Below are 218,220 nucleotides of genomic sequence, written 5' to 3'. Positions count from 1 at the left end.
GTTCTCACCCACGAACGCGATCACCTCGCCCTGCTTGATCTCGACCGAGACACCACTGAGCGCCGGGGACTCGGCTCCCGGGTAGGTGAAGGTGACGTCCTCGGCCGTGATGCGCTCGAAGGAGTCGGGGACGGGCAACGGCCTGGGGCCCGTCAACCGTCTCTCGGCGTCGGCGCAGAAGTCGAGGAAGTCGGTGAAGTAGAGGCCCTGCTCGTAGAGGCGGTTGGTGGCGTACATGAGGCTGAGCAGCGACGACTGGCCCGAGCGGATGGCGAGTACGGCGGTGCCTGCCACGGCCAGCGGGATCGCCCCGACGGTCAGCAGCACGCCGAGCGCGACGTAGACCAGGCCCGTGCCTAGACCGCCGAGCGCCTCGCCCACCAGCCTGGCCGTCATCTGCCGCCGGGCCAGGCGCAGCATGACCTCCTGCTCCGCGCGGGCGACGGTGTCGTAGACGCGCAGCAGGAAGCCGCGCATCGTGAACGCGCGCACCTCGGCCGCGTTTTCGCGCTCGGCGAGCAGGCCCGCGAGGATCCACTTGCGGCGGCGGGCGGGGATCAGGGAGTACATCGTCGAGTAACGCATCCGCGCGCTGCGCACGGCGGCCCAGGCGTCGGGCAGCACGGCCAGCAGCAGGAGCGGCAGCAGCACCGGGTGCAGCACGCCCAGCACACCGGCCGCCGCCGCGATGCCGACGCCCGCGGTGACCACGCCGACGGCCGAGCCCACCACCGGGTCGGCCACGGACACGCCACGGCTGCCCGCGCGTTCGAGCGCGTCGTGGAAGTCGGGGTCGTCGTAGGCGACCAGCTCCACCTGGCTGGTCAGGCCGTAGAGGCGCTCCTCGGTGTGGCGGGTGATCTGCGGGGTGAGGCGGGACTGCGCCCAGCCCGCGCCCGCCTGCGTCGCCGTGCGCAGCACCGCCGCTCCCGCCACCAGCGCCAGGCTGGGCAGCGCGGCCACGACGCGGTCGGGGGTCGGGCCCTCGCTGAACAGCGCCGTCAGCACCCCCGTGGTGGCCAGCAGGCCGAACGCGGTGAACACGCCGCCGAGCAGGTTGAGCGCGACCGTGGCCAGCGTGTCGCGCGGGCTCGCGGCCCAGGCCATCCGCAGCGCCTGGCCGACGAGCGAAGGGAGCCTGCCCGCGATGGTCAGGAAGCCGACCTCGGCCATCTTGTCGGTGTGGGCGTTCCAGCCGGTGAGAGCGATCTCGCCGAACTCGAGCGGCTCGGGCTCCTCGTTCTGCATGCATCGAGTCTGCACGCGGCCACTGACAGTTCCGCAAGCCACGGTGTCGCCAGTGCGCCATATCACCGTGATAGGGGCAATCTGACAGCTCTTCGGGAGGACGGAGCGCGCATACCGTTCACAGCACCCCCCACTCCCCCAGGAGGATCCGTGTCACGACCGCTCCGCCTCATGCTCAGCGCCCTGCTGTCCCTGGCGTTCCTGCTGGTCACCGCGCCCGCGCAGGCCACCGCGCTGGTCACGGTGCTCAGGTACGACGCCGGCCGGGCCGCCGAGTTCAGCGCCACCGTGGACCAGGCCGCGCAGGTGTGGAACTCCAGTGTCGCCAACGTCCGGCTGGTCAGAGGCACGCCCGCGCACTTCGTCGTGCTCGCCGACAACGGCTGGCCCAGGGCCCTGCCCACCAGCCTGGGACGCGGCACGATCTGGATGGGCCGGCAGGCCGTCGACCAGGGCTACTACCCGCTGCGGATCGCCACCCACGAGATCGGCCACATCCTGGGCCTGCCCGACCGGCGGACCGGGCGCTGCACCGACCTGATGTCGGGCTCCAGCGCGCCCGTGAGCTGCACCAACGCCAACCCCAGCGCCGCCGAGCGGGCCGAGGTCGACGGCAACTTCGCCGGTGGGACGCCGCTGGTCGAGTTCGGCAGGATCCACACCGACCGGTGACCTACGTGAGCCCGTGCCCCTGCGCGAACAGCGGCGCCTTGCCGTCCCCCGCGTTGATCGGCTGCTGGGACGAGGCGCGCATCCACGTCATCGGCAGCCGCCCGGTCGGCGGGACGAGCCCGAAGAGCACGTCGGCCACGCCCTGCCCCTCGGTGCCCGGCAGCCAGGCGGCCACGGCGGCGTTCCAGCCGGGCAGCTCGGCGGCGATGTCGAGGGGGCGGCCGGAGACGAGCACCACGACGACGGGCACGCCCGAGGCGCGCAGGGTGGCGATGGTGTTCAGGTCGGCGGCGTCCAGGCCGAGCCCGCCGGGCCGGTCACCCTTGGTCTCGGCGTACGGGGTCTCGCCGACGACGGCGACGGCCACCCGGTAGGAGCCGTCGATGCCGCTGCCGTCCCTGCTGTAGGTGACGGTGGCGGCGGACCCGACGGTGTTCCTGATGCCTTGCAGGATCGTGGTGCCGGGGGTGATGGCGCCGGACGACCCCTGCCAGGTGATCGTCCAGCCGCCGCTCTGGTTGCCGATGTCGTCCGCGTTCTTGCCCGCCACGAAGATCTTGCCGCCGGTCCTGGCGAGGGGCAGCACGCCGCCGGCGTTCTTCAGCACGACCTGCGACCTGGCCACGGCCTCGCGGGCCAGGGCCCGGTGCGCGGCGCTGCCCACGCTCGCCGTGTACGAGCGGTCGGTGAGAGGCTTTTCGAACAGGCCGAGCTCGAACTTCTTGGTCAGCACGCGCCGTACCGCGTCGTCCACCCGTTCCGTGGTGACACGTCCGGCCTGCACCTCGGCGCGCAGCAGGTCGATGAACCTGCGCCATTCGACCGGCACCATCACCATGTCGATGCCGGCGTTGACGGCGGTGCGCACGTCGAGCGCGGAGGTGCCGGGGACGCCGTCGATCTGGTCGATGCCGTTCCAGTCGGAGACCACGAACCCGCCGAAGCCCAGCTCCTCCTTGAGCACCGTGGTGATCAGGTAGCGGTGTCCGTGCAGCTTGACGCCGTTCCATCGGCTGAACGAGATCATCACCGAGCCGACCCCGCGCCGTACGGCGGCGGCGAACGGCGGCAGGTGCACGGCCCGCAGGTCGGCCTCGGACAGCCGGGTGTCGCCCTGGTCGGCGCCGCCGGTGGTGCCGCCGTCGCCGACGTAGTGCTTGGCGGTGGCCATGACGGAGGCGGGCCCGTCCAGCCTCTCGCCCTGCAGTCCGGTCACGATGGAGGCCATCGACGCGGGCAGGTCGGGGGTCTCGCCGAACGACTCGTACGTACGCCCCCACCGGTCGTCGCGAGCCACGCACGGGCAGGGCGCGAAGTTCCAGTCGATCCCGGTGCCGGACACCTCCTCGGCCACCGCCCGCCCGATCCGCTCGGCCAGGCCGGGGTCACGGGTGGCGCCGAGGCCGATGTTGTGCGGGAAGATCGTGGCCCCGGCCACGTTGTTGTGACCGTGCACGGCGTCCACGCCGTAGACGAGCGGGATGCCGAGCGGCGTCGCCAAGGCGGCGTTCTGGTAGCTGTCGTACATGTCCGCCCAGCCGGCCGCCGTGTTGACCGCCGGCGCGGAGCCGCCGCCCGACAACACCGAGCCCAGCCGGTACGCGGTGACGTCGGCGGCACCGGCCGAACCGCGCTCGGCCTGGGTCATCTGGCCGAGCTTGTCGTCCAACGACATCCGGGACATGAGGTCGGCCACCCGGGCGGGCACCGAGAGGGCGGGGTCCTGGTAGGGGAAGGCCGCCCTGGCCGTCGCCGGTGACGGGGAGACCGCCCCGGCCGGTGACGGGGAGATCGCCCTGGCCGATGGTGGGAAGGCGGCCGTAGCCGTCGCCGGCGGCATGACCAGGCCGGCCGCGACGAGCGTGAGCACCGCCGCCACCCTCGTCCATCTGCTGCTCGGTTTGCTCATCGCAGGCTGCTCCAACCGGCTCGAAGGGGCGGTCCCAGGGGCACTGTAAGCTCCCCTGCCCGAGTTTCCCGGCCCGGCCCGCCGCACCGCCCGGCGCGGTGACCGGCACCGGCGGAAACGGGCCGGGAGCCGGTGAAACTTTCACCGCCCCTTGACCCGGCCGCGCGCCCCTTCCGCGGCGAGCTGTTGCACGGGCCTTTAAGCGGCCATGGGGTTACCGGAACCCGCCCCCGGCTAGGTCCGCAGCGTCAGCTCGATCAGCGCGAAGGTCAGCGCGGAGATCAGCGCGGAGATCAGCGCGGAGATCAGCGCGGAGAAGGAGTGGCGCATGGCGTACGGATCTCTGGCCGGCTTCGGCGGCGGCGTGGCCGTGGCCGCGCTCGCGGGCGGGCACCCCTGGCTGGTCGCCGTCTGCCTGTCACTCGTGCTGGCCGGGGCCTTCCTGGTACGCGCCGGCTTCCGGCGCGGCCGGGGCCCGATGTCCCGCTGACGAAACGGGCAGGACCAACGAAAGGGCCAGGACATGGTCGCACCCAGGAAGCTCACCGCCCGCTACGCCGGATCGGGAAGGCTCCTCGTCCTCGGCGCGCTCGCGGTCGCGGCCTGCTCGGCCTGGGCCGTCACCCAGCTGGCCACCCTGACAGGAGCGGCCGGCCACCTGCCCATCGTCTGGCTCACCGCGTTCCTGCTGTTGTGGTGGCTGCCGCTGTCCTGGCTGGAGCGGCCGGTCAAGGTCCCGCCCGGCGCGCGGGAGCGGATCGACGCCCTGCGGGTGACCGTGCAGATCCCCGTCTACAACGAGGACCCGGAGGCGCTGCGCGCGTGCCTGCGCTCGGTGCTGACACAGAGCCGACCGGTGAACCGGGTGCGGGTGGTGGACGACGGGTCGGCGCTCGCCGGCGAACCCGTCCGCTACGACGACGTACGCCGCGACTTCGAGTGCGAGGCCATGCTCCGCGGCATCGAGACGACCTGGGACCGTACCGGCAACCGGGGCAAGCGCTTCGCCCAGATGCACGTGCTGGCCGAGGACGACGGCGACGTCTTCCTCACCCTCGACAGCGACTCCGTGCTCGACCGGCACGCCGTCAGGGAGGGCCTGGCCCCGTTCGCCGATCCGCGGGTGCGCTCGGTGGCCGGGCACGTGCTGGTGCTGAACCGCACCGCCGGCCTGCTCACCCGGCTGACCGGCGTGCTGTACCTGCCCTTCACCAGCGGCCTGCGCAGCGCCCAGTCGGTGCTGCGCCGGGTGACGATGAACTCGGGCGCGCTGGCCTTCTACCGGGCGGACGTCGTCCGCGCCTGCGCCGGCGCGTACGAGAACGAGAGCTTCCGCGGGCGGCCGATGCAGATGAACGACGACTCCCTGCTCACCTTCTACGCCTCGCTGTCCGGGCACACGGTGCACCAGCCGTCGTCGATGGTGTTCACGCTGGCGCCCGAGCGGTTCGGCCACTACGCCAAGCAGCAGCTGCGCTGGATGCGCGGCACCGCCGTGCGGCACCTGTGGTGGCTGCGGTACCAGCCGCTGACCGGGACGGTCTTCTGGACCACGGTCGCGGAGTACCTGCACCTGCTGCTCGCCCTGGCCGTCCCGGTCGTGCTGGTCGCCGACCCGGCGTACCGGGGGCGGCTGGGAGAGCTGGCCCTGGCGGCGGCGCAGGTCGGGGTGGCGATGAACTACCTGATGGCGCTGCGGCTGTTCACCGTGCGCCGCTCGGACGAGAGCGCGGGCGCGCGGCTGCTGGCGTTCGCGCTGGCCCCGCTGGCCTCCGTCTGGCGGTCGCTGGTGCTGCGCCCGATGTACGTCTACGCGCTGCTGACCTGCCGGCGGGTCAACCGCTGGGGCACGCGCGGCTCGGTCGAGGTGTCGCTCGGCGCGGCGGCGTAAGTCAACCCCTTTCCTGACAAGATCGCGCGTTGTATGTTCGAGCCGAAAGAAAGTTTCGGCCATGGAGGAACTGTGGGCAAGAAGTTTCAGATTCTGGCGTTACCGCTGGCTGTCGCGGCCATGACAACGGCCGTGACAGTGGCGCTGACTGGGCCGGCCCAGGCCGCCGACGGGTACGACCGATGCCAGGAGGGCTACTACTGCATGTTCTCCGGCCTCGACGGCACCGGGGACATCATCCAGATCCAGGGCAACACGCCCGACCTGGCCGCGCTCGGCATGGCCGACCGGGGCAAGTCCGACTGGAACCGTACGGGCTCCTGGATCCACCTCTACTCCGAGGCCGCCTACGGCGGCTGCACGGCGGTGACCAGCCCGCGCGGCAAGGGCAACTTCTACATCGACTTCCGCGACTTCTGGGACTCCGTCCGCTTCGACGGCCCGAACGGACCTTCCTGCGGGATCACCCTCAAGGGCTCGGTGCCCGACTCCCACGGCTGACCGGCATCACCCGGGGCGGCCGGGCCCTGACAGCGGCTCGGCCGCCCTCCCGGTTTCTCGCTCATTTATTCGGATTCTCATTGACTCGGTGGGAAATTTCCGAACATAGTGACGTAAAACCGAGGAGTTGTAGCCATGTCATCACCGCACATCGCCGTCTACGGCGCCACCGGCCACACCGGGCGCCTTGTGGCGGCCGACCTGCGCGCCCGAGGCCGGGACGTCATCCTGGCCGGCCGCGACAGCGGCGCGCTCAAGGCCCTGTCCGACGAGCTCGGCGGGGCGCCCGTGCACCAGGCCGCGCTCGACGACCCCGCCGCCTTACGCGAGCTGGCCGGCCGGGCGGCGGTGCTGATCCACTGCGCGGGCCCGTTCACGCACACCGGCAAGCCAGTCGCCACGGCCGCCGCCGAGGCCGGCTGCCACTACGTGGACCACGCCCTGGAGCAGCACCACACGAAGTGGATGTTCGACACCATGACGGAGCCGGCGCGGGCGGCGGGCGTCACCATGGTCACGGCGATGAGCTTCTACGGCGGGCTGGGCGACCTGCTGGCCGGGGCCGTGGCCGCAGGGACGGCCGGGATCGAGCGGGTGGTGACCGCGTACGCGGTGAGCGGCTGGCGGCTGACCAGGGGCGCCAAGGCGACCGCCGAGCTGCTGTTCGCCGACACGCAGCGGATCACGTTCGCCGACGGGGTCCAGCGGGTCGGGTACGTCGAGCCGCGCAACGCCGTCTTCCCGTTCCCGCCGCCGCTGGGGCCACGCACGATGATCGCCCCCGTACCGTTCTCCGAGGTCGTCACCGTGCCCAGGCACGTACGGACGGCACGGGTGGAGGCGCAGCTCACGGCGGCGACGTTCGAGGAGGAGCAGGCGTTCACCAGCGAAGACGCCGACGCGGCCACCCGGGCGGGCTCCGAGTTCACGGTCGCCGTGCAGGTGATCACCAAGGGCGGCGGCCGGGCCGGGCAGGCGCGCGGGCGGGACCTGTGGCGCATGAGCGCCCTGACCTCGGTCGAGGCCGCCGTCCGGCTGGCCGACGGCCTGGGCCCCGGCGAGCCGGGTGTGTACGCCCCGGCCGAGGCGTTCCCCGCCGAGCCGTTCCTGCGCGACCTGGAACGCCTCGGCCTGCTCACCCTGACCCTTGGGGAGCGGCGATGATCCTGGTCACGGGAGCGGCCGGCGGGCCGCAGGGTTCGACCGGGCGGCACGTCGTGGACCTGCTGCTGCGCCGCGGCGAGGCCGTGCGCGCCTTCGTGCGCACCGACGATCACCGGGCACGGGAGCTGCGCGAGCTCGGCGCCGAGGTGGTGGTCGGCGATCTGTGCGAGATCTCGTCGGTACGCCCTGCCATGCGCGGGATCAGGCGGGCGTTCTTCACCTACCCGGTGACGGCGGGCCTGCTGGAGGCCACCGGCGCGTTCGCGGCGGCGGCCAGGGAGGAGGGGGTCGAGCGCGTCGTCGAGGTTTCCCAGCTCGACGCCTCCCCCCAGGCGGGCACGCCCAGGATGCGCCGCCACTGGGTGTCGGAGCAGGTCTTCGACTGGGCCGGGGTGGGCGCGGTGCACCTGAGGGCGGCGGTGTTCTTCGAGAACCTCGCCGTCGTGGCCGCCGCGGCGGGCCGGCTGGCGCTCCCCCTCGGCCCTGCGGACACGTGGATCCCGCTGGTCGCGGCCGAGGACGTGGCCAGGGTCGGCGCGGGGCTGCTGCTCGATCAGGCCCCCGCCGACCCGGTGTGCCTGGTGACGGGACAGCTGGCGACGGCCGGTGAGGCGGCGGACGCGCTCGGGGTGACGTACGAGAACGTTCCGCCCGAGGAGTGGGAGGCGTGGGCGGCGGACGTGTACGGCGACGCGGTCACCGTCGAGCACCTGACCCACCTGTGGGCGCTCTTCCGCTTCATCGGCGCCGGCGACCACCCGCTCTACCGCGTCACAGAAAGCATCGAACGGCACGGCGGCCGGCCGCCGATGACGATCCAGGAGTTCGCGAAATAGACGAAAGACCCCCGGCCGGAGCGGCCGGGGGTCCCTGGTGTCACTGCCGGGTGGAACGTCAGCCGGTGAAGCCGACGGCCGTCCAGTCGTAGTACTTGTAACCGCGGGCGCCCCAGTTCGCCACCGTCTTCTTCGTCGCGAAGATCTCAGGCCGCTGGTACAGCGGGATGGTGTGCACCCGGTCCCAGATCAGCTTGTCGGCCTCGTTGGCCTTCGTGATCGCCGCGGCCGGGTCCATCTCGTCCACGGCCGCCTGGATGGCGGCGTCGACCTCGGGGTCGCTCATCTTGGGGAAGTTGCTCTCCGAGCCGGTCTTGTAGATCTGCGGCAGCGAGCCCAGCGGCAGCGGCGTGCCGATCCAGGAGAACGGCACCAGATCGAAGTCGCCCTTGATGATGAAGTCGTTGAAGAACTTGTCCACGGGGACCGGGCGGATCGTGACCTTGATCCCGGCCTCCTTGAGCATGGCCTGGGTGAGCTCACCCTCCGTCTGCGAGACGGGCGTCGCCGTCGGGATGACGAAGGTGAGCGCGAGCTCCTTGCCGTCCTTCTTGCGGTACTCGCCCTCCTGCTTCCAGCCGGCCGTGTCGAGCAACTGCTTGGCCTTGTCCAGGTTGTACTTGCCAAGGTCGCCGGAGTTGTCGACGTAGCCCTTGTGGTTGTTCATGAAGACGTGGTTGCCGAGCGTCTGCAGCGGCCACTCCATGTCCTTCAGGTCCGACTGCGTGATCACGTCACGGTTGATCGCGTACTGAACAGCCTGGCGAACTTCCTTCTCCTTCAGGAACTCGCTCTGGTTGTTCACCGTGATGTGGCGCCAGTTCGGGCTGAGAGCCTTGCGGATCTCGGCGCCCGGCACCTCCTTGGCCCGCTTCAGGTCGGCCGGGGCGCCGGCGGCGATCTCCGCGGCGTCAAGCTCGCCGTTGGCGAAGGCGTTCACCTCGGCGGCCGGGTCGGGGATGGCCCGGTAGATCAGCTTGTCGAGCTTGGCCTTCTGGCCCCACCAGTTCTCGTCGCGCACCAGGGTGAGCGTCTTGGTGCCCTCGTCGAGGGACTCCACCTTGAACGGACCGGCCGTGACCGGGAGCTTCTGCAGGTAGTCCTTCTCGTACTTCTCCGGCGTGTCGATGTGCTCGGCCGGGAAGAGGTGCGAGGTGCCGCGGTTGAACAGGCCCTGCCACTCCGAGTACGGCTTCTTGAAGGTGATGACCGCGACCTTGTCCGTGTCACCCTTGGCGACGGACTCGATCTTGTCCCACCCGTCGGTGGAGGCCGGCTTGAACTTCTTGTTCTCGCCGTTGTTCGCCTTCCACGCCGCCTCAAGGTCCTTCCAGGTGATCGGCGTGCCGTCCGACCACTTGGCCTTGTCGTTGATCGTGTAGGTGATGACCTGCTTGCCCGAGGACATGTCGTTCTTGACGTCGGTGACGTAGTCCTTGTTCGGGGTGAACGTGGCGTTCTCGTCCGCCATCATCAGCTGCGGCATGATCGGGTCCAGCATCGTCGCCGTGTCGGCCTGGTTGCCGTCGACGTGGTTGCCGTTCCACTGCGTGGGCCACTGCCCGATCGCCAGGGTGAGCGTGCCGCCGTCCTTGACCTGCGCGTACGGGACGGAGTTGATGCTGATGATCGGGGTCTCCGTCATCTGCTGCTGAGCCTGCTTGGACTGCTCGGCGTTCGGCTGCTTGTTCTCGGTGCCGCCGCCACCGCCACAGGCCGCGACGGCCATGGCCAGGACCGCCAGCCCAGCGGCCGCACGGTAATGAACCTTCACTCTTCCTCCTGATTTTCCGAGGCCGTGATGACCTCGATCTCCTCCGCGTAATGGCAGGCGGCACCGTGGTCCACGGCACTCGTCAGCCGGGCAACCGAGGGCTCTTCGTCCACACACCGCTGCTGCTCGGCCTCGCTCAGCCGGGCGAACTTGGGGCATCTGGTGCGGAACCTGCATCCCGACGGCGGATCCGCCGGGCTGGGCAGGTCACCTTCGAGCAGGATCCGCTTGCGGGTGCGTTCCATCTCGGGGTCGGGCAGCGGGATCGCCGACAGTAGCGCCTGCGTGTAGGGGTGCGCCGGACGGTCGTAGACGTTCTTGACCGCCCCGATCTCGGCGATCCGGCCCAGGTACATGACCGCCACGCGGTCGGCGAGATGCCGTACCACCGCCAGGTCGTGCGCCACGAACAGGTAGGACAGGCCCAGCCTGTTCTTCAGCTCCTCCAGCAGGTTGATCACGCCTGCCTGGATGGACACGTCGAGTGCCGAGACCGGCTCGTCCAGCACCAGCAGCTTCGGCTCCAGCGCGAGCGCGCGGGCGATGCCGATGCGCTGGCGCTGGCCGCCGGAGAACTGCTGCGGATAACGTTCCGCGTGCTCAGGCGCCAGCCCGACGAGCCGCAGCAGCTCGGCGACCTTGCCCGCCACGTCCTCCTTGACGCCGTGCGCGCGCAGCGGCTCGGCGATGATGTCGCCGATCGGCATGCGCGGGTCGAGCGCGGCCATCGGGTCCTGGAAGACGATCTGCAGGTCGCCGCGGAGCGCCTTGCGCGCCGCCTTGTCCAGTTCGGCGCTGTTCTTGCCGAGCACGACCACCCGGCCGCCCTGCGGCGGCTGGAGCTGCATGATCTGCTGCAGCGTGGTGGTCTTGCCGCAGCCGGACTCCCCGACCAGGGCCAGCGTCTCGCCCTGGGCGATGTCGAGGCTGATGCCGTCGACGGCGTACACCGTGCCGACGCGGCGCTTGAAGACCGCGCCCTTCATCAGCGGGTAGTGCCTGATCAGCTGATCGAGCTCCAGCACGGTCGGCCGCTCGGCGCGCGGCACGCGGACCACGTCGCTCGGCGGGATGACCGGCACCGGGAACACGTCGGCTCCGGTCAGGTTCTTGTGCTCGATCTCGTGCGCGCGGATGCAGGCCACGTGCCGCCCGCCGCCGAAGGCCGTCAGCGGCGGCTCCTCGTCGTCGCACATGTCCACCTTCATCGGGCAGCGCGGCGCGAACGGGCAGCCGGGCGGCAGCGCCGCCGGCGACGGCGGATTGCCGTCGATGGGCACCAGCGGCCCCTCCTCGCCGTCGACCCTGGGGATCGAGGCGAGCAACCCCATCGTGTACGGCATCCGCGGCCGGTAGTAGATGTCCTCGACGGGCCCCTGCTCGACCGGGCGCCCCGCGTACATGACGAGCACCCGGTCGGCCATGCCGGCGATGACGCCCAGGTCGTGGGTGATCATCACGATGCCCGCGCCCGTCTCCTGCTGCGCGGTCTTGAGCACCTCCAGCACCTGGGCCTGGATGGTGACGTCGAGCGCGGTGGTCGGCTCGTCGCAGATCAGCAGGTCGGGGTCGTTGGCGATGGCCATGGCGATCATCGCGCGCTGCCGCATGCCACCGGAGAACTCGTGCGGGAACGCCTTGGCCCGCAGGCTCGGGTTGGGGATGCCGACCAGGTCGAGCAGTTCGACGGCCCGCTTGGCGGCCTTGTCCTTGCCCATCTTCTGGTGGATGCGGACGGCCTCGGCGATCTGGTCGCCGATGGTGAAGACGGGCGTGAAGGCCGACAGCGGATCCTGGAAGATCATGCTGATCGCCTTGCCGCGCACCTTGACCAGGTCGTCTTCCTTCATGCCGAGCAGTTCCTGCCCGTGCAGGGTGACCGAGCCGTCCACCACGGCGTTCTTCGGCAGCAGGCCCATCACGGCCAGCGAGGTCACCGACTTGCCCGAACCGGACTCGCCGACGATGCCGAGCACCTCGCCGCGCTCGACCTCGTAGCTGACGCCGCGCACGGCTTCGATGCCGCCGGGGAAGGTGACGGTGAGGTCCTTGACCTCCAGAATGCTCACGTGTTGCTCCCCGGGTCGAGTGCGTCGCGCAGGCCGTCGCCGATCAGGTTCACGCTGAGCACCAGGGCGACCAGCAGGCCGGCGGGGAAGGCGAACAGCCACGGATAGCCGGTGGCGTTGCCGGAGCCGGTCGCGATCAGCGTGCCCAGCGAGACGTCGGGCGGCTGGATGCCGAACCCGAAGAAGGACAGCGCGGCCTCACCGATGATCGCGCCGCTGACGTTGAGCGTCGCGTCGATGATGAGCAGAGAGGACAGGTTGGGCACGATGTGCCGGAAGATGATCTTCCAGCGGGGGATGCCCATGTAGACGGCGGCCAGGACGTACTCCCGCTCGCGGAGCGAGAGCGTCATGCTGCGCACGACCCTGGAGGTGATCATCCAGGAGAACGCGGCGAGCAGCGCCACGAACCAGAGCCAGGTGCCCTCGCGCAGTCTCGGCGAGATGATCGCGATGACCAGGAAGCTCGGCAGGACCAGCAGCAGGTCCACACCCCACATGAGCACCCGGTCCACCCATCCGCCGAAATATCCGGCGAACGCGCCGACGATGGCCGCCAGGCCGGTCGAGATCAGCGCCACCAGCAGGCCGATGATGATGGACTTCTGCATGCCGCGCAGCGTGACCGCGTACATGTCCTGGCCGATCGAGGTGGTGCCCCACCAGTGGTCACCGCCCGGTGGCGACAGGAAGGACATGAAGTCCTTCTCGGTCCACTCGTACGCGCCGAAGTACGGCCCGACGTAGGCCAGCCCGACCAGCAGGACCAGGGCGACGAACCCGTACCGGGCCTGGTTGTTGCGCAGCAGGCGCCTGAGGACGACTTTCGAACGCATGTCAGCTCACCCGGACCCGAGGATCGAGCGCCGCGACCAGCAGGTCCGACAGGAAGGAGGCGAACAGGATGCAGACCGCGGCGAAGAAGGTGACCGCGGCGACGGAGTTGACGTCGTTCTGGTTGATCGAGTCGACCAGCCAGGCGCCCATGCCGTGCCAGGCGAAGATCTTCTCGGTGAACGTGGCTCCCGTGAACATCGTCCCGAACGCGAAGGCGAAGTAGGTGGCCGACGGGATCAGCGCGGTGCGCAGCGCGTGCTTCGTCAGCGCCGTCCGCCGCCGCAGCCCCTTGGCCATGGCCGTGCGGACGAAGTCCTGGCCCAGCACGTCCAGCATCATGTTGCGCTGGATCCGGCTGTAGAAGGCGATCGAGCCGAGGCTGAGCGAGATCGTCGGGAGGATCAGGTGGTTGAGCCGGTTGACGAACTGGTCCCAGCCGGACAGCCGCGGGTTGTACTCGCCGGTGTACTCGATCAGCGTGAACCCCAGCCCTCTGTTCAGGTTGTACGTGGCGATCGCCAGCAGGGTCGCCAGCACGAACACCGGGATGGCCATGATCACGAAAGAGCTGACCCCGATTAACCGGTCGCTGAACTTGTACTGCTTCACCGCGGAGACCGCCCCCAGCACCACCCCCAGGGCGAACCCCAGGACCGTGCCGATCAGCAGGAGGCGCAGGCTGACCATGATGCGCCGGCCCATCTCGCCGTTGACCGAGCCGCCGTTCCAGGTCTTGCCGAAGTCCCCGGTGACGACCCCCTTGGCCCAGGTGCCGTAGCGCACGAGCACGGGGGTCTTGTCGTTCAGGTTGTAGGCGTCAAGTGTGGCGTCGATGACCGCCTCGGGCACCGGCGGCTGCCGGCCCTCGTACGCGGCTCGCGGGTTCATGGTCGTCGCCGCGAGCATGTACGCGAGGCTTGCCGCGATGGCTACCAAGATCACATTTATTGCCAACCTGCGGAGCAGGTACTTGCCCATTACTCTCCGTTCGCGCTGATCGAGGGCGCGAACTCACAGGCGGAGCAGCGCCCCCTCAACGTAAACCCGTCCCACGTCGTGAAATTCACATGTCAGCGGGATGGCGATCAACGCGAACAATATAAGAAAAGGGATAACAGGCAGAAACGGAGCCATATAACGGTCAGGTCACTCACAAAAGATCGACGAGCCCTGTCAGACGAGTTCACTTCCTGGCCTCGACCTGCGGAAATATCGCCTACCAGATCCCCTTTCGGACGTCTCGCAGATGCCCTGTGTCACAGGATCCGTACACGAATGAGGACGAACCGGCGTGATCCACACCATATTCGCTGAGGGGTGAGTGCGCGCCGTCAAACGCCGCCCCGGCTCTCCCGCCCGCAGGCGGTGTCCTGTCCGTCATGGCATCCACTTGCCGCCGGCCACGTCGATCGTCAGGCCGGTCAGCCAGGAGGAGGCGTCCGAGGCGAGGAAGGCCGTCACGTTGGCCACGTCCAGCGGCCGGCCGAGCCGTCCGAGCGGGTGCTCGGCCAGCATGCGCTCGGCGAACTCCGGCGGCATCCGCCCCTCCAGGCGCTCCGTCATGATCGTCGAGGGCGCGACGTTGTTGACCCGCACACCGGCCGGGCCCAGCTCGTACGCCAGCTGCCTGGTCAGCGCGATCACCCCGGCCTTGGCCGCCGTGTACGCCACCGAGGCGGGGGTGGGGGTGCGGGCGGCCAGGGACGACATGGTGATGATCGAGCCCTGTCCACGCTCTCTCATGCTCGGCAGGAAGGTCCTGATGACGAGGAACGTGGAGGTGAGGTTGGCGTCCACGGTGGCGTGCCAGTCCGCCGCGCTCGTCTCGTCGATCGGCCGCGGCCGGCCTGTGCCGCCGCCCGCGAAGACCGCCAGCACGTCCACCGGGCCCAGACGCCGCTCGACCTGCTCGCGCATCGACTCGACCGCGGCCTGGTCGGTGGTGTCGGCCGGCACCCCGATGGCCCGGCCGTCCGGGACCTCGTTCACGGTGGCCTCGATGGCGGCGGGGTCACGGCCGTTGACGGCGACACGCATGCCCTGAGCGGCCAGCACCCGTACGGTCTCGCGCCCGATGCCACCCGAACCACCGGTGACCAGCGCTACCTTGCCCTGCAAATCCGGAAACATCATGCCTTCACGCTGCCGGTCGGGGCCGCCCCGGACATCCCACCCGAGGCGTGTCCCTGCCTGCGTCTCCCGTGGTGCACGCCCCTCCCCGGCCATACCGCCCCGGGTGTACGGTCCCCGCCCCGGCTACAAGCGAACCGCCGCCAGGGGCAGGGGTGGGCAGGTCACGTCGCAGGCAGGGGAGACGTCGCGGGCCGGGGAGACGTCACGACCGGCGGCCGGTGGCACGTCGCGGCTCGCAGGAAGTAGTCGTCGTCCCCCACCTGGCCGCCCTTGAGCGCCACCTCCAGCCCGTCGAACGCCGGATCATCGGCGGCCAGCACGCACACCGGACCTCCGACCGTGAGCGCGCCGATGACGTCGAGGGCTCGCGCCCCGAGCGCCGCGACGACCTGACCAGAAGTGTCGCCACCGGCCACCACCAGCCGCCGCACCACCCCGGCCCGCACCGACGCGGCGGCCACCCGGCCGAGCAGCTCACCGATCCCGGCCGGATCGCGCGCCGGGCTCCTGGTGGATTGCACGATCGTGTGACACCCGGCACGCAGGCTCTCCTCGGCTTGGACGATCGCGTCCTGGCCTGCGGAGACGTCCACCACCGTCCAACCGGCCCGCTCCGCCGCGCCGATCTGCCGGACGGTGACCGGCGACCGGCTCCCGGACACGACCAGCACCGCCCCCGCCTTCGCCGTCGCTCCCGCCTTCGCTGTTGGCCTCGCCACCGGCCCCTCTGTTGGGCTTGCCATCGCCTCCGGCCCCGGCCCGGCCTCCAACCCCGCCATCACCACTGACCCCGGCTCGGCCTCTGCCTCCGGCATGGCCTTCGACCCCGGCCCGGCTTCTGGCGGTGCCGGTGGGTGGGCCGGTGGGTGGGCCGGTGACTGGGCCGGTGACTGGGTGGGGTGGGGGGTTAGAGCTGAGGCGAGGGCGTAGCTCAGTCCTCCTGAGCCGGCGCAGAACAGCACGTCCCCCGGTGCGGTGTCGGCGAGGAGCAGGCGGCCGAGGGCGCGGAGGTGCTGCTCGGTCGAGGCGTCCGCGATGAAGGCGGCGTCCCGGCTCCGCGCCCGGTACGCCTCCTCCGACGCCCCCGCCGGCAGCAGGCCGGTGCGCCCCGCGCCCTGCTCCTCCAGACGTACCCGCAGGTCGGCCTCGGTCGCGGGGGTGACGGGGTGGTCGCGGGCGGGCGGATGCCGGTCGAGGCGGACGACCTCGTCCCCGGCCTGGACGAAGTGGTTGCCGTACACCGTGTAGCGCCCGAACTCCGGCTGCGCCGCCAGCACCGGCACCGCGCGCCGGGCCAGCCCTTCCCGGTGCAGGGCCGCGATGACCGCGCCGATGCTCCCGTGCGCGGGCGAGGAGTCGAACGTGGAGCAGATCTTGTACTGGACGGCCAGCGGCCCGAGCGCCGCCACCGCCCTGAGCGCCGGGAGCGCGACCGCGACCGGGTCGGCCGACGCGCGGGCGGTGGTGGCGACGCCGATGACGTCGTCCCGATCGTGCAGGTGAGCCACGTCCGTGACCAGCGACCCGCTCAGCCCGAACCGCCTGAATTGCCACAACGCGTCGGTCGCCCCGGTGAAGTCGTCAGCCACGAAAGCGATCAACGTCATGACACCGGTTTCATCTCGTCACCACGCCGCCGAAGTGTTCGAGGGCTCTGGACAGTTCCGGCGAGTCGACCTCCGTCAGCGGCACCCCCGCGGCGATGGCGGTCCAGGCCTTGCGGATGCTGGTGATGCCGGCCGCAGGTCCGTCCGGGTGGCCGAGCACTCCCCCGCCCGCCAGCACCAGCAGGTCGTCGGTCCCCGTACGTTCCCGTGTGACCGGCGCCGTTCCCGCCCACTGCGCCGACGACAGCACCGGCAGGCACGGGAAGCCGCCGAGCAGCGGCGCGCGCACCGCCCCGACCATGGCCGCCACCTCGTCGTCGCTCACGTAGAACTTGCTGTGGAACCCGCCGCAGTGCAGGTGGTCGACGCCGGTCAGGCGGGCCAGCTTCTGGTACGCCGCCGGCCCGATCCCGAGCCCCGGATGCCGGGCCAGCGCCCCGATGCCGGTGACGTGGGCGTGGATCGGCACCCTGGCGTGCCGCCGCAGCATGGCCACGGCCGGGAAGCCGACCACGTTGAGGTTGACCATGACGCAGGTTCCGCCGGCGGCCACCACCATGTCGTGGTGGCGCAGCATCCGGTCGGGTTCGTCGCTGATGTTGAAGGCGTACATCGGCCGCCGCCCCGTACGCCGCTCCACCTCGTCCAGCGCCCCCGTCACGGCCCTGACGCGCTGGGCGAGCGGGGCGGGCGGGCAGTCGGCGTTGACCTCGTCGTCCTTGATGAAGTCGGCCCCGGCCAGGCCCAGCTCCAGCACCAGGTCCACGTAGTCGGACGGGCGCAGGCCGACGTTGGGCTTGACGATGGTGCCGATGAGCACGCCCTCCGGCCGCCCGGTCAGCCGTCGGGTGCCTTCGACGGCGTACGCGGCCGGCAGGTACGCCCGCCCGAACGCCTCCGGCAGCTCCAGGTCGACCAGCTTGAGCCCGGCCAGCTCGCGCAGTTCGTACAGGTTGCCCGCGACCACCGGGAACAGGTTCGTCAGCGACGGCCCGGTGTTGTCCAGCGGGAAGCCGATCCGGACGAGGGCGGCGTGCAGCGGCCCCGACCCACGCGTGCCGGGCAGGGCCTCCCCGATCGGCGCGGGGATCTCCGTCATGCCGAGCACCACGGCGCTGTGGCGGGCGCGCAGCTCGTCGGTCTCGCCCGCGACGCTGACGAACGTGCCGGTGCTCTGCTCGCCCGCGATGGCGCTGACCGCCTGCTCCAGCGGCAGGCGGGTGACCACTCGGTACGTGGCCACCGTCATCTCACGCATGCAGCTCCTTCGCCAGGTGTTCCATGGCCAGCGGAGGGCTGGCCAGGATGGGCACCGGTGACTCGACGGCCCCGGCGACCCGCGCCATCGACGCCTGGGCCAGCACGATCACGTCCACCTGCCCGCTCAGCTCGGCCAGCGCGGCGCCCACGCGGGCGTCGTGGGTGGCGGCGTCACCGCTCATGAGGGCCTCGAAGGCGCCCTCGCACAGCCTGGCGGTCAGCTCGATCTCGGCGCCGGCCGCCGCGGCGCGCCTGCGTACCAGATCGGCGGTGGGGTCGAGGGTGGTGGGGAGAGTGGCGCACACGCCGATGCGGCGGCCGAGCGCCACGGCCCTGTCGGCCATCGGGCGGTCCACCCGGGTCACCGGCACGCCGGTCAGCGGCTCGGACGCCTCCACGGCCGCGCCGATGGAGGAGCAGGTGACCAGGATGTGATCGGCCCCGGCTTCCTCGGCCGAGCCGATGTGGCCGGCGACCCGGCGCGCGGTGCTCGGCGTGAGGTGGCCGGCGGCCACGGTGTTCTTGATCAGGCTGTCGTCGACGATGTTGAACGTCTCGACGCCCGGCAGGTGTTTCGCGCACAACTCGGCGAACACCGGCACGAGCGTGGCCGAGGTGTGGATGAGTCCCAGGGTTGTCGTCATGGTCTGTCTCCGTGAGGGGTGTGTCCTGGTGGCGTCCTCAAGGGCCGCGCCTCCGTCAAGGGTGTGTCCCGGCCGCGTCGTCCGCCCCTGTCGTCCGGCCCCGTCGTCCGGCCCTGTCGTCCGGCCCCGTCTGGCGCGGGCCCGTCGTCATGGCCGTTGCATCTCGGGTTGGGTGAACAGGTCGTGCCAGACCTGGAAGTGGTCGTCGCTGGCCTGCCCGGCGGCGTCCTCGTCGCCGGCCAGCAGCGCCTCGTACAGGGGCCGGTGGGCGGCCAGCGAGAGCTCCTTGTCGCGCGGGTGGGTCTTGAGCCGGTCGCGGCGCTGGCGTACGGCGCGGAACAGCACGCCGGTCATCGCGTCGGCGAAGAAGGTCAGGGCGGCGTTGCCGGTGGCGTGCAGCAGCGCCTGGTGGAAGGCGAAGTCGGCCCGGTCGATGTCCTCGGCGGTGGCGGCGGCCTCCATGTCGGCCAGGGCCTTGCCGACGTGGCCGATCGCGACCGGGTCTCCCTTGCGCGCGGCCTCCCTGGCGGCCTGGCGTTCCAGCGCCACCCGTACGGAGTGGAGGGACTCGATGCTGAGGTGGCTGGCCGACAGGGCCAGGTCGAGGGCGAATTCGAGCCCTTGCGGGGCCAGCCGGCGCACGTAGGTGCCGGAGCCCTGGCGCCGGCTCAGCACGCCGAAGCCCTCCAGGAGTCGCAGGCGGTCGCGCAGCGCGCCGCGGCTGACGCCCAGCCGCTCGGCCAGCTCCCGTTCCGGCGGCAGTCTGGCGCCTTCCCCGAGGTCGCGGATCAGGTCGGACAGGGCGTCGGAGAGCGCATCCGACAGGGAGCCGGAGGCGAAATCGGCGGCGGCGACGTCGGAACCGGCGCCGGCTCCAGACGGGGAGCCAGGGCCGGTGGCGGGGTCGGTGGTCATGGTGGGTACCTCGGCGCGATTGGTCGTACCACTTGCCGGAAAGGTACTACCAATATCCCGAAAAGTCACTTCATCTGATGAAGTACCAATTTCATCAGATGAAAGCCTAGGAATTCCAGCCCGCTCGGGATAGCGTGCGGTGCCGTGGCAAACGATCCCCAGAGGGACTCGGCCCGGCACGTCCAGGTCGTCCAGGCCCTCGGCGCCCGCATCGTCGGCGGCACGCTGCCCCCGGGCACGTCCATCCCCATCGAGGAGGAGCTGGTCGGCGAGCTCGGCGTGGGCCGCTCCGCCGTGCGGGAGGGCGTGAAGGTGCTGGCCGGCAAGGGCCTGCTGGAGACCAGGAGGAGCGCGGGCACGATCGTGCGCCCGCGCGAGTCCTGGAGCCTGCTCGACGCCGACGTGCTGAGCTGGCGCTTCGAGCCCGAGCCCACACCGCGCGACATCCGGGTGCTGGCCGACCTGCGGGTCGCGCTGGAGCCGGGCGCGGCGCGGGTGGCCTCCGAGCGGGCCGACGCCGCGGCCGTGCGCCGCATCGACGCGGCCATGGAGGCGCTGTACGCCACCGCCGACGACCCCGAGCCGTTCATCGAGGCCGACCTGGCCTTCCACAAGGCGGTCTTCGCCGCGGCCGACAACGATCTGCTGCTCTACATCTACGACATGATCAGCATCGCCCTGCGGTCCGTGCGCCAGGTGCACACCCGCTCGGTGGCGCACAACAAGGAGACGCTGCCCGGTCACGAACGCGTGGCCCAGGCCATCGGGCGACGCCACCACAGCGAGGCCGAGGAGGCCATGCGCACGGTGGTCGAGGTCGCCCGCGCCGACGCCGAGCAGCACGTACGCCTCTGCTGCTGAACGCCCGGCCGGAAGCCGCTGGAACAACCCGCGGGAACCGGCCGCAAGCCGCTGGAACTACCCGCAAGAAAGGGCTCCCTTGGACGTCCTCCTCGACGTCGACGGCCCGGTGGCCGTCGTCACCCTCAACCGACCCGCGAAACTCAACGCCGTCACCCCGGACATGGCCGCCGCGCTGCGCGCCTGCCTGTCGCGGATCGACGCCGACCCCGGCCTGCGCGTAGCGGTGCTCACCGGAGCGGGCGAGCGCTCGTTCTGCGTGGGCAGCGACATCCGCGAGCTCGACGACTACGCCACCGCCTGGGAGTTCCGCAACCGCGGCGACTACGGCGACGCCGTCCGCGCCCTGCGCAAGCCCATCGTCGCAGCCGTCAACGGCTACGCCTACGGCGGCGGCCTGGAGCTGGCCATGGCCTGCGACATCAGGCTGGCCGCGGAGACGGCCACGTTCGCCGCACCGGAGATCAAGCTGGGCTGGATCGGCGGCAGCGGCCAGTCGGCGCTGCTGGCGCACGCGGTCGGGCCGAGCAACGCGGCCACCATGCTGCTCACCGGCGACCCCATCGACGCCGCCAAAGCCCGCGCATGGGGGCTGGTCACCGACGTGCATCCGCGCGAGGAGCTGCTGAAGGCGGCCAAGGAGCTGGCGGCCACCATCGCCAGGCGCGCGCCGATCGCCGCCCAGACGGCCAAGGCCAACCTCAAGGCCGCCTACTCGATGCCGCTCGACCAGGCCATCCAGTACGAGCGCGACCTGCAGACCGTCTGCTTCGCCACCGCCGACGCCGCCGAGGGCAGGGCCGCCTTCGCCGCGCGCCGCGAGCCCGCGTTCGAGGGCCGCTGACATGGGCGTGCTCGACGGATACCGCGTGGTGGACCTGTCCATCGCGATGGCGGGCCCGCTGGCCGCGATGCGCCTGGGCGACCTGGGCGCGGACGTGGTCAAGGTGGAGCCGGTCGGCGGCGAGTGGCAGCGGCACGCCCCCGCCGGCGGCGCCACCGGCAGGCGGGTGAACGCTTCGTTCCTGTCGCTCAACCGCAACAAGCGCAGCCTGGCCGTCAACCTCAAGGCCGACGCGGGCCGCGAGATCGTGCACCGGCTGGCCGCCACGGCGGACGTGTTCCTGCAGAACTACCGGCCCGGCGTGGCCGAGCGGCTCGGCATGGACCACGAGACGATCAGCGGGCTCAATCCGCGGATCGTGTACGTCTCGATGTCCGGCTACGGCGAGAGCGGCCCCTACACCTCGCGCCCCGGCCAGGACCTGCTGCTGCAGGCCATGAGCGGCGCCATGCTCAACACCGGCCGCGAGGGCGACCCGCCGGCGCCCGCCGGCTCCTACGCCATCGACGCCATCACCGCCTACAGCGCGTTCGAGGGCGCGCTGGCCGCGCTGCTGCACCGCGAGCGCACCGGCGAGGGCCAGCGGGTGAGCGTCAACATGCTGGACGCGGCCGTCGCCGTGCAGATGCAGGAGCTGTCGATCTACACGGTCGGCGGGGTGCCGCAGCGGCGCGGGCGCGAGCCGCACGGCCACACCTACATCCGCGCCCCGTACGGCGTCTTCGCCACCAAGGACGGCTACATCGCGCTCGGCATGCCCAGGCTGGACGGGCTGGCCGTGGCGCTGGACCTGCCGGAGCTGGCCGCGATGGACGGCGACGCCGACGGCCACACCAGGCGCGACGAGATCACCGCGCTGGTGGCGGGGCGCCTGCCCGCGCGCACGACGGCGGAGTGGCTGGAGATCTGCGCCCGCCACGACCTGTGGGCGGGCCCGGTCTACGGCTACGCCGACCTGGTCGAGGACCCGCAGGTCAAGCACAACGGCTCGTTCGTCACCTACGAGCACCGCACCGAGGGCACGGTCACCACCCCCGGCTTCCCCTACGGCTTCAGCGCCACCCCGCCCGAGGTCCGCAGGGGCGCGCCGCTCGTCGGCGAGCACACCAGGGAGCTGCTCGGCGAGCTCGGCTACTCCGCCCGGCGGACGGAGGAGCTGGTGGCGGAGGGCGTGCTGGCATGCGAGGACTGACCTGGGACCATCCGCGCGGGTACGCCCCGCTGGACGAGCTGACCCGGCTCGACCACGCGGGCGCGAACCCATACGGGGCCGTCCCCGAGCCGATCGAGTGGGACCGGCAGCCCTTGGAGGGGTTCGAGTCCGAGCCGATCGCGCGGCTGTGCGAGACGTACGACGTGCTGGTGATCGACCATCCCGGACTGGGCGCGGCACTGGACGCGCTGGTGCCGATGGAGGAGCTGTTCGAACCGGCCGAGCTGGCCGGGCTGGCGTTCGCGGGCCGGTCGTACGAGAGCTACCGGCTGGACGGCCGCCAGTGGGCGCTGCCCCTGGACGCCGCCACCCAGGTGGCCGCCGCCAGGCCCGGCGTGCGGCTGCCGCGCACGTGGCCGGAGGTGGCCGAGCTGTCCGCCGGCACGCGGACGGCGCTGTGCCTGGGCGGGCCGCACGCGTTCCTGATGTTCTGCGCGCTGTGCGGCCCCACTCGTACGGGGGACTTCCTCGACGAGCGGGCCGGTGAGCGGGCGCTGGAGCTGATGGCCGAGCTGCTGGCGCTGTCGGACCCCGAGGTGTCGCTGCTCAACCCGATCGGCGTGCTGGACGCGATGACGGCCGGCCGGGTGGCCTTCTGCCCGCTTCTGTATGGCTACGTCACCTATCCCCTGGCCTTCGGCGACGCGCCCGCCTGGCCCGGCCACCCGCCGGGCAGCGTGCTCGGCGGCACCGGGCTCGTGGTCTCGCGGCAGCGCCTCAGTGCCAATCTCAGTGCCAATCTCAGTGCGAATTCCGGGGCCGGCTCCGGGGCGAACCGCGACGCGATCCGCGCGCACCTGCTGCGCCTGGTGTCGGAGCCGGTGCAGGCGGAGCTGTTCCCGTCGGCCGGGGGGCATCCGGCCGCCCGCTCGGTCTGGACCGAAGGCGGCACCGGCTTCTACCGCGACACGCTCGCCACCATGGAGGCCGCCTGGATCAGGCCGCGCTTCCCCGGCTACATCGCGGCGCAGGAGCGCTCGTCGGCGCTGATCCGCGACGGGCTGCTCGCCCGCACCCCCGCCCGCGACCTGCTGAAGACCCTGCACGAGGAATGGAGGACCCCTTGACATCCTCCCCCTCCCAAAGAAGGGGGATTCCCACGGTCGCCCGTGAGGCTTCCTGCTTCACTGCCGGTCGCCCGCCCGAGAAAGGAAATTCTCGTTGAGGTCTTACACCAGCTCCACAGGCGTTTTGCCTCTCCGCCAGCCCGGCGGCGAGGGTGTTCCTGATCGTTCGTCCGGCGGCTTGGTTGTCGCCACCGCCGAACAGATTAACGGATCGTGCCGTGTCGCGCGGCGTTTTGACGCCGGTTCGCCTGACGGCGAATCGGCTGCCTCTGTCCTGCTCCGCAGGGGTCCAATTCCTCCCCCGCCTGAAGGCGGGGGTTTCCTCGGAGGTATCTGATGACCACGGCGCTCGTCACCGGCGCCGCCGGGGCGCTGGGCCGCGCGATCGTGCGCCGCCTGGCCGCCGACGGCCACCAGGTGGCCGCACTCGACGTCGACGCGGACGGCCTCGACGGCGCACTCAACCTGAAGACCGATCTGCGCGACCCGGCGGCGATCGAGGCCGCCTTCACCGAGACCGCGGCCAGGCTCGGCCCGGTCGGCATTCTCGTCAACAACGCCGCCGTCTATCCGGCCCGGCCGTTCCTGGAGGTGGCGCCGGAGGAGTACGACGAGGTCGTCGCGGTCAACCAGCGCGCCTACTGGCTGTGCGCCCAGCACGCGGCCAGGCAGATGCTCGGCCAGGGCGGCGGGGCGATCGTCAACGTCGCCTCGATCACCATGCACGGCGGCTGGCCCGACCTGGCCGCGTACGTCTCCACCAAGGGCGCGGCGGCCGCCTTCACCAGGGCGCTGGCCCGCGAGCTCGGACCGAGGGAGATCCGGGTCAACTGCGTCTCCCCCGGCGCGTTCCCGACCGCGGCCGAGGAGATCCACGAGGACCTGGAGGCGTACAACCGGATGGTCCTGGAACGGCAGGCGCTGCGGCGGCGCGGCACTCCCGAGGAGCTGGCGGCCGTGGTGTCGTTCCTGACCGGGCCTGACGCCTCGTTCGTCACCGGCCAGTGCCTCGAAGTCAACGGAGGGTGGGTGATGGCATGACGCGGGACCGCAGGCGGCTGGCCGAGCTGACGGGCGATCTGAGCGCGGCCGGCGGGGTCCGGCTGGTGACGCTGGCCGACGGCGTGGAGCGCGGGGTCAGGGCGCTGGAGTTCCGCACCGGGTCGGGGCTGGCGTTCGACGTGCTGGTGGACCGGTGCATGGACATCGGGCCCGCCGAGCACGCGGGGCGCTCGTTCGGCTGGCGCTCCCCCACCGGCTTCCGTCATCCGGGGCTGCACGAGAACAACGACGAGGACGGGCTGTCGTGGCTGCGCTCGTTCTCGGGACTGATCGTCACGGCCGGGCTGGACCACACGCTGTTCGGCGGCGACGTGCCGGCCGACGGCTACCGGTATCCGCCGCGCGAGTCCGTACGGCACGGGCTGCACGGCCGGGCCGGCAACCTGCCCGCCCGCCTGAGCGGCTACGGCGAGCGGTGGGACGGCGAGCGGTGCGTGCTGTGGGCCGAGGGCGAGGTGCGCCAGGCGGCGGTCTTCGCGGAGAACCTGCGCCTGGTGCGCCGGATCGAGGCCGATTTGGGCGGGAACGAGATCCGCCTGATCGACACGGTGACCAACGCCGGGTTCGAGCCGGCGCCGCACATGTACCTGTATCACATCAATCTGGGCTGGCCGCTGCTCGACGAGGGCGCCAGGCTGGAGGCCGACATCCGCGAGACGCTCTGGCAGAGCGACAGCGTGGCCGAGCAGAAGGCCGATCACCTGACGTTCCCCGGGCCCGTGCCGGGGTTCGTGGAGCAGGTGTACGAGCACGCGCTCGTCCCCCGCCCCGACGGCCTGCACCGCGTGGCCGTGGTCAATGAGCGGCTGGGCATGCGGGTGGCCGTGGAGTGGCGGGCGGAGGAGTTCCCGTACTTCTTCGAGTGGCTGAACCTGCGCTCGGGCAACTACGCGGTCGGGCTGGAGCCGTCCACGCACCACGTGTCGGGTGACGCGGCGGCCAGGCGGGACGGCAGCATGATCTGGCTCGGCGCGCAGGAGTCGCGGACGTACCACACGACCTTCCGGGTGGAGGCCGCATGAGATGACGGCCCCCGCCGGGGTCTACCCCTCCAGCCGGTACGCCCTGCGCGCCGTCCCGGCGAACACCTCGGCCCGCTCCGCGTCCGACAGGCCGGCGCAGAGCTCGTCGGCGGTCGCGGCCACCTGACCGTACTCCGCCGCGAGCAGGCAGACCGGCCAGTCGGAGCCGAACATCACCCGTTCAGGCCCGAACGCCTCCAGCACGGCCTCCGCGTACGGCCGCAGGTCGGCCACCTGCCAGCCGGTCCAGTCGGCCTCGGTGACCAGGCCGGACAGCTTGCAGTAGACGTTGGACCGGGCGGCCAGTTGTTCGATCCGGCCGCGCCACGGCTCCAGCTCGCCGGCGGCGATCGGCGGCTTGGACAGGTGGTCGAGCACGAACGTCAGCTCGGGCAGCGCGGTCACGGTGTCGATGGCGGCGGGCAACTGGTGCGGCAGCGTGAGCAGGTCGTAGGCGAGCCCGGCCGCGGCCACGGCGGCCAGCCCGCGGCGAACGTCGGGCCGGTTGAGCCAGGCCGGGTCGGGCTCGGACTGCACGCCGTGGCGCACGCCGACCAGCCCGCCTGGCAGCGCGGTCAGCTCGGCGAGCGCGTCGGCGGCGTCGGGCGCGGTGAGGTCGGTCCAGCCGACGACCCCCGCGACCAGCGGCGACCCGGCGGCCAGGGCCAGGAACTCCCTGGTCTCGGCGGCGTCGGCCACCACCTGCACCAGCACGGTGCGGCTCACGCCGGCCGCCGCCGCGGGCCCGGCGAGGTCGTCGAGGGTGAACGTGCGCCGCACGGGCGCCATCTTGCGCTGCTCCAGCCAGGCGTGCGGGCGGGCGGACAGATCCCAGACGTGGTGGTGGGCGTCGATACGACTCATCCCAAGACCTCCAATGTTTCCCAGAAATTACGCGAACTCTGGACAGAAAACCAGGACAAGCGTAAGAGATACATCCGACGTATGGCGACCCCCGATCTCGGGCGAGTGCGCCAGAACCCCCCATCGGAACAGGAGCGACCGTGACCGATCACGGGACCATCAGGACCCTCAGGACCGGCGACACCGACGACGGCTACACACGACGAGGCGTACTCGCGACCGGGCTGGGCGCCGCGGCCGGATCCCTGCTCGTGAACGGCGTCGCCGCCGGGCCCGCGCGGGCGGGCACGCGGGGCAACCCGCTCACCCTCTGGTACACCCGCCCGGCCGCCCAGTGGCTGGAGGCGCTGCCGGTCGGCTGCGGCCGGCTCGGCGCCATGGTCTTCGGCGGTGTCGAGACCGAGCGGCTGCAGCTCAACGAGGACGGCATCTGGGCCGGCGGGCCGCACGACTACGACAATCCCGAGGCGCTGGCCGCCCTTCCGCAGATCAGGCAGTGGGTCTGGGAGGACAAGTGGCAGGCCGCGCAGAACCTGGCCGACCAGAAGTTCCTCGGCCGGCCCAGCGAGCAGGCGCCGTACCAGGTGCTGGGCGACCTCACGCTGACCTTCCCGGGCCCCGCCGAGTTCACGGACTACCGGCGCGAGCTCGACCTCACCAGGGCCGTCACCACGGTCACCTACGTCCGTGACGGCGTGCGGCACACCCGCGAGGTCTTCGCCAGCAACCCCGACCAGGTCGTCGTGGTCCGGCACACGGCCGACAAGCCCGGCTCCGTGACGTTCACGGCCGCCTTCTCCAGCCCGCAGGCCACGACCACGTCCGCGGCCGGCCGCGCCACGATCGCGATCGACGGCGTCAGCGGCGACACCCAGGGCATGAAGGGCGAGGTCCGCTTCCGTGCCCTGGCCGAGGCGAAGGCGAAGGGCGGCACGGTCGGCACGGACGGGGGCACGCTGTCCGTCGAGGGCGCGGACGAGGTCACGCTGCTGATCTCCATGGGCTCCAGCTACCGCAGCTTCAAGGACGTGGGCGGCGATCCCGCCGAGGTCGCCGGCCGGCATCTGACGAAGGCGAGCGGGCGGCCGTACGAGGTGCTGCGACGCCGGCACCTGCGCGACTACCAGGAGCTGTTCGGCCGGGTCGAGATCGACCTGGGCACCTCGGAGGCCGTCGCGCTGCCGACCGACGAGCGCATCGCCCGCCAGAAGCTCGACACCGACCCGCAGCTGGCCGCGCTGTACTTCCAGTACGGCCGCTACCTGCTCATCTCCAGCTCCCGCGCCCCCGGCCACGCCGCCAACCTGCAGGGCGTCTGGAACGACTCGCTCGCGCCCGCCTGGGAGTCGAAGTACACGATCAACATCAACTGCGAGATGAACTACTGGCCGGCCGCGCCGGGCAACCTCATCGAGTGCATGGACCCGCTGTTCGACCTGATCAAGGACCTGGCCGAGACGGGCGCGCGAACCGCGAAGACGCACTACGGGGCCGCCGGCTGGGTGGCACACCACAACACCGACGGCTGGCGCGGCACGGCACCCGTGGACTTCGCCTTCTACGGCGTGTGGCCGACCGGCGGCGCGTGGCTGTGCCTGACGTTGTGGGAGCACTATCTCTACACCGGTGACGAGCGGCGGCTGCGCGAGCACTTCCCGCTGATCAAGGGCTCGGTGGAGTTCTTCCTCGACACGCTGCAGACCGATCCCAGGACCGGCTACCTGGTGACGAACCCGTCGCACTCGCCCGAGGTCGGCCACCACGAGGACGGCGGCGAGAACGTCAGCATCTGCGCGGGCCCGACCATGGACATGCAGATCCTGCGCGACCTGTTCGGGGCCTTCGAGCAGGCTTCCGAGGTCCTCGGCACGGAGGCCGGCCTGCGGGCGCGGGTCAAGGAGGCGCGGGCGCGGTTCGTGCCGAACCAGGTGGGCCACCTCGGGCAGATCCAGGAGTGGCAGGAGGACTACCGGGGCGACGCCGCGCTGTCGCGCAGCCGGCACATCTCGCACCTGTGGGGGCTGTTCCCCGGCCACCAGATCGACCCGCGCCTGTCGCCCGAGCTGGCCGCGGCCGCGCGGCGGACCCTGGAGCTGCGCGGCGAGGCGGGGGCCGGCTGGTCGCTGGCCTGGAAGATCAATTTCTGGGCGCGGCTGCTGGACGCGGCGGAGGCGTACAAGCGGCTGTCGAACCTGCTGATCCCGGCCCGTACGGCGCCCAACATGTTCGACCTGCATCCGCCGTTCCAGATCGACGGCAACTTCGGCGGCACCTCCGGGATCACGGAGATGCTGCTGCAGAGCCACGCCGACCAGGTGCACCTGCTGCCCGCGCTGCCGGCCGCCTGGCCCGCCGGGTCGCTGCGCGGGCTGCGGGCGCGCGGCGGGTTCGAGGTGGACCTGGAGTGGGCGGGCGGCGCGCTGCGCCGTGGCCGCATCCGCTCCGATCTGGGCCGCGAGCTGACGCTGCGCACCGCGGGAGCGGTGACGGTGATCGAACGCGGGCGGCCGGTCAAGGTCGAACGCCCTGAGGCGGGCGTCGTCGTCTTCGGCACCCGGCGCGGGGCGACGTACGAGGTGGTGCCGTCGGCCTGAGCCGCCCCTACGGCTGGGCGGAGGGCCGGACCCTGGGACGGGTGCGGGAGGCCTCGCCACGGGCGTGGGCGGCGAACAGGCGGGCGGCCTCCTCGGGGTCGCCCGCGGCCAGCGTGGCCACCAGGTCGTCGTGGTGGCCCGCCATCGCCGTCCAGTCGCCGTCGTAGAGGGGGTTGCCCACCACGTGCAGGCTCCAGAGGTTGGACTCGATCGTCCGCCACAGCCGCAGCAGGAAGGAGTTGCCGCAGGCCGCGCAGACCCGGCGGTGGAAGGCGAGGTCCGCGTCGCGGAAACCGCCGATGTCGCCGTCCTTGGCGGCCTTGCGCATGGCCATCACATCGGCCGCGAGCTGCCGCAACGTGTCGGGCTGGATGCGGGCGGCGGCGCCGCGTGCGGCATACTCCTCCAGCAACACCCTGATGTCGCGGACCTCCCTGGCCTGCTCGTCGGAGATCTCCGCGACGTAACTTCCCCGGTTGGGATAGGAGATGACCAGCCCCTCGTGCGCCAACCGCTTGATCGCCTCCCTGGCCGGGGCCTGGCTGGTGCCGACCCGCCGGGCTATCTCCGCCTCCACCAGCCGCTGTCCGGCGAGCAGCTCGCCGGAGACGATCCAGCCGCGCAGGAGCGCGTAGACGCGGTCGGACAGCAGCTCTCTGGGCAGCAGCCGGGCCGCGGGCGGGGCGATCTGCTGCTCCTGCCAGATGCGCGCCACCGTGGACTGCGACAGCCCGAGCTGGGCGGCCATGGTCCTGGTGGAGGGCACGGCGGCGCCTTCGGCCGCGGCGGCGATCACCCGTTCGGCCTCGGCCCGCTCCGCGCTGCGCGGGCGGCCGGGTCTGGGCGCGTCGGCGAGCCCGTCGAGGCCGCGCTCCACGAAGCGGGCCCGCCATTTCGCCACCGTCGCCGGGCTCACCGCCAGGCTCGCGGCGATCTCCTTGCGGGACAAGCCTTCGGCGCAGGCCAGCACGATGCGGCTGCGCAGCGCCAGCCCTCCCTCCGGCGTGCGTCCCGCCCACTCCCGAAGCGTCGCCAGCTCCTCCGCGCCCAATGTCAGCCGGTTGTCGGCTTCACGTCCTGCCACGGGTCGATCTTAACGTACTTATGACTCAGCAAGGCACCGTACACATATTTGTAGCGTCACGTTTCCCCTTGACGGGCCCATGTGACCAACGTATTAAATAATCGCTAATCGAGTAACGACCCATTAAAAGGCGTCGCAGATCTCGCCCCCTTGGAGGTGCGATGCGTTCCCCCCGTCCATCCCTCGTCCTACCGGTTCTCGGCTGCGTGCTCCTGCTCACCGGCTGCGGCGGGGGCGGCTTCGCCGGCGACTCCCAGGCCCAGCAGAGCGAGGGCGGCCAGGTCACCCTCCGGATGCTGGTCAACATCAGCCCCAACCTCACCCAGGCGTACTGGGACGGGCTGGTCAAGCCGTTCGAGCAGGCCAACCCCGGCATCGACGTCAAGATCGAGGCGCCGACCGGCAAGGGCGTGGCCGACACGCTGCCGCAGCAGCTCGCCGCCGGCAACGCGCCCGACGTGGTGGAGACGCTGATGGCGGACGAGACGCTGGCCAAGCAGATGCTCGACCTGACCGATCAGCCGTGGGCGAAGGACACCCCGCTGGCCGAGCAGGCCAAGCTGGGCGGCAAGATCTACTCGGTCGGCGTCGGCGTGCAGGCCCAGTCGCTGGTCTTCTACAACAAGGCCGCCTTCGCCAAGGCCGGGATCGAGCAGCCGCCGACCACGTTCGACGAGTTCGACGCGGCCATGGCCAAGCTGAAGAAGTCCGGCTACCTGCCGCTGCAGACGGGCGGCGACTTCCTCACCGGGCTGCAGGTGCTGCAGCTGTCCAACCCCAGCCGGGCCCAGACCCATCCGGCCTGGCAACAGGACGTCAAGGCGGGCAAGATCAAGGCGGGCGAGTCGCTGCTGCCCTACCTGGAGCGCTACCGCACCTGGATCGACAAGGGCTACGTCGACAAGAACGCGCTCGGCATGAAGTACGCCGACGCCGAGACCCAGTTCCTGTCCGGCAAATCCGGCATGTACGTCATGGGGAGCTGGTTCACCGCCACCGAGGCCAAGGCCCAGAAGGACTTCGAGATCGGCGTCTTCCCCGCCCCCGTCGACAAGGGCCAGACCTACCCGGGCCCGCAGGGCGCGACGCTGGCGGCGCCGTACATGATCCTCAAGTCCACGCCCCAGAAGGACGCGGCGCTCAAGCTCGTCCAGTGGCTGGTCACCGATCCGGCGGCGGTCAAGAGCCAGCTCGCCCAGGACGGCAACTTCCGCACCGGTGTCGAGCGCGAGTTCACCCCGCTGGAGAAGCAGGTGCAGAAGATCCTCGACCAGGCCCCGCAGGGCGTCCCCCAGGGCGAGGGCTACGGCGACGCCACCCTGCCCAAGGGCTTCAACTCCGCCTGGAACACCGAGGTTCAGGGCCTGTACGTGGGCAAGTCGCCCAAGGACGTGGCCGAGGGCGTCGACCGCTGGCTGGCCGGACGCGCATGACCCGGCTCGCCGACGAACGCAGCACCCCGGCCATGAGGCCGGCGGAGGAGTTCTCATGACCCTCACCAGGCAAGCGCCCCCGGTCACCGGGGCCGCGGCCCCGGAGCGGCGCAGACGTCACGACGGATGGGCCAACGCCCTCATGGTGGCGCCCGCCACCGTCCTCTACGTCGTGATGCTGATCATCCCGGTCGGCCTGGCCCTCTACCTGAGCCTGACCGACTGGGACGGCTTCAGCGCCGACCCCGCCTTCGTCGGCGCCGCCAACTACGTCAAGCTCCTCGACGACCCCGAGCTCCAGCGCGCCTCCCTGGTGACGCTGCTGGTCGCGGCGGCCGGCACGGCCGGGCTCAACCTGCTCGGCCTCGGCTTCGCCCTCCTGGTCAACGGGGCATCGAAGGCCAACACGTTCTTCCGGATCGTGCTGTTCTACCCGCACGTGCTCAGTGCCCTGGTGGTCGGCTTCCTCTGGTCGGCCATCCTGGGCACCACCGGCGCGGTCAACAACCTGGTGACGACGTGGGGCGGGCAGGTCATCCCCTTCCTGTCCGACCCCGTCTGGGCCACGGTCACCATGATCGCGGTGCTGGTCTGGGCCGGGTTCGGCGTCAACGTGGTGCTGTACCTGGCCGGGCTGCAGGCGGTGCCGCACTCGCTGATCGAGGCGGCGCGGATCGACGGCGCCACCCGCGCGCAGGTGTTCAGGAACGTGACACTGCCCGCGCTGGGGCCGTCCGTGACGGTGAACATCGTGCTGTCGCTGGTGACGCTGCTGAAGACGTACGACCTGGTGGTCTCGCTCACGGCGGGCGGGCCGGCCGGTCAGACGCAGACCGTCGCCTACCTCATCCTCTGGAACTCCTTCCACGACGCCCGCCTCGGCTTCGGCTCGGCACAGTCGGTGATCCTCATGCTGGTCACGGCGGTGCTGGCGTTCGTGGTGACGAAGCTGCGCAGGCGCGGCGAACTGGCGGTGCACCAGTGAGAAAGACCTTCCTGTGGGCGAGCGCCGCCTTCATGCTCATCCCCCTGTACGTGCTCACCGCGAACGCGTTCAAGGGCCAGCAGGACATCCTGGCCAACCCGTTCGGCCTCGGCGGCCTGACCCTCGAACCGCTCGGCAGGGCGCTGACCAACCCGCAGTTCAACGTGGTCAAGGGGTACGCGATCACACTGCTGTTCGTGGTGGCGGTCAACGTGCTGTCGGTGGGGCTGGCCGCCCCGGCCGCGTACGTGATCGCGCGCAGCCCGAAACGCAGGTTCCGCGTGCTCATGCTGTTCTTCCTGGCCGGCACGTTCATCCCGGGCCAGGTGCTGGTCATCCCCGTCGTGTACGTGCTCAAGACCCTCGGCCTGATGGGCACCATCCGCGGCTTCGTGCTGTTCGAGACCACGCTCACGATCCCGTTCTCGATCTTCCTGTACGCCGGCTACATCGCCACCATCCCCGCCGTCCTCGACCAGGCGGCGGCCGTGGACGGGGCGGGCAGGCTGCGCACGTTCTGGCAGATCGTCTTCCCGCTCATGCGGCCCGCGGTCGCCACGATGGTCATCCTCAACACGTTCTCCGTGTGGAACGACTTCGTGAACCCGCAGATCATCCTCGGTCCCGGCAGCGGCCTCTACACCGTCACCACCGGCGTCTACGCGGCGGTCAGCCAGTACTCCACCGACTACACGGTGGTCTTCCCGACGCTGCTGCTGGCCATCGCCCCGCTGCTGATCTTCTTCGTCTTCATGCAACGGCACATCATCAGCGGCCTCACGGCAGGAGCTACGAAAGGGTGAACATGCGCGAGATCAAGGCGACCGTGCCCCTCGGCGTGCCGCCGGCCTGGGCGGTCCTGGAGCGCCGGCTGTTCGACGCACTCGACGAGGCGTGGCGGGCCTTCTCCGCCCGCTACTGCGGGCCGGACGGACGGCTGATCTACCACGGCCCGGCCGCGGACCGCGACGGCGCCGACGACTTCTACGAGGCGTTCTTCAACTGGCCCGCGCTCTACCAGCTCGGCGGCGCCGACGACCTGCTCGACGCGGCCAAGCACCACTGGGAGGGCGTCACCACACAGCTCACCGAGCTGGGCTACCTGGTGGAGGAGTACGAGCGCGGCTACGACTGGTTCCACCAGGGCGAGTCGATGCTGCTCTTCTACGGCATCTGCGCCGCCGACCCGCGCGACGAGCGCTTCCGCGAGCGCGCCCGCCGCTTCGCCGACCTGTACCTGCCCGGCTCGGCCAACTACGACGCCGAGCACGACATCATCCGCGCCCCGCACAACGGCGCCGGCGGCCCCCGCTACGGCCTGCAGTGGGAGTGGGCCTCCTACCACACCGACCTGACCAGCATGCGGCCGTTCGGGCTGCCGCTGCGCGACCTGCCGGGCATCTCGTCCTGGGAGGACCTGGGCGACCCCAGCAACGCCGCCCGCATGGGCGCGGCGATGAGCGAGCGCATCGGCCGCGGTGACGTGGCCGTCAACCTGGCCGCGACCAGCCTGGCCGTCAACGCCTGGCTGTACGACGGCGACGAGCGCTACCGCGACTGGGCGCTGCGCTACATCGGCGCCTGGCAGCGCAGGGCCGAGGCCAACGGCGGCGTCATCCCCGACAACGTGGGCCCGTCCGGCGTCGTCGGCGAGCTGCACGACGGCCGCTGGTACGGCGGCAACTACGGCTGGCAGTGGCCGCACGGCCTCTACAGCGTCGGAGCCGCCGCCGCCGTCGCCGCGGTCAACGCCCACCTGCTGACCGGCGACGACGCCACCCTCGCCATCGGCCGCGACCCGCTGGAGGCCGTGTACGAGCGCGCGATCCAGGCGGGCGTCACCGAGACCGAGATGAGCATCAGCGACCGCTGGCTGGCGGAGCTGGGCGACGAGGCCGGCAAGCCGACCATGCTGGTGCCCAACCGGCACGACGACGACGGCTGGTTCGACTTCCAGCCGCCGCAGCTCGGCCTGCCCGTCTGGCTCTGGCACATGAGCCTGGCCGGGGGCGACGCCGACCGGCTCGACCGGGTGCGCAGGGGCTCCGGCTACGACTGGACGGCCGTGCGGCCGTTCCGCAACAAGGAGGAGGCCGGGCACGAGGCCCCGTGGCTGGAGTACCTGCGCGGCGCCAACCCCGGCTTCCCCGAGCGCATGCTCACCACCGCGCTCGGCCAGGTGCAGCGCCGCATGGCGCTCATCGACGCCGACCAGGCCGACCTGGCCACCATCCACGTGCACCACTGGCAGCGGCTCAACCCCGTGGTCACCGAGGCGCTGCTGCAGCTCGTCACCGGCACCCCGCAGGTGCTCTACAACGGCGGCCTGCTGCCGGCCCGGCTGGCCTACTTCGACGCCGACCGCCACCGTCCCGGGCTGCCCCAGGACGTGGCCGCGCTGGTCGGCTCCGTCCGCCCCGGCGGCGTCGAGGTCGAGCTGGTCAACCTCAGCCTGACCCGCACCCGCAGGGTCGTGCTGCAGGCGGGCGCGTTCGGCGAGCACCGCATCGACCGCGCGACCGTCACCCGGGCCGGCGACGGCTATCCGGGCGACCCGCGCGGCTACACCCCGCCTCCCATCGCCGAGACCGAGCACGACGTGCCCGTCGAGGGGCCGCGCCTGCTCGTGGAGCTGCCGCCCGGCCGCCGCATCCGGCTCGACCTGCACACGACCGCGCGCGTCCGCACGCCGTCGCACCAGCACTACTGAGGAGTTACATGGACGACGCCATCTGGGATCTCCCCGTTCGGGGGTCGCTGCCCGCCGCACCCGATCCCGCTCTCGTGGCGGGGCTGTCCCGGATCAGCTCGGCCACCGCCTGCGCCAAGCTGCACGCCCAGGGCATCAGGCGCACCTTCATCGAGGGGCCGCGCCCCATCGCGCCGGGCCAGAAGCTGGCCGGACGGGTCCGCACGCTGCAGTTCATGCCGCAGCGCGAGGACATCGCCTCCGGGCTCGGTCAGGAGTACGTCGAACGGCACACGGCCCTGTGGCACGTGCTGGAGGACATCCGGCCCGGCGACGTGCTCGTGGTGCAGGCGTACGGCAGCGCCTACACCGGCTGCTTCGGCGACATGCTGGTCCGCTACTTCAAGCGCAGGGGCGGCGCCGGCATCGTCGTGGACGGCCGGATCAGGGACCTGCCGCGCGTCAGCGGCCTCGGCGTGCCCATCTGGTGCACGGGCGCCACCCCGCACTACGCCTCGCAGGCGGAGCTGTTCCCGTGGGCGTACGACGTGCCCGTGGCCGTCGGCGGCTCGCTCGCGCTGCCCGGCGACCTGTGCGTGGCCGACGACGACGGCGCCGTGGTGGTGCCGCTGCGGCGGGCCGCGTCGGTGCTGGAGGCCGCGGCCGACCACGAGCAGTGGGAGCTCTTCAGCCGCGGCCGCATCGAGGAGGGCGCGACCCTTTCCGACTACTACCCCCTCACCCCCGAGACCCGCGCCGAGTTCGAACGGTGGCGGGATGTTAAGGAGAGCCAGTGATCCTCAGGTCCATAGGCGCGGTGGTCTTACTGCTGGGCGGCTTGACGGCTCCTACGCCGGCCACGGCCGCCGCCAAGACCTGCGACTTCTACGTGTCCCCGTCCGGCGGCGAACGCGCCGACGGCAGCGAGAAAAGGCCGTGGAAGTCCATCGAGCAGGCCCGTGACCAGCTCAGGACGAAGAAGAACCTGACGAACTGCGACGTCGTCGTCAACGTCAAGGCCGGCGACTACGTGGTCGACAAGACCATCGAGTTCACCGAGGCCGACTCGGGCCGCGACGGCCACAAGATCACCTATCGCAGCGCCGACGGGCCGGGCAAGGCCCGCCTGCTCGGTGCCAGGCCGCTGACGGGCTGGCAGAAGTACAAGGACAACATCTACAAGACCAAGGTCGACCGTACCTTCTACACCCTGTTCGAGGACGGCGCCCGCGCCACCACCGCCCGCCACCCCAACCGCACCGCCGACGACCTGTGGTCGCCCTACCTGTTCTCGGTGACGCCGGAGGCGGAGTACCAGGCCCAGCACACCTGGCTGTTCTTCGACCCCAAGGACATCCCGCAGGAGTGGGACCCCGACTTCGACAAGAACTCCCAGATCGTGGTCTGGTCGGGCGGCTCGTGGAGCTGGTTCAGCGACACCATCCCGCTGGGCGGCGCCGACTTCCGCAAGAACTTCTTCACCTTCAACTACTCCTCCCGGTTCGCGCTGGTCAACAGCCGCAGCGGCTCGCGTTACTTCCTGCAGAACACGCTGCGCTTCCTCGACCAGCCGGGTGAGTACTACTTCGACTTCGCCAACAGCGAGGTCTACTACTGGCCGAAGACCTCGATCGACAAGGTCATGGCGCCCACCGTCAAGACCCTCGTCTCGCTCAAGGGCTCCTCGCCGGACCAGCGGGTGCGCAACCTCGCCTTCGACGGGCTCGCCCTGCAGTACTCCGACTTCGTCGACTGGTACCGGTACGGGTGGAACGACGCGGGCGACTCCGGCGTCGTGCACAAGTACCCCGTCTACGACCGGCAGATCGAGCTGCCTCGCAACCGGTTCGGCATGATCACGCTGGAGAACACCCGCGACATCGACCTGAGCAGGCTGAGCATCTCCGACAGCGGCTACACGGGCGTCTTCATGCTCTTCGCCAACGAACGGGTCAAGGTGAGCGACAGCCTGCTGGCCAATCTCGGCGGCGACGGCATCAAGGTGGAGGGCGGCTATCCCGGCGAAGGGGACATCTCCGGCCACCACACGATCACGAACACATACATCGACCACGTCGGCGAGCTGGTGCCCGGCGACGCGTCCGGCATCGAGCTGATGAGCACCGGCCACAACACGGTCAGCAACGTCGTGGTCAAGCACAGCGCCCGCTACGGCATCAGCCTGGAGGTCCGCCCCGAGATCGCCAACGCCGACAACTACGCCCGCGGCAACCGCTTCTCCTACATCCGCCTGGAGGAGACCGGCCTGGACAGCGGTGACATGGGCGCCTTCTACACCTACGGCGTGCACAACGTCGAGCCGCACCCGATCGACAACTACGTGGACCAGATGGTGATCGGGGACGTGATCAACGACCCCGCCGGGCAGATGCCCGACTCCGGGACGCGCGGCGTGCACATGGACGCCGGCGGCTGCGGGTTCGCCATCAGCAACGTGCAGGTGGGCAAGGTCAGCGACCAGAAGTACCAGGCCTACCAGTGCAACGAGGTGAGCAACTCGGACTGGCAGGACGGGTTCGACAGCTCGAAAATGGAGTACGACAAGATCGGCGTCACGAGCGCGTTCCCGTACCCGATCCCGGCCTGATTCGTGGGGGCGCCGGGCCGGCCCGGCGCCCCCGTCCCACCGGCGACCCCCCTGTCAGGAACGGCTTCCTGGAGCGCCCGTGAACGACCCGACCCGGCACGATATCCCTCCGTCTGAGCCGCCCCATACTTTTCCGCTGACGCGCCGTGGTTTTCTCTCGCTCGGTGTCCTCGCCCCCGCCTTCCTGGGTGCTGTCCCGGGCCCGGCCTCTCCCGCCGTCTCGGCCGGCCGGTTCGCCCGGCCGCCGGTGGGTGTGCGGCCGATGGTGCGGTGGTGGTGGCCGGACGGGCACGTCGGTCCGGCCGAGATCCGGCGTGAGGTGGACCAGCTCGCCGACGCCGGCTTCGGCGGCGCGGAGATCGCGGCCGTGCACCACAGCATCCGCGACAAGTCCCTGCTCGACCCGGCCGGACACGGCTGGGGCACCCCCGCGTGGAACGCCGGCGTCGAGGCCGCGCTGGACCAGGCGGCCAGGCGCGGGCTGTCGATCGACCTGACCATCGGCCCCTCCTGGCCCGCCGCCGTGCCCACGATCACCCCCGGCCACCCGGCGGCGGCCAAGGAGCTGGCCCACGGATCCGTCGCGGTGGCCGCCGGCGCCACGTACGCGGGGCCGGTCCCGCCGCCCGCCATCGATGGCGAGCCCGTCCGTGAGCTGCTGCTGGTCCAGGCGGCCAGGATCGAACCGGCCCATTCCACCCGCGACGAGACCGGCCTCGACCCCTCCTCCGTCACCACCGTCCCGGTGAACGGGGACAACGTCACGTGGACCGCGCCCGCCGAGGGCGAGTGGCTGCTGATCTCCTACTGGCAGCGCGGCACCGGCCAGCGCCCCGAGTCCGGCCCGCACACCGCGCCCGAGTCCTACGTCGTGGACCACTTCAGCCGGGCCGGCACCCAGGTGGTGATCGACTTCTGGACGTCCGAGCTGCTCACCCCCGCCGTGCGCGGCCTGCTGCGGCGTTCGGGCGGGGCGCTGTTCGAGGACTCCATCGAGATCGAGAGCGACGCGCTGCCGTGGACGCCGGACCTGCCCGCCGAGTTCGAGCGGCGGCGCGGGTACGCGCTGGCGCCCTATTTGCCGGTGGTCATGCTGGCGGACGAGGACCCGGTCTTCGCCTACGATCCCGTCCTGACCCGGCACGCCCGCAAGGACTTCTGGGACACGGTCTCCGAACTGCTCAACGAGCACCACTTCATCCGGCTGCGCGACTGGGCGCACTCGCTGGGGCTGCGGCTGCGGGCGCAGCCGTACGGGCTGCGGACCGACGCCATCGAGGCGGCGGCCATCCTCGACGTGCCGGAAGGCGAGTCGCTGGGCTTCAAGAACCTCGACGACTACCGCTGCCTGGCCGGAGGCCGGGATCTGGCGGGCGGTGAGGTGCTGTCCTGCGAGGCGGGGGCGTACCAGGGCGGGGCCTACACGACGACCTGGCATAAGCTGCTGCTGACGATGGGCGGGGCGTACGCGGCCGGGCTCAACCAGACGGTGCTGCACGGCTTCTCGTACGCGAGCGCGCCGGGGGCGGCGTGGCCGGGGTTCGCGGCGTTCACGCCGTACGACGGCAAGGCGGGGTACGCGGAGTCGTGGGGGCCGCGCCAGCCGACCTGGACCCACATCCACGACATTTCCCGATATTTCGCGCGAATTCATTTGATCATGCGACAGGGAGTGCCGCGCGTGGACGTGGCCGTGCTGCGGCAGACCGGCTACACCAAGACCGGGATCGGCGCCTCCTGGTTCACCGCGAGCGGCGTGCCCACCGGGTGGACCCACCAGTTCGTCAGTGGCCCCCTGCTCGACCTCCCCACGGCCCGGGTCAGGGACGGGCGGCTGGGCGGGCCCGCGTACAAGGCGCTGTTCGTCGAGGGCGACCGCTTCTACGCCGGCGAGTGCACGATGACGCTCGCGACGGCCCGGCGGCTGCTGGAGCTGGCTCGCGCGGGCCTGCCCGTCGTCCTGCTCGGCGACTGGTCGGCGGCCTCGGTGCCCGGCGTGCCGCGCGACGGCGACGAACGGCTCCGCGCCCTCGTCGCGTCGCTGACCGCCGAGCCCACGGTGCGGACGATCGCGGCCCAGACGGACGTGCCCGCCGCGCTCGCCTCGCTCGGCGTGCGTCCCGACGTCCGGTACGCGACGCCGTCCACGCTGCTCACCCTGCGCCGGGTGGACGGGGAGGTGGACTACTACTACCTGTGCAACGGCAGGCACCAGGAGAACGTGAAGCCTCCCGTCGCCCCGATCGACCACGAGGTCACGCTGGCCCGCACCGATCGTGACGGGGTGCCGTACCTGCTGGATCCGTGGACGGGACGGGTCACGCGGGTCGCGCTGTACGCGGACGACGGGGACGAGGGGGTGCGCCTGCGGGTCGCCCTGCGCCCCGGCCAGGCCCGGATCATCGCCATCGCCCGCCCCGGCCTGTTCGGCACGCACCCCTCGCCCGGATCGCCCGGATCGTCGGCTTCGTTCAACACGTCGGGCTCGTCCGGCTCCGGCCCTTCCGACTCGCCCGACTCGTCCGACTCGCCCGCCGACAGGACGATGGGTGCCCGTACGCACGCCACCAGCACCGACGCCGACCAGGTGACCTTCTCCCCCGCCGGACGCCTGCTCGTCCGCGCCGCCCGGCCCGGCACCTACACCACCACCCTGTCCGACGGCCGCACCGTCACCACCGTCATCGGCCCCGTCGCCGCCCCCGTCGAGCTCACCTCGTGGCGGCTGCGGGTCGAGTCCTGGGGCCCCGGACCAGCGGGAACGGCGAAGACGGTGCACACGGTGCGCCTCGACCGCCTGGTCCCCTGGCCGGAGATCCCCGAGCTGGCCGACGCCTCGGGGGTGGGGACGTACACGGCGCGGCTGGACTGGGACGGCTCGCCGGCGTACCTGGAGCTGGGCGAGGTCACCGACACCTGCCGGGTCACCGTCAACGGCCGCCGGCTCGACCCGGTGGACCAGCTCCACCCGGTGATCGATCTCGGCTCCCGTCTCCGGCGCGGCTCCAACACCGTCGAGGTGGAGGTGGCGACCCCGCTCGGCAACCGGCTCAGGGTCGCCGATCCGGAGGTCTACGGCGGGCTGACCCGCCAGCCGTACGGTCTGCTCGGCCCGGTCAGGCTGGTGCCGTACGGGGAGGCCGCCGCCGGCTGAACGGACCGCCGGATCAACCTTTCGTGCTCCGAACGGGGCCGGCCGGATCGACGCTTCGTAATCGTGACGGCCGAATCGCGTGACGTTTCCCGGTCCGGCCGCACGGTAATGTTGACGTTTCGCGGCCGGACGCGCGCATTCGGTAACCCATGGCGCGTGCTTTCTTCCCCGAACCGACCGTATCGAGCCCTCCGCGTGGAATAGCCGCGAAAGACGGAATGGCCGGCCGAAAACCGGCCATTGCCGTCTCCATACGGGTTGCGGGCGGTCTGCTCACCCCCTAATGTTTCTGACACATCTTCACGTGCTCGGAAAATCCGGTGGTTAAGAGCCGGCACAGGTAAGGGCCCGGCGCAGAGTCCGCATCATGGGGGCATGAATGGCACTCGGACCAGACGCGGTCGTCGCCGCGACGGCGAGGTCATGAGCGTACGGGCCTGGCCCGGAACCCGCGTACGCCTCAAGGTCGAGGCTTCCGCCGAGGAGGGTACCCAGGCACCCGACTGAGGAGAGTCCAGTCGGAAGGGATTTCGGCGACACCACAGAACCGGCGAATTAACCGCGCGTTGATACGCAGGAAAATGTCGTTTCATTCAGGAGGTTTGCAGTTCTCATGGCTTCGTACTACGAGCAGGTCGGCGCTTCGACCATTCGCGACGTGGTCGACCGCTTCTATGTGGTCGTGCTTGACGACGCCGAGCTCAAGCCGTATTTCGACGGCGTCGACATGGTCCGGCTCAAGCGGCACATGGTCATGCTGCTGTGTTCCGTCCTCGGTGGCCCGGAAGTTTACGAAGGCCACGACCTGGGCGACGCCCACCGCGGAATGGGCGTCACCGGCGAGCACTACGAGCGGGTCGGCCGGATCCTGGTCACCGTGCTGCGCGAGGACTTCGGCGCCGACGACGGCCTCATCGAGCATGTCGCCACCGTGCTGGGCCAGGTGCGCGGCTCCATCGTGGAAAAGCCCGTAGGGGCAGCGGGATAAGTGGACACGCAAGCCCTGAAGGGCAGCTGGCAGCTGGTCGCCCAGTCGGGTGACCAGGTGCCGCTGTTCTTCTACTCCGCCTTATTCCTCATGTACCCGGAGACCCGCGCCCTGTTCCCGGTGTCCATGGCCACCCAGCGCGACCGGCTCGTCAACGCGCTGGGGCACGTCGTCAGCAACGTCGACCGGGTGAACGAGGTGGTGCCGTTCCTCCAGCAGCTCGGCCGCGACCACCGCAAGTTCGCCGTGGTCGCCCAGCACTATCCGGCCGTCGGGCAGGCGCTGCTCGCGACGCTGGAGCACTTCCTCGGCGACCGCTGGACGCCGGCCCTGGCGCGTGACTGGACGGCGGCGTACGGGCTGGTCGCGAAGGTGATGACCGAGGCGGCCGAGGAGTCCTCAGCCGTCACGCCTCCCTGGTGGGAGGGCGAGATCATCCTGCACGAGGAGCGCGCGCCCGGCATCGCGGTCATCCGCGCCCGCCTGAACTACCAGTACGCCTTCCGCGCCGGCCAGTCCGCCTCCATCTCGGTCGCGCTGCGGCCGAAGCTGTGGCGCTTCTACTCCTTCGCCAACGCCCCGCGCCGCGACAACACGATCGACCTGCACGTACGCGTGGTCGACGGCGGCGTGGTCAGCACCGCCCTGGTCCACGGGGCGCAGCGCGGTGACATCCTCAAGGTCGGCGCCCCGGTGGGCGACCGGCTGACGCTCGGCCAGAACCAGTCCAAAGAGCTCCTGCTCATCGCGGGCGGCACCGGTCTGGCGCCGCTCAAGGCGCTGGTCGAGCAGGTGGCGTACGAGGGCCCGCCCCGGGGCGTCCGCCTCTTCGTCGGCGCCAGGACCTCCCGCGAGCTGTACGACCTCGAGGCCCTGTCCAAGATGGAGGCCGAGAACCCCTGGCTGAGCGTGGTGCCCGTCGTGTCCCGCGACGCCTTCTACAGCGGTGAGCACGGCCACGCCGTGGACGTCGCGCTGAAGGCGTGGCGCGGCCAGGACGTCTTCGTCTGCGGCTCCGAGGAGATGGTGCAGAACTCCGTCGCCCGGCTCCTCGACGCCGGCGTGCCGCCCGAGCTGATCCGCTTCGACGAGTTCACCACAGCTGGAGGTAGGGAGCCGTGACGGCAGAGACGCCATGGGGAGAGCGCCCGTCGAACGACCAGCGGCGCCTCACCCCTGATCGCGTGCGGAACAAGGACTTCTCCCGCACCAAGCTCGGGCACCGCGGATACAGCGAGGACGAGGTACGGGCCTTCCTGTATCGCGTGGCCGACGACATCGCCACCGGCGACATGGAGAAGGCCGACCTGCGCGCCGAGGTCGAACGGCTGAAGAACTGGTACAAGGAACGCGGCACCGACGTCGACAACTCCGGCGCCAAGAAGCTGAACGTCGACGCGGTCAACCTGCTGTCGCGCGCCCAGCAGACCGCCGACGCCCAGATCGCCGAGGCCGAGGACTACGCCCGCCGCCTGGTGGGCCAGGCGCGCCACCAGTACGAGCAGATCCTGCACGAGGCGCAGCAGCGGGCGGAGGAGGCCGGCAACCAGGCGGTCAACGTCTACCGGTCGAGCGGCGCGCAGCAGTCGGCCGACGCCGAGGAACTCGAACGGCGGATCGCCTACCTGCGCACGTTCGCGGAGGTCACGCAGGTACAGTTGCGGGCGGTGCTGGAAGGGCTGACGAACGAGGTGAACAAACTCGGCAAACTCCCGGACACGGGCCGGCCCGCCGCGTACTCCTCATCGGGCCAGGACTGAGCCGGCACAGCCTCACGCGGCCTGGACGGCCCGGCTTCACCTCGCGCGGCCCTGAAGGGACCGGTGGACCGTAAGCTGTGCTCGTGAGAGCCGGGGTGGGACGAGCATGGTGACGCGCAACGACGTGGCGCGCCTGGCGGGCACCTCCCCCGCCGTGGTCAGCTATGTGATCAACAACGGGCCCAAGCCCGTCTCCGAGGCGGCCAGGCGACGGGTGCTGGCGGCGGTGGCGGAGCTCGGCTACCGGCCCAACGCGGTGGCCAGGTCGCTGCGTGCCCGCCGTACGTGGACCATCGGCGTGATCGCCTCCGGCAACACCGGCGGCACCAGCCCGTTCTTCAGCCAGTTCACCCGGGCCTGCGAGGAGGTGGCCTGGCAGCGGGGCTACTCGGTGCTGCTGGGCAACTCCGCCGAGGACCCGATGCGGGCGGAGGGCTACGTCAGGCGCTTCATGGAGCACCAGGTGGACGGGCTGGTGCTGATGCGCGTACCCATCACGCCTGAGCGGGCCGAGGAGATGCGGGGCCGCGTCCCGGTCGTCACCATCGACCATACGGCGCCGCCCCACTTCTCCCGGCTGGCGGTGGACGACGAGGAGGGCGGCTACCAGGCCACCCGCCACCTCGTCCAGCACGGCCATCGGCGGATCGGCTACATCGGCGGCCCTCTCGACATCACCCCCGTCCGCCTCAGAGCCATCGGCCGGCGACGAGCCCTGCGCGAGTCCGCCCTCCTCCCGCCCGGACCGGCGACGAGCCCGCTCACCCCGGCCGAACCGACGGCGGCCGACCTGAGGGCGGACGACCTGATCGCGGAGGGGGAGTTCAGCCTGGAGGGCGGCTATGACGCGGCGCTGCGCCTGCTCTCCTCGGCCGAGCGCCCCACGGCCCTGTTCGCCTCCATAGACACCCAGGCCATCGGCGCCATGCGCGCCGCCGCCGACCTCGGGCTCCGGGTGCCGCAGGACGTGGCGGTGGTGGGGTTCGACGGGGCGAGGGAGGCGGCGTACACGGTGCCCGGCCTGACCACGATCAGCCAGCCGATAGCCGAGATGGCCCGCCGCGCCACGGAAACCCTGGTGGCGGCGATCGAGAAGGAGAACGAGGAGCCCCTGACGGAGATCTTCTCCGCCACCCTGGTCACCCGAGGCTCCTGCGGCTGCCCGGAACCCCGCCTCCACCGCTGAACCCCACGTCCATGCCGCCCCGATCCCGGCCGAAGACTGCTCAGTGAGAGGCGATCCGGCCCCGCGGAGCGACGAGCCGCCTTCGCGGGAAAACGTCGGTCGATCGAGGTAATCTGCCTGTCGTAGTGATGCGGCCCGACGGGCTTCCGCGGATCGGCTGATCTCCGGACACGCCCCCATACCGCACGAGTCTCTCGTGCTGCCTGGGGGTAGGTCCGTGACGGCGTTTCGGCACTCCGCCGAAAGCCTGGTCAAGCTCGTGACCAGTGCTTCGATCCCCGAGCGGCGGCTCAGCGAGGCCATCGCGGAGCACCTCGGGAGGACCGCGCACATCAGCCCCTCCCCCGCGGAGTCGCGATCCTGGGACCGCAGCCTTCCCGTGCTCGCACGTGACCTGCTCGACGCCGGGCTGGGCGCGGTCGAGATGCTCATCGAATACCAGCTTCCGCTGACCAGCAAGCGCGCCGACGTCGTGCTCGCGGGCGTGAACCCGCACACCGGGCGCGACGCCTACATGGTGGTGGAGCTCAAGCAGTGGAGCCAGGCTGAGCTGTACGAGGACGATCCCGAGCTCGTGCTGGTGGAGGGATGGCCGGGCGCTCCCCGGCTGCATCCGGCGCTCCAGGTGCAGGGCTACTGCGATTACCTCGCCGACTTCACCGAGGTGCTCGATGGGCGCGACGACGCCCTCACCGGTGTGGCGTACCTGCACAACGCGGCCGACCCGGACGTACGGGATCTGTACCCGGCGGCGGGCGATGGGCGGGCCCGGATGTTCTCCAGAAGCCGGCGCGCGGACTTCCTCCGGTTCCTGCGTGACCAGTTCGCGCCGCGACCCGGCACCGACGCCGCCGACCGCTTACTCGAAAGTACGATCCGTCCGTCGAAGCGGTTGCTCGCGCTCGCGGCCCAGGAGATCAAGGAACGGGAGCAGTTCGTCCTCCTCGCCGAGCAGCGTCTGGCCTACGAACTCGTCCAGCACGCCGTCGAGCGGGCACGGCGGGCGGGTGCCAAGGAGGTCGTCATCGTCACCGGCGGGCCGGGCAGCGGCAAGAGCGTCATCGCCCTATCCCTGCTGGGCGAGTTGTCGCGGCAGGGGCGAGCCGTCCTGCACGCCACCGGGTCCCGTTCGTTCACCGAGACGCTGCGACGGGTGCCTGGCAGGGGATCGTCGAAGGTGAAGAGCCTGTTCAAATACTTCAACGGCTTCACGAAGGCCCGTCCCGACGACCTCGACGTGCTGATCTGCGACGAGGCCCATCGGATCCGGGAGACCTCGCAGACCCGCTACACCGCCGCCCATCTGCGCGGCGACCGCCGCCAGATCGACGAGCTCATCGACGCGGCGCGGGTGCCGGTCTTCCTGCTCGACGAGCATCAGGTCGTACGGCCTGGGGAGATGGGCACCGTCGCCGAGATCAGGGCGCACGCGCGGGCTCGCGGGGTGCGCGTCCAGGAGATCTCCCTCGACGAGCAGTTCCGCTGCGGCGGCAACCGCGCCTACGAGAACTGGGTGCTGCGCCTGCTCGGGCTGGGACCCGGCCTCCCCGAAGTGTGGACGGGGGACGATCACTTCACGGTCGCCGCGGTCGATTCGCCCCGGAGACTCGAAGACCTGCTCCGCTCGAAGCTGGACGCGGGCTACTCCGCTCGGATGACGGCCGGTTTCTGCTGGCCGTGGAGCGAGCCGCGCAAGGACGACACGCTCGTCCACGACGTCAGGATCGGCGACTGGACCCGCCCCTGGAACGTCAAGGGCGACCGAGCTGTGGGCCAGGCTCCCGCGAGCGCGCTGTGGGCGACCATGGACGGCGGTTTCGAGCAGGTCGGCTGCGTCTACACGGCTCAGGGCTTCGAGTACGACTACAACGGCGTGATCATCGGGCCCGATCTGGTCGCGCGGAACGGCCGGCTGATCACGGTCAGAGCGTCGAGCAGGGACCCGGCTCTCACTCGCGGCACCGATGACGAGGAGGCCGACCGCTTGATCAGGAACACCTACAAGGTCCTGCTGACCCGCGGAATGCTCGGCACTCTCCTCTACTCGGCCGACGCCGAGACCCAGACGTTCCTGAGGCGGCTGCTGCCCGCCGCATAGCTCAGCACCACTGTCAGAAGCGGCCCGACGGGCTTCCGGTGATCCGGACACGCCCCCACACCGCACGAATCACTCGTGCCTTGGGGGTATCGCATGGCCAAGCCACCCGCACCCGCCTACGTGGGGTCGGTGGACCAGCTCTTCGCCGCGTTGACGGCGCCCACCTCGGAGATGGAGAAGGCGTTCACCGCCTCGCTCGCCGAGGCGACGAAGCGTCAGACGGGGCGACCGGCGACCAAGAGCCAGCTGCGGGCGTGGACCAACAGCGTGTCCGCGCTGGTCCGGGACCTGCGCGACGCCGGGCTCGGCCGGATCGAGGTGATGCTCGAATATCCGATGCCCCACAACAGGCGCAGTTCGGCGGACGCCGTGCTCGCCGGCACCGATCGGCGCACGGGCAAGGATCTGTTCGTGGTCGTCGAGCTCAAGCAGTGGAGCGAGGCCGAGCTGTACGAGGAGGACGAGAAGCTGGTGGTCGTGCCGGGCAGCCGGAACGAGTACGACACCCATCCCGTCATCCAGGTGTCCGGCTACCGCCGCCGGCTCGTGGAGAACTGCAGCGCGCTGGACGGGGATCCGCAAGCCGTGGAAGGCGTCGTCTACCTGCACAACGCGACCCGGCACAGCGTGCGCGACCTGTTCAAGCTGGCCCTGGACGAGAACGTGCGGCTTTACACGAAGACGGAGCGCAGCGCGTTCATCGACTACCTCAGCGGCCGCTTCGGTGACGGCGAAGGACGGCAGGCGGCGGAGCGACTGCTCAACGGACGGGTCCAGCCGAATCAGCCGCTGCTCAAGAAAGCCGCGGAGGTGCTCAAGGGCCGGGACGCCTTCATCCTCCTCGACCAGCAGCAGACGGCGTTCGACATCGTTCGCCACGCGGTCGAGAGCGCCTTCGCCGCGAACACCAAACGCGTCGTGACCATCACCGGCGGTCCCGGCAGCGGCAAGACCGCGGTGGCCATGGAGCTCCTGCGCCACATGACCCAGGACAAGCGCAAGACGTGGTACGCCACCGGGTCCAGGGCCTTCACCGAGACGATGCGCCGCTTCGTCACGGGCGGCGACAAAGAGCTGCGGAACCTCTTCAGGTACTTCAACGACTTCGCGCAGGCGCGCCCCAACGAGGCCGAGATCCTGATCGCCGACGAGGCTCATCGCGCCCGGCTGAAGTCCTTCGACCGTTTCCGCAGGGAGAAGTGCAGTGACAACCCGCAGATCGAGGACCTGATCAACGCCGCCCGGGTGCCTGTCTTCTTCCTCGACGAACATCAGGTGGTCAAGCCCGGTGAGGTGGGCACCCTGGCCGCCATCAAGGCTCACGCCCAGCGGCTGAACGTGCGCCACCACCACATCTCGCTCGAAGGTCAGTGGCGGTGCGGCGGCAGTGTCGCCTACGACCTGTGGGTCCGGCGGCTGCTCGGTCTCGGTGGCGAGGACGCGGAGTGGGACGGCGACGCCCTGCCCGAGCCGTGGGAAGGGGACGAGAATTTCGAGGTGATCGTGGCCGAGTCGCCGGCCCACATGGAGTCCGTGCTCGGGGCCAAGCTCGCCGACGGCTGGACCGCGCGGATGACCGCCGGCTACTGCTGGCCGTGGAGCAAACCGAACGCGGACAAGAGCCTGGTCCCCGACGTGAAAATCGACGGCTGGGAACGTCCCTGGAACGCCAACAGCACCTCCAGGGTCGGGCAGGCGCCGCCGAGTCACATCTGGGCGACCTCCCCGGGCGGCTTCGGCCAGGTCGGCTGCGTCTACACCGCCCAAGGGCTGGAGTTCGACTGGGCCGGCGTGATCATCGGGCCCGATCTCCTCGCTCGCGGCGGGCGGATGGTCCCCGACCGCGCGGGCAGCCACGACAAGGATCTGACGAAGTCGACCGTGACCCACGAGCAGTTCGACCGGCTCGTCCGCAACACCTACAAGGTGCTCCTGACCCGAGGGCTCGCGGGGGTGGTGCTCTACGCGGTCGATTCCGAGACCCAGGAGTTCCTACACAAGCTCGTGGACGGGCCGCCGGCCTGACCGGCTGACCGGAAAGGGCCGGCGACGTCGGTCAGGCCGGGGTGGTGGCGGAGATGATGCGGTGGACGATCTCCTGGGCCACTCGTTCCGCCGGCGCGGCCGTGGTGATGCGGGTGCGGCCGCCTCCTGCTGCGAAGCTGCTGGTCCCGTCCGGCTCCACCGTCACCCGGCCTTCCGGGCTGAACGTGAACAGGTCCGGTGCGAGCAGGGTCAGCACCGTGATCGGGTCGTGCGGGCAGTTCCACTCCTCGTTCCAGAACCGCCACCACTGCTCGATCTCCGCCTTCAGCGCCTCCCCCAGCGGTCCGGCCGCGGCGATGGCGGCGACGTCGGTGGCGTCCAGCCGGACGGTGGTGGTGATCTCCAGGCCGGTCACCGTGATCGGCGCGCCGGAGCCGAAGACGACGGCCGCCGCCTCCGGGTCGCACTTGAGGTTGTGCTCGGGCTCGGCGACGTCGAAGCGGCCGCCCATGATCCACAGCTGCCGTACGTCGCGGGCGAAGGTGGGAGCGGAGGTGATCGCCTTGGCGATGTTGGTGAGGGGGCCGACCGCGACCACGTCCACCTCGCCGGGCGCGGCGGTGACCCGGTCGACGAGGTACGCCACCGCGTCCCCCGGGTCGGCGGTCTCCGTGTCCAGGTCGCTGAACAGCCGGCCCTCGTGCCCCGCCCACCAGACGGGCCTGCCGGTCAGGGTCTCGGCGGCGCCGGGGACGACGGTCAGGGAGCGGCCGGCCAGGCTGGCCAGGCGCTTGGTCAGGCGGGCCCTGAGCAGCGTGTCTCCGTACACGGTGGTGGCACCGAGCAGGTCCGCCTCCGGCGAGCCGAGCAGGACGGCGAGTGCCAGCGCGTCGTCCACGTCGGAGCCGATGTCGGTGTCGAAGACGACGTGGGTGGGGGTCCGGGCAGTCATGGAGACCTTTCGTGGAATGAGTATGGGTGGTCGAGTCAGCGTTGCCGTCCCCGCCGGGACGCTACTTGAGGCCGGTGGTGGCGATGGACTGGGTGAAGTGGCGCTGGAAGCGGAGGATGATCAGCAGCGGGATGACCGTCAGCACGATCGAGCCGGCGAAGAGCTGACCGTAGTCGATGGTGAACTGGCCGCGCATGTTCGCCAGCGCGATCGGCCCGAGCTGGTGGTCGGTGCCGGTGCCGATGAGCAGCGGCCAGACGTACGACTGCCACTGGAAGATGAACAGCGTCAGGCCGGCGCTCACCAGGGCGGGCCGGGAGAGCGGCAGGTAGATCCGGGCGAACACCCCGAACCAGCCCAGGCCGTCGATGCGGGCGGCCTCCACCAGGTCGCCGGGGATGGCGAGGAAGAACTGGCGCAGCAGGAAGATGGCCAGGCCGTGGCCGAGGCCGGGCAGGATCAGGCCGGCGTAGGTGTTGGTGAGGTCCCAGTCGCGGAAGAGGGTCGCCAGCGGGATCGCGATGGCGTCGAACGGGATGAGGAAGCTGAGCACGACGATCGCGAACAGCGCCCCCTGTCCCTTGAAGCGCAGCGCCGACAGGCCGAACGCCGCCGCGGCCGAGATGAGCAGGCCGGCCGCCACCGTGACCAGGGCGACGAAGAGGGAGTTGAGGATGGCGCGGCCGAAGGTGCCGGTGGCCAGGGCGCCGTAGTTGGCGAGCGTGGGCGAGGCCGGTACGAGCGTCTCCCACGACAGCCGCGAGATGTGCTGGAAGATCTCCGACCCGCCGCGCAGCGAGCTGGACAGCGCCCACAGCAGCGGCAGCGCGAAGGCGAGCCCGATGGCCGTGGCGAGCAGGGTGTAGAGGCGTCTGGACACGGGGGCTCAGTCCTTCCCGCGCAGGAGCCGGAACTGGACGACGACCACGGCGAGGACGAGCAGCACCAGCAGCATCACCTCGGCCTGGGCCAGGCTCAGGTCTCCCACGGTGTAGGCGCGGGTGAAGATGTCGTACATGGTCACGTTCGTGGAGCCCTCCGGGCCGCCGTTGGTCAGCATCTGTACGGGAGCGAAGACGAGGAAGTTCGCCACGGTGTCGGCCACCAGCACGAACGCCAGCGGCCGGCGCAGCAGCGGCAGGGTGACGTGCCAGAAGCGGCGCCAGGCGGAGGCGCCGTCGATGGCGGCGGCCTCGTACAGGGAGATCGGGATGTCCTGGAGACCGGCGATGAGGAACATCATCCAGTAGCCGACACCGATCCACGACAGCAGCACGATCAGCGACCACAGGGCCTGGCCGGGTGAGGTGAGGAAGGGCTGCGGCGGGAGGCCGAGCACGGTGAGCAGGGAGTTGAGCAGGCCGTCGGGGCGGTAGGCGACGCTCCAGACGGCCGCGGAGACGGCGGGCGGGACGGCGATCGGCAGGATGACCAGCACGCGCAGGAACCGCACGCCGGCGAAGCGCCGGGTGAACAGGACGGCGAGGGCGAGGGCGGCGGCGATCTGCAGCGGGTTGACGATCACGCTGAACAGCAGGGTGACGCGGACGCTCTGCAGGAACGTGGGGTCGGAGAAGAGCGTGGCGTAGTTGCGCAGGCCGACGAAGTAGGTCTCGCCGGTGAGCAGGCTGGTGTGGTTGAGGCTGCTGACGAACGCGATCCCGGCCGGGAGGAGGCGCAGGACGAGCAGGGCGACGAGGGCGGGGGCGAGGAAGGCCAGCGCGACCGCCGCCGGGCGGTCGGCGAGCCGGGGCCTCCTCGGGGCGTCGGGTCGCCCCGGGATGGAGGACTGCGGGGTGGGGGGTGGGGTGGTCATCGGAGCTGGGCCCAGGCGGTGGTGGCCTCCCGCGCGGCCTGCTCCAGCCGCGGCTTGGGATCGGCGCCGTTGCGGATGTCGGCGAATGTCTTGGTCATGATGTCCTCGAACTGGATGTAGCCGACCGAACGGGGCCGCGCCACGGCCGTGTGATCGGCGTCGTAGGTCAGGATCGCGCCCGCGCCTCTGCTCTTCTCGCCGGCGAGGGCGTCGAGGGTGGGGACGTACTTCTCGAAGGCCGCCCGGTTCGCCGGGATGATCGGGCTGGCCTTGGTGGTCAGCAGGTTTCCCTCGGGGTCGAGGGCGGCGTACTCCAGGAACTCGCGGGCCAGCCGCTGCTTCTTGGAGGCCGGGTTGATGCCCCAGGACCACGAGCCGGTCGGCGTGACCTGCTTGCCGCCCTCGAAGTAGGGGTACGGCGCCACCCCCCAGTCCAGGTTTTCGGCCGCCCCGAACGTGCCGACGTCCCACGGCCCGCCGGCGAAGAAGGCGACCTTGCCCTCGGTGAACAGCGGCGAGGTCTGGAACGAGCCGACCCCGCGCGGGGCGAGCCCGCCCGCGAACAGGTCCCGGTACCAGGTCATCGCCTTGAGCCAGCCGTCGGTGGTCAGGGCGGGGGTGAGCATGTCGGCGCCGGTGATGCCGGATCCGCCGCCGAGCGACTCGGGCAGGCTCTGGAGCTGGTAGTACTGCTCGATCTGCTCGGGGATGAGCGCCCACTGGGCTCCGCCCCTGGCCTGCGCCTGCTTGCCCGCCTCGACCGTACGCTCCCAGGTCCAGCGCTCGGCGGGGTCGCTGGACGGCGGGGTGACGCCGGCCCGCTTCAGCAGGGTCTTGTTGTAGAAGAGAAACTGGTCGGAGGTCCAGATGGGGACGGACCAGAGCTTGCCCCTGAACTCGTTGACGTCGTACTGGGCGGGCAGCGCCGCCTGCTTGACGCGCTCCTTCCAGTCGCTGAGGTCCACGAGGAAGCCGCGGGCGGCGAGGGCGGAGACGCGCGGCTGGTCGACGGTGTAGACGTCGATGGTCTCGTCCTCGGCCGCCAGCCGCTGCTGGAGCGTGCTGTTGAGCTGGTCGAACGGGATCTGCGTGTACGCGATCCGGGCCCCGGGATGCTTGGCCTCGAAGCCGTCGATCACCGGCTGGAACGTCTTGGGATCTTCCGGGCCGAGGAAGCTGAGCGTGTTCGCGCCGGCGTCTCCCGATCCGCATCCGGCCGCCGCGAGCACGGCCAGGAGGCTCATGAGGGCCAGGCTCTTCTTCATGGCTGCTCCTTCTGGCCGCTGACCAGGTCGTTCCCGGAGTCTACACGTGTCACTTCAGGCGTGGCCGACAGCATGCCACGAAGGTGCGGGCACAGACAAGGCTCATCACCCTTGACCGATCTTGTCAGCAGGTCTACATATATATTCAAAGCCAACTATCCATTCGCGCATAGAGAGGCCGAATGTGAAGGCAAAGATCCCGGTTCTCGTGACGGCGGCGGTGACCGCGCTCGCCTTAGGGACGCCGCCCGGCACGGCGTCCGCGTCCTCCTCCGCACCCCAGCGACCTGCGACATCACCGTCCTCCCCCACCTCCCAGACGACGGCTGCCTCCGGCGGCGGCCCCCGGTTCTCGGTCCCCGGGCGAGGCGGCGGGACGTGCGTGGACGCGCCGCTGACGATCACCTTCCCCGGCACCTTCCCCGGCGGCGCGCCCGCGCTCGGCGCCTCGGGGGCGATCGAGATCCGCCGCGCGGACGGCACCCTCGCCGACCGCGTCGAGGCGGCCACGGCGAAGACCGACAGGAAGAACATCGGCGCCGCCGTCTCGGACACGGGGCTGCCGCACGACTTCTCGTACGAGTCGATCATGATCGACGGCACGCGGGCCTCCGTCCACCCGCACCACCCGCTGGAGTACGGCGAGGAGTACTACGTCACCGTCGATCCCGGCGTCTTCCCCGGATGGGACGGCGTGCGCGACCCGGGCGACTGGCGGTTCAGGACCAGGAAGCGCCCGCCGCACGGCGACCCCCGCCGCCTCAAGGTCTCGGCCGCGGGCGACGGTGACTTCTGCACCGTGCAGGGCGCGATCGACGCCGTGCCGACCGGGAACCGGCGGCCGGTGACCATCGACGTCAAGCCCGGCGTCTACACCGAGATCGTGTACGTCCGCGAGGACCGGCCGCACCTCACGGTGAAGGGCGCGGGCGCGGGACGCACCGTGATCGCGTACCCGAACAACGACCTGCGCAACGGCGACAAGGCGCTGGCCGACGGCGGCCCGGCGGACGTGTGCCCGCGCCGCGTGCTGGAGACCTCGGACCTGCACAACTGCTGGCGGCAGACGTTCGGCGTGGACGCGGCCGACTTCCGGCTCGCCGACCTCACCGTGCACAACACGACGCCGGACGGCGGGTCGCAGGCGGAGGCGTTCCGCGGGAACAACGAGCGCATCGTCCTGGAACGGGTGGATCTGCGCAGCAATCAGGACACGCTGCGGCTCCAGGGCAAGGGGTTCGTCACCGACAGCCGCATCAGCGGTGACACGGACTTCATCTGGGGCACCGGGACGGTGTTCATCCAGGACTCGGTGCTGGAGTCGACCGACTCCGGCTACATCACGCAGAGCCGCAACGACGAGACGCGGCCGGGGATCGTGCTGGTGCGCACGCGGCTGACGCAGGCGCCCGGCGTGCCGGTGGGGTCGGTGATGCTCAGCCGGGCCGCGGTGTGGCGGTTCACCCACAGCCAGGCGGTGTTCATCGACACGAAGATGGACACCCACATCGCGCCGGTGGGCTGGCAGATCGACCCGAACGACTGCGCCCAGGCCCAGTCGGCCTCGTTCTGGGAGTACCGCAGCACCGGCCTGGACGGCGAGCCGGTCGACCTCTCGCAGCGGCTGCCCTGCTCCCGGCAACTCACCGACGCCGAGGCGGCTCAGTGGAGCGACCCGGCGTACGTGCTGGGCGGCTGGAACCCCGAATCGGCGGACGGAGCGGCGAAGTGACGAACGGACAGAACACCCCGGAGACGGGCATAAGTGCGGGCGCGAGCGCCGGTGCGGGCGGGGACGCGGGCGTGAGTGCGAGCAGGCGCAGGGTGCTGGGGGGCGTGCTGGGCGGGATCGGCGCCGCTCTGGTCACCACCGCCGCGCCGGCCGCGGCGGCGCAGGCCATCGAGACCGGAGCCGGCAGAACGGGCACCGGCGGCAAGCCGGCCCCCCGCCCGGTGGCCCCGGTGAACCAGGAGGCGGCGGCCAGGTTCGGCCCCGAGTACAAGACCCTGCCCCCGGCCGTCGCCGGCGTCGACATCGAGCCGCTGATCGGCATCGCGTCGGCCGGCGACATCGAGGCCAGGCGCGCGGCCATGGCCGGCTACATCTGGAAGGGCGCCGGCCCGCCCAGGACCCTGCCCCGGGTCGAGACGGGCGTGGCCGCCCCGGCGGAGCTGAAGGACCTCACCGGCGTGCGCCGGATCGACCTGCTGACGGTCCCGCTCAGGTATCAGGTCACCGCCAAGGTGTACGACCTGCTCCCCCGCAAGGGCTGGAACCGCCGCCTGGCGCTGTACCACAACGGCCACGGCGAGCCGCCCGAGACGATGATCCGCACCACGCAGGCCCTGCTCGACCGGGGTTACCGCGTCATGGTGTACGCGATGCCGTTCCACCACTGGAACGCGCAGGGCATCGAGGACCCGAACGATCCGGGCACCATGCTGCCACCGCCCTCGCACCGCGAGCTCGTCCCGTGGGAGACGGCGGAGTTCTCCACGCTGACCTTCTTCCTGGAGCCGCTCACGGTCACGCTCAACCACACGGAGCGGACGTACCGGCCGGAGTCGGTCGAGATGATCGGGCTGTCCGGCGGCGGCTGGACGACGACCGTCTACGCGGCGCTCGACCCCCGGATCACCCGCAGCTACCCGGTGGCGGGCTCGCTGCCGTTCTTCCTGCGGCCGGCCTCGCCGAAGCCGAGCCCCACGATCGGCGATTTCGAGCAGACGAAGGCCGCGTTCCCCGGCTTCTACGCCGCGAGCTCCGACGACTTCCTCGACATGTACGTGATGGCCTCGATCGGCGCGAACCGGGGCCAGGTGCAGATACTCAACCGGTTCGACGAGTGCTGCTTCAACGGCGTGAGCCACCGGGTCTATCAGGCCCCGGTGCGCGACCGGGTGCGGCTGCTGGCCGGCGGGCGGCCCGAGCGGGGGCGGTGGGACCTGCTGGAGGACGCCACGCACGACGACCACACGATCTCGCCGCACGCCCTTTCCTTCATCCTCTGGGATCTTGACACGGCAAATGTCACAACCTAATATCGGAATATAGATACAGTATTGAATAGTTATTCACGCTCGGGAGGGCCCATGGCGGGCAGGACGTTTTCCCACCGGCGCAGAGTGATCGTCGACACCGATGCCAAAAACGAGGCTGACGACCAATTCGCCATCGTGCACGCGCTGCTCTCCCCGAGCCTGGATATTCGCGGGCTGGTGCCCGCGCATTTCGGCAACCGGCGCACCAGGCGGAGCCTGGAGGAAAGCCGCGAGGAAATCGAGCTGCTGCTGCGGCTGATGAAGCTCGACGGCCGGGTGCCGGTGGCGGACGGGGTGCCGTACGCGCTGCCCGACGCCGACACCCCGGTCCGCTCCCCCGGCGTGGACCTGATCATCGAGGAGGCCCTGCGCGACGTGGCCGAGCCGCTCTACGTCGCCTTCCTCGGCCCTCTGACCGACATGGCCGCGGCCCTGCTGCTCGAACCGCGCATCGCCGAGCGGGACGTCACCGTGATCTGGATCGGCGGCGGCGGATACGACGGACGGGGCCCGCAGGACGGCAGGCCCGAGTTCAACCTGTCCAACGACATCGTAGCGGCCAACATCGTCTTCTCCTCGGCGGTCAAGGTCTGGCAGATCCCGGCGCCGACGTACCGGATGATGGCCGTCGGCTACGCCGAGCTGGACGAGAAGGTCGCCCCGTGCGGCGAGATCGGCGAGTACCTCGTCCGTCAGCTGGTCGAGTGGAACGAGCGGCAGCACGGCGGGTCGATCGAGTTCCGCGTGCTCGGCGACTCCCCCGCGATCGGGCTGATGCTGCACCCCGACTGCGGGACCTGGGTCGAGCGGCCCGCGCCGAACTTCCGCTTCGACGGCGGCCTCGACTTCTCCGCCGCCAACCGCCCGATCCGCACGTACGACTCGATCGACGCCCGGTTCATCCACGAGGACTTCTTCGCGAAGCTGCGCGCCTTCGCCGGGCGCCAGGCACATCACACAACAGGAGGCGATGCACCATGAGTGCGCTGACGTTCGGCGCGGGGATATGGGCGTTCGGGCAGATCGTCGACAGGTACGCCACCGACGGCTACGGCCCCGCCAGGACCATGACGGAGATGCTGGACCTGGCGGCGTCCGTGGACGGGCTGGAATGCCTGGACATCAACGTGCCCTTCGCCGACGGGATCTCCAAGGCGTCGGAGCTGGCCGGGGCGCTGGCCGAGCGCGGGCTGCGGGCCAGGGCGATCACCCCGCACCTCTACACCCGGGAGTTCGTGAAGGGAGCGTTCACCAACCCCGATCCGGCGGTGCGCCGGCGCGCCGCCGAGCGCGTGCACGAGGCCGTCGCGGTGGCGCGGGAGCTGGGCGCCGACTACGTGAAGTTCTGGCCCGGTCAGGACGGGTTCGACCTGCCCGGCCAGGCCGACTACGCGCGGCTGTGGGAGCTGACCGTGGACGCGCTGCGCGAGCTCGCCTCCGCCCATCCCGACGTGCGGTTCGCCATCGAGTACAAGGCGAAGGAGCCGCGGGTGCGCATCACGCTCGCCGACGCGGCCCGTACGCTGCTGGCCATCGACGAGTCGGGCCAGCCCAACGTGGGCATCGTCATGGACTTCGGCCACTCCCTGCTGGCCGGGGAGACGCCGGCCGAGGCGGTGCAGCTCGTGCACCGGCGCGGCAAGCTCGTCTCGGTCGAGCTGAACGACAACTGGCGCGGCTGGGACGACGACCTGCCGGTCGCCTCGGTGCACCTGTTCGAGACCATCGAATACCTGCTCGCGGTGCGGCGGATCGGGTGGAGCGAGCCGGTGCTGCTCGACCAGTTCCCGTTCAGGGAGGATCCGGTACGCGCGCTCTCGCAGAGCATCAGGACCATCCGCGCGCTGGAGGAGGTGTGCGACCGGATCGACCTGGACGCGCTCAAGGACGCCCAGGAACGGCAGGACGCCCTCGCGGCGCAGGCGCTCCTCTGGTCGGCGATCGGGATGGCACGTGCGACCTAGCGACACGACGATCACGACACCCGCCGACCCGGCCTCCGGCGGAACGGCGGCCACGGGAGCGCGGACGGGAAGCGGCGGGTTGCGGCCCGATCAGGACGCCATCGGCGAGTGGCGCCGGCTGCGCGAGCGGCTGGCGCACTCCGACCGGGCCGCCTCCGCCGCCGCCCTGGCGGCGCTGGCGGCCGGGATCCGGCGTACCGTCATCGGCACCATCAGCGGCGCGGGCCTCGGCCACGCCGGCGGCGACCTGTCGGTGACGGACATCCTGGCCACCCTGTACGGCGCCGTGCTGCGCGTCGATCCTGCCGACCCGGACTGGCCCGAGCGCGACCGGTTCATCCTGAGCAAGGGACACTGCTCGGTGGCCCTCTACACCACGCTCACGACCTGCGGTTTCTTCCCCGCCGAGCGGCTGCGGACGTTCGCGGCCCCGCTGTCGCCGCTCAGCGGCCACCCGAGCCGCAGGGCGGTGCCCGGCGTCGAGACCAGCACGGGCCCGCTCGGCCACGGGCTGCCCGTCGGCGTGGGCGTCGCGGTGGGCCTGCGGCTGCGCGGCTCGGCGGCCAGGACGGTCGTGGTGCTGGGCGACGGCGAGCTGCAGGAGGGCAGCAACTGGGAGGCCGCCATGACGGCCGGGCACAGGAAGCTGGCCTCGCTGACCGCCGTGGTGGACCGCAACGGGCTGCAGCAGGGCGCGCGCACCAGCGCGACGAACGGCCTGGAGCCGCTGGCCGACAAGTGGCGGGCGTTCGGGTGGGAGGCGGTCGAGGTGGACGGTCACGACCATCTGGCGCTGCTGGACGCCGTCACCGCGCCACGCGCCGGCCGGCCGCGCTGCGTGATCGCCAGGACCGTGAAGGGACGAGGGGTGTCGTTCATGGAGGATCGGGTGGAGTGGCATCACCGGGTGCCGGACCCCGAGCAGACCCGCCTCGCGCTAGAGGAACTGCGTTGATCGTCGAGGAGCGGCACGACTGCAGGGACGCCTTCGCCGAGGAGCTCGTCCGGCTGGCCCGCGCCGACAGCCGGATCGTGGCCGTGTGCAACGACTCGGTGGGGTCGAGCAAGCTGGGCGGCTTCGCCGCGGAGTTCCCGGACCGGCTGGTCAACGTGGGCATCGCGGAGCAGGACATGGTCGGCATCGGCGCCGGACTGGCCAACGCGGGGCTGGTGCCGTTCGTGTGCGGGGCGGCGACGTTCCTGACCGCGCGGGCGCTGGAGCAGATCAAGGCCGACGTGGCCTACAGCGTGGCGAACGTCAAGTTGTGCGGGATGAGCCCCGGGCTCTCGTACGGGGCGCTGGGGCCCACCCACCACTCGACCGAGGACCTGTCGTGGCTGCGTGCCATCGCGGACCTGCCCGTGATCGTGCCCGCCGACCCGGCCCAGACGCGGGCGGCGATCCGGTGGGCGGCGCGGACGCCGGGGCCGGTGTTCCTGCGGATCGGCAGGTTCCCGGTGCCGGACGTGTCGCCGCCGCAGGGCCCCGCCTTCACCTACGGCCGGGCGGTGCGCCTGCGCGAGGGCGTGGACGCCACGATCGTGGCGACCGGCACGCTGGTGAGCCGGGCGCTGGAGGCGGCCACGCTGCTGGCCGAGCACGGGGTGCAGGTCAGGGTGGTGAACGTGTCCACCATCTCCCCGCTCGACCGGGAGGAGATCATGGCCGCGGCGCGGCAGACCGGGGCGGTCGTGACGGCCGAGGAGGCGGTGCCCACCGGCGGGCTCGGGGCTGCGGTGGCGGAGGTCGTGCTGGAGACGCGGCCGGTGCCGATGCGGCTGCTCGGTCCCCGTACGTTCGCGCCGACCGGGGAGACGGAGTTCCTGCTGGAGTACTACGGGCTCACCGCGGCCGGGATCGCCAGGTCGGCCTTGGAGGTGCTGGGCCTTGACCAGCACATCTGACGGGGCCGCCGATCGAACCGACGGCGGGATCGCCGGTCAGGGCGCTGATCCGGGCGCCGGCCGAGCCGCCCGTGGCGGGGCCTTCGTGCTGGGGGTCGACCAGGGCACGAGCGCGACCAAGGCGATCCTCGTCGACACCTCGGGCGAGCCGGTGTCCGTGGCCTCGGCCCCGCTCTCGCGGCGGGATCCGGGCCCAGGACGGGTCGAGCAGGACGGCGAGGAGCTGTGGCGCGGTGTCCTCGACGCGGTGGCGAAGTGCCTGGCCGGGCTCCCGCCGGGCGGCCGGGTCGCGGCGGTCGGGCTGAGCGTGCAGCGCGAGTCGGTGCTGCTCTGGGACCGCGCCACGGGCGAGCCGCTGGGACCCCTGGTGAGCTGGCAGGACCGCAGGGGCGCCGAGCTGTGTGCCCGGCTGGCCGCCGAGGGCGCCGCCCGGCGGGTCCGCCGGATCAGCGGCCTGCCCCTGGACCCGATGTTCTCGGCGGCGAAGGCGGCCTGGCTGCTCGACCGGCACGACCCAGGCCGGGGCCGCGCGGCGCGGGGTGAGCTGTGCCTGGGCACGGTGGACTCGTGGCTGCTGCACCGGCTGGGCGGCGGGCACGTCGCCGAGGTGGGCTGCGCGTCCCGTACCCAGTTGCTCGACGTGCGGCGGCGGGCGTGGAGCCCCGAGCTGCTCGCCCTGTTCGGCGTGCCGGTGGAAACGCTGCCCCGCGTGGTCGCCTCCACCGGGGAGCACGCCGGCGCGGGCGGGCTGCATCCGTCGCTGGCCGGGATCCCGGTCTCGGCGGTGCTCGGCGACTCGCACGCCGCGCTGTTCGCGCACGCGGCGGGGCGGCGGGGCCGGGTCAAGGTCACGTACGGCACCGGCTCGTCCGTCATGGGCCTCGCGGAACCCGAGGCGGCGGCCGGCGAGGAGTTGTGCCTGACGATCGGATGGGACGACGGCGAGCCGGCGTACGCCCTGGAGGGCAACGTCCTGTCCACCGGCGCCACGATCACCTGGCTGGCCGGGGTGCTCGGCACGGAGCCAGGCGAGCTGGCGCGGCTCGCGGCCCGTGGCCGCCGGGGTAGGCTGCACATCGTGCCGGCGTTCGGTGGCCTCGGCGCACCGTGGTGGGACGACCGTGCGCAGGCGGTCATGACGGGCTTCGGCCTCGACACCCGCAGGGAGGACATGGCGAGGGCGGCGATCGACTCGATCGGCCTTCAGGTCGGCGACGTCGTGTCGGCCATGGAGCGCGCGGCCGGTCCGGTCGAGGAGCTGCTGGCCGACGGCGGGCCCACCGCCAACGCCGACCTGATGCAGTGGCAGGCCGACGTGAGCGGGCACGCGGTGCGGGTCGCGCGGCGGCCGGAGCTGTCGGCGCTCGGCGCCGCGCATCTGGCCGGGGCGGCATCCGGTGTATGGTCCCGCCGGGAGCTGTCCGGGCTGCCCCGCCACGGCCGGCGCTACACACCCGTTCTCGCGGTGTGCGAGCGGCGCCAAGCCCTAGCACAATGGCACTCGGCAGTGGCCCGGGCTCGCCACCGGACCAGCAAGAGCGGCGGAGCCGAAGCGGAGGCCAGCGATCGTGGGAGCTGAAGGTCAGTTCGAGAAGGGCCGTGCCGTCGGCGAGCCCGTGAGATACAGCGGCCGCCGGCTCAGCCAGGAGTCCGAGCGCATGCGGCTGCTGGTGCGCGTCGCCCGGCTCTATCACGAGCACGGCGTGCGGCAGCCGCAGATCGCCGCGCAGCTGCGCATCTCGCAGCCGCGGGTGTCGCGGCTGCTCAAGGAGGCCGCGGAGATCGGCATCGTGCGCACGGTGGTCGTGGTGCCCAGCGGCGTGCACGCGCTGCTGGAGGAGGACCTCGAACGCAAGTACGGCGTGGAGCAGATCATCGTCGTGGACGCGGCGGGCGAGAACCACGACGTGGTGGCCGCGCTCGGCTCGGCCGGGGCGACCCATCTCGACGCCACGTTGATCGGCGGCGAGCACCTCGGCATCTCGTCGTGGAGCGCGAGCCTGCTGGCCACCGTGGAGGCCATGCAGCGCCGTCCTGTGCGGGTGGCCGAGGAGGTCGTGCAGCTCATCGGCGGTGTGGGCAAGGGCTCAGCGCAGGTGCAGGCGACCAGGCTGGCCGCCCACCTCGCGGATCTGACCGGCGCCGAGCCGGTCTTCCTGCCCGCGCCCGGACTGGTCGGCTCGGCGGTGGCGCGGCAGGCGCTGTCGGACGACCACGTGGTACGTCAGGTGGTCGACGCGTGGTCGCGGCTGACGACCGTGCTGGTGGGGATCGGCAGCCTCAACCCGTCGCCGCTGCTGCAGGAGAGCGGCAACGCGATCTCCGAGGACGAGCTGGAGACGCTGCGCGGGCTCGGCGCGGTGGGCGACGTCTGCCTGCGCTTCTTCGACGCCGAGGGGCGGCTGATCGACTCGCCGCTGGAGGAGCGCATTCTCGGCATTCCCGCCGCCGACCTGCTGCGGGTGCCGCGGCGCATCGCCATCGCCGGGGGCCGGCGCAAGACGGCCGCGATCAGGGCCGCGCTCAAGGGCGGCTGGGTCAACACGCTCATCACGGACGTGGGCGTGGCCGAGGAGCTGCTCAAAGACTGACCCTGTCTCATCCGGCGCCCGTCCTGGGCGTCCCCCAGGACCGGGTGCCTATCCATCGAGGCCGTCGTGCGCCGCGCACGGCGGCCTTCTTCGTGCCATGAGACGGCTCGGTTGTTTACTGGCGCGTCATCTGCCGGGAAACCGCTCTTGACACTGACATGCGTGTCGTTCACGATGTGATGAATCCACTCCATTCATGGCTGAATAAAAATTCTCACCTAGCGACAGCGTGGGTCCGGAGTGTGCCGAAAGACGGCACAGCCCTGCCTTTTTCCGGGGCGGAAAGCGAGCGTTTCGATGACCGAGGCCCTTGGCTTCGATCCCCAGCAATCAGCATTCAGCCGGCGCACTTTCGTGCGTTCGGCCGCATTGGCCACGCCCGGAGTCGCGTTGGCCGGAATTCCGGGCACGGCCGGCGCGGAGCCGGCGCCGAGCTCCACCCCCACCCCCGCGCCGAGCGCCCAGGCGGCGAAGAAGATCCCCGCCTTCCCCGGGGCCGAGGGCGCGGGCATGTTCACCACCGGCGGCCGGGGCGGCGCCGTCTACGAGGTGACCAACCTCGACGACGACGGCCCCGGCTCGCTGCGCGCGGCCTGCGCCGAGTCGGACGGCACGATCGTCTTCCGGGTGGCCGGCACCATCAAGCTCAAGGGCGGGCTCGACGTCACCGGGTCGAACCTCACGATCGCCGGCCAGACCGCCCCCGGGCACGGCGTCACCGTCACCGGCAACGAGACGCAGATCAAGGGCAACAACATCATCCTGCGTCACCTGCGCTTCCGCGGCGGCGACGAGCTGGGCACCCCGATCGACACGTTCGGCGCCCGGGGCGTGCGTGACCTGATCATCGACCACTGCTCGTTCAGCTGGGGCGTGGACGAGTGCTTCTCCGTCTACGGCAACACCAACGTGACCGTCCAGTGGTGCGTCATCTCCGAGGGCCTGACGAACTCGGTGCACGACAAGGGCCGGCACGGCATGGGCGGCCTGTGGGGCGGCGACACGATCACGTACCACCACAACCTGCTCATCCACCAGAACGCGCGCAACCCGCGCTTCAGCTTCGAAGAGGGCATGGCCCTGCTGGTGGACCACCGCAACAACGTGATCTACAACCCCGGCATCACCTCCTGCTACGGCGGTGAGTGGTCCAACGGCATCAACCTGGTGGGCAACTACTACAAGCCGGGCCCCAACACGCTGCCGAAGATCGCCAGGGAGATCGTCGCCCCGGGCCGGTTCGGCCAGTGGCACGTCAGTGGCAACGAGATCGCCGGCCACGCCGACGTCACGGCCGACAACACGCTCGGCATCACCTACCCGATCGGCGGCATCACGCTGCTGCCGCAGCCGGTGGAGTTCCAGAACGGGATCACCGAGCAGAGCCCGCAGCAGGCGTACGCGGCCGTGCTCGACCAGGCGGGCGCCACCCTGCCGCGCCGGGACGCCATCGACGCCCGGCTGGTCAACGAGGCGCGCACCGGCACAGGACGGCACATCAACTCGCAGAAGGACGTGGGCGGCTTCCTGCCCTTACCGTCCGAGGTGGCCGCGCCGGCCGACACCGACAAGGACGGCATCCCGGACGAGTGGGAGACCGCCCAGGGCCTCGACCCGGACGACGCCGCGGACGCCCAGGCGCTCGGCGGCGACGGGTACACGAACCTGGAGCGCTACCTGAACTCGATCCAGCGGGCCGGGGCGCCCAACCCCGAGGTGGCGATCACCTCACCCACGATCGACCAGGTGTTCGCAGCGAACAAGGACAAGCAGCAGGTCACGGTCACGGCCGAGGCCACGGCCGCCGGGGGCGCGAGCATCGCCAGGGTCGAGTTCTTCCACGGCGACGAGAAGATCGGCGAGGCGACGGCGGCGCCGTACCAGGCGACCTGGCAGGGCGTCACCGACGGCACCTACTTCCTGACCGCCAGGGCCACCGACAGCACCGGCTCGGCCACCACCTCCTCGCTGGTGCCGATCCACGTCAACCGCACCAGGACGCACTCCGGGTGGCAGGTCAAGGACATCGGCGAGGTGCCGATCCCGGGTAACACGGCGCTCAAGGACGGCGTGTTCACCATCAAGGGATCCGGCAAGATCGCCGGCTGGAAGGACTCCTTCCACTTCGCCTACAAGGCGGTCGGCTTCAGCAAGCGCGGCGAGGTGCTGGAGATCACCGCCCGGGTGGACGACGTGAGCAAGAACCACGTGGACGCCGTGGCCGGGATCATGATCCGGCAGGACCTGGAGCCCGACTCGCCGTTCATGATGGCCGGCATCGGCTACGCGGCCAGCAACGAGGACGGCTCGCGCAGGCGCGCCAAGGCGATCAGGGTCGCCTCCCACGGCACGACGCCGAGCGTCGGCGTGTTCCCGCCGGCCGGCGACGATCCGCTGGACGACAAGCCGTACTGGCTGCGGCTGGTCTGCCGGAGCCTGCCGACCGGCGGCGACATCGAGTTCGAAGCCTTCCTCTCGGACAACTCGCTCAACTGGGACCGCATCGGCTACGAGCGCATCGTCATGCGGACCGGCCGGTTCTACGTCGGGCTCGCCGTGGACGGCAACCAGGAGGCGAACGGCGTCCACGTCTACACCACGGCGACCTTCCGCCAGGTCAAGGTCAATCGTTAGACCCGAACGGAGCACCACCCATGACAGAGCACGTGTTCACGAGGAGGAGCCTGCTCCGCGGCGGCGGCCTGCTGATGCTGGCCACAGCCTCCGGCTGCAGCTTCTTCGACACCAGCCCGGACTCGGGCTCCGCCGGCGCCGCGCGGGCGGCCGACCTGTCCGCCAAGGAGGCGCCGGCGCTGGCCGAGCTGGTCAAGGCCGGCAAGCTGCCGCCGCTGGAGCAGCGCCTGCCGAAGAACCCCCTGGTCGTCAAGCCGCTGCGGGAGCCCGGAGCCTACGGTGGCACGTGGAGCTCGGCGATGGTCGGCGAGGACGACATCGACTGGCTGTACTACACGCTCGCCTACGAGCCCGTCGTCCGCCTCAGGCCGGGCACCAACGGGCAGAAGGGCCCGGACGACATCATCGCGAACGTGGCGGAGTTCGAGGTGAAGGACGGCGGCCGCGAGTACGTCTTCCGCCTGCGCGAGGGCCTGAAGTGGTCCGACGGCGAGCCCTGCACGGCCGACGACCTGCTGTTCGCCTTCGAGGACGTGGCCGTCTACAAGGACCTGCACACGACCGGCGTCTACGACCTCTACCTGGAGAACGGCAGCACGGACGAGCTGGTCAAGGTGGAGAAGCTGGACGAGCGGACCGTCCGCTACGCCTACAAGGAGCCGAAGGCCGGCCTGCTGTTCCAGCTCGCGGTCTCGACGCTGGAGCGGGGCGGGGCGTCCGGGTTCCTGCTGCCCAAGCACTACCTCAAGCAGTTCCACAAGAAGTACAACCCGGACGCCGACAAGCTCGCCAAGGAGCAGCAGCTGGAGGACTGGACGCAGCTGTTCATGAACAAGAACGACGTCCCGCACAACGCCGACATGCCCACGCTGCACCCGTGGAAGATCTCCAACGCGCTCGGCCGGGGCACGGCGGTGGTGGCCGAGCGGAACCCGTACTACTGGAAGGTCGACGAGCAGGGGCGCCAGCTCCCCTACATCGACCGGTTCAGGGCGGAGGTCCTCGGCGACGTCGAGGTGGAGCTGCTGAAGATCATGAACGGCGAGATCACGATGCAGACCCGCAACTTCAACACGCCGGAGAACAAGCCGCTGATCGCGCAGAACGCGGCCAAGGGCAAGTACCGGATCTTCGACGTGCCGAGCCGGCTCAGCAACACGATGATCATCCAGTTCAACCAGACGATCGGCGACGACGACCTGCGCGAGCTGTTCAGGAACAAGGACTTCCGCGTCGGGCTGTCGTACGCGATCAACCGCAAGGAGATCATCGACGGCGTGTACGCGGGTCAGGGCGAGCCCTGGCAGGCCGCGCCGTCGAAGACCAACGCGCTCTACGACGCGGACTTCGCCAAGCAGCACACCGAGTACGACGTGGCCAAGGCCGGCGAGCACCTGGACAAGGCGGGGCTGAAGAAGGACGCGAGCGGCAGGCGGCTCGGCCCCGACGGTAAGCCGCTGACCGTCACCATCATGTCCAACACGGACTTCCCGCACCACGTGCAGGCGCTGGAGTTCGTCAAGAAGCACTGGGAGGCGGTCGGGGTCGGGCTGCGGGTCGATCCGGTCGCCGACACGCTCTTCACCGAGCGCTCGATGGGCAACGAGCCGCAGGCGTCCACGTACACGTGCAGCGACTTCGACCTGATCACCGGCACCGGCGGCGACCACTACTACGTGCCGAGCAACTCCGGCAGCGCCCGCTACGCCATCCGCTGGGCCCTGTGGTACGGCAGCAAGGGCAAGAGCGGCGAGGAGCCGCCCCAGGTGGTGCGCGAGCAGCTCGACGCGTTCACCGCGATGCGCAACGAGCCGGACTTCACCAAGGCGCTCGCCCACGCCAAGGAGGTCGTGCGCATCGCCAAGGAGCAGTTCTACAGCATCGGGATCAGCTCCTACCCCGCCGAGTACGGCATCGTCTCAGAAGCGGTCAAGAACGTGCCCGACACCATGGCGAGCGCGCAGGTGACCCCCGGGCCGACCATGCCCGAGCAGTACTCGTTCTGAGGGGCCGACGTGCTGGGTTACTTCGGCCGCCGGCTGATCTACGTGGTGGTGACGTTGTGGGCGATCTCGATCGTCACGTTCGTCATCATCAACCTGCCGCCGGGCGACTACGTCTCGACGGTGATCGCGAACGCGCAGGCGGGCGGGCAGAGCCTCACCCCGGCGGAGATCACCAACCTCAGGCTGCGCTACGGCCTGGACGATCCGCTCATCGTCCAGTACTGGCGCTGGTTCTCGGCGATCATCTTCCACGGTGACTTCGGTCAATCGTTTGCCTGGAACCAGCCGGTCTCGACGCTCATCGGCGAGCGGGTGCTGCTCTCGGCGATCCTGTCGGTCAGCTCGCTGCTCATGGTCTGGGCGATCGCGTTCCCCATCGGGATCTACAGCGCGGTCAAGCAGTACTCGTGGGGTGACTACGGCTTCTCCTTCCTCGGCTTCATCGGGATGGCGATCCCCGAGTTCATGCTGGCGCTGATCCTCATGTACATCGGGTTCCGCTACTTCGGGGCGAGCGTGGGCGGGCTGTTCTCGCCCGAGTTCCAGGACGCGGCCTGGAACCTGGGCAAGGTCCTCGACCTGCTCGGCCACCTGTGGGTGCCGATCGTGGTCATCGGGGTCTCCGGCACCGCCGGCATGATCCGGGTGACCCGCGCGAACCTGCTCGACGAGCTCTACCGGCCGTACGTGCACACGGCCAGGGCCAAGGGCCTGCCGGAGTGGAAGCTGCTGCTGAAGTACCCGGTACGGATGTCGCTCAGCCCGTTCTTCAGCACGGTGGGCTGGCTGCTGCCCGGCCTGATCGGCGGGGAGACCATCGTGTCGGTCGTCATGAGCCTGCCGACCGGCGGCCCGCTGCTGCTCAGCGGCGTCATGAACCAGGACATGTATCTGGTCGGCAGCTTCGTGCTGATCCTCAGCGTGCTGACCGTGGTCGGCACCGTGGTGAGCGATCTGGCGCTGGCGTGGTGGGACCCGCGAATCCGCAAACGGTACAAGAGAGAGTAGCGCCCCATGTTTCTCAGGCGACCCACGACGAAGGAAGCGGGGACGCTGCCGCAGTGGCGGCTGATGTGGCGGCAGTTCCGCAGGCACCGGCTCGCGATGGCCGGCGCGGCGATCCTCATCCCGGTCTACTTCGTGGCGATCTTCGCGGAGTTCTTCGCGCCGATGTCCAGCTCGACGGCGAACACGTCGATGACATACGCGCCGCCGCAGGTGCTGCGCCTGTCGGGTGAGCACGGCCTGCACGTGTACGGGTACACGACCGAGCGCGACCCGAAGACGTACGAGCAGACCTACACCGAGGATCCGTCCCAGGTGGTCGAGGCCGGGCTGTTCGTGCGTGGGGACGCGTACAAGCTGCTCGGGCTGATCCCGTCCGACATCCACCTGATCGGGCCCGTGCAGAAGGGCGCGCCGTTCTTCCTGCTGGGCTCCGACCAGAACGGGCGTGACCTGCTGTCCAGGCTGATCCACGGCGCCCGCGTGTCGCTGTCGATCGGGCTGGTCGGCGTGGCGGCCAGCTTCTTACTCGGCATGCTGATAGGCGGCATATCAGGGTATTTCGGGGGCGCTGTCGACAACATCGTGCAGCGGGTCATCGAGTTCCTGATGGCGATCCCGACCCTGCCGCTGTGGATGGCGCTGTCGGCCGCGCTCCCCACCGACTGGGGGCCGCTGACCCGGTACTTCGCCATCACCGTGCTCCTGTCGCTGATCGGGTGGACCGGGCTGGCCAGGGACGTGCGCGGGCGGTTCCTGTCGCTGCGCGAAGAGGACTTCGTCACCGCCGCCCGGCTGGACGGCGTGGGCCGGCTGTCGATCATCTTCCGGCACATGATCCCCTCGTTCGCCAGCCACATCATCGCCTCGCTGTCGCTGGCCATTCCGAGCATGATCCTGGGCGAGACCAGCCTGAGCTTCCTCGGCCTGGGGCTGCAGGCGCCGGCGGTGAGCTGGGGCGTGCTGCTGGAGGGCGCGCAGAACGTGCGCGTGGTCGCCAACGCGCCGTGGCTGCTGGCGCCGGGCGTCGCGGTGGTGGTCGTCGTGGTCGCAATGAACTTCTTCGGGGACGGGCTGCGTGACGCCGCGGACCCGTACGGATCGGCGGGCCGGCCCCGCGCCAGGACGCCCTTCTGGCGCAGGCGCCCGCGGCGACCGGCCCCCGTGAGCACCGGTACGGCCACCAACGCGGCGACCGGAGCAGCAGGCGACACCCCGGGCGACACCCCGATCGACACGGCAATCGACACGGCAAGGGGGCGGTGAGGCGTGGGCGCGGACGACGTGCTGCTGGAGATCGAGAACCTGCGCACGCACTTCCTCATGGACGACGGCGTGATCGCCGCCGTGGACGGCGTGGACCTACGCGTGCGCAGGGGCGAGACGCTGGCCATCGTCGGCGAGTCGGGGTGCGGGAAGAGCGTCATGGCCCGCTCGATCCTGCGCCTGGTCGACCGGCCGGGCCGGATCGAGGGCGGAAAGATCACCCTGCACCGCGACGGCGGCCCCGTCGAGCTGGTCGGCGCGCCCGCCCGGCTGCTGCGGGAGATCAGGTGGCGGGACATCGCGATGGTGTTCCAGGAGCCGATGGCCTCGCTGAGCCTGGTGCACACGATCGGCAGCCAGATCGTCGAGGCGGTCCGGCTGCACGAGAACGTGGGCAAGGCCGCCGCCCGCAGGCGGGCGATCGAGATGCTCGACCGGGTCGGCATCCCGATGCCGCAGCGGCGGGTGGACTCCTATCCGTTCGAGCTGAGCGGCGGCATGCGGCAGCGGGCGATGATCGCCATGGCGCTGTCGTGCCGGCCGAGCCTGCTCATCGCCGACGAGCCGACGACCGCCCTGGACGTGACCACGCAGGCGCAGATCCTGGAGCTGCTGCGTGACCTCCAGGACGAGTTCGGCATGGCGATCATGCTGATCACGCACGACCTCGGCGTGGCGGCGCAGGTGGCCGACACGATGGCGGTGATGTACCTGGGCCGGGTCGTCGAGTACGGCACCGCCGAGCAGGTGCTGGGCGAGCCCCGCCATCCGTACGCGCAGGCGCTGCTGCGCTCGATGCCGCGGCTGGGGCGCGCCTCACGCACCCGGCTGACGGCGATCAAGGGCATGGTCCCGCCCCCGTACGCGCGGCCCGCCGGCTGCTCCTTCCACCCGCGCTGCGACCGGGTCGTGGCCGGTCGGTGCGACGTGGCGGAGCCGCGCCTGATCCCGGTGAGCGAGCCCGCGGGCGACCGCGAGGTGTCCTGCCTGCTCTACGAGGAGGACAAGTGAGCACGGAACCCCTGCTGCGGATCGAGGGGCTGACCAAGCACTTCCCCGTCCGCAGCGGCCTGCTGGGCCGGCAGGTCGGCGCGGTGAAGGCGGTCGACGAGGTCGACCTGGACCTCGTCGCGGGCCGCACGCTCGGCCTGGTCGGCGAGTCCGGCTGCGGCAAGACCACGCTGGGCCGGTGCATCGTGCGGGCGCACGACCCCACCGGCGGGCGCATGCTCTACCGGCGGCCGGACGGCTCGGTGATCGACGTGGCGGGGCTGAAGGAGAAGGAGCTCACGTCGTACCGGGCGGAAGTGCGGATGATCTTCCAGGACCCGCACTCGTCGCTCAACCCGCGCAAGACGCTGCGCGAGATCATCGGCGAGCCGATGCGGGTGCACAGAACCGGCACCAAGGAGGAGATCGAGGCGCGGGTCGGCGAGCTGCTCGAGCGCGTCGGCCTGCGGCCCGAGTACGCCGACCGCTACCCGCACGCCTTCAGCGGCGGGCAGCGGCAGCGGGTCGGCATCGCGCGGGCGCTGGCGCTCTCGCCCCGGCTGGTCGTCGCCGACGAGGCGGTGAGCGCGCTGGACGTGTCGGTCCGGGCCCAGATCCTCAACCTGCTGACGGACCTGCGGGAGGAGGAGGGGCTCGGGTTCCTGTTCGTCAGCCACGACCTGGGCATCATCGAGCACGTCGCGGACGACGTCGCGGTGATGTACCTGGGCCGGGTGGTCGAGCAGGGCCCGACCGAGCGGCTCTACCAGCGGCCCATGCACCCCTACACCGAGGCGCTGCTGTCGGCGGTGCCCGATCCCGATCCGGCGGCCAGGAAGCAGCGCGAGCGGATCAAGCTGCTCGGCGACATCGCCGACCCGGCGCACGTGCCGCCGGGCTGTCCGTTCCATCCCCGCTGCGTGTACGCGCGGGACGAGTGCCGTACAGAACGGCCGCCGCTGCGCGAGGTCGAGGGGCGGCGGGTGGCCTGCCACTTCGCCGGGGAGCTCGACCTGCGCGGCGTCCCCGACCCCGACGTCCGAGAGGTGAGCGCGTGAACGAGGCGCAGTCGAAGGATGCCGTACGCGAGCGTGATCCGCGTTTCGACGGTGTCGTCCGCCCTACCGGCGGCCCTTCCGGCGGGCTGCCGGGCGCCCGTGAGGCGCTGCTGCCGGCGCCGCACGGGCCCGACAACCACGCCGCCAACCTGCTCCGCACCGGCGGCGGCGAGCTGCTGTGCACCTGGTTCAGCGGCCCCCAGGAAGGCGACCCCGGCACGAACGTGGTGCTCTCGCGGCTGACCGGCGACCGCTGGGAGCAACCGCTGCTCGTGGCGGCCGACCCGCTGCGCAGCGAGCAGAACCCGGTGCTGTTCGAGGACGGCGGCGGGCGGGTGTGGCTGCTGCACACCTCCAGCGAGCCGCACGACCAGACGACCGCGCACGTCGTGGCCCGCGAGTCGGCGGACGCGGGCCGCACGTGGAGCGAGCCGCGCGTGCTGTTCTCCCGGCCGGGCGTCTTCGTCCGGCACCCGCCGGTGGTCCTGGACGACGGCACGTGGGTGCTGCCCGCCTACCACTGCACGGCCGGCGGTGACCACAGCGTGGTGGAGGTCAGCGCGGACGGCGGGCGTACGTGGAGCGAGCACGAGGTGCCTGCGAGCGCGGACCTGGTGCAGATGACGATCGCGCGGCGGCCGGACGGCCGGCTGCTGGCGATGTTCCGCGACCGGCGGGCGGGGCGGATCCACGCCGCCACCTCCTCCGACGGCCGCGCCTGGTCCGCCCCTGAGCGGACCGGCCTGCCGAACAACGACTCCTCCGTCCAGCTCACAAGGCTCGGCGACGGACGGCTCGCGCTCGTCTACAACGACGCGAGCCTGGAGCGCGGCCAGTTCAGATGGGTGACCAAGCACGGCGAGCGGCGCAAAAAGGCACTGCGCACCCCGCTGGCCGTCGCCGTCTCCGAGGACGGCGGCGCGACCTGGCCGCACCGGCGCATTCTGCAGGACGCCGACGCCGAATATCGGCGAAGCGAGCTCGGCTATTCCTATCCGAGCGTCACCGAGGGCCGGGAAGGACGGCTCGACGTCGCCTTCTCGTATTTGCGGAAGACCATCAAGTATCTGGAGATCGACGCTTCATGAAAATCCGGCAGAACCTTTTATACGGCGCCTTGGCGGTCGCCGTCGGCGTGCCCTCCTACCTGGCGGGCGGGCCCGCCGGCGGGGCTGACGGCGGCGACGTGCGGGTGGATCCTCCCACCGGCGCGTACGCCTGCCGCCAGGACGTGGCGGCCCCCGACCCGGCCGTGCCCAAGGTGCACGCCGCCGCCGTCACGCAGGCCCCGACGGGAGACCTGCTGACCGTCTACTACGGCGGCACCTCGGAGGGCGCCGCCGACCAGGCGCTGTACCTGTCACGCCTGGAGCCGGGCAAGAAGACCTGGTCGAAACCCGAGGTCGTGTTCGACGAGGCGGGCAAGGCCGACGGCAACCCCGTGCTGTGGTCGGACGGCGAGCGGGTCTACCTGTTCTTCGTCGTCATCGAGGGCCACGGCTGGGAGCAGTCCTCGATCCGGCTCATCACCTCAGGCGACGGGGGCCGCACCTGGAGCGAGCCCGCCACCATCCGCTCCGAGTGGGGCTGGATGGTCGGCACCAACCCGATCCGCATGTCGAACGGCGAGGTGCTGCTGCCCATCTACGACGAGGAGAGGTCCACCTCCGGCTTCTACGTCTTCAGCCAGGACATGAGCACGTGGAAGTCCTATCCGGAGGACACCGGGGCCTGGATCCGCACGCCGAACGGCTCGATCCAGCCGACCGTGGCGGAGGTGGAGCCGGGCCGGCTGGTGGCGTACCTGCGGACCGGTGACCAGGCCGTCTACAAGAGCGAGTCCACCGACTTCGGCCGCACCTGGAGCGCTCCGGTGGCCGAGCCGATCGGCAACCCGAACTCGCGGGTCGCCGCGCTGAAGCTGGCCGACGGCAAGCTCGTGCTGGCCTACAACCCGTGGGTGGAGCACCGCTCCCCCATGCGGCTCTCGCTCTCGCCCGACAAGGGGCGCACGTGGGAGAACTCGGTGGACGTCGAGGCGCAGTCGGGCCCGCAGTTCACCTATCCGGTGCTCACGCAGAGCTCGGACGGATTCATTCACCTGGTCTATTCCTACAACCGCAACAACATCCGGCACGTCGTCTTCAACGAGGAATTCCTCCGTAATTCGGTGGGGCTGCTGTCGAACTGGCCCGAGCACACGATCACCGAGTTCAGGAAGGGCGTCCGGCGAAATGTCGTGCGCCAGTGCGGCTACACCCCCTCCAAATAGCCCGGCTGAAGGAGATCCCCTGTGAACAAGGTGCGTGCTGTCGCGCTGCTCGCCCTCGCTCTGTCCGTCCCCGCCATCCCCGCCGTCCCCGCCAACGCCGCCTCCGCCGCGGCCTGCAAGGACGTGCCGAACAAGTACAACCTTCCGTTCAGCGTCTGCGACGACGAGCTGTTCATCTTCGCGGCCAACTACAAGCCGTTCGAGTCGACCGTCCAGGATGAGCAGGGGGCCGCGACCAGGGTCTTCGACGAGCTCATCGGGAACAAGCTGCGCGCGGCGTTCCCCGACGTCAAGATCAAGTACGCGACGTGGGACTACCCCGTCCGTTACGAGGACCTGAAGAAGGCCGGGGTCACCCCGGACATCGTCATCGAGGACCCGAAGAACCGCATCGACCGCGACCTCGAACCGCTCGGCTGGGTCGGCGACCTCACGGCCGACCTGGAGCGGGCCGGCATCGACCTCAGCACGCTGAACCAGGCGGCGGTGGAGCTGACCAGATCGCGCTCCGACGGCGGCATCTACGGCGTGCCGCTGTTCATCGACGAGCATGTGTTGCTCTACAACAAGAAGATCTTCGACAAGTTCCGGGTGAAGTATCCCGAGCCCGGCATGACGTACGACGAGGCGTACAAGAAGGCCAAGCAGCTGACCAGGGACGACGGCCTGGATCACTACAAGGGCTACATGCAGCACCCCGACCAGTACCTCGACTTCAACCAGGCCGGGCTCTACCCGTTCCTGCCGACGTCGAGCGAGGAGCCCGCGCCCGAGGACGTCAAGGTCGACATCAGCGGGGACGCCTGGAAGACGTACGTCGACAACCTGTACCGCTTCCTGGAGATCCCGCGCAACGACTTCACCACCGTCACCGACTTCTTCAAGGGCGACATGAGCCAGCCGGGCCACCTGGCCATGGCGGTCGACACGCTCTCGCGGCTCAGCATGTACGCCGGCAGCGAGCTGTTCATCGAGGACGGCGACGAGGCCGCCTTCGCCGAGCAGGCCAAGAGCGTCGACATCGGCGTCAGCGCGATCCCGGTGCTGAAGAAGGGCGCCACCACGACCTACCAGCCGAACACGCGGGCCGCTTTCGTTCCGCCGTCCTCGCCCAAGAAGGAGCAGGCGCTGGCGATCGTGAAGTGGCTGGTCTCCGAGGAGGGCCAGACGGAGCTGTCCAGCCACGGCGTCAAGGCGGTGCTGGAGACCGACCAGGTCGTGGCGAGCTTCGGCAAGGCCGTCCCCGAGCTGGCCAAGATCGACACCTCGGCCGTCTACTGGGGCGAGAACGCCGCGATCTCCAATTACGCGAACACCGAGTACTGGGACCTGCCGCTGTGGTCGGTCTACCGCCAGCACATCCTGCGTGACGGCGGGACGCCCGAGCAGGCGCTGACCCTCTCCCAGCAGCAGGACATCCCCAACTACATCAAGGCTCAGTCCGAGTCAGGGAAGGATTGGTAACACTGTCCCCCACCGTGGAACGCTGGGGCGTCCACGAGATCGAACTGGCCGGGCCCTCCGGCGGCAACCCCTTCGCGGAGGTTCGCCTGTCGGCCCGGTACCGGTTCCGCAATCGCGTCGTCGAGGCCGAGGGCTTCTACGACGGCGACGGCGTCTACCGCGTCCGGTTCATGCCGGACGCGGTGGGTCCGTGGAGCTACACCACCGTCAGCAACGTGACCGAGCTGGACGGGCACACGGGCGGCTTCGAGGCGGAGCCGCCCGCTCCCGGGAACCACGGCCCCGTGCGGGCCACCGGCACCGACTTCGAGTACGCCGACGGCACCCCGTACCTGCCGTTCGGCACGACCGCCTACCACTGGACGCACGACATGGACGCGGAGCGCGAGCGCAGGACGCTGGCCACGCTCGCCGCCTCCCCGTTCAACAAGCTGCGCATGTGCGTGCTGCCGACCGGGCCGATGCGGCCGCCCGAGGTGCCGTTCGCCGGCGAGGACCCCGGCGGGCTGGACAGGACCCGGTACAACCCGGTCTTCTTCCGCCATCTCGAAGCCAGGATCAGGGATCTGCTGGAGCTGGGTATCGAGGCCGACGTCATCCTCTTCCACCCGTACGACGGAGGGGTGCGGGGAGTCGAGGACATGGGGCGCGAGGCCGATCACGCCTACCTGCGGCACGTCGTCGCCCGCCTGTCCGCCTACCGCAACGTGTGGTGGTCGGCCGCCAACGAGTACGACTTCAACCGGGCCAAGACCGTCGCGGACTGGGACGACATCCTGCGCACGATCCAGCGGCTGGACCCGTACGAGCATCTGCGCTCGATCCACAACGGCACCCGCATGTACGAGGTCGCGACCCTGTACGACAACACCAAGCCGTGGATCACCCACCACAGCGTCCAGCACTGGGACGTCACGCCGGCCTCCGAGTGGCTGCGCGCCTGCCCGAAGCCGGTGGTGCTGGACGAGATCTCCTACGAGGGGAACATCGGCAAGCGCTGGGGTAACGTCACCGGCCCCGAGCTGGTGGACCGCTGCTGGGAGGCCATGGCGCGCGGCGCGTACGCGGGGCACGGCGAATCGCTGGCCGGGCACGAGGAGCGGGCCTGGATCGGCAACGGCGGCGGCTTGTACGGGGAGAGCCCGGCCAGGATCGCGTTCCTGCGCGAGGTCATGGAGGGGCTGCGCCGCGACGGCGGCGCCCTGCGCTACCTGGGCCGGCGGCGACCGGCCCGCGTCACGGTGGAGCCTCCCTCGGACGGCGGCGCCCGCGAAGGCGTCCGCGAAGCCAGCCACGAGGGCGGCCACGACGACGGCGGCTACACCGTGGAGATCATCGACGCCTGGAACATGACGCGCACGCCGGTGGCGGGCGTGCACCGGGGACGGGCCGAGATCGTGCTGCCGCGCCGCCCGTACCTGGCGCTGCGGATGACGGAAGTGGAGGACCGATGAGGATCGGGCCGATGGCGACCACCGCGCTCGGCTGGCACCTGCACGGCGAGAAGCGGCGCGCGCGGACGCTCGCCGCCCTGGCATCCTCGCCGTTCGACCGGGTGCGGATGGCGGCGGCCGCGACCCGGTGCACGCTGGACGAGCTGGAGGAGCGGATCTCGGAGCTGGCGGCGATCGGCGTGACCGCCGAGATCGTGCTGCTGCGCGCCGAGGACGGCATCGACGACGCCGGCGCCGCCGCCCGCTACGTGACGGAGGTGGTCCCGCGGCTGGCCGCGCACGGGAACGTGTGGTGGTCGCTGTCGGACGACCCCGCCGCGCTGCCGGGCCTGTCCGAGCACGACTGGGTGGCGCTGGCGCGGCTGGTCGCCGAGGAGGACCCCGGCCACCACCCGCTGTCGATCACGACAGGCCCGGACGACCCGCTGGTGTGGCGGCACGGCTTCACCCACGGCAGCGTGATCGCGCCCCGCCCGCGCGACGCCTGGGTGCGGACGCGCGACCACCACCGGCCGGTGCTCATGGACATGTGCGGGTACGAGGGCGACGCGGACGACCCCTGGCGCAGCCTGCCCCCCGAGGAGGTGGTCACCAGCGCGTGGGACGGCGCGATCCGGCGGCGGTACGTGACGCACGGCGAGGCGTACGCCGACGACGAGGGCCTGACCTGGTCACGGGACGGTGGGACGCTCACCGGCGAGGCCGTGCCCCGGCTCGCGCTGCTGCGGCACGTCTTCGCCGGCACGCCGGACGAGGCGACCTACCGCGACCGCGACGCGCCCATGCTGGAGCTGCCCGGCGAGTTCTACCTGGAGTTCTGCGGCGAGCACCGCTTCCCGCAGCGGGAGTACGAGGTGCCGGAGGGCCGGTACGAGGTCGAGGTGATCGACACGTGGGAGATGACGGTCACGCCGGGCGGCGTGCGGGAGGGCCCGACGGTGACGGTCGACCTGCCGGGCACGGTCGGCCAGGCCGTCCGGCTGAGGCGGTGCCCGTGACCGTCTCCGCGCGGACCGCCGGCAGCCCCGGCATCACTGGCAGTCCCGGCAGCCCCGGCAGTCCCGGCATCGCTGGCAGCGCCGCCATCGCCGCCATCGCCGAGCCGGGCGGGAAGTACGTCGAGGTGGTGGCGGGCCGGGACGGGCCGGAGATGCTGCTCGGCCGCCGCGACGCCGGCGCCCCGCACCTGCGCGTCCCGCTGCGCGGCCTGCTCACCGCCTCGGCGGGCCGGCCGTGGCGGGTCGAGCCCGCGCGGCCCGGCGGCGTGACGGTGACGGACGGCGGGACCCTGGTGGTGACGGCCCTGGCCGAGGCGCTGAGCGCGCGCCTGGAGCTGGCCTTCACCGCCGACGGCCGGCTCACGCTCACCACCACGTGGCGCAACGACTCGGCCGAGGAGGTCGCCGACGTGGCGGCCGGCCTGCTGATCCCGCTGCCCACCGAGGACGCCCACGTGACCCTGCCCGGCGTGCTCTACAACGACAACCCCTCGTCCGACCCGGCCCGTACCGTCCCGCACATCGCGGGCGGGCTCGTGGTCGAGGAGCACCGGCTGCCCGTCCCCGCGGTCAACGCCGCGTGGGACGGCCGTTACGTCAGCCTCTTCGCCCACCCCGAGCCCGACCGGTCGCCCGAGGACGGCACCGTCGCCTACGGCTCGCTCGGCCTCCTGCGCTCGCCGAAGCTCGCGGAACAGGGGCTGATGGTGACGGCCATGTCCGGCGTGATCATGTTCGACGGGCGTCCCGACGTCTGTTACGTCAGCAAGGCCGAGGTCGCGGACCGGCCGGTCGGCTACCGTGACCTCGCCCCCGCGGCGACCCTCACCACCCGGCACACGCTGGACTGGGGGCCGGTCGAGCCGCGCGGGCTCGGCTTCACCACGCTCGTGCGCACCGGCCTCTACCAGGACGAGGGCGCCAGGCCCCTGTCCGCGGACGAGCTGGTCCGGCTCAAGGCCAACGCCATGGACGCCCGCTGGAACGGCGACGGCTACCTCGCCTACGACGGCGTACGGCACGGCCGGCCCCGGTCGTACCTGTACGGCTGGACCGGGCAGTGCATGAAGCTGGCCCGCTGCGACGCCCTGCTCGGCCTCCAGGAGGGCCGGCCGGAGCGGATCGAGCGGGCCCGGCGGGCCGCGGACTTCTACGTCGCGGGCAGCGCGACGCAGGTGCGCGGCCTGCGGGCCGCCCGCTATCTCGTCGACGACGGCGCGTGGGAGCTGTTCCGCAGGGACGGCGCGGACTTCGTCTCCAGCCGTGCCCACGGCGAGACCATCGCCGATCTGGCCGGCCTGGCCGCCGACTTCAGGGACGCGGGTCTCGACGTGCCGCAGGAGTGGGAGGAGGCGGTGGCGCAGGCCGCCACGCTCTTCTGGCACTCGCGGCTGCCCGAGGGCGTCGTCCCGCTCGGCTGGACCTCGACGGGCGCCTCGGTCAGCACCATGGTCACCGCGGCGGGAATCGCGTGCGTGCAGGCGATGCTGGGGGCCTACCGGCTCGGCGGCGAGCGCGTGTGGCTGCTGCGCGCCGAGGAGGTGCTCGGCCAGTACCACCGGCTGCACGCGGCCACGTTCGAGCGGCCGTTCGCGCACGCCACGCTCGACGCCTCAGGGGAGGACAAGGAGGCCGGGATGTACTACTTCCTGGCCGCCTTCGAGCTGTACCGGCTCACCGGCAAGGAGCTGTACGCGGGGTGGGCGCGGACGGCGGCCGACTGGCTGCTCACGTTCGTCTACGTGTGGTCGCCCGAGTACGACATGGGCACCACGTTCGAGCGGCGCGGCTTCAAGGCGTGCGGCTGGCCGTCGGTGAGCGTGCAGAACCACCACCTCGACGTGTTCTTCCCGACCTCCGAGCTGATGGAGTTCGGCCTGGCGACCGGCGAACCACGGTACGCCAAGCGCGCCTGGACGATTTTGCACGCCATGGGCCAGGGCGTCTGCGCGGAGCCCGGCGACTGGGGCTTCGAGGTGCCCGGCGAGCAGGGTGAAGGGTTCTTCCAGACGAACTGGCAGCGTACGGGCGAGGCGAACACGTGGAACCCGTCCTGGGTGATCGCCCTGCCGCTCTACCACGCGCTGCGGATGAGGAAGGCGGCATGAACTTCGCCGACGAGGAAGCGGCCTGGCGGTACGCGGACGAGCTGAAGGACCGGGTGCGCCCGCCCGCGTTCCCCGACCGCTGGTTCGACCTGACCGACTACGGCACCGGGGGCCCGTGGACGGAGGCGTTCCGCGCCGCCGTCGCGGCCTGCCACGAGGCGGGCGGCGGTCATGTGCGGGTGCCGCCGGGAACGTACGAGACCGGCGCCATCCACCTGCTCAGCAACGTGGACCTGCACGTCGAGGCGGGGGCGACGATCCGGTTCAGCACCGACCCGGCCGACTACCTACCGGTCGTCTACACCCGGTTCTCGGCCGTCGAGTGCTACAACTACTCCCCCTTCGTCTACGCCTACGGCCAGGAGAACATCGCGATCACCGGCGCCGGGACGCTCGACGGCTCGGCCGGCCCCGAGCACTGGTGGCCGTGGGTGGGCACGCCCGAGTTCGGCTACCGGGAGGGCGCGCCGCACGAGGCGGCGGACTGGGCCGAGCTGCAGCGGATGGCGGCCGACGGTATCCCGGTGGCGGAGCGGGTGTTCGGGGCCGGGCACTACCTGCGGCCGAACATGATCCAGCCGTACCTGTGCCGCAACGTGCTGGTGGAGGGCGTGCGGATCGTGCGCTCCCCCATGTGGGAAATCCATCCGGTCCGGTGCGAGAACGTGCTGGTCAGGAACGTGTCCATCCACTCGCGCGGCCCCAACAACGACGGCTGCGACCCCGAGTCGTGCCGCTCGGTGGTGATCACCGGCTGCGTGTTCGACGTGGGCGACGACTGCATCGCCATCAAGGCGGGACGCGGGCCCGACGGGCGGCGGGTCGGGGTGCCGTGCGAGGACGTGCTGATCGAGGACTGCGACATGCGCTACCGGTACGGCTCGGTCGCCATCGGGACGGACACGACCGGCGGCATCCGCAACGTGTTCGTCCGCCGCTGCCGGTGGGGCGGTCCCGGGTTGTACTTCGGGCTCTACATCAAGACGAACTCCGTGCGCGGCGGCTTCGTGGAGAACGTCTATGTCAAGGACGTCGAGGTCAGCGAGCTGACCAAGGAGGTCGTCTCGATCGACCTCTACCACGGGGACGGGCACAACGGCGACGATCCGCCGCCGATCAGGAACGTCCACGTGTCGGGGGTGCGCAGCGACCGCACGCGCAGCGCGTACCTGCTGCGGGGGTATCCCGAGCAGCCGCTGCGGGAGATCACGATCAGGGACAGCTCGTTCGCGCGGGTGCTGCGTGCGGACGTGGCCGGCGACGTGGAGGGCCTGTCGGTCACGGGGGTGACCGTGGGCGAGAGCTGATCGCGGGCCTGGGGCTGATCGCGGGCTTGCGCTGATCGCGGGCTCTGGGCTGGTCGCGGGCGGGAGCTGACCGCGGGCGGGATCGACCGGCGAGCCGGCCTTACCGCCGACGTCGGCGGCGGCGCCGGCGTCAGCAGCCGAGGATCCGGCCCATCGCCTCGTGCCGGGACGCGTCGGTCAGCGTGTAGCGGGCCGTGGCGTTGGCGAAGCGGCGGACGATTTCGTGCAGGCGGTAGCGGCCGGGCGCGGACTGCTCGATCAGGTGCACGTCGAAGAGACCTTCGAGCAGCCGCTCGGCCCAGTCCACGCCGACGTCGGCCAGCGCCGCGGCCATGCAGGCGTCGACGCTCGTCGGGGGCAGCAGGCTCAGCAGCCGTAGCAGGTGCCGTTCGTCCGGGGTCAGCCGCTCGTACGAGAGCGTGAGCGCGTCCGCGACGCTGCGGTCACCGGTGACGAACTCCTCCAGCCCCGGCCAGCTCTCGCGCAGCCGCCGGGCCAGGTAGCCGATCGACCAGGCCCGCCTGCCGCGCAGCCGGCTGCCGACGATGCGGACGGCCAGCGGCAGATGTCCGCAGCTCTTGACCACCTCGGCGACCTCGGGCACTACATGCTCGGCGCGACCCACGTCCGCGACGGCGTACGCCCCCTGATGCCGGCGACCGTGCACGTGGACGGCACCGCGCGCCCGCAGTACGTCCGCCGCGACCGGACGCCGCGCTACTACGACGTGATCGAGTCCTTCCGCGACATGACCGGCACGCCGGCCGTGCTCAACACGTCCTTCAACCTGGCCGGCGAGCCCATCGTGTGCTCCCCGGAGGACGCCCTGTCCACGTTCATGCGCAGCGGGCTGGACGTTCTCGTCCTCGGTGACCACGTGCTGGAGCGCACCGGCCAGGAGAGCGCGGCCGGCTGAGCGGCGGGACGGGTCAGTTGCGGTACTTGCAGAGGATGTGCGACTTGCCCTTGAACAGGACCCACTTGCAGGTGCTGAACGCCGGGCTGAGCCGCCGGTGCGTCATCGTGGTGTGCCCGGAGCTCCCCTTCGAGCTGTACGTCGCGTCCGAGACGTTCGAGTCGGTGTAGAGGTACACGTCCATCCCCCTTCCGGCCTCGACCGAGCCTCCCGTGATCGACAGGTAGGACGCGCTGCCGCATTCCACGTTGTTGCCGATCTCGCGGTTGCAGTACGTGATGAGGGCGGCGTGCGCGGTCCCGGTCGTGGTGGCGAACAGCGGGACCGACAGCAGGACGGCCAGAACGAGCGGCAGCGGCCTCTTGCGGAGTGACATGGCCTGACTCCTCGTGCTCCTCGTGCTCCTCGTCTCTGAAGGGCTCATCGCGCCACGGTGGGCGACAGGTCGGAGAGGGTGAAGGTTCCGCTCGTACCGGCGACGCTCCGAGGGCCGGCGGCGACCAGGACATAGGGGATGTACTGCAGCGCCTGGGCCTCGCCTATCCGGTCGCCGAGCTCCTGGAACAGCCGTACGGCCTTCGTGCAGCACGCCTCGGCCAGGTCGAAGCGGCACCGCATGAAGTGCACCCCGGTCAGCGAGGCCAGCAGCGCGGCCTCGCCGCGCTTGTTCCCCGCCGCCTCGGTCAGGACGAGCGCGGGGCCGTAGGCGTTCTCCCAGCGATCGAGCGAGCGCCTGGCCTGGAACAGGGTCTCGGTGCCGAGAGCCAGCTCCCAGCAGATCTCGTCCAGGCCGAGGTCCGCGGCCTGCCCGATGGCGGCCAGCAGCGCCGGGCCCTCCGCCGCCAGCAGGGACAGCGGATCGGCCGACGCGGGATCAGCGCCAGCAGCGCGCCGAACGCCCGGATCAACGCCTCTTCGCGCCGTTCCGGCGTCTCCTCCGCCTCCACGCACTCTCGTGCGTACGCCCGGATCAGGTCGTGGAAGCGGTAACGCGCCGGTGGCTCGAACGCCGTCACGACGTCGAGAAGATTGACGTCCACCAGCTCGTCGAGGAGCTCCTGGGCCCGGTGCGTCTCGACGTCGAGCACCGCGGCGGCCGTCCACGCCGGGAAGTCCGGCGCCTCCAGCAGCCCGAGCAGCCGGAACAGGCGCCGGGCAGGGAGCGCGTCAGCCCGGCGGCCGGCCCTCGTGATGCGTCACCGCGGTAGACGGCAGCTTACGTGCCGGGGGCCGGGGCGTCAGTGCATCGGGGCCCAGATCGTCATGGGGCCGGCGCCCCTGTTGGCCCAGGTGTGGTACGGCACGAAGGTGAGCTCGACCGGGCCCGCGTGCTCCGGCTCACGGGGGGCGGTGGCGGTGCGGTAGGGGAAGCCGCCGTCCTCCTCGCGGTGCGCGTGGGCCCGGCCGCGCGCGAGGACCGGCACCACCTCGGCGGGCAGGCCGGGCAGCGGGCTGCCGTCCCTCAGGTCGGGCCCCGCCAGGCACAGGTCGTCCACGATGACGCCCGGGTGGTCCACCTGCTCCAGGCAGTAGACGAGCGGGCCGCGCTCGACCGCGACCTGCCCCCGGGCCACGTCCAGCCGGGGCACGGCGGCGGTCAGGCGGGGGCGGACGGCGAGGTCCAGGCTGACGCGGTCACCGGGCCGCCAGGCCCGGCGGACGCGGTGATACCCACCGGGCCCGCCCTCACCACCGCCCGCCCCTGCGCCCGCCTCGCCACGCCCGCCCGTCATGCCAGGTCCATCCACGAACGTCCGAGCGTTCGCGCCGGTCGTGGCGGTCGTCGCGGTCGTGGGGAGCGCTGTGGGGTTCGCGGGTTCGCCGTCCACGCCGGCCGTCCCGTCGGCCCACGCCGGGATGCGCAGCGCGAGGGTCCACGGCAGGTCCGGCGTCTCCCTGACCACGATCTCGACCCGGCCGTCCCACGGGTAGTCCGTCTCCACCTCCAGCAGGACGTCCCCCGCCCGGATGGTCCCGTTCGCGTACAGGTGCAGCTGGACGCCCTCGTCGTCCCGGGTGGCCAGGTAGTGGCCGAGCGAGGAGAGCAGGCGCATGACGTTGGGCGGGCAGCAGGCGGTGCCGTACCAGTCCTGGCGGCCCCGGGCGGCGGCGCGCCGGTCGTCGGGGTTGGCGCCGGCGCGCACCCGCAGCGCGTTGACGTAGAAGAAGCGGTCGCCGGCGAGGGAGATGCCCGGCAGCACGGCGTTGTGCAGGGTGCGTTCCATGAGGTCGGCGTACCGGGCGGCCCCGGTGGCCAGGAGCATGCGCCAGGACCACTGGACGCTGCCGATGGCGGCGCAGGTCTCGCAGTAGGCGGTCTCGGGGGCCAGCTCGTGGGGGCCGCCGAACTGCTCGCCGTACCAGACGGAGCCGAGCCCGCCGGTCAGGTACGTCCTGGTCGCCACCATGTCGAGCCACTGCCGTTCCAGCGCGTCCAGCAGGCCGCGGTCGGAGGTCTCGGCGGCGACGTCGGCCGCGCCGGCGGCGAGGTACATGGCGCGGACGGCGTGCCCCTCGACGGCGGTGGCCGCGCGCAGCGGGACGCGGTCCTGCCGGATGCCAGGCCCGTGGTGGCCCTTGAGCGGGAGCCGTTCGTGGCCGCGTCCGGTGATCATGCGGGCGGCCAGGTCGAGGTACGGCCGGACGCCGGTCTCCCGGTACAGCTCGGCCAGGCCCGTCTCCACCTCGGGATGCCCGTCGAGCGCGGCGCCCGGCAGGTCCTTGACGAGGTGGTCGGCGAAGCGGGCGGCCACGCCGAGCAGCGTGGCGTCGCCGGTGGCACGGCGACCGGCGACGGCGGCCTGCATGAGGTGGCCGGCGCAGTAGAGCTCGTGGCTGGAGGCCAGGTCGGAGTAGGGCGGGCGGCCGGTGAGCTGGGTGTGGGTGTGCAGGTAGCCGTCGGGCCGCTGGGCGGCGGCGACGATCCGCACCGCCTCGTCGTACGACGTGGCCAGGCTCTCGTCCTCGGCCCTGCCGCGCTCCCAGGCCACGGCCTCCAGCCACTTGTAGACGTCGGAGTCGGCGAAGACCTTGCCTCGGTGCTCCCCTCCCGCGCCGCCGGTCCGTTCGAGGGCTGCCAGCTCCAGGTTGGTGAAGGCGCCCGACTCGCGGATCCGTTCGCCGCCCAGCGGGATCGTCACCTCGCGGTTGACCCGCTGCCGCGCGCCCCAGAAGCCGCCCTCGACGCGCCCGCCCGAGGCGGGCCGCAACGTCACCGCCGCGTCAGGGCGCGGCCGCACCACTGCATCATCGCTCATGTCAGCCATCCTGCCTCAGCCTTCACATATCCAACAAGATACGAATATCTATGCACACCTTGACGTCACGCCGGACGCGAAGGAGTCTGAATGAGACATCTATGCACACATGAATATTTATGTGCGACGAAGGGATGGCGATGTCCGAGATCCCCGACACGGTGCTGCTCGAAGAGCGGGCCGCGCTGGCGATGAACGCGGTGACCGGATTGCCGGACGACGACATGGGCGGCATGCCGTACTTCAGCGCCGACCTGCTCGCCCGTCCTGCGGTGCTGCGGCACGGCGACTGGGACTGGGGCTCCAGCCACGGCCGGCTGCTCGACGCCTGCGTCCTGGCCAGGCAGATGACCGGCCAGGAGACCTGGCGCGAGGCCGAGGAGGGCTTCCGGCGGCGGCTGATCGGCTTCTTCGGCGACGACGGGCTGAGCTACCGGCTGGCCCGGCCCGAGGTGGGGTGGGCGGCCAACGCCAACCTGATCGACCAGCGGGCCGTGTTGCTCGCGCTGACCACCTGGTTCGTCTCCGACGGCGACCCCGAGGCGCGCAAGCTGGCCGACCGGCACGTGGCCGCGCTCAAGCGGATCGCGATCAAGGAGCGGGACGTGTGGTTCTACCCCGCCTCCGAGTACACGCCGGCCGGCTGGCCCTCGCCCAACGCGATCGCGCTGCACCTCGCCCCAGACCCCGCCTCGTTCAGCGGGCGGCTGATCATGCCGCTGCTCCGCTACCACCAGGCCACGGGCAACGAGGACGCGCTGGAGCTGTGCGGCTGGTTCGCCCGGCTCATCGTGTACAAGAGCGGCATCTATGGGGAGGACGGGAGTTTCAACGCGGCGCGCGCCTACCGCAGCGGCCACTTTCACACCCGGCTGGGCACGCTCGAAGGACTCGCCAGGTACGCCGCCCACACCGGCGACCACGAGCTGACCGCGTTCGTGCGCCGCGCCTACGACTGGGCACTCGGCCAGGCCACGGCGTTCGGCTGGACGCCCGGCGACCTGGCCGACCAGCGTTACGAGCACGAGAGCTGCTCCCTGGTCGACCTCATCGGCACCGGCACCACGCTGGCCCGCTCGGGCCACACCGCGTACTGGGGGGTGGTGGAGCGGTTCCTGCGCAACCACCTCGTGGAGTCGCAGCTGCTCGACCTCAGCTGGGTGGAATCCGCCCAGGACACGTCCGGCGACGAGCCCGGCTGGACGACACATGTACGGGTGGGTGAGCGCGTGCTCGGCGCCTTCGCCGGCTACGGCGCGCCCAACGACTACGTCTGCGACGTCGAGCTGGGCCGCGGGCACACCGCCGACGTGCAGGCGTGCTGCGTCGGCTCCGGCGTGCGCGGCCTGTTCTGGGGCTGGAACTCGATCGTCACCGCCGACGACCGGGTGACCCGCGTCAACCTGCTCCTCACCCGCGCCACCCGGAGCGTCACCGTGCTCAGCCACCTCCCCCACGAGGGCCGGGTGGACCTCGACGTGCACGGGGACCTGCCCGAGCTGCGGCTGCGAATGCCCGATTGGGCCGGGTACGCCAAGGTCCGCGTCTCCCGCCCGTCCGGCGACCACGACGGCGCGGAGGCAGGGGTGTGGGCCCCCGACGGCTACCTGTCGATCCCCGCGCCGCGCCGGGGTGAACGCGTCACGGTCACCTTCCCCGTGCCGGAGACGACGAGCACCGAGGTCGCGGCGGAGCGCGAGTACCAGGTGCGCTGGCGCGGCGACGACGTGATCGGCATCAGCCCGGAGGGGACGGCCCGGCCGATGTACAGCGGGCGCAAGGTCCATCCGACCGCGCCACGGCGCGACTACGCCCTGGCCCGGCCGGAGCGGGAGTGGGCCTGGTGAGCGGCTGGAACCTGGCGGACGTCCCGTCCGCGGAGACGCTGACCCCGTACGCGCTGCGCTGCGAGCACCTCGACACCACGCAAGGGATCGGCGTGCCCGTGCCCAGGCTGAGCTGGCGGCTCGCCTCCGACCGGCGCGGCGACACGCAGGCCGCCTTCCGCGTGACTGTCCGCGGCGGCCCAGCCGACGGCCCGGCTGGCGGCGCTGCCTGGGACAGCGGGTGGATCGACGGCCAGGACGTGAGCGTGGACTACGGCGGCGCGCCGCTGACGTCGTTCGCCCGGTATGCCTGGCGGGTCGAGGTGCGGGCCGCCGACGGCACGACGCGGGCGGCGGAGTCGTGGTTCGGGACCGGCGTCCTGCACGCCGACGAGTGGGCCGCAGCCTGGATCGGGCACGACCCCGAGACCGAGCCGCCCTTCGAGCCGCCCACGGACGACCGCGAGCCGCGTACCGTCCGCACGTCGCACCTGCCCGCGCCGCGCCACTTCCGGCGCGAGATCCGCCTGCGCCCGGCCACCGCGATCAGGATCGCCTGCACCGCGCGCGGCCTGTACGAGCTGCGCGTCAACGGCCACCGCGTCGGCGACGGCGAGCTGACCCCCGGCTGGACCGAGTACCGGCGGCGCATCCCCTACCAGGTGTACGACGTCACCGAACTGGTAGGGAACGCCGCCCTGGCCGGCGGGGGCGGCCCGCTGTGCGTCGGGGCGGTGCTCGCGGACGGCTGGTGGTCGGGCAGCCTGGGCTGGGACGGCCGGCAGCAGGCCCAGCGGTACGGGCGGCATCCGCAGCTGCTGGTCCAGCTCGTGGCCGAGCACGCGGACGGCTCCCGTACCGTGATCGGCACCGACGGGAGCTGGCGCGAGACGACCGGGCCGCTGCGCTACGCCGACCTGCTCATGGGCGAGTGGTACGACGCCCGGCTGGAGCACGACGGCTGGGACCTGCCGGGCTTCGACGACTCCTCCTGGGCGCCCGCCCGCGTGGCGGACACCGACCTCTCCGTCCTGGTGCCGTCGGCCGCCGAGCCCGTCCGGGTGACGCAGGACCTCGTGCCCGTCGAGACCGTCGTGAAGGACGGCCGCACCATCGTCGACCTCGGCCAGAACATCGCCGGCCGGGTCCGCCTGACGCTGCGCGGCGCGGCATCCGGCACCCGCGTCACGCTCAGGCACGGGGAGGCCCTGACCGCCGGCGGCGACCTCTACACCGACAACCTGCGCTCGGCCGAGGCCACGGATCATTATGTGGCGGCGGGGCGGGCGGAGGAGACGTTCGAACCGCGCTTCACGGTGCACGGCTTCCGTTACGTCGAACTCACGACCCATCTGCCCGGCGACCGTACGGACGGGCGCACCGCCGGCAGCGCCGGTGATGTCGAGGTGACCGGCGGCCACGCGGGCGAGATCGAGGTGACCGGGCGGGCGATGCACTCGGACACACCGGTGGCGGGCGATTTCACCTGCTCCGACCCCACCGTGAACCAGCTCATGAGCAACATCCGCTGGAGCCAGCGCGACAACTTCGTCTCCGTGCCGACCGACTGCCCGCAACGCGACGAGCGCCTAGGCTGGACCGCGGACGCGCAGGTATTCCTGCCCACGGCCTGCTACAACGCCGACGTGGCCGCGTTCTTCACCGGCTGGCTGGCCGACCTGCGCTGCGCCCAGGACGCCGTGGGCGGCGCGGTGCCCGACGTGGTGCCGCACGTCATGACCGAGCGGCACGGCACCCCCGGCTGGGGCGACGCCGCGACGGTCGTGCCGTGGCACCTCTACCGCGTGTACGGGGACGAGCGCGTGCTGCGCGACAGCCTGCCCAGCATGCGCCGCTGGGTGGACCACGTCGAACGGCACAACCCCGGCCTCGTCTGGCGCCACCGGGTCGGCAGCCATTACGGCGACTGGCTGCAGGCCGGGGTGCGGACCTCCCGCGACGTGATGGCCACCGCGTACTTCGCGCTGAGCGCCGACCTGACCGCCAGGGCGGCGCACGTACTCGGGGACCTCGACACCCACTCCCACTACGCGGGGCTGCGCGCCCGCATCGGGGAGGCGTTCGCGCGGGAGTTCGTCTCGCCGGACGGGCGGATCACCGGCGACACGCAGACCGGCTACCTGCTGGCGCTCGCGCACGACCTGGTGCCCGCCGGCCTCGTGCCGGCCGCCGTCGGGCACCTGGTGGCCGACCTGGAACGGCGCGGGCGGCGGCTGACCACCGGCTTCGCCGGCGTGGGCCTGCTCGGGCCGGTGCTGTCGGCGCACGGGCACGCCGACCTGGCGTACGCGCTGCTGCACGACGACCGGTACCCGTCGTGGGGGTACTCCATCAAGCGCGGCGCCACCACCATCTGGGAGCGGTGGGACGGCTGGACGGAGGAGGCGGGCTTCGGGCCCGTCGCCATGAACTCCTTCAATCACTACGCGCTCGGCTCGGTCGGGGCGTGGCTGTACGGCGGGGTGGCCGGGCTCGGGCAGCGGGACGACTCGGCCGGTTTCCGCCGCCCGATCGTCCGTCCGCTGGTCGGGGGGCTGCTGCGGTGGGCGTCCGCCGAGTACGAGACCCCGCTGGGGCGGCTCGGCAGCCGGTGGGAGGTGGACGGGGACACGCTCCGCCTGGAGGTCCGCGTCCCACCCGGCGCCCTGGCCACCGTCCACGTCCCCACCACCGACCCGGCCTCGGTCCGCTCATCGGGCCGCCCGGTGACAGGGGTGCTCACCGACCTGGCGTCGAGCCACCCGGTGACCGGCGTACCCACCGACCTGACGACGGGCCGCCCGGTGACCGGGGCACCCACCGACCTGACGTCGAGCCGCCTGGCACCCGCGACCGATCCGGCGTCGGCACAACCGTCCGACCCACCAACCACCGGGCGGGCGCTGGTGTGCGAGGCGGGCTCAGGCCTCCACTCCTTCACCGCGACGTGGCGCCCCTGACCGGCGGCGGCCGCCCGGTGACCACCTGGGCGGCCGCCGCCGAACGCCTCCCCGGCTCACTGCACGACCTGACCGTACGGAACGTGGTGCGCACGACGGTGGGCGGCACGGGCCTCCGGGTCCGGCTGACCAACGCGTTCGGGGACCGGGAGGTGACGTTCGGCCACGTGTACCTGGGCGTGGGGCGGGCGGGGGCGGCGCTGGTGCCGGGTTCCAACCGGCGGCTGACCTTCGGGGGCCGGGCCGAGGTGCGGCTGGCCCCGGGGGCGACGGTACTCAGCGACCCGCTGCCCGGCCCCGTGCCTGCCCGGCAGCGGCTCGCCGTCAGCCTCTACCTGCGGGGCGACAGCGGCGTCCTGACCGGCCGCAACCGTGCCACGGCCCCGGCGTACGGACAGCAGGCCGCCTTTTCACCCGTGTACCGATCGATGCCCGGCGACCACGCGGCCGACGAGGACGGCGGCGCGTACACGGAGGAGGCGGCGGTCTGGCACTGGCTGGACGCGCTGATCGTCGTCGCGCCCGAGCCGGTGTCCGCCGTGGCCGTCCTCGGCGACTCGCTCACCACCGGGGTGGGCTCAGAAACCGGCCACGGCTGGACCGACCTCCTGGCCTGGGGCACCGAACTCACGCCCGGCCCCGGGCTCTGGGCAGACAACGGGCTCACCGCCGCCGGCTGGCTCGCGATCGGCAGCGGGATCGCGGTCGTCAACGAGGGCGTGTCGGGTGGGAAGGTGCTGGCGGCGGGCACCGGCCGTGCGGCCGAGGATCGGCTCACCGCCGAGGTGCTGACCAAGCCGGGCATCGACCTCGTGATCCTGGCGGCGGGCGTCAACGACCTCGGGGCGGGGGCGCGGGCCGAGGACCTCATCGCCGCCTACCGCCGCATCGTCACCGCCGCGCACGCCGCCGGGGTGCGCGTGATCGGCGCCACCATCACCCCGTTCACCGGTGCGGTCTTCCACAGTCCCGATGCGGAACGGGCCCGTCAGGAGGTGAACGCCTTCATCCGCGAGGCCGACGGGTTCGACGGGCTGATCGACTTCGACGCGGCCCTGCGCGACCCCGCCGACCCGGCCCGCCTCCTGCCCCGCCACGACAGCGGCGACCACCTGCACCCGAGCATCGCCGGCCATCAGGCGATGGCCGGCGCAGTGGACCTAGACTCACTCCGCCCGAACCACCCGCCCGCGCCATGACCCCGCACCGGTAGCCGACACGACCGGTCAGACCAGGAGACGGATCACCGCTTCCAAACCGCCTGGACAGGCCACCCACCGCTCAGACCGGGAAGTGGATGGCCGGTTCTGGGCGGTGGACCCCGCGGGGCCGGTAGCCGAGGGTGTCGGAGAGGCCGAGGTAGTCGGACAGGAGCCAGATGATGGCCAGCCACATCTCCGTGCCCTGGAGCCCAGGCGTGCGGGTCTCGCCCGGCCCCACGGTCAGGGCGAAGCTGAGTCCGGCCCCGTCCTGCCAGCCTCCGAGCGCGCGGCCGAGCTGCTCCCTGGCCCACGCCTCGCCTTCGGCGCGCCTGTGCCGGGTCTGGCGGGCGGTCAGCCAGAGCGGGTGGATGACGTCGAGCACATTGCAGGCGTTGCCGGTGCCCGGGCCGAAGTAGCGGGGGTCACGGGACTGGGCGAGCACCGTGTCAACGGCCCGTTCCGGGTACGGCAGCGGCAGCCCGAACTGGGCGAACGTCCCCCTCGTCAACCGGTAGAAGCCGTTGACCACCTGCAGCCAGCCGGCGTCCCCATCCGGTTCGCCCCACATTCCGTGGGCCTGGCGGCAGCGGGTCAGCAGCCAGCCGTACAGGGTCTCCAGGTTCGGGCCGCGTACCCCGAAATCGGAGAGGTTGCGATAGAGCCCGGTCCCGAACGCGTCCACCCACGACCCGGCCGTCCAGGCGTTACGCGCCCAGTCGAGCCCGTCGAGGGTGGCGAGCAGCTCCCCGGGGGCGAGGTCCGAGACCGCCGCGATCGGGTGCTCGAAGCCGGTGCCGAGCAGGTCGAGCGCGTACCCGACGGACAGGACGTGGTAGGCGGTGATGCCCTCCAGCTCGGGCCGCCCGCCGTCGGCCGCCTCGGGTGAGCCGGGTGCGCCTATCTCGGGGACCAGGCCCGTCGCCGGGTCCTGGCGGTCGCGCAGGAAGGCGACGATCTCCTCACGGGCCGGGGTCGGCGGCGGACCGCCGAGCAGCAGGTCGGCGATCTCGACGGCGTCGGCCCAGGCCCGCACGGTCGGCCGGGCCCCGGGACGGTCGACATATCGTTCGCCGGTCCAGCAGCGGGCGAGCACCTCCCCCGCCTGCTCCCGCGCCCGCTCGGCGAACGCACCCAGCCGCCCCTCCAGCCCGCCCCCTGAGGTGGTGGACGGGCGGGGGTGGCGGCGGTCGCGGAGGGGGCGGGCCGGGTTGCCGGCCATCATGGCCCAGGCGGGGACGTCCTTGGTGACGACGGAGCCCGCGCCGATGACGGCGTGGTCGCCGATCGTCACCCCGTCGAGCACGACGACGTTCGAGCCGATCCACACGTCGTCCCCGACGCGGATGCCCCGGCTGGTGATGGGCTGGCGGAAGACGGGCTGGTCGGGGGCGGTGGAGTGGTTGAAGCCCAGCAGGGACGTGTGCGCCCCGATCCGTACGGCATCCCCCAGCGACACCTTCCCCCGCACCACCGCGTACGGGTTGACCGTGCAGTCCGACCCCATGGAGACGTCGTCGGTGACGTAGGCGTGGGCGGCGATGTAGCAGAAGTCGCCCATCCGCAGCCGGTCGGTGTGCACGGCGGCCAGCGGCGAGATGAACACCTTCCCCGCCGCGTCGAGCCCGATCACCTCGCGGAGGCCGGCCAGGTGGGCCTCCTGGGCGCGGCGGTCCTCCTCGGTCGCGTGGTCCCAGAACAGCCACGGGCGGAAGTCGAACTTGGACGGTCCTGTCATGGGGTCGGCGTCCTCTCGGTACGGGGTCGGCGTCAGCGACCAGGTGCGGCGTCGGGTCTGGGTGGTCTCAGTGTCAGCGGCCGGCTTCGGCATCGGGTCCGGGCGGTCTCGGCGTCAGCGACCAGGTCCGTGCGGGGATGGTCAGTGCAGGGTCAGGGTCATGGACCAGGTGTAGCGGCGGACGGCCAGCCGGTAGCGTTCGGGCAGCGCGGGGCCGCACGACGCGCTGCCGATGCCCTGCTGACCATGATCCAGGTTGAGCCACACGCGCCCCGAGTCGCTCAGGTCGTGCGGGCGGCGGGCGGCCTGCAGTGCCTCGCTCGTCCAGCGGCGGGCGGTGAAGTCGAGCTGCGGCTCGCCGTCCACGCGCAGGGTGGGCAGGCCCGCGCCCGACAGCTCCAGCCAGCGGGTCTCGACGTGGTTGCCGTTCTCCTGGGGCACGACGTACGGGGTCTGCAGGGCGTCGATCGACCGGGCGTGCCGGCCGACGCGGGCGGCGGCACGGCTGTCGGCGTACGACTCCCCCGGGCCCCGGCCGAACCAGGTGACCTCGCTGTAGCCGCCGGGCAGCGCGAACCTGGCGCCCATCCGGGGCGGGTCGACGTCGAGGTGGCCGTAGGCGGTGTCGTGCCAGTCGCCCACGGGGTCGGCCTCGATCAGCAGGTGCAGCCCGCCGTCGCGCAGCCGGTAGGTGAACGTGGTGCGGAAGCCGAGGGTACGGGTGGCGGGGCCGCTGCGTCCCCTGACGACGATCGTGCCGTCGTCGGGGCGTTCGACGGCGGCGCACCGGTGCAGGAAGCGGTCCAGGCCCACCGCCTCCCAGTCGGCGGCCAGGGCGTTCCTGGGGCCCTGGCCCCGGTCGTTCTCGGTGGGGGCCCGCCACACGTCGAACACCGGCCCGTCCAGCTCCAGCTCACCGATGCGGATCAAGCGTCCGGTCCGGCCGTCGAAGGCCGCCGGTCCGAGCCGCAGCACCTCTCCCCCACCCGCCCGGCCGGCCATCTCGCCGTCCTGCCCGCACCGAGTCCCGGCACCCGGCTCGCCAGCCGATCCCATGTCCGGCCCGATCGCCGGAGTGGTGCCCGGCTCGATGATCGGGGCGGGAGGGGGCGGGGGTGGGGCGGGCTGGTCGAGGCGGGTCTGGCCCCAGGCGATCACGTGGCCGGCCGGAGCCCAGCGGGTGTCGTCGGCCAGCACCGCCTCCACGGTCAGCCACGTCTCACCATCCACCGCCGCACGCGACAGACCGCCCGACGCGGCGATGGCCGCGTGTGGCAGGGGGAGGCGGGTTTCCGAGCGGGCCGGGCAGTCGGGGACGGTCAGGACGCCCGAGGCGATCCGCACCCCGTCCCGCTCGACACACCACCGGAAGCCGAGATGCGCGAGCGACAGGAAGTCGTACTTGTTCAGCACCACGACCTCCCCACCCTCCACCGTGATCCGCACCGGCTCGATCGCCTTGCGCAGCTCGGCCAGCCCGGGCGACGGCGTCCGGTCGGGGAACAGCAGCCCATCAAGACAGAAGCGCTCCCCGTTCGGCTGATGGTCGATGTCCCCGCCGTGCCGGTAGTACCGCCGCCCCAGCGCGTCGCGCCCGGCCAGCCCGTGATCGATCCACTCCCACACGAACGCCCCGCAGAACCGCTCGTACGACTCCAGAATCGCCTGGTAGTCGGCAAGCGACCCGGGCCCGTTCCCCATGGCGTGGGCGTACTCGCACAGCAGGAACGGCAGCCCCCGCCGGCGCACGTCCTCCGGCGAGTCAGGCTCGATCCCCGAGGGAGGCTCCTCCGCCCCTCGCCCGATACGTTCAAGATCGTCCAGGGACGGGTACATGAGGCTGTGGAAGTCGGAGTGCCGGTAGCTGGGGTCGCGCTCGTAGTGCAGCGGCCGGGTGGGGTCGCGGTGGCGGATGTAGTCCTCGATGTCGCCGAAGGCGGAGCCGGCGCCGCTCTCGTTCCCGAGCGACCAGATGACCACGCTCGGGTGGTTCTTGTCGCGTTCGACCATGCGCCGGGCACGGTCGAGCAGCGCCTCACGCCACATGGGCTCGGCGGGTGGGTTGCCCTCCCAGCCGGCGTAGATGAAGCCGTGCGTCTCGATGTCGCATTCGTCGACCACCCACAGCCCGTACTCGTCGCACAGACGCAGGAACTCGGGGTGCGGCGGGTAGTGGGCGGTGCGGACGGCGTTGACGTTGTGCCGCTTCATCAGCTCGATGTCGCGGATCATGGTGGCGCGGTCGAGGGAGCGGCCGCGGTCGGGGTCGTGCTCGTGCCGGTTGACGCCGCGGAACAGCACGGGGGCGCCGTTGACGAGGAGCCGTCCGCCGTCGATCTCGACGGTGCGAAAGCCGATGGCCAGCTCGATCGTCTCGCCGGCCGCCGTGAGCGTGCCGCGGTAGAGGCGGGGGTGTTCGGCGCTCCACGGCTCCACCCGGGGGATGGTGACCTGCTCGCCGGTGGCGGCGGCGACGCCGAGTTCGGGGACCTCCACGTGGCCGGGAGCGTCGGCGGTGACGAGGAGGGTGCCGGCGCCGTCGTGGTAGGAGGCGCGTACGGTGAAGTCGTCGATGCCGCCCTCCGGCCGGGACAGCAGTTCCACGTCGCGGAAGATGCCCGGCAGCCACCACATGTCCTGATCCTCCAGGTAGCTGCCGGAAGACCAGCGCTGCACGCGTACGGCGAGCTGGTTGTCCCGGGGTTTTACCAGCCCGGTGACGTCGAACTCGAACGGCAGCCTGCTGCCCTTGGAGTGCCCGAGCAGCTCGCCGTTGAGCCAGACGGTGCCGCAGGAGTCGACCCCCTGGAAGCGCAGCACGCTGCGCCCGGCGGGCCAGCCGGGCGGCAGGCCGAAGCGGAGGCGATGGTCGCCGGTGGGGTTCTCGTCCGGCAGGTACGGCGGATCGATGGGGAACGGGTACGCCGTGTTGGTGTAGATGGGCCGGTCGTGGCCCTCCAGCACCCAGTGGGCGGGCACCCGGATCGTGTCCCAGCCGCTGTCGTCGAGGTCCGGGTCGGGCAGCGAGGGGCCGGTCCCTTCGGCGGTGCCGGAGAGCCGGAAGCGCCAGCGGCCGTTGAGCGAGAGCCGGGGCGCGTCGGAGACGAAGTCCGAGCGGGCCGGCCGTCGTCCGGAGCCGGGCGCCGGGTCCTCGTGGAAGGGCAGAGGGGAATCGGCCATCCGAACGGGTCCTCCCGAGTGAGACAAAACGTTTTAACCCTATAAGGCCGCCCCGCACGACACCAGATCTCACAGGCATTGACATACACTCGTGAATAAATATATCATTCGGTAAATCGTTTTAACACTCGCTGGGGATCTCATGACGCCTCCACCCGGCATCCGATTCGGCACCGCCTACTACTGGGAATACCAGCGCGCCCCCGACCTCGGACGCGACCTCGACCTCATGGCGCGGGCGAAGATCGACACCATCCGCGTGGGCGAGTCCGTCTGGTCCACCTGGGAGCCGCGCGACGGCGTGTTCGCCCTCGACTGGATGACGCCGATCCTGGACGCGGCGCACGAGCGCGGCATGAAGGTGCTGCTCGGCACGCCCACCTACGCCGTCCCGCCGTGGTTGCAGCGCAAGCACCCCGAGCTGGCCGTCGAGCGGGCCGACCGCCGCCGGATCCCCTGGGGCGCGCGCCAGGAGGTGGACTTCACCTCCCCGGTCTTCCTCCGGTACGCCGAGCGGGTCGTCCGCGCCGTCATCGGCGAGCACGGCGGCCACCCCGCCGTGCTCGGCGTCCAGCTCGACAACGAGCCCGGCCTGCACCTCATCCACAACGAGCCGGTGTTCAAGCGGTTCAAGACCTGGCTGGCGCAACGGTACGGCGACGTCGAGCGCCTCAACGAGGAGTGGGGGCTGACCTACTGGTCGCACCGCCTGGCCGGCTGGGACGAGCTGTGGCGCCCCGAAGGCAACACGACCCCCTCCTACGACCTGGCCTGGCGCACGTTCCAGGCCGAGCTGACCACGGAGTTCATCGCCTGGCAGGCCGATCTGGTCCGCGAGCTGGTCCCCGGGGACCGCGCGCTGACCACGTGCCTGGCCTACCAGCGGCCCGCGCTGCACGACGTGCGGCTGTCGGAGCACTTGACGGTGACCAGCGGCAACGCCTACTACCTGCCGCAGGACGCGCTGGTCCACGACGACGCGGACGCGCCCGCCGAGATCTCCTGGTTCACCACCACGCCCGCCGGGCTGTTCCAGGCCGCCGACCGCATGTACGCCTCCCGGCAGGACCGGTTCTGGGTGACCGAGACCAACGCCACGTCGATCGCGGGCTCGCAGCTCAATCTGCCGCCGTACGACGGGCAGCTCCGCCAGGCGGCCTGGGCCCTGGTGGCGCGCGGGGCTGAGATGATCTCGTACTGGCACTGGCACACGCTGCCGTACGGCGCGGAGACATACTGGGGCGGCATCCTCGGCCACGCCCTCGAACCAGGCCGGATCTACGACGAGGTGGCGGCGCTGGGCGCGGAGCTCGACCGGGCGGGCGACGACCTCACGGGGCTCACGCCGGACGCCGACGTCGGATTCGTGTACGCGCACGAGAGCAAGTGGGCGCTGGGCTTCCAGCCGCCGCTCACCCTCGACGGCCGCTCCCCCGACCCCGACTCCTACGAACGCGTCGTGGCCGCCTTCTACCAGGGCGCGGCCGACGCGGGACGGCAGGCGGCGTTCATGGCGCCCGCGCAATTCAAACGTTTGCCTATGATCGTGGTGCCCGCCCTCTACTGCCTGTCCGAGGAGTTCGCCGGGGAGCTGGAGGCGTACGTACGCGACGGCGGCCACCTGATCCTCACCTTCCGCACCGGCTACGCCGACGAGGAGGCCAGGGCCCGCACCGAGATCGCGCCCGGCCCGCTGCGTGCCCTGGCCGGGGTGCGTTATCTCGAATACTCGACGCTGCTGGAGCCGGTCCCCGTGCGCTGGCCCGGCGGGCAGGACGTGGCCAGGCACTGGGCCGACGGCCTGGAGCCCGAGGGCGCCGAGCCGCTGGCGCACTACGACCACCCCCACTTCGGCCGCTGGCCCGCGATCACCCGGCACCGCGTGGGCGCGGGCACCGTGACCTACGTGGGCACGCTGCCCGGCCGCCGGCTCATGGCGGAGCTGTTCCATCAAGAAGCCCGGCACCCAAGCAAGCTCGTGGTAGCGGGCGCGCCGCAGGTCAGCGTGCACTCGGCGGTCAACGTACGCGGCGAGCGGCTCTGGTTCGCGCACAACTGGTCCGGCCACGAGAGCACGGTGACGATCACCGGCCCGGCGACCGAGGTCACCGGCCGCCGCGAGCCGCTGCGGCCTGGCCCGCTGCGGCTGGCCCCCTACGACGTACGAGTGGTGAAATGACGACGTTCCAACCCGATTGGCGGTCGCTGCGCGGCCATCGGATCCCCCAGTGGTTCGGCGAGGCGAAGTTCGGCATCTGGTCGCACTGGGGCCCGCAGTCCGTGGCGCGCTCCGGCGACTGGTACGCCCGCCACCTCTACGGCGCCCAGCCCTGGTCGGAGCCCTGGGAGAGCCGGCGGGCCACCCGCCAGCGGGCCCACCACCGCGCCCACTTCGGCCGGTGCGAGGGCGCCAAGGACCTGTTCCCGCGCTGGCGGGCCGAGCGCTTCGACCCGGACGAGCTGATCGACCTCTACGCCGCCGGCGGCGCCCGTTACTTCGTCGCCCTGGCCACCCACTGCGACAACTTCGACCTGTGGGACTCGGGCGAGCGCGGCTGGCATGCCGCCCGCGTCGGCCCGGGCCGCGACATCGTGGGCGCGTGGGAGCGGGCGGCCCGCGCGGCGGGGCTGCCGTTCGGCCTCAGCTTCCACCAGAACTGGACCTGGCGCTGGCTCGACGTGGCCCACGGCCGGGACCAGGAGACCGGCGAGCCGTACGACGGCGCGCTGACCGCGCGCGACGGCGCCGGAACCTGGTGGGAGGGCCTCGATCCGGCCGAGCTCTACCCCCGCCGGCACGACCCCGGCGCCAGGCCGCCCGCCGGGGAGTCGGAGCGCTTCTACGCCCGCGTCCGCCAGGCCCTCGACCGCTACCGCCCTGACCTGGTCTACCTCGACGACGGCCGGCTGCCGTTCGACGAGGGCAGCGTGGTGGAGTCGGAGCCGGTCAGCAAGGCCGGGCTGGACCTGCTGGCCCACTACTACAACACGTGCCCGACCGGCGGCATCGTGACGATCAAGGACGTGCCGGAGAGCGACCGCACGGCGGTGCTGCTCGACAGCGAGCGCCGCCAGCTCGACACGGCGCAGCCGTACCCGTGGCAGTTCGACACCAGCGACGGCGAGTGGTTCGACTGCTCGGACGACGACCCGATGTTCCATCCGCGCAAGTCGGCCCAGCAGGTCATTCACACGCTGATCGACGTGGTCAGCAAGAACGGCTGCCTGCTGCTGAACATCCCCCAGCACGCCGACGGCACGGTGGACGCCCGTGCCCGCGACCTGCTGGCGGAGGTGGGCGCCTGGCTGCGGGTGTGCGGCGAGGGCGTGTACGGCACGACGCCCTGGCTGCGCGCCGCCGAAGGCACGACCGGCCTGGGCGAGGTCAAGGGGTACGAGCACTACAACGAGGCCGACCGCGCCTACCGGGCCACGGACGTGCGCTTCACCCGGCGCGGCGACGCCGTCTACGCCACGCTGCTCGCCTGGCCGCAGGACCGCCGCGCCGCCATCACCAGCCTGGGCACGGCGGCCGGGCTGCTGGAGCGCGCCCCCGGGCGGGTCGAGCTGCTCGGCCACGGCCCCGTCCCCTGGCGGCTGGAACCGGAGGCCCTCTACGCGGACCTGCCGCCCGAGCCGCCCACCCGAGCCGCCCACATGATCAAGATCACCTGACGAGGAGCTCCTGCATGGTGACGACCCTCCGCACCTGCGACCTGACGGATCCGCTCGGCATCGAGCTCACCCGCCCCCCGCTGAGCTGGCAGCTCGCCGGCACCCCCGCGCAGACCGGCTACCACGTGCGGGCCGGCACCTCCCCCGGCGCGGCCGACCTGTGGGACGGCGGCGAGGTGGACTCCCCCGATCAGCGCGTCACCTACGACGGCCGCCCCCTGACCAGCCGCGCCACCGTGCACTGGCAGGTGCGCGTGCGCGACGCGGACGGGACCTGGTCGGGCTGGAGCGAGCCGGCCCGCTTCGAGCTGGGGCTGCTGGAGGAGACCGACTGGAGCGCCGAGTGGATCACCCACCCGGACTGGTACGACGAGCGGAACGACCCGCGGGCCGGAGAAGGGCACCCGCTGCCGCTGCTGGCGGGCGAGTTCACCCTGGCCGGGCCGGTCGAAGGGGCCCGCCTGTACGTGGCGGGCCTGGGCGTCTACGTGGCCTCGGTGAACGGCGCGCCGGTGACGGACGCCGTGCTGGAGCCGCCGTACTCGGACTTCACGAGGCGCGTCGTGTACGCCACCCACGACGTGACGGCGCTGCTGCGCGAGGGCGCGAACGCGATCGGCGTCGCCCTCGGCCCCGGCATCGCGCACGTCTTCCCGCACCAAGACCGCTACATGAAGTTCTACGGCTCCCAGGGCGCGCCCAGGGCCATCGCGCAGCTGGAGGTCCGCTACGCCGACGGGACCTCGGACCGCTTCACCACCGGCGCGGACTGGCGGGCCACGCACGGGCCGGCCACCCGCTCGCACTGGTACGGCGGCGAGGACCACGACGCCCGCCTGGAGCTTCCCGGCTGGGACGCCCCCGGCACGGACCGCTCCGGCTGGCGCCCGGTGACCGTCAGGCCCGAGGGGACCGGCAAGCTGCGCGCCAGAGCCTGCCCGCCGATCAGGATCACCGAGGAGCTGCCCGCCACGGCCAAGCTCGTCGCCACCGACGGCACCCCCGTCTTCGACGTCGGCGCGGTCGTGGCCGGCTGGCCCGGGCTGCGGCTCGACCTCCCGGCCGGCCGGTACCTGCGGCTGCTGCCCGGCGACCAGCTCGACGCGTTCGGCCGCGTGGTGCAGTCGAAGCCCACGACCGGCGCGCCGATCTTCAACACGTACGTCACCAAGGACGGCCCGCAGACCTGGCACCCGAGCTTCCGCTACGACGGCTTCCGCTACGTCGAGGCCCAGGGCCTGCCCGAGCACGTCGGCGCCGAGGCGCTGACCGCGCTGGTGCTGCGCGCGGACAACGAGCACATCGGCACGTTCGAGACCTCCGACCCGCTGCTCGACGACATCCACACGATCATCGACCGCGCGGTGCGCGGCAACATGTACAGCGTCCTGACCGACTGCCCGCACCGGGAGAAGCTGGGCTGGCTGGAGCAGGCCCACCTGCTGTTCGACGTCGTCGCCTACAACTACGACGTGGCCGCCTACTGCCGCGAGCTGCTGGTCACCATCGCCGAGTCCCAGACGGAGGACGGCCTCGTCCCCGACATCGCCCCCGAGTACCTGGTCTTCGACGGCGGCTTCCGCGACGACCCGAACTGGGGCGGCGCGATCGTGCGTATGCCATGGCAGCTCTACCGCCGCTACGGCGACACCACCGCGCTGGTGACGCACTACGACGCGATGCGCCGCTACGTCGGCTACCTGACGAGCCAGGCCGAGGACGGCATCACGAGCCAGGGCCTCGGTGACTGGCTGGCCCCCGACTCCACCACGCCCGTCGCGCTCCCCTCGACCTGGGGCTACTGGCGCGCGGCCGCCACCATGGCCAGGGCCGCCGCCGTCCTGGGCCGCGACGACGACGCCAAGCGTTACACGGCGCTGAGCGAGGACATCGTGGCCGCCTTCGCCCGGCGGTTCGCCGGCTGCCGCACGCAGGCGGCACGGATCCTGACCCTGGACATGGGCCTCACCCCGGACGAACCGGACGCGCTCGACCGGCTGAGCGACGCCGTGCGCGCCGGGGAGATCACGGTCGGCGAGGTGGTGCTGCCCGCGCTGTTCCGGGTGCTCGGCCGGGCCGGGCGGCACGACGCGCTGTGGGCGTGGGCGACCTCCACCAGCCACCCCAGCTACGGCTACCAGGTGCGCCACGGCGCCACCGCCCTGACCGAGGCATGGGACGGCCCCACGTTCGGGCTGTCACAGAACCACTACATGCTGGGCGCCATCGACTCCTGGTTCTACCGGGGGCTCGGCGGCCTCGGCCAGGCCCCGAACTCGAACGGCTTCCGCCGGCTGCTCGTCGCGCCCGCCGCGCCGGGCGACCTGGAGTCGGTGCGGGCGAGCACGAAGACCCCCTACGGGCGGGCCGCGGTGTCGTGGCGGCGCTCCGAGGAGGAGTTCACCCTGGAGGTGGAGGTGCCGCCCGGCTCGTCGGCCGAGGTGCGCCTGCCTGACTCGCTGCGCGGCGACGGCCTCGAACGGCACCGGGCGCCCGCCGAGGCGGTCGCGACCGGCGCCGGGGCCTGGGACGTGCCCGCCGGGCGCTGGACGTTCGAGGCCCGCCGATGAGCGGCTACGACCCGGCCGGGATCAGGACCCCGTACAAGGCGGACCGCCTGCTGGTGGCGCCGTCGGGCGAGCCGGGCACCTTCGACGAGCTCTTCGTGGACTGCCCGTTCGTCTGCTCCGACGGCGGCGAGTACCTGATGACGTACGTCGGCTTCGACGGGACCGGCTACCAGACCGCGCTGAGCCGCTCGCGCGACCTGGAGTCCTGGTCGCCAGGGCGGGTAATCCTCCCCCGCGACCCCGATCACCCCCACCGCCGCTACAACGCCGCGCTGACCTCGATCGTGCGGGACAACCGGCTGCACTCGTCCGGCCAGGTGAGCAGGATCGGCGGGCGGGCGGTCGGCACGTACCACGCCTATCCGGAGCCCGGCATGGAGACGGGCGCCGCGATCATCGGCTTCTGCGTCAGCGACGACCTGCTGAGCTGGACGGACACCGGCTCGGTGCTGCGCCCGCAGGACGGCGGCGCGTGGGAGCTCGGCGGCCTGTACAAGTCGTGGCTGCTGCGCCACGACGGCCTCTACTACTGCTTCTACAACGCCAAAAACCGCACCTACGACGGCTGGCGCGAGCAGATCGGCTACGCCGTCTCCCCCGACCTCGAACGCTGGGACCGGCCGCGGCGCACGCCGGTGATCCCGAACGGCGGCGCGGGCGCGTTCGACGAGCGCTTCGCCTCCGACCCGTGCGTGCTGCGCGACGGCGACTGGTGGGTGATGTTCTACTTCGGGCTCTCCTTCGACGGCCACGCCCGCGAGGGGTACGCGGTCTCGCGCGACCTGCGCACCTGGGAGAAGGGCACGGAGATCCTGGTCGACGTGGGGCCGCCGGGCTCGGCCGACGACACCTACGCGCACAAGCCCGCCGTCGTCGCCCGCGACGGGCGCCTGCACCACTTCTACACGGCGGTGCGGCGGGCCGAGCCGTACCCGGTAGGCGCGCACACGATGACCGAGCGGCGGGGGGTGTCGGTGGCATGGTCGTGAGCAGGCGCGCGGCGCTGAAGACGTTCGCCGGGGCGGCCGGGCTGGCCGCGCTGTCCGGCTGCCGGGTGGTCGAGGGCGGCCCGCCCGCCAACACGCAGGGCCTCAGCAAGAAGCCCGCCCCTGGACGGCGGGTGAACATCACCTTCTACAGCCTGTTCGGCGGCGTGGACGGCCAGGGCTGGGTGGAGCTGGCCAGGCGGTTCGAGTCGGTGCAGGACGAGATCGGGGTCGAGGTGGTGTACGCCCCGCCGACCGGCCAGGGCGAGCAGCAGAAGCTGCTGGTGTCCATCGCCGCCGGCGACCCGCCCGATCTGGCCATGGTCATCCCGTTCCAGGTGCCGCAGTGGGCGGAGCTGGGCATCATGACCGACCTCACCGACCTCGTCCGCTCGGCCGGGCTGGGCGAGCGGGACTTCCTGCCGGCCGTCTGGCAGGGCATGCGCTGGCGGGACCGGGTCTGGCAGCTCCAGTGGGACGTGGACCCGAACTTCCCCTTCTACTGGAACAAGCGGCTGTTCCGCGAGTGCGGCCTCGACCCCGAGCGGCCGCCGCGCACGATCTCCGAGGTGAACGAGTTCTCCCGGCACATCACGCGGGTGGGCCGCGCCGGCGCCGACCGCGCCGGGCTGGTGCCCTGGCAGGTCGCGGGCTTCGCCAACGCCGCCTTCACCTGGGGCTTCGCCTTCGGCGGCGACTTCGTTGACCCGCGGACCGGCCAGGTGACGCCCGACGACGAGCGGGTGGTGGCAGCGGTCGACTGGATGGCCGGGTACGCCCGCTCGCTGGGCGGCGCCGAGCGGCTCAACGTGGCGCCGCCGACCCTGCAGATGAACCCCTTCGGCTACGGCCACATGGGCATGGCCCCGCTCGGGCCGCGCAGCGTGACCCAGATCCTGGAGGCGCGGCCGGACTTCGAGTACGGGTCGACGCTGCTGCCGTACGAGCCGCCAGGCGCCTCCAAGCCGGGCGCGGGCACGTGGATCGGCGGCTGGGGCGCGTTCATCCCGTCGGAGGCGCGGCATCCGGAGGCGGCGTGGGAGTTCCTGCGCTGGTTCTCGGCCACGCCCGAGGGCACGCTGGCCGAGTTCGAGACCGTCAACTACCCGCCCGGCTACCTCGGCTCGCCCGCCATGGAGCAAATGCGGGCCGACCCGATCCTGCGGCCCTCGTACGACGCGATGCTGGCCGCCACCCACATCAAGCCGTCGTTGCCCGAGACCAACTACTTCAGCCAGCAGCTGGAGATCCACGTGGCGCGGGCGGTGTACGGCGAGGTGTCCGCGAAGGAGGCGCTGGGCGTGGTCAAGGAGAACACCCGCCGCGAGGCCGAGCGGTTCAAGAACCAGATGGGACTGTGAGATGCGGAGAAACGTCCTCTGGGGGCTGGTGTTCACCTCGCCGGCGATCATCGGGCTGCTCTGGTTCACCGGCTACCCCGTGCTGGCCTCGCTCTACTACAGCTTCACCTCGTACACGATGGTCAACCCGCCCGAGTGGATCGGCCTGGCCAACTACGCCGACCTGCTGACCGACCAGGTGTGGTGGGAGTCGCTGGGGAACACGCTCTACATCGTGCTCTGGTCGGTCCCGCTCGGGATCGTCGTGGCGCTCGGGCTGGCGCTGCTGCTCAACCTGGGCGTGGGCGGGCGCTCGGTCTACCGCACGGTGTTCTACCTGCCCACGATCGTGCCGGCGGTCGCCTCGGGCGTGCTCTGGATGTACATCTTCGACCCCCAGTACGGCCTGCTCAACGACGCCCTGGCCAAGATCGGCGTCACCGGGCCCGGCTGGCTGTCCGACCCCGCCTGGGCCAAGCCGGCGCTGATCGTGATGAGCGCGTGGGGGGTCGGCAACCTCATGGTCATCCTGCTCGCCGGGCTCCAGGACGTGCCTGTGACGCTGCAGGAGCAGGCCGCCTCCGACGGAGCAGGCCGGCTGTCCAGGTTCCGCCACGTCACGCTGCCGTACGTCAGCCCGCACCTGCTGTTCGCCCTGGTGACCGGGCTGATCGGCGGCTTTCAGTTCTTCACGCCGGTGTTCGTCATGACCGGCGGCACGGGCAGCCCGGCGGGCTCCACGCTGGTGTCGGGCCTGTACCTGTACCAGAACGCTTTCCAGTACTTCAAGGTCGGCTACGCCTCGGCGATCGCCTGGGTGCTCTTCGCGATCGTGGCCGCCATCACCGTCGCCACGTTCCGGCTGGCCGGGCGGCGCGTCTACTACGGAGGCCGATGATGTACCGGCGGCTCATGCGGGCGATGGCCGCGCACGCGGTCCTGATCACGCTCGGCATCGTGTTCCTGCTGCCGTTCGTGTGGATGGTGACGACGTCGCTGAAGACGGTCGACGTGCTGAACACCTTCCCCGTCGTCTGGTTTCCCGACAAGATCACCTTCTCGAACTACGTGGACGGGCTGCAGGTCTTCCCGTTCGCCCGCTACTTCCTCAACACGATGGTCGTGTGCGCGTTCTCGATGCTGGGGGCGGTGCTGTCGAGCTCGTTCATCGCGTACGGGCTGGCCTGCATCGACTGGCCGGGGCGCAACGTCGTCTTCGTGGCGCTGCTGGCCACGATGATGATCCCGTTCTACGTGACGATGGTGCCGCTGTTCTCGCTCTTCCGCGAGATGGGATGGACGAACACCTACCTGCCGCTCATCGTGCCGCACTTCTTCGGCGGGCCGTTCTTCGTCTTCCTGCTGCGCCAGTTCTTCCGCGGCATCCCCCGCGACCTGCTGGACGCCGCCCGCGTGGACGGCGCGGGCGAGCTGCGCATCTACGCGCGCATCGTGCTGCCGCTGGCCAAGCCGGCGCTGGCGGCCGTGGCGCTGTTCCAGTTCCTGGCGGCGTGGGGGGACCTGCTGGGGCCGCTGATCTACCTGTCCGACTCCGACATGTACACGCTGTCGCTCGGGCTGACCTATTACTCCACCCAGTACAGCACCCAGTTCGGGCCGCTGATGGCGGCCAGCACGGTGATCCTCATCCCGGTCATCGTGCTGTTCTTCCTGGCCCAGCGCACCTTCATCCAGGGCATCACGCTCACCGGGGTGAAGGGCTGAACCCCCCATCCAGACGGAGGACCTCGATGGAACAGTCCCGCAGGAGATTCCTGGCCGTGGCCGCAGGCGGCTTACTGGTGACGCCGGCCGTGGCCGGTCGCGCCGAGGCCGGCACGGCGTGGAGCCGGGTGCCGGCGATCAGGCGCCGGATCAGGCCGCCCCGCTTCCCCCGCCGCGTCTTCTCCGTCACCGGCCACGGGGCCGTCGGCGACGGGAGCACCACGTGCACCGAGGCGTTCGCCAGGGCCGTCGCGGCCTGCTCGGCGGCGGGCGGCGGGCGCGTGCTGGTGCCGGCGGGGACGTACCTGACCGGCGCCATCCACCTGGCCGACAACGTGGACCTGCACCTGGAGGCCGGTGCCACCATCCGCTTCAGCCGCGACCCCGCCGACTACCTGCCCGTCGTCGCCACCCGGTACGAGGGCATCGAGCTGATGAACTACTCCCCGTTCATCTACGCCCACGGCCGGACCAACGTGGCCATCACCGGCGAAGGCGTGATCGACGGGCAGGCCGACGCCACGCACTGGTGGGACTGGTCGAGCGACCCCGCCCCGTCGGAGGGTCCCGACAAGAAGCTGCTCGCCCAGCTCGCCGAGGACGGCGTGCCGGTGGCCGAGCGGGTCTTCGGCGAAGGCCACTACCTGCGGCCGAACCTCATCCAGCTCTACCGCTGCCGCAACGTGCTGATCGAGGGGGTGACGGTCAAGGACTCCCCCATGTGGAACATCCATCCGGTCCTGTGCGTCAACGTGACCGTGCGCGGGGTCACCGTGGACAGCCCGAACGGCCCCAACAACGACGGCTGCGACCCCGAGTCGTGCGTGGACGTGCTGATCGAGCAGTGCGAGTTCAACACCGGCGACGACTGCGTGGCCGTCAAGGCCGGCAAGAACGCCGACGGCCGCCGGGTGAACGAGCCGTCCATGAACATCCTGGTGAACTCGTGCGTCATGCGTGACGGCAACGGCGGCGTGACGGTCGGCAGCGAGACGACCGGCGGCGTGCGCTGGGTGTTCGCCTGGAACTGCACGATGAGCAGCGCCCGGCTGGAGCGCGCGATCCGGATCAAGACCAACCCCGAGCGCGGCGGTTACGTCAGGGACCTGTACTTCAGGGACATCACGGTGGGGCAGGCCGCCGACGCGGTGGTGGAGGTGGCGCTGAACTACGAGAACAAGCACACCGGCCCGTACTTCCCCGACGTGGGCGGCATCGACATCCGCCGGCTGCGGGCCGGGCGGGCGCCGCGGGCGTTCACCCTGATCGGCAATCCGGGCAACCCGATCAGGGGCGTGCGGGTGAGCGACAGCGTCTTCGAGGAGATGGCCGAGCCGGACGTGGTGACCGACGTGACCGGCTTGGAGCTGCGGAACGTGCGGGTCAACGGCCGGCGCGTCTAAAAGGCGGCCGTTCAGGGCCGGCCGGCGGGGGTGAGCTCCCTGGGCGGGGTGCTCACGCCTGCCTCGGCCGAGGTCCCCCGGCCGAGCAGCAGCGTGCCCAGCCACACCACCGCCATGCCCACCGCGACCAGGTTCGAGCCCTTGCCGTCCATGAACGTGGCCGCGGCCAGCAGCACCACGCCGCCGGCCGTGACCGCCGCGCTGACCGGCGTCACCCGGCGCAGCACGCCGAGGAGCACCGCCTGGACGAGCAGCGCGGCGTAGAACAGCTGCGCCCCGGGGCCGTACACCAGCGGGTCCACCCCCGGGTAGCCCTGCACCCGCTCCAGCAGCGCCCGCATGGCCTCCCCGTCCGTCGCGGCGAACCCGGCGTACAGGTCGATGCCGAGCTGGACCAGGTTGGCGGCCACGCTGAACAGGGCGAGCCCGGTCAGCGCCGTCACCGCCACCCGCCGCCCGCCCGTCACCGGCCCGGCCAGGCCGCGCATGGCCGCCGTCATCAGGCCGAACATCAGGAACGCCGCCAGCCAGAGCGCGTGCGCGGCCGTCCACCAGGGCCCGGGTTCCAGGTCCCCGTGAATGGGACGCATGAGGAACCAACCGGCCAGCAGGGCAGCGGGTCCGGCGGTGAAGGAGATCTGGGCCAGGCGGTTCGCGGGGTTCATAGCTGCCACGATGCCCCGCGCCGCCCGCCCGGATCATCGGTGATCGTCCCTGATTTACCCCTGGCCCGCACTCAGGGACGGGCTCAGGTGTGCGGGGCCAGAATGTACGGCTCGACGGCTCGACGGCTCAGGTGAAGTAACGCATCCAGACGTACAGCCAGGCCATCAGCGTGCTCAGGATCGTCACCACGATGCCGTACCTGGTGAACTGCCAGAAGGAGATCTTGTGCCCGTTGCGCGCGGCGATCCCGATGGCCACCACGTTGGCGCTGGCCGCGACCGCGGTGCCGTTCCCGCCGAAGTCGGCGCCCAGGGCGAAGGCCCACCACAGCGCCTGCCCGATCTGCGGGTCGGGGGCCGCGGCGACCACGCCCTCGACGATGGGGGCGGTCGTGGCGACGTACGGGATGTTGTCGAAGAAGGCGCCCAGCGCGCTGGAGCCGAACAGCAGCGCCGTGGCGGCGACGAAGTAGTTGTCGCCCAGCGTCTCCACCGCCCACGTGCCGATCGAGGCGATCAGGCCGGTGTGCACGAGGCCCCCGACCATGACGAACAGCCCCATGAAGAAGACCAGCGTGGGCCACTCGACCTCGTCCAGCACGTCGGACACGCCGGCCCGGGAGACCAGCAGCATCACCCCGGCGCCCACCAGCGCCACGATCGACGGCTCGACGTGCAGCACCGCGTGCAGCCCGAACCCGAGCACGACCGCGCCCAGCACCACCAGGCAGCGCACCAGCAGCCGCGGGTCGGTGATCGCCCGCCGCTCCTGCAGCGCCATCACCTCGGCCACGTGCTCGGCGTTGTACTGGAACGAGCTGCGGAACAACCACCGCGTGAGCAGCACGAACACCGCGAAAACGACCACCACGATCGGGGCCATGTGCGCGAGGAAGTCGTTGAAGGTGAGCCCGGCGCGGCTGCCGATGATGATGTTCGGCGGGTCGCCGATGAGCGTGGCCGCGCCGCCGATGTTGGAGGCCAGTACCTCTGCGATCAGGTACGGCTGCGCCGCGATCCGCAGCCGGTTGCACACCACGATGGTGACCGGCGCGACCAGCATGATGGTGGTGACGTTGTCGAGGAAGGGCGAGGCGACGGCGGTGATCGCCATCAGCATGACCATCAGCCGGTACGGCCGCCCTTTCGACCGCTTGGCCGCCCAGATGGCGAGATAGTCGAAGATGCCCGTCTGCTTGATGATCCCGACGATGATCATCATGCCGAGGAGCAGGAAGATGACGTTCCAGTCGATGCCCTCGTGCTCGGAGAAGAACACCTCGGCGCCGGGGATGAGGCCCAGCACGGCCATCAGCCCGGCGGCGATGAGCACCACTTTGACCTTGTTCGCCTTCTCGGTGGCGATGAAGAAGAAGGCCACCAGGAAGATCGCCAGTGCGACGAAGGCGCTCATCCGTCCTGTCCCGGCGGTCCGGCCTGCACGGTGCTCCCGGCGGGACAGAGGTGACGTTCGGGACATGACATCATCGAACGGCACGGACGGGACAGACGGTGCGGCGAGTACGGCGAGCACATGGCAAGGGCCTCCGAGCGGTGAACATGCGGCGACCCGGACGCGGCCGACGGCGCACGCCCGGTCAGGGAAAAGGGGGTCAGTCGTCCGAGCCGGACAGGACCAGGGTGGTCAGCAGCCGCTCCAGGGTGATCGCCCCGGCGAGGACGCCGTCGCGGCCGACGACCGCGACGATCGGGCTGCGCAGGCGGGCCATCAGGGCCGCCACCTCCAGCAGGGTCGCGTCGAGCCGTACCGTCGCGGGCGTGGCGGGCCGGCGCGGCAGGCAGTCGCCCACCGACAGGTCGCCCAGCTCACCCCAGAACAGGTCGGCGTGCGCCTCGTCGATCGTCCGGCAGAGCGCCGGGTCCTCCTGGTACGCCCCCGGCACCGCCAGCCGCAGGACCTGCGTGCCCGGGAGCACGCAGGACGGGCGCCCCTGGTCGTCCACGACGATCAGGCCGGGCATCCGGCCGAGGGCCATGAGCCGCACGGCCTTGGTGACGGGGTCGTGGACGGTCACCGTGGGCAGGTTCACGGCGATATTGCTGGCGTGCATGACATCATCCCGTTCGACGAGTCGACCGGGTGTCCCCGGCGACGTCATGGCGTCGCCCCGGTCAACCGGGCGACGCGGCGTTCCAGGTCGGCCAGCCGGTCGGGCAGGGACCTGCTGTGCAGCAGGTCGGCGATCTGGTCGGCTTCGTCCTGGTCGAGGACGATGGTCTGCACCGGCTCGTCCGCGTCGGCGGAGTCGTAGACGAGGAACCGCCTCCGTCCGCCGCTCTCCACGAGCAGTCCGAAGCGCTGGCCCGCGCGGGTGACGAGGTGGTGCACGATGTCTCTTCCGGGGCCGTTGCCCGGCACGGTCGTGCGAGTGACGTCCATGTCGCTGCCTCCCATCCGGCTCTGCTCCAGTCTTCAGAAAGCGACACTTCGGGACTATTGGGCATGACACCCATCTGTGCAGGGATACAACATGTAGGACGGTCTGCCGGATGAGGGCCAGGCCGGATGGACAACCAGGTCGGACAACGAAGAGGCTGGTGGCATGAACGACCGCGCAGGGGGGCGGCCGGCTGACGTGAGCGGCCCGGGAGCGCCGCGTCCTCCGGCTCAGGCGTTGTTCCGGCGGCTGATGGTGATCAACGGGCTGGTCTTCGCCGTCGGCACATTCGTGCTCGCGATCTCTCCCGCCACCGTGTCCTCACCGGTGCTGCTGGCCGAGGTGCCGGTCCTGCTGGTGGGGCTGGCGGTGATGCTCTTCGCCAACGCGCTCCTGCTGCGCCGCAGCCTGGCCCCGCTGGACGCGCTGACCACGCTCATGCAGCGGGTGGACCTGCTGCGCACCGGCGACCGGCTGGCCGACAGCGGCAACAGCGACCTCACCCATCTCATCGACACGTTCAACGCGATGCTGGACCGGCTGGAGGCCGAGCGCAGCGCGAGCAGCGCGCACGCGCTGGCCGCGCAGGAGGGCGAACGCCAGCGCATCGCCCGCGAGCTGCACGACGAGATCGGCCAGAGCCTGACCGTGGTGCTCCTCGGCCTGAAGCGGGTGGTCGACCGCGCGCCGCCCGATCTGTGCGAGGAGCTGCACGCCGTGCAGGAGACCGTACGCGCCAGCCTCGACGAGGTCCGCCAGGTCGCCCGCCGCCTGCGCCCCGGCGTACTGGAGGACCTCGGCCTGCACGCCGCGCTCAGCGCGCTGGCCGCCGACGTCTCTCGGATGGGCGGCATCCCGGTCACCCGCGCCATCGAGCCCGACCACCCGGCGCTGGGCGCGGACGTCGAGCTGGTCCTCTACCGGATCGCGCAGGAGAGCCTGACCAACATCGCCAGGCACGCCCGCGCCACCCGCGCCGAACTGTCGCTGACGGCCGGGGACGGCTGCCTGGTCCTGCGCATCTCCGACAACGGCCGGGGCGGCGCGCGCGAGGACGGCGCCGGGATCCGGGGCATGCGCGAACGCGCCCTGCTCATCGGCGCCCGGCTGACCGTCGACTCCCCGCCAGGCGAGGGCACCCATGTGCGCCTGGTCATCCCGGATCCCGCGAATCGGAGCACACTCTCGTGAACAAGACCCGGATCCTGCTGGCCGACGACCACGCGCTCGTCCGCCGGGGGCTGCGGCTCATCCTCGACGCCGAGCCCGACCTGGAGGTCGTCGCCGAGGCCGCCGACGGCGCCGAGGCCGTGGCGGCGGCCTCCGAGGAGACGGTGGACCTGGCCATCCTCGACATCGCGATGCCGCGCATGACGGGCCTCCAGGCCGCCAGGGAGATCTCCCGCCGGGCGCCCGGCGTCCGCATCCTGATCCTGTCCATGTACGACAACGAGCAGTACTTCTTCGAGTCGCTCAAGGTCGGCGCCTCCGGCTACGTGCTCAAGTCGGTCGCCGACCAGGACCTGCTGGAGGCGTGCCGGGCCACGATGCGCGGGGAGCCGTTCCTCTACCCGGGCGCGGTGACCGCGCTGATCCGCGACTACCTGCAGCGGGACCGGGAGGGCGACCGCATGCCGGAGAGCATCCTGACACCGCGCGAGGAGGAGATCGTCAAGCTGATCGCGGAGGGCAACTCGGCCAAGGAGATCGCCGAGACGCTGGTGATCAGCGTGAAGACGGTGGACCGGCACCGGGCGAACATCCTCGCGAAGCTCGGCATGCGCGACCGCCTCGACCTGACCCGCTACGCGATCCGGGCCGGCCTCGTCGAACCCTGACGCGTTCCGCCCTCCCCGGCATCCCCTGGCATTCCCGGCGTCCCCGGCATTCCCGGCGGCGGCGCGAACGCCGGGAGGGCCTTGATCCGGTGGCGGACCGCGGTGTTACGTTGAAGAAGGCGTGCACGAACCCCGGTGAAGGATGTGGTCTCCCGTGCTCTACCTCTTCGGATTCGATCGGATCGGCGTGGCCGTGAGCGACATCTACTTCGTCGACCCCGACCCGCTCGCCGGCCAGGAGGGAGCGGAGCGCGGGGTGCGGCTGGAGCTGCGCCGCCTCGACCAGGGCGAGCTCAAGGGCTCGATCTACTCGGCCAGGCCCATCACCGTGGACCGCCCGATCTGGCGGGTCGACCTGCTGGAGTCGGTCTCGGGGACGCCGGGCAGCTTCGACCGCACCCACCACCATCCCGGGGTGGACGGCTGGGAGCCGGGGCGGCGGGTGTTCGACCGGCAACTGTCGCAGGAGCCGCTCAAGTGGCTCGGCGAACGGCTGGCCGACCTGGAGACGGTGCTGGATCAGGCCGGGGTCGAGCCGGACGAGGTCAGCCCGGCCGACGTGACGGGCCTGCGCGAGCGGACGCCGGAGATCGTCGAGACGGTCGCCCGCCTGCTCGACGCCGTACGCGCCGGGCAGGCGGGGCTCCCCGAGGGCGACGGCTCTGGCACCAGCGTGCGGGCCAGCTGGCTGTAGGAGGGTGGTTCGGCGGGCCGCCGGAGAGACGCCGGCGGCCCGCCTGCCGACTCGGCAGCAGGAAGTGAGCCCGTCAGAGGAACTTGTCGGCGGACCTGCACGTCATGAGCGCGTTCACGGCCAGGCCCCCGGTGAGCGGGTTTTCCAGCACTCCACATCCGGCCAGGTAATTGCCTCGCCTGGCAATCGCGCCGAACACCGCTCCGGAGTACAGCTGCCTGCCGGTGGGATTGGAGATCCGTGGCTGGACGCTGCATCTGATGGCGTTGTCGCAGGTCTTCGTGGCGCGCACGCTTCTCAACGGGACACTGTGACGGGTGACGTCCGCCACGACGATGATGCGGCTCTGTACCCGGTCGCAGACGATGACGTACGAGGCCACGACGGCGGAGCCGCTCGTGTAGATGCTGGAGACGTTTCCGCGGCAGTTGTCACGGTTGGCGGCCTGCGCCGGCATCGCTCCGACGAACATGGAGCCCACGGCGACCGCCGACACGAGGGCGACTCTCGTCAGCTTGTTCATGAAACCCCTTCGCGAGTGATCGTGCGGGGAGTCCGATCACAGCGTCAGGTCTGGAACTGGAACGATCCGCGCAGGATGGTGCCGCGACCGCTCCAGAAGCTCTCGTAGTCGGCCCGGTAGGTGACGTTGTCGAACGCGGAGACCTGCTTGCAGGTGGCGCCCGGGTGCTTGACGTTGTCGTCCCTGATGACGATGGGCGTTCCGATCACTCCCGGGCGGCTGAGTGACACCTCCACCCAGGCCGTCCCGGTGGTGTTGTCCGCAAGGACGCACAGCTCGTTGGTGGTGTCGTTGTAACGGACGATCCCGTCCCCGACGTCGCGCTGGAAGCTCGCCGCCAGGGCCGGTTGAGCCAGAATGACGCTCGCCGCCGCGACAGCGGCGCCGACGATGACTGACTTGAGGTATTTCATCGTGCCTCCTTCTCCCGGACGGAGATCACTCCTCCGCAATGCCGGAGATAGGGCCTCCGGCAGAAGAGATCCCTGGCCCAGGTCACTGGCGTGATCGTCGCACGCACCGGCATCAGCCTGGAATACGACGGGAATACGCCCGAGCGCCGCCCGGTGGGTCAGGAGTGGTCGCCGGCGGTGGGGCGGCGGTGGAGGAGGCCGAACTTGGCCCACATCGCCTCGGCCGCCTCGATCGAGGCTCCCGTACGCGCCGGATCCACGGCGGCGAGCTGGGTGACCAGGGCCTGCGCGACGGCGATGCCGGCGGTGAGCGAGGGGAAGAACGCCTCGCCCTCCGCCGGCACGATCACCACCTGCTCGGCCGCGCTGGCCAGGGCCGGACTGGCCGCGTCGGTCAGGGCGAACACCCGCACCCCGCGCGAGCGGGCCTCGTTGGCGGCCAGCACCGTGCTCTGGTACAGGCGCCAGAAGCTGATCGCGATCAGGACGTCGCCTTCGCCGATCGCGGCCATCGCGTTGGCCAGCTCCGCGTCGCCCGCCGTCACCGCGCGCACCGGATAGCCGGCCAGCCGGGCGTTGTGCGCGAGCGCCAGCCCGACGGCGGCGTAGCTGCCGTCGGCGACGATCACCGTGTGCCGCGCCGCCGCCATCGCCTCGGCGATCGTGAGCAGCACGCTCTCGTCCAGGCGCCGGTTGAGCAGCGCCAGGCTGTCGAGGTCGCGACGCAGCGAGCGGGAGCTGGGCGAGCCGGTGCCCCGGTGCTCGGCGGCCACCTGGCCGGCGCTGAGCGAGGACAGGTAGCGGGCGCGCAGCTCCTGCTGGAGCGCCGGCCAGCCGGCGAAGCCGAGCGCCTGCGCGGTGCGGGTGACGGTGGCGACGTTGACGCCGGCGATCTGGGCCAGCTCCCCCGCCGAGCCGAACGAGGCACGGCGCGGCTGCGACAGCAGGACTTCGAGCACGGCGGCCGCCTTGCCGCGCAGCCCGCGCACCGGCAGCCGCTCCCGCAGCCAGTCCTCGTAACTGTCCGCACTGCTGGCCGCACTACTGGCCGCACTACTGGCCGCACTACTGGCCGCACTACTGGCCGCACTACTGGCCGCACTACTGGCCGCACTACTGGCCGCACTGCCCAGCACCTCCGACCCGGCCGCGTCAGCGCGAGCCGCGTCGTCAGCGCTGGTCGCGGCGCCGGGCGCGTCGTTCGCGCTGGTCGCGGTGCCTGTGGCGCCCTCTGTCACCTGTCCCCTTTCGCCCTTCCTCCAGGGCCCGGATCCGAGCGTGAGCGCGTCCCCTGGCCCGGAACATGCTACGCGGTGGCAATAATCCAAACTTGCAAAGACCATTGCAATTTTAGCTATTCGCACTATATGTTGCTTCGAATTCGACCTACAGGGCCAGGACCTGGGGAAAGGTGTGTCAGATGACCTTGTTGGCCCGGCTGGACCGGCTCCCCCTGAGCCGTCCGCACTATCTCCTCCTCCTGATCGGCGGCCTCGGCTACACCTTCGACGGCATGGACTCCGCCGTCGTCGCCTTCCTGCTGCCGAGCGCCCAGGAGGCATGGGACCTGTCCAACGGCCAGCTCGGCTTCATCGGGTCGGCGACGCCGTTCGGGTTCCTGTTCGGCGCGACCGTGGCGGGCCTGCTCGGCGACCGCATCGGCCGCAAGAAGGTGATGATGTACGCGCTCGCCTTCTACGCCGTCTTCTCCGTCGTCGCCGCGTTCGCCCCCAACTACGAGATCTTCCTCGGCTCCCGCGTGCTGGCCGGAGCCGGCGCCGGGGCGGAGAGCGCGATCATCGCGCCGTTCCTGTCGGAGTTCGTGCCCGCCAACCGGCGCGGCTGGTTCATCGGCGCGCTGGCCGGCTTCTTCTCGTTCGGGTTCGTGATGGCGGCGCTGATCGGGCGGTTCGTGGTGCCGACGTTCGACGACGGCTGGCGGATCGCGCAGGCGATCACCGCACTGCCGATCGTCATGCTGCTGTGGTGGCGCCGCTCGCTGCCGGAATCGCCCCGCTTCCTGCTCCAGCAGGGCCGTACGGACGAGGCCGAGGCGGTGGTGGCCGACCTGGAGCGCCGCGTCGAACAGGCCACCGGCGCGCCGCTGCCACCGGTGCCCGAGAGCGCCGTCGCACCCGTGACGCACACGCCGAAGGTGAACCTGCTCAACGCGCTGAAGTTCCTGTGGAGCCCGGCCATGGCCAGACGCACGGCGGTGATCTGGCTGGTGTGGTTCGTGATCACGTTCTCGTACTACGGGTTCTTCTCCTGGATCCCCACCCTCCTCGTGCAGCGCGGCATCACCGTCACCAAAAGCTTCGAGTTCTCGATCATCATCTATCTGGCGCAGATCCCCGGCTACTTCTCCGCCGCCTGGCTCTCCGAGCGGCTGGACCGCAAGAACACGATCGCGATCTACCTCGGCGGCTCGGCGGTCAGCGCGTTCTGGCTGTCGCAGATGGACTCGCCCGTCGCCATCACGGTCGCGGGCGCGGTGCTGTCGTTCTTCCTGAACGGCACGTACGCCGGCGTCTACTCCTACACCCCCGAGGTCTTCCCCACCTGGATCCGGGCGACCGGCTCCGGCCTGTCGAGCGCGTTCGGGCGGGTCGGCAGCATCCTGGCACCGACGATCATCGGACTGTCGGCCGCCAGCCTCGGCTTCGCCGGCGTGTTCGGGCTGACCACGGCCGTGCTGGTGGCCGGGGTGGTGTGCGTGGTCGTGTTCGGCCTGGCCACGGCCGGGCGTTCACTGGAAGAGCTGACGGAGTCCACCGCCGAGGAGGCGACGAAGTGATCGACGACCTGAACGAGCTTGAGCAGACGGTGCGCAGGGAGGTGGGCGTGCGGCTGTTCACCGTGCTGGCCTGGGTGCCGGAGCGGCGGGCGCTGCGCCGCGTGCACAGCAGTCACCCCGTGGAGTACCCGGTGGGCGGCGAGAAGACCGTCGAGGTCGCCCAGGGCTGGCTGGCCACCTGCATCGAGCGGCGTGAGCCGTACTTCGGCCGTGACCGCGCCGCCGTACGGGAGATCTTCGCCGACCACGAGCTGATCGAGAGCCTGGGCTGCGGTTCGATCGTCAACGTGCCCGTGATCGGGACGGACGGCGAGGTGCTCGGCGTGCTCAACATCCTCGACGCCGAGGGCAGCTACGACGACGACTCCGTGGCCGCCGCCCAGGCCATCGCCGCGAAGGCCGCTCCCGCGCTGTCCGGAGGTGCCGCATGAGCCTGCTGCTGCGTAACGCGCTGCTGCTCGACATCACGACCGGCGAGTACGCCGAGGGCGACCTGCGCTGCGCGGACGGCCGCGTCGCCGAGACGGGACGCGGGCTGCGCGCCCCCGACGGCACGCGGGTGATCGACCTCGCGGGCGCCCACGTCGTGCCCGGCCTGATCGACGCGCACGTGCACGTCACCGCCTCGACCGCGAACCTGGGCCTGCTCGGCTCCATGTCGCCCTCGTACGTGGCCGCCCACAGCGCCCGCATCATGGCCGGCATGCTCGATCGCGGTTTCACCACGGTCCGCGACTGCTCGGGCGCCGACTTCGGGCTCGCCGACGCCCAGGCGGAGGGCCTGATCCGGGGCCCGCGACTGCTGTTCTGCGGCAAGGGGCTGAGCCAGACCGGCGGCCACGCCGACCTTCGCGGCAGGGGCGAGCACCTGACCGACGACCACCCGTGCTGCGCGGGCGTCGGGCGGATCGCCGACGGGGTGGACGCGGTGCGCGTCGCCGCCCGTGACGAGCTGCGCAAGGGCGCGGACCACATCAAGGTGATGGCCTCCGGCGGCGTCGCCTCGCCGACCGACCGGGTCGACTCGACCCAGTACTCGATGGACGAGCTGCGCGCCGCCGTCGAGGAGGCCGAGGCCGCCAACCGGTACGTCGCCGCCCACGCCTACACCGCCCGCGCCGTCAACCGGGCCCTCGAAGCCGGGGTGCGCTCCATCGAGCACGGCAACCTCATCGACGACTCCAGCGTCGAGCTGTTCCGGCGGCACGAGGCTTACCTGGTGCCGACCTTGGTGACGTACTGGGCGCTCAAGCAGGAAGGGCGCGAGTTCGGGCTGTCCGAGAGCAGCTGGCGCAAGGTGGACGACGTGCTGGAGGCGGGCCTGGTCGCGCTGGAGCGGGCGGCGCGCGGGGGTGTGCGGCTGGCGTACGGGACGGACCTGCTCGGCGGCATGCACCGGCACCAGAGCCACGAGTTCCGGCTGCGGGCCGAGGTGCAGCGGCCGATCGACGTGCTGCGCTCGGCCACGACCGGCGCTGCGGAGCTGGCCGGGCGGCCGGGCGAGCTCGGCACGCTGGCCGTGGGGGCGCACGCCGACCTGCTCGTGCTCGACGGGGATCCGCTGGCGGACATCGGCGTCCTCGCCGACCCGGCCAAGCACCTGCGCCACGTCGTCCAGGCAGGCGCCGTCGTCTCCTAGGTCGTGATCGCCGTCGGACGTGTCCTTCCGTGGGTGATCGTCGTCGGACTCGTCTCGGGCGGGTTCCTGGCGGTGTGCGTACCGTGGTTGTCGTGACTACGCTGACGCGCACCGCCCTGGTGGTCGTGGTCGTGCTGCTCCTGCTGCTCGGCCTGCTGTGGGTGTTCCAGCGGCGGCTCATCTACCTGCCCGACCGGGGCCCGGTGCCGCCGGCCGCCGAGGTGATCCCGGGGGCGCGCGACGTCTCGTTCACCACCCGTGACGGGCTGCGGCTCGCCGCTTGGCACGTGCCCGGTGACCGCGACGTGACCGTGCTGGTCACCGGCGGCAACGCGGGCAACCGGCTGCACCGCGCGCCCCTGGCCAGGGCGCTGGCCGCGTACGGGCTGCCGGTCCTGCTGATGGACTACCGCGGCTACGGCGGCAACCCGGGCAGCCCGACGGAGGAGGGCCTGTTCCTCGACGCCCTGGCCGCGCGCGACCTCGTCCGTACCTCGCGGGTGATCTACTTCGGCGAGAGCCTGGGCGCGGCGGTCGCGACCAGGCTCGCGCTGGAGCGGCCGCCGGACGGGCTGGTGCTGCGCTCGCCGTTCACCGACCTGGCCGCCGCCGGCCAGGCCAACTACCCGTTCCTCCCGGTACGCGCCCTGCTGCGCGACCGCTTCCCCGTCGCACGCGACATCGGCCGGGTACGCGCCCCCGTCGTCGTCGTGTACGGCACCCGCGACACGATCGTCCCCCCGAGCCTGAGCCGGGCGGTCGCCGAGGCGGCGGACGCGACGACGACCGTGGAGGTGGCGGGGGCCGGGCACAACGACCTGGTCATGCTGGACGGCCCCGGCCTCGTCAACGCGGTGACCGACCTGGCCGAACGCGTCCGGTGAGCGCCGTGCGCACGGGCGGCCCGGTCGGGGACGTCCACGCGGCAGCGAGGTCAGGCAAGCTCCGTGGCCGGGTCAGCCGGAGCAGGCGGTGCCGCCGCCCGCGTGGTAGATCATGTCCTGATACGTGACGCTCGCCCTGATGGGCGTCGAGCTGCGCAGCGTCTGGACGGTGTCGCCGCCTCGCCGCAGTTCGAAGACCGGCGTCGTCCCCGGCACCATCGGCACCTTGAACGACACGACCCCGGCCGCGCGCACCCGCTTGCTCCGCACGTCGGAGCCCTGCGTGATCACCAGCTTGCCCGGCCCCTTCACGAACGCCAGCAGCTCCACCTGGTCCACCGGCCCCGGACCGGCCGGGATGGTGAACTTGCCGGCGGTCTGCTTGCTCGTGTCGTAAGGGGCGCCGGCCTGGTGACCGCGGTGGAAGTAGTACAGCGCGTCCCGCACGATCCGCGGCGCCTCGCCGGTCTTGAACCAGGTCGTGTAGTAGGCGTTGACGTCGGCGAGCGCGTGGCCGCGCGCCTTCGAGGGCGCCTGGTGCGACGCGCCGTAGTCGTTCCAGGTGACGAGCTGCACCCAGTCGGCGTCACCCTTGATCGCCGCCCGCCACGAGCCGCGCAGCGTGCTGCTGTTGCGCGCCTCCCAGTAGTGCAGTTCCTTGGCCCTGGTGTCCTCGAACCCGATCGGCGCCATGTACGTCAGCTTGCGCTTGTGCGCGGCCTTGGCCGCCTTGACGAAGCTCCCGGTCACCCCGGGACGGTTGGCGCCCCAGGAGGAGTGGCCGTAGACGTACTTGTCCCACTCGGTCCTGCCGCGGCCGTCCCAGTAGCCGAAGATCGACATCAGCGACGTCTTCATGCCCCTGGCGGCCAGCGCCGCCCGGGCGGCCCGCCACCAGGAGGGCGGCTGGCGCTCGATCGTGTACGGCGCGAGCAGCACGCTCCCGTCGGGCAGCGTGAACAGCGACGGGTGGCCCTTGACCAGCAGAATGTCGGTGACCATTTTGGCGTACGGGGCTCCGGCGGCGGCCGGGAAGCCGGGGCTGAGCACGATCTTGAACTGCGGGTCCACGGCCTGGGCGGCGTGGAGGAGCTGGGGCAGCTGGTTCCAGCGCTGGTCGCTGGAGGTGTGATGCTGGTAGATGAACCCGTCGAGCCCCTGCGCGATGGCCTGGCGCACCTCGCGCTCGAAGTCGAGCCGCCGCCAGCCGGCCTCGGGCCGTACGGGCCTGGTCAGCGGCCGGTCCCGCAGGTAGCCGCCCCTGTTCTGGTAGAGGCCGCTGGAGCCGGCCGGGTCGAGCCAGGAGGCGTACTGGTCCTTCGCCGGGTCCTTGTTGTCGACCGAGACGGGGAAGGGCGGGAAGTAGAACGCGAACGCCTTCTTGGCCGAGGCGCGCAACGCGGCGGCCGAGGGCTTGTCGAAGGGCAGCGTGGCGCAGGGCGTGGCGCCCGTGGTGTAGGTGATCGTGAGCTTGGGGCCGCGGTCGCCGGGCCGGCGCGAGGAGTACAGCACCGTGGGCGTGGCGTCCGGCTGCGTGAAGGCGAAGGAGTAGGCGCCGTCGCGGGTGATCGCCGGGGAAACGTCGAGGCGGACCGGCCGGCCGGCGGTGAAGCCGGTGTGTTTCGCGAGCACCTTCCCGAGCTTGGGACGGGTCTTCCACGTGGTCGCGGCCTCGGTCCAGGAGCCGGACACCTCGCGCGCCGACAGCGTGGTCGCGGCGGTCCTGGTCGGGGTCAGCTCAAGGGTGGCGGTGAGGTTCCCGGCGCCGGCCGGGATGCCGGAGACCTTGAACCTGGCGAGCGCGACCCGCCGGCCGCCGGCGGAAGATGCGCAGGTGGCGCCGCAGACGGACATCCACGTCGCGGCGCCGAAGCTCTTGGCCGGCTCCGCCTGGCTGACGAGAACGTCGTCAAGGGCGGGCACGACCACTTTCGTGGGCGTTCCTGAGAACGCCGGAGACGTTCCTGACAAGGCCGGGGAAGCCGTGGCCTGTCCCGCGACGGACGCGGGAGGAGGGGACGCGGCTTCGCGCACGGCCGCGGATAACGGCGCCGTCGCACCGGTCGTGCCGACGGACACGACCAGCGTGAGCAGCGAGATGATGCCCACCCGTCGAGCCTGGGGGAACATTGCCCTCCTAGTAGGGGTCCAATTTGAAGATCATCACAAGCTACTGCGGCGGAGCCGACAAAACGAGTGACTTTTCGAAATGAGATGAGTCAGACACCCGGGAGTGACGCCGGCCCCAGGTGACGGCCCCGGGTGGTGGCACAGGGCGGCGAAGGGGACTCAAACGTTCAGGTACGGCTCCAGCTCGGCCACCGCGTGGTCGCGGTGCACGTTGAGCGTCGTCACGGCCTCGTCGGCGGACCCTCGGCGCAGGGCGTCGAGGGTGGCGCGGTGCTCCTTGACCACCCGTTCCCTGTTGCCAGCGTCGCCGTAGTACATCGACCGGTAGGCGTCGGTCGTGTCCCAGAGCGTGCGGATCATCCGGGCCAGGCGCGGCATGCCCGCACAGTCGAACAGGGTCATGTGGAAGACCCGGTTGGCGGTGGCCATGGCGAGCACGTCATCCGCCGCGGCGGCCCGCTCGACCTCGTCCTGCGCCGCCGCCAGCCGGCCCAGGTCGGCCTCGGTGAGGCGGGCCACGGCCCGGCGCACGGCCTCCTCCTCCAGCAGCTGCCTGATGCGGTAGACCTCGCGCAGGTCGTCGAGGGAGAGCGTCTCGACGAAGTAGCCTCGGTGCGCCTCGTAGGTGACCAGCCCCTCGCCCTGCAGCGTCTTGAGCGCCTCACGCAGCGGGACGCGGCTGACCTGGAACTCCTCGGCCAGCGCGTCCTGCCTGATGGGGGCGCCGGGCCGCAGCCGGCCGGTGGTGATGGCGCGGCGCAGCTCGGCCAGCACGAACTGCTGGGCCGTGGGCGGCCTGCGTCGTGCCTCGTCCGGACTCACGGCCCCAATATCTCACGAACCCACGCGTCGTCCTGCCCGAGCGCGGGCGGCGGAAGGCGGTAGGAGGGCGGGGTGGCGCTCATGCGCAGCGGATTGGCGACCTGGCCGACGCCGCCGAGCTCGACGGCGGGCTCCAGGCCCAGATCCTCGGCGAGGGCGAACGCGGCGGCCAGGTCGTTGATCGGGCCGCACGGCACTCCTGCGGCGGTCAGCCGCTCGAACCACTCGTCGGCCGTCCGCCCCGCCAGGGCCGCGTTCAGTGCGGGCACGAGCATCTCCCTGGCGGCCACCCGGGCGGCGTTGGTGGCGTAAAGGGGGTCTTCTGCCAGGTCGTCCCGGTCGAGGACGGCGCACAGGGCGCGGTACTGGCGGTCGTTCCCCGCCGCGATCACGATCGGGCGGTCGGCGGCCTGGAACACCTCGTACGGGACGATGCTCGGATGCCGGTTCCCCATCGCGCGCGGCACGACGCCGGCGGCGGCATAGGCGGAGGAGTGGTTGGTGAGCGCCGACAGGAGCGACGACAACAACGACACCTCGACCCGCTGCCCGACCCCGCCGCCAGGCGCGCCGTCGGGGACGCCCGGCCCGCCGACGCGGCCTCCCTGGCCGGTGGTGTCGCGGTGGTGGAGGGCGGCCAGGATGCCGAGGGCGGCGTGCAGGCCGGTGATCACGTCCACCAGCGCCACCCCCGCCTTGGTTCCGGGGCCGCCTGGCTCGCCCGTGACGCTCATCAGCCCGCCGACCGCCTGCGCGATCAGGTCGTATCCGGGCAGACCGGCCCCTGCCCCCGACCCGAATCCGGTGATCGAGCAGTAGACCAGGCCCGAATTGAGCTCCCGCAGCGTGTCGTAGCCGAGCCCGAGCCGTTCCATCGTCCCCGGCCTGAAGTTCTCCACCAGCACGTCGGCCCGCGCCGCCAGGGCCCGCGCGACCTCGGCGTCCGCGCGCAGGTCCAGGGCGATCGAGCGCTTGTTGCGGTTGACGCCGAGGAAGTACGTCGCCTCCCCCTCCGCGTACGGCGGCCCCCACGCCCGCGTGTCGTCCCCGGCGCCGGGCCGCTCGACCTTGACCACCTCGGCCCCCAGGTCGGCCAGGAGCATGGTGGCGTAAGGCCCGGCCAGCACCCGGCTGAAGTCGGCCACGAGCAGCCCCGACAGCGCCCCGCTCACGCCGGCGCCCCCAGGTAGACGGTGACCGACCTGGTGTAGAACTCCCTGGCCGCCCGCCCCTGCTCCTTGGGCCCGAACCCGCTCTGCCTGGCCCCGCCGAACGGCACGTGCGGGAACGTCCCCGCCGACTCGGAGTTGACGTGCAGCACGCCCACCTCCAGCCGGTCGACCGCGCGCAGCGCCGCTCCGAGGTCCCTGGTGAAGATGGCCGCGGACAGGCCGTGGTCGCTGAGGTTCGCCAGCCCGAGCGCCTCCTCCGCGCTCCCCGCCCGTACGGCGCCCACCACGGGTCCGAACAGCTCGGTCCGCCAGAAGTCCACCCCGGTCCCCGGCAGGTCCAGCAGGGTCGGCGGCGCGAACCAGCCGTCGCGCTCCAGCGGCGCGGCGCCCGCCAGCGGCTTGGCCCCCTCCCCCACGGCCCGCGCGACCCCGGCCGTGACGCGCTCGCGGGCGGCCGAGCTGACCAGGGGTCCCATCTCGACGCCGCTGTCCAGCGGGTCGCCGACGACGAGCCGCGCGGCCCGGTCCGCGACCCGTTCCAGCAGCTCGTCCGCCACCTGGTCGGCCACGATCAGCCGGGAGGTGGCCGTGCACTTCTGCCCGGTCGAGCGGAAGGCGCCGAGGCAGACCTGCTCGGCGGCGTGGTCGAGGTCGGCGTCGGCGAGCACGATGGAGGCGTTCTTGCCGCCCATCTCGGTCTGCACCGGTTTGCCCAGTTCGCCGCAGCGGGCGATGACGGCCCGGCCGACGCCGGTGGAGCCGGTGAACGACACCGCGTCCACACCTGGATCGTCGACGATGGCCGAGCCGGCATCGGCCTCGCCGTACACGAGGTTGAGCACGCCGTCGGGCAGCCCGGCGGAGGTCAGCGCCCAGGCCAGCCGGTAGGCGAGCAGCGGCACCAGCGAGGACGGCTTCCACACCACGGCGTTCCCGTACGTGAGCGCGGGCGCGATCTTCCAGGCCGGGATGGCGATCGGGAAGTTGAACGGCGTGATCAGCCCCGCGACGCCGACCGGCCGGCGGACGACGAGCACGTTCTCGCCGGGGCGCGGTGAGGCGTAGACCTCGCCGCTCTCCCTGTCGGCCTCGCCGGCGTAGTACCGCATGATCCGGGCCGCGCCCTGGACCTCGGCGACGGCCTCCGGCAGCGTCTTGCCCTCCTCGCGGGCCAGCTCGGCGCCCCATTCGTCGGCGTGCCGCGTGACGACGTCGGCGGCGGCGGTGAGCACGGCGGCGCGGGCGTGGTGCGGGGTCGCCGCCCAGCCGGGCGCGGCCGCGCGGGCCGCCGCGACGGCCCGCGCCACCTCGGGCACGGACGCGAACCGCCCGCGCGCCACGACCTCGGCGGGCCGTGCGGGGTTGGTGTCGGCGAACTCCTCGCCCGCGCCCTCGACCCAGCGGCCACCGATGAGATTCAGAACGTCCATGGTCAACGCACCCTAACTGTGCCATATTGGATTTTCAATATTGGATCCAAAATACGGAGCGGGAATGATCGCACCCACCACCCTCTTCGCCCTCGACACCCTGCTGACCGAGGAGGAACGCGAGATCAGGAACACGGTCAGGCTCGTGTGCGACCGGGAGATCCGCCCGCACGTCGCCGGCTGGTTCGAGGCCGGGGAGCTGCCCGCGCGGGAGCTGGCCCGCACGCTCGGCTCGCTCGGCGTGCTCGGCATGCACCTCGACGGCTACGGCTGCGCCGGCATGGGCGCGGTCTCGTACGGGCTGGCCTGCCTGGAGCTGGAGGCGGCCGACTCCGGCCTGCGCAGCCTGGTGTCGGTGCAGGGCTCGCTGGCGATGTACGCGATCTGGAAGTACGGCAGCGAGGAGCAGAAGCAGGAGTGGCTGCCCGCGATGGCGGCCGGCGAGCGCATCGGCTGCTTCGGCCTGACCGAGCCCGACTTCGGCTCCGACCCCGGCGGCATGCGGACCACGGCCAAGCGCGAGGGCGGCGACTGGGTGCTGAACGGCACCAAGCTGTGGATCACCAACGGCTCGGTGTCGGACGTGGCCGTGGTCTGGGCCCGCACCGACGAGGGTGTCAGGGGCTTCCTGGTCCCGGCGGGCACCCCGGGTTTCACCGTCAACGACGTCAAGCACAAGATCTCGCTGCGCGCGAGCGTCACCAGCGAGCTGGTGCTGGACGGGGTGCGCCTGCCCGGCGAGGCGATGCTGCCCGGCGCCAGGGGTCTGTCCGGGCCGCTCGGCTGCCTGAACGAGGCCAGGTTCGGGATCGTGTTCGGGGCGATGGGGGCGGCGCTGGACTGCCTGGAGACCACCCTCGCCTACACCGCACGGCGGGAGGTGTTCGCCAGGCCGCTGTCGTCGTACCAGCTGACCCAGGAGAAGCTCGCGGACATGGCGCTGGAGCTGGGCAAGGGCCTGCTGCTCGCCGTGCACCTGGGCCGGCTGAAGGAGGCCGGCACGCTCACCCCCGAGCAGGTGAGCCTGGGCAAGCTGAACAACGTGCGCGAGGCCCTGGAGATCGCCAGGAAGTGCCGCACGCTGCTCGGAGCGAGCGGCACCACTCTCGAATACCCCGTGATCAGGCACTCGGTGAACCTGGAGTCCGTGCTGACCTACGAGGGCACCTCGGAGATCCACTCCCTGGTCATCGGCAAGGCGCTCACGGGCATCGCAGCGTTCAAATAAGGGTTCGAATAGGGGTTCAAGTAGAACTCTCAGAAGGTCTGCCAGGTCGCCTCGGTGACCTGGCACGGCCCGCCCTGGTGCACCCGCAGCCGCCCGGCGGGCAGGTCGAGGCCGATCGTGGCGAGCGTCTCCCAGCGCTGGTTGAGCGGCTGGGTCAGGTCGGGATGGGCGCAGACCGGCGCGTCGTCGGGCGCGTGGGCGAGCATGGCCAGCGCCCGCGCGTTGAGGTCGGCGTCGCTGAGCGCCTCGACGTGGTCGTGCAGGTGGCGCAGGCGGTCGTAGGTGCCGGGCCGCTCGCTGGCGTGCCGCTCCCCCGCCGCCAGGTCCGCGTCCAGGAAGTGGTTGCAGTGCTGCAGGACCCCGTCGGGCCCCGGCGGGATGACGGCCACCCCGGCCGGTGAGATCTCGATCGAGGCGGCGTCGCCGTCCGTCACGGCCGTGATGACGCTGGAGGCGGAGACCGGGGCCGAGCGGGCGATGTCCGCGGCCTCCTCGACCGTGGCCGCCTCGTCGAGGATGCGGCGGGCGATCAGGTGGACGGGCACGCCGGTCTCGGCGGTGTCGGTGACGTGGCGCAGGATGTTGAAGTGCACGCCGAGGCCCGCCGTGTTGACGCCGATCTTGGCCAGCACCCCTGCCTCGGTGAACGTGCGCACGACGTGGCCAGGCCGCGGCTCCAGCTCCCACAACATCGGCGCGTCACGCAGGTGGTCGTGCCAGTCCCAGGTCTGCACCGTGCGCGGCGGGCCCTGCTTCGGCAGCACCACGGAGGTCGAGCACTCGCCGTGGCCGACCGCGTCGATGCCGGCCAGGATCTCGGTGCGGGCGTTGACCACGGCCACCTGCCACGGGTCCAGCCCGGCGCCGGCCGCGATCCCGGCCATCTCCTCCGCCAGCGACGGCGCCCAGGCGGCGCTGCGGTCGAGCGCCCGTTCGCCCCAGGCGCGCACCTGCGCGGGCCTGGCGCCGGCGACCGCGAACAGCTCGGTGTAGCCGGTGAGGTTGGCGACGATGCGCTTGCGCAGGTGAGTGCCCAGTTCTTTGCCGCGGGCCCTGGGATCGGTCTGGCTGGACGTAAAGCAGGGAAATGTCATGACCTGTCCATCAAATCGGCGAGCCGCGGGTTCGCCGCGGCGAAGGAGTCGCGGACGCGGGCGTACCGCTCGGCGTCGATGTCCTGGCTCAGCTTGAACATGCTCCGCACGGTACGCACGTGCACCCGGAAGGCCACTACCCCCGGCAGCAACACGCGGAACCTCTCCCTGGAGGCCGGGGTCGGCTCCCAGGACGGGCGGCGGGCCGACTCCACGGCCTCGACCGTGCGCTCCACCACCTCAAGGGCATCGTCGAGCAACTCCAGCCGGCCGGTCACGTGCACCGCCGCGTAGTCCCAGGTCGGGACGGCCGGGTCGGTGGCGTACACGGTGGGTGAGACGTAGCCGTGCGGCCCCTGGAAGATCACCAGCACCTCCGGCGAGGACTCCCATGAGCGCCAGTGCGGGTTGGCGCGGGCCAGGTGCCCGAGCAGCGTGCCGCCCTCGACCCGGTCGCTCTCCAGGATCACCGGCACGTGCGTGGCCACCGGCACGCCGTCCGTCGCGCTCACGACCAGCGCGAACGGGTTCTCTTTGACCAGCAGGTCCACCTGCGCCGGATCCTGGGCCGCGTAACGGGGAAACGTGTGCATCGCGGCTACTCCGCCGCGCTCAGGATCGCGTCCCACGCCAGCTCGGAGGCCAGCGTGCCGAGACCGGTCGGCTTGACGCCGGTCAGCTCGACCTCGTCCGTCGTCATCGCGAACATCGTGTCGCCGTCCGTCAGTGTGTGAAACGGCTGGATGCCCCGGTGCATCGAGCTGTGCACCTGGCGGCCGACCTGGAGCAGCTCGATGTCCGTCAGCCGCACGTTGGTGATCATCACGGTCAGCGTGGTGTTGCCCATGACCGACGGCGCGCCGTCGCCGATCGCCTCGGCGTAGTCGGCGCTCGGGTGGCGGCGCTGCCCGAGGCCGGCGTGGTAGTTGCCGCGCACGACCCGGCCTTGTCGGTCGATCACCGCGCCCACCGAGTTGACCACGGTCGCCACCAGCACCTTCGCCTCGCCGAACGTGCCGAACGCGGCCCCCTGACCGGCGAACTCGGCCCGGCCGAAGTCCACCTTGCCCGCGCTCGCCGTCCGGCCCGCGCCGCACCGGCCCACCGGGAACTCGCCCTCGACCGCGTTACGCAGCGCGGCCCGGCCCAGCTCGGCGTCCGGGTAGACAGCGGTGTCGCGGCAGGAGAAGTCGTAGATCACCGCCCCGGACACCAGTTGCAGCTCGTCCCACTTCGTGCGGTTGTCCCGGCGGGCGAGCAGTTCGTCGCTGACGCCCGCCGCCGCGGCCAGCCCGTACACCGAGCCGCCCGCCAGGCAGATCGCGTGGTTGAAGTCGTAGCCGCCGCTCATGCCGACCGCGCCGCCGCGCGCGTCCACGGCCGTGCGGGCGCCCGCGGGCAGGTGGACGACGGTGCAGCCGGTGGGGCCCTCGCCGTACTCGGCCGTGCCGACGTACACGCCGGGCAGGTCGAACGCGACCGAGGCGCGCCCGGGGCTGGGCTGCGGGGTCAGCGGCAGGTCCGCGTTACGCGGCCCGCCCGGGGCGAACACGGACGGGGTCGCGAGCCGCGGGCCCGCGCTCCCCGCGTCGTTCATAGCGTCGGTCATAGGGCCTCCAGCAGTTGCTTCGAGTACTCGTGGGAAGGGGCGGAGTAGAAGGTGGCCGTCTCGGCGGTCTCCACGATCTCGCCCGCGCGCATGACCGCGATCCGGTCGGCGACGTAGCGGACCGCGCCCAGGTCGTGGGAGATGAACAGGGCGCTGAAGCCGTACTCGGACTGCAGGTCCTTGATCAGGTTGAGGATCTGCACCTGGACGGAGACGTCCAGCGCGCTGACGGCCTCGTCGAAGACGATGAAGCCCGGCCTGGTGACCAGCGCGCGGGCGATCGAGACGCGCTGGCGCTGGCCGCCGGAGAGCTCGTGCGGATAGCGGCCGGCGAAAGCCGCCTCCAGGCCGACCTGCTCCAGCACCTCGGTCACCGCGGCCCCCGCCGGTCGGCCGAGCACCGCCAGTGGCTCGGCGACGCTCTGGCCGACGCGCATGCGCGGGTTGAGCGACCAGTGCGGGTGCTGGAGCACGGCCTGCATGCGTCCGGCCAGCTCGCGCCGCCGTTTGGGGAACGGGCGCCCGCCGAACCTGACCGTGCCGGCCGTGGGGCGCTGCAGGCCGAGCGCGACCCGGCTGGTGGTCGTCTTGCCCGAGCCCGACTCGCCGACCAGACCCAGCGTCTCGCCCTCGGCGACCGACAGCGTGACGTGCCGCATCGCGTCGAGGTGGATGCGCCGGAACGGCGGGCCCGCGGCGAAGGTGACGGTGACGTCGTCCAGTTCGAGGATCACGCCTTCACCTCCGACACGGCGTCGTCCCGCGGCACAGCGCCGCCCGGTGACACTTCGCCGCCCTGCGGCACTGCGCCGACCGGCGACAGGCGGCCCTCCAGCTCGCCCGCCCGGTGGCACAGGACGTCCTGCTCGCGGACGCGGACCGGGACCGGACGTTCGTGCTCGCAGCGTTCCTCCGCGAACGCGCAGCGCGGCGCGAACGCGCAGCCGGCCGACGGGCCGTCGAGCATGGGCGGCCGGCCGGGCACCGGATGGAGACGGACGCCGTGCGGCGCGGCGGTGGGAGCCGAGCCCGCCAGCGCCGCCGTGTAGGGGTGGGCCGGGTCGCCCAGCACCTCGCGGGCGGGGCCGCTCTCGACGACGCGCCCGCCGTACATGACCGCGACCCGGTCGCAGCGGCGGGCCACGGCGGGCAGGTCGTGGCTGAGCCACAGGATGCTCGTGCCCGCCTCGGCGGCCAGCGAGAACACCACGTTCGACACCTCCTCGCGCACCTGGCTGTCCAGGGCGGCGGTCGGCTCGTCGGCGACGAGCAGCTCGGGCGAGGTGGCCATGGCCATCGCGATGGCCACCCGCTGCGCCATGCCGCCGGAGAGCTGGTGCGGGTAGGCGCGCGGCACGCGCGGGTCGTCGAGCCTGACCCGCGCCAGGTGGAAGCCCACGTCGCCGCCGCGCCCGAGCACCAGCCGCAGCTGGGCGCCGACGCGCATGGTGGGGTCGAGCGAGGCGATCGGATCCTGGAAGACGAACCCGAGGTGCTTCCTGCGCAGGTGACGCAGCCGGGCGGCGGGCAGCTCGAACACCGGCTCCCCGGCGACCAGCACCTCCCCGTCCGTCCGCCGCGCCGTCGTGGGCAGCAGCCGACCGACGGCGGAGCCGAGCGTGGACTTGCCCGAGCCGCTCTCGCCGACCAGCCCGAGGCTCTCCCCCGGCTCCAGGGTGAGATCGGCGCCGTCGAGCGCCCGGGTGCGCGGATAGTCGATCACCAGATTCCGTACCGAGAGCAGGCTCATGTCAAGGTCCTCGTCTCCCTGGGTTCGAGCCGGTCGCGCAGCCCGTCGCCGACCACGTTGATCGCCAGGATCGCCGCCACCAGCACGACCCCAGGACCGAGGATCAGCCACGGCGCGGCGATCATGTACGTGCCGCCCTGCTGGATGAGCACCCCGAGCGAGGCCTGCGGCGGCTGCACTCCGAAGCCGAGGAAGCTCAGCCCGCCCTCGACCGCGATGCCGACCGACAGCGCGTACGTGCCCTGCACGGCGATCGTGCCGGCCACGTTCGGCAGCACGTGCCGGACGAGCACGCGCGGCAGCCGGGCGCCGCTGATGACGGCGGAGGTGACGTAGTCGCGCTGCGAGACGGCCACGGCGGCGGCCCGCACCAGCCGGGTCATCAGCGGGATCGTCACCAGCACGATGCTGGCCAGCGCCGCCGTCTGGCCGGGGCCGAGCACGGCGGCGACCAGGATGGCCAGCACGATGGCCGGGAAGGAGTAGAGCACTTCCACCAGGCGCATCACCAGCTCGTTCAGGTAACCGCCACGGTATCCGGCGACGATGCCGAACGTCGCGCTCAACGCGGCCGTGACCAGCACCGCGACGGACGACAGCAGCAGCGTCGTGCCCACGCCCTCCATGACGCGCGGCAGCAGCGAACGGCCCAGGTTGTCGGTGCCCAGCCACCAGCCGGGACCCGGGGGCTGCAGCCGTGGGCCGACGATCGCGTCCGGATCGCCGCCGATCCCCACCGGGGAGCCCAACGCGAACACCACCAGGACCAGCAGCGTGACCAGCCCGCCGATCGACAGCCGGTCCAGTCTCCTCACGAGCGCCTCCCCGCCATGACGCCGAGCCGGGGGTCGAGCACCCCGACCAGCAGGTCGATCAGCACGTTCATCACGATGAACACCCCGGCCGCCAGCAGCACGCCCGCCTGCACCACCGCGTAGTCGCGGCGGCCGACGGCCTGCACGATGTAGGAGCCGACGCCGGGCAGGTTGAACACGTGCTCGACGATCAGCGCGCCGCCCAGCAGGTACGCGATCGTGGTGCCGACCAGCGTGACCACGGGGGTGGCGGCGTTGCGCAGGATGTGGTGCCTGACGATGAACCACGGCGACTCCCCACGCCCGACGGCGGCCGTCACGTACGGCTCGACCAGCACGTTCATGACGGCGTCGCGGGTGGTCCTGGCGGTCACCGAGATGGAGAAGATCGACAGGACGGCCGCGGGCAGGATCATCGTGGCCAGGTTCGCCGCCGGGTCCTGGGTGAACGGCACCCAGGAGCCGACCTTGAGGCCGAGCGCGTACCGGGAGAAGACGAACACCACCAGGCTGCCCAGCACGAACTCGGGCACGCTGACGCCCAGCCCGCTGAGCAGCCGCCCGGCCGTGCCGCCGCCCTCGGGGCGGGCGCGCACGGCGGTCAGCACGCCCAGCGGCACCCCGGCCAGCACGCTCGCCAGCACGGCCAGCACCGTCAGCTCGGCGGTGACCGGCAGCCGGGCCAGCAGCTCCGCGCCCACCGGCTGGCGGCTGATCATGGACACGCCGAAGTCGCCGCCGGAGACGGCCGCGAGCCAGTGCCCGTACTGCATGAAGACCGCCTGGTCGAGCCCGTAGCGGGCGGCCAGCTCGGCCTTCTGCTCGGCGGTGGCGAACGGCCCGAGCACGGTCTCCGCGAAGCCGCCAGGCATCAGCCGCACGGCGGCGAAGATGAGGACCGAGACGCCCAGGAGCGTGGCGGCCGAGCTGAGCGCCCGGCCGGACCACCACATCAGCAGCCGCATGGCTACTGGGTCTTCTTCACGCGGGCGTCGGCGACCAGGCGCAGCACGTTGCCGTAGCCCTCGGTGGCGTACAGGCTCGGGCTGAGCGCGTCGGTCCTGAACGCGACCGTGGCCGGGCGGGTGACCAGCGGGATCATCTGCGCGTCCGCGTCCGCCTTGGCGCACACGGCGGCCAGCGCCTTGTCCCTGGACGGGCCGGCCGGCTCCTTGCCCGCCGCGTCGATGAGGGTGTTCAGCTCCTTGTCCGGCTTCATGAAGCCGACGTTGAAGCCGGCCGTCTCCGGGTTCCACCACTTGGTGACCATGCCGGGGTCGGCGTATCCGGCGAACCACGACAGGGCGGCGTCGAAGTCGGCGGGCGCCTTGCCGTACACCTTGCCCGACCAGCTCGCCTCGTCCATCTGCTCGATCTTGACGGTGATGCCGGCCTGCTGGAGGTTCTGCTGGATCACCTGCGCGACGGCCGGGGCCGGCTCGGTGGAGAAGATGGTGAGCGTGAACGACAGGTCCTGCGCGCCGGCCTCGGCCAGCAGCGCCTTGGCGTCGTCCACGCTCTTGGCCGCCGACGGCAGCGCGGCCGGGTCGCAGGCGCCGGGCAGGCCCGCCGGGGTGATCGCGGTCGGCTTGCCCTGGCCGCCCAGCGCCACGTCCGCGATCTGCTGATTGTCCAGCGCGATGGCGATGGCCTGGCGCACCTTCGGGTCGGCCAGCTTCGAGCCCGGCTTCAGGCTGTTGAGCATCAGGTAGTAGAAGTCGGTGGTGGCCTGCGTCTTGACCTGCACGTTCCGGGCCCCCGTCAGCATCGTGGACGAGTCCACGTTGCCCAGAGTGGCCAGGGCGGCGCTGCCGTTCTGCAGCGCGGCGATGCGCGCGGCCTCCTCGGGGGCGATCGTGATGTTGAGCGCGTCGGCGGCCGGCTTGCCCTTGTTCCAGTATTCGTCGTTGCGCTTGAACGTCCACGACACGTCCTGGCGGTGGTTCTCGACCACGTACGGGCCGGTGCCGAGCAGCGTGGTGGCCGGATCGACCGACTTGTCGTCGATCTCCTTCATCGGCAGCACCGCCGCGGGCACGTTGGCCAGCGCCGCCAGGAACGGCGTGTACGGCTCGCTCAGCGTCACCTTCACCTTGGCGTCACCGTCCGCGGCCACCGACTTGACCGGGCCGAGCTGGCCGCGCCACACCGACTTGGAGGCCAGCAGCCGCTTGAGGCTGCCCACCACGTCGCCGGCCGTCATCTCCCTGCCGTTGGAGAAGCGGACGCCCTTACGCAGGTGGAAGACGTACTCGGTGGGGCTCGGCGTCTCCCACTTCTCGGCCAGCAGCGGCTGCACGGAGAAGTCGGGGCCCACCGTGACCAGCGTCTCGTAGGACAGCGACAGCAGCTGCCAGGTGGTGGCGACGTCGGCGAGCTGCGGGTCGTACCCGGTGGCGGCGCCGCTGTCGATGTGGACCTGGAGGTTGAGCGTCCCTCCCGAGGGGAGCGACTGGTCGGCGAGGGCGAGGTAGCCGGGGGCGGCGCTCTCCTGCGCCGCGGCCGTCGGGCTGGTGGTCGTTCCGGTGGCGGCGCAGGCCGAAGCCAGCAGGGCGGCCGCGACACCGCAGGCCAGGCGTAGGTTACGCATGGGCCTCTTCTCCTCTAGTGACAGGAACGTTCGGCGGCGCTCGGCGGAACGTCGAGCGTGGGGTTGCGGTCGAAGAACCCGACCGGCTTGAGGACGAACCCGCACGTGTCGACCGGCATGATCGGCCAGTCCTCGGTGCGGGGGAAATGCGTCAGGCCGAACGTGTGCCACAGCACGATGTCCTGCCCGTCGATGTCGCGGTCGGCCCTGGTGTAGGCGGGCAGGCCCGCGCCGCCGGGATGCTGGTTCACCAGGTCTCCGGCGGGATAGCGCTCTGCGGGGTGGTAACGGGTGACCCACAGATGTCTGGTGGCGAACTCGGCCCTGCTGTGGATGCTCGACCCCGGCGTGGCCAGCAGCGTCGGCTTCCCCTCGGGGTGCAGGGCGTAGCCGACGGGGCGGCCCAGGCGGTTGCGTACGTCCGGGTTGACGACGTGCCAGGTGCGCTCCGCCTTCAGATCGGCGTCGCGGACGGCCTCGCGTTCGGTGCGCAGGCGGGTGACCGCGCGGCGGACGGCGCTCCCGTACGGGTTGTCCGGACCGGCCGGAGGGATGTCCACCTCGACCTCGTCCACGGCGTTGGCCACGCCGTCCACCGTCATGTCCAGCCGGGCGCCGAACAGGTGCTGGTGGTAGGGCGCCGCCAGTCCCGGCGCCACCTCCGACGCGTACGGGGCGGCCCGCTCGTCGTAGGCGCCGGTGAAGACGATGCCGGTGGCCTTGACCTCCAGCTCGATGGTGCCGTCGAGGTAGAGGTACCAGTAGAAGCCGTAGTCGTAGTTGCCCACCGTCACGAAGAACGAGATCACCAGGCGGCGCTGCCTGCGCGTCTCCCTGGAGCCGTTGGCCGGGTCGGTGTGCTTCCACAGCACGCCGTAGTCCTCCTCGTGCATGCAGATCGCGTTCGTGATCACCTTGGGCACGCCGGCGCCGTCCGTGACGACGGCGTCGAAGTAGGTGATCTCGCCGAGGCAGTCACAGCCGAGTTCGAGGGAGTTGGCCAGCTTGCCGAGCTGGTATTCGCCGGTGTCGAAGTAGTTCTGCCAGAAGCGGATCGGGCTCGGGTCGCCGTACGGGACCACCATCTCGGCCACCGAGGCCCGGTAGACGATCGGGCGGATCCGGCCGCCGTCCTCGAACCCGATCTGGTGCAGCGTCAGGCCCTCGCGCATGTCGTAGCCGAGGCGCAGGCTCCACTTCTCCCAGGTCACCAGCGGGCCGTCCACCGTGAAGCTGGGGCCGTCCGGCTGGGTGATGTGGATGGGCTTCTGCGTGGTGCGGAAGGGGCCGTGGCCGTAGTCGCCCGACTCCTGCGGGATCGGCTGGGAGCCGGTGTCCACGATCTCCAGGACCTCGCCCTTGACCAGGTCCACGTACGCGACCAGGCCGTCCACCGGGTGGGCCCACGGAAGGCTCTCGGGCGTGGGCATGACGTGCGCCAGCACCCTGGCCACCCGCCGGCCCTCCTCCTTGGCCAGCCCGAAGTGTCCCGCGCTGAGCGCGGCCAGGTAGACGCCCTGGGGGTCGTCGATCCCGCGCCTGGCCAGTGCCTCGGCCCAGCCCGCGTCCGCGCGCAGCACCCGCCGGACCAGCGCGTGCTCCTCGTCCAGCATCGGCACCTGGCCGTCGATCGCGGGGTCGATCGGCTCGCGGGACTCCACCCTGCCCGCGCCGATCGAGACGATCACGTCCTGCGCCGCCTCGGTGGCCAGGTCCAGCAGGAACGCGCGGGCCCTGCGTTCGACGGGGGCGCCCGGCCGGTAGGCCAGCACCTCGCTTTTCCGCGGCTCCTCCAGCCCCAGGTAAGCCACCCGAACCGTCTCCGTGAGCAGCCCTTCGGCCATCAGGATGCGTCTGACCTCGTCGATCTCCTGCGCGGCGAGCGGGTCGAGAGGATGGGGGTGCTTCCCGGTGGACAGGTGCAACGTTCCGCCCCTTTCTGCTGCCGGAACGTTCCGGCAAGTTTCGCGCTAACTTAATTGCGCGGGTCGCGCGACACAACCCCTGAGCCCCAGGCGAAACAGATCCTTAACGCAAGCCGGGGCGGATGTGGAGGACTGATGCACCAGTACCATCAGGGCGTGCAAGCAGACGAGCCGGTCACGATCCTCACCGTCGCCAGGGAAGCGGGCGTCTCCAAGACGACGGCCTCCGACGCCCTGCGCGGCTCGGGCCGGGTCTCGGAGCGCACCCGCGAGACGGTCGCGCGGGTCGCCGAACGGCTCGGCTACGTACCCAACGGCTCGGCCCGCCACCTGCGCAAGGCCAGCACGGGCACGATCGGCCTGCACGTGCCCGAGGTGCTGACCCGCTCCTCCTACTACATGTCGTTCGTGTTCGGCGTGGTCGAGCAGGCGGCACGGCACGACTACGACGTCACCCTGATCACCTCCGGCCAGCGCCGCGCCCGCCCGCCGCGCGTGGACGGCCTGGTGCTCGGCGACCCGCTCGGGGGCGACCCGGTGGTGGAGAGCCTGATGGCGACCGGCCTGCCGACCGTCTCCTGCGAACGCTTCCCCGGGGCGCGGCAGGCGGACGGGGTGGTCTGGTCGGAGCACGCCCCGATGCTGCACCGCCTGCTCGACCACCTCGGCTCGGCCGGCTCCACGCGTCCCGCGCTCATCGTGGCCGGCGACGAGAGCGACTGGGCGGCCAGCCTGCACCGGGGCTACCTGGAGTGGTGCGCCGCGAAGGGGGTCACGCCCCGGGTGCGGCGGGTCTCGTTCGACGCGACCGGCGAGGAGATCCGCGCCGCCGCCCGCACCCTGCTCACGCCGGGACCCGGGGCGGTGGACGCGCTGGTGTGCGCCCCCGCCGGCGCGGCCACCGAGGTCGCACCCATGGTGCGGGAGGCGGGGGCGCTCCTCGCGTCCTGCGTCGACAGCGCCGCCACCCGGATGGCCGACCCCCCGATCACCTCGATCGACCTACGCCCCCGCGAGGCCGGAGCGAGCTGCGCCCAGCTGCTGTTCGAACTCCTGTCAGGAGCCGCCGAGCCGGGAACGGAACGCGTACACCCCATAGAACTCGAACTCCGCGCCTCCACCCGCCCGCGCCACTAGGGAGCGCGCACGCGAAGGAACGCGGGCGTGGCGCTCGAACCGGGCTCGGTACAGGCTTCCTCCACCGAAGTGACAGACGGAGCGCATCGGCCCGACTACAGTCCGGCTATGACCGAGCACGGTGACGACGAAGAGACGTCTCCGGCCTGCGGAACCTGTCTGGACGCCCAAGGGGAGTGGTTGGAGCTGAACGGCAAGAAGAACGAGCAGCGCACGTGGGCGCTGTGCACGACGCGCCGCGGGACCGGCCGGGCGTGACCGATCCCATCACCTGCCCGGAATGCGAAGGCAGCCGCGGGGAGCGGCTGGGACCGCTGTTCCTCGCCTGCCGGTTCTGCGCCGGCCTGGGCATCGTCGGCGCCGCCAACGAGCCCGCGGAGCGCCGCGCCAAATCGCTACTCCGTCGACTGCCGGTGGCCCTCCACTGGGTGTGGTTTGACCCCTACGTCGCGTCCGTACTGCGCTGCCGCATGTGCATGGGGGCGCGCACGGTGGTGCATCTCGACGAAGAGGCGGGCACCCTGATCACGGTGCCGTGCCTGTGCACCGGCACACCGCGTTGCGGACCGGGCTGCTTGTGACGCCGGACGCGGGTGGGCCGCGTCCGGCGGGTCGCTTCTTCAGCTGAACGTGACGTCGCTGCAGAAGTAGTACGTCTGGTCCATGTGGGAGGCCTTCCAGATCGTGTAGACGATGTGGCGGCCGGTGCGGGAGCCCTTGTTGAGGTTGTCGATCAGGTAGACGTTGGCGGGTGCGTACCGGGGCGTCTCCCTGATCAGTTCGAGGTGGTTCCAGCCGAGCCGGGTGGTCGTGGCGTCGTAGCCCTGGCGGGTGATGTAGACCTTGATGTAGTCGGCGCCGTGGTACGCCTGGTCGGTCAGGCGGACGCTGAACGTGCTGCCGAGCGGCGTCGTCTTCCACGCGCCGGGCGTGTCCATGGAGCGGTAGCGCCCGTCCTGGGTCTGGCCGGCGCTGCAGAGCTGGCCGTTGGGGACGGCGGCCTCGTGGTTGCCGCCGACGTTGTCGCGGTAGAGCCCGTTCCAGTTCCACATGGCGTTCGTGTTGTCCTGCCAGGCCTGCCAGCACATGGGGTCCTGCTGCTGCATGGCGGGGTTCTGGAAGTCGCTGCCCCAGCGCAGCCAGCAGCCGTAGTTGCGGGAGGCGGGGTCGGTGGTCGAGCCGTGCGCCGAGGCGGTGCCGCTCAGGGGCATGACGCAGAGCATGGTCAGGGTGGTCAGCAGGATCAGGGCGCGCTTCGCCCAGCGTCGTGGTGCTCGTCGGGGCATTGTGCGGTCTCCGTGTTCCGGTCGGGGTCCGGGGGTGGGGAGCACTCCGGTGCGCGACGGTATCTGACGGCGGGGGTGCGGCCAAGTGATGGGGTTCGGTCAAATGGGGATGGTGTACGGCGCTGGAGTGGGTGAGCAGCGGAAAGGGCTTTCCGGAGTTATGTCAGAGACTTGAAACTTTCAACTCCGCTGGATTACTCCGCTTCTATGGGTAATTGCGGCGAACCTTAAAGTGAGGGAATAGGGGGAAGTAGCATGTGAGCGAGGGCGAGACTCCCGATACTGAGCGGGTGACCAGATTGGCGGCGATCGAACCGGGCAGGCCGCAGCCGTTCCTGCCCACCGGGCGATCCTTCACGGTCGACGATCTGCTCGAATTTCCCGCAGCCCCCTGCACCAGCGGGTCGTCTGCCGCCTGCTCGGCATTCTCGACGACGCCCTGCCGGACGAGCTGGAGCCGTTGCCGGCGGTGAACGTGCGCGTGTCCGGCAGTGACTTCTCCATTCCCGATCTCGTCGTCGTGCCCACGGCGATGACGGAGAAGGTGGAGCTCATGTTCGCGCCCGCGCACCTGCTGCTCGTCGTGGAAGTCAGCAGCCCGAGCACCGCGAAACAGGACGAAAGCCTCAAAGCGGTCGCATACGCCCAGGCAGGTATCCCCTCCTACTGGCGGGTCGAGCCGGACGAAGGGCCCGCGCTCTACGTCTACGAGCTGAACGGTGACCGCTACGATCCGCCGGTCGTGCACAAGGCCGGTGTCGTGGCGAGGATGGCGGTGCCTGTCGTGGTCGGTTTCGATCCCGCTGTGCTCTGCGCGAGGCGTTGACCTGGACCCCGGCACTGCCGGCCCCCTCCTGCCGGGAGTGCCCGGGGTCCAGGGGCTTCACTGGTCGCCGGGTGGGCCCTTGGCGGCCAGGGAGGTGTAGACGGTCACCTCGTCGGGGCTCACCAGGCCGTCCTGGATGGCGCAGATGAGCAGTTTCTCCTTGGTGGGCGCGGGCCTACCGGCCGCCGCGTATTTGACCCGCGCCCGGTCGATGTACTGCCGGACCGTCCGCTCCTTGATCCCCATGCGCGCCGCCACCGACGCCTTGGACATGGACTGGAACCAGTACAGCAGCGCCGCCCGCTCCTTGTCGGACAGCTGGGGCCGGTGCGGGCCCTCGTCGGTCGCGATGGCCTGGGCCATCGGCGGGGTGACGGAGGGCCGGTCCGCGGCCACCTCCAGGATGGTCTCCAGGCAGGAGTCCCGGGTCGCGCGGCCCTTGCCGATGAAGGCCGACGCGCCGGCGTCCAGCACCTTGCGGACGATCTCCGGCTCCTCGTGCTCGGAGAAGACGATCACCCGCTGACCGCCCGCGCACAACTCGCCGACCCGGTCGATGACCATGGTGCCGTTGAGGTTGAGGTCGAGCAGCAGCACGTCGGCGGCGGCGCCGCGGACGGACTCGATGGTCGGCCCCTGCGCGACCAGTTCGATCGGGCCCGGCGGGCCGAACCATGACCGTACGCCGTCCACGACGACCTGGTGATCTTCCACCAGGGCGACCGTCACGGGCCCTCCCAGATGCTGTTGACCCATATCTCGCCTCCCTGCCGCTGGTAGCTGACGACGACGCCGCTGGCCTCACGTACGGGGGTCGAGCTGATGGGCAGATCCTCGTTGTCGGCCACGACCGCCACGCTCACCATCGTGGACATCGCGGAAACCGTTACCCTGGCCCGCGATCTGGCTCCGTCGAGGGCCCTGACGGGGGCTCTGAGGAGGTCCTCGCGCACGCCGTTCGGCAGGGCCGGCAGGTGCTCGCCGAAGGGTGGCGCGGTGACGAGGACCTGCCGCCGTTCGGCCGCGTCGATGCGTTCGCGCAGCACGGCGACGAGCTCGTCGGGTACGTCCTCCCGCTCGGTGATGAGCCGGCGCAGCCGCATGGCCCCCGCGGTGCAGTCCTCGCGTACGCGCGGATCGCCCGGGTCGGCGCCGTCGGCGAACTGGGTGAGCAGGGATTCGGCCACGTCGCGGATGGCCTCGTAGCGGCGCAACCGGTCGGTGTGGATGCGCTGGGCGGACTCGCGCCAGGCGTCGTCGGCGGCCAGCTTGCGGGCCAGCAGCACGGTGTCCTCGGCGCGGGCGCGCAGCATGTGGCAGCCCGCCATGTAGCCGAGCTGCATGGTGACGCCCCCGGCGATGACGACGAGGTATTTGGCGATGGAGACGCGGTCGAGCGAGCCGGACACGGCCATCGCGGCCAGCATGATGCCGGCGTTGGCGGCCAGGAAGGCGACGATCTCGGTCCGCCAGCGCGGCCGGTTCCAGGTGAGCATGACGCCGATCCAGCCGATGGAGCCGAACCCCCAGTCGCTGATGCCGAGCAGCTCGTCCGGGCGGGAGGCGACGATGACGGCGACGTCCACGGCCAGGGTGGCGAGGGCGAGTTCGAGGATCCGGTCGGGGCCGCGGGAGGTGCGGGAGAGGGCGAGCGCGCCGACGGCGAAGACCAGGGAGTAGACGATCCAGGCGGCGAGCGCCAGCAGCGGCCAGCGGAAGGAGCTCCAGCCGGTGATGGTCACGGTGAGGTCGTAGCCGAGGTGCCAGACCCCGGCGATGACGACGGCGCCGAGCGCGGTGTAGCGGGCGTAGCGCTGGGCGATCTGCTCGATCTCCTCGGTCATGGCCGCCACCACAGGCTCACCCGGGTGCCCCGGTCGCCGGAGGAGATCTGGGCGCCGCCGTTCGGCAGGGAGCGCATGGTGTCGAGGATGGAGCCGCGCACGCCGAACCGGTCGGGTGGCAGGCGGTGCTGGTCGAAGCCCCGGCCGGCGTCGGCGATCTCGACGAGGATCTCCCCGTCGCGCCGTCCCGAGCTCAGGTCGGCCTCCCGTACGCCGGCGTGCAGGGCGACGTTGGCCAGCGCCTCGGTGACGGCGCGGGCGAAGCGCTCGGCCACGTCGCCGGGCACGGTCTCGGGGGTCAGGCGGCGGTGCACGTCCAGGCCGGTGACGCGGCCGGCCACCTCGTCGAGCAGCGCGTCCAGGGCGATGGGGGCGGAGACGGCGGCCGGCTGGTCGCGGAGCCGGTCGAGGGCGGCCAGGTCGGTGGCCACCTGGGCGCGCAGGGTCGGGGAGGGCGCGTCGTAGGTGCCCAGGCCGACCATGGTCAGCGTGTGCAGGAAGGTCTCGTGGATGCTGCCGACCTGGCGCAGTTCGTCCTCGCGGCGCAGTCGTTCCACCATGAGGGAGATCTCGGCGCGGGCGCTCTCGCGCAGGAACGTGTCGGCCGAGGCGGCCGAGCGGCGCAGCAGCGTCATGAGCAGCACGATGGCCAGCAGCTGGACGAGGTGGATGCCGAGGGTGGTGTGCACGTCGCCGGTGGGGGTGGCCAGCCGCACGCCGACGGCGAACGCCGCGGCCACGGCGAACCCGACGGGCAGGGCCGTGCGCGGCCTCCAGGCGGCTCCGGCCATGACGACGGTCATCGTGACCAGCCCCGCCACCCAGCTGGACCCCGTGAGCAGCGCCTCAGGCGCCACGAGGTGGAGCTGTGCCAGGCACAGCACGACGGTGATGGCCACATCACCGGCCACCAGCCATCGGGGCAGTGGCCGCTCGCGCAGGAACACGCGGGCGAACAGCGCCGTCCAGGTGAAGTGGACCACGAGCATGGGCGTGAGCCAGCGGAAGTCGACCGGCGGGACGGCCCCGAACAGCGCCGCCACGACGGCCACCGAGCCCACCGCGCTCCGTGCGCCGGCCGCCGTCCGCGCGACGGCCTGGTCCAATTGCCTGCTGGCCGAGTCGTATCTCGTGGAGCCGGTATGAACCATGAGCCGTCCGCACGCGATATGGGCATAAGACGGGTCTCACGATAACGCAGGGAAGCATGGGTAAAAAGCTACGGAAAAGGGTTTCTCCGCGTTTTACCGAAATTCCGGTAAATGGCGTCATGGGTCGCATGGCTGTTTGTCCTCGGGCCGGCTCTGTTGCGGTCTTCACCGCCCTCCTCGAACCCTGTCCCGGGCCGCCCCCACCAGCATGACGGCTGATCGGCCGTCATGGCCGCTGACGGCCGATCGGCCGTCAGTCGCGTCCCTTCTCACAGGCGTGTACTGGGACGCGTGTGGCCGCGAATGATCGCGGCGGGGAGGGGACCTCATGACGGTGTTCGTGATCACGTTCCTGCTGGGCTGCCTGTCCGTGATGACGGTCAGGGGCCGGAAGGGGAACTGGCCGGCGGGGATGCCGGTGGCACGGCCGCGCCTGGTGGCGGTGGGGGGCACGTACGAGGGGACGCGCGGCCGGCCGTCCGACGCGTACGTCGTCCAGGAGCGGTTGATCGCGGCGGCCAGCGGGGCCGTCGGGGCTGAGGCGGCTCATCCGGCCGCCGCGCTGGCCCTGGGGGCGGTCGTCACCGAACGGCCGCAGCACGCCGGCACGATGGAGCGGGACCTGCGCGCCTGCGCGCAGGCGGCGCACCGGGCCGTACGGGCCGCGGCGCTGCGCGACCCCGCCTCGCCCGAGCTGGCCAGCACGCTCGACCTGGTCGTGCTCGACCGGACCGAGATCCCCCAGCTGCGGTACGCCCACATCGGCGACGGGGGGATCTGGCACTGCCCGAAGGGAGGGAAGCCGCGCCTGATCACCACGGCGTGGCGGGGCACGGGGCCGCGCGGGGTCGGCCTCCCTGCGGCCGAGCCGGAGATCGGCACCCTGATGCTGCGTCCAGGGGACCGGATCGCGCTCGTCAGCGACGGCGCGGTCAGGGCGCTCGGGGAGGGACGCATGAAGCAGCTGCTGGGGGGCGGCGCGTCGCCGAGCGCCTGCCTCGACCGCCTGTACGACGAGATGGCCGCCGTGGAGCCCAAGGACGACGCCACGGTGGTCGTCGCCGAGTTCGTCACTGCCTGAGCCGCGCGAACCGCGTGAACCGTACGAACCGCGTGAAGCGCCTGAAGCGCGCGAACCGCGTGAAGGGGACGTGAACAATACGACCAAATGGGGGCGGCGATCGTGCCGAAGATCTGGTTTGACCTAGGATCGCTCATGTGAGCGCACCACACGGCATCAACCCGAACATTCCTCACTCCGCCCGGGTCTACGACTACTGGCTGGGCGGGAAGGACAATTTCGAGGCCGATCGCCGGGTGGCGGAGCAGACCATGGCCGCGGTGCCGGGCATCCGCGAGAGCGCCCGCAACAACCGGGCCTTCCTCGGACGAGCGGTGCGCCACCTCGCCCGGCTGGGCGTGCGCCAGTTCCTCGACCTCGGGACCGGCATCCCCAGCCAGGGCAACACCCACGAGGTGGCGCAGGCCGAGGCGCCTGACGCCCGCGTGGTCTACGTCGACAACGACCCGATCGTGATGGCGCACGCGCGGGCGCTGCTCACCAGCACGCCCGAGGGCAGGACGGCCTACATCGAGGCCGACGTCCGCGAGCCGCGCACCATCCTCGAACACCCCGACGTGCTCGACACCCTCGACTTCGACCAGCCGATCGCGCTCGTCATGGTGGCGATCCTCATGCACATCTCCGACGACGACGATCCGGCCGGGCTGGTCAAGACCTACACGCAGGCACTGCCGCCGGGCAGCTTCCTGGTACTCAGCCACCTGACGCTCGACCTGATCTCCAAGGAGACCGCGGAGGACTACCTGGAGGCCACCCGGCCGCAGGCGATGCACAGGACGCCCAGGACGGGTGAGCAGATCGCGCGCTACTTCGACGGGTTCGAGCTGATCGAGCCGGGTCTGGTCCCGGTCTCCGAGTGGCACGACACGCCGCTCTTCCCCGACACGGCCGCCTGGATGTACGCGGGGGTCGGCCGCAAACCGTGACGGCGGGCCGCGCGCCGTCACGTTCCAAAGCGGTTTAAGGTTCAAGCTGTGGATCAGTTCGAGGACAGGACGGCGCGGTGAGCGCGGCGGTCGAGGTCGAGCAGCCCGTGGCCGGTGAGCGGCCGAAGCAGAAGCGGCGCCGCAGGCGGTGGTTCGGCTGGACGGTCGTCACGCTGCTCGCGCTGTGGGCCGTCATCAGGGCCGGCGGCTGGGAGCAGGGCTCGTTCCTGACGCAGCTCATGACCGTGACCCCGTACGGCGCGGGGCTGGCCGCCCTGACCGGGCTGCTGTCGCTGCTACGGCGCAACCGCCGGGCCGCGCTGGCCGCCGCGCTCGTGTGCGTGGCCATGGTGGCGATGCTGGTGCCGCGTACGGTGAGCGCCGAGCAGCCGGCGACGCGGGGCGCGCCGCTGCGGGTGCTGACGGTGAACCTGTTCGGGCGCGGCGACGCGGCGACCGTGGTCGACCTGGTCCGCCGGTACGACGTCGAGGTGTTCAGCGCCCTGGAGCTGACCTACGCCGAGGCCGAACGGCTGGACGCGGCCGGGCTCAAGCAGTTGCTCCCCTACCGGGTGCTGCAGGCCGAGTCCGGGGCGACCGGCAGCGGCATCTACGCCAAGCATCCGGTGACGAAGCTTTCCGGCCTGTTCACGCCGATCGGCCACAACATGCCGGCCGCCACCGTCTCACTGCCCGGGGGCGGTGAGGTGCAGTTCGTGGCCGTGCATCCGAACCCGCCGCTCGGGCGCATGGAGCGGGAGTGGAACGCCGCCCTGCGCGCCCTGCCGCCCGCCTCGCCCACGGCGATCAGGGTGCTGGCCGGCGACTTCAACGCCAGCCTCGACCACCGCGCCTTCCGAGACCTGCTGGACCGCGGCTACGTGGACGCGGCCGACCAGCTCGGCAAGGGGCTCACTCCGACGTGGCCGAACTTCCGGCCGATGCCGCCGATCATCTCCATCGACCACGTGCTGGCGGACCGGAGGGTGGCGGTGCGCCGGGTGGAGGTCCTGGACGTGCCGAGGACCGACCACCGGGGCGTCTTCGCCGAACTCCGCCTCCCCTGACGCCTGACGCGCAAGACAGTGCGGTGTCACCTCAAGGTAAGTTAGAAAACGTGTTCGAGCATGGCATCGTCTCCTGGTGCCCGGGGCCCGTCCCGTTTCCAGGAGGAGATCGCTCATGCCCGCACGCACGTCCTTACGCACGCTGGCGCTCGCGCTGGTGAGCGCCACCGCGCTCGCCGTCCCCGCCCTGCCCGCCACCGCCCTGCCCGCCACCGCCACTACAGAAGCCGCGACTGCCGGCCCCAATGTGGTGGTCCGGTGGAACCAGGCGCTGCTGTCGGCGATCCGTACGGGGACGCTCGGCCCGCCGATGGTGGCCAGGGCCCTCGCCGTCACCCACACCTGCGCCTACGACGCCTGGGCCGCCTACGACGCGGTCGCGAACGGCACCCGGCTCGGCGGCTCGCTGCGGCGTCCCCCGGCGGAGCGCACCGAGGCGAACAAGGCCGAGGCGATCAGCTTCGCCGCCCACCTCGCCGCGGTCGACCTCTATCCGGCGCAGCGGGCCGGCTTCGACGCCCTGATGAACGAGCTGGGCTACGATCCGGCCGACCCGTCGAGCCAGGCGGCGCGGACCGGCGTGGCCGCGTGCCAGGCGGTGCTCGACCACCGGCACGCCGACGGCTCCAACCAGCAGAACGGCTACGCCGACACCTCGGGCTACGCGCCCGTCAACGCCCCCGTCGTGGTAGCAGAGCCGCTGACCACGCTGAACGCTCCGGGCCGGTGGGCGCCGCTGACGTACGTCAACCGGGCCGGCGCGGTCGTGACGCCGCCGTTCCTGGCCCCGCACTGGGGCGGGGTGGCCTCCTTCAGCGGCGCCGCGAAGGACCTGGCCGACCAGGTGCCTGCGCCGCACGCGTACGGCTCGGCCGGGTTCCGCGCGCAGGCCGCCGAGATCGTCTCCGGCACAGCCGCGCTGGACGACAGGCAGAAGGCGATCTCCGAGTACTGGTCCGACGGGCCCAGCAGCGAGACGCCGCCCGGCCACTGGTGCCTGTTCGCCCAGCAGATCTCGGCGCGCGACCGGCACGGGCTCGACCAGGACGCCAAGCTGTTCTTCGCGCTGGCCAACTCGGTCATGGACGCCGGCATCGCCTCGTGGGAGGTCAAGCGGGACCGCGACTCGGCCCGGCCGATCACCGCGATCCGCTTCCTGTACCAGGGGCAGACCATCCCGACGTGGGGCGGACGGACGGTCGAGGGGGCGCTGTGGGTGCCGTACCAGCCGCCGACGTTCCCGACGCCGCCGTTCGGCGAGTACGTGTCGGGGCACAGCACGTTCAGCGCGGCGGCGGCCGAGGTGCTCAGGCGTTTCACCGGGAGCGACGCGTTCGGCGGGCAGGCGGTGGTCGCCCAGGGGTCGTCGCTGATCGAGCCCGGGGTGACGCCCGCGCGGGACGTGACGTTGCGCTGGCGTACGTTCACGGACGCCGCCACGGAGGCCGGGCTGTCGCGCCGGTACGGCGGCATCCACTTCCGCCTCGGTGACGAGCAGGGCCGCGCCCTGGGCCGCGCGGTCGGCACGGCGGCGTGGGACCGCGCCAAGAGCTACTGGTCCGGGCGCCACTGAGCGGCGGGGACCACGCGACGAACCACTGTTGAGCGCCGTAGGAGCTGCGGCTGAGCGGCGGGCGCCCGCTTCCCGGGTCCGGGGAGCGGGCGCCTTCGTGCTGCGGAAGGTCAGGCCGCGCTCTCCTCGGCCTGCCTGTTGAGCGTTTCGAGGTCGAACGCACCCGACTTGACGGCCGCGGTGAACGCCTCCCAGTCACGGCGAGGAACTTCCAGCACCGTGTCCGGGTTGTCCACGTGAATGATCTCCACGTGGTCGTTGATCCGCTTCGCCGCGACGCGGCTGGCGTCTTGTGTCATCTGCAGCACTCCTTCCGGTGCATTGCGGGCTCCACCCCGGTCCTCCATTCGCAGGAGAACCGGGGCGGTTGCGGGCAGCCTTCCATCTCCGCAAGGGCGTCTGCCACCGCTCCACCCAACCCGCCGGAGAGAAAACCCCACTCCCGGGTGACGATCTATTGACCTCGGTACAAGAAATGACCCCCTTGGCCAGGGCGGGCGGCCGGCGCAGCCCCTCTGCGAGCCGGACGGGGCAACGGGAGCTTGTAAGGGATTTTCAAGTCGGAAGTTAGTGAAGAGGCGTAGCTTCCCCGCTCGAAAGAGGGACACCGCTTTACAGAAGAGGACAAGGCATGAACTTGACCGCAGAGGCGACACTCCCCCTCGAAAGCCGCACGGTCCGCATCACATAGGACCGCCTTTTGGGATGTTTCTAGCATTGTTGAAGCATTCCTCCGGCGATGTCTTACCTGTCTACAGTCCTACCTGTGGGGGCCCAAGTACCAAGGACCAACGTGTGGAGTGAGCTGCGCCTGAGCTCCACGCCGAAGCTGAACATCTCGATCTCGCCGAGCCTCACCGCCCTTGCCATGCTCCTCGACGCCGCCGCCGGCCGCCGCCGCGGCCTGCCCGAGCTGTGGCGGCGGGCGATCGGCTCCAGGATCGGCCCGCTCGGCCACGAGGCCGTGCGCCCGCTGGCCGCCGCCGGCTGCTCGCTCGGGCCGGACAGCCTGGTGCCGCACTCCCCCATCGGGGGTGACGTCTCCGTTCAGGCCCAGGTCGCCGCCCTGCACGACCTCTCGCCCGACGCCTTCCTCGCGGACCTGGAGCGTACGTACGGGATGGACGCGCCGCCCGTGCAGTGGCGGGCGGCGGCCGAGCGGCCCGCCCGCTGGCTGCACGGCTACGCCAGTGCCCTGGCCGACGTCTGGAACACCGTGGAGCCTCTGTGGAAGCGCGCCCGCCCGCTGCTCGACAAGGAGGTCGAGCGGGTCGGCGTGACGACCGTGCGCGGCGGGCCGGAACTGCTGCTCGGGGCGCTCGGCGAACGCATCGTGTACGGCGAGCGCGGCCTGCGCTTCTCCGGCTCCCACTCAGGGACGTACGAGCTGGGCGAGCGCACGCTGGTCCTGACGCCGATGCTGGCCGGCCGGGACGCGCTCGTCCTCGGTCTGGACGACCCCGGCGCGGTGTGGATCGCCTACCCCGTGCCCGGTGCGGACTCCCTGTGGCGCAAGCCCGTCGCCCCGTCGGTGGACGAGCTGTCGGCGCTGGTGGGGCCGGTCCGCGCGGACCTGCTCTGCGCCCTGGACCAGCCGATGACGATGTCCATGCTGGCCACGGACATGAAGATCGCGCCCAGCGGGCTCACCTACCATTGCGACCGGCTGCGCGCCGGGCGGCTGATCACCCGGGAGCGGCGCGGCCGTGAGGTGTGGATCGCCCGCACCCACCGGGCGGACGAGCTGCTGGAGCTGTTCCGGTGCTGAGGCGCCGGAGGGAAGGGAGCCGGGCGTGGTGCTCACGTTCCACCGCGACGCGCTGGCGGGCCGCGCCGCCGCGGCCAAATCGGCGGCGGGGGCGTTCTCGGGGCTGAGCGGCCCGGCGCCGGACGTCTCGGCCTGCGGGAACGTCTCGGGCTCCGCGGCGCTGGCCGCGGCGATGGGCGACCTGGCGCGCGTGTCCGGCGAAGCGGCTAGGACGCTGGGCGGACGGCTCGCGTCGGTCGAACGCGCGCTGGACGCCGTCGAGCGCACGGTCACCTCCGCCGACGCCGGCGCGGTCACCCGATGAGCCCGATTGACGATGTCAGGGCCGCTCCCGGCGGCGGCGAGCTGGCCGGCCTGGCGCTCAAGGTGATCGGCGACCCGGCGGCCATCACGGCGGCCGCCAAGGCGTGGCGGGCCGCGGCGGGCACCGCGCGGGAGCACACCGGCGCGCTCACGACCACCGCGGGCGGCGTGGACGGCGCCTGGCAGGGGACGGGCGCCGACGCGTTCACCGCCTACCTGACCAGGGCGACCGGCTGCGGCGGCCGGCTGGCGCAGGTCATGCACGACTGCGCGGGCCACCTCGACACGGCCGCGCGGGCGCTGAGCGGCGCCGAGTCGGAGGCGCTCGGGATCTGCGCCCAGTACGCCGCCGCCGCGCACGAGCTGCGCTCGGCCACCCCGCCGCCCACCGAGGCGCAGGTCACCGAGCGCCTGGCACCGGCCCTGGAGACGGCCAGGGCGGACCTGCGCCGGATCGTCGCCGACACCGGCACGGCCCTGTCGGGCGCCGCCGGGCTGATCCAGAACGCGCTCGCCACCGTCCCCGACGTCGCCGGCGAGCTGCCCGAGCCGGACACACAGCCGTTCACGCCCGCTCCGGGAAGACCGCTCGGCTGGTCACCCGAGCACCAGGCCCCGACCACCTTGGCCGCCGCCACGCCGTCCTCGGGCGCCGCCCACGGCCCGGGAGGCTTCGGCGGCTACGGCCCCAGCGGCCCGCCCCCCTCCGGCGGCGGCCCCGCGCCGCCCGCGCAGGTGGCCGAGTGGATCAGCCAGGCGGTCGCGATCCTCAAGGCGAACGGCGTCCCGGCCGGCAAGATGAACCCGGACGACATCTGGACGATCATCCGCCACGAGTCGAACGGCAACCCCCACGCCATCAACAACTGGGACTCCAACGCGGCCAAGGGCACGCCGTCCAAGGGCCTGATGCAGACCATCGACCCCACGTTCGAGCGGTACCGGCTGCCCGGCCACGGCGACGTCTACGACCCGGTGGACAACATCATCGCCGGGGTCCGCTACGCCATCGGCCGCTACGGCTCGGTCTCCGACGTGCCCGGCCTGGTGGGCATGCGAACCGGAGCGGGCTACAGCGGCTACTGATCGGCCGCGAACCTGCCGGCTACCGATCCGGCACGCGGCCGGCGGCTACTGATCGATCGCGGGCCTGGCGGCCCGTGCCGGGTCCAGCACCGGGCCCTCGGGGATGAGCTGGAGCACGTTCATCGGCACCGGGGCGGCCTGGGCGGCGGTGTAGCCCAGCCTGGTCAGCACGTCGGCGCCGGGCACGGCGTAGCGGCGCCCCTCGGGGGTGATCAGGTAGTAGGACTGGACGGCCTTGAGCTGGCCGTCGCCGGGCAGCACCCCGGCCAGGACGGCGCGGCCGGGCGGGAGGCGGACCAGGTCGGTGGCGTCGCCGTGCGCGGCGGGCAAGGTGGCGCCGGTGGTCAGGCGGACGCGGGTGGAGCCCGTGCCGGTCTCGGCGTAGACCACGCAGATCGGGCGGGCGGGGTCGTAGGCGGTCATGCGCGGCAGCACGGCGGGCAGCCCGTCGGCGGGCAGGGTGGTGCGGGAGCGGGGGGCGGCGTTGGCGGTGGCGGCGTCGACCCGGATCTCCTTGACCGCGCCGCCCCCGTAGGCGGACCTGCTGTCGGGGTCGCTCAGCAGCAGCGCGGCCTGCCCCTGGGTGATGGCGGCCAGGCCGTCGGAGAGCAGCACGTACCAGTGGTCCTCGCCGCCCGCCACGGCGCCGGCCAGGAAGACCTGGCCGACGGTCGCGGCCCTGCCGCCCGGCCCGCTCACCGGGCGGCCCCGTCCGGGGATGGCGGGGGCGGCCAGGTCGGGCCCTTCTGGCAGCGCGTTCAGCCAGGCCACCGGCACGGCGGCCGGGTCGGCGGCGGTGAGCCCGCCGGCGATGCCGGCCGGCACGCGCATGCGGGTGCCGCGCCAGATCGCCCACGTCTGGCCGCCCACGTCGACCAGCGTCGCCTCCCCCTCGGCGACCGGCTTGCCGCCGAGGTCGCGTCCCGCGACCAGCATCACGTACGGCTTGCGCCCGGTCGGCTCGGCCCGCTCCTGCACGCACGCCGACCAGGGGCCCTTGGCCAGGTGCGCCGGGTCGGGCAGGGAGTCGGGCGCGCCGGGGATGCCGATGGCCGCCCCGCGCTCGTACGAAGCCAGCGCCTGCCTGGCCACGACCCGCTCCTTGACCTGCCGGGCGTTGAGGACGAGCCGGGCGGAGGCGTAGTTGGCGACGGGGATGAGCCGGCGCTGCTCCTGGCTGTAGACGAAGCGCGCTCCCGTCTCGCGCTCGATGATCAGCGTGCCGGGGTCCTCCAGGAACTTGCCGCCGCCGGGGCGCAGCAGGCCGTAGACGGCGAAGCCGACGCAGAGCAGAACCGCGACCATGATTCCGGCCAGGAACCCGATGTTCTGCCGGCGCAGCGGCCACTCCGGCTGGTTGGGCCGGGCGCGCAGCAGGGCCAGCCCGATGCGCTGCACGGTGAGGCGGTAGGCCTGGTAAAGGTCACGCTGGTTGTGCACTCCGCCCCTCCCGGCGCGGGCCGGGTCAACTGACCAGGCCGCGGATGGTCTCGTACAGGTTCATCACGGCCAGGGAGAGCGGCACCAGGGCGATCATCAGCAGGATGTCGGCGATGTCGCCCATGCGGCCCCAGAACGGGGACGGCCGCCCGGTCGTGAGCCACAGCGCCGTGCCCGTCACGGCCAGGGCCAGCGCCACGAGGATCGGCACGATCACGTACAGCACGGTCCCGTCCGTGGCGGCGAGCGTGGCGGCCCCGGCCGGCAGGAGCACGCCGAGCAGGGTCGCGGCCGTCAGCCAGGCCCGCTGGCCGCGTCCCTCGAAGACGCGCGCCCGCATGAGCAGCGACAGTGACAACGCCGCGCTCATCGCCAGCGCCGTCCAGGTGCCCTCCAGCACGAGCAGCACCTGCGCGCCCAGCACGACCAGCGCCACCGCGCCGAGCAGCCCCGAGCAGAAGCGGTCGGCGACCACGGTCTTGTCGATCACCAGCGCGCCGTCCAGGTCGCCGCTCTCGCGGCGCAGCTCCTCCGCCGTCGTCGGCAGCGCGGGCAGCGGCATCCCGGCCAGCCGGAACGACAGCGAGGGGATGGTCGTGCTCAGCCCGACGACGAGCGCGGCCAGCACCGCCGCCACCCCGGCCGCGGGCAGGTCGAAGGCCATGACGACGCCGGCGCCGAGCAGCCCGCAGAGCGCGGCGGCGGCCACGCCGAGGAACGCGGGCAGCCCCCGTGCCACCGCGAACCCGGTCGCCGTGGCCAGCATCAGCGTCACGCCGCAGGCGGAGAGCAGGTTGTCCGGCTGGAAGAGCGACCGCTCCGAGGCCGGGCCGACGAGGCCGGCCACGAAGCCGTAGGGCAGGGCCGCGTACCCGATCACCGCTCCGGCTCCCGCGTCGCCCATGGCCCGCGACAGCGCCGCGGCCACCAGCAGCAGGACCAGCGCCACGACCCCGGCGACCAGCGCGGCGGGCGGCCAGGGCGGGCCGGCCGTCAGCAGCGCCACCGTGCCGAGCCCGAGCAGGGCGACCGCCGCGCGCAGGCCGTAGCTCCTGGTCGCGGCCGGCTGCCAGCGTGCCGTGCGCTCCAGCACGCCGGTCGCGACCGCGTCGGCGACGTCGTCGAAGACGGCCTCGGGCAGTTCGTGGCCACGCGGGCGGAGGTGCAGCAGCTCGCCGTCGTGCACGGTCAGCTCGGACAGGGTCGCGTTCGGGTCGAACGGGGGCTCGCCGAGCCGCTGGAGCACCCAGCCGCCGTGGGCCAGGCCCGCCTCGGCCAGCCCTTCGCCCGCGATGCGCAGGAGGGTCGGCAGCAGGTTGCCCAGCGGGATGTCCGGCGGCAGGCCCAGGTCCAGGAAGCCGCGCGGGGTCACGACGGTGACCCGGCACAGGTCGGTTCCGGTGGCGCTCACCCGGATGAGTGTATGGAGCGGGCTCGCGCCGCGACGGGCCAAAAACGTTCAGGAATTTTGAAATGTCGCCTATATCCCTACGTCAGCGGCTTTCATGAGGCTGGTGAGCGGCAGCCTGATCGTGGTCCGCCGGCCGGAGCGGCGCAGGCCGCCGGAGCCGCCGGCGGGAGAGGTCCTCCTCGAACCCCCGCCCGAGATCCCGGAGACCGTGACGGGCGGCGGGCTGACGCAGTTGCTCACGTACCTGCCGATGATCGCGGGCGCGGGGGCGATGGCGCTCATGTTCACCGGCGGCTCCACCGGCAACCCGATCATGCTGGTCTCCAGCGGCCTGTTCGCGATCTCGATGGTCGGCATGGGCGTCGGCCAGCTGCTGCGCACCGCCGGGGAGCGCAAGAACCAGCTCAACGGCCAGCGCCGCGACTACTACCGCTACCTGGAGCAGGTCAGGCAGCGGGTCCGTAAGGCCGCCGAGCAGCAGCACCGCGCGATGACCTGGAACCATCCCGACCCCTCCGCGCTGTGGTCCCTGGTGATGACCACCCGGCTGTGGGAGCGCGGGCCCCGCGACGACGACTTCGTCCAGCTCAGGATCGCCACCTCGGCGCAGCGGCTGGCGCTGCCGCTGATCCCGCCGGAGACCAGGCCGATCGAGGACCTCGACCCGATGACGGCGGGCGCATTGCGCCGGTTCGTGCGCACGCACGCCACCGTCCCCGGGCTGCCGGTGGCGCTGGCGCTGCACTCGTTCGCGCGGATCGTGCTGGGCGGGGACCTCGTGGTGGGGCGCGACCTCGTCCGGGCCGCGCTGGCCCAGGCGGCGGCGCTGCACGCGCCGGACGACCTGCGGATCTCCGTGTGCGCGGGACCCGGCGAAGCGCGGGAGTGGGAGCCGGTGAAGTGGCTGCCGCACGCGCTGCACCCGTCGGAGGAGGACGGCGCCGGTCCTGTCCGGCTGGTCGTGGGCGACCTGGGCGAGCTGGACCGGCTGCTGGGGTTCGAGCTGAAGGACCGGCCCCGGTTCACCAAGGGGCTCTCGGCGGACGCGGTGCCGTACCACGTCGTGGTCGTGGACGGCGGCACGGTGCCGGCGGGCAGCCAGCTCGCGCTGGACGCCATCGAGGGCGTGACCGTGATCGACCTCGGCGGCGCCGTCCCGCCCGCGCCCGCGCAGCTCACCCTGCGCCTGGAGGCCGGGCCGGAGGAGCTGGTCAGGATCGGCGCGGACGAGCTGGGCAAGGAGGTCAGATCCGGGCTCGGCCGCCCCGACCGGATGGCCGCGCCCGCGTTCGCCGCGCTGGCCAGGCAGCTCGCGCCGATGCGGACCGGCGCGGGCGGCCAGGAGGAGCGGCAGGACGTCCTGGCCACCAACACCACGCTCACCGACCTGCTCAGGATCGGCGACGCGCGCCGGCTGTCCACGGCGGTGACCTGGCAGCCCCGCCCGGTGCGCAACCGGCTGCGGGTGCCGATCGGCCTCGGCGCGGACGGCCGGCCGGTGGAGCTGGACATCAAGGAGGCGGCCCAGGGCGGCATGGGCCCGCACGGGCTCGTGGTGGGGGCGACCGGCTCGGGCAAGTCGGAGCTGCTGCGCACGCTCGTGCTCGCGCTGGCGATCACGCACTCCTCCGAGACGCTGAACTTCGTGCTCGTCGACTTCAAGGGCGGCGCCACGTTCCTCGGACTGGACTCGCTGCCGCACGTCTCCGCCGTGATCACCAACCTGGAGGACGAGCTGCCGCTGGTCGACCGCATGCACGACGCCCTGCACGGCGAGCTGGTACGCCGGCAGGAGCTGCTGCGCTCGGCCGGGAACCACGCCTCGGTCCGCGACTACGAGCAGGCCCGCGAGCAGGGGGCCGACCTGCGGCCGCTGCCGACGCTGTTCATCGTGCTGGACGAGTTCAGCGAGCTGCTGGCGGCCAAGCCCGAGTTCAGCGAGCTGTTCGTGATGATCGGGCGGCTCGGGCGCTCGCTCGGGGTGCACCTGCTGCTGGCCTCGCAGCGGCTGGAGACGGGGCTGCTGCGGGGGCTGGACACGCACCTTTCGTACCGGATCGGGCTGCGCACCTTCTCGGCGGCCGAGAGCCGGGCGGTGCTGGGGGTGGCGGACGCGTACTCGCTGCCGCCCGAGCCGGGCAACGCGTACCTGATGTTCGAGACGACCGGGATGACGCGGTTCAAGGCCGCGTACGTGTCGGGGCCGTACCAGCCGGCCGAGGCGCGCGGCCCGGCCGTGCCGGCTCGCACGGGACATCGCGGCAAGATCGTCTGGTACGGCGCGGAACGGGTCCCGCTGCCGCCCGTCGCCGTCGCGCCCCCGGTCGTGGCCGACCACAAGGGCAGGCAGGACAGCCTGCTGGACATCGTGGTCGAGCGGCTGGCCGGCCAGGGCGCGCCCGCGCACCGGATCTGGCTGCCGCCTCTGAAGGAGCCCGCCTCGCTCGACCAGCTCCTGCCGCCCGTCGAGGCCACGCCCGAGCACGGGCTCACCGCGGCGGGCACGTCCGGCGACCGTCCAGGACGGCTGCACGCCGTGGCCGGGATCGTGGACAGCCCGTTCGACCAGCGGCGGGACCCGTACTGGCTGGACCTGTCGGGCGCGGCGGGCAACGTCGCGATCGTGGGCGCGCCGCAGACCGGCAAGAGCACGCTGCTGCGCACGCTGATCGCCTCGCTCGCGCTCACCCACACCCCGAAGGAGGTCCAGTTCTACGGCCTGGACTTCGGCGGCGGCACCCTGTCGGCGCTGTCCGGGCTGCCGCACGTCGGCGGCGTGGCGGCCCGGCTGGACGCCGACGCGGTGCGCAGGACCGTGGCCGAGATGAAGACGCTGCTGGAGCGGCGCGAGCGGCTGTTCGTGGAGCGCGGGATCGACTCCATGGCCACCTACCGCAGGATGGTCGCCTCCGGCGCCTACGAGGGCGACGGCTGGGGCGACGTGTTCCTCGTGGTGGACGGCTGGGCGACGCTGCGCCAGGAGTACGAGCTGCTCGAAGCCGTCGTCGGCGACCTGGTCACGCGGGGCCTGGGCTTCGGCATCCACGTCGTCGGCACCGCCAACCGGTGGCTGGAGTTCCGCGCCGGGGTGCGCGAACTGCTCGCCACCCGGCTGGAGCTGCGGCTCGGCGACGCGTTCGACTCCGAGATCGACCGCAAGGCCGCCGCGAACGTGCCCGAGCGCACCCCCGGCCGCGGCCTCACCCGCGAGTCGCTGCACTTCCTGGCCGCGCTGCCGCGCATAGACGGCCGCTGCACCATCGACGATCTGGCCGACGGGGTCTCCGCCCTGGTACGGGACGCGGCGGCGGCCTGGCACGGCCATCCCGCGCCGCCTGTACGGCTGCTGCCGGCCCTGCTGCCCGCGCACACGCTGCCCGCTCCCCCGGCCGAGGGCCCCATGCGGATCCCGGTCGGCATCGACGAGGCCGCGCTCGCGCCCGTGCTGCTGGACTTCGACGCCGACCCGCACTTCGTGGTGTTCGGCGACACCGAGAGCGGCAAGAGCAACCTGCTGAAGGTGATCGCGCGCGGCATCGCGACCGCGCGCACGCCGCTCGGGGCGCGCTTCGTCGTCATCGACTACCGGCGCTCACTGCTGGACGCCACCGACACCGAGCACCGCGTCGGCTACGCCGCGTCGAGCGCCGCCGCGACGACGCTGCTCAAGGGGGTGCAGGAGGTGCTGGCCGAACGGCTGCCGCCACCCGACCTCACCTCCGAGCAGCTGCGCACCCGCAGTTGGTGGACCGGGCAGGACCTGTACGTCATCGTGGACGACTACGACCTGGTGGCCACCTCGGCCAACCCCCTGGCCCTGCTCGGCGACCTGCTGCCGCAGGCCAGGGACATCGGGCTGCACCTCGTGCTGGCCCGGGCCATGGGCGGGGCGGGGCGGGGCATGCTGGACCCGGTGGTGCGGCGGCTGAAGGAGATGAACTCGCCCGCCGTGCTGCTGTCGGGGCCTCGGGAGGAGGGGCAGCTCTTCGGCAACGTACGGCCCCGGCAACTACCCGCGGGGCGAGGGCTCTACGTGGACCGGCGTTCCGGCGAGAAGCTGATCCAGACCGCTTACCTGGCCTCATGAACGGGTGGCGCCGTTCAGGTGCCCCAGCGGCGGACGTTGGCGTTCTCCGCGTCGCGCATGATCGCGGTCGCGTCGTGCAGCGAGGGCCCGAGGCGCTGCATGGTGTCGCCCATGGCCTCGACCGCCTGGTTCCACTGGATCTTGGCGTCGAGGTAGACGGCCTTGGCGGGGCCGTCCCAGGTCTCCAGGACCTTGAGGTCGTCCTCCAGGTCGGCGAGTTCGCCGACGAGATTGGCGTAGGCGCGGCCGAGCTCGGCCGCGATCTCCTCCATCTCGTCGAAATTGGCGAGGATGATGTCGGGACCGGTCATGGTGAGCTCTCCTTCGCCCTAGATCGCGCCGCCGTTGAGTGAGGACCTCAGTTTCGCGGCGACCTCGCTCGCGCTGGTGCTCGCCTCGGTGTACTGGACGTCGGTCGCCTTGAGGTTCTCGCCGATCCTGGCCAGCGCCTCGATGACCTTGGTGAACTGCGGGGTCCACTCGTTGAGCACCTGCGTGTAGACGGTGGCGGCCTCGCCCATCCAGGCGCCGCCGAGCGTCTCGGGGATCAGGGCGAGCCGGTTGCGGATCTGTTCCACGTTCCCGACGGCGATCTGTACGCGTTCCGCGGCGCTGTGCTGGCTGCCCTCGGCATAAGTGGTCCTGTCGGCCACGGTTCACCTCTCGGATCTCGTGAACCCGCTTTCGACCGGGTTCCGGAATTCTGGATCAACGTAGGCGGCGCTCGACGCCAGGGGTTGCGATTTCAACTTTCCTGGAAATGTTTCCGGCCCGCAGGCTCCGCCGTCTGGCTCTGGGCAGCGTCAGCGCCACGAAGACCACCAGTGCCGTCACCCCGCCCGCGCCGGCGGTGATGCCGATCGCCAGGCCGCGCGTCCGTTCGTCCGGGACCGGCGCCCTGGCCAGGACGACCGGCGGCGCGGCGGCCGCGCTCTCGTCCGCCACGGGCAGCACGGAGGTGACCGCCTGCAGCGGGCTGACCAGCCCGGCCCCGGTGCCCGCGGCTCCCCCGCCCTCGGCCGTCCGTTCCAGCCGGCGCTTGACCTGCCAGTGGTCGAGATCGGGGTGGCGGGCTCTGACCAGCGCGGCGACGCCCGACACGAAGGGGGCGGCGAAGCTGGTGCCGTCCAGCCCCGTACGGTAGCCGCCGCCCGTCCACGCGCTCGTGACCCCGGCGCCCGGCGCGGTCACCGAGACGCGGGTGGCGCCGTTGGAGAAGCCGGGCTTCGTGCCGTCGGGCGAGGCCGCGCCCACCGCGATCACGCCGGGGTACTCGGCCGGGTAGGCGGGCGTGACCGCGCCGTCGTCCTGCTTGACGTTGCCGGCCGCCGCCACGATCACCGCGTCCTTGTCCTGCGCGTACGTCACCGCCGCCTTCAGCTCGGGGGCGTCGTGGGCCTGCACGGACACGTTGATGACGTCCGCGCCCAGGTCGGCCGCCCGCCTGATCCCCTGCGCCAGCCGCGACACGTCCCCCGAGCGGCCTTCCGTCTGCTTGATCGACACGATCGCGGCTTCCGGCGCGACGCCCGTCACCGGCACGCCGCGCGAGGTGAGGTCGCGTCCCGCGATGATCCCGGCCACCGCCGTGCCGTGGCCGACGCAGTCGCGCAGGTCCGTGGCGGTCAGGTCGACCTGGCGGGTGACGGCGCCGGCGAGCTGGGGATGCGTGGCGTCCACGCCGCTGTCCACGACGGCGACCGTGACGCCTTCGCCCTTGGTGAGCCGCCACACCCGCTCGAAGCGCAGCCGCTCCTGCGGCCATGGCGTGCCGGTGACCTCCGCGACGCCCGGCTCGGGGGCACAGCTGACCGGCCGGCCCGGGGCGGGCGTGGGGGTCAGGGCGAGCAGCAGGGCTGCGACACCGCACCAGAGGAAGGGCACGGTAGTGCAGTCTGCCGACACTACCGATCTTTCGTAGCTCTCTTCCAAATACTTTGAAATGACGCGTCATCGGGAGGGACGCCCGATAGGCAGGTGTCGGCATGTCCGGCGACGTGTGGACGCGGGAGAGAGCATGACGACACCTGAGGACCGCGGGGACAGCCAGCGGCCGACCGTCGGCAGGTCGTACCTGGACCGGGAGCAGATCACCCGGAGCTACGAGGACGGGAGCTCGGGCGCGGAGTACGACTTCGAGGCGCACACCGTCGAGGACGCCTACGCCGACCACCTCGTCGACCACGGGAAGGGCGCCTACCCCGGCCGGAGCCCGCTCACGCCGCCCGACCCGGACGGCGGGCACCTGCTCGCCGCGCACCCGATCGACCCCGGCGCGCCGAAGAGGGCGCTGTTCGTCGACCTCGACGCCTACGAGGACCCGGCCACCGGCACGCCGCGGCCGTCGTCGCCGGTGGAGCGGCTGCGCCAGGACCTCGACCGGCTCAAGGGCGCCGGCCGGGACACGGGCCTGAAGATCCTGCTCGACCGCGCCGCGCTCGACCAGCGCGCGCTGGGGGCCTGGCAGGCCGCCGACGACCTGCGCGCGACCACGGACAAGGCGCACGCCGCGCTGGGCGGCGCGATCGAACGGCTGTGGACCGTGTACGCGTCCGTCATCCAGGCACTCGACGCGACCGTGCAGACGGCCAAGGGCGCGGACCGGTCCCTCGCGAGCGACCGGCAGGCGCGTACATGAGCGACTTCTGGGAGGAATCACTCAGGGACGAGTCCCGGGCGCCGCACCCCGACGGCACCCAGTCGCTCAACGGCGCGGACTCCGAGGACGCCGACGGCGTCGCCTCCCTCCTCCAGGCGACCGAGCCCGAGCAGGTCGCGCAGGCGGGGCGTAACTACCTGGAGATCGCCCGCATGTGCGGGGAGTCGGTGGCGGAGCTGAGCGCGCAGGCGCGCGCCATCTCCGAGACGCTCGGCGGGGAGTCGCTGGAGGGCATCTTCAAGACGCTCGGGGAACTGCAGCGGGACCTGGCCAGGATCAACGCCGCCGCCACGTCCGTCGGCACGCCGCTCGAATGGTACGGCGACAAGGTGCTGCGCTGGTTCAAGGACAACGTTCCGGGGACCGGGTCCGTCGGGCTCGACGACGACCTCTTCGACGCGTTCGGCAGCGTCGAGGACAACGGCCACGTCCTCGCGCGGCATCACCTGCGGCTGCTCAACGGGTACATGGGGGACGTGTACGGGGCCATCGCCCCTACGGTCGAGCAGCGCACGTCCGCGCCGGGGACGGACGTGACCGGGATGTCGCCCGGGCGAGGGCTGGGGTTGCCCGGGGGCTTGACGGGTGATCCGTACGCGGGCGGCGGCCTGACCTCCCCCTACGGGAGGACTCCTGGCTTCGGCTCTCCTTACGACCCGGACGTCCCCGGCCTCCAGCAGCCGCCGGACCCGTCCCTCACGGACCCGTCCCTGCGCGACCCTTCGCTTCAGGACCCGTCGCTGCGTGACCCCTCACTCCAGGACCCGTCGCTCTCCGGCGGTCAGAACCCGGGCGTCCAGCCACCGGGCGTTCAGCACCCCTCGCTGCGGAACCCGGACATTCCCGGCATGAACCCGCCCTTGCTCGACCCGCCCACCGGCCTGACGCAGCCCCCGTCCACGACGAACCTGTCCAGCCTGCCGCCGTCGAACCTGCCGCCGACCGGCCCCGGCACCACCACACTCACGCCCACCGGCAACGGGTCCGGCATCACCACAGGCACCAGCCCCGTGACCCCGTTCGGCGGCAATGTGCCCAGGCTCGGGGCAACCGGGGCGGGGCTCGGGCTCAACGGGATGCCCCTGGGCATGATGCCGCCGTTCGGCGCGGCCGGGACCGGGGCCGGGCAGGAGCGCGAACGGGAGCGGACCAGGATGGCGCTGGTGGAGGACGAGGCGTTCGAGTCCGAAGACCTCGGCGGCCCGCCGGTGGTCGCATGAGCGCGGCGGCATGAGCGACGGATCGCGTAGACCTGGCAACGTGTGGGTGGTCGCATGAGCGTGATCGCCGAGCGGGTGCGCGGTTACCGGCTGCTGGAGCGGGCCGGGCAGGACGGGCCCTGGACCACGTACCTGGCGCGGGCCGAGGCGACGGGCGCGGAGGTGCTGGTCAAGACGCTCGCGTGCCACCGGGTGGACAAGCGGGCGCTGAAACGGATCGTGCGCGGCTTCGGCTTCCCCGAAGAGCTGGCGGCGCTCGGCTCGGTGGTCCCGGTGCTGCAGGTGGGGGCTACGGGGGACGGGCGGCCGTACCTGGTGACGCCCCCGCACGAAGGGCTCACGCTCGCCGAACGGCCGGGCCGCGGCCTGCCCCTGCCGCTGGAGCAGGCCATGGGGCTGCTGCGGTCGGTGGCGCGCGCGATCGCGGCCACGCACGCGGCGGGCGGGGTGCACGGGCGGGTCAAGCCGGAGAACGTCGTCATGACCGGCGGCGGAGTGGTGCTGACGGGGTACGCCATGTCGGCGCTGACGTCGATCGTGGAGCTGCCGGACGGGACACTGCCCTCGGTGCACGCCGCGCCGGAGGAGCTCGAAGGACGTCCACCGGTGCCCGCTTCCGACGTGTACGCGCTGGCGTCGATGACGTACGAGCTGCTGGCGGGCCGGCCCGCGTTCGCGCTGGACGGGCCGGGGAGCACGGCCAGGTTCGCACTCGGCGTCCTGACCGAGGAGCCGCCCCCGCTGCCCGCCTCGGTACCGTCTGACCTGGCCAGCGTCCTGCTCGCGGCAATGTCCAAAGACCCGGCGACCCGCCCCCCGGCCACCGCCCTCATCACCGCCGCCACCCCCCACGGCCACCCGTCCCCGGCTTCGCCCAGCGAAACCAGCCACCCCGCCCTCCCCCACCCCACTCCCGGCCCCACGAGCGGAACCGGCGGGATGGGGCAGCAGGTCGGCTTAGGTCTCCGAGACGGCGAGGTGGATCACGATCCCACCGTCCGCGTCCCCAAGGCACGCCCCGGCCAAGCACCCACCGCACGGCTCGCGACGCCGTCGGCCGAGGGCGCAGCGGCCGGCACCACCGGCTCATCCCTCAGTGGTCAGGAGCGGTCGGGGCCGCGGGAGCTGGTGTGGACGGTGGACCCGGATCGCTCGCGGGTCAGGCCGCCGGCCGGACCGCAGCCGTTCCTGCCGCCGCCTCCTGAGGTCACCGCGCCGCCGCACGCGCTCGCGACCCCCGGGCCGGGCAGCCGGGACCGTAAGGTGCCGCTGGTCATGGCGGGGGTGGCGGTGCTGGCGGTGCTGGTGGGCGCGGGCAGCGTCGCCCTGGCGATGAGCGGCGGCACCGGAACCACGACCGCGCGACAGCAGGCCACGACCACGGAGCCCACCGGCGCCGCCACCCCACCGGACGGCTCCATCAGCCTCGCACCACCAGACGCCTCCACGGTCGCACCCCCGAACTCCTCCACCAGCGTCGCGCCGCCCCGCGCCGACCGGCAGCCGCCGCAAAAGCTGCGGGACCAGGAGCCGGGTGACTCTGGAACGCCGTCCCCGCCAGCCGTGCGACGGAGCGCCGACCCGGCCACGGTCGCCACGTACCGTCCCAAGAGCCTCAAACTGGTCACCGACAGCGGCACCACGGTGACGCTGGCCTGGAAGGCCGTGCGCAAGAACGGCTACCCCATGATCATCCAGCAGTCCCCCGGCGACCGCCTGATGTCGGCGACCGCCGGCGGCAGCACCTACACCGTCGGCGGCCTGGACCCGTCCCTCGGCTACTGCTTCAAGGTCGGCAGCGTGGTCACCCTGGGCCGCCCGTCGTCGGTGGCCTGGTCGTCCCCGCTGTGCATCCGGGGCGCGGCGGAGACGGGCACCCGGGACGACAACCAGGTCCAGCCCCCGCTCGTGCTCCCCTTGGCCACCCCACCCCCGGCACCGACCGAATAGCCACCAAGTCAGGTCGTCAGCCGAACAGTGACACCGGCGACAACCGTCTGACGAACCTCCGCCCCACCCCTGCGCGTCTTCTGACCAGCGCGTCCACCGTGGCGTGGTGCCGCCAGGCCAGCTCAGCGTCAGCCCCGTCCACGGGCGCCCCGCCGAAGGCGGCCAGGTTCGCCAGGTCGGCGAGGGCGGTCAGCGGCTCTCGCGCGCCGGGCCCGAGCGTCTCCTCCGCCAGGCACGCCACCTCCCCGGCGGTCAGCGTCCCCGAGGCGACGGGGATCCCGGCCGCGCGCATGCGGCTCACCGTCTCCCGCCACGCCCCCATCACCCGGACTGCGGCCGAGGCGCCCCGCCGACGGCGGCGCGTCCTGCGGACGAACGGCACCACGCCCGCCGCGAGCAGGTAGAACGCCAGCAGGACGGCAGGAACCGCCCATACGAGGGTCCAGGGCGTCCCATCCGGGGCGGGTCGCTGCTGCTGACCCACCCGACCAGTGGGCGTTTTGTACGGTTTGGGCTGGGAGGAGTCGCTGTTGATGGCCTGCTCGATCTCCTTGGCCTGCTTGGGAGCCCCCTCGGCCACGTCGCCACCCTCGCCGGCGCGCGTACGCGAGGGCGTCGGATAGAACGGCACCCACCCGATCCCCTTGAACTCCACCTCGGCCCAGGCCAGCACGTCACCACCCCGCACCTGCCGCACGCCACCGCCCCGCCCCTCCACGCGCCCGGGACGGAACCCGACGACGATCCGGCTGGGCAGCCCGATCGAGCGCGCCAGCAACGCGAACGACGCCGCGAACTGCTCGGTCGTCCCCCTCTTCGACTCCGTCAGGAAGAACTCGACGCTGCGATACGAGTGCCCCGGCGGCGCGTTGACGTCGTTCACGGCGAGCTTGCGCAGGTAGGCCGCCAGCTTGGCGGCCTGCTGCGTCGGGCTGCGCGCCCCCTCGGTGGCGCGGCGGGCGATGCGCCCGAGCCGAGCCCGCTGCGGCGGCGTGCGGCCGTCGGGCCCGTCCGGCAGGGCGCGGGCGGCCGGGTCGTCGGCCGGGGTCGCCCCGCGCAGCTCCTCCGTCGTGAACCGGCGGATCCCCGAGGTCACCTGGTACGTCAGCCCTTCGCGCGTCTGCGTGCCGGCCAGCATGCCGGTGGCGGGGTCGACCATGATGCCGGGCCCCGTGGCCAGCAGCGGCCGGTCGGCGGCGGGCAGCCACGGCCCCGGCAGCTTCTGGACGGTGAACCGCTGCACGACGCTGTCACGCTCGCCCGGCTGCCCGGGCACCCGGCCGCCGGTGGGGACGAAGCCGGCGTTCGACGTCCAGCTCACCCCGTCGAAGGTGTCCAGGACGGCCAGCCGAAGGTTCGCCTCGGAGGTCGTGCTGACCGTGAACAGCTCGCGCTGGGGGTTCTGCAGCCACGCCGACACCTGGTCGAGCGCGCTGACCCCGCGGATCGGGCGGGGCGGCGGCTGCTCGACCAGCTCGCGCACGTCGTACGGCCGCCCGGCCATGGGCAGCACGGGACCGGCGACGGCGGCCACCAGCACCAGCCCGGCCAGCAGCGGCATGCCCGCCGCGATCGTCCCCGCCGACCTGCTCGACCTGACCAGCGCGAGCAGCAGCGCCAGCCCCGCGAACCCGGCCGCGTACGGCACCACGGAGCCCGCCCCCGCGACCCCGAGCACGACCGCGACGCCCAGCACGGGCAGGCCGGCCACGGCGGGCAGCAGCACGGCCCGCGAGCGCAGCGCCAGCTCGGCCCCGGCGGCGGTGGCGGCCCAGACCAGGAAGCTGACCAGCACGATCGCGGTGCTGCCCGGCGCGGCGGGCAGAATGGTGGTCAGCAGCCAGCCGCCCGCCTCACGCACGCCGGTCAGCGCCGTACGGACGGCGGCCGGGCCGGGCAGGAACCCGAGCCACGCCTCTTCCCTGAACAACGTGGCCGACACCGCCGTCAGCCAGGCCAGCGCCTGTACAGGGACGACACCCCAGAGCGGCAACCGCCCGGAGACCAGCAGCGACAGCACGCACGGCACCCCGGCCGCCACCGCCACCACGGGCAGCAACGCGTCCATCGGGAACACCCCGTCGAACGCCAGCCCGGCCGCCGCCACCAGCAACGCGACCACCACGACGGAAGCCACTCGCCGCCGCCCCGGCCCCGCCCCTGAAGGCCCCGAGTCCCTGGCCGGCCCCTCCTCCGCCCCGGCACCATCGCGAGAACCGGCCGCACCGGCGCGAGGACCGGGGCCGCTGGGGTGCGGGCCAGGAACGGCGGGGTGCGGGCCGGGGGCAGGCGGGTCGGCGGGGCCGCTGCCCGGTGGGGTGGTCAGCGTGGCCATAACGCGGCCAGCTCCCCGAGATCCCCCACCTCGATCACCGTGACCCCCGCCGCCTGCGGCACCCCGCCCGGCGACGCCGCCCCCACCCGGACGAACACCACCTGGTCGAACCGCCGCCGCACCGCCGCCGCCCCCGCCAGAGCCGCGTACGTGCCGCTGACCAGTACCAGCGCCCCACCGGCCCCCGCCTGCCTGAGCGCCCGGGCGGGCGGCTCGGCCGCGTCGGAAAGCTCCACCAGCGCCAGCCGGTCGAGCACCTCCTCGTCCTCCCCCGCCCCGCCCCTGACGTGCACCAGCTCCCCGGCCCCCGTGAACACCCGCACCGGGAACCGGTCACGCGTCACCGCGCAGGCCGCCGACGCCGCCACGTCGACGGCCAGCTCGAACTCGTCGTCGCCCTCGTACGACGAGGTCCGGGTGTCGAGAACGGTGACGGTGGCCGGCAGGTTGACGTCGGTCAGCTCCTTGACCATGAGAATCCCGGTCCTGGCGGTGGACCGCCAGTGGACGTGACGCAGGTCGTCGCCGATGACGTACTCGCGCAGCCCGTTGAAGCTGCTCGTCCCGGCCGGCGCCGAGCGCGACGCCAGCCCGTCGAGGTGCCGCTGCCGCCCCGCGCGCAGCGGCGGCAGCGGGACGGTGCGGGGCCGGACGAGGAGCAGGTCGGCCCGCCCGTACGCGACCGAGCGGCGCGCGAGCCCGAACGGGTCGCCCCGGTCCAGCAGCAGCGGCCCCACCGGCGTCTCTCCTCTGCGGCGCGTGGGCAGCCGGTACGACACCGTCCGCGCCGTGTTCCCGGCCAGCGCGGGCACCTCGACGGTCACGGTCGTGTCCCGGCACGTGTCCCTGGCGACCAGCCCCGAGCGCCGCCATCGGCCGGCGTTGCGCACGTGCAGCACGGCGATGGCCGGCTCCCCGCGCGTCACCTTCACGGGCGTCACCTCGCGCCGCACCTCAAGCGACGCCCCCATGAGCGTCCACAGGGCGCCGGCCCCCACGGCGGCGAGCCCGGCCACGGCCAGCACCGCCGCCTGGGCGTACCCGAACGGCGCCCCCGCCGCGTACACGAGCACCGAAAAGGCCGCCAGGCCCCACCCCGCCCTCGTGATCATTCACACTCCCAGAGCGGGGCCGCGGGGAAGCCCCCCTTCGGGGTGTCCATGAGCACGTCGTTGAGCCAGCCGTTGCCGTTGGCGGATTCGACCTTGTTCCAGACGTCGCTGCTCATGCCCGTGTCGGTGTCGGTGAAGCCGGCGCCCTTCTGCTGGCAGAGCACGGTCATCGTGATGTACGCGCCCTTCGGGATCCGGCCTGCCTCGGCGCCCGCGCTCGGCCCCGAGCGGATGAGCGTGTCGCGGTGGTCGTTGTTGGCGTTCCTGAACTGGGCGGACGGCGGGCGCAGCTCGGCAGTGGCCTCCGCGCGGTCCTGGCTCTCGCCGGCCTCGTTCTTGGCGCGCAGCGTCCAGGTGTAGGACTGGCCGTTCTTCAGTCCGGTCACCTCCGCGCTCGTCCCGTCGGGGGCTGCCGGGTGGGTGCCGGGGCCGTCCAGGAGGTACGTGACGCCGTCCTTGGCGTTCTCGGGCGGCGACCAGGTGAGGTCGGCGCCGTGGTTCTTGCCCTTGGCGGTGAAGCCGGCCGGGCTGCCGGGGGCGACGCAGGGACGTACCGGGATGGAAGGGGCCGATTCCACCTCGCCGCCGGCGTACTGGGCGACGACGCGGAACGTGTACTCCTGGCCGCAGCCGCCTCCCGTCACCCGGAACTGGAACGGGCCGTCGGCCTGGACCCGGTTCGGGCTGACGTCGGCCCCGCCGGGCGCACCCTTGAGCGTGTAGCCGGTGACGTCGCCCTTGCCCGACGGCGTGAAGACGATCTCCATCCACCCGGGCCCGGAGTTCGCGGTGACCGTGCCCGGCGGGTCGGGGGTGACGGTCGGGGTCGGGGTCGGTGTCTGCTTGGGCGTGGGGCTCTGGGTGGGGGTCTGAGTAGGGGTCGCGGTGACGGTGACGGTGGGCACGGCGGTCTTCGTCTGTGTGGGTACGGACGTCTGAGTCGGTACGGACGTCGGCACGGAGGTCGGCTGCCTGGTCGTGCGGGTCGGCACGGTCGTCGGCCGCACCACCGTGGGCACGCTGGTGGGCACGGGCAGCGGTGTCGGGGTGTCCTTCTGACCGAGCGCCTCGTCGTACTTGCCGACCCGGTGGCCTCTGCCGTCCTGCTCGATGACCAGGGCGGTCTCGCTGAACTGGTCGTTGACCCAGAGCAGCCCGTCCTTGACGAACACCTCCAGCGGCCCGGCCTTGCCGGTGACCACCTTGTCGGCCTCGAACCGTTTGGCCACGGTGTCGTACACGATGAGCTTGCCCGTGCTCTCGTCGGCGATGTAGACGCGCCGCCCGAGCGCCTGCGGCGCGCCGAGCTTGCCGCCCTTCACCGAGACCGTCGTCAGCGCGCCGCTGGCGGTGTCGACGAGGACGAGCGCGCCCTGCTTGGGCGCCAGGATCGGCACCACCTGGCTCTCGGCCACGGCGGGCACCCGCAGCCCCGCGCCGCCGGCCTCGGTGACCGTGCTGGGCAGGCTCACCTGCAGCCGGGTGCCGGTCGCGCCGATCACCATGGCGCTGGCGGCGGCGGAGTTGGTGACCAGGGGGACGCCGTTCGCGATCGTCAGCGTGAGCGGGTCGCCGGGCTCGCCGACCGTGACCGCCTTGCCCTTCTGCGCGCCGGCCACCTGGACGAGCGTGCCCTCCTCCGGCACGGGCACCCAGAGCGTGCCGCTCTTGTCGATTCCCGCCTGCCCGAGCGGCGGCTTGAGCGTGATCGGGGCGCCGATCGTGTCCACGGTCAGCGGGTCGAGCTGCTGCACGGTGCCGCCGCGCGGGTCGATCCCGTACGCCTTGCCCGCGCCCATCACGATCTGCATGCCGCCCGCGCCGATCGTGCCGGTCTGCGCCACCTCCAGCTGGGTGGGGTCGATGCGGCTGACCTTGCCGGTGGACTCGTCGACGACGAGCACGTTGTCGCCGTCCTGCACGACCGTGAGCGCCTGACCGCCGGCGGAGGCCAGGTCCACCCGGCCGTCCACCTGCCCGGACAGGCCGTTGGCGTGCACCACCTCGCCGTTGAGCGCGCTGGCCAGCCAGGCGCCGACGTCGGCGAGCTTGGGGCGCGCGCTGGAGACGCCCGTGCCCAGGAACAGGCCGGCTCCGACCAGCACGGCTGTCAGCACGCCCGCGACGATCCCCGCCGCCCGCCGCCCCGCCGCGCTCCGCCACCGAAAGGCCACCGATTCACATCCCGCGAGATCCCATGCGTATACGCGTCCGCGGACACACTAGGGCGGGTCACCCGGGTCCCGATGTTCCTTCAAATAACCTAGAAATATCCGGCTCAGCGACCGTCCCGGCGCTCATCTGGGCGCTGGTCATCAGCCTTCGGAAACCGCTCGCCGTTCGGGAACCGCTCAGCGGTCGGGAGCCCTTCAGCCGTCAGGAGCCGCTCGGCCATCGACGCCTCGAAGGCCTCCAGCATGACGGCGAAGCGCGCCTCGTCATCCACCACAGTCTCGGGCCCCGGGGACCCACCGGCCATGATCTCGTCCACCTTCCCGGCCACCTCGTCCTGAGCCTCCTGCGCCGCCCGCAACACCGCCTCGGCCAGCTTCCTGCTGTCCATGCTCAGGACACGCGGCGAGAGTACGACGTCGATGAGCCGCCCCGAGGCCCCGGCCGTCACCCGCACCTGCCCGTCCGCCGCCTCACCCCGTCCGACGACCACGTCCAGCTCGTCCTTGAGCTGCTCGACGTGAGCCAGCATCTCCTCGGCCCGCGCGGTGATCCGTCCCAGGTCTTCCGGCTGAAATCCGCTCACCCTACCTCCCGGCTCTCCTCCGGGGAGAGTAAGGGGCAAACACCTCACTTCGAAAAAAGTCGAAGCGGGCGGCTGGTATCGGCCGTGCTCAGTGACCGCGTACGTCAGCGATCAGGGGCAGCGACCTCAGCCGCTGCTCGACGTGCGCGGCCACGAAGGAGGGGATGGTCGGCTCCGCCCTGACCTGTGGCCAGGTGTCGACCATCGCCGCCACGGTGTCACGGACCACCTCGGTCACCTGATCGGCTTCGAGATGGGCGCGCCGGGCGAAGCTCCGGAAGTTGTCGAGCGTGATGAGCCCGGCCACCTTGCCGCCGTTCACCGGGAACGCCAGTTCCTCGGCGCGGAAGTCGTCGTACGAGGATACGGAGACGAAATCGTAGGCCGGGGAGAGGCGCGCGTTCACGCCGTCCGGATATCGCAGCGTCCAGTTCTTGAGATGAGCGTCGAGGTTGCCCATGACCACGATCGCGGCCAGCCGGCGCAGGTATTCGGTCATGTCCTGCGGACAGACCGCGTTGATGACCCGGGCGAGGCCGGCGTACGTCGCCTTCTCGTACTTCGACGCGACAGCGACCTCTCTGACCTGCGCGAAGTCCTCCTGATGCACCCGCCCTCCGGCGAGCCGGTCGAAGCGCCGCACCGCGAACACCATCTCATCGGGACGGACGAGGCCGTCGGGCAACCCGGTCAGATGCGTTCCTTCGATGAGCCGGATCTCCGGCACGCCGATCCCGACGAGCTTGGCCCAGGTCAACATCGCGTGCTCGTTCGCGGGAACCTCGGGAAAGCGCCGGTCGGGGAGCTTGACGATCCAGTCGCCGCCTTGGCCCGACATCGGCAGGACCAGGCCTTTGCCCTCCCACCGCATGGAGAACTTCGCCTGCACCCCGGCCAGGGAGAACCGTACCGTCCCCAGGCCGTCATCATGCGGCTCGACGGCCGACTCCGGGATCACGGGAGTGTCGGATTCCAGCGCCACCCGGACGTTTCCCGGCAGGTCCTCCCCGAGGTACAGGAGAACCTGGAAGTCGTGCGGGCTCGATCGGCCGAGCTCGCGTCCCGAGATGGACCCCCGCCGTCGCCTCGTCAGTCAAGCTCTTCACCTTCATCGAACAACGCGGCCACATCAGGTCCGTCGCGGAAACCGAACAGCGCACGGCTCTGGACGTGATCGTGAATGATCGCCTCGACCTCCGCGGCGCGTCGTTTCAGAAAATCATCCGCTCGCCCTTGCCGCAGCAGCCGAACCAACTCGGCGTCCAGGCAGTGACTGGCCAGCACGCGTTCGTCCAGGTCCTTCTCCACCAGGAGCCTAGCGATGTCCACCTCTCCAGGCGGCTGAATCAGACGGTTCGCCAGCCCTCTGCCGAGCACACTCCTGTCATCGAGAACGGGCGTCAGCGGCCCCCTGATTCGAGCAACTGAGCAGCGTCGATCGGCTCACCGAACCGGTCGTGCGAAAGATGTCTCGGAGCCAGCGACAGCAGGCCGAGAATGTTGACCTTCGCCTGAGCCCGATTCAGCGGGATCTGCGAGATGTCCGGCTTCCACTGGCCAGGCGGAGGCAGGAGTTCGAGCAGTCGCTGCGCGCTCTTGAGCGGATCCGTGTGCACGGCGGCCGCTCCTTGCCGCAAACCGACCGTGTTCCCCTGGGGCGCGACCCCGAGCACCGCACCTCGCCAGATCCAGCGCCGGAGCAGCTCGGCCGCGCGTCCCTGCGGCGGCCCCAGAACCGCCATGAACCGGGCCAGCACCGGGATGTACAGAGCATAGGGAACGAGCTTCACATGGGGAATGCCGGCTTCGTCCCGCAAATAGTCGATGACGTGTCCCAGAGCCGCCTCCGTGCGGACGAACGCCTGATGGCGATCGTCGTCGTCGGCGAACTCGTTGCGGAAATCCCGATCGACTTTCGGGTCACGGATGGCCAGCAGGCTCTGCATGAGAACCTGTTCCGACAACTCACCGAAACCGAAGGTGCGCACGCTCGCGCTCAACGTCCGCAGATCCCCGGGTTTCTGGTCGCCGGTGATCGAATGCAGTGCATTGAAGCTTTTTCATCCCCTGGCGGCGGGCTGCTGGTCACAGCATGATCGCGAGTCTGATGTTCGCCTGACGACGTAAGAAACCCCTGGTAGATGGATTGATCACCACAACCAGATCCATCACAACCAGGGGCTCCGGATGCTTTTCTATCGTGCCGCCGTCGATTTGTCGCGTTCAACGCTGAACTACGTCGCCGGGGTGATCCGCCGGCACCGTAAGGCGATCGGATCGGCCTGGCGGCTGCTCAACCCAGGGCAGCAGGCGCTGCTCGTGCTGGTCTACCTGCGCAAGGGCGAGACGTTCACCGAACTCGGAGCCGGTTTCGGGGTGTCGACGGCGACCGCATGGCGGTACGTGGAGGAGACGGTGGCACTGCTGTCGGCGCGCTCACCCAAGCTCGGCCAGGCGCTGCGCAAGGCAAAGCGGGACGGGCTGCACTACCTGGTGCTGGACGGCACGCTGATCCACATCGACCGGGTCAGGGCCGACCGGCCGTACTTCTCCGGCAAGCACCGCGTGCATGGGATGAACGTTCAGGTCATCGCCTCACCGGGCGGGACGATCCTGTGGACCTCCGGAGCGCTGCCCGGCAAAGCGCACGACCTGAGCGCCGCCCGCATCTGGGGCATCCTGCGCGCCTTGGAGCAGGCCGGCATCATCACCCTGGCCGACAAGGCGTATCAGGGAGCCGAAGGCCCGGTCCGCACCCCGTACAAGGGCAAGAACAAACCAGCATCCCAGAAGCAGGCCAACCGCGGCCCCGGCGAACGCGCCAACGCCCAGCTGAAGAGCTGGAAGATCCTCCGCAAGCTACGCTGCAGCCCTTCCAAGGCCGGCCACCTCTGCAAGGCCATCGCCGTCCTTCAGAACCACCGCGTTGCCCAAGCCGCCTGAGGATGAAAAAGGGTCATTGAACACCTCCGCGCTTTTCAGCGGTTTTCCGAAGGTGTTCATGCGGTCGAAGATGTCCCGCAGGGAATGGTCGTCCTCACCTGTGACGACGTACATCGGAATCTTGTAGTCGCGAATCGCGGCCACCACTTGGTCGGCCAGCGCGATCTGACCATCGCTCAAATGGCTGCGGGCGCGGATCCACGCGTTGGTGCCGGCCGTGTCGAGAACGAGGGACATGGGGAGCTGGTCGTCGCCCGGTTGGTGACGGCGCGGCAGCGAGACGAAAACTTCGCGTGCCAAGTCGAAATAGACGCGGAAACGAGGATCCACGGTGTCGTCGCCGGCCGTCAAAGCACCCACCAGACTGGTGATGCGTTGCTGACCGTCCACGACCCAGAAGGCGTCCCCGACCGCTTCCGCCTCGATCCGCAGATGACCGATCTCCACCGTTCCGGCCGGAGCGGGCCGCTGCCAGACGAGCACGTTTCCGATCGGGTAACCACGCAGAATGCTGTCGAACAACTGCGTCACATCATTGCGTTCCCACCGATAAGAGCGCTGGAACGAGGGCACCCGAATGTGGCCCTTGAGGGTGAGCTCCACCAATTCTTCAGCGAAATGCTGTCGACCTTCGGCCGAGTCACTGCAGCCACCACGGCCTCCCCTCGCTCCTACCTTATGGCTTTTCGCCGCGGATCTCCGCTGCGTCTCGCCCGTGGCCGCCCGCGCCGTCGGCACGTGCGGCGTTGATCTTACGAGTACGTGAGCCGTCAGCGGGTGGCCAGCAGGGCGAAGCGGTGGGCTGTGGCTCGGAGGGGGTGGCCGTGTCGCATGGACTCGTGCAGGGCGCGGAGTCTGGGCTCGTACGTGTGAATGTCGAAGTCGGGCACCTGCCATGAGATGACGCGCAGGAACAGGACGAGGGCGCCGATGTCGTGGAACGTCGTGGTGAACGTGCCCTCCCGGCTCCAAGTGACGTTCAGGTCGGTGGACGCCTGGTCGAGGTTCCAGGAGCGGTCCTCGTGGGGTGGGGCGGCGAGGGTCGTGTTGATCTCTTCCAGGTCGCGGCCCCCGACCTGCTGGGTGAGGAACGTGCCGCCTGGGGTCAGGAGGCGGTGCAGTTCGTGGGGGTCGTACGACTCGTGCCGGTTGATGATCAGGTCGAAGGAGGCGTCGGGGAACGAGCGGGTGTCCTCGGCGACCTCGACGCCCAGGGTCTCCAGGCGGGCGCGGGCTAGGGGGAGGTTGGGCGGGTGGGCCTCCGTTGCCGCGGTGCGGGGTGGGAGCGGGGTCAGGGAGGACAGGAACTCGCCGCCTCCCGTTCCCAGGTCGAGGAGGGCGGAGGAGCGGGCCAGATGATCGCGGGCCAGGCGCTCGTAGTCCCATGGCAGGGTGCCGTCGCAGGTGACGCGGTCGCCGAAGACGGAGAAGTCCCAGCCTTCGAACGGCGTGGTCAGCGCCTCGTCGATCAGTGCCTCGTAGCCCATGGCGTGATCATGCCCGGTGGATCCGGTACCGCGCATCCGGTTATGACGCACGCTTCTGGGGTGTGCTGGCGCGGAGGGTCACCTGGGCCGGGAGGGGGAGGTGGGCGGTCGTGTCGGCCGAGAGGGCCAGGCGCATCGCGTTCAGGCCGGCCTCCCGCAGCGGCACGGCCACCGATGTGAGCGCCGGCACGACGTCCACCGCGGGGCCGATGTCGTCGAACCCGGCCACCCCGATGTCCCGTCCCGGGAGCACGCCGGCCTCGCGGAAGGCGGTCATCGCGCCGATCGCCATCACGTCGTTGACCGCGAACACCGCCTCCACGTCCCCGGCCCCCCGCTCCACCAGCCGCCGCGCCGCCTCGTAACCGCCGTCGCGGGTGAAGCCGGTCTCGAACGCCAGCGGCGCGGGCGCGCCGGACCCGTACAGACCGGACAGGAAGCCCTCGTGCCGGTCTCGGGACGTGCGCAGCGACGGCGTGGCGTGGAAGACGGCGAAGCGGCGGTAGCCGCGGGCGAGCAGCGCGCGGGCGAGCGTGGCCGAGCCGCCCCGGTCGTCGATGGTGACGGTGCCGAACGGCAGGTCCCGCTGGCTGATCAGCACCACCCGCCCGCCTGCCGTACGGTACTGGGTCAGCTCCTCGATGAGCGCGTCCCTGGTGGCGGTCCCCTCGATGCGGCTGCCGGTGACGATGATGATGCGCGGGCGCTGACCGCGCAGGGTTCTGACGATCTCCAGCTCGCGTTCCGGCGAGCCGTCGGCCACCGCCATGGTGACGATGAGGCCGGCCTCCGTCGCGGCCTGGGTGACGCCGGCCGCGATGGAGGAGAAGTAGGGGTCGGCGACGTCGCGGACCACCAGCGCGACGGTCCTGGTCGAGCCCTTGGCGATGGCCTGGGCCGACAGGTGCGGCTCGTAGTCGAGCTTGGCGGCCGCCGCGCGTACCCGGGCGACGTTCTCCGCCCTGACGTTGCGCGCGCTGCCGTTGAGTGCGCGGGAGGCGGTGGCGATGGAGACGCCCGCCTCCCTGGCGACGTCATGCAGGGTCGCCGCACCTACCGGGGTTGCAGGAGGCGGCGGCTCTTCCATGGCGGTCATCCTGTCACCGCCGTCAGGGGGTTCGCTCCCGGTCGCGGTGGTCTCGTTCGTCAAAGGGGGTCAAGGGGGTCAAGGGGACGGTGTGCGCACGATGGGGTGGGCGACGTCGTGGGCGCGCAGGTTGCCGCACATCCCCCACCGCTCGTCCGGCGGGCTCTCCATCAGTGCCGACTCCATGAGGTGCGCGCCGTCGCCGCGTTCCAGGGCGTCCAGGACCGCGGCCGTGCGACCGGTCTCCGCCGCGACCGTGCTCTCCCAGATCTTCCGCCAGGCCGCGGCCTTGGGCCTGACCAGGGCGATCGCGCTGTCGTAGAAGGTGCGCAGCGCCTCGGGGCCGCCCTCGGTGAGGCGGTGGAAGCCCTCCACCGCCAGGTCCCTGCGCCGCCGTACCGCTTCCTCGACGCCGTCGGCGGGCAGGGTCGCGGCCTCGCGGTAGCGCTCGGGGTCCGCCACGATCTCGGGCGGGAACGTCATGACCGCGTCGCCGGCCTCGGGCAGGCCGGCGTTCGACATGACGACCACCACCTCCAGGCCGCCGTGGTTGACGGCCCGGTGGATGGTGCCGGGCGTGAACCACACGGTCGAGCCCGCGCTCAGCGCGGTCTCCCTGAGGCCGTGCGCGTCCAGCGTCTGCAGCGCGCCGTGGCCCGCGATCACCACGTACGCCTCCGTCGAGGCCGTGTGCAGGTGCGGGGTCCCGCCTTCCAGCCCGTCGGCGCACGCCCAGCCTGAATAGACCGTCAGCCGGCTGATCGAGGTGCCGCCGGGAAAGGCCCCATGGCTGGACGCTTCTGGGGAGGAGGCGTCGGGAGAGGTCATCGCAACGCGTTCCTTCCGTGCTCGGCCAGCAGGGCCGTGCCGGACTCGCCCCGGTCCCCGTCGGCGATGACGACCGCGTACCGGAAGCCGAGCGTCTCCCCGTCCGCCAGCGGCACCTCCTCGCTGAAGAACGGCGCGGGGTTGAGGCAGGCGAAGTTCTCGGTGCGGGCGAACCACTGCGGCGGATGCCGCGGATTGGCCGTGTCGTCCACCATGACGACGGTGGAGTGGTCGCCGCTCTCGTCGTGCCGGCCGCGGAAGCCGAACCACTCGGCGCGCCGGCCGCGCAGCTCGTCGCCGCCCGCCCCATCGGGCGACTGGATGACGCCGTCGGTGAACGATCGCGGGCCGCGCCAGAACAGGCCGCCGTAGCCGGCGTTCTCCCTGCCCTTGGTGGTCGGCGAGCCGAAGTCGATCGTGGCGCCGGACACGTTCGTCATGGCCGTCTCGAAGACCAGCGCCCAGGTCGCGTCGTCGATCAGGGTAGCGGCGAGCGAGCGCCGCTCCTCGATGACCGGATCGCCGCTCTGCGCGGTCCAGTCGAGCGTGTGGCCGAGCTCGACCCGGTCGCCGGTGGCCGCCAGCGTGGTCATCTCGCGGTGGACGGCGCTGCCGTTGTTGTCGCGCTGGACGTACCGGCCGTCGGTGTACGTGGGCCCGCCCCAGAAGTTGTGCTCCCCCACGTGCGGCAGCGACCAGGCGATGCCCTTGTGCCAGACGTGGTCGTGCGGCCGGTAGAGCGACACGAGGGCGCCGCCACGGGTGCGGATCGGGTGCAGGTACGGCTTGGGCGACTCCAGCACCGGCGTGTCCGGGCGGTAGACGTAGGTGAACAGCTCGGTGGCGCCGGCGCTGACGGCGACCGACCGGCCGAGTTCGTGGGTGGCCCGCAACGTCACGTGGTCCTCCAGGGGGCGCCCGTGCCGTCCATGCGATGGGCGAACGGGCTGTCTGCGGTGATCTGACCGGCCCGTACGCGTTCGCCGGTGAAGGCGGAGGCGTACAGGGCGGCGATGAACTCCATGGTCCTGCGGGCGTCGGCGGCGGTGACCGGCGGCGCCTGGCCCTGGTCGAGCGCGTCGAGCACGGCCGTGAACCAGTCGCCGTGGCCGCTGGACCCGCCGCCGGGGTCGGCCTTCCACAGGGAGCTCACGCCGTCGTGGCCGGGGGCGGTGGTGACGGTCCAGTCGTCGTCGGTGTAGCCGTACAGGTGCTCGACCTCGACCGTGGCGCGTTCGAAGTCGAAGCGCAGCTCGGAGGTCTGTCGCGGGGACAGGACGGAGTTCACCACCGTCGCCGTCGCGCCGCTCTCGAACGTCACCAGCGCCATCGACACGTCCTCGGTGTCCACCGGGCGGGCCTGGCGGGCGGCCACGGCGGTGACCTCGCGCCAGGGGCCGAGCACCGACAGCAGCAGGTCGAACTGGTGGATCCCGTGGCCCATCGTGGGCCCGCCGCCCTCCGACTCCCACGTGCCGCGCCACGGGACGGCGTAGTAGTCGTCGTCGCGGTACCACTGGGTCAGGCACGTGGCCAGCAGCGGGCGGCCCAGCTCGCCGGCCTGCGCCAGCCGCCGCAGCCGTACGGCGCCGGCGCCGAAGCGGTGCTGCAGGACGGTCGCGACGTGCCCGGCCGAGTGCCGCTCCGCCTCGATCAGAGTGTCGAATTCGGCGAGCGACAGCGTGGGCGGCTTCTCCACCAGCGCCGTCACCCCGGCCTCCAGGCAGGCCAGGGCCAGCGGGGCGTGCTGCTGGGGCGGGGTGCACAGGTGCGCGACGTCCAGCCGCTCCTCGCGCAGCAACTCCTCGGCGCTCGCGTAGGCGTGCGGGATGCCGTACGTGGCGGCGAACTCGCGCGCCCGCCCGGCGTCCACGTCGGCCACGGCGACCAGCTCGGCCCGGCCGCGCGCGGCGTCAGTGTCCGAGGCCCCGTCCGAGGCCCCGTCCGAGGCTCTGTCGGCCGAGGCCAGCACGGCTTTGGCGTGCGCGTGGGCGATCCCGCCGGTGCCGATGATGGCGGCCCGGTACGTGCGTTCAGACATGTGTTCCTTCGCGATTCGGTGGGGGCCGGGCGCCGTCGATCTCGGCGCGGCGCTCGGGGACGAACGACGTGACCGGCCTGCTCCGGCGTCCGCCGGTCGGACCGCACCTCTTCCGTACGCCACGGGAAAACGTATTCCGCAGTTTGCCCGCCCATGACCCGGAGCGTCAAGACACCCGCGTCACGGACGGGGCCGGACGCTGTCCCTGATGATCAGCCGTCCCTCCAGGACCAGCCGCCTGGCCGGCCCCCGCTCCCCCACCGCGAACCGGATCGCCTCGGCCCCCGCCCGCGCCAGCGGCAGCGCCACCGTCGTCAGCCGCGGCGTCACGTCGGAGGCCAGCGGGATGTCGTCGATCCCCGTCACCGAGACGTCCTCGGGCACGCTGAGACCGGCCGCACGGAAGGCCGACATCGCGCCGATCGCGATGGCGTCGTTGCCGGCGAGCACCGCCTGCCTGCCGTCCATCCCCGCCTCGGCCAGCTCGCGCGCGGCGGCGAACCCGCCGTCCCTGTCGGCCCGGCAGGGCACGAGCTCGATGTCGCTCTCACGGACGCCTTCCGCACGCAGGCCCGCCACGAATCCGGCCGCGCGGTCGCTCATGTTCCGCCGGTCCCCCGCGCCCACGAAGATCGCCACCCGCCGGTGCCCGGCACGGCCGACGAAGGCACCCATCGCGCGGGCGGCGCCGGCGTTGTCGAAGACGATCGTGTCGAACGTCAGGTCCGTCTCGCCGACGACCGCGACCCGGCCGCCCTCCCGTTCGTACGCGAGCAGCTCCTTCACCAGCCGGTCCTCCGCGGCGGCGGCCAGCAGCCGGTTGGAGGTGAGCACGAGGGCGCGCGGGCGCAGCGACCTGAGCACGCGGACGGTCTCCGACTGGCGCTCCGGATCGCCCATCGTTGACGACACCGTGACGAACGCCCCCTCGGTGCGGGCCTCGCGTTCCATCGCCGCGACCACCAGGCCCATGCTCGGGGTCGTGAGATCGTCGGCGACGAGCGCGATCGAGTCGCTGGCCCGGCGCATCGCCCTGGCCGAGGCGTCCACCGTGTAGCGCAGGGCCGCCGCCGCGGCCAGCACGCGGGCCTGGAACTCGGGGGCGACCTTCCTGGCGCTGCCGCCGAGGACCCGGGACGCGGTGGCGACCGAGACGCCCGCCGCCGCGGCCACGTCGTGCAGCGTGACCGTGGGCCTGGCCGCGTGGGGCATCCGCTGCGTCCTCTCCTCAGGGGAACGACCGGCAAACGACCGACCGGCACGCGATCGGCACGCGATAGGCACTGCAGCGTAGCGCCTGCCACCCGCCCGAACCGTCCCGCACGGCGCGGTCGGTCGCGCGGTGGCCGGTCGAGCGGTGGCCGTGTCGCGCGGTGGCCGTGTCGCGCGGTGGCCGTGTCGCGCGGTGGCCGTGTCGCGCGGTGGCCGGTCGAGCGGTGGCCGGGCGAGCGCCGAGGTGTGTCGGCGGTCACTCTTGATGTGTGGATTCCTCCGCAGTTGGGCGGCGCGGATCTCCGTACTGTCCTGTTTGCCGGACCACCCGGCAGCACCGACAGGGGAGGACACCCACATGCGTAAGCTCTTCGCGATCGCCGCCATAGCAGGCTCGACGGCCCTCACCGGCCTCGCCCTCGGCCCGGCCACCGCCCAGGCGAGCACCAGCGCCGCCGCCGGCTCCGCGGCGGCCACCGTCAGCAGCACCGCGAACTTCGGCAACTGGGGCAAGTACTTCTCCAGCGACCGCAAGGCCTACACCTTCGGCAAGACCTGGAAGTCGCACGGCAAGGTCTACACGAAGTGGTACGGCGTGGAGAAGCGCGGTGGCAAGAAGGGCTGGATCTGGTTCGAGTTCTACCAGAACGGCGGCTGGCACAAGTTCAACCGGTCCTGGGACGACAAGACCGTCGGCAGCTGGAACGGCAAGGGGATCAAGAAGGTTTACACGTTCACCTGCTGGGGCGGCAAGTTCGACCACTGCGGCAGCAAGCACCGCATCTACTGAGCGTGATCTCCTGGCCCTGCCCCACGGCGCCCGATCTTCTGCGCCCGATCTTCTGCGCCGGATCTTTTGGGCCCGGCTTACCGGGCGTGATCCCAGGTCAGGCGAGCCCCGGGGCCCGGCGGTCGTCCGCCGGGCCCCGGCTCTGTTCCAGCGCCTCCAGTACGGCGGCCAACTGGGCGGGGGCCGGCATGATGCGCAGCGCCTCGTCGATCTCGCGCTCCGCCCACGCGCGGTGCCGCGGCTCGGCATCCTGGTCGAGCGCGATGCGCGTCTGGAGCAGCAGGAAGTTCAGCCGGGAGGCGACGAGCATGGAGAAGTCGGCCGGGCGGGTGATCCGGCCTGGCCCGCCCTCGCGCAGGTAGGCCCGGTACATGCGACGCATGGCGTCCAGGTCGGGCGCCGGGTCGCAGAACCAGTCGAACAGGGCCATGGCCAGCTCCCGCCCCGGTTCGGCGGGGCCGAGGCGGTCCCAGTCCACGACCACGAGCGCGCCGTCTGGGCCGGTCAGGACGTTCTCCGGGTGCAGGTCGCGATGGCAGAGAATCAGGGCGGCCGGCTGGGGCGGGCCGACCACGGCACTCAACTCGGGCACCATGGCCAGCCGCTCCCGCAGCCGATCACCCCACGGAACATCCGCCGCGCTGAGGGCGAGCGCCAGTTCAGCGGCGCCGGCCTCGCTCGCCTCGTCCCATGCGCCGGGAGCGGGCGGGCGGTGGTACCAGGGGTCAGGGGCCTGGCCGTCGGGTTCGGTGGTGACGGCGGGTGCGCAGCGGTGCAGCCGGGCGAACAGCGCTCCCAGGTCCTCCGGAGTGGCCGGGGCCGCCGGGTCGAGCGGGCTCAGGTCGATCCAGTCGTACAGCCGCAGCCACGTCCCACCAGGCGTCTCCACCAGGTAGCGGCCGTCGCGGCTCGGGTGGCTCGCCGGGAGCCGCACCCCGTGCGCCGCCGCTCGCCTGGCGAAGGCGAGTTCGGCCGCGACCAGCGCCTCCGCCGGCGGCTCGCCGAAGATCTCCTTCAGCGCGTACGACGCCGCCCCGGTCTCCACCCGCCAGACCTGGCCCAGCGCGCCCCGCCGCCCCTCGGACACCACGACGCCGTCATCCCAGCCGAACGCCGCCCCCGCGCACGCCATCAGGTCCATGCCCCCAGAGTGCCGCACGCACCCCGGCCACCGCCGCCCCCATCGTCTCGGGCACCGCCACCCCGATCAGCCCTGCGACTGGCGTACGCCGGCCCGCCACACGTCCGCGATGGCCCTGGTAGCCGTGATGTCGCTGGTCGGGTCGCCGTCCACGAGCAGCAGGTCCGCCCGGAGCCCCGGCGCGATCCGGCCCCGGTCGGACAGGCCGAAGCAGCGCGCCGTGAGGCTGGTCGCCGCGCTCAGCGCCTGCTCGGGCGTCAACCCGGCCTCGGTGAGCATGAGCAGTTCGTGGTGCAGACCCGCCCCGTGCACGGGCCCGAACGGCGTCGCGTCCGTCCCGGCGAGGAGCGGCACGCCCGCCCGCAGCAGCGCGGACGCCGCGTGCGAGGCGTTGACGACACCCTGCGCGTGCATGGGGATGCCGGTGAACTCCCGGCTGAAGGTGGCCTTCGACCGCTCCGACATCCGCGCCGCGACGCGCGGATCGCGCAGCAGCTCGGCTCCGTAGGGGTCGCCTGAGACGGCCTCGACGTAGGTGATCGTACTGGCCACGAACACGTCGTACGCGGCGACCCTGGCCGCCATGTCCTCGGCGCCCTCCTCGTCCACGTCCGTGTAGAGATGCGCAAGCCCGTCCACGCCGGCGTCCAGCGCGATCAGCGCCTCCCTGGCCGTCACGGTGTGGGCGATGACCTTGAGCCCGGCGGAGTGCCCGGCCTCCACCAGCACGGCGGCCAACTCGGGGCTGATGACCGGCAGCCGCATGCCGGAGACCGCCCCGTCGTCCACGGCGATCTTCAGGTAGTCGGCGCCCTCGTCCACCCGCGCCGCCACGAACGCCTTGGCCTGGTCGGCGTCGGCGACCGTGTCGAGGCCGGTGTCGCTGCCGAAGGCGCGCAGCACGTCCTCGGTCATGATCTGGGTGGGGTGCCCGCCTGGCGCGGTCGCGACCATACCGGAGCTGCGCAGGTCGGCGACGTCGTCGCGCTCGGCGGCCAGGCGGCGCTGGACGGCCAGGGTGGGCGGCAGGTTGTTCATGTCCAGCTCGGTCGTGACGCCGAACCGCAGCGCCTCGGCCAGGTCGCCGTCGAAGGCGTGCGCGTGGGCGTCGATCAGGCCGGGCAGCAGCGTCTTGCCCGTGCCGTCCACCTTCACGTCCACCTTCACGCCCGCCGGCGCGTCCGGCTCCGCGATGCGGTCGCCGTCGATCAGGACGTCGGCGCCGGTCACGGTCCGCTCGCCGTCGAAGACCCGGACGTTTCTGATCAGAGTACGCATGACTCATCCCATCGATAGTTCGATGTCTGACTAACCATGCCCAAGATAGTATGTCCTCTAACTATCAGACGCAAAAAAGGGCCCGCGCCCCGGTTCGGGACGCGGGCCGTACTGCGGAAAGGATCAGTGGGAGAAGGCCTGGAACTCTGCCGCCCTGACCTGGTCCCGCTGCGGGCTGGCCGTGGCGCAGTCGGTCGCGGAGTTCGGGTCGGCGTCCTGCTCACCGGCGAACAGCGGGTTGCCGGTGCACTGCGTGCTGAGCGCGCGCAGCATCAGGTGCGTGGCGTTCGTGTCCCTGACGTCGAACGACTTGATCAGCATGTCGGCGCCCCTCGGCCTGGGCAGGGAGGCGTCGAACGCGTTCGTCCGGCTGGTGTAGACCTTCCGGAAACTGGCCGGGTCGGCGCAGTTCGCGCTGCAGGCCAGCACCTCGAACGAGCGCAGGCTGGAGAAGCGGTTCTGCGCGCCCGGGTCGGCCGGGTCGCCGACGTTCGGCCGCAGCAGGGCGCTGACCTGCACCCGGCGGATCTTGACCGGACGGTCGCCCGCCAGGTCCACCACGACCGACTTGCCCGCCGGCGCGCCGGTGAGCGAGGCCCAGTTCGTGGCCTCGGTGTCGTCGATCAGCCTGGCCTGGTTGACGCCGTCGCCCGTCGCCGCCGCCCCGTTCGCCGCCGAGGCGTGGTTGCGGGTCAGCGCCAGCGGCAGCGGCAGCTTCACGCCCGGGATGACCGCGTACTTCAGCCGCTTGTGGCCGAAGCCGGCGCCCACGACGACGAAGTCGTACTGGCCGGGGGTCATCTCGACCGTGTCACCGAGCGGGGTGGCCGGGTCGGTGTCGGCGACGGGGACCACGCGGCCCTCGTAGTCGCCCACGTACAGCCGCAGCGCCGCGCCCTTCGCCTCGCCCAGGGGCTTGAGCTGCAGCGAGCCGTTCCTGCCCGCCGGGTCGACGAAGCTCGGCGTCGCGTCGGCGTCGTTCGCGCCGTTGCTCGCCGCGCCCTCGCCCAGGCCGTGCTCGGCGAACGCGCGCCACATGATGTCCTGGTTCGCGCCGCCGAAGCGGATCGCGTCGGCCGCCAGCAGCGCGTCACGGTGGTCGACGTAGCTGACCGCGCCGGTCGCCATCAGCAGCAGCGCGTCGAACGAGAGCTGCGCCCAGCGCCGGTTGCCCGGGCACTTCTCGACCGGCGTCCGGCCGTCCGCGCACGCCTTCTGCTGCTTGGCCGAGCCCTGGCCGTACCGCTTGACGAAGGCCGCGCGCACGTCGAACTGTGTGGCCGACCAGATCTCGCCGTCCGCGTGTGGCTGGGTGCCGACGATGTCGTAGGCCAGGTCGCTGTAGTTGAGCGGCGACTTCGACATGTCGTAGTTCCTGATGCCGCGCCCCTTGTCGCCGGTGACGTAGCCGCCGGTGACGTACGGGGTCTGGCCCGAGGGGCGGAAGCCGTACTCGTAGAGGTACTCCATGGCGAACAGGTCGGAGGTGCTCTCGTTCATGGCCCCGGGCTGGGTGCCGCTCCAGCCGGCGTTGGGCCCGCCGATCATGCGGCCGGAGATGGCGTGCGTGTATTCGTGCCCGATGACCGACATGTCGTAGTCGCCGTCCACGCACGGCGCGTAGAAGGAGCCGGCGATCGGCTGCCACAGGTACATGTTCGTGATCGGCGCGACCCCGTCGGGGCCGGTGATCTGGTTGGCGTTGTCGCGTACGGACAGGACCCGTGCGCCCGCCTGGGCGTTGCCCTGCTCGGGGTCGTTGCCGAGCCCGCCGCGCGTGCCGTTGTCCACCTGCATGTTCCAGGCGGTCTCGGTGAAGCCGAGCCGGTAGGACCAGTCGTGCATGCGGTTGTGCATGGCGTTCAGGTTGGCGATGGCGGCCTCGAGGTCGGCCTCGCCGGGCCGGTCGAGCTCCGCCGGGTCACACTTGGCCTTGTACCAGGCGTTCTTCCACGGGTAGGCGTAGTTCCTGCTCGGGGTGGCCACGTTGGATCGGGTGCCGACCGAGAACGGGTCGCCGTTCGCCCGGTTCTCGAAGGTCTTGGCCGCGTTGCCGAGGCTGGTGTTCGTCGGCTCGTTCGTGGCGTGGTCCACGTCCCACGCCTTGCCCGTGCCGGGGTCGCCGCCGCTGACGTAGTCGCAGCCGGGGCCGGGCGCGTAGCACCAGGTCTGGCGGGTGTCCTTCGAGCTGTAGTCGTCGCGCGGGTTGGACGGGAACGCCTCCCACTGCGGGTTCTCCGGGTCGAAGTGGTCGACCAGGTTCTCCCGGGTCAGGATCGCGCCGCTGACCGCGTCCACGTGCGTCGTGTACCCCGCCTCGGCGCCCTGCGCGCCGCCGATCAGGACCACCTGGAACGCGTTGTGCACGCCGTCGGGCGCCGGCACCGCCACCGGGGTGGCCTGCTTGGTGATCGCCGTGGCCAGGTCGATGCCGCCATCGGCGGCCGCGATCTCCATGGCCCGCTCCGCGGTGATCGCGGCGGCCGGAGGCGCTTCCGTGCTGCGTGACAGCGTGGACGTCACGTGCCTGATCTGGCCGCCGGAGACGCCGACGGCGACGAGGCCGTCCACGCCGGCGGGCAGGTCGCCGAAGCGCTGGCGCAGCAGTACGGCCGCGCCCGCCCCGATCGGGTTGACCGCGACCGTCTCCAGGGCGTCCACGGACTCGGCCGTCAGCCCGAAGATGCTCTCGTTGTCCTTGAGGTAGGCCTTGGCGGCCTGGACGGGGTCGGAGCCCAACCCCTCGGCCAGCGGTTTCGCGCTGACGACGGCTGCGGGGGTGCCGAGAGCGTTCCAGGTGATGCGCGCGTCCGGGGCCGCGCCGCGCCCGTTGGCCGCCGCCGGGGGCGGCACCCGGCCCTGGCGGTTGTCCACGTCGGGTTCGCCGTGGTTCTCCGCCTGGAAGTCATGGACGACGGCGGCCTGCCCGCCGGGTTCTCCCCGGGCCGCCCCCGCTACGGGTAGAGCCGACGCTGTGAGCGCGGCGACGATGAGTGTGCTGCGTAACCAGGGCTTGGTCGACACGTTTTCCCTCCTGCGTGTCAGGGATGCGCAGCTTTCGCGCATCTCCCGACAGAGGTAACATCACCGACCCTGGCTGACAAGATCTTGTAAAACGAGAAATATCAGCGTATAAGCAGTTGAAAAGTGCGGGACAGATGTCCGGCGCCTCGGCGACACGAAGAGTCGTCCGTAGCGACCATCCCTTACATGGAATGAGGGTTTTTGCCGCCGCGCCCGGAGCAGTTCCCGCACCGATCATTCAACGCCGCCCCCGCGAGCGTCGCAACCGGTTTTACGCTGTGGCGAAGACGGAGGCGTACACCGGCCGCCCGTGCTCGGTGACCACCTGCCCGGCCAGCCCGTCGGCGGTGAGCGTGGACAGCCGCAGGTCGAGGTAGCGCTCCTCCTCGGCCAGCCGCACGTCGCGGGCCGGCGCCGGCATCCAGGAGGCCACCTCGGCCAGCCGCACCGCCCGGTCGCGCGCCAGCTCGGCGCGCAGCTCGGCCAGGCTCTCCGCCTCGTACGGCCGCGCCTCCTCCGGCTCGGGCTCCACCCGCCAGGCCGCCACTCCGTACGCGAAGCACACCAGAGCCGTCCACACCTCGGCGAAGTAGGCGGAGTCGGGCGCCAGCTCCAGCCCCGCGAACCGGTCACCGACGAAGAAGAGCGCGCCGAGCTGCCCCGGCATCAGCTCCAGCCGGCTCTGGAACTGCGTCAGCGTGGCCCGCCTGCGCGACAGGATCTGCTCCAGGTGGCCCCTGGACGGCAGCCCGCACGCGCGGTTGAGCTCGCTGATCTCCTCCCACAGCTTCGCGTAGTTGCGCTGCCCGCGCAGCGCCAGCGCACTGGCGCGCAGCTCGGCCGGCAGCACGAAGAACCACTGGTCGCGGCCCTCCAGGTAGCCGCCCTGAGCGGCCTGGACGCAGCAGGCGTCGTCGAAGCGCCTGGTCTGCCCGGCGCCGAGCAGCGCCGAGGCGCACAGGGCGTGGTTCTGGGCGGCGTCCTGGATGTAGCCGATGTGCAGCGGCACGATCGCCACGCCCTCGCGGGCGCCGTTCGACAGCTCCACCTGGCCGTAGCCGACGACCCGCTTGAGCTTCAGCCCGGAGCGGGGCGGCACGATGCCGGGACGGGCCGGCCCGTAGACCGGCACCATGGTCAGCGCGCCTGCGCGCTGCGGGGTGCCCGCCCGGTAGCCGCCCAGGTCGAGCGGCTCGGGCAGGAGTGTGGCAAGGCTCGTCATGTCCTTCCTCCTTCCAGTCGGCCGAGCATCGTCGCGCGGAGCCATTCCACGCCGGGCGCGCAGTGGGCGAACATCCACGCCAGCAGCCCGGCGAAGTCGTCCTGGTGCCAGAACGCCTGCCCGGGCAGGGCGGGCGCGGGGTCGCGCAGGGTCAGGTCGTCGCCCCTGGTGAACGCCGCCAGGCAGCGCACCACGGGCGTGGTGACGCCGGCGCGGGGCAGCGTGGACGCCACCCGCGCCAGGTCGCCCGGCAGGTGGTTCTCGTAGCCGTCGGTGACGACCACCACCAGGTCGGGGCCGGTGCCGAGCGCGTCGAGCAGCCCGCAGGCCAGGTCGGCCGAGCCCATCGGGGCCCGCTCGCTCCCGCCGGTCTCGACGACCGTGAACCGGTCGCAGATCTCGGCCAGCACCAGCCGCAGCGCGACGGCCTGCGACATGACGGCCCACTCGCGCTCGCCGTACCCGCGCATGGAGCCGGACGTGTCCAGCACCATGGCCACGCTCGCGTCCAGCCTGGGCAGCCCGCGCGTCGCCGCCGCCACGTATCCGGCCAGGGCCGGGCCCAGCTCGGCGGCCGGTCCGCCCTGGTAGAGGTGGACCAGCGTGGCGGCGATGTCGCCCCGGTTGGTGGGGGTGACGATCGGCGGGTACTCCCTGACCGGGTCGAGCGGCGCGGGCGGCTCCTGCGGGGCCGGCACGCCGTACGTGCCGGGGGCGTAGAGCGCGCGCAGCCGCTTGGTCGCGAGCACGGGGTCGGCGGTGAAGCGCAGCAGACTCCTGCGCAGGTACCGGCCGCCGTCGCCCTTGGCCGTTTCCGTGATTCCGGCGGTTTCGCCGGCTTGGGTGGCTTCGGTGGCTTGGGTGGCTTCGGTGGCTTGGGTGGCTTCGGTGGCTTGGGTGGCTTCGGCCGTTTCGGCGATCAAGCGGGCGCAGGCGCGGGCGGTCGTCTTTCCGAGCGCGTGCTCGAAGCAGTCGACCAGCGCGGGACGGCGTGCCTCGATCAGCGCGTCCGCCTCCGGGTGCTCCAGGACGAACGCGACGACAGCCCGGGTGACGTGCTTGTGGTTGGCCCGCAGCCGCCGCAGCGCCAGCAGGGCGGTGAGCGCGTACGCGGGCGGCAGGCCGAACATGAGCGCCCTGGTGACCTTGGCCAGCGTGGCGCGGGTCCGCTCGTCCAGGCCGTCCTGCGTGGCGGCCAGCGTCCGCAGCAGCACGCGGGCGCGCTGCCAGGGGAGCACACCGGGCACCAGCGCGAGCAGCGCGTACCCCTCCGGGTCGCTCAGCTGGGCAGTCCGGTGGAGCTCCGCGTCGTCCCAGACCGGCTCGCCGCTCCTGGCCAGAACCAGCGGAACGTCATGAGTCCGGAAATGGTGGAGAAGAGTTGGGGTGTCCACGAAATTCGAGTTTAGAAATGAAGATCGGGAAAAGAAACTGATTTTCCGGTCAGGCCATTTCCGGTCGCATCTCGAATAACGCGCGGAGGACTATGCGCCGCTCCGGGAAACGGCGGCCGGAGCCGCGTTCCCGAGTGCGGTGATCGCGCGTACCTGGGGGGCGATCCGGTCGGCCCAGGTCGCCGCGACCTCCTCCAGCCGGGAAAAGTCCGACTCCAGGAACGCCAGTCCCGGCGTGGGCACGCTCGCGCCCAGCTCCACCAGCAGCGGGCGCAGGTGCACCTCCACCGCCAGGGCGTGCTTGGCGTCCCCCATGACCAGCAGCGGCAGCGCGGCCGCGCCCGCCAGCGCCTGCGGGGGCAGCCGGTCGAGGAACGACTTGAGCAGGCCGGTGTAGGTGCCCTTGTACGTCGGGCTGGCCACCACCAGCACGCTCGCCTCCCGTACCAGCTCCAGCGCCACCTCGACGCCGGGGTGGGCGCCGGGGGCGAGCAGGTGCGGCCCGAGCGCCGACAGATCCACCACCTCGTACGGCCGGCCGGCGTGCGGATCCGCGGCCCCGAGCTCCGCGGATCCGCCGCCCGCCGTCCCGTTCCCGGATGCCCCGCTCCCGGATGCCCCGTTCGCAGGCGCGCCGAGCGGCGAACCGGACTCGTCCGTCGTGAGGCGCAGGGTGACGGCGCGGGCCGCCTCGGTGGCCGCGGTCAGGGTCCTGGAGCCTTCGCGGGGGTTGCCGACCAGGGCGACCACGGTCATCGGGTCACCGCCTCCTCACTCTCCACGACGGCACTCTCCAGGACAGCACTCTCCACGACGGCGGGGAACAGCTCCTCCGCCTCGTCGTCCGGCAGGTCGTACCAGTGGACGTCGCCCTCGCGCGCGTCCTGCGCCGCGTACCGACGCGTCGTCTCAGCCATGGTGGGCCGCCACCTTCCGTTCCCTCGCGACGAAGGCGATGGTTGTGCCGGTGTGCTGCCGGACGCGAGCGAGGGTCTCCTGCAGCCTCTCGCGCGTCCGCACGTCCAGCCCGGCGAACGATTCGTCCCATGACAGCACACCGGAGTCCTCATGCGTACGAAGCTACGAGCCCCGCGCAGCAAAGTCAACATTTCCTACATGAGATATAGAGAATCATCCGTCGCTAGGCTCGTCCGGTAACGCCGCCGATCAAGGGAGCCGATTCGATGATCTTCATCACCGCGAAGTTCCGCGTCCTGCCCGAGTACGCCGAGCGCTGGGCCGAGATCACCGCCGAGTTCACCGCCGCGACCCGCGCCGAGCCGGGCTGCCTGTGGTTCGACTGGTCGCGCAGCCTCGACGACCCGGCAGAATACGTGCTGGTGGAGGCGTTCAGGGACGGCGAGGCGGGAGCGGCGCACGTCCAGTCGGCACACTTCAAGCAGGCCCAGCAGACGCTGCCGCGGCACCTCGCCGAGACTCCCCGCATCGTCAACGCCACCCTCGACCAGGACGACTGGTCCGAGCTGGGCGAGATGGCGGTCCCCAACCGCGACTGATCCCACCACACCCCGAGCCCGAGCCCGACCCACGCGTCGCTCGGGCTCGGAGCGTCACAGAGCTCCCGTTACGCGAACGTTACGATCGTCGCAAACCGCCCCGAATCCCCCGCCATCCCAGCTCACAGCGCCCACTCCCGAGACGGAAATGTTTTTTCCGGGTTATTGACGAAAAAGCTCGGGCGTCGGCAGACTCAGCGTCATGGCACAACCCCATGGCCCCTTGTCGCAACTCCGGCGCGGGCACGAAGAGCTCGTGCTCGGGCTGCTGCGCAAGCACGGCCCGCTCAGCCGGGGCGAGCTGGGCAAGCACTGCGGGCTGTCCCGCACGACCCTCTACGACATCCTCGCGGAGCTGGTCGCCGAGGGCGCCGTCGTCACCGCCACCTCGCAGGACGCGCCGCGCGGGCGCGGCAGGCCGGCCGAGACGCTGACCCTCAACCCGGACGCCGGGCAGGCCATCGGCATCGACTTCGCCCGCCGCGGGCTGCACGTGGCGGCCGTAAACGTGGCCCACGAGATCGTCGGCTCGGCCAGCGAGCCGCACGACGCCGACCTGCCGTGGGAGGAGCGGGTCGCGCTGGCCGAGCGGCTGGTCGGCTCGCTCACCGGGGCCGGCTCCGGGGCGCTGCGGCTGGGCGCGCTCTCCGCGATCGGCGTCGGCGTGGTCGGCGCCCAGGTCGAGGACCGCCCAGAACAGTACGGCGAGCAGGACGAGCCGGACTCCGCGCCACATCCCGCGCAACTGCTGCTGCGCCAGAGGTTCGGCGTCCCCGTGCTGCTCGACAACAACACCCGGCTGGCCGCGCTGGGCGAGGCCATCTGGGGCGCGGCCGCGGGCGGCCAGGACGTGCTCTACCTGCGCCTGTCCCACGGCGTCGGCGGCGGGCTGGTGGTCGGCGGATCCCTGCACCGCGGCGCGTACGGGCTGTCCGGCGAGTTCGGCCACATCACGGTCGAGCCGGGCGGCTCCCGCTGCGACTGCGGCGGCACCGGCTGCCTGGAGACCGTCGCGTCGATCAGAGCCGTGCTGGACGCCTACCGCGGCGCCGGTGGCCAGGCCGCGGACATCCCTGAGCTGGTCAAGGCCGTCAGGGCGGGCGAGACGGCCGCGCTGACCCTGCTGAGCGGGGTCGGCGCCAGGATCGGCGAGGTGCTCGCCGCCGTCTGCAACGCCATCGGCCCCAGCGTGATCGTGGTCGGCGGCGAGCTCACGGAGACCGGCCCCGCGCTGATCGGCCCGATAGAGCGGGCGCTGCACGACCACGTCATGCCGGTCTCCCGGCACCGCGTGAGCCTGCGCCGCGCCACGCTCGGCGAAGTGGCCGGCGCGCTCGGCGGCATCGCCCTCGTCCTGCACGAATCCCCCCTGCTCTCCCGCTATCCGGCCGGGCCCGACCTGGCGGAGGTCCCCTCCATGACGCAAACGAGGCACCCATGACCCAGCTGACCGCGCTGGGCAAGTCGTCGCCGGCCCCGGTCGCGCGGCGCGGCCCCAAACGCTCGCGGCGCGCCGTCGCGCTCAACCTGATCGCGGTCGTCATCGGCCTGGCCGTCTGGACGCTGCTGGCCGGCATCGGCGTCCAGGGCCTGCCAGGGCCGGTGGAGGTGGCGGGCAAGGCGGCCGAGCTGCTCTCGGACGGCACCCTCCCGCTCGACGCCCTGGCCAGCCTGCGCAGGGTGCTGCTCGGCTTCCTGCTCGGCACGCTGCTGGCGGTCCCGATCGGCTTCCTGATGGGCTGGTACGCCACCGCGCGCGGCCTGCTGGAGCCGTACGTGCAGTTCTTCCGCACCATCCCGCCGCTGGCGATCATCCCGCTGGCCATCGTGCTCATGGGCATCGGCGAGGTGCCGAAGGTCTTCGTGATCTTCCTGGCGTCGTTCCTGTCCAGCGTCGTGGCCACGTTCCAGGGTGTGGTGGACGTGGACAAGACGCTGATCAACGCCGCCAGGGTGCTCGGCGCGTCCGACCGGACGATCTTCCTCAAGGTCGTGGTGCCGGCCTCGACGCCGTTCATCCTGGTCGGGATGCGGGTCGGGCTCGGCTCGGCCTGGGGCACGCTGGTCGCCGCCGAGCTGATCGCCGCCCAGGAGGGCCTGGGCTTCCGGATGCAGCAGGCCCAGCTCTACTACGACCTGTCCACGATCTTCGTGGGCCTGATCGCCATCGGCGTGCTCGGCCTGCTGATGGACCGGCTGCTGCTGCTCGCCGAGCGCCGCCTCACTGACTGGCAGGAGCGACGATGAACGCCAAGATCTCGTTCAGGGACGTGGTCAAGACCTACCCGATGAAGGACGGCACCTTCACGGCCCTGGACCACGTGTCGCTGGACATCGCCGACCGCGAGTTCGTCACGGTCGTGGGCCCGTCGGGGTGCGGCAAGAGCACGCTGATGAGCATGGCCGCCGGGCTGGTCGAGCCCAGCGCGGGCGAGACGCTGGTGGACGGCAGGCCCGTCACCGGCCCTGGCCCGGACCGGGGGGTGATCTTCCAGCAGTACGCGTTGTTCCCGTGGCTGACCGTGCGCAAGAACGTCGAGTTCGGGCTGAAGCTCATGGAGCTGCCGGCCGAGGAGCGCAGGCGGCGGGCCGAGCGGGCGATCGAGCTGGTCGGGCTGTCCGACTTCGCCGACGCGCTGCCGAAGACGCTGTCCGGCGGGATGAAGCAGCGCTGCGCCATCGCCCGCGCGTACGCGGTGAACCCGCAGGTGCTGCTCATGGACGAGCCGTTCGGCGCCCTGGACGCGCTGACCCGGGTGCAGCTGCAGGACCAGCTGCTCGACACCTGGAGCCAGGACCAGCGCACGGTCATGTTCATCACCCACGACGTGGACGAGGCCGTCTACCTGGCCAGCCGGGTGATCGTGATGGCGGCCAGGCCCGGCCGCGTCCAGCGGATCATCGACGTGGACTTGCCCTATCCCAGGACCGAGGAGATGCGGCTCTCGCCCGAGTTCGGGCGGATCCGCAACGAGGTCTGGCACGCCGTCTACCACCAGGCGCCCGCCGCGTCAGCGGCCTGAACGACCCCCCGAGAAAGGACTGATCCGCCATGCGTTCTCTTCGCCGCGCCCTGACGGCCGCCGCCGCGGTGAGCCTGTTGACACTGTCCGTGACCGCCTGCTCCGACGACGGTTCCACGGTCAGGTTCGGCTACATCAGCGACTACAACGGCGCGAGCCTGCTCGCCATCGCCGACAAGCAGGGCCTGTGGGACAAGCAGGGCCTCACCCCCGAGATCAAGGTCTTCACCAACGGGCCGCTGCAGATCCAGGCGCTCGGCGCCGGCGACCTCGACTTCGGCTACATCGGCCCGGGCGCGATGTGGCTGCCCGCCACCGGCAAGGCCAAGGTCGTCGCGATCAACACGCTCGCCTACGCCGACCGCGTCATCGGCCGGCCCGGCATCAAGACGATCCAGGACCTGAAGGGCAAGAAGGTCGGCGTACCCGAGGGAACGTCCGGCGACATGGTGCTCAACCTGGCGTTGCAGAAGGCCGGCATGACGGTCAAGGACATCCAGAAGGTGCGGATGGACCCGGCCACCGTGGTCTCGGCGTTCGCGGCCGGGCAGATCGACGGAGCGGGCATCTGGTATCCGCTGATCGACAACATCAAGCGGCAGGTGCCGGACATGGTGGAGCTGGCCAGCACCAAGGAGTGGCCCGACAGCTCGTTCCCGACCGCGTTCGTGGGCGGCACGAAGGTGGACGACGCGCTCACCAGCAAGGTGATCAAGGTGCTGCAGGAGGCGAACGACTGGCGGGCCGCGCATCCCGAGGAGGCGATCACCGAGTCGGCCGCGCTGCTCAAGCTGGACCCGGCCAAGGTCAAGGCCGACGCGGCGAACGTCCAGACGATGACGACCGAGGACCTGGTCGCCAAGACCAAGGACGGCACCGTCGCCAAGTGGCTGAACAGCCTGGGCGACTTCTTCGTCAGCACCGGCCAGCTCAAGTCGAGGCCCGACCCCGCGACGTACTACACCGGCGATCTCTACACGAAGGCCTTCACGAAGTGAACCTGCTGTTCCTGATGACCGACCAGCACCGTGTCGACACCCTCGGCTGCTACGGCAACCCGCACGTCGCCACGCCGAACCTGGACCGGCTGGCCGCCACCGGCACCCGCTTCGACCGGTTCTACACGCCGACGGCCATCTGCACGCCGGCGCGGGCCAGCCTGCTCACCGGGCAGGCGCCGTTCCGGCACCGGCTGCTGGCGAACTACGAGCGCAACGTCGGCTATCTGGAGGACCTGCGGGAGGACGCGTTCACCTTCCCCGAGGCGCTGAAGGAGCGCGGCTACCAGCTCGGGCTGATCGGCAAGTGGCACGGGGGCACCACGCGCAACGCCGCCTCGTACGGCTTCGACGGCCCCGACCTGCCCGGCTGGCACAACCCGGTCGACCACCCCGACTACCTGGCCTACCTGGAGGAGCGGGGGCTGCCGCCGTACCGGATCTCGGACCTGATCCGGGGCACCACGCCCAACGGCAACCAGGGCAACCTGCTGGCGGCGCGGCTGCACCAGCCGGTGGAGGCCACGTTCGAGCACTACCTGGCGACCAGGGCGATCGAGCACCTGGAGCGGTACGCGGCCGACGGGCGGCCGTTCTTCCTGGCCACCCACTTCTTCGGGCCGCATCTGCCGTACCTGCTGCCGGACGAGTACTTCGACATGTACGACCCCGCTCTGGTGGAGCTGCCTCCGTCGATCGCGGAGACGTTCGAGGGCAAGCCGCCGGTGCAGCGGAACTACAGCGCGCACTGGACGTTCGACACGATCCCGATCGAGGTCAGCCGCAAGCTGATCGCGGTTTACTGGGGTTACGTCACGCTCATCGATCAGCAGATCGGCCGCATCCTCGACCGCATGGACGAACTGGGGCTGACCGATCGGACGTCGGTGTTCTTCACCTCCGACCACGGCGAGTTCACCGGCGCGCACCGGCTGCACGACAAGGGGCCGGCGATGTACGAGGACATCTACCGCATCGCCGGCGTCATCCGGATCCCGGGTGCGCCGCCGCAGGTCAGGGACGAGTTCGTGTCGCTGACCGACTGCACGGCGACGATCCTGGAGCTGGCCGGCTGCGACACGGGGCCGGCCGTGGACAGCCGCAGCCTGGTGCCGCTGGTGCGCGGCGAACGCCCCGAGTGGCCGGGCGAGCTGCTCGCCGAGTATCACGGCCACCACTTCCCGTACCCGCAGCGCATGATCAGGGACGACCGCTACAAGCTCGTCGTCAACCCGGAGTCGGTCAACGAGCTGTATGACCTGCGCACCGACCCGCACGAGCTGAGCAACCGGTACACCCATCCCGAGCTGGCTCCGGTCCGGCGGCGCATGATGCGGCGGCTGTACGACCTGCTGCGGGAGCGGGGGGACAACTTCTACCACTGGATGACTCCGATGTACGACATCGGCGCCCTCGACTACGACCCCACGCTGAGCTCGTTCGAGAAGGAGAGCGCATCGGGATGAGCACGGGCGTCCAGAGACGCGGCGCGGCTCGGCACGGTTGGCTCAGCGCGGCCGGCTCGGTGCGTGATCTGAGGGCGGCGATTCCCGTTCTGTGAAACGCGTGTCGTGCGGCGCCTCTGATGTGCTTGACTCCCGCCTGGCAAATAACCCCCTCTGGGAGGGTTCATGGGGGAGTTCGTAGGGATCGACCCCCGCTGGGCACAAGAGCTGATCCGCCGGTTGGAGGCGGGAAAGGGGGTCCTGGGCCGGACGCGACCCGGGCTGGACGCCGCCATCGCCGAGGCGGGCCAGGACTGGGCCGGTCACCGGGGCACCACGGCCATGCGCCGCGCCTGGGAGTTCTACCACGAGTCCCAGCAGGACCTGAAGTGGCGCGTCGACACGTTGGAGCAGCTTGTGCCGGTGCGGGAAAGAGGCATGCTCACCGGCACGTTCCCGTTCGGCAGCGAGACCGAGGCGGTGCTGGCCGCGGAACGGACCGCGCGCGCCGTCCTCCAAGCCCTGGACCAGCCGGCGACCGGGGCTGAAGTGAGCGGCGAGGAGGCGGCCGGCGTGGTCGATCGAGCCTTGGCCGGAGCCGAGGGCAGGACCGGTGATCCCGCCTACGCGGCGGCGCTGCTGGCGGCCATCGGACCCGACGCCTTCACCCGCCTGCTGTCGGGCCACGCCACCTCGGACAGCGGCGGGCCTGCGGACGGCGCCGGCCCGGCCGACCACGCCGTACCGCCCCAAGGCGGGCCGGTCACTGACGGCGGATCGGTGGGTGGGCGGGTGCTGGCTGAGGCGTTCGCCAGTGCGGAGCGGACCGGGCGGCTTGGGGACGAATGGTATGAGCTGGTGGACAGTGCCCCTCCCGATGTCCTGACGAACCTGGTCACTCTCGCGGGGCAGTCGGGCGCGATGCTGAACCGGGTGGCGACGGGCCTGCTCGGCCGGCCGCCCGCCCCTGGCTGGAGCCCGCGTGGGCTGGTGCGGGCGTACGAGGGCGATCCGCTGGCGTTCCAGCAACTGCTGGCCGAGCACCAGGACGAGGCCCGCGTCCTGCTGGACGCCGCGACCGGCGATCCCGGCTGCGCGGAGCCGCTGGCGAGCGCGGTGCACGAGGCACTGAAGCCGGGCGCCGGCGTGGACGGGCTGCGGGAGCGGGCCTGGCGTACCGTCGTGCGCGGGCTCGGCGCGGCGCTGGAGATCGAGGACCGCTGAGCATGCTCACCAAGCACCAACTGCTGCGCGACGCGGCCGAGAAGGAGTCGCTGGCGGCTGCCTTCACCCGCTACGCGCGCGGGCTCGCGGACGCCTTCGAGGGGATCCCGGCCGAGCCCGGCGACTGCGAGCCGTACTGGAGGGGGCCCGCGGCGCAGCGGTTCCTCACGCGGGCGCGCTCGCTCCGCCGTGAGCTGGGCGAGCTGGAGGACTCGTGCCTGGCCACCGCCGAGAACCTGCGCGACCGCGCCGGACGGTTGCGCGAGGAGGCGGCCCAGTTCGGTCCCTCGTCCGAGAACGATCCGTGGGGCTGGTAGTCCGACGTAATTTCCGCAAGCTGTTTGCGTCGCTAACGCAAGAATTTGAGGAGTAGCCGAAAGTAGTTCACAGGGTCTTGTCGAGGGGTGTGCGAGCGGCCTACTGTCGCCTCACCCCCCGAGAGAAACGAGGACGCGATGCGTCGCACCCTCACCGCGGCCACCGTCGCCGCCCTGACCTTGAGCCTCACCGGCCCCGTCGCGGCCAGCCCGATCGCCGCCGAGTCCGCCGCCGAGTCCGCCACCGAGTCCGCCACAGAGTCCACTGCCGGGTCCGCCCCAACGGCGCCCGTCGTCACCAGGGCTGGACTCGATCCCGCCCTGGTCGCGGGCCGGGGCGCCCGGGTGGCCTTCGCCGAGCAGGAGGCGGAGAACGCGGCGACGAACGGCACCGTCATCGGGCCGGGCCGCGACGCGTACACGCTGCCCGCCGAGGCGTCGGGGCGCAGGGCGGTCCGGCTGGAGCCGGGCCGGCACGTGGAGTTCACCCTGCCGGCCAGGGCGAACGCGATCACCGTCCGCTACAGCATCCCCGATGCGCCCGGCGGAGGCGGCATCACCGCGCCCCTCGACGTCACGGTCAACGGCCGCGACCGCACCACGATGACGCTCACGTCGCAGTACGCCTGGCTCTACAACCAGTACCCGTTCTCCAACGACCCCGGCGCCGGCCTGCTGCATCCCGACTGGTGGATCACCGAGTGCTCGTGCGTGCCCGCCGCCACCACCCCGCCGCCCGTGATCCCCAAGCCGTTCCGGCCCAGCCACTTCTACGACGAGCAGCGCCTGCTGCTGAAGCGGACGTACCGGGCGGGCGACAAGGTACGGCTGACCGCCCCGGCCGGGAGCGCGGCCGCATGGACGGTCATCGACCTGCTCGACTCCGAGCTCGTCGGCCCGCCCCGGATCGAGCTGCTCGCGGCCAACGTGCTGGCCTTCGGCGCCGACCCCACGGGGCGGCGGGACGCGGCCGGGGCGTTCGACCGGGCCATCGCCTTCGCCAAGCGCAAGCGGCTGAAGGTGTACGTGCCGCCGGGGACGTACCAGATCAATCGGCACATCATCGTCGACGACGTGACCATCACCGGCGCGGGCAGCTGGTACACGATCATCAAGGGCCGCGAGACCGCCCTGCCCGGCCCGGCCCCCGACGGCTCCACGCACACCGGCGTCGGCTTCTACGGCCGGGACGCCGCCGACGGCGGCAGCAGGAACGTGCACCTGTCGGGGTTCGCGATCGAGGGCGACGTACGCGAGCGCATCGACACCGACCAGGTCAACGGCATCGGCGGCGCGATGAGCGACTCCACGATCGACGGCCTGCACCTGCGCCACACCAAGGTCGGCATGTGGTTCGACGGCCCGATGAGCAACGTGCGGATCACGAACAACGTCATCGTCGACCAGATCGCGGACGCGATCAACTTCCACACCGGCGTGACGAACTCGCTCGTGGCGGACAACTTCCTCCGCAACACCGGTGACGACGCCCTGGCCATGTGGTCGGAGAAGATCCAGAACACCGGCAACACGTTCGCCCGCAACACCGTGCAGAGCCCCGTGCTGGCCAACGGCATCGCCGTCTACGGCGGCGGCGACAACACGATCTCCGGCAACCTGATCGCCGACCCGGTCAGGGAGGGCAGCGCCCTCCAGGTGGGCTCCCGCTTCGGCGCGGAACCGTTCACCGGCCGGCTCGACATCACCGGCAACACGACGGTCAGATCCGGCACCTACGAGCTCAACTGGAACATCGGCCTGGGTGCCATCTGGTTCTACGCGCTGGAGCGGGACATCGCCGCCGACGTCCGGGTGACCGGAAACGACTTCCTCGACAACACCTACAACGCGATCATGCTGGTCAGCGAGTGGTCGGTGAAGGATCTGTACGCGATCACGAACGTGCGCTTCAAGGACATCCGGGTGGACGGCACCGGCACCTCCGTGGTCAGCGCCCGGGTGAAGGGGTCGGCCACGTTCGAGAACGTCGACGCGCGCAACGTCGGGGCAGTCGGGGTGAACAACTGCGGCTCGTTCGGCTTCCCCGCGACCGGGTCGGAGTTCTCGCTGACGGATCGGGGCGGGAACGACGGGGGCTGGCTGGCGCCGTGGCTGCTGCCGAACACCATCACCTGTGACGACCGCCCGCCGGTGGTCCCGCCTCCGGCCCCGTCACCCTGGTGAGAGGGCACGCTCCCGCCTCCGAGCGGGAGCGTCCCCGCGCTCAGCTCATGGCGGCCAGGCCCTTGACCACGGTGGTGGTCAAGGTGCCGATCTCGCCGATGCCGATGGTCACCGTGTCGCCGTCCTGGAGCGTGAAGGGCAGGTCGGGCACCAGGCACGTCCCGGTGGCGAGCACCGCGCCGTCGGGGAAGGAGTCGGCGCGGAACAGGTAGCCGGCCAGGTCGTCGAGGCGCCGGTTCAGCTGGGAGGTGCTCGCCTTGCCGTCCCACACCGTCTCCCCCGCCCTGGCGATGCTCAGCGAGATGTCCAGCGCGTACGGGTCCGCGACCTCCCACGCGGGCCTGATCGCCGGCCCCACCGCGCACGCGCCAAGGTAGATCTTGGCCTGCGGCAGGTAGAGCGGGTTGACCCCCTCGATGGTGCGCGAGCTGACGTCGTCCACGACCGTGTAGCCGACGATCTCCCCGTGCGCATTCAGCACCAGCCCGAGCTCCGGCTCCGGCACGTCGATGCCCGAGTCCTCGCGGACCGAGATGCGCCCGCCGTCGCCGGACACCTTCCACGCCACCGACTTGAAGAACAGCTCGGGCCGCTCGGCGTCGTAGACCAGCTCGTACACGTCGGCGGCCCGCTCGCTCTCCAGCACCCTGGCCTCGCGCGAGCGCCGGTAGGTGACGCCGGCCGCCCACACCTCCATCCGCCCGTCCACGGGAGCCAGCCGCCGCACCGACCCGGACGGGTGCCGTGGCCCGTCCGCCTCCGCGCAGCGCCGGCGCAGCTCATCGGAGGACAACCGGAGCAGCTCGCCCACGGTGGTGATCCCGGCCAGCTCCACCACCTGCTCGCCGTCATCGATCCCGACAGCGTCGGCGCTGGTCAGAGGGCTGGTGAACCGTACGATCTGCATGCCTGCTCCTAGCTCCATCAGACGAGGGGGCATTGGTCATCCGATGAATAGTCCCCTATGGGATCAACTTAGTAGTTCGACGGGTTGATCGGGAGGGGCCCCTCCGGTCATATCCCCTCAGATCACCTCGAAGTCGGCCATCATCGCCATGTCCTCGTGTTCGAGGTTGTGGCAGTGCAGCATGTACGTGCCGCGGTGGCCGTCGAAGCGGGCGAGCACGTCCACGACCTCGTACGGGCGCACGTCCACAGTGTCCTTCCAGCCCGCGTCCGTGGCGGCCGGCGGCCGGCCGTTCCTGGCCAGCACCTGGAAGTGAGCCAGGTGCACGTGCACGGGATGGCGGAAGTCGCCGGTCAGCCGCCAGATCTCGGCGGTGCCCAGGCGGGGGCGGGCCAGCGGCACGCCGGGGCGGTAGCGCTGCCCGTTGATCGTCCACGCGCCGTCCGTCGCGCGGAAGTCGAAGCGGCGGGTGGTCACGGGGCGCACCCGCTGCGGGGGACGGGACAGGACGGCCGGCACGGCGCCGTCGTCGGGCGCCCGCCGAGTGACGACGAAGCGCATGACGTTCCCGGCCGGCCCGTCGGCCAGGGCGTTGACCAGGGTGACGGCGGTGCCGACCGGGTAGGCGGAGAAGTCGACGACGACGTCGTACCGTTCGCCGGGGGAGATCGGGATCGCGTCGTGCGCCACCGGGGCGGCGAGCAGCCCGGAGTCGCTGCCGATCTGCGTGAACCGGCCGCCGGGGGTCAGCCGGAGCAGGTATCTGCGGGCGTTGGAGGCGTTCAGCAGGCGCAGGCGGTAGCGGGTGGCCGTGACCTCGGCGACCGGCCAGGGGGCGCCGTTCACCAGGATCACGTCCCCTTCGACCCCCTCCATGTAGTCACCGCCGAGCTTCCCCCAGCCGTTCGGCGGGCCGTGCCGCCCGTGCCCGGTCGGCGGGGTGTGTCCGGCCGGCGGGGCGTCGAACGGCTGCGGGTAGCGGAACGAGCCGTCCTCCTCGAAGGCCCGGTCGCAGATCATCAGCGGCAGTTCCCGCTCGCCACGCGGCAGCGGCAGGGCGTCCTCCTCGTCGTCCCGCACCAGCGCCATCCCGGCCAGCCCCCGCCACACCTGCGGCGCGGTGAAGTCCATCCGGTGGTCGTGATACCAGAGCGTGGCGGCGCGCTGGCCGACCGGGTAGCGGTACTCCTTGACCAGCGGATGGTGCACCTCCCCTGGGTGAGCCGGCCGCAGCGCGGAGCCGGCGGGCACGACGAGGTCGGTCGGGTAGCCGTCGGAGCCGGGCGGGGTGACGCCCCCGTGCAGGTGGGTGGAGGTGGGCACGGGCAGCTCGTTGCGCACCGCGACCGTGGCGGGCTCCCCGCGCCGCAGCTCGAACGTGGGCCCGGGGAAGGTGCCGCCGTACCCCCACACCTCGGTACGCAGCCCTGGCAGGATCTCGGCCGCCGCCACCCGCTGCGTCACCTCGTACCGGCCGGGAGCCACCGGCCTGGCCACGTCCGGGATCGGCAGCGGCACCGTGAACGGCTTGGGCAGCCGTGCCCTGCTCCGCAGCAGTTGCCCGGCCACCTCGGCCGTCGCCCTGCACCCCGCCACGCCCAACGAGGCCCCGCCCAGCACCCCCAGGAACGCCCGCCGCGAGAACCCTCCGGCCCCGACCCGGCTCATGCGCCACCCCCGGCATCGCCGCGCCCGCCCGCAACGCCACCGGCCCCCGTGCTTCCGGCCCAAGCGCTTTCCGCCCCCGCGCTTTCCACCCCCACGTCGGAGGCACCGCCGTCCCCCACAGGCGCGGGGCGGCGGAACGCTCGCCAGGTCCACGCGGTGAAGACGGCCGACAGCCCGAAGATGGCCACGCCGAGCGGAAAGTGCCCCGCGATGATCCGCGCCTGGCCCAGCCCCACCTGCGCCGTCTCCAGCACCACGAGCCCCACCCCGGCCAGCGCCGGCCATCCGGGGCCGCGTCCCGGCCGCCACAGCAGCACGGCGGCCACCAGTTGCAGGTAGAGCAGCGCGTGCGTGTAGCCGGCGTTGTCGCGGTGCCAGGCCAGCAGATCGACGTCGCCGGTGACGAACAGCCCGGCGAGCGCCGCCTGGACGAGCACACCGGCCAGGTGCCCGGTGGCCGTCACCCGCAACGACCAGACGATCCAGCCGCGCGGTCGCGGAACGGAGTTCGAGGAGGTCATGCCGGGAATGCTCCTCGGATCACCCCTCCGTCCACATCCCGCACCGGACGACTCTGTTCCGTACTCCCGGGGTCGTACGCGGGACGCCCGGTACGCGAAACGTACGCCCCCGGGATGACGCCCCGTCCGAGCCGGTCCCCTACCTTGAAGGCATGGACACCCGCGGGAAGGACGCGCTGGTCGCGGCGGGCGTGCTGGCGGCGATCGTGGCGGGCACGTACGCGAACCTGTCGTGGTCGGGCCCGCAGGAACGGCCGCTCGACCCGGCGGGCCTGGCGCTGATCGTGGTCGCGGCGCTGTCGCTGGCCTTCCGCCGCACCGCCCCGCTGGCGGCCGGGATCGTCGCGGCGGCCTCCGGGGTCGTGTACTACGCCGCCCACTACCCGGGCGTGTTCACCGCCGCGCCCGCGCTGGCCTCGATCTACACCCTCGTCGTGCTCGGCCGGCGCAAGGCGGCGAGCTGGCTGGCGGCGGCGCTGGCCGTGTCGATGTACGGCCTGATGGCCCTGGCGCCCGACGACCCGCCGCCGGGCAGCTGGATGGCGCTGCTGAGCGGCTGGCTGGTGGCGATGGTGCTGGTGGGCGAGGTGACCAGGAGCGGCAGGGCGTACCTGCGGGCGGTGGAGCAGCGCGCGCAGGCGATGGAGCAGCGAGCGGAGGCCGTGGAGCAGCGGGCGCTGGAGGCCGAGCGCACGCGCGAGGAGGCGGCGCTGCGCCAGGCGGGCGAGGAGCGGCTGTGGATCGCGCAGGAGCTGCACGACTCGCTCACGCACAGCATCTCCGTGGTCAATGTGCAGACCGCCCTGGCCCTTGAGCTGCTGGAACGCCGGCCCGAGCGGGTCAGGGAGGCGCTGCTGGCGATCAAGGAGTCGGGGCACGAGGCGATGAACGAGCTGCGTGCCACCCTCGGCGTGCTGCGTGCTCCCGAGGAGGTCGAGGCGGGGCTGTCCGGGCTGCCGCGCCTGGTCGCCAGGGCCGAGGGGGCGGGGCTGCGGGTGACGCACACCGTCCGCGGCGTCCCGTACGCGCCGTCGCCCGAGGTCGACCGGGCCGCGTACCGGATCGCCCAGGAGGCGCTGACCAACGTGCTGCGGCACGCGGGCGCGGCGGCGGTCACGGTGAGCGTCGACTACACCCCCTCGGCGATCGTGCTGCGGGTGGAGAACGACGGCGAGCCGGGCGTGGCCGGGCCGGGGATGGGGCTGATCGGGATGCGCGAACGCGCGGTCGCCGCCGGCGGCTCGCTGACGGCGGGCCCCGGCGAGCACGGCGGCTTCGCGGTACACGCGGAACTCCCCGGAGGGCAGCCGGCCGCGCTCCCCGCCCGAGCCGGAGGAGAGCCGGCCGAGCTCCACACCCAGGCTGGGGAGCGGCTGTGATCCGGGTGTTGCTGGCCGACGACCAGCCGCTGATCAGAGCCGGCTTCAGGGCCCTGCTCGAACTCACCGACGACATCGCCGTGGTCGGCGAGGCGGGCGACGGCGCGCAGGCGGTGGCGCTGGCCGAGCGGCTGCGGCCGGACGTGGCGCTGCTCGACGTGCGCATGCCGCTGATGGACGGCATCCAGGCCACCCGCAGGATCGGCGCCACCCCGGAGCTGAACGACGTCCGCGTGGTGATCCTCACCAACTACGCCCTCGACGAGTACGTCTTCGCCGCGCTACGGGCCGGCGCCAGCGGCTTCCTGCTGAAGGACATCGAGCCGGGCGACCTGCTGCAGTCGGTGCGGGTGGCGGCCAGGGGCGAGGCGCTGCTGTCGCCGTCGGTGACGCGCCGCCTGATCGAGGAGTACGTGAGCACCCCGCCCCGCCCGGCGCTCCCCGCCCCTGGGCTCGACCGGCTGACCGGCCGCGAACGCGAGATCGTCGCCCTGGTCGGCAGAGGGCTGTCGAACGAGGAGATCGCCGAGCACCTGGTGATCAGCGCTGCCACCGCCAAGACCCACGTGAGCAGGTCGATGATCAAACTCGGCGTCCGCGACCGGGCCCAGCTGGTCGTCTTCGCGTACGAGTCGGGCCTGGTGGTCCCGGGGGCGAGCGCCTGACCACCGGACAGCGGGGGCTCAGATGGTGAGCAGGAATTCGTAGCAGTTGAGCAGCCAGATCAGCAGCCACAGGGCGACGGCGGGCAGCCGGGCCGGCCTGCGCCACCTTCCGTCAGTCGGCACCTGATATCACAACGCCTTCCATGAACGGCGATGTCGTCCTCCCAGTCTGCGTCTTCATCGCCGCCGGCGCGCATTTCCCGCGTACCGGAGAACAGGCGAAGGAACGGGCGGCGCCCGACAAAGGATTTCCCGAATTCGCTCCTTCGCGGGGGCCGGTTTATATGCTCCATTGCACGGCCGACCGCGCACGCCCGCAAAGGAGCATTCATGGACAAAGACATTCCGGTCCTGTCCGACGCTCCGGTCGGGCTGGAGCAGGACGAGCTGGGCTTCGGCCGCTACGTCGACCCCCTGGTCCGGGTGATCACCGACGCGGCGACCGAGACCCCGTTCACGATCGGCGTGTACGGCCCCTGGGGCAGCGGGAAGTCGAGCCTGCTGCGCATGGTGGACCAGCGCCTGGCCGAGGATCATCCGGGCCGCACGATCAGGGTGCACTTCAACCCGTGGGTGCACCGGGGCGAGCCCCACCTGCTGCTGCCGCTGCTGCACGCGCTGCAGGACACTCTGGAGCAGGACGGACGCCACCGCCTGCGCGAGGCGGCGGGCCGGCTCGGCCACGTGATCGCCGGGCTGACCTCCGACACGCTGCTGCGCAAGGTCTCGGGCGGCGCGGTCACGCTCGACCGGATCGGCGAGCTGTCGAGGCAGTACGCCGAGCAGCGCGGCAAGGTGCACAGCGAGCTGCGCAACCTGCGGCGCACGCTGCAGGAGCAGGCCGACCGCGCCGCGGCCGACGGAGCCCGGCTGGTGATCTTCATCGACGACCTCGACCGCTGCCAGCCGCACGAGATCGTCGATCTCCTGGAGTCGGTCAAGCTGTTCCTCGATCTGCGCCACGTCGTCGTCATTCTGGCCGTCGCCAAGAATGTGGTCGATCAGGGCATTGCCGTGAAATATCGGGAATTCGGATTCGATGCCGCCCGAGTCGTGGAAATTGGCGACGAATATCTGGACAAGATTGTTCAGCTGCCGCTCACGCTGATGCCGATCGACCCCGGCTCCTTCCTCGACCGGCTGCCGCTGCCCGGCGCGCTGGCCGCGTACCGGGAGCTGCTGGCCGGGATCGTCGCCCCCAACCCGCGCCGGATCAAGCGGGTGCTCAACACCTGCGCCGTCATGAGCGTCGTCGGCGGCCCGCCGCTGCGCGCCGACATCGTCATCAGGCTGGTCGTCCTGCGCGTCCAGAGCCCCGACCTGTACGACGCCATCGTGGCCCGCCCCCGCCTGGCCGCGGCGCTGGAGGACATGTACGCCGGCCGCCTGCCCCTCGACCGCCCCGACCGTCTCGTCGAACGCTACGGCCAGGCCGAGGCCGAACCGATGGCGGCGGCCGTACGCAGGTTCCACCGGTCGCAGGACTACCTCGGCGGCGTCTTCGGCGGCACGGCGTTCACGGAGGTGAAGGACGAGCTCCCCGGCTATCTCACGATGCTGGGCCGCTGACGATGTTGTCGGAGCCGCTGCGCTACGAGCTGTACGGGCTGCGTCACGGCAACCCGTACCGGATCGAGCCGCTGGACCCGCTGGCCCGCGCGGGCGACCGCTCGCTGCTGGTCGACATCGACGGGTTCGTCTCGACGGACGCGCTAAGGACGTACCTGCGCCGGACCGTGGAGGCGGGCGAGTCGGCGTTCGTGGTGGTCAGCGGCCGTGACTACACCGGCCGTACGACGATCGCCAACCACGTGCTCGACGTCTACCGGCAGGTCAGCGAGCTCGACGACCGGCTGCTGGTCAGCCGGATCAAGGTGGGCCACAACCGCGACTTCGAGTGGGTGAAGGAGGCGATGGTGGAGCTGCAGAACGAGATCGAGGAGGCCGACCTGACGCTCTCCCCCGCGTTGACCGAGTCGCTCAACACGATCGAGGGCATCGACGAGGGCGTCTACCAGAGCCGCTACCGGGGGCTCGCCCGGCGGTTGCACGGGGAGCTGGCGGGGCAGGCCAGAGGACGGTGCTCGTTCGGGGTGGTGTTCGAGGGCCTGCGGCAGACGAGCCTGGTGGACGCGATGCGGAAGGTGTTCAAGAGCAGCCGGTCGATCGCGGTGTTCACGCACGGCGACTACAAGCACGCCAACACGCCCTCGTACGAGGAGCTGAGCCGGTTGGACGTCCATCTGATCAAGCTGGAGCCGCTGAAGGGCGAGCAGGTCCGCTGCCTGGCCGAGGAGCGGTGGCGGGCGGCCTCGGCGCTGCCGAGCCCGTTCCCGCCCGACAGCCTGGAGACGGCCTGGCCCGCGCCGACGCCGATCAAGTCGGTGGTCAAGACGCTGAGCCTGCTGCTGGACATCCGGCTCGGCTCGGCCGCCGACCACGGCCCCTGGCCGGACAACACCGAGCTGGAGATCCCGCACCGGTTCATGTTCTTCATGATCAGGATGCTGAACGAGCTGGGGGCGTCATGAGGACGGCCACCGGCAACCCGTTCCCCGCGCGCGGCACCATGAGCATGGAGGAGCAGGTCAGGGACGCCGACATCCTCGACGCCCAGATCACGGGGCCGACCGTCGAGCTGCCCGCCGTGGCCGGCCTGACCGCGCTGGTCCGGCAGTACCTGGAGCATCCGTCCTGCGGGCAGGTGGCGTTCCTGCACGGCGAGCACGGCACCGGCAAGACCCACACGATCAGGTACGCGCTCGGCGGCGAGACCGGCGCGCTCCGGCTCTACGCCAAGGCCCAGGACGGCGACTTCCGCGCCCTCTACCAGCGACTCATGAGCCAGGTGGGCCGCGACCGGCTGCGCGAGCTGAGCCGGGGCTTCCAGGCGGTGCTGGCCGGCGAGGAGGCGGGCCTGCGCCGGCCGCCCGATCCCGGGCGGGCGGAGCTGCTGTTCACGGAGCTGCTGGTGGAGCCGGGCGCGGTGCTGGAGGCGCAGGCCGACGAGCTGGGCCGGGTGACCGACGACGGGCAGGAGTTCCAGCGGGCGCTGACGTCGCTGCTGGAGCCCGCGATGGAGGAGGCCGCGTTCGCGTGGCTGGCCGGGCGGGAGATCACGCCGACGGACGCGGCGCGGCTGGGCGTGTCAGGACCGATGACCGACGCCAACCAGTGCCGCCACGGGCTGCAGTTGCTGACCGCGCTGTGCGCCAGGGTCGGGCGGCCCGTCATCATCGTGGTGGACCAGTGCGAACGGCTCGTCCTCGGCCGGCCGTCGAACCTGGGGGTGCTGCACTCGCTGGTGGAGCGGGTCCCGCAGGAGGGCGGGATGCTGCTGCTGTCGGGGAGCGGGGCGGGGTGGGAGGCGCTGCCTGACGACCTGCGGCAGCGCTTCGGGGCCAACCACCTGGAGACGGGCGTGCTCAGCCCCGATCAGGCATTCGCCCTGCTCGGCGCGTACCTGGAACGGGCTCGCGTCCCCGGCATCGGGCCGGCCAGGCCGAACGGCGGGCTGGGCGGCGGGCCAGGCGGGTGGACCGGCCGGCCGGGCGGGTCGGCCGGACCGGGCGGTTCGGTCGGCTCGGGGAGCGGGATCGGGCCGTTCACGGAGGAGGGGGTGCGCGCGTTGCTGCGGCTGAGCGGCGGCAACGTGCGGGCCTTCCTGCAGCTGGCCTGGCGGGCGTTCCGGCTGGCCACGGCGGGGGGTGATCGCGGCACGATCGACGGCCGCTTCGCCGACCGCGTGCTCGGCACGGGAGCCGCTGCCCGGCAGGCCGCGGACCGGGCGGTGGAGGCGTGGCTGCTGGACGAGCGGGCCGGATACCGGCGCGACTGGCGGGACGGCGACGTCGCGGCCGACTACGCGGTCCTGTCGGCATCCGGACCCCGGCTGCTGGTGCGGATCGTGGACGCCGTCTTCACCGCACGGGAGGCGGCGGACCTGGCCGGCCTCATGGAACGGGTGCGGGCACGGGGCTGGCCGGCCAGGATCGTGCTGGTCGTCGCCGGGTACGCCGCCCCCGAGGCGCTGGCGCTGCTGGAGCGGGCCGCCCACGAGGTCGTGGTGGTGCGCGGCGAGCGGGACCTGGACCGGCTGCGCGGGACGGTCAGGCCGCTGGTGCCCGACGCGGGCGAGGTGTTCGACGGGCTGCCGTATCCGGGCGCCGAGCCGTTCTCCGAACGGGACGCGAAGGTGTTCTTCGGGCGCGAGGAGGCCGTCAGGGAACTGGCCGGCCTGCTGTCGGAGGCACGGGAGCCGGTAGTGGTGACCGGGCCCACCGGTGTGGGGGCATCGTCGCTGGTCCGCGCCGGCCTCCTGCCCGCCCTGGCCGAGAGCGGGCCACGGGGCACGCGATGGCACGGCCTGGTCCTCACCCCCGGCACCGCCCCACTGAACGAGCTCGCCGCGTCATTGGCCGGCCTGGTCGATGGCCTGGACACCGCGACCGTGCTCGCCTCACTCCGCGAACGCCCAGCAAGCGCCCGCTCCGTCGCCACCCAAGCCATCACCGCCCTCCCGAACGCCACCCTCCCCAGCACCGCGCTCCCGGGCGGCAGACTGTCCGGCGATGGCCGGCCGGGCAACGGACCGACGGGCAGGGAGCTGCGTGGCGAGCTGCCGTCGGGCGGCGAGCCGTCCTGCCAGGGGCTGGTGCTGGTTGTGGAGCGGTTCGAGGAGGTGCTGGCCGGGGCCGTGTCCGGTGATCCTGACACGGCCGCGTTCGTCGCCGCGCTGCACGCCATCGCCACCGGCCCGCACGCCGCGCTGGTCGTGGTCGTGGTGAGCGCACCCTTTGCCGGTCGGTGCGCGGCCTTCCCCGAGCTGGCCGGCCCCGCGTACGTGCTCGGGCCGATGGGGCGCGGCGAGTTGCGGCGGGCGATCACCGGCCCGGCGGAGGTGGCGGGGCTGGCCCTGGAGGAGGGGCTGGTCGACGCGGTGCTCGACGACCTGCGCACCCCGCGCGGCGCACCGGAGCCGGGTGCGCTGCCGCTGCTGGCCAAGGCGATGCACACGACCTGGTGCCACCGCGAGGGCCACCGGCTCACCCTGCGCGGCTACGCCCAGACGGGCGGCATCCGCAGGGCGGTGGTCGACGCCGCCGAGTCCGCTTACCTCGCGCTCGACGTCCCGCGCCAGGCCGTCGCCCGAACGGTGCTGCGCCGGCTGGCGGCGATCTCCCGTGACGGCCGGATCCTGCCCCGGCGGGCCACGCTCGAAGGGCTGCGGGCCGAGCACGTGGACGCGCCCGGCGACCTCGACGCGGTGCTGCGGGCGCTGGCCGCCGCGCGCGTGGTCGTGGTGGACGCGGACGCGGTGCGGATGGCGCACGGGTGCCTGGCCGAGGACTGGCCGCGGCTGCGGGAGTGGTTCGAGGAGGACCTGTCGGGCCAGATCCTGTACGACCAGTTGCTGGACGACGCCGCCGCCTGGATGGACAACCGGCGCAATCCGGCGTTCCTCTACCGGGGCACCAGGCTGGCCACGGTGATGAAGGCACGCGGGCGGTGGGAGGAGAGCGGCGAGCTGCCCCTGGACGACCGGGCCCGCCTCTTCCTCGAGGCCGGCGACCGGGCCCGCAGGAGGCGCAGGACGGTGCGCGGGACCGCGCTGCTGGCGTTGCTCGTGACGGTGCTGGTGGCCGGCCTCAACGTGGCCAGCCTGACCACGGCGGAGCGCCGGTTGCGGATCGTGCGGGACGACGAGGTGTCGCAGGGGCTCGCCGAGCAGAGCGCGCTGGTCAGCGATCCCGCGCTCTCGGCGCTGCTGGCCGCGCTGGCCTGGCGGGTCAGCCCCACACCCGAGGCTCGTTCCGGGCTGCTGCGGGTGCTCGGCTGGCCGGCCAGGAGGTCGTCCTACCGTCTGGGCGAGCAGGCGCTGGCGCTGGCGTTCGACCGGGCGGGTGACATCGTCGCGGCCGAGGCGGGCAAGGACGGCGTACGGCTCACCGGGGTGCAGGTCCGGCGGAAGCCGGCCAGGATCGGCGGGGCCGGCTCGGTGGCGGCGTTCAGTCCCGACGGGCGCACGCTGGTGGTCGGCGGCGGCGCGGGCGTGCGCGTCGTCGACCGCCGCTCCCTGGACGTGCGCGACCGCATCGCCACCCGCGCCAAGCCGTCGTCGCTGGCGCTCAGCCCCGACGGGCGCACGCTGGCGCTCGCCGTCGCCGGCGGGGTGCAGCTGGTGGACCTGGGCACGAAGGAGGTCTCGATGCGCCTGAACGACAACGAGCCCGTGCTCGCGTCGGCCTTCAGCCCCGACGGCAGGACCCTGGCGACCGGCAACGCGGCCGGCGTGGTGCGCCTGTGGCACGTCCGTGGCGGCGACCAGCCCAGCGCGGCGCTGCTCGGCCACGTCAACCCCGTCACCTCGCTCACGTTCAGCCCCGATGGCAGGACGCTGGCGACCGGCGGCGCGGACGCCACCGTCCGGCTCTGGGACCTGGCGAGCAACCGTGCGATCAGCGTCTCCCCCACCGGCGAGCGCAGGACGGTGACCGCGCTGGCCTTCGCCCTGGACGCGCGAACCCTGGCCGGGGCCGACGACGGGGGCCGCGTACGACTGTGGGACGTCGAACCGCCGGCCGACCTCGTCGGCGGCGCCTGCGCACTCGCCCGCCGCGACCTCACGCCCGTGGAGTGGGCGAAGTACGTCCCCGCCGAGGTCGAACGCCGCAAAGCCTGCCCTACCCGTTGATCGGCTTGCCCAGGGCGCTGCCCGCCAGCCACGCCTCCCACGACTTGGCCCACGGCGTCGGCCCGTTGCCGAAGCGCAGCTTCCTGGAGGTGCCGGTGACCTCGATGATGTCGCCGCGCTGGGTGAAGTCGTAGAACCACCGGGCGTTGGCGGGGCTGGCGTTGACGCAGCCGTGGCTGACGTTCGAGCTGCCCTGCGCGCCGGTGGACCAGGGGGCGGCGTGGAAGAAGGTGCCGCTGTAGGTCATCCGGACGTTCCACTTCGTCTTGATGCGGTATTCGCCCGGCTCACCGATGGTGGCCGAGTCCATGACGATGTCGGCGGCCTTCTCCTGCGCGATCATGACGCCGGAGTAGCTGTCGTCACCCGGCCTGCCCAGGCTGACCGGGATGGTCTTCACGACCTCGCCGTCCTCCCGTACGACCGCCCGGTGGGTCTTCGCGTCGACCTTGGTGATGTGCTCGGGCCCGACGGTGAAGCTCAGCCTGCGGTCCTTGGTGCCCCACACGCCGGCGCCCGCGCGCAGCCCGGCCAGGTGCGCGACGACCGTCACCTTCTGCCCGACCGGCCAGTACTCGCGCGGCCTGAACTGGACCTCGCGGTCGCTCACCCAGCTCCACGCGCCCTCGACGGGCCGCGACATCGTGACGACCAGCGACCGCTCGATCGCGGCCCGCTCCCTCTGGCCGGGGATCGGCCGCGACAGCAGCAGTTGCACGGGCATCCCGACGCCCACCTTCTCGCCGTCGAGCGGCGACATGCCGCTCTCCAGCACCCGCCTGGGCTTGAGCGTGGTGAACGTGGAGCGCCCCGTCACCTGCTTGCCGTCGGTGCCGGTCGCCTGGGCGCTGACCGTGTACGCCGTCGAGGGCCGCAGCGGCCACCGGGGCCGCCACAGGCCGTCGGCGCCGACGACGCCCTTGACCGGCCGGCCCCTGGCATCGGCGACGGCCAGCTCGCCCAGTTTGCCACCGGTGACCTTGACGCCGATCGCGGTGTCGGGGGCGACCTTCTTCGTGCCGTCGGCGGGCGTGATCGACAGCTTCGCCACCGGGGCGCTGACCTGCGGGGGCCGGTCCGGTGATCCGCCGCCCGACGAGGTGCATCCCGCGGTGACGAGCAGCGCCGCCGCCATGATGCTCGCGAGTGTTTCTCTGGTCCGGCCGTTCCGCATCCCTGATGCCTCCCGCGCCTGACATATAGGCAGTTATCCACATTAGTTCGTTATCGGAGATCCGGCGGACTCCTGCCCGTATCGGCTTCAGCCATGCGGACCGGGGGCGCGGCGCGTGTCAATGATCTTGATCCGGTGTTCGGCCGCCTACAATCATGGGCCGGTGGACTACTACCTGATCTCCCCGACGGCGGGCGACCCCTCGCCCGCGGCCCTCCTGGTGGAGGAGTTCGTCCTGTGCGACGACTACACGGCGGCCGGCATCGACGGCGCCGAGTGGCAACCGGAGATCGGTGCCTGGTCCGCCTCCGCGGAGCTGAGCCGGGCCATCAGGGCCGACAGCTCCCTGCGGGGGCGGGTGACCCCGGTGAGCAGGCAGGAGGCGAGCGCCGCCTTCGCCCGCCTCGGCGGCGGCGGGTTGCCGGAGGAGGCCGGGCTGCGCACCCTCTTCCAGGAGCGCCGGCACCTGCCGACCACGGCCCCGCTCAACCTCGGCTCCGGCTCGGGGGCGCGCCGCTACCGGATCCTGTTCGCCGGGGAGCTGGGCGAGGACGGCCTGGCCAACGCGCGCACGGCCCTGCGCCTCGAACCCACCGACCATCCCCGCGTGGTCGGCAAGGCCAGCGCCAGCTCCGGCGGCCACGGCTTCACCTGGGAGCTACGCCGCATCGGCGCGGGCATCGCCTGGTGCGTGGACGTGACCGCACGGCTCGGCTCCGGCCCGGTCACCGCGCTCGGGGCGCTGCTGCACCATCACCGGCAGGTGGTGCGCGAGCAGGGCCTCATCCCCGTCACGGTCGAGCGGTTCGCCTGAGCGGAAAATTTCACCGGCCGGTGAGTGTCACATTCGCGGCGTCTATCCCGTCTTGTTGCTGAAGGAGCAATCAAGTCGTATGCGGGGTGGCGATGAAGGGCAGCTCACTGGCCGGAGCCTTGGACGACCGGCTCGGCGGAGCCGGATTCCTGAAGAAGGCGATGCGGAAGATCTTTCCTGACCACTGGACGTTCCTGCTGGGCGAGATCGCACTGTACGCGTTCGTGGTCATCCTGCTCACCGGCGTCTTCCTGACGTTCTTCTTCAAGCCGTCCATGCAGGAGGTCGTCTACAACGGCAGCTACGTGCCGCTGCGCGGCGTGACGATGAGCGAGGCGTACGCGTCGTCGCTGGAGATCAGCTTCGAGGTGCGCGGCGGCCTGCTGATGCGGCAGATGCACCACTGGGCCACGCTCATCTTCCTGGCCGCGATCGTCGTGCACATGCTGCGCAACTTCTTCACCGGCGCCTTCCGCAAGCCGCGTGACCTCAACTGGCTGATCGGCGTGGCCCTGTTCGCGCTGGTGCTGCTCAACGGGCTGTTCGGCTACTCGCTGCCGGACGACCTGCTGTCCGGGGCCGGGCTGCGCATCCTGCACGGGGTGATCATCTCGGTGCCGCTGGTGGGCACGTACGTGGCGACGTTCCTGTTCGGCGGGGAGTTCCCCGGCGAGGACATCGTCTCCCGCCTCTACAGCCTGCACGTGCTGCTGATCCCCGCCCTGCTGCTCGTGCTGCTGCCGCTGCACGCGGTGATCCTGACGTGGCGGCAGACGCACACGCAGTTCCGAGCCAAGGGGCTGCGGAACGAGCAGGTGCGCGGCGCGCCGTTCTTCCCCGCGTTCCTGGCGAAGACGACGGTGTTCTTCCTGTGGGTGACCGGGGTGGTCGCGCTGCTCGCCACGGTGTTCCAGATCAACCCGATCTGGCTGTACGGGCCGTACCTGCCGAGCACGGTCAGCGCCGGCTCGCAGCCCGACTGGTACATGGGCTTCCTGGAGGGCGCGCTGCGGATCATGCCGCCGTGGGAGTTCACCGTCTTCGGCTCCACGGTGACGATGAGCGTGCTGATCCCCGCGCTCGGCGCGCCCGGCCTGCTGTTCACCGTACTCGCGCTCTACCCGTTCGCCGAGCGGTGGATCACCCGCGACCACGCCGTGCACCACCTGCTCGACCGGCCGCGCGACGTGCCCAAGCGGGCGGGGCTCGGGGTCGCGGGGATCATGTACTACGGCGTGCTCTGGCTGGCCGGGGGCAACGACCTGATCGCCTCGAACTTCCACATCTCGCTCAACGCGACCACCTGGATCTTCCGCGTCCTCATCGTCGTCGGGCCGGTGCTGGGGTACGTCGTCACCCGGCGGATCTGCCTGGGGCTGCAGCTGCGCGACCGGCACACCGTCGCGCACGGGGTGGAGACCGGGGTGATCGTCCGCGGGCCTGAGGGTGGCTTCACGGAGATCGAGCGGCCGGTGACCGAGGAGGAGACGGCGGTGCTGGTGCCCGCGGCCCTGCCCGCACTGCCGCCCGCCCCTTCCGCCGACGGCGACGTGCCGCCCCCGGCCGGGGAACGTGTCCGCCGCACACTCCAGCGCTCGTGGCCCGGCTGACCATCCGGGACCGGCCACCGGCGTTCCGGATCACCGGTCCCGTGAGACGTCCCCGGGCGGCAGTCCCGGCCGCCGCCCGGGGGCCAGTCCGGTCCGAGCGGCGGTCCCAGGCGGCTCAGGGCACGGTGACGGCGGGCACCTCGACCGGGCCCGCGAGCGGGTTCAGCACGTCGGCCTGCGACTGCCCGTCCGGTACGAGCACGTCGAGCGCCTTCGGCACCGTCCCGGGATCGACCGCGCACAGCGGATCCGTGCCGCCCTCGGCGCAGACCCCGAACTGGAACGGCTGCGGCGTGGCGGCGAACCCCCTGGCCTGGTCGGCGCTGAACCCGTCCTGCCCGGTGAGCACCACGGCGAAGCGCCACCCGGGCCCCGGCGTGCCGAAGACGGCCCTGGGCAGGGCGATCGTGATCGTCCGCGTCGTGCCGGTGGCGCGGACCGCGGCCCCGGCCCGCGCCACGCCGTCGGCCGTCACCCAGACGGGAGCGGCGAAGCCCTGCGCCTCCACCCGCTGCGTCCACGCGTCAGGCCCGGCGATGCGATGGTTGCGCTGCGGGAAGGCCGGATCCGTCGAGCGCGCGGCCACCGCCGGGTCCTGGACGTACACGTCGAGCAGCTGAGCCCCCATCTGGTTTCCGAAGGTGGCGGTCAGGTCGCGCACCTCGGCCCGCAGGTAGACGGTGGTGTCGTCGGTGATGACCTGGAATCTGCGCAGGTCGAACGCGCCGTCGTGGAAGTCGGCGGCCGTCGGGTAGACGTACGTGCCCGGGCCGTCGTCGTCCCCCTCCGGATCGCTCACGTCGAGCACCGTCGTGGCGCCCGCGATGTCACCGACGACCGAGCGCCGCGCGTAGGCGTTCCTGCCGTCCGGCGTGGCGGCCGTCACGGTGAGCACGACCTCCCCGAACGAGACCGGCGCCGCCACGCTGAAGGCGCCGTCGGAGCCCGCACGAGCCGAGACCACCTGCGTCGGCGCGCCCGTATCGACGGGCGTGGCGGCCACCTCGACCCGCGCGCCGGGCGCCGTGGTGCCCTCGACCTGCACCGACGCGCCGGCCACCGCGGTGCCGTCGGCCGGGGCGGTGACGGTCAGCGGGACCGTTCGCGGCATGGTCGCGTAACGCTCGCGTACGACGCCGGGCTGCTCGACCGGCCTGCTCGACCCGAGCGACAGGATCAGCCGCACGGCCTGCGCCTGCGCCCACGTCAGCGGCGAGGCCGAGCCCGCCGGGCCGCCGTCGCGGAAGCCGATCGAGGCGACGGCGGGATCGCTCCCGTACGGGGAGGCGGGCAGGTCCTGGTTCTCCCACGCCTGCTCGGGGATCAGCCCGGTGCCCGAGGACATGGCGCGCATGGCCGACAGCAGCGCGGAGGCGGTGCCCTGGTCGCGGGTCTGCAACGCCTGCTCGGCCCGCTCGCCGGCCAGCACCGGCCACACGTGCCCCGAGCCGGCGTTCCCGGTCGGCCATGGTTTGCCCGACGGCGTACAGGAGGTGGGGTCGGGCTCGTGGCAGTCGCCGTAGCCGTCCTCGGTGCCGGGAGTGTCGGATCCGTACCGGTACCAGCCGGGGCCGCGGGCGGTGTCGCGCCTGATCACCCGGTCCACGACGGGCAGGCTGGCCAGCACGTCGGGGTCGCCGGGCGGCAGGATGCCGAGGCGGGTCAGCTCCAAGAAGCCCGCGTCCACCACCCGGCGCTGGTCCTCGGTGGGGCCGCCGTTGCCCAGGTTGTACGGCGCCGCCGCGTCCGGATCGCCGGTGCGCGACAGGCGCAGGAAGTAGCGCGGCGCGTACGGGCCTGTCGTGGTGACCGTCCATGCCTTGACCGAGCGGGCGAAGTGGTCGGCGGTCGAACGGTAGAGCGCGGCCCTGGCCCGGTCGCCCTGCCTGGCGGCGATCTCCCCCGCCGCGACCAGCCCGGCGATCTCGGCCGCGATCGTGGACGGCGAGTAGCCCGACTGCTCCTCCCAGCGCTCCACGCCGAACGCGGGCCCGCGCGAGAGCACGAAGTCGGCCGCCGCCCGCACCCTCGGCCAGAGCTTCGCGTCGCCCGCCAGCCCCGCCTGATAGGCCATCAGCAGCGGGTAGGCGGTCTCGTCGAGCTGGTCGCCGCCCGAGTCTGGGGCGAGCTCGCCGTTGAGCAGCGAGTTGCGCGGCAGCCGTCCGTCCGGCAGCTGCTGGCGCTCCAGCAGGAAACGGACGGTGTCGCGGGCGGTCGCCACGTCGCCGGCGGCGAGGAAGCCGGTGAACGCCTCGTACAGGTCGCGGGCGAACACCTCGCGGTAGGAGCCGAAGTAGATCGCCTTGCCCCCGACCAGCTCACCCGCCGAGATCGCCTGGCCCCACGGGCTGGCCAGCGAGGCCACGACCGCGCCGGGGAACGTCTTGTCCTCGCTGGCCTTGAGCACGTTGGCCGACAGCCGGTAGAAGTCGCCGAGCGCGTTCGGCGGCCGGCGCAGCCCGGCGTCGTAGGCGGCCCAGCCGGACTCGTAGCGGGCGCGGGTGGCCTCGAACGAACGGCCGGCCGCCTCGCCGGCGATGCGCAGCGCGGCGGCCTTGGTGCGGCCGAAGCCGAGCGCGAACGTCACCTCGCCCCTGCCGTCGATGGGCAGGCGGGCGGTGGCGACCACGTTGCCCGCCGGGGCGTCGGTGTAGGGGGTGAGCCGGCGGTCCGCGTCGAGCTGGGCGGCGCCGTCGCCGGGGGTGCCGGCGTACGCGACGCTCGCCTCCTGCAGCCGGCGTTCGGCCCGCAGCGCCAGGTGGGTGGGCACGGCGTAGTCGCGGGCCGGGGCAGAGGTCTCGGTGCCCTCGTCCCAGATCACGGGCGCGCCGGTGGCGCCGTCGATCGTGCCGCTGTCGGCGCCGCCGTTCGGCCGGCCGCCGCCCCCGTTGCCGTTGACGCTCGCGTCGAGCCGGACGTAGAGCCGCAGTCCGGCGGGCTGGAGCCGGGTGCGCACCACGACGGCGTCGCTTCCCGGATCGGTCACGTAGGTGGTGGTCAGGCGGTAGCGGCCGTTCCTGCTGACCGAGGTGATCGTGCAGGTCATGCCGGAGCGGTCGGTGCTCACCTGGTAGGTGGTGTCGCGGGCCTGCAGCTCGGTGAACGTCCTGCCGTCGGTGACGACGAACTGCATGGTCTCGACGTTGGTGTTGTCGATCGTCGGCTCGTACACGTCGGACAGGACGCCGCCCGCGACCGTGTACCAGACCTTGGAGGCCCGGCCGGTGGCGGTGCCCACGCAGTCCTTCCTGGCCAGGCCGAAGTGGGAGCCCGCACCCGGCCCGCCCGGCGCGGGGGCCCGGGCGAGCACGGGCTCGACGGGGATCGTCACGAGGGCGGCGGTGACGAGCAGGGCAAGGACGGTGCGGCGGATCGCGAGCATGCCAGGGCTCCCCTCCCGACCCCGATGGAACGAGACAAGACCAGCCCCGGCCCCCTGTCAAGCCCGCACGCCGCGATAGGGACGTCCACGGACGAACGGACGGCCTTCGCCGAGGCGGGGTTGCGCGAGGTCGGCCACACCTGAGCGAGTTCAGTCGCCGGAGGGGTCCGGCAGGAGCTGGGCCGCGAGCGATCGTGCCGTGGCCAGGAGTGTCTCCGTGTCCATCCCGGTCCTGCTCATGAACACGAGCCCCTGTTGCGCAGCGAGCAGGGCCCGTGCCAGGGCGATCGGATCCGCGTCGGCCGGCAGGTCGCCCTCGCGCTGGGCGCGGGCGACGCAGTCGGCGATCAGCGCGGTGGACGTCTCGTAGGTGCGGTGGGCGTGGTCGAGGACGTCCTGATCGTGGTTGCCGAGCTCGCAGGTGCTGTTGGCCATCAGGCAGCCGCGCCGCGTGCCGGCCGGGTCGTCGACCGGTGACTCGATGAGCATGCGCAGGGCGTCCAGGGCCCGTGGCGTCTCGGCGAGGGCGCGCCGCAGGTACCCATGGCTTTCTTCGGTGTAGCCGCGCAGCGTCCGGAGGAAGAGCTGACGTTTGTCGCCGAAGGCCGCGTACAGGCTGCCTTTGCCCAGGCCGCTGACCCGCATCAGGTCTTCGAGGGAGGTCTCGGCGTAACCGGCGTCCCAGAACTGATCACGGATCGCGTCGAGCACCTGTTTCTCGTCGAACGATCGCGGACGTGCCATGTGAACAGGATACGAGTTCTTGACCGTGCGGTCCACCATCTTTATTGTGGACTGCACAGTCAAGAATACCGTTATTTGAGGAGTGGCGAAGCACATGGGGAAGCTGGACAACAGAGTGGCCATCGTGACCGGCGGATCGCGGGGGATCGGGGCTGCGTCGGCACTGGCGCTGGCCGACGAGGGAGCCGACGTGGCGATCAGCTATTCGTCCTCGGCGGATCAGGCCAAGGCCGTGGT

At 71.8% G+C, this 218,220-nt stretch carries 183 protein-coding genes (1 of these 183 only partly in view); 103 read left to right on the top strand and 80 right to left on the bottom strand.

Annotated features, from left to right (window positions below; translation table 11 throughout):
- The coding region (locus tag AB0C28_RS17490) for an ABC transporter ATP-binding protein (RefSeq protein ID WP_358075484.1) at positions 1-1,248 on the bottom strand (1,248 nt) is incomplete at its 3' end.
- A 150-nt stretch (positions 1,249-1,398) separates the two neighbouring features.
- Between AB0C28_RS17490 and AB0C28_RS17485 the strand changes: the two genes are divergently transcribed.
- Positions 1,399-1,920, top strand: a complete 522-nt coding sequence (locus tag AB0C28_RS17485; RefSeq protein ID WP_357836092.1) for a snapalysin family zinc-dependent metalloprotease — start codon at positions 1,399-1,401, stop codon at positions 1,918-1,920.
- 1 nt (position 1,921) lies between these two features.
- On the opposite strand, the gene AB0C28_RS17480 is transcribed toward AB0C28_RS17485, so the two are convergent.
- Positions 1,922-3,829 (bottom strand): glycoside hydrolase family 3 protein, encoded by a 1,908-nt coding sequence (locus AB0C28_RS17480; protein WP_358075481.1) that lies wholly within the window; start codon positions 3,827-3,829, stop codon positions 1,922-1,924.
- A 328-nt stretch (positions 3,830-4,157) separates the two neighbouring features.
- Here AB0C28_RS17480 and AB0C28_RS17475 point away from each other — a divergent pair, with 328 nt between their 5' ends.
- From AB0C28_RS17475 to AB0C28_RS17455, 5 genes are all read left to right on the top strand, one after another.
- Positions 4,158-4,319, top strand: coding sequence for a hypothetical protein (locus AB0C28_RS17475; protein ID WP_357836098.1), 162 nt, complete (start codon positions 4,158-4,160; stop codon positions 4,317-4,319).
- A gap of 33 nt (positions 4,320-4,352) precedes the next feature.
- Positions 4,353-5,720: a glycosyltransferase family 2 protein gene (locus AB0C28_RS17470; protein ID WP_358075479.1), complete on the top strand. Its 1,368-nt coding sequence runs from the start codon at positions 4,353-4,355 to the stop codon at positions 5,718-5,720.
- Between the two features lie 132 nt (positions 5,721-5,852).
- A complete protein-coding gene (locus AB0C28_RS17465; RefSeq protein ID WP_357836103.1) occupies positions 5,853-6,221 on the top strand; it encodes a peptidase inhibitor family I36 protein in 369 nt (122 codons plus the stop codon).
- A 135-nt stretch (positions 6,222-6,356) separates the two neighbouring features.
- Complete coding sequence (locus AB0C28_RS17460) at positions 6,357-7,385, top strand: saccharopine dehydrogenase NADP-binding domain-containing protein (RefSeq protein WP_358075476.1); 1,029 nt, start codon at positions 6,357-6,359, stop codon at positions 7,383-7,385.
- The gene (locus tag AB0C28_RS17455) at positions 7,382-8,221 is read left to right on the top strand and encodes an NAD(P)H-binding protein (protein WP_357836109.1); all 840 of its coding nucleotides are present in this window, start codon (positions 7,382-7,384) and stop codon (positions 8,219-8,221) included. The genes AB0C28_RS17460 and AB0C28_RS17455 overlap by 4 nt, the downstream gene beginning before the upstream one ends.
- Before the next feature lie 58 nt (positions 8,222-8,279).
- Here the strand turns inward: AB0C28_RS17455 and AB0C28_RS17450 are convergent, their stop codons facing one another.
- The 9 genes from AB0C28_RS17450 to AB0C28_RS17410 form a co-directional block, all read right to left on the bottom strand.
- On the bottom strand, positions 8,280-9,995 hold the full coding sequence (locus AB0C28_RS17450; protein WP_357836112.1) for an ABC transporter family substrate-binding protein: 1,716 nt from the start codon (positions 9,993-9,995) through the stop codon (positions 8,280-8,282).
- Positions 9,992-12,064, bottom strand: a complete 2,073-nt coding sequence (locus AB0C28_RS17445) for an ABC transporter ATP-binding protein (RefSeq protein ID WP_358075473.1) — start codon at positions 12,062-12,064, stop codon at positions 9,992-9,994. The genes AB0C28_RS17450 and AB0C28_RS17445 overlap by 4 nt, the downstream gene beginning before the upstream one ends.
- Positions 12,061-12,900 carry an ABC transporter permease gene (locus AB0C28_RS17440; RefSeq protein WP_357836118.1) on the bottom strand — a complete coding sequence of 280 codons (840 nt, stop codon included), beginning with the start codon at positions 12,898-12,900 and terminating at the stop codon, positions 12,061-12,063. The genes AB0C28_RS17445 and AB0C28_RS17440 overlap by 4 nt, the downstream gene beginning before the upstream one ends.
- A 1-nt stretch (position 12,901) precedes the next feature.
- On the bottom strand, positions 12,902-13,879 hold the full coding sequence (locus tag AB0C28_RS17435; RefSeq protein WP_357836121.1) for an ABC transporter permease: 978 nt from the start codon (positions 13,877-13,879) through the stop codon (positions 12,902-12,904).
- Positions 13,880-14,278: 399 nt separating this feature from the next.
- Entirely contained in the window at positions 14,279-15,034 is a 756-nt protein-coding gene (locus AB0C28_RS17430) for an SDR family NAD(P)-dependent oxidoreductase (protein ID WP_358075470.1), read from the bottom strand.
- Positions 15,035-15,195: 161 nt separating this feature from the next.
- Entirely contained in the window at positions 15,196-16,641 is a 1,446-nt protein-coding gene (locus tag AB0C28_RS17425) for a four-carbon acid sugar kinase family protein (protein WP_358075467.1), read from the bottom strand.
- 10 nt (positions 16,642-16,651) lie between these two features.
- Complete coding sequence (locus AB0C28_RS17420) at positions 16,652-17,899, bottom strand: RuBisCO large subunit C-terminal-like domain-containing protein (RefSeq protein ID WP_358075464.1); 1,248 nt, start codon at positions 17,897-17,899, stop codon at positions 16,652-16,654.
- The gene (locus tag AB0C28_RS17415) at positions 17,892-18,545 is read right to left on the bottom strand and encodes an aspartate/glutamate racemase family protein (protein ID WP_357836132.1); all 654 of its coding nucleotides are present in this window, start codon (positions 18,543-18,545) and stop codon (positions 17,892-17,894) included. The genes AB0C28_RS17420 and AB0C28_RS17415 overlap by 8 nt, the downstream gene beginning before the upstream one ends.
- 147 nt (positions 18,546-18,692) lie before the next feature.
- Positions 18,693-19,460: a FadR/GntR family transcriptional regulator gene (locus AB0C28_RS17410; RefSeq protein ID WP_357836135.1), complete on the bottom strand. Its 768-nt coding sequence runs from the start codon at positions 19,458-19,460 to the stop codon at positions 18,693-18,695.
- Positions 19,461-19,604: 144 nt separating this feature from the next.
- Here AB0C28_RS17410 and AB0C28_RS17405 point away from each other — a divergent pair, with 144 nt between their 5' ends.
- The 6 genes from AB0C28_RS17405 (at position 19,605) to AB0C28_RS17380 (ending at position 25,529) form a co-directional block, all read left to right on the top strand.
- The gene (locus tag AB0C28_RS17405) at positions 19,605-20,321 is read left to right on the top strand and encodes a FadR/GntR family transcriptional regulator (protein ID WP_358075461.1); all 717 of its coding nucleotides are present in this window, start codon (positions 19,605-19,607) and stop codon (positions 20,319-20,321) included.
- A 79-nt stretch (positions 20,322-20,400) separates the two neighbouring features.
- A complete protein-coding gene (locus tag AB0C28_RS17400) occupies positions 20,401-21,165 on the top strand; it encodes an enoyl-CoA hydratase/isomerase family protein (RefSeq protein WP_358075458.1) in 765 nt (254 codons plus the stop codon).
- A gap of 1 nt (position 21,166) precedes the next feature.
- Positions 21,167-22,357 (top strand): CoA transferase, encoded by a 1,191-nt coding sequence (locus tag AB0C28_RS17395; protein WP_358075455.1) that lies wholly within the window; start codon positions 21,167-21,169, stop codon positions 22,355-22,357.
- Positions 22,345-23,445 carry a hypothetical protein gene (locus AB0C28_RS17390; protein ID WP_358075452.1) on the top strand — a complete coding sequence of 367 codons (1,101 nt, stop codon included), beginning with the start codon at positions 22,345-22,347 and terminating at the stop codon, positions 23,443-23,445. Before AB0C28_RS17395 ends, AB0C28_RS17390 begins: the two co-directional genes overlap by 13 nt.
- Positions 23,446-23,781: 336 nt before the next feature.
- On the top strand, positions 23,782-24,486 hold the full coding sequence (locus tag AB0C28_RS17385) for an SDR family oxidoreductase (RefSeq protein WP_357836150.1): 705 nt from the start codon (positions 23,782-23,784) through the stop codon (positions 24,484-24,486).
- On the top strand, positions 24,483-25,529 hold the full coding sequence (locus AB0C28_RS17380; RefSeq protein ID WP_357836153.1) for an aldose 1-epimerase family protein: 1,047 nt from the start codon (positions 24,483-24,485) through the stop codon (positions 25,527-25,529). The genes AB0C28_RS17385 and AB0C28_RS17380 overlap by 4 nt, the downstream gene beginning before the upstream one ends.
- Positions 25,530-25,550: 21 nt before the next feature.
- On the opposite strand, the gene AB0C28_RS17375 is transcribed toward AB0C28_RS17380, so the two are convergent.
- The gene (locus AB0C28_RS17375) at positions 25,551-26,393 is read right to left on the bottom strand and encodes an amidohydrolase family protein (RefSeq protein ID WP_358075449.1); all 843 of its coding nucleotides are present in this window, start codon (positions 26,391-26,393) and stop codon (positions 25,551-25,553) included.
- Positions 26,394-26,533: 140 nt separating this feature from the next.
- Between AB0C28_RS17375 and AB0C28_RS17370 the strand changes: the two genes are divergently transcribed.
- On the top strand, positions 26,534-28,987 hold the full coding sequence (locus tag AB0C28_RS17370; protein WP_358075445.1) for a glycoside hydrolase family 95 protein: 2,454 nt from the start codon (positions 26,534-26,536) through the stop codon (positions 28,985-28,987).
- A gap of 7 nt (positions 28,988-28,994) precedes the next feature.
- On the opposite strand, the gene AB0C28_RS17365 is transcribed toward AB0C28_RS17370, so the two are convergent.
- On the bottom strand, positions 28,995-30,071 hold the full coding sequence (locus AB0C28_RS17365; protein ID WP_357836162.1) for an FCD domain-containing protein: 1,077 nt from the start codon (positions 30,069-30,071) through the stop codon (positions 28,995-28,997).
- Between the two features lie 161 nt (positions 30,072-30,232).
- On the opposite strand from AB0C28_RS17365, the gene AB0C28_RS17360 reads away from it, so the two are divergent.
- The 14 genes from AB0C28_RS17360 to AB0C28_RS17295 all read left to right on the top strand — a co-directional run bounded on the left by AB0C28_RS17360 (position 30,233) and on the right by AB0C28_RS17295 (position 48,997).
- Entirely contained in the window at positions 30,233-31,504 is a 1,272-nt protein-coding gene (locus tag AB0C28_RS17360) for an extracellular solute-binding protein (RefSeq protein ID WP_358075442.1), read from the top strand.
- Between the two features lie 55 nt (positions 31,505-31,559).
- On the top strand, positions 31,560-32,489 hold the full coding sequence (locus AB0C28_RS17355; RefSeq protein ID WP_357836168.1) for a sugar ABC transporter permease: 930 nt from the start codon (positions 31,560-31,562) through the stop codon (positions 32,487-32,489).
- Positions 32,486-33,292, top strand: a complete 807-nt coding sequence (locus AB0C28_RS17350) for a carbohydrate ABC transporter permease (protein WP_346111196.1) — start codon at positions 32,486-32,488, stop codon at positions 33,290-33,292. The genes AB0C28_RS17355 and AB0C28_RS17350 overlap by 4 nt, the downstream gene beginning before the upstream one ends.
- 2 nt (positions 33,293-33,294) lie before the next feature.
- Positions 33,295-35,199, top strand: coding sequence for a hypothetical protein (locus AB0C28_RS17345; RefSeq protein WP_358075439.1), 1,905 nt, complete (start codon positions 33,295-33,297; stop codon positions 35,197-35,199).
- Positions 35,200-35,207: 8 nt separating this feature from the next.
- Complete coding sequence (locus tag AB0C28_RS17340; RefSeq protein ID WP_357836174.1) at positions 35,208-35,975, top strand: hypothetical protein; 768 nt, start codon at positions 35,208-35,210, stop codon at positions 35,973-35,975.
- A complete protein-coding gene (locus tag AB0C28_RS17335) occupies positions 35,972-37,786 on the top strand; it encodes a right-handed parallel beta-helix repeat-containing protein (RefSeq protein ID WP_358075436.1) in 1,815 nt (604 codons plus the stop codon). The genes AB0C28_RS17340 and AB0C28_RS17335 overlap by 4 nt, the downstream gene beginning before the upstream one ends.
- A 262-nt stretch (positions 37,787-38,048) precedes the next feature.
- The gene (locus AB0C28_RS17330) at positions 38,049-40,940 is read left to right on the top strand and encodes a glycosyl hydrolase (protein WP_358075433.1); all 2,892 of its coding nucleotides are present in this window, start codon (positions 38,049-38,051) and stop codon (positions 40,938-40,940) included.
- A 375-nt stretch (positions 40,941-41,315) separates the two neighbouring features.
- The gene (locus AB0C28_RS17325) at positions 41,316-41,447 is read left to right on the top strand and encodes a hypothetical protein (RefSeq protein ID WP_357836182.1); all 132 of its coding nucleotides are present in this window, start codon (positions 41,316-41,318) and stop codon (positions 41,445-41,447) included.
- Positions 41,448-41,553: 106 nt separating this feature from the next.
- A complete protein-coding gene (locus tag AB0C28_RS17320) occupies positions 41,554-41,928 on the top strand; it encodes a group 1 truncated hemoglobin (RefSeq protein WP_358075430.1) in 375 nt (124 codons plus the stop codon).
- Complete coding sequence (locus tag AB0C28_RS17315; RefSeq protein ID WP_346111205.1) at positions 41,929-43,050, top strand: globin domain-containing protein; 1,122 nt, start codon at positions 41,929-41,931, stop codon at positions 43,048-43,050.
- On the top strand, positions 43,047-43,688 hold the full coding sequence (locus AB0C28_RS17310) for a DivIVA domain-containing protein (protein ID WP_357836188.1): 642 nt from the start codon (positions 43,047-43,049) through the stop codon (positions 43,686-43,688). The genes AB0C28_RS17315 and AB0C28_RS17310 overlap by 4 nt, the downstream gene beginning before the upstream one ends.
- A gap of 106 nt (positions 43,689-43,794) precedes the next feature.
- Positions 43,795-44,874 carry a LacI family DNA-binding transcriptional regulator gene (locus AB0C28_RS17305; RefSeq protein WP_357836191.1) on the top strand — a complete coding sequence of 360 codons (1,080 nt, stop codon included), beginning with the start codon at positions 43,795-43,797 and terminating at the stop codon, positions 44,872-44,874.
- A 217-nt stretch (positions 44,875-45,091) separates the two neighbouring features.
- Positions 45,092-46,972 carry a DUF2075 domain-containing protein gene (locus tag AB0C28_RS17300; protein WP_358075427.1) on the top strand — a complete coding sequence of 627 codons (1,881 nt, stop codon included), beginning with the start codon at positions 45,092-45,094 and terminating at the stop codon, positions 46,970-46,972.
- Positions 46,973-47,065: 93 nt separating this feature from the next.
- Entirely contained in the window at positions 47,066-48,997 is a 1,932-nt protein-coding gene (locus AB0C28_RS17295) for a DUF2075 domain-containing protein (RefSeq protein WP_358075424.1), read from the top strand.
- 31 nt (positions 48,998-49,028) lie between these two features.
- On the opposite strand, the gene AB0C28_RS17290 is transcribed toward AB0C28_RS17295, so the two are convergent.
- The 4 genes from AB0C28_RS17290 to AB0C28_RS17275 form a co-directional block, all read right to left on the bottom strand.
- Positions 49,029-49,910, bottom strand: coding sequence for a nucleoside hydrolase (locus tag AB0C28_RS17290; RefSeq protein WP_358075421.1), 882 nt, complete (start codon positions 49,908-49,910; stop codon positions 49,029-49,031).
- A 61-nt stretch (positions 49,911-49,971) separates the two neighbouring features.
- A complete protein-coding gene (locus AB0C28_RS17285) occupies positions 49,972-50,790 on the bottom strand; it encodes a carbohydrate ABC transporter permease (RefSeq protein ID WP_357836203.1) in 819 nt (272 codons plus the stop codon).
- 6 nt (positions 50,791-50,796) lie between these two features.
- Entirely contained in the window at positions 50,797-51,726 is a 930-nt protein-coding gene (locus AB0C28_RS17280) for a sugar ABC transporter permease (RefSeq protein WP_357836206.1), read from the bottom strand.
- Entirely contained in the window at positions 51,723-52,991 is a 1,269-nt protein-coding gene (locus tag AB0C28_RS17275; RefSeq protein ID WP_357836208.1) for a sugar ABC transporter substrate-binding protein, read from the bottom strand. The genes AB0C28_RS17280 and AB0C28_RS17275 overlap by 4 nt, the downstream gene beginning before the upstream one ends.
- A 382-nt stretch (positions 52,992-53,373) precedes the next feature.
- Here AB0C28_RS17275 and AB0C28_RS17270 point away from each other — a divergent pair, with 382 nt between their 5' ends.
- The 21 genes from AB0C28_RS17270 (at position 53,374) to AB0C28_RS17170 (ending at position 81,055) form a co-directional block, all read left to right on the top strand.
- Positions 53,374-54,723: a pectinesterase family protein gene (locus AB0C28_RS17270; RefSeq protein ID WP_358075418.1), complete on the top strand. Its 1,350-nt coding sequence runs from the start codon at positions 53,374-53,376 to the stop codon at positions 54,721-54,723.
- Complete coding sequence (locus AB0C28_RS17265; protein WP_358075415.1) at positions 54,720-56,033, top strand: hypothetical protein; 1,314 nt, start codon at positions 54,720-54,722, stop codon at positions 56,031-56,033. The genes AB0C28_RS17270 and AB0C28_RS17265 overlap by 4 nt, the downstream gene beginning before the upstream one ends.
- Positions 56,034-56,084: 51 nt before the next feature.
- Positions 56,085-57,014 carry a nucleoside hydrolase gene (locus AB0C28_RS17260; RefSeq protein ID WP_358075413.1) on the top strand — a complete coding sequence of 310 codons (930 nt, stop codon included), beginning with the start codon at positions 56,085-56,087 and terminating at the stop codon, positions 57,012-57,014.
- Positions 57,011-57,997 (top strand): TIM barrel protein, encoded by a 987-nt coding sequence (locus AB0C28_RS17255; protein WP_357836219.1) that lies wholly within the window; start codon positions 57,011-57,013, stop codon positions 57,995-57,997. Before AB0C28_RS17260 ends, AB0C28_RS17255 begins: the two co-directional genes overlap by 4 nt.
- Positions 57,987-58,952, top strand: a complete 966-nt coding sequence (locus tag AB0C28_RS17250; protein WP_358075410.1) for a transketolase — start codon at positions 57,987-57,989, stop codon at positions 58,950-58,952. The genes AB0C28_RS17255 and AB0C28_RS17250 overlap by 11 nt, the downstream gene beginning before the upstream one ends.
- The gene (locus tag AB0C28_RS17245) at positions 58,949-59,902 is read left to right on the top strand and encodes a transketolase C-terminal domain-containing protein (protein WP_357836224.1); all 954 of its coding nucleotides are present in this window, start codon (positions 58,949-58,951) and stop codon (positions 59,900-59,902) included. Before AB0C28_RS17250 ends, AB0C28_RS17245 begins: the two co-directional genes overlap by 4 nt.
- Positions 59,886-61,481, top strand: a complete 1,596-nt coding sequence (locus tag AB0C28_RS17240; protein ID WP_358075407.1) for an FGGY family carbohydrate kinase — start codon at positions 59,886-59,888, stop codon at positions 61,479-61,481. Before AB0C28_RS17245 ends, AB0C28_RS17240 begins: the two co-directional genes overlap by 17 nt.
- Positions 61,471-62,493, top strand: coding sequence for a sugar-binding transcriptional regulator (locus AB0C28_RS17235; protein WP_346109519.1), 1,023 nt, complete (start codon positions 61,471-61,473; stop codon positions 62,491-62,493). The genes AB0C28_RS17240 and AB0C28_RS17235 overlap by 11 nt, the downstream gene beginning before the upstream one ends.
- Before the next feature lie 390 nt (positions 62,494-62,883).
- A complete protein-coding gene (locus tag AB0C28_RS17230; protein WP_358075404.1) occupies positions 62,884-65,127 on the top strand; it encodes an Ig-like domain-containing protein in 2,244 nt (747 codons plus the stop codon).
- Positions 65,128-65,147: 20 nt separating this feature from the next.
- Complete coding sequence (locus AB0C28_RS17225; protein ID WP_357836234.1) at positions 65,148-67,133, top strand: ABC transporter substrate-binding protein; 1,986 nt, start codon at positions 65,148-65,150, stop codon at positions 67,131-67,133.
- A gap of 9 nt (positions 67,134-67,142) precedes the next feature.
- Positions 67,143-68,141, top strand: a complete 999-nt coding sequence (locus AB0C28_RS17220; protein WP_357836237.1) for an ABC transporter permease — start codon at positions 67,143-67,145, stop codon at positions 68,139-68,141.
- 6 nt (positions 68,142-68,147) lie between these two features.
- Entirely contained in the window at positions 68,148-69,404 is a 1,257-nt protein-coding gene (locus tag AB0C28_RS17215) for an ABC transporter permease (RefSeq protein ID WP_357836240.1), read from the top strand.
- A gap of 3 nt (positions 69,405-69,407) precedes the next feature.
- A complete protein-coding gene (locus AB0C28_RS17210) occupies positions 69,408-70,415 on the top strand; it encodes an ABC transporter ATP-binding protein (protein ID WP_358075401.1) in 1,008 nt (335 codons plus the stop codon).
- Positions 70,412-71,452, top strand: coding sequence for an oligopeptide/dipeptide ABC transporter ATP-binding protein (locus AB0C28_RS17205; protein WP_346109513.1), 1,041 nt, complete (start codon positions 70,412-70,414; stop codon positions 71,450-71,452). The genes AB0C28_RS17210 and AB0C28_RS17205 overlap by 4 nt, the downstream gene beginning before the upstream one ends.
- Entirely contained in the window at positions 71,449-72,540 is a 1,092-nt protein-coding gene (locus AB0C28_RS17200) for a sialidase family protein (protein ID WP_358075398.1), read from the top strand. Before AB0C28_RS17205 ends, AB0C28_RS17200 begins: the two co-directional genes overlap by 4 nt.
- The gene (locus AB0C28_RS17195; RefSeq protein ID WP_358075395.1) at positions 72,537-73,724 is read left to right on the top strand and encodes a sialidase family protein; all 1,188 of its coding nucleotides are present in this window, start codon (positions 72,537-72,539) and stop codon (positions 73,722-73,724) included. Before AB0C28_RS17200 ends, AB0C28_RS17195 begins: the two co-directional genes overlap by 4 nt.
- 21 nt (positions 73,725-73,745) lie before the next feature.
- Positions 73,746-75,188, top strand: coding sequence for an ABC transporter substrate-binding protein (locus AB0C28_RS17190; RefSeq protein WP_358075392.1), 1,443 nt, complete (start codon positions 73,746-73,748; stop codon positions 75,186-75,188).
- Positions 75,189-75,202: 14 nt separating this feature from the next.
- Entirely contained in the window at positions 75,203-76,642 is a 1,440-nt protein-coding gene (locus AB0C28_RS17185; RefSeq protein ID WP_358075389.1) for a DUF5060 domain-containing protein, read from the top strand.
- A complete protein-coding gene (locus tag AB0C28_RS17180; RefSeq protein WP_358075387.1) occupies positions 76,639-77,640 on the top strand; it encodes a DUF5605 domain-containing protein in 1,002 nt (333 codons plus the stop codon). The genes AB0C28_RS17185 and AB0C28_RS17180 overlap by 4 nt, the downstream gene beginning before the upstream one ends.
- The gene (locus AB0C28_RS17175; protein WP_358075384.1) at positions 77,637-79,748 is read left to right on the top strand and encodes a hypothetical protein; all 2,112 of its coding nucleotides are present in this window, start codon (positions 77,637-77,639) and stop codon (positions 79,746-79,748) included. Before AB0C28_RS17180 ends, AB0C28_RS17175 begins: the two co-directional genes overlap by 4 nt.
- Complete coding sequence (locus AB0C28_RS17170) at positions 79,745-81,055, top strand: glycoside hydrolase family 28 protein (protein WP_358075381.1); 1,311 nt, start codon at positions 79,745-79,747, stop codon at positions 81,053-81,055. The genes AB0C28_RS17175 and AB0C28_RS17170 overlap by 4 nt, the downstream gene beginning before the upstream one ends.
- A 130-nt stretch (positions 81,056-81,185) precedes the next feature.
- Here AB0C28_RS17170 and AB0C28_RS17165 read toward each other — a convergent pair whose 3' ends face one another.
- Positions 81,186-81,641, bottom strand: a complete 456-nt coding sequence (locus AB0C28_RS17165; protein ID WP_358075378.1) for a hypothetical protein — start codon at positions 81,639-81,641, stop codon at positions 81,186-81,188.
- Here AB0C28_RS17165 and AB0C28_RS17160 point away from each other — a divergent pair.
- Positions 81,621-81,971, top strand: a complete 351-nt coding sequence (locus tag AB0C28_RS17160; protein ID WP_357836268.1) for a carbamoyltransferase C-terminal domain-containing protein — start codon at positions 81,621-81,623, stop codon at positions 81,969-81,971. The two genes, AB0C28_RS17165 and AB0C28_RS17160, sit on opposite strands and share 21 nt — an antisense overlap.
- A 13-nt stretch (positions 81,972-81,984) precedes the next feature.
- On the opposite strand, the gene AB0C28_RS17155 is transcribed toward AB0C28_RS17160, so the two are convergent.
- Positions 81,985-82,347 (bottom strand): hypothetical protein, encoded by a 363-nt coding sequence (locus AB0C28_RS17155; RefSeq protein ID WP_357836271.1) that lies wholly within the window; start codon positions 82,345-82,347, stop codon positions 81,985-81,987.
- 44 nt (positions 82,348-82,391) lie between these two features.
- Positions 82,392-82,922: a hypothetical protein gene (locus tag AB0C28_RS17150; RefSeq protein ID WP_358075375.1), complete on the bottom strand. Its 531-nt coding sequence runs from the start codon at positions 82,920-82,922 to the stop codon at positions 82,392-82,394.
- Positions 82,923-82,948: 26 nt separating this feature from the next.
- On the opposite strand from AB0C28_RS17150, the gene AB0C28_RS17145 reads away from it, so the two are divergent.
- Complete coding sequence (locus AB0C28_RS17145; protein ID WP_358075373.1) at positions 82,949-83,179, top strand: hypothetical protein; 231 nt, start codon at positions 82,949-82,951, stop codon at positions 83,177-83,179.
- Between the two features lie 30 nt (positions 83,180-83,209).
- Here AB0C28_RS17145 and AB0C28_RS17140 read toward each other — a convergent pair whose 3' ends face one another.
- Positions 83,210-85,228, bottom strand: a complete 2,019-nt coding sequence (locus AB0C28_RS17140; protein WP_358075370.1) for a beta-L-arabinofuranosidase domain-containing protein — start codon at positions 85,226-85,228, stop codon at positions 83,210-83,212.
- A gap of 140 nt (positions 85,229-85,368) precedes the next feature.
- Here AB0C28_RS17140 and AB0C28_RS17135 point away from each other — a divergent pair, with 140 nt between their 5' ends.
- From AB0C28_RS17135 to AB0C28_RS17125, 3 genes are read left to right on the top strand one after another with little or no spacing between them, the layout of a single operon-like run.
- Positions 85,369-87,075, top strand: a complete 1,707-nt coding sequence (locus AB0C28_RS17135; RefSeq protein ID WP_358075367.1) for a hypothetical protein — start codon at positions 85,369-85,371, stop codon at positions 87,073-87,075.
- Positions 87,072-90,014: a family 78 glycoside hydrolase catalytic domain gene (locus AB0C28_RS17130; RefSeq protein ID WP_358075364.1), complete on the top strand. Its 2,943-nt coding sequence runs from the start codon at positions 87,072-87,074 to the stop codon at positions 90,012-90,014. The genes AB0C28_RS17135 and AB0C28_RS17130 overlap by 4 nt, the downstream gene beginning before the upstream one ends.
- A complete protein-coding gene (locus tag AB0C28_RS17125) occupies positions 90,002-91,213 on the top strand; it encodes a GDSL-type esterase/lipase family protein (RefSeq protein ID WP_358075361.1) in 1,212 nt (403 codons plus the stop codon). The genes AB0C28_RS17130 and AB0C28_RS17125 overlap by 13 nt, the downstream gene beginning before the upstream one ends.
- Before the next feature lie 82 nt (positions 91,214-91,295).
- Here the strand turns inward: AB0C28_RS17125 and AB0C28_RS17120 are convergent, their stop codons facing one another.
- Together AB0C28_RS17120 and AB0C28_RS17115 are read right to left on the bottom strand one after the other, a co-directional pair.
- Positions 91,296-92,951, bottom strand: a complete 1,656-nt coding sequence (locus AB0C28_RS17120) for an acyltransferase (RefSeq protein WP_358075359.1) — start codon at positions 92,949-92,951, stop codon at positions 91,296-91,298.
- 141 nt (positions 92,952-93,092) lie between these two features.
- Positions 93,093-96,131, bottom strand: a complete 3,039-nt coding sequence (locus AB0C28_RS17115; RefSeq protein ID WP_358075357.1) for a glycoside hydrolase family 2 TIM barrel-domain containing protein — start codon at positions 96,129-96,131, stop codon at positions 93,093-93,095.
- Between the two features lie 142 nt (positions 96,132-96,273).
- Between AB0C28_RS17115 and AB0C28_RS17110 the strand changes: the two genes are divergently transcribed.
- The 8 genes from AB0C28_RS17110 to AB0C28_RS17075 are packed head-to-tail and all read left to right on the top strand — an operon-like array spanning position 96,274 to position 107,830.
- A complete protein-coding gene (locus tag AB0C28_RS17110) occupies positions 96,274-98,310 on the top strand; it encodes a beta-galactosidase (RefSeq protein ID WP_358075355.1) in 2,037 nt (678 codons plus the stop codon).
- The gene (locus AB0C28_RS17105; RefSeq protein ID WP_358075353.1) at positions 98,307-99,806 is read left to right on the top strand and encodes an alpha-L-fucosidase; all 1,500 of its coding nucleotides are present in this window, start codon (positions 98,307-98,309) and stop codon (positions 99,804-99,806) included. Before AB0C28_RS17110 ends, AB0C28_RS17105 begins: the two co-directional genes overlap by 4 nt.
- Positions 99,807-99,820: 14 nt before the next feature.
- Positions 99,821-102,376, top strand: coding sequence for a family 78 glycoside hydrolase catalytic domain (locus AB0C28_RS17100; RefSeq protein WP_358075351.1), 2,556 nt, complete (start codon positions 99,821-99,823; stop codon positions 102,374-102,376).
- Positions 102,373-103,365, top strand: coding sequence for a hypothetical protein (locus AB0C28_RS17095; protein WP_358075349.1), 993 nt, complete (start codon positions 102,373-102,375; stop codon positions 103,363-103,365). The genes AB0C28_RS17100 and AB0C28_RS17095 overlap by 4 nt, the downstream gene beginning before the upstream one ends.
- The gene (locus tag AB0C28_RS17090) at positions 103,356-104,723 is read left to right on the top strand and encodes an ABC transporter substrate-binding protein (RefSeq protein ID WP_358075346.1); all 1,368 of its coding nucleotides are present in this window, start codon (positions 103,356-103,358) and stop codon (positions 104,721-104,723) included. Before AB0C28_RS17095 ends, AB0C28_RS17090 begins: the two co-directional genes overlap by 10 nt.
- 1 nt (position 104,724) lies before the next feature.
- Positions 104,725-105,600 carry a sugar ABC transporter permease gene (locus tag AB0C28_RS17085; protein ID WP_357836309.1) on the top strand — a complete coding sequence of 292 codons (876 nt, stop codon included), beginning with the start codon at positions 104,725-104,727 and terminating at the stop codon, positions 105,598-105,600.
- Positions 105,597-106,427, top strand: a complete 831-nt coding sequence (locus tag AB0C28_RS17080) for a carbohydrate ABC transporter permease (protein WP_357836312.1) — start codon at positions 105,597-105,599, stop codon at positions 106,425-106,427. Before AB0C28_RS17085 ends, AB0C28_RS17080 begins: the two co-directional genes overlap by 4 nt.
- A 26-nt stretch (positions 106,428-106,453) precedes the next feature.
- Positions 106,454-107,830: a glycoside hydrolase family 28 protein gene (locus AB0C28_RS17075; RefSeq protein ID WP_358075343.1), complete on the top strand. Its 1,377-nt coding sequence runs from the start codon at positions 106,454-106,456 to the stop codon at positions 107,828-107,830.
- A gap of 11 nt (positions 107,831-107,841) precedes the next feature.
- On the opposite strand, the gene AB0C28_RS17070 is transcribed toward AB0C28_RS17075, so the two are convergent.
- From AB0C28_RS17070 to AB0C28_RS17055, 4 genes are all read right to left on the bottom strand, one after another.
- A complete protein-coding gene (locus tag AB0C28_RS17070; RefSeq protein ID WP_357836318.1) occupies positions 107,842-108,495 on the bottom strand; it encodes a hypothetical protein in 654 nt (217 codons plus the stop codon).
- Between the two features lie 127 nt (positions 108,496-108,622).
- A complete protein-coding gene (locus tag AB0C28_RS17065; protein WP_357836321.1) occupies positions 108,623-109,909 on the bottom strand; it encodes an ArsB/NhaD family transporter in 1,287 nt (428 codons plus the stop codon).
- A 199-nt stretch (positions 109,910-110,108) separates the two neighbouring features.
- Entirely contained in the window at positions 110,109-110,567 is a 459-nt protein-coding gene (locus AB0C28_RS17060) for a CBS domain-containing protein (protein WP_357836324.1), read from the bottom strand.
- A gap of 44 nt (positions 110,568-110,611) precedes the next feature.
- The gene (locus AB0C28_RS17055; protein ID WP_357836327.1) at positions 110,612-110,896 is read right to left on the bottom strand and encodes a hypothetical protein; all 285 of its coding nucleotides are present in this window, start codon (positions 110,894-110,896) and stop codon (positions 110,612-110,614) included.
- 163 nt (positions 110,897-111,059) lie between these two features.
- Here AB0C28_RS17055 and AB0C28_RS17050 point away from each other — a divergent pair, with 163 nt between their 5' ends.
- From AB0C28_RS17050 to AB0C28_RS17040, 3 genes are all read left to right on the top strand, one after another.
- Positions 111,060-112,085: a sensor histidine kinase gene (locus AB0C28_RS17050; RefSeq protein WP_358075340.1), complete on the top strand. Its 1,026-nt coding sequence runs from the start codon at positions 111,060-111,062 to the stop codon at positions 112,083-112,085.
- Complete coding sequence (locus AB0C28_RS17045; RefSeq protein WP_346109450.1) at positions 112,082-112,732, top strand: response regulator transcription factor; 651 nt, start codon at positions 112,082-112,084, stop codon at positions 112,730-112,732. Before AB0C28_RS17050 ends, AB0C28_RS17045 begins: the two co-directional genes overlap by 4 nt.
- Positions 112,733-112,886: 154 nt before the next feature.
- Positions 112,887-113,426: a hypothetical protein gene (locus AB0C28_RS17040; protein WP_357836334.1), complete on the top strand. Its 540-nt coding sequence runs from the start codon at positions 112,887-112,889 to the stop codon at positions 113,424-113,426.
- A gap of 73 nt (positions 113,427-113,499) precedes the next feature.
- Here AB0C28_RS17040 and AB0C28_RS17035 read toward each other — a convergent pair whose 3' ends face one another.
- The 3 genes from AB0C28_RS17035 to AB0C28_RS17025 all read right to left on the bottom strand — a co-directional run bounded on the left by AB0C28_RS17035 (position 113,500) and on the right by AB0C28_RS17025 (position 115,600).
- Entirely contained in the window at positions 113,500-113,949 is a 450-nt protein-coding gene (locus AB0C28_RS17035; protein WP_357836337.1) for a hypothetical protein, read from the bottom strand.
- A 44-nt stretch (positions 113,950-113,993) separates the two neighbouring features.
- Positions 113,994-114,362: a hypothetical protein gene (locus AB0C28_RS17030; RefSeq protein WP_357836340.1), complete on the bottom strand. Its 369-nt coding sequence runs from the start codon at positions 114,360-114,362 to the stop codon at positions 113,994-113,996.
- Between the two features lie 158 nt (positions 114,363-114,520).
- On the bottom strand, positions 114,521-115,600 hold the full coding sequence (locus AB0C28_RS17025; RefSeq protein WP_358075337.1) for a MurR/RpiR family transcriptional regulator: 1,080 nt from the start codon (positions 115,598-115,600) through the stop codon (positions 114,521-114,523).
- A gap of 182 nt (positions 115,601-115,782) precedes the next feature.
- On the opposite strand from AB0C28_RS17025, the gene AB0C28_RS17020 reads away from it, so the two are divergent.
- The 4 genes from AB0C28_RS17020 (at position 115,783) to AB0C28_RS17005 (ending at position 119,682) form a co-directional block, all read left to right on the top strand.
- Positions 115,783-117,159: an MFS transporter gene (locus AB0C28_RS17020; protein WP_358075334.1), complete on the top strand. Its 1,377-nt coding sequence runs from the start codon at positions 115,783-115,785 to the stop codon at positions 117,157-117,159.
- Positions 117,156-117,590, top strand: a complete 435-nt coding sequence (locus tag AB0C28_RS17015; protein WP_357836349.1) for a GAF domain-containing protein — start codon at positions 117,156-117,158, stop codon at positions 117,588-117,590. Before AB0C28_RS17020 ends, AB0C28_RS17015 begins: the two co-directional genes overlap by 4 nt.
- The gene (locus tag AB0C28_RS17010) at positions 117,587-118,798 is read left to right on the top strand and encodes an amidohydrolase family protein (RefSeq protein WP_358075330.1); all 1,212 of its coding nucleotides are present in this window, start codon (positions 117,587-117,589) and stop codon (positions 118,796-118,798) included. The genes AB0C28_RS17015 and AB0C28_RS17010 overlap by 4 nt, the downstream gene beginning before the upstream one ends.
- Before the next feature lie 92 nt (positions 118,799-118,890).
- Positions 118,891-119,682 (top strand): alpha/beta hydrolase, encoded by a 792-nt coding sequence (locus AB0C28_RS17005; RefSeq protein ID WP_358075327.1) that lies wholly within the window; start codon positions 118,891-118,893, stop codon positions 119,680-119,682.
- 72 nt (positions 119,683-119,754) lie between these two features.
- On the opposite strand, the gene AB0C28_RS17000 is transcribed toward AB0C28_RS17005, so the two are convergent.
- The 4 genes from AB0C28_RS17000 to AB0C28_RS16985 all read right to left on the bottom strand — a co-directional run bounded on the left by AB0C28_RS17000 (position 119,755) and on the right by AB0C28_RS16985 (position 125,236).
- On the bottom strand, positions 119,755-121,605 hold the full coding sequence (locus tag AB0C28_RS17000) for an endo-1,3-alpha-glucanase family glycosylhydrolase (protein ID WP_358075324.1): 1,851 nt from the start codon (positions 121,603-121,605) through the stop codon (positions 119,755-119,757).
- Positions 121,606-121,971: 366 nt separating this feature from the next.
- The gene (locus AB0C28_RS16995) at positions 121,972-122,634 is read right to left on the bottom strand and encodes a GntR family transcriptional regulator (RefSeq protein WP_357836360.1); all 663 of its coding nucleotides are present in this window, start codon (positions 122,632-122,634) and stop codon (positions 121,972-121,974) included.
- Positions 122,631-123,806, bottom strand: a complete 1,176-nt coding sequence (locus AB0C28_RS16990; protein WP_358075321.1) for a CoA transferase — start codon at positions 123,804-123,806, stop codon at positions 122,631-122,633. The genes AB0C28_RS16995 and AB0C28_RS16990 overlap by 4 nt, the downstream gene beginning before the upstream one ends.
- The gene (locus tag AB0C28_RS16985; protein ID WP_358075318.1) at positions 123,803-125,236 is read right to left on the bottom strand and encodes an aldehyde dehydrogenase family protein; all 1,434 of its coding nucleotides are present in this window, start codon (positions 125,234-125,236) and stop codon (positions 123,803-123,805) included. The genes AB0C28_RS16990 and AB0C28_RS16985 overlap by 4 nt, the downstream gene beginning before the upstream one ends.
- A 64-nt stretch (positions 125,237-125,300) precedes the next feature.
- On the opposite strand from AB0C28_RS16985, the gene AB0C28_RS16980 reads away from it, so the two are divergent.
- On the top strand, positions 125,301-126,464 hold the full coding sequence (locus tag AB0C28_RS16980) for an acyl-CoA dehydrogenase family protein (protein WP_358075316.1): 1,164 nt from the start codon (positions 125,301-125,303) through the stop codon (positions 126,462-126,464).
- Positions 126,465-126,493: 29 nt separating this feature from the next.
- Here AB0C28_RS16980 and AB0C28_RS16975 read toward each other — a convergent pair whose 3' ends face one another.
- The 9 genes from AB0C28_RS16975 to AB0C28_RS16935 are packed head-to-tail and all read right to left on the bottom strand — an operon-like array spanning position 126,494 to position 136,247.
- A complete protein-coding gene (locus tag AB0C28_RS16975; protein WP_357836373.1) occupies positions 126,494-127,558 on the bottom strand; it encodes a C45 family peptidase in 1,065 nt (354 codons plus the stop codon).
- Positions 127,555-128,151 carry an FMN-binding negative transcriptional regulator gene (locus AB0C28_RS16970; protein ID WP_357836376.1) on the bottom strand — a complete coding sequence of 199 codons (597 nt, stop codon included), beginning with the start codon at positions 128,149-128,151 and terminating at the stop codon, positions 127,555-127,557. Before AB0C28_RS16970 ends, AB0C28_RS16975 begins: the two co-directional genes overlap by 4 nt.
- 5 nt (positions 128,152-128,156) lie before the next feature.
- Positions 128,157-129,167 carry a P1 family peptidase gene (locus AB0C28_RS16965; RefSeq protein ID WP_358075313.1) on the bottom strand — a complete coding sequence of 337 codons (1,011 nt, stop codon included), beginning with the start codon at positions 129,165-129,167 and terminating at the stop codon, positions 128,157-128,159.
- Positions 129,164-129,901, bottom strand: coding sequence for a dipeptide/oligopeptide/nickel ABC transporter ATP-binding protein (locus AB0C28_RS16960; protein ID WP_358075310.1), 738 nt, complete (start codon positions 129,899-129,901; stop codon positions 129,164-129,166). The genes AB0C28_RS16965 and AB0C28_RS16960 overlap by 4 nt, the downstream gene beginning before the upstream one ends.
- Entirely contained in the window at positions 129,898-130,917 is a 1,020-nt protein-coding gene (locus AB0C28_RS16955; RefSeq protein WP_358075307.1) for an ABC transporter ATP-binding protein, read from the bottom strand. The genes AB0C28_RS16960 and AB0C28_RS16955 overlap by 4 nt, the downstream gene beginning before the upstream one ends.
- Positions 130,914-131,732, bottom strand: coding sequence for an ABC transporter permease (locus AB0C28_RS16950; protein WP_357836385.1), 819 nt, complete (start codon positions 131,730-131,732; stop codon positions 130,914-130,916). The genes AB0C28_RS16955 and AB0C28_RS16950 overlap by 4 nt, the downstream gene beginning before the upstream one ends.
- Positions 131,729-132,697 carry an ABC transporter permease gene (locus tag AB0C28_RS16945; RefSeq protein ID WP_358075304.1) on the bottom strand — a complete coding sequence of 323 codons (969 nt, stop codon included), beginning with the start codon at positions 132,695-132,697 and terminating at the stop codon, positions 131,729-131,731. Before AB0C28_RS16945 ends, AB0C28_RS16950 begins: the two co-directional genes overlap by 4 nt.
- Positions 132,698-132,699: 2 nt before the next feature.
- Positions 132,700-134,322 (bottom strand): ABC transporter substrate-binding protein, encoded by a 1,623-nt coding sequence (locus AB0C28_RS16940; protein WP_357836391.1) that lies wholly within the window; start codon positions 134,320-134,322, stop codon positions 132,700-132,702.
- A 14-nt stretch (positions 134,323-134,336) separates the two neighbouring features.
- Complete coding sequence (locus AB0C28_RS16935) at positions 134,337-136,247, bottom strand: primary-amine oxidase (protein WP_358075301.1); 1,911 nt, start codon at positions 136,245-136,247, stop codon at positions 134,337-134,339.
- A 156-nt stretch (positions 136,248-136,403) separates the two neighbouring features.
- On the opposite strand from AB0C28_RS16935, the gene AB0C28_RS16930 reads away from it, so the two are divergent.
- The 3 genes from AB0C28_RS16930 to AB0C28_RS16920 all read left to right on the top strand — a co-directional run bounded on the left by AB0C28_RS16930 (position 136,404) and on the right by AB0C28_RS16920 (position 137,965).
- On the top strand, positions 136,404-137,384 hold the full coding sequence (locus AB0C28_RS16930) for a LacI family DNA-binding transcriptional regulator (RefSeq protein WP_358075298.1): 981 nt from the start codon (positions 136,404-136,406) through the stop codon (positions 137,382-137,384).
- 108 nt (positions 137,385-137,492) lie between these two features.
- Positions 137,493-137,642 carry a hypothetical protein gene (locus AB0C28_RS16925; RefSeq protein ID WP_357836399.1) on the top strand — a complete coding sequence of 50 codons (150 nt, stop codon included), beginning with the start codon at positions 137,493-137,495 and terminating at the stop codon, positions 137,640-137,642.
- Positions 137,639-137,965, top strand: a complete 327-nt coding sequence (locus tag AB0C28_RS16920; protein WP_358075296.1) for a hypothetical protein — start codon at positions 137,639-137,641, stop codon at positions 137,963-137,965. The genes AB0C28_RS16925 and AB0C28_RS16920 overlap by 4 nt, the downstream gene beginning before the upstream one ends.
- A 39-nt stretch (positions 137,966-138,004) precedes the next feature.
- Here the strand turns inward: AB0C28_RS16920 and AB0C28_RS16915 are convergent, their stop codons facing one another.
- Positions 138,005-138,670 carry a lytic polysaccharide monooxygenase gene (locus AB0C28_RS16915; RefSeq protein WP_357836405.1) on the bottom strand — a complete coding sequence of 222 codons (666 nt, stop codon included), beginning with the start codon at positions 138,668-138,670 and terminating at the stop codon, positions 138,005-138,007.
- A 298-nt stretch (positions 138,671-138,968) separates the two neighbouring features.
- Here AB0C28_RS16915 and AB0C28_RS16910 point away from each other — a divergent pair, with 298 nt between their 5' ends.
- Positions 138,969-139,496 (top strand): Uma2 family endonuclease, encoded by a 528-nt coding sequence (locus AB0C28_RS16910; RefSeq protein WP_358075511.1) that lies wholly within the window; start codon positions 138,969-138,971, stop codon positions 139,494-139,496.
- A 57-nt stretch (positions 139,497-139,553) separates the two neighbouring features.
- Here AB0C28_RS16910 and AB0C28_RS16905 read toward each other — a convergent pair whose 3' ends face one another.
- The 3 genes from AB0C28_RS16905 to AB0C28_RS16895 are packed head-to-tail and all read right to left on the bottom strand — an operon-like array spanning position 139,554 to position 142,491.
- Positions 139,554-140,225 (bottom strand): response regulator, encoded by a 672-nt coding sequence (locus AB0C28_RS16905; RefSeq protein WP_357836408.1) that lies wholly within the window; start codon positions 140,223-140,225, stop codon positions 139,554-139,556.
- Positions 140,222-141,340, bottom strand: a complete 1,119-nt coding sequence (locus AB0C28_RS16900; RefSeq protein WP_357836411.1) for a hypothetical protein — start codon at positions 141,338-141,340, stop codon at positions 140,222-140,224. The genes AB0C28_RS16905 and AB0C28_RS16900 overlap by 4 nt, the downstream gene beginning before the upstream one ends.
- Complete coding sequence (locus AB0C28_RS16895; protein ID WP_357836414.1) at positions 141,337-142,491, bottom strand: hypothetical protein; 1,155 nt, start codon at positions 142,489-142,491, stop codon at positions 141,337-141,339. The genes AB0C28_RS16900 and AB0C28_RS16895 overlap by 4 nt, the downstream gene beginning before the upstream one ends.
- A gap of 328 nt (positions 142,492-142,819) precedes the next feature.
- Between AB0C28_RS16895 and AB0C28_RS16890 the strand changes: the two genes are divergently transcribed.
- From AB0C28_RS16890 to AB0C28_RS16875, 4 genes are all read left to right on the top strand, one after another.
- Positions 142,820-143,572: a SpoIIE family protein phosphatase gene (locus tag AB0C28_RS16890; RefSeq protein WP_358075293.1), complete on the top strand. Its 753-nt coding sequence runs from the start codon at positions 142,820-142,822 to the stop codon at positions 143,570-143,572.
- A 137-nt stretch (positions 143,573-143,709) separates the two neighbouring features.
- On the top strand, positions 143,710-144,501 hold the full coding sequence (locus AB0C28_RS16885; RefSeq protein WP_357836419.1) for an SAM-dependent methyltransferase: 792 nt from the start codon (positions 143,710-143,712) through the stop codon (positions 144,499-144,501).
- A gap of 77 nt (positions 144,502-144,578) precedes the next feature.
- On the top strand, positions 144,579-145,568 hold the full coding sequence (locus AB0C28_RS16880; protein ID WP_357836422.1) for an endonuclease/exonuclease/phosphatase family protein: 990 nt from the start codon (positions 144,579-144,581) through the stop codon (positions 145,566-145,568).
- Between the two features lie 115 nt (positions 145,569-145,683).
- Positions 145,684-147,141, top strand: a complete 1,458-nt coding sequence (locus AB0C28_RS16875; RefSeq protein WP_358075290.1) for a vanadium-dependent haloperoxidase — start codon at positions 145,684-145,686, stop codon at positions 147,139-147,141.
- Between the two features lie 110 nt (positions 147,142-147,251).
- Here the strand turns inward: AB0C28_RS16875 and AB0C28_RS16870 are convergent, their stop codons facing one another.
- Positions 147,252-147,440 carry a hypothetical protein gene (locus AB0C28_RS16870; RefSeq protein ID WP_346114164.1) on the bottom strand — a complete coding sequence of 63 codons (189 nt, stop codon included), beginning with the start codon at positions 147,438-147,440 and terminating at the stop codon, positions 147,252-147,254.
- A gap of 494 nt (positions 147,441-147,934) precedes the next feature.
- Here AB0C28_RS16870 and AB0C28_RS16865 point away from each other — a divergent pair, with 494 nt between their 5' ends.
- The 3 genes from AB0C28_RS16865 to AB0C28_RS16855 are packed head-to-tail and all read left to right on the top strand — an operon-like array spanning position 147,935 to position 150,298.
- Positions 147,935-148,909: a winged helix-turn-helix domain-containing protein gene (locus AB0C28_RS16865; RefSeq protein WP_357836429.1), complete on the top strand. Its 975-nt coding sequence runs from the start codon at positions 147,935-147,937 to the stop codon at positions 148,907-148,909.
- Positions 148,910-148,934: 25 nt separating this feature from the next.
- Positions 148,935-149,213, top strand: coding sequence for a hypothetical protein (locus AB0C28_RS16860; RefSeq protein ID WP_357836432.1), 279 nt, complete (start codon positions 148,935-148,937; stop codon positions 149,211-149,213).
- Positions 149,210-150,298: a transglycosylase SLT domain-containing protein gene (locus AB0C28_RS16855; RefSeq protein ID WP_358075286.1), complete on the top strand. Its 1,089-nt coding sequence runs from the start codon at positions 149,210-149,212 to the stop codon at positions 150,296-150,298. The genes AB0C28_RS16860 and AB0C28_RS16855 overlap by 4 nt, the downstream gene beginning before the upstream one ends.
- Before the next feature lie 45 nt (positions 150,299-150,343).
- Here the strand turns inward: AB0C28_RS16855 and eccB are convergent, their stop codons facing one another.
- Complete coding sequence (gene eccB / locus AB0C28_RS16850; protein ID WP_357836438.1) at positions 150,344-151,738, bottom strand: type VII secretion protein EccB; 1,395 nt, start codon at positions 151,736-151,738, stop codon at positions 150,344-150,346.
- A gap of 25 nt (positions 151,739-151,763) precedes the next feature.
- Entirely contained in the window at positions 151,764-153,149 is a 1,386-nt protein-coding gene (eccD, locus tag AB0C28_RS16845) for a type VII secretion integral membrane protein EccD (protein ID WP_358075283.1), read from the bottom strand.
- A 103-nt stretch (positions 153,150-153,252) separates the two neighbouring features.
- Here eccD and eccCa point away from each other — a divergent pair, with 103 nt between their 5' ends.
- Entirely contained in the window at positions 153,253-157,236 is a 3,984-nt protein-coding gene (gene eccCa, locus AB0C28_RS16840; protein WP_358075280.1) for a type VII secretion protein EccCa, read from the top strand.
- A gap of 14 nt (positions 157,237-157,250) precedes the next feature.
- Here eccCa and AB0C28_RS16835 read toward each other — a convergent pair whose 3' ends face one another.
- Genes AB0C28_RS16835 through mycP form a run of 3 tightly spaced genes read right to left on the bottom strand, consistent with a single transcriptional unit; the run spans position 157,251 to position 159,120 of the window.
- Positions 157,251-157,547, bottom strand: a complete 297-nt coding sequence (locus AB0C28_RS16835) for a WXG100 family type VII secretion target (RefSeq protein ID WP_346114998.1) — start codon at positions 157,545-157,547, stop codon at positions 157,251-157,253.
- An 18-nt stretch (positions 157,548-157,565) separates the two neighbouring features.
- Entirely contained in the window at positions 157,566-157,889 is a 324-nt protein-coding gene (locus tag AB0C28_RS16830) for a WXG100 family type VII secretion target (protein ID WP_346114999.1), read from the bottom strand.
- Between the two features lie 55 nt (positions 157,890-157,944).
- Complete coding sequence (gene mycP / locus AB0C28_RS16825; RefSeq protein ID WP_357836448.1) at positions 157,945-159,120, bottom strand: type VII secretion-associated serine protease mycosin; 1,176 nt, start codon at positions 159,118-159,120, stop codon at positions 157,945-157,947.
- Positions 159,121-159,253: 133 nt separating this feature from the next.
- Between mycP and AB0C28_RS16820 the strand changes: the two genes are divergently transcribed.
- From AB0C28_RS16820 to AB0C28_RS16810, 3 genes are read left to right on the top strand one after another with little or no spacing between them, the layout of a single operon-like run.
- The gene (locus tag AB0C28_RS16820; protein WP_357836451.1) at positions 159,254-159,874 is read left to right on the top strand and encodes a hypothetical protein; all 621 of its coding nucleotides are present in this window, start codon (positions 159,254-159,256) and stop codon (positions 159,872-159,874) included.
- Positions 159,871-161,115, top strand: a complete 1,245-nt coding sequence (locus tag AB0C28_RS16815) for a hypothetical protein (RefSeq protein WP_358075277.1) — start codon at positions 159,871-159,873, stop codon at positions 161,113-161,115. The genes AB0C28_RS16820 and AB0C28_RS16815 overlap by 4 nt, the downstream gene beginning before the upstream one ends.
- Positions 161,116-161,169: 54 nt before the next feature.
- A complete protein-coding gene (locus AB0C28_RS16810; protein WP_358075274.1) occupies positions 161,170-163,065 on the top strand; it encodes a protein kinase in 1,896 nt (631 codons plus the stop codon).
- Positions 163,066-163,081: 16 nt separating this feature from the next.
- Here AB0C28_RS16810 and AB0C28_RS16805 read toward each other — a convergent pair whose 3' ends face one another.
- The 7 genes from AB0C28_RS16805 to AB0C28_RS16775 form a co-directional block, all read right to left on the bottom strand.
- The gene (locus AB0C28_RS16805; protein WP_358075271.1) at positions 163,082-165,202 is read right to left on the bottom strand and encodes a transglutaminaseTgpA domain-containing protein; all 2,121 of its coding nucleotides are present in this window, start codon (positions 165,200-165,202) and stop codon (positions 163,082-163,084) included.
- A 185-nt stretch (positions 165,203-165,387) separates the two neighbouring features.
- A complete protein-coding gene (locus AB0C28_RS16800) occupies positions 165,388-166,512 on the bottom strand; it encodes a DUF58 domain-containing protein (protein ID WP_358075268.1) in 1,125 nt (374 codons plus the stop codon).
- Positions 166,509-168,686: a hypothetical protein gene (locus tag AB0C28_RS16795; protein ID WP_358075266.1), complete on the bottom strand. Its 2,178-nt coding sequence runs from the start codon at positions 168,684-168,686 to the stop codon at positions 166,509-166,511. Before AB0C28_RS16795 ends, AB0C28_RS16800 begins: the two co-directional genes overlap by 4 nt.
- Positions 168,687-168,790: 104 nt before the next feature.
- Positions 168,791-169,270, bottom strand: a complete 480-nt coding sequence (locus tag AB0C28_RS16790; protein ID WP_357836468.1) for a YbaB/EbfC family nucleoid-associated protein — start codon at positions 169,268-169,270, stop codon at positions 168,791-168,793.
- An 88-nt stretch (positions 169,271-169,358) separates the two neighbouring features.
- Entirely contained in the window at positions 169,359-170,252 is an 894-nt protein-coding gene (locus tag AB0C28_RS16785) for a HipA domain-containing protein (protein ID WP_358075263.1), read from the bottom strand.
- Positions 170,253-170,359: 107 nt separating this feature from the next.
- Positions 170,360-170,578, bottom strand: coding sequence for a hypothetical protein (locus AB0C28_RS16780; RefSeq protein ID WP_358075260.1), 219 nt, complete (start codon positions 170,576-170,578; stop codon positions 170,360-170,362).
- Between the two features lie 92 nt (positions 170,579-170,670).
- Positions 170,671-171,258, bottom strand: a complete 588-nt coding sequence (locus AB0C28_RS16775) for a hypothetical protein (protein WP_358075257.1) — start codon at positions 171,256-171,258, stop codon at positions 170,671-170,673.
- A 199-nt stretch (positions 171,259-171,457) separates the two neighbouring features.
- Between AB0C28_RS16775 and AB0C28_RS16770 the strand changes: the two genes are divergently transcribed.
- Positions 171,458-172,213 (top strand): transposase family protein, encoded by a 756-nt coding sequence (locus AB0C28_RS16770; protein WP_358075254.1) that lies wholly within the window; start codon positions 171,458-171,460, stop codon positions 172,211-172,213.
- Here the strand turns inward: AB0C28_RS16770 and AB0C28_RS16765 are convergent.
- The 7 genes from AB0C28_RS16765 to AB0C28_RS16735 all read right to left on the bottom strand — a co-directional run bounded on the left by AB0C28_RS16765 (position 172,130) and on the right by AB0C28_RS16735 (position 178,868).
- On the bottom strand, positions 172,130-172,816 hold the full coding sequence (locus AB0C28_RS16765; RefSeq protein ID WP_358075251.1) for a DUF262 domain-containing protein: 687 nt from the start codon (positions 172,814-172,816) through the stop codon (positions 172,130-172,132). The genes AB0C28_RS16770 and AB0C28_RS16765 overlap by 84 nt on opposite strands.
- Positions 172,817-172,983: 167 nt before the next feature.
- Entirely contained in the window at positions 172,984-173,700 is a 717-nt protein-coding gene (locus AB0C28_RS16760) for a class I SAM-dependent methyltransferase (RefSeq protein ID WP_358075248.1), read from the bottom strand.
- A gap of 40 nt (positions 173,701-173,740) precedes the next feature.
- The gene (locus AB0C28_RS16755; protein WP_358075245.1) at positions 173,741-174,796 is read right to left on the bottom strand and encodes a LacI family DNA-binding transcriptional regulator; all 1,056 of its coding nucleotides are present in this window, start codon (positions 174,794-174,796) and stop codon (positions 173,741-173,743) included.
- A gap of 69 nt (positions 174,797-174,865) precedes the next feature.
- Positions 174,866-175,615, bottom strand: coding sequence for a cupin domain-containing protein (locus AB0C28_RS16750; RefSeq protein WP_358075242.1), 750 nt, complete (start codon positions 175,613-175,615; stop codon positions 174,866-174,868).
- Entirely contained in the window at positions 175,612-176,514 is a 903-nt protein-coding gene (locus AB0C28_RS16745) for a PmoA family protein (protein ID WP_358075239.1), read from the bottom strand. Before AB0C28_RS16745 ends, AB0C28_RS16750 begins: the two co-directional genes overlap by 4 nt.
- Positions 176,511-177,656 carry a Gfo/Idh/MocA family oxidoreductase gene (locus AB0C28_RS16740; protein ID WP_358075236.1) on the bottom strand — a complete coding sequence of 382 codons (1,146 nt, stop codon included), beginning with the start codon at positions 177,654-177,656 and terminating at the stop codon, positions 176,511-176,513. The genes AB0C28_RS16745 and AB0C28_RS16740 overlap by 4 nt, the downstream gene beginning before the upstream one ends.
- A gap of 180 nt (positions 177,657-177,836) precedes the next feature.
- Positions 177,837-178,868, bottom strand: coding sequence for a LacI family DNA-binding transcriptional regulator (locus tag AB0C28_RS16735; protein ID WP_357836494.1), 1,032 nt, complete (start codon positions 178,866-178,868; stop codon positions 177,837-177,839).
- 358 nt (positions 178,869-179,226) lie between these two features.
- On the opposite strand from AB0C28_RS16735, the gene AB0C28_RS16730 reads away from it, so the two are divergent.
- The gene (locus tag AB0C28_RS16730; RefSeq protein ID WP_357836497.1) at positions 179,227-179,658 is read left to right on the top strand and encodes a hypothetical protein; all 432 of its coding nucleotides are present in this window, start codon (positions 179,227-179,229) and stop codon (positions 179,656-179,658) included.
- A 97-nt stretch (positions 179,659-179,755) separates the two neighbouring features.
- On the opposite strand, the gene AB0C28_RS16725 is transcribed toward AB0C28_RS16730, so the two are convergent.
- The 7 genes from AB0C28_RS16725 to AB0C28_RS16695 form a co-directional block, all read right to left on the bottom strand.
- Positions 179,756-180,799 (bottom strand): aminoglycoside phosphotransferase family protein, encoded by a 1,044-nt coding sequence (locus AB0C28_RS16725; RefSeq protein WP_358075233.1) that lies wholly within the window; start codon positions 180,797-180,799, stop codon positions 179,756-179,758.
- Positions 180,800-180,865: 66 nt separating this feature from the next.
- The gene (locus AB0C28_RS16720; RefSeq protein WP_358075230.1) at positions 180,866-182,077 is read right to left on the bottom strand and encodes an amidohydrolase family protein; all 1,212 of its coding nucleotides are present in this window, start codon (positions 182,075-182,077) and stop codon (positions 180,866-180,868) included.
- Positions 182,078-182,200: 123 nt separating this feature from the next.
- On the bottom strand, positions 182,201-185,101 hold the full coding sequence (locus tag AB0C28_RS16715; RefSeq protein WP_358075227.1) for a M36 family metallopeptidase: 2,901 nt from the start codon (positions 185,099-185,101) through the stop codon (positions 182,201-182,203).
- Between the two features lie 271 nt (positions 185,102-185,372).
- Complete coding sequence (locus AB0C28_RS16710; RefSeq protein WP_358075224.1) at positions 185,373-186,323, bottom strand: DUF6569 family protein; 951 nt, start codon at positions 186,321-186,323, stop codon at positions 185,373-185,375.
- Positions 186,320-187,717, bottom strand: a complete 1,398-nt coding sequence (locus AB0C28_RS16705) for a hypothetical protein (RefSeq protein ID WP_358075221.1) — start codon at positions 187,715-187,717, stop codon at positions 186,320-186,322. The genes AB0C28_RS16710 and AB0C28_RS16705 overlap by 4 nt, the downstream gene beginning before the upstream one ends.
- A 90-nt stretch (positions 187,718-187,807) precedes the next feature.
- A complete protein-coding gene (locus AB0C28_RS16700) occupies positions 187,808-188,473 on the bottom strand; it encodes an NAD(P)H-dependent oxidoreductase (RefSeq protein WP_358075218.1) in 666 nt (221 codons plus the stop codon).
- Complete coding sequence (locus AB0C28_RS16695; protein ID WP_357836517.1) at positions 188,470-188,634, bottom strand: hypothetical protein; 165 nt, start codon at positions 188,632-188,634, stop codon at positions 188,470-188,472. The genes AB0C28_RS16700 and AB0C28_RS16695 overlap by 4 nt, the downstream gene beginning before the upstream one ends.
- Positions 188,635-188,901: 267 nt before the next feature.
- On the opposite strand from AB0C28_RS16695, the gene AB0C28_RS16690 reads away from it, so the two are divergent.
- From AB0C28_RS16690 to AB0C28_RS16650, 9 genes are all read left to right on the top strand, one after another.
- Positions 188,902-189,234 carry a putative quinol monooxygenase gene (locus AB0C28_RS16690; RefSeq protein ID WP_358075215.1) on the top strand — a complete coding sequence of 111 codons (333 nt, stop codon included), beginning with the start codon at positions 188,902-188,904 and terminating at the stop codon, positions 189,232-189,234.
- A gap of 202 nt (positions 189,235-189,436) precedes the next feature.
- The gene (locus AB0C28_RS16685) at positions 189,437-190,675 is read left to right on the top strand and encodes an ROK family protein (protein ID WP_357836521.1); all 1,239 of its coding nucleotides are present in this window, start codon (positions 189,437-189,439) and stop codon (positions 190,673-190,675) included.
- Positions 190,672-191,481, top strand: a complete 810-nt coding sequence (locus AB0C28_RS16680; protein WP_357836523.1) for an ABC transporter permease — start codon at positions 190,672-190,674, stop codon at positions 191,479-191,481. Before AB0C28_RS16685 ends, AB0C28_RS16680 begins: the two co-directional genes overlap by 4 nt.
- Positions 191,478-192,257 carry an ABC transporter ATP-binding protein gene (locus tag AB0C28_RS16675; RefSeq protein WP_357836525.1) on the top strand — a complete coding sequence of 260 codons (780 nt, stop codon included), beginning with the start codon at positions 191,478-191,480 and terminating at the stop codon, positions 192,255-192,257. Before AB0C28_RS16680 ends, AB0C28_RS16675 begins: the two co-directional genes overlap by 4 nt.
- A gap of 29 nt (positions 192,258-192,286) precedes the next feature.
- A complete protein-coding gene (locus tag AB0C28_RS16670; RefSeq protein WP_358075212.1) occupies positions 192,287-193,255 on the top strand; it encodes an aliphatic sulfonate ABC transporter substrate-binding protein in 969 nt (322 codons plus the stop codon).
- Positions 193,252-194,721 (top strand): sulfatase-like hydrolase/transferase, encoded by a 1,470-nt coding sequence (locus AB0C28_RS16665; RefSeq protein ID WP_357836531.1) that lies wholly within the window; start codon positions 193,252-193,254, stop codon positions 194,719-194,721. Before AB0C28_RS16670 ends, AB0C28_RS16665 begins: the two co-directional genes overlap by 4 nt.
- Positions 194,722-194,886: 165 nt before the next feature.
- Complete coding sequence (locus AB0C28_RS16660) at positions 194,887-195,924, top strand: hypothetical protein (RefSeq protein WP_358075209.1); 1,038 nt, start codon at positions 194,887-194,889, stop codon at positions 195,922-195,924.
- A gap of 2 nt (positions 195,925-195,926) precedes the next feature.
- On the top strand, positions 195,927-196,241 hold the full coding sequence (locus tag AB0C28_RS16655) for a hypothetical protein (protein WP_357836537.1): 315 nt from the start codon (positions 195,927-195,929) through the stop codon (positions 196,239-196,241).
- A 138-nt stretch (positions 196,242-196,379) separates the two neighbouring features.
- Positions 196,380-198,425 carry a glycosyl hydrolase family 28-related protein gene (locus AB0C28_RS16650; protein WP_358075206.1) on the top strand — a complete coding sequence of 682 codons (2,046 nt, stop codon included), beginning with the start codon at positions 196,380-196,382 and terminating at the stop codon, positions 198,423-198,425.
- 40 nt (positions 198,426-198,465) lie between these two features.
- On the opposite strand, the gene AB0C28_RS16645 is transcribed toward AB0C28_RS16650, so the two are convergent.
- The 3 genes from AB0C28_RS16645 to AB0C28_RS16635 all read right to left on the bottom strand — a co-directional run bounded on the left by AB0C28_RS16645 (position 198,466) and on the right by AB0C28_RS16635 (position 201,521).
- Positions 198,466-199,332 carry a fumarylacetoacetate hydrolase family protein gene (locus AB0C28_RS16645; protein ID WP_357836543.1) on the bottom strand — a complete coding sequence of 289 codons (867 nt, stop codon included), beginning with the start codon at positions 199,330-199,332 and terminating at the stop codon, positions 198,466-198,468.
- Between the two features lie 117 nt (positions 199,333-199,449).
- Positions 199,450-201,000, bottom strand: coding sequence for a multicopper oxidase domain-containing protein (locus AB0C28_RS16640; protein WP_358075203.1), 1,551 nt, complete (start codon positions 200,998-201,000; stop codon positions 199,450-199,452).
- Complete coding sequence (locus AB0C28_RS16635) at positions 200,997-201,521, bottom strand: hypothetical protein (protein ID WP_357836549.1); 525 nt, start codon at positions 201,519-201,521, stop codon at positions 200,997-200,999. Before AB0C28_RS16635 ends, AB0C28_RS16640 begins: the two co-directional genes overlap by 4 nt.
- Positions 201,522-201,673: 152 nt before the next feature.
- On the opposite strand from AB0C28_RS16635, the gene AB0C28_RS16630 reads away from it, so the two are divergent.
- The 5 genes from AB0C28_RS16630 to AB0C28_RS16610 all read left to right on the top strand — a co-directional run bounded on the left by AB0C28_RS16630 (position 201,674) and on the right by AB0C28_RS16610 (position 210,259).
- On the top strand, positions 201,674-202,900 hold the full coding sequence (locus AB0C28_RS16630) for a sensor histidine kinase (RefSeq protein ID WP_358075200.1): 1,227 nt from the start codon (positions 201,674-201,676) through the stop codon (positions 202,898-202,900).
- Positions 202,897-203,565, top strand: coding sequence for a response regulator transcription factor (locus AB0C28_RS16625; RefSeq protein ID WP_358075197.1), 669 nt, complete (start codon positions 202,897-202,899; stop codon positions 203,563-203,565). The genes AB0C28_RS16630 and AB0C28_RS16625 overlap by 4 nt, the downstream gene beginning before the upstream one ends.
- A 330-nt stretch (positions 203,566-203,895) precedes the next feature.
- Complete coding sequence (locus AB0C28_RS16620; RefSeq protein ID WP_357836557.1) at positions 203,896-205,134, top strand: P-loop NTPase fold protein; 1,239 nt, start codon at positions 203,896-203,898, stop codon at positions 205,132-205,134.
- Positions 205,135-205,136: 2 nt separating this feature from the next.
- On the top strand, positions 205,137-206,096 hold the full coding sequence (locus tag AB0C28_RS16615; protein WP_358075194.1) for a hypothetical protein: 960 nt from the start codon (positions 205,137-205,139) through the stop codon (positions 206,094-206,096).
- Positions 206,093-210,259, top strand: a complete 4,167-nt coding sequence (locus AB0C28_RS16610; RefSeq protein WP_357836563.1) for a hypothetical protein — start codon at positions 206,093-206,095, stop codon at positions 210,257-210,259. Before AB0C28_RS16615 ends, AB0C28_RS16610 begins: the two co-directional genes overlap by 4 nt.
- Here the strand turns inward: AB0C28_RS16610 and AB0C28_RS16605 are convergent.
- On the bottom strand, positions 210,249-211,433 hold the full coding sequence (locus AB0C28_RS16605; RefSeq protein WP_358075191.1) for an Ig-like domain-containing protein: 1,185 nt from the start codon (positions 211,431-211,433) through the stop codon (positions 210,249-210,251). The two genes, AB0C28_RS16610 and AB0C28_RS16605, sit on opposite strands and share 11 nt — an antisense overlap.
- 163 nt (positions 211,434-211,596) lie before the next feature.
- Here AB0C28_RS16605 and AB0C28_RS16600 point away from each other — a divergent pair, with 163 nt between their 5' ends.
- Positions 211,597-212,247 (top strand): hypothetical protein, encoded by a 651-nt coding sequence (locus tag AB0C28_RS16600; protein WP_357836571.1) that lies wholly within the window; start codon positions 211,597-211,599, stop codon positions 212,245-212,247.
- 92 nt (positions 212,248-212,339) lie between these two features.
- Positions 212,340-213,857 (top strand): ubiquinol-cytochrome c reductase cytochrome b subunit, encoded by a 1,518-nt coding sequence (locus AB0C28_RS16595; RefSeq protein WP_358075189.1) that lies wholly within the window; start codon positions 212,340-212,342, stop codon positions 213,855-213,857.
- Between the two features lie 115 nt (positions 213,858-213,972).
- Here AB0C28_RS16595 and AB0C28_RS16590 read toward each other — a convergent pair whose 3' ends face one another.
- On the bottom strand, positions 213,973-217,239 hold the full coding sequence (locus tag AB0C28_RS16590) for a glucodextranase DOMON-like domain-containing protein (protein WP_358075186.1): 3,267 nt from the start codon (positions 217,237-217,239) through the stop codon (positions 213,973-213,975).
- A 150-nt stretch (positions 217,240-217,389) separates the two neighbouring features.
- Entirely contained in the window at positions 217,390-217,983 is a 594-nt protein-coding gene (locus tag AB0C28_RS16585) for a TetR/AcrR family transcriptional regulator (RefSeq protein ID WP_357836580.1), read from the bottom strand.
- A 94-nt stretch (positions 217,984-218,077) separates the two neighbouring features.
- Here AB0C28_RS16585 and AB0C28_RS16580 point away from each other — a divergent pair, with 94 nt between their 5' ends.
- On the top strand, positions 218,078-218,220 hold the beginning of the coding sequence (locus AB0C28_RS16580; protein ID WP_358075183.1) for an SDR family oxidoreductase. It continues 604 nt past the right edge of the window; the window shows 143 of its 747 coding nt (coding positions 1-143); the start codon lies at positions 218,078-218,080; its stop codon lies off the right edge, out of view.

The organism is Nonomuraea sp. NPDC048892 (assembly GCF_040649735.1).
GTDB classification, from domain to species: domain Bacteria; phylum Actinomycetota; class Actinomycetes; order Streptosporangiales; family Streptosporangiaceae; genus Nonomuraea; species Nonomuraea maheshkhaliensis.
This window is presented reverse-complemented; position numbering and strand designations above follow the sequence as displayed.

Coding starts and splice junctions, on each gene's coding strand:
- AB0C28_RS16695 (WP_357836517.1), bottom strand. CDS start 188,634: ATGGCTGAGACGACGCGTCGGTACGCGGCGCAGGACGCGCGCGAGGGC.
- AB0C28_RS17410 (WP_357836135.1), bottom strand. CDS start 19,460: ATGACCACCGACCCCGCCACCGGCCCTGGCTCCCCGTCTGGAGCCGGC.
- AB0C28_RS17340 (WP_357836174.1), top strand. CDS start 35,208: ATGGACGACGCCATCTGGGATCTCCCCGTTCGGGGGTCGCTGCCCGCC.
- AB0C28_RS17480 (WP_358075481.1), bottom strand. CDS start 3,829: ATGAGCAAACCGAGCAGCAGATGGACGAGGGTGGCGGCGGTGCTCACG.
- AB0C28_RS16750 (WP_358075242.1), bottom strand. CDS start 175,615: ATGACCTCTCCCGACGCCTCCTCCCCAGAAGCGTCCAGCCATGGGGCC.
- AB0C28_RS16675 (WP_357836525.1), top strand. CDS start 191,478: ATGAACGCCAAGATCTCGTTCAGGGACGTGGTCAAGACCTACCCGATG.
- AB0C28_RS16630 (WP_358075200.1), top strand. CDS start 201,674: ATGGACACCCGCGGGAAGGACGCGCTGGTCGCGGCGGGCGTGCTGGCG.
- AB0C28_RS17345 (WP_358075439.1), top strand. CDS start 33,295: ATGCGCGAGATCAAGGCGACCGTGCCCCTCGGCGTGCCGCCGGCCTGG.
- AB0C28_RS16915 (WP_357836405.1), bottom strand. CDS start 138,670: ATGCCCCGACGAGCACCACGACGCTGGGCGAAGCGCGCCCTGATCCTG.
- AB0C28_RS17390 (WP_358075452.1), top strand. CDS start 22,345: ATGCGAGGACTGACCTGGGACCATCCGCGCGGGTACGCCCCGCTGGAC.
- AB0C28_RS16760 (WP_358075248.1), bottom strand. CDS start 173,700: ATGGGCTACGAGGCACTGATCGACGAGGCGCTGACCACGCCGTTCGAA.
- AB0C28_RS16685 (WP_357836521.1), top strand. CDS start 189,437: ATGGCACAACCCCATGGCCCCTTGTCGCAACTCCGGCGCGGGCACGAA.
- AB0C28_RS16590 (WP_358075186.1), bottom strand. CDS start 217,239: ATGCTCGCGATCCGCCGCACCGTCCTTGCCCTGCTCGTCACCGCCGCC.
- AB0C28_RS17330 (WP_358075433.1), top strand. CDS start 38,049: ATGGTGCGGTGGTGGTGGCCGGACGGGCACGTCGGTCCGGCCGAGATC.
- AB0C28_RS17415 (WP_357836132.1), bottom strand. CDS start 18,545: ATGACGACAACCCTGGGACTCATCCACACCTCGGCCACGCTCGTGCCG.
- AB0C28_RS16710 (WP_358075224.1), bottom strand. CDS start 186,323: ATGACGAGCCTTGCCACACTCCTGCCCGAGCCGCTCGACCTGGGCGGC.
- AB0C28_RS16800 (WP_358075268.1), bottom strand. CDS start 166,512: ATGATCACGAGGGCGGGGTGGGGCCTGGCGGCCTTTTCGGTGCTCGTG.
- AB0C28_RS16635 (WP_357836549.1), bottom strand. CDS start 201,521: ATGACCTCCTCGAACTCCGTTCCGCGACCGCGCGGCTGGATCGTCTGG.
- AB0C28_RS17075 (WP_358075343.1), top strand. CDS start 106,454: ATGGAACAGTCCCGCAGGAGATTCCTGGCCGTGGCCGCAGGCGGCTTA.
- AB0C28_RS17320 (WP_358075430.1), top strand. CDS start 41,554: ATGGCTTCGTACTACGAGCAGGTCGGCGCTTCGACCATTCGCGACGTG.
- AB0C28_RS17360 (WP_358075442.1), top strand. CDS start 30,233: ATGCGTTCCCCCCGTCCATCCCTCGTCCTACCGGTTCTCGGCTGCGTG.
- AB0C28_RS17170 (WP_358075381.1), top strand. CDS start 79,745: ATGAACTTCGCCGACGAGGAAGCGGCCTGGCGGTACGCGGACGAGCTG.
- AB0C28_RS16900 (WP_357836411.1), bottom strand. CDS start 141,340: ATGACCGAGGAGATCGAGCAGATCGCCCAGCGCTACGCCCGCTACACC.
- AB0C28_RS16655 (WP_357836537.1), top strand. CDS start 195,927: ATGCTCACCAAGCACCAACTGCTGCGCGACGCGGCCGAGAAGGAGTCG.
- AB0C28_RS17375 (WP_358075449.1), bottom strand. CDS start 26,393: ATGAGTCGTATCGACGCCCACCACCACGTCTGGGATCTGTCCGCCCGC.
- AB0C28_RS17085 (WP_357836309.1), top strand. CDS start 104,725: ATGCGGAGAAACGTCCTCTGGGGGCTGGTGTTCACCTCGCCGGCGATC.
- AB0C28_RS16755 (WP_358075245.1), bottom strand. CDS start 174,796: ATGACCGCCATGGAAGAGCCGCCGCCTCCTGCAACCCCGGTAGGTGCG.
- AB0C28_RS17440 (WP_357836118.1), bottom strand. CDS start 12,900: ATGCGTTCGAAAGTCGTCCTCAGGCGCCTGCTGCGCAACAACCAGGCC.
- AB0C28_RS16730 (WP_357836497.1), top strand. CDS start 179,227: ATGCGTAAGCTCTTCGCGATCGCCGCCATAGCAGGCTCGACGGCCCTC.
- AB0C28_RS16965 (WP_358075313.1), bottom strand. CDS start 129,167: ATGACCGACGCTATGAACGACGCGGGGAGCGCGGGCCCGCGGCTCGCG.
- AB0C28_RS16835 (WP_346114998.1), bottom strand. CDS start 157,547: ATGACCGGTCCCGACATCATCCTCGCCAATTTCGACGAGATGGAGGAG.
- AB0C28_RS17110 (WP_358075355.1), top strand. CDS start 96,274: ATGACGCCTCCACCCGGCATCCGATTCGGCACCGCCTACTACTGGGAA.
- AB0C28_RS17020 (WP_358075334.1), top strand. CDS start 115,783: ATGACCTTGTTGGCCCGGCTGGACCGGCTCCCCCTGAGCCGTCCGCAC.
- AB0C28_RS17105 (WP_358075353.1), top strand. CDS start 98,307: ATGACGACGTTCCAACCCGATTGGCGGTCGCTGCGCGGCCATCGGATC.
- AB0C28_RS16660 (WP_358075209.1), top strand. CDS start 194,887: ATGGGGGAGTTCGTAGGGATCGACCCCCGCTGGGCACAAGAGCTGATC.
- AB0C28_RS16650 (WP_358075206.1), top strand. CDS start 196,380: ATGCGTCGCACCCTCACCGCGGCCACCGTCGCCGCCCTGACCTTGAGC.
- AB0C28_RS16940 (WP_357836391.1), bottom strand. CDS start 134,322: ATGCGTAACCTACGCCTGGCCTGCGGTGTCGCGGCCGCCCTGCTGGCT.
- AB0C28_RS16895 (WP_357836414.1), bottom strand. CDS start 142,491: ATGGTTCATACCGGCTCCACGAGATACGACTCGGCCAGCAGGCAATTG.
- AB0C28_RS16700 (WP_358075218.1), bottom strand. CDS start 188,473: ATGACCGTGGTCGCCCTGGTCGGCAACCCCCGCGAAGGCTCCAGGACC.
- AB0C28_RS17255 (WP_357836219.1), top strand. CDS start 57,011: ATGAGTGCGCTGACGTTCGGCGCGGGGATATGGGCGTTCGGGCAGATC.
- AB0C28_RS17155 (WP_357836271.1), bottom strand. CDS start 82,347: ATGTCACTCCGCAAGAGGCCGCTGCCGCTCGTTCTGGCCGTCCTGCTG.
- AB0C28_RS17140 (WP_358075370.1), bottom strand. CDS start 85,228: ATGAGCGATGATGCAGTGGTGCGGCCGCGCCCTGACGCGGCGGTGACG.
- AB0C28_RS16975 (WP_357836373.1), bottom strand. CDS start 127,558: ATGACATTTCCCTGCTTTACGTCCAGCCAGACCGATCCCAGGGCCCGC.
- AB0C28_RS17180 (WP_358075387.1), top strand. CDS start 76,639: ATGAGGATCGGGCCGATGGCGACCACCGCGCTCGGCTGGCACCTGCAC.
- AB0C28_RS17120 (WP_358075359.1), bottom strand. CDS start 92,951: ATGACAGGACCGTCCAAGTTCGACTTCCGCCCGTGGCTGTTCTGGGAC.
- AB0C28_RS17295 (WP_358075424.1), top strand. CDS start 47,066: ATGGCCAAGCCACCCGCACCCGCCTACGTGGGGTCGGTGGACCAGCTC.
- AB0C28_RS17385 (WP_357836150.1), top strand. CDS start 23,782: ATGACCACGGCGCTCGTCACCGGCGCCGCCGGGGCGCTGGGCCGCGCG.
- AB0C28_RS16820 (WP_357836451.1), top strand. CDS start 159,254: ATGACGACACCTGAGGACCGCGGGGACAGCCAGCGGCCGACCGTCGGC.
- AB0C28_RS16955 (WP_358075307.1), bottom strand. CDS start 130,917: ATGAGCCTGCTCTCGGTACGGAATCTGGTGATCGACTATCCGCGCACC.
- AB0C28_RS16815 (WP_358075277.1), top strand. CDS start 159,871: ATGAGCGACTTCTGGGAGGAATCACTCAGGGACGAGTCCCGGGCGCCG.
- AB0C28_RS16890 (WP_358075293.1), top strand. CDS start 142,820: ATGACGGTGTTCGTGATCACGTTCCTGCTGGGCTGCCTGTCCGTGATG.
- AB0C28_RS17160 (WP_357836268.1), top strand. CDS start 81,621: ATGTCCGCAGCTCTTGACCACCTCGGCGACCTCGGGCACTACATGCTC.
- AB0C28_RS16970 (WP_357836376.1), bottom strand. CDS start 128,151: ATGCACACGTTTCCCCGTTACGCGGCCCAGGATCCGGCGCAGGTGGAC.
- AB0C28_RS17260 (WP_358075413.1), top strand. CDS start 56,085: ATGGCGGGCAGGACGTTTTCCCACCGGCGCAGAGTGATCGTCGACACC.
- AB0C28_RS17135 (WP_358075367.1), top strand. CDS start 85,369: ATGTCCGAGATCCCCGACACGGTGCTGCTCGAAGAGCGGGCCGCGCTG.
- AB0C28_RS16640 (WP_358075203.1), bottom strand. CDS start 201,000: ATGAGCCGGGTCGGGGCCGGAGGGTTCTCGCGGCGGGCGTTCCTGGGG.
- AB0C28_RS17050 (WP_358075340.1), top strand. CDS start 111,060: ATGAACGACCGCGCAGGGGGGCGGCCGGCTGACGTGAGCGGCCCGGGA.
- AB0C28_RS17080 (WP_357836312.1), top strand. CDS start 105,597: ATGATGTACCGGCGGCTCATGCGGGCGATGGCCGCGCACGCGGTCCTG.
- AB0C28_RS16985 (WP_358075318.1), bottom strand. CDS start 125,236: ATGGACGTTCTGAATCTCATCGGTGGCCGCTGGGTCGAGGGCGCGGGC.
- AB0C28_RS16770 (WP_358075254.1), top strand. CDS start 171,458: ATGCTTTTCTATCGTGCCGCCGTCGATTTGTCGCGTTCAACGCTGAAC.
- AB0C28_RS17380 (WP_357836153.1), top strand. CDS start 24,483: ATGACGCGGGACCGCAGGCGGCTGGCCGAGCTGACGGGCGATCTGAGC.
- AB0C28_RS17430 (WP_358075470.1), bottom strand. CDS start 15,034: ATGATGTTTCCGGATTTGCAGGGCAAGGTAGCGCTGGTCACCGGTGGT.
- AB0C28_RS16585 (WP_357836580.1), bottom strand. CDS start 217,983: ATGGCACGTCCGCGATCGTTCGACGAGAAACAGGTGCTCGACGCGATC.
- AB0C28_RS17060 (WP_357836324.1), bottom strand. CDS start 110,567: ATGCACGCCAGCAATATCGCCGTGAACCTGCCCACGGTGACCGTCCAC.
- AB0C28_RS17455 (WP_357836109.1), top strand. CDS start 7,382: ATGATCCTGGTCACGGGAGCGGCCGGCGGGCCGCAGGGTTCGACCGGG.
- AB0C28_RS17355 (WP_357836168.1), top strand. CDS start 31,560: ATGACCCTCACCAGGCAAGCGCCCCCGGTCACCGGGGCCGCGGCCCCG.
- AB0C28_RS17395 (WP_358075455.1), top strand. CDS start 21,167: ATGGGCGTGCTCGACGGATACCGCGTGGTGGACCTGTCCATCGCGATG.
- AB0C28_RS17035 (WP_357836337.1), bottom strand. CDS start 113,949: ATGAACAAGCTGACGAGAGTCGCCCTCGTGTCGGCGGTCGCCGTGGGC.
- AB0C28_RS16810 (WP_358075274.1), top strand. CDS start 161,170: ATGAGCGTGATCGCCGAGCGGGTGCGCGGTTACCGGCTGCTGGAGCGG.
- AB0C28_RS16645 (WP_357836543.1), bottom strand. CDS start 199,332: ATGCAGATCGTACGGTTCACCAGCCCTCTGACCAGCGCCGACGCTGTC.
- AB0C28_RS17435 (WP_357836121.1), bottom strand. CDS start 13,879: ATGGGCAAGTACCTGCTCCGCAGGTTGGCAATAAATGTGATCTTGGTA.
- AB0C28_RS17070 (WP_357836318.1), bottom strand. CDS start 108,495: ATGAACCCCGCGAACCGCCTGGCCCAGATCTCCTTCACCGCCGGACCC.
- AB0C28_RS17275 (WP_357836208.1), bottom strand. CDS start 52,991: ATGAAGAAGAGCCTGGCCCTCATGAGCCTCCTGGCCGTGCTCGCGGCG.
- AB0C28_RS17010 (WP_358075330.1), top strand. CDS start 117,587: ATGAGCCTGCTGCTGCGTAACGCGCTGCTGCTCGACATCACGACCGGC.
- AB0C28_RS17305 (WP_357836191.1), top strand. CDS start 43,795: ATGGTGACGCGCAACGACGTGGCGCGCCTGGCGGGCACCTCCCCCGCC.
- AB0C28_RS17420 (WP_358075464.1), bottom strand. CDS start 17,899: ATGCGTGAGATGACGGTGGCCACGTACCGAGTGGTCACCCGCCTGCCG.
- AB0C28_RS16740 (WP_358075236.1), bottom strand. CDS start 177,656: ATGTCTGAACGCACGTACCGGGCCGCCATCATCGGCACCGGCGGGATC.
- AB0C28_RS16725 (WP_358075233.1), bottom strand. CDS start 180,799: ATGGACCTGATGGCGTGCGCGGGGGCGGCGTTCGGCTGGGATGACGGC.
- AB0C28_RS16680 (WP_357836523.1), top strand. CDS start 190,672: ATGACCCAGCTGACCGCGCTGGGCAAGTCGTCGCCGGCCCCGGTCGCG.
- AB0C28_RS16855 (WP_358075286.1), top strand. CDS start 149,210: ATGAGCCCGATTGACGATGTCAGGGCCGCTCCCGGCGGCGGCGAGCTG.
- AB0C28_RS16945 (WP_358075304.1), bottom strand. CDS start 132,697: ATGCGGCTGCTGATGTGGTGGTCCGGCCGGGCGCTCAGCTCGGCCGCC.
- AB0C28_RS16870 (WP_346114164.1), bottom strand. CDS start 147,440: ATGACACAAGACGCCAGCCGCGTCGCGGCGAAGCGGATCAACGACCAC.
- AB0C28_RS17325 (WP_357836182.1), top strand. CDS start 41,316: ATGAATGGCACTCGGACCAGACGCGGTCGTCGCCGCGACGGCGAGGTC.
- AB0C28_RS16620 (WP_357836557.1), top strand. CDS start 203,896: ATGGACAAAGACATTCCGGTCCTGTCCGACGCTCCGGTCGGGCTGGAG.
- AB0C28_RS16610 (WP_357836563.1), top strand. CDS start 206,093: ATGAGGACGGCCACCGGCAACCCGTTCCCCGCGCGCGGCACCATGAGC.
- AB0C28_RS17470 (WP_358075479.1), top strand. CDS start 4,353: ATGGTCGCACCCAGGAAGCTCACCGCCCGCTACGCCGGATCGGGAAGG.
- AB0C28_RS16595 (WP_358075189.1), top strand. CDS start 212,340: ATGAAGGGCAGCTCACTGGCCGGAGCCTTGGACGACCGGCTCGGCGGA.
- AB0C28_RS16735 (WP_357836494.1), bottom strand. CDS start 178,868: ATGCCCCACGCGGCCAGGCCCACGGTCACGCTGCACGACGTGGCCGCG.
- AB0C28_RS16875 (WP_358075290.1), top strand. CDS start 145,684: ATGCCCGCACGCACGTCCTTACGCACGCTGGCGCTCGCGCTGGTGAGC.
- AB0C28_RS17115 (WP_358075357.1), bottom strand. CDS start 96,131: ATGGCCGATTCCCCTCTGCCCTTCCACGAGGACCCGGCGCCCGGCTCC.
- AB0C28_RS17030 (WP_357836340.1), bottom strand. CDS start 114,362: ATGAAATACCTCAAGTCAGTCATCGTCGGCGCCGCTGTCGCGGCGGCG.
- AB0C28_RS17475 (WP_357836098.1), top strand. CDS start 4,158: ATGGCGTACGGATCTCTGGCCGGCTTCGGCGGCGGCGTGGCCGTGGCC.
- AB0C28_RS17225 (WP_357836234.1), top strand. CDS start 65,148: ATGACAGAGCACGTGTTCACGAGGAGGAGCCTGCTCCGCGGCGGCGGC.
- AB0C28_RS17090 (WP_358075346.1), top strand. CDS start 103,356: ATGGTCGTGAGCAGGCGCGCGGCGCTGAAGACGTTCGCCGGGGCGGCC.
- AB0C28_RS16670 (WP_358075212.1), top strand. CDS start 192,287: ATGCGTTCTCTTCGCCGCGCCCTGACGGCCGCCGCCGCGGTGAGCCTG.
- AB0C28_RS17095 (WP_358075349.1), top strand. CDS start 102,373: ATGAGCGGCTACGACCCGGCCGGGATCAGGACCCCGTACAAGGCGGAC.
- AB0C28_RS17460 (WP_358075476.1), top strand. CDS start 6,357: ATGTCATCACCGCACATCGCCGTCTACGGCGCCACCGGCCACACCGGG.
- AB0C28_RS17100 (WP_358075351.1), top strand. CDS start 99,821: ATGGTGACGACCCTCCGCACCTGCGACCTGACGGATCCGCTCGGCATC.
- AB0C28_RS17215 (WP_357836240.1), top strand. CDS start 68,148: ATGTTTCTCAGGCGACCCACGACGAAGGAAGCGGGGACGCTGCCGCAG.
- AB0C28_RS16615 (WP_358075194.1), top strand. CDS start 205,137: ATGTTGTCGGAGCCGCTGCGCTACGAGCTGTACGGGCTGCGTCACGGC.
- AB0C28_RS16925 (WP_357836399.1), top strand. CDS start 137,493: ATGACCGAGCACGGTGACGACGAAGAGACGTCTCCGGCCTGCGGAACC.
- AB0C28_RS16690 (WP_358075215.1), top strand. CDS start 188,902: ATGATCTTCATCACCGCGAAGTTCCGCGTCCTGCCCGAGTACGCCGAG.
- AB0C28_RS16720 (WP_358075230.1), bottom strand. CDS start 182,077: ATGCGTACTCTGATCAGAAACGTCCGGGTCTTCGACGGCGAGCGGACC.
- AB0C28_RS16605 (WP_358075191.1), bottom strand. CDS start 211,433: ATGCGGAACGGCCGGACCAGAGAAACACTCGCGAGCATCATGGCGGCG.
- AB0C28_RS17290 (WP_358075421.1), bottom strand. CDS start 49,910: ATGACTGCCCGGACCCCCACCCACGTCGTCTTCGACACCGACATCGGC.
- AB0C28_RS17195 (WP_358075395.1), top strand. CDS start 72,537: ATGAAAATCCGGCAGAACCTTTTATACGGCGCCTTGGCGGTCGCCGTC.
- AB0C28_RS17425 (WP_358075467.1), bottom strand. CDS start 16,641: ATGACGTTGATCGCTTTCGTGGCTGACGACTTCACCGGGGCGACCGAC.
- AB0C28_RS17065 (WP_357836321.1), bottom strand. CDS start 109,909: ATGAGCGCCTTCGTCGCACTGGCGATCTTCCTGGTGGCCTTCTTCTTC.
- AB0C28_RS16980 (WP_358075316.1), top strand. CDS start 125,301: ATGATCGCACCCACCACCCTCTTCGCCCTCGACACCCTGCTGACCGAG.
- AB0C28_RS17055 (WP_357836327.1), bottom strand. CDS start 110,896: ATGGACGTCACTCGCACGACCGTGCCGGGCAACGGCCCCGGAAGAGAC.
- AB0C28_RS17280 (WP_357836206.1), bottom strand. CDS start 51,726: ATGACCACCCCACCCCCCACCCCGCAGTCCTCCATCCCGGGGCGACCC.